We start from the raw sequence: 170,917 nt of genomic DNA on the forward strand, positions 1-170,917 counted from the left end.
ACCGCGACGCCCATCGCGGGCGGGGTGAGACCGTGCTCGGTGAGCACCTGGATGGCGCCGACGCCGATGAGGTTGTTTCCCGCGACCACGGCGTCCGGCGGTTCGGGGAGCGCCAGCAGCTGCTCCATGGTCTCGCGGCCGCCGTCCACCCGGAAGGAGGAGAATCGCAGCAGCTCTGGGGCGACGGGAAGGTCGTGAGCGGCGAGAGCCATCCGCCATCCGTCCGCGCGCTCGACGGCCGTCTCGATGTGCTCGGGACCGGCGATGTGGGCGATACGCGTGTATCCGGCCGCGATCAGCTGTTCGGTCGCGCTGCGGCCGGCGTCGCGATTCGCCATCACCACGCCGTCGATGTCGTAGCCCGTGCCGCGGTCGACCGCGACGACCGGACGCCCCGCCGCCATGATCTCGTCGAGGCTGGTGCGGTCGGAGGCCGCGGCGAGGATCACCCCCGACATGTGCTCGGCGATCGCGATCCGCAGATACGTCTGCTCCTTCTCGACCTGCGCGTCGGAGTTGCACAGCACCACGGAGAAGCCGGCCTCGGAGGCGACATCCTCGACCCCGCGCGCCATCTCGGTGAAGTAGGGGTTCTCGATGTCGGGGATCACGAGCGCGATCACCTCGGAACTCTGCCGGCGGAGGGTGCGCGCGGTCCGGTTCGGGAAGAACTTCAGCTGCGCGGCGGCCTGGCGCACGGCCGCGACCTTCTCGTCGGAGACGCCGACGCCGTTGAAGACGCGCGATACCGTCGCCGGGGACACGCCCGCGAGACGCGCCACGTCATAGATGGTCGCCATCCCGCCCTGCCTTCTGTTGTCCGTCAGGACACACTACCGCGATGAAATCGATTGCAACAGTTCCGAGGAATCGGTAGGGTGGCCGCACGCGCTGCCACGCTCTGCGCGCGGATCCACCCACTCCACACGAGGATGTGCCCCGTCATGACCCTTCCCGACCTGTCCTCCCTGTCCGCCCTGCGGACCGTGCAGACCCGGTCCATCTCCCCGGAGAACTTCGACGGCGCCGTCGGCGGCGGCGCCCGCGCGACCGAGGGCACCGGTGCGGACTGCGCGCGCGACCTCGGCCCCGGCTGGAAGATCTCGCCGAGCGTCGACATCAAGGCCGGTGACACGTTCGATCTCGCCGCGATCGACGGCCCCGGCCGGATCACGCACATCTGGATCACCACGCACACCGACAACTGGCGCACCCTGATCCTGCGCGCGTACTGGGACGGCGCGTCCGAGCCCGCCGTCGAGGTGCCCTACGGCGACTTCTTCTGCAACGGCTGGGGCGTCTTCGCGCAGGTGAACTCGCAGGTGATCGCCGCGAACCCGCACGGCGGCTTCAACTCCTATTGGCCGATGCCGTTCCGCGACGGCGCCCGCCTCACGATCGAGAACACCTCCGAGGTCGACGTGCGCGTCTACTACCAGGTGACCTACGAGATCGGAGGCGACTACTCCGCCGACGGGTACTTCCACGCGCAGTGGCGCCGGTCGAACCCGCTCGAGGAGCTCGTGCCGCACACCATCCTGGAAGGGATCGAGGGCCGGGGCCAGTACGTCGGGACGTACATCGCATGGGGAGTGAACTCCAACGGCTGGTGGGGCGAGGGCGAGATCAAGTTCTATCTCGATGACGACACCGACCACCCGACGATCTGCGGCACCGGGACCGAGGACTACTTCGGCGGTGCGTGGAACTTCGACATCCCCGGCCAGGGGTACACGGCGTTCTCGACGCCCTACCTGGGCATGCCCCAGGTGATCCGCCCCGACGGGCTCTACGTCTCGCAGCAGCGCTTCGGCATGTACCGCTGGCACCTCGCGGATCCGATCCACTTCTCCACCGGGCTGCCGAAGGTCGACATCCAGGCACTGGGATGGCGCAGCGGCTGGCGCTACCTGCCGCTGCGCGACGACATCGCCTCCACGGCGATGTTCTACCTCGACCGGCCGACGGCCCGCCGTCCGAAGGCGCCCGCTGCCTCCGATATGGAGGTGCACCTAGGAACGGCCCCCGTGCCGGACCTGGGATCCACTCCCCCGCGCGCACCGCGCAGCTGACGCCGTCGCCGGCGGGCGGCGACGCGAAGAAAGGAGAGGGCGATGAAGCCCCTGACCAGGATCGCGGCGGGCGCCGCGATCACCTCCCTCGCCGTCGCCGCCTTCGCGGCGGCGGCCGCACCCCCGCCGGCCGTGGCCACCACCGCGACGACCCCGGCCACCGTCGTCGAGAAGCTCACCGGTCCGGATGCTCCCAACAACACCTGGGGCCGCTGGGACGTGAAGGCCACCGACCTCGGCATCCCGTGGGATGACGGATCCGGCCACGTGCTCACCGCTTTCGGCGACACCTTCGGCAACTCCTGGACCGGCCCCGGCGGCGGCGCTCCGCCGAACGGCAACTGGCGCAGCAACGTGCTGCTGCGCTCGAGCGACACCGACCTCGCCGACGGCATGCTCTTCGACCACGCCGCGCAGGATCCGCAGGGGATCGCGAAACAGATCATCCCGTCGAAGAAGGTCAACGGCGACGAGATCACCGTCATCCCGACGAGCGGCATCTCGGTCGGCGGGCGCCAGTACCTCGGCTTCATGTCGGTGCGCCAGTGGGGTCCGCCCGGGATGTGGGACACGAACCATGCGGGCATCGCGTACTCCGACGACGACGGAGAGACCTGGACCGTGTCCGACACCCGCTGGGACAACCCCGACGGCCACGATCCGTTCCAGATGCAGGCCTACGTGCAGAAGGGCGGCACGATCTACGTCTTCGGCACCCAGAACGGGCGCAACGGTCCGGCATCGGTGGCGAAGGTGCCCGCCCAGAAGCTGCTCGACAAGGCGTCCTACCGGTACTGGGACGGCGCGTCATGGAGCAAGGACGAATCGGCCGCGAAGCCGGTCATGGACGCGCCGATGAGCGAGATGTCGGTGCAGTGGGACGAGTACAGCAAGCGGTTCCTGATGATGACGCTCTCGGGCGAGGACATCATCCTGCGCACCGCGACCAGTCCCGAGGGCCCGTGGTCCCCGGCGCAGACGGTCGCGAGCTCGACCGACTACCCCGCGCTGTACGGCGGCTACTTCCACCCGTGGAACAAGAACGGCGAGATCTACTTCACGATGTCGCAGTGGAATCCGTACAACGTGTATCTGATGCACCTGCGCATCGACCGCAACGGCACGATCATCGATCCGAACCTCGTCGCGGATCCGAGCTTCGAGCGCGCGACGACGCTGGGCGACGGCACCGGTGGCACCTGGGGCGCGAAGCCCAACTCGGGCGTCGACAACGCTCCGGCCGCGGGCTTCACCGGCGACCACCGCGTCTTCGTGCGCTACAACGACGGGTGGCGGGACGTCTGGCAGGACGTGGCGGTGCAACCGCACACGTCCTACCGCCTGACCGCGTTCCTCCGCACCTCGGTGAACAGCGACGCCGGGTACTTCGGCGCCCGGTCGCCCGACGGCACGGTGATCTCCGAGGCGCACTTCGCGTCGGTGGGCGCGTGGACGCGCTTCACCGTGACGTTCGACTCCGGCGACCGCAACGCCGTGCAGCTCTACGGCGGCGTCTGGACGAACAGCGGCGACATCTGGATGCAGATGGACGACGTCGCGCTCGTGCGGGTGCCCTAGCCGCGGTCGCGGTTCACACGCAGGACGTCGCGACGGATGCAGGATCGGATCGCGGGATCCGTCCGGCATCCGTCGCGCGATCCTGCACCCGTCGCGGGAGACGTCCGCGCACTCAGGCCAGCGCGCGCACCGGGCCGCGCAGCACGGCACGGTCCAGGCCGTAGCGTCCGGCGCCCGTGAAGGCGAGGGCCAGCGCCCCCGCGCCGAGCACGGCGGCGAACTCCCACCCTCCGTCGCCGACCCAGATGCCGTTGCCGAGGTGCACGAGCACGATGGCCCCGACCATGTCGGCGGCCAGCAGCACGCCGACGGGGCGCGTGAACAGACCGGCGATGAGCAGGATCCCGCCGATGAGCTCGAGGAACGCGATCACGGGGCCGGCGATCTCGGGCAGCGGCGCGCCCATGCCGGCGAACGCCTGCACGGTGCCGGGCAGGGTGTACTCGAAGACCTTCTGGGCGCCGTGCGCGGCGAAGACGCCGCCGATCACGAGGCGCAGGACCAGGAGTCCGAGAGAGGCGGCGGGCTTCGTGGTGTTCGTCATTCCGGACATCTCCTTCGTGGCAGGACACGAGCTGCGAGCTCGCCTCGGGGCCTTTGCCCCGGTCTTCCACGCTACGGAGCCGACCCTGTTATGTTTCTGAACGCAGGCTCAATATCCGGTGACGGTGCCCTCCGGAGCACGGTCACCGGCAGCGCTCGCGAGCCGGTTCCGTCTTCAGCGGTCTCGATCATCGCTCGTCGTCGCCCGGCGCGACGCCCACGGCGCCGTCGTCGCGCCACAGCGCCCAGAGCCGCGCGTAGGCGCCGCCTGCGGCGACGAGCTCGTCGTGGGATCCGAGCTCCACGATCCGTCCGCCGTCCACGACCGCAATCCGGTCGGCGTCGTAGGCGGTGTACAGCCGGTGCGCGATCGCGATCACCGTGCGCCCCTGCATGGTCGCGGCGAGCGCGGCCTCGAGGTCGCGCGCGGCGGTCGGATCCATCGCGCTCGTCGCCTCGTCCAGGATGATCGTGTGCGGGTCCGCGAGGAGCACGCGGGCGAGCGCGAGCTGCTGTTCCTGCGCTCCCGTGAGCGGGTGTCCGCCGGATCCGACCACGGTGTCCCAACCGTCGTCGAGAGCGTCGACCCAGTCCAGCGCTCCGATCCGCTCCAAGGCATCGACGACCTCGGAATCCCGAGCGTCGAGGCGCCCGAGCAGCACGTTCTCGCGCACGGTCGCGGCGAACACATGGCTCTCCTGCGCCACCAGGAGCAGATGCCCGCGGCGGCGCGCGATCGGGACGTCAGCGGTGTCGGCTCCACCCACCGTGGCGCGGCCCCTGGTCGGGCGGTCGATCCCGGCGAGGAGCCGGGCCAGCGTCGACTTGCCCGCTCCGGAGGGCCCGACGATCGCAAGACGCTCCCCGGGCACGATCCGCAGCGAGACGTCGTGCAGCACCTCACGGCCCTCGCGATACGCGAAGCTCACATCGTGCAGCTCGACCTGCGTGGTGGCGGGGACGGCGGCCTTCGAGGTGGCGGGCCCGATCGCCTCCCCCACCCCGAGGATCCGCGCGAACGACACATAGCTTCGCTGCAGCTCATCGGTCCAGTCGATGAGCGACTCCAGCGGAGAGACCAGGGCGGCGGCGTACAGCGTCACGGTGACGACGGTGCCGACGCTGACCTGGCCGTGCACGGCCAACCAGCCGCCCCACGCGAGCGATGAGAACACCGGGATGGCGAACGCGAGGTTCGCCCAAGGCAGCATCGTCTGGCGCAGTCGGATCCGATCGGCCGCGGCACGCCAGTGCAGCACGAGCGCGGCGGCCATGGAGCGCTGACGCGCTTCCTGCAGACTCAGCGCCTCGATCGCCCGCGCTCCGGTCGCCGTCTCGTCGAGCGAGGCGTATGTGGGCCCGTAGCTGTCGCCGAGCCTGCGGTAGACCTCGGGGGCCCGCCGCGTGTACCAGCGCATCAGAATGATCAGCACGGGCACCGCGATGAGGTGGACGGGCGCGATGACCGGCGATGTCACGACCGCCGCGATCACGGTCATCACCACGGTGAGCGCAGAGACCAGGCAACCGGGCAGCGCCCATCGCACGGTCTCGCCGACCGCGTTGATGTCCTGCGTGGTGCGCGTGACCAGCTCGCCAGTGCCCGCGGTCTCGATCACGCCCATGGGCACCGCGAGCGCGTCGGAGAGAAACTCGAGCCTGAGCGTGGCGAACACGTCCTCGCCGAGACGCCAGGCGCTCCGCGCCGCGGCGAACACGAACAGGCTCTGCGCGACGACGGCGGCGAGCATCCCGCCGCCGTACGCCGCGACCTCGGCGACATCGGCTCCAGCGCGCAGCTGGTCGATGAGCAGGCCGATCAGGCGCGGAGAGATGAGCGAGGATGCGGCCGCCGCGCCGTTGAGGAGCACGACGAGCAGGAAGCGTCCACGGTGCGCACGCCAGATCCCTCCCAGCGCCCGGCGCACCCGAGCGCCGCTCGCACGAGGCAGCGTCGCCCCCGCGGCCGAGGTGGTTCCGTTGGTCGCGATCATGCGACGCCCTCCGCTCTCAGCACAGCCCTCCGATACGCCGGATCGCTGCGGACCAGCTCTTCGTGCGTGCCCTCGGCGCGGATCGCCGCGTCTTCCACGACGACCACGCGATCCGCGCTGCCGAGCACGAGCGGGCTCGTCGTCAGCACGATCGTGGTGCCACCGGCACGGTGCGCACGGATCCCGCGCGCCATCCGTTCCTCGGTCGCCGCGTCGACGGCCGAGGTCGGATCGTGAAGCACCAGGATCGGAGCCCGGCTGAGCAGGGCCCGCGCCGCGCCGAGGCGCTGCCTTTGACCGCCTGAGAACTCGATCCCGCGCTCGCCCACCTGCACATCGAGGCCCTCTTCGAGGGGCGCGAGCAGATCCTCGGCGTCGACGGCGGCCACCGCCGCGAGAATTGCCGCGTCGTCGTTCCGCCGCCACGGATCGAGCAGTTCGCGCAGCGTACCGCTGAACAGGAACGGGACGGGATCCGATACCGCGATCCACCTGCGCACTTCGGACACCGGCAGGCCGGAGACCACGCGGTCGTGCAGGAGGACGGAATCGTCGTCATCCGCCGACAGACGTGCCAGCCGATCGACGATCGCCCGCGCTTCCTGCGGGTCGCGCGCCACGACGGCCAGCAGCTCGTCCTCGTACGCGGCGAGGCCGGTGCGCGGGTCGCGCAACACCGGCTCCACGGCGGCGCCGGTCCCCGGACCGGAGTTCGCCGTGCCGGCCGATCCGGCGACTCCCGCCCCGTCGTCTGCGGGCATCGAAGCATCCGGCCAGAGCGGCTCGACCTCGAGCAGCTCCACGATCGCACGCGACGCGATCATCCCACGCACCACGACGCGGATCACCTGGTTGAACAGCGTGACAGGCAGCACCATGAAGCCGGCATAGCCGTAGAACGCCACGAGCTCGCCGACGCGCAATTCACCGCGTGAGACCATGGCCGCGCCGATCCAGGTCAGCCCCACGACGAGCACGCCCGCGATGAGCACACCGAGGGCGTCAGCGAGCGACACCGGCCACGCGACCACCTTCTGCGCATCCCGCGCACGGTCTGATCGCTGCCGGAACCGGTCGAGGAACCACTCCTCGCCCCCGATCCCGCGGATCACACGAAGTCCCCGCACGCTGTCGGCAGCGACCGCGTTCATGTCGCGCGTCGCCGCACGGGCCTCGCTCTGCCGAGCTCGCAGAACGCCGACGAGGAACACCTGCAGCATCGAGAACGCCGGCACCGCGACGATCACGAGCACCCCGAGCAGCACCGAGTCGCGCAGAAGCAGCACCGAGACGGTGATGAACGAGGCGAGCGCGGAGACCAGGGTGCCCACGTTGATCGGCACGAAGCCGAACCACCACGCGTCGTTCGACGCCATCGTGACGACCGATCCGGATCCGAAGCGACGATCGGCGGCGACGGTGATCCGGGTCGCCGTGTGCACGATCACCTGGTCGACCCGACTCACGCCACGCTCGTAGTTGATGGATCCGGCCCTGTCCCGGAGCCCTTGGATCAGCGAGTGCTGCAGCTGCAGCCACACCACGACGCCCAGCCAGCGCAGGAACGCCCCGTAGTCGCCGGCGACGAGGCCCTCGTCGACCGCGCGGCCGATCGCCCAGGGTGTGAGGGCGAGACCGAGCAGCCAGATCACGTCGCACACGACGCCCTGCAGTACCGTCGTCCACTGCATGCGGACGAGCCAGGCCAGGAAGCCCACGGGGGTGACGCCGGCGGGCGGTGGGACATAGGTCTCGGGAAGGGCGATCATCGCCCGTCTCCTCTCGCAGCAGGAACAGAGTCGACGACCGCGTGCGCACGGCACGACGGTCTGGGTCGGATCACGAGGATCCGCGGAAACCCTGTTCAACGGCGCATATCGACACCCTAGCGACTTTCGCGCGAAATCGATATCACGGATTCGGACGAGATCCGCGATCGGCGCCCGGGCAGCGCGGTCCGGGGCCTCGCGGCCCGGGACGAGGCGGGCTCAGGACGTCGGGATGACGACGATCGGCTGGCTCGTGGGCTTTCCCGTGGGGGATCCCCCCGCCGGCTCCACCGTCACGGCGATCGCATCGCCGGCGTGCATGCTGCCCCGCAGCTGCGCGGTCGTCGTGCCCTGCTCGGCGGCGAAGACACCGGCCGACACGGGCGCGTCGCCCCGGACGAACCACAGCTCGTACGTCTGGTTCCCGTCCAACGGCTCGAGTCCGTCGGAGACGAGCACGGCCGTGCCGATCGACGCCGACCAGTGCGCTGTCGCGTGCCCCCCGGAGGGCAGCGCCACGGTCTTCTGGGCGGCGTCGGGTTCACTCTCGATCCGGTCCAGTGCGACGACGGCCGCGGGGCGCAGCAGCTGTGGGATGACGACCGCGGCACCGACGCCGAGGCCGACGATCAGCACGAGGCACGCGGCCAGGGCGAACAGCAGTCGTCGCGGTCGACGCGACGCGCCCTCTCCCCCCGCCGCGGATGCGCTGCGTGCACGCTCCTGCTGGCGGGAATCCGATACCGGGGCCTTGTCGGGGGCGACATCGGGCACGGTCTCCGAGCCGGTCGACACGACGCCCTCCCCCGCGGCCGCGGTCTCACCCTCGGTATCGGGGTTCTGAGGCGTCACCGCGAGGCGGGCGAGGAGCGCATCGCGCAGCGCCGGAGGAGGCGCGACCGGTGAGGCACCCTCGGCGAGGAGCGCGGCGGTGTCCGCGTCGTCATCTGCGATCGGCGACCACTCGGGGTGCGCGGCGAGCGCGACCCGGTAACGTCGCTCGTCCTCCGCCGACAGCGACCCGAGGCTGTGGCCGGCGGCCAGCTCGGCGAACTCCGGCTCGTTCATGCGTTCACCCCCCAGTGCGTCCGAAGACGCGTGAGTCCGTCTCTCATCCGGGTCTTCACCGTTCCCAGCGGCGAACCCGTGATCGTGGCGATCTCGCTCTGCGAGTATCCGCCGTAGTACGCGAGCACCAGCGCCTCGCGCTGCGCGTCCGGGAGCGCCGACAGGGCGTCGACCACCCGGTTCGCCTCGATCGACAGCTCGGCCTGCTCGGCGACGCTGTCGTGGGCGACGTCGAGATCGCGCGCTCCGATGCGCACGTCCCGGTCGGAGCTGGCCTGCGAGGACCGCACCCGGTCCACCGCCCGCCGATGCGCGATCGTGAGGATCCAGGTCCTCCCCCGCCCCCGGTCCGAGGCGAAGCGGGCGGCCGTCTGCCAGATCTCCAGGAAGACCTCCTGCAGCACCTCCTCGCTCTGCGAGCGGTTCACCAGCACGCGGAGGATGAGACCGAACACGCGCGACGACAGCATGTCGTAGAGCTCGGCGAACGCCGACTGATCGCCCTCCGCGACGCGCACCAGCAGCGCGGTCGCGAGGTCGTCGCCGCCGTCCTGCTCGGCGTGCTCGCGGTCGTCGATCACCATGGCTTCCAGCATGCCCCACCTCCCCGCCCGGTCCCGGCAATGCGTCGCGGACGAGTGCCGCCGCGCCTCCCGCCGAGCGACGGGACCGCATGCCCAGGCGATGCCTGTGCGCATGCGGTCCGGTCGGTCTCGTGGGTGCGCCGGTGCTTACTGCGCCGGCGGCATCAGGACGGAGTCGATGAGGTAGACGGTCGCGTTCGCGGTGTGGACGCCGCCGCAGATCACGTTCGCGTCATTCACCTTGAGGCTGTCCCCCGAGCCGGTCACCGTCACCTCGCCGCCCTCGACGGTCTTGTGCATGCCGACGATGTCCTTCGGCGAGATCTGACCGGCGACGACGTGATACGTCAGGATCTTGCTCAGGGTGTCCGCACCGGCGTCCGTCTTCAGCGTGTCGATGGTCGCGGGGTCGATCTTCTTGAACGCATCATCGACGGGTGCGAACACGGTGAACTCGCTCCCGTTGAGCGTGTCGACCAGATTCACCTTGGGGTTGAGCTTTCCCGAGACGGCTGCGACCAGAGTGGTCAGCAGCGGGTTGTTGCTGGCAGCCGTCGCCACCGGATCCTGAGCCATCCCGGCGACGGAACCCGCGCCGGAGGGGACCTGCTGCGCGTAGGCCGAACATCCGGGGCCGACCAGATCGGCCGCGGGATCCATCGTCTGAGACGGCGACGCGGCCGGCGCGCTCGACGATGGCTCGGACGACGACCCGGACGAGCCCGACATCGATGAACAACCCGTGAGGGCCAGGGCCGTGGCGGCCAGCAGGCCGGCTGCGGCGAGCGACGCCCGGGTGTGCAGGCGAACAGTGGATCGCATGATCTTTCTCCTTTGACTGGTGCATCGCGACCGTTCCTCGGCCGACACGATGCGTTCGGAGCCGCGCCCTCACCGGATTGGATCCGCCCGGATCGCCATCCGATCCGCCGATCGCGACGAACCACGAGCATGGGTGAGAGCACAGGGAACGCCGTGGCACGGAGCTGGGCCGCCGTCGCGGGGGTGGTCAGCGGTGCGGTGTTCGTCGCCGGCGCCGAACTCACGGCCTTCGTCGCCGCGCGGGACGCGAGCCCACTGCTGGCGGCGGGTTCGTTCGTCATCGACATCGTGCCGCAGTGGGCCAAGGAGCTGGCGATCGACCTCTTCGGAACGAACGACAAGCTGTTCCTCCTGATGACTCTCGGTGTCGGGGTGCTCGTGGTCGCCGCCGGTGCCGGCGTCCTCGAGCGTCGGCGCGGCTGGGCGGGCGTCGCCGTGTTCGCCGTGGCGGGCGCCGCCGGGATGCTGGCCGCTCTGACGCGCGCGGGGGCGACGCCGTCGTCCGCCCTGCCCTCCCTCATCGGCGCGATCGCGGGCTGCGTGTTCCTGCGGATGTCGATCGCAGCGCTGCGACGATGGCGCGACCCTGAGACCGCCGGCGACCGCGGTTCCGGACCGGATCGGCGGCGCTTCCTCCTGCTGACCGCGCTGGGCGGGGTCGCCGCGATCGTCGTCGGGACGGGAGCCCGCATCGGAACGATCGCGACGACCTCGGTCGCGTCCGTGCGCAAGGCGCTGCATCTGCCCGAACCGCTGACCCGGATCACGGTGCCCGCCGGCGCCGAGCTAGACATCCCGGGGCTCTCCCCGCTGTTCACCCCGAACGCGGACTTCTACCGCGTCGACACCGCGCTGACGGTGCCGTCGTTGGCACCCGCGGACTGGCGGCTGACCGTGGACGGCATGGTCGGGAAGCGCGTCGAGCTGACCTTCGACGAGCTGCTGCGGATGGGGTTGCGCGAGTACGCCGTGACCCTGACCTGCGTCTCGAACCAGGTCGGCGGCGACCTCGTCGGCAACGCGCGATGGCTGGGCGTGCCCGTGCGCGAGGTGCTCGCCCTCGCCGCTCCCTCGAAGGGGGCCGACATGGTGCTCTCCCGCAGCATCGACGGCTTCACCGCGAGCACCCCGATCGACGCCCTCACGGACCCGGGTCGGGACGCGATCCTCGCCGTGGCGATGAACGGCGAGCCCCTGCCCCCGGAGCACGGCTTCCCGGTGCGGATGGTCGTGCCCGGACTGTACGGCTACGTCTCGGCGACGAAGTGGCTCAGCCGGATGACGGTGACGACGTTCGAGAAGGACCAGGCCTATTGGACGCCCCGCGGCTACAGCGCCCAAGCGCCGATCAAGCTCTCGAGCCGCATCGACACGCCTCGCATCGACAAGGAGATCGCGCCGGGCGCCGCCAGGATCGCCGGCGTCGCCTGGGCGCAGACCGTGGGGATCGAGCGGGTCGAGGTGCAGATCGATGGAGGATCCTGGCAGACCGCGACGCTGTCCGCTCCGGTCAGCGACGACACCTGGGTGCAGTGGTTCCTCGACTGGAACGCGACGAGCGGCACTCACACCCTGGTCGTCCGCGCCACCGATCGGCACGGTCGGATGCAGGAGCGGGAACGCACTCCGATCGCACCGAACGGCTCGACCGGATGGCAGTCGACCGTCGTCCGCGTGGGCTCGGCCGGCTGAGCAGAGCGGTCCCGTGAACGGCGCCGGAGTCGGCGTCGGCGCCCCGTCAGGCCAGACCCTGGATCCGGAACTGCTCCACGTGGTAGACGCTGTTGTTCCCGGTGTTCCACTGGCTCACGCTGAGATGCAGATCCGACAGCGTCGAGCCCGGCAGGATGTAGCCGCCGTAGAGCTGGGCGACGTGGGTCGCATCCTCGGCGCCCCAGTTCCCGCCCCAGAGCAGAGTGGTCTTCGCGGCCGTGTAGAGGTTGTCCGTCGGCGTGTTCACGATCATCGCGTCGATCCGGTACGCATCGGCGTTGAACCAGGTCAGGATCCACTTGCCGCCGAGCGGCCGCAGGCACATCTCGCCGAACTTGCCCGGCAGCACCTCGGTCGCCGGGTTGCCCCAGCCCCAGGCGCCGTTGGCGAAGCCCCAGGGCTGGTACGCCGACAGGGTGGTCATGCTGTTCTGCGGCACGCGGTAGAGCACGATGCCCTTGTCGCGCTGGAAGCCCGTGCCGTAGATGTAGACGTAACCGTCGTTGCCCTGACCCCAGGTGATGCACTGGAAGTGCCCGCCGGCCATGTCGGATGGGAACGTCAGCCCGGTGTGCTGCCAGGTCGCCCCGGAGTCGTCGGACTGCCACAGCTCGGTCCAGCGCACCGCGCCGAACGTCGGCCCGTTCACGATCGCGTGCAGATACATCCGCGAGCCGATCGTGATCACGTCGGACGGGATCACCGTCTCGTAGTACGCGTCGTGCGGGTAGTACCAGAGCTGCGGCGCCGTGACCTGCGTGTTCGCACCTGCTCCCGCCGCGCCGTTGAACACGACCCCCGTCGTGAGGTCGGTGGTCGAGGAGTACAGCGCCACCGGGGAGCGCCAGTTCGCGCCGCCCACGGCGTCGGCCCAGGTGTCGCCGAACATGAACAGCAGCCGCCCGTCGGGCGTGCGCACGGGGATCCCGAGATCGGTCGCGCCGATCCCGTACTGCACTCCGGCCTGCGTTCCGGCGAGCACCTTCATACGGTTCACGGTGAGCCCGGCGGCCGCCGCCGGGCTCGCACCCAGCGCCGAGACGCCGAGCGTAGCACCTGCGGCGAGCGCTCCCTGCAGCAGGCCGCGGCGGGTCAGGCCGAGGGCAGGACGGATCGATTCTTCGGACATGGCCTTCTCCTCTTCGAGAACGCGGCCGGGCTACTTGAGCCCTGCCATCTTGATGTTGCCGATGATCTGACGCTGGAAGATGAGGAACAGGATCACGACGGGCGCTGCCGCGAGCACGGATCCCGCCATGAGAAGGCCGAGCTCGCTCGAGCCGCGGCCGGTGCGGAACTCGGCCAGGTACTGCTGCAGCACGAACTTCTCCGGCGATGTGATCGTCATGATCGGCCACACGTAGGAGTTCCAGTAGGCGAGGAACGCCGTGATGCCCATGACGACGAACGGCGGCTTCGACAACGGCAGGAAGATCCGCACGAAGATCCCGAACCGGCCGCAGCCGTCGAGCATCGCCGCCTCCTCGAGGCTGGCCGGGATGTTCAGGTAGAACTGCCGGATGAAGAACACCGACGCGGCGCTGGCCGCTCCGGGGATCACCAGCACGGCGAGCGTGTCGAGCATCGCGAGCTTCGTCACGACGATGAAGCTGGTGAGCAGGATCGTCATCCCCGGGATGAACATGGTCGTGATGACGGCGACCCACAGCGTCCGCTGGAACCGGAACTCGAGCCGGGCGAAGGCGTACGCCGCGAACGAGTTCACGGTGAGGCTGAGCACGGTGAACAGGATCGCGCCGAGGAACGTCCAGCCGAGCGTCCGCAGGAAGGTCTCGTCGCCGAGGATCTTCGTGTAGTTCTCCCAGTGCCACACCTCGGGGAAGAACTGGAACGGCGTACTCAGCACCTCGGTCTTCGCCTTGAAGCCGGCGATCACCATCCACGCGAGCGGGAACAGTGCGGCGAGCAGGAAGATCAGCCCGACCACGCCCTTGCCGATGAACGCCGCCCAGCCGCCGACGCCGTGCGGCACCTTCAACCGGCGGTGGTCCTTGCCGTCCAGGACGATGCGGGTCGTCTCGGGCACGGTCGCAGGGTACGTCGCGCTCATCAGTCGACCAGCCTCTCGGAGTTGATGAACTTGAACACCAGGGCCGACACCGATCCCAGCACCACGAACAACAGCAGCGCCGCGGCGATCGAGTAGCCCACGTTCACGTCGTTGCGGAAGTGGTTGAAGATGAACAGGTTGGGCAGCGTGGTCGAGTCCAGCGGACCACCCTGCGTCATGACGAGGGGCAGCTCGAACTGCTGGATCGCCGCGACGAAACCCGTGATCAGCAGGTACAGGAACACGTTCTTCATCTGCGGCATCGTGATGTAGAAGGTCTTCTGCCACCAGCCGGCCCCCTCCATCGCCGCGGCCTCGTAGTACTCGGTCGGGATGTCGACCATCGCGGCGACCATGATCAGCGAGGTCAGGCCCATGCCGAGCCAGACGGCCGGCACGGCGACGGCGAGCAGCGCCCAGGCCGGATCCCCGATCCAGGAGACCGCGTCGATGTGGAACACGGCGAGCACGGCGTTCAGGATTCCGCCGTCGTACGCGTAGATCACCACGAAGATGATGGACGCGATGACTCCGGAGATGATCGTGGGGATGTAGATGCTGACCTTGAGGATCGTCGCCAGCCGGCGCGACAGGCTCACCACGAGACTCGCGAAGAGGAATGCGAGCACGAGCATCGGGGGCACCGTCAGCAGCACGAACAGGAAGCCGCGGCCGATCGTGGCGACGAACAGCGGGTCGGTCAGCACGTCGGCGTAGTTCTTCCAGCCGACGAACTGCGGATCCTTGTAGAAGCTCCAGTCCTGGAAGGACAGGAAGCCGGCGTACACCGCCGGCCACGCGACGAAGACACCCAGCAGGATCACCACGGGGGCGAGCATCAGATACGCGAGCTTCGTGTCGCGACTCCGGTATCGCGCGTGCCGGCGCTTGACCGTGCGCCCGCCCTCGATCGCTTCGGTGACCATCATCTCTCCCCGTCGTTCGTAGCTGGTGGGCGCGGACTGCGCGGTCGGGGACGGCCGCGCAGCGGTCCCCGACCGCGCCGCACTCACTTCTTGGGAGCCTTGCTGGGCAGATCCTGCGACTGGATGACCTTCTGGATCGCGGCGTTCGCCGTGTTGATCGCGTCATCCGGCGAGGCCGCGCCCTTCATCACCGACTCCATGGCGGTGCCGACGGCGAGCGAGACGTCCCACGGGTAGGTCGGCTCGGGGATCGCGTCCGGGGCGATGTCGTTCGTGATCACGGTCGACCAGGGCGCCTTGGCCGCGGCCTCGTCCTTCGCGACGGCGTCCTGCACGGTCTTGCGCACGGGGACCTTCGTGAACTGCGTGTTCACGAAGAAGGGCACGAGGTTCTGCGGGTCGCCTGCCAGGGACCACTCGAGGAACTTCCCGGCCGCGTCGGCGTGCTTGCTCTTCGCGTCGATGACCCACTTGAAGTTGCCGAGCGTGGTCGCGGTGCGGCCGTCGGCGCTCGAGGCGTTCGGGAAGGCGCCGATCCCGGTCTTGGTGAGCAGATCGGGATAGTCGGATCCGATCTCGGACATCATCCACGAGCCGGAGACCTTGAAGGCGACCTTCTTCTGCCCGAAGTCCTTGCCCTCCACGTAGGCGGCGAGGGCCTGCTTGGGCATGTACCCCTTGTCCCACAGCTCCTTGTACTTGGACATCAGGTCACGGTATGCGGCGTTGTCGATGTCCGGCTTGGACCAGTCGTCGGTGAGCGCGGTGTGCCCGGCGAAGTTGTACTGCTGGCCGACGGTCGACCAGGCGAAGGTGATCGCGTCGGACGCCGGCGAGATGCAGTACTGCCCCTGCGCGAGCGTCGGCTGGATCTTGGCGCAGTCGGCGAGCAGGTCGTCCCAGGTCGCCGGTGCCTTGTCGGTGTCGACGCCGGCCTTGGAGAGCATGTCCTTGTTCCAGAACAGCACTGTCTGCGCCTCCTGCAGAAGCGGATACGCGTAATAGGTGCCGCCGATCTCGGACACCGACTTGGCGGAGTCGATGATCTCGCCGAGCTTGGACTTGTCGACGACCTTGCCGAGGTCGTACAGCTGCCCGGCGTTCACGGCGTCCTGGATGCTGCCGGAGTGGGTGTAGATGTCGGGTGCCTTGCCCGCGGCCTGCGCGGCCTTCATCTTCTGGTCCCAGGCGTCGGCGGGGATCTCGGTGTCCTTCACGACGATCTTGTCCTGGGAGGCGTTGAACTTCTTGACGATGTCCTTGTACCAGGCGTTCTCGGGCGGCGTGAAGGTGCGGTGCCAGAACTCGATGGTGGTCTTGCCGGAGGAGTCGCCTCCGTCGCCTGCGGCCTGGCCCGGAGTGCTCGAGCCGCAGCCCGCGAGCAGTCCTACCGCCGTGATGCCGCCGAGAGCGGCCATCACCACCCGGCGCGTGCGCTGTGTGTCCGTCTTCATGGGTTCCTCCTCGGGAACACGACTTCCTCGTCGAATCGGTGCTGGGTCCGGCACAGGGGTCCGGGTCCGCGGTCGCGCTGAGTCGGCATCGACCGGGCTGCACTCAGAGTAGGCGAAATCGATTTCAGACACAAGACGCTCTTCGTCGATTCCCGCGATTCCGCGCGGTCGGGTGACGATTTCGCATCCTGCGGAACTCCGGGTGGAGCTTCCCGCTGCGCAACGCGCCCTCCAGGGTCGGCGCAGGGGAAATCGATTTCACCGCCTCGTTCCCCTCTCGCAGACGTGACGAACCCCTCAGATGAACACCCGAGAAGGAGTCTGCATGAACCCGCCGCCTGCCGCAGCGCCCTCCCCCGCCGCACCTTCCGGGCGATGGATCCGCCCGGCCGGAGCAGCATCGACGGGTGCGCGATCTCCGCGCTCAGCCGTCGGCGTCGGCGTCGCCGGACTCGGCGAAGCGCAGCATGTTGCCGAACGGGTCGGGCACGACCATCGTCGCGCCGCCCGGGGCATCGTCTTCGATTCCGGGGAAGGGCGCCTCGCCGGCGCTGCGCTCGAAGAACTCGGCACGGAAGCCGACGACGTCTCGCATCGGGATCCACACGGCGGTCCCGGGTGTTCCGTCGCCGTAATGCTCGCTGAGATGGATCCGGCAGTCGCCGCGGCGGATCCCCAGATACAGCGGAAGGCCCTCTGCGAACCGGTGCTCGAACTCGACCTCGAACCCGAGCCGGTCCAGGTAGAAGCGCCTCGCGAGCGCGACGTCGAAGATGCGCAGGACGGGGACGGCGGCGCCGAGGGAGCTCATGACCAGACCCTACGCCGTGCTGCCCGGTCAGCGCCGTGATGCGGCGTCAGCGCCGGCTGTCGTCCGGATCGTCGGCGACGTCGTCGCCGTGCTCCGGGGCGCTCCCCCACGGTCGCCACAGCACGACCTCGGTGGGGCGGCGGATCCGGCGTCCGGACGGGACGGCCATGACGGATCCGGTCGTGCCGGCGGCGAACACGCGGACGCCGGGGCGGTTCGCCCGCTCCTCACGCAGGTCGTGCTCGAGCTCGCCCACGCGGCGCCGCAGGGTGCGCACCTCGTCCTCGAGGTCGAGCAGGCGCGCGATCGCGGGCAGGCTCATCCCTTCGCCGGACAGCTGGGCGACCTCGCGCAGCTGCTCGATGTTGCGCATCGAGTAGCGACGGGATCCGCCCCTGGTACGGCCGGGGACGACCAGGCCGATCCGGTCGTACTGCCGCAGCGTCTGCGGGTGCATGCCGGCGAGCTCAGCGGCGACGGCGATCGCGAAGATCGGGGTCTCGGCGTTCATGCGCTCATCGGGCATAGCCCACCTCCCGCACGAACGGGGTCGTCGAGCGAGCGCGCCTTCCCCGGGGTCGTTGAGCGAGCCCCGAGCGCAGCGAGGAGCGAGACGAAACGCGGTCTCTTGCGAGAGCACCGCGTTTCGTCACGGTCCCGGAGCGAAGCGCCGCCCATCGCGCCCACCATCACGCCCGCGCCTTCGCCAGCAGCTCGGCGCGCGGGTTCTCGGCCGGCTCGGCCGCGCGGAAGCGCTCCAGCGCCTCACGTGCGGCCTCGTCGAGGTGGGACGGCACGGCGACCTGAACCTCGGCGAGCAGGTCGCCGGTGGCCTTCGACGTGGTGACACCCCGGCCCTTGACCCGCAGGACCCGACCGGACGGCGTGCCCGGCGCGACCTTGAGCTTGACCGGATCCCCGCCGAGGGTCGGCACCTCGATGGTGGCGCCCAGCGCCGCCTCGGTGAACGTGACCGGCACGGTGACCCGCAGGTTCAGGCCGTCACGGGTGAACACGGGGTGCGGCTTCACGGCCACCTGGACCACGATGTCGCCGTTCTCCCCGCCGTCGGGCGAAGGCCGCCCACGACCGCGCAGACGGATCTTCTGCCCGTCCTTCACGCCCGCGGGGATCTTCACCTTGAGCGGACGCCCGTCCTCGCCCTGCAGCGTGACGGTCTCGCCCTTCACCGCGGTCGCGAACGACAGCGTGGTGCGGGCCGTGACGTCGGCGCCCTTCTGCGGGCCGCCATAGCCCCGGAACCCGCCGGACGACTGCCCGAACCGACCGGATCCGAACCCTCCACCGCCCTGGTTGAACATGGCGAAGATGTCGTCGAAGTCGGCGGACTGCCCGCCACGGCCCCGGTTGAACGCGCTGAACACGTCGTCGAAGCCGCCGTTGCCGGCGCTGCCCGGAGCCGTGAAGCGCGCGCCGCCGGCGCCCATCGCGCGGATCTGGTCGTACTCCGCGCGCTGCTCGGCGTCGGAGAGCACCGAGTACGCCTCGCTGATCTCCTTGAACTTCGCCTCCGCCGCGGCGTCGCCGGGGTTGGAGTCCGGGTGGTACTTGCGCGCGAGCTTGCGGTAGGTCTTCTTCATGTCCGCCTCGGACACGTCCTTGGAGACGCCGAGGGTCTTGTAGAAGTCCTTGTCGAACCAGTCCTGGCTAGCCATCGACCACCCCCTACTCAGCGGGGACGGCGACGACGACCTTGGCGGGACGCAGCTCGACATCGCCCAGGCGGTAGCCCACCTCGACGACCTCGAGCACGACGGCCTTCGCCACGCCCGGGGTGGGCTGCTGGAAGATCGCCTCGTGCTGCTGCGGGTCGAACTCGTCGCCCTTCTCGCCGTAGGAGACCACGCCGAGGCGTTCCACGACGGAGCGCACCTTGTCGGCGATCGCGGCGAAGGGGGTGCCCTCCTCCAGATCGCCGTGCTGAGCGGCGCGGTCGAGATCGTCGAGCACGGGGAGCAGGCCCTTCGCGGCCTCGCCCTTCGCGCGCTGGATCTCGACGCCGCGCTGCTCCTCGGTGCGGCGGCGGTAGTTCGCGTACTCGGCCTGAAGGCGCTTGAGGTCGACGAGCAGCGTGTGCTCGGCGTCGGCGAGGGCCGCGTCCTCCGCGGCGTCCTCGGCGAGCGCGTCCTCGCTCTGCGCGATGTTCAGGATGTCGTCGACCGTGAGCTCGTCATCGGCGCCGGAATCCGGCTGGGGGCCGGACGCGTTCGCGTCCGACCCCTCGCTCGGAACTCCGGCGTTCTCGTCGAAGTCCTTGGGATCCGTCATTACTTCTTCTCGTCCTCGTCGTCCACGACCTCGGCGTCCACGACGTCCTCATCGGACCCCGTCTCCGCAGCGGCCTCCTCGGCGGCACCGTCGGCGGCCGCGTCGGCCTGCTGCGATGCGTAGATGGCCTCACCGAGCTTGGTCTGCGACTGGGTCAGCTTGTCGAACGCGGTCTTCACGGCCTCGTCGTCCTCGCCGGCCAGCGCGGTCTTCAGCGCGTCGACATCGGCCTTGACCTCGGTCTTGACGTTCTCCGGGAGCTTGTCCTCGTTCTCCGAGATGACCTTCTCGACGCCGTAGGACAGCGTCTCGGCCTGGTTGCGGACCTCGGCCGACTCGCGGCGCTTCTTGTCCTCGGCGGCGTGCTCCTCGGCCTCGCGCACCATGCGGTCGATGTCCTCCTTGGACAGCGAGGAGCCGCCCGTGATCGTCATCGACTGCTCCTTGCCGGTGCCCTTGTCCTTGGCGGACACGTGCACGATGCCGTTCGCATCGATGTCGAAGGTGACCTCGACCTGCGGGATGCCGCGCGGAGCCGGCGCGATGCCGGTCAGCTCGAAGGTGCCCAGCGGCTTGTTGTCGCGGGTGAACTCGCGCTCGCCCTGGAAGACCTGGATCGCGACCGACGGCTGGTTGTCGTCGGCGGTGGTGAAGGTCTCGCTGCGCTTGGTCGGGATGGCCGTGTTGCGCTCGATGAGCTTGGTCATCATGCCGCCCTTGGTCTCGATGCCGAGGCTCAGGGGGGTGACGTCGATGAGCAGGACGTCCTTGCGCTCGCCCTTCAGCACGCCGGCCTGCAGCGCGGCGCCGACGGCGACGACCTCGTCCGGGTTCACGCCCTTGTTGGCCTCCTTGCCGGTCTCGCGCTTGACGAGCTCGGCCACGGCGGGCATGCGGGTGGATCCGCCGACGAGCACGACGTGCGCGATGTCGCCGACCTTGATGCCGGCCTCGCGGATGACGTCCTCGAAGGGCTTCTTGGTGCGGTCGAGGAGGTCCTTAGTGAGGTCCTCGAACTTCGCGCGCGTGATCGTCTCGGAAAGCGACACGGGGCCGTTCTCCGTGAGCGACAGGTACGGCAGGTTGACGCTCGTGGACGTGGAGGAGCTGAGCTCCTTCTTCGCCTGCTCCGCGGCCTCCTTGAGGCGCTGCAGCGCGATCTTGTCGCCCGAGACGTCGACGCCGGTCGAGTCCTTGAACTGCTTGATCAGGTAGTCGACGAGACGCTGGTCCCAGTCGTCGCCGCCGAGGCGGTTGTCGCCGGCGGTGGAGCGCACCTGGATGGTGGAGAAGTCGTCGTCCTTGCCCACCTCGAGCAGGGACACGTCGAACGTGCCGCCACCGAGGTCGAAGACGAGGATGAGCTCGTCCTCCTTGCCCTTGTCCAGGCCGTAGGCCAGGGCGGCCGCGGTGGGCTCGTTGATGATGCGCAGGACGTTCAGGCCCGAGATCTCGCCGGCCTCCTTGGTGGCCTGGCGCTCGGCGTCGTTGAAATACGCCGGGACGGTGATGACCGCGTCGGTCACGGTGTCGCCCAGGTACGCCTCGGCGTCGCGCTTCAGCTTCATGAGGATGCGCGCGGAGATCTCCTGCGGCGTCCACTTCTTGCCGTCCACGTCGAACGACCAGTCGGTGCCCATGTGGCGCTTGACCGACGCGATCGTGCGGTCGACGTTGGTGACGGCCTGGCGCTTCGCGGTCTCGCCGACGAGCACCTCCCCGTCCTTGGTGAAGGCGACCACCGAGGGGGTGGTCCGGAAGCCTTCTGCGTTGGCGATGACCTTGGGCTCGCCGCCCTCGAGGACGCTGACGACGGAGTTCGTCGTACCGAGGTCGATACCGACAGCACGTGCCATTTGTTTTCTCCTTCAGTCGGAAGTTCGTGGAAGTCTGCGCGAACTCCGGACCCCCGGGAACACCCGCGGGAAACCTGAGTCGCGATGACTCAAGGGTACGCCCAGCGTCAAGGGAAGTCAAAACAAAGTTGATAAACCTCCGCTCAACTTTGAGCGGAGGCGGACCCGGGTCATCATGCGCTTCGAATCGGACGTGCGGTGTCAGCCACGGCCCGGAGGGCGCTGTCCAGATCAGTCAGCTCAGCCTCACTGAACACGTCCTCCGGGCCGGAAGCGGCCAGCGCGTCGAACGGCGGATCGTAGAGTGCCGCGATTGACACTGACCCGGTGGCGGAGAGCTGGGAGACGATCACGTCGACGAAACCGATCTGCCGAGCGGTGAGCCTGCGCGCCGAGACGAAGCCCGACAAGGCCTCCTGCGCGGCAGAGGTTTCCAGCCCCACGATCGAACGGATCAGCAGACCGAGCCCCTGCGACTCGGTCGCGGCACGATCGAGCTCGTCGAGATCCTGAGGCCCGAAGCCCCCGTCGTCCGCCAGCAGCCGCTGCAGCTCTTGCAGGTCGAGTTCGGTGAGCTGCTTTCCCGTGCGCAGCTTGCGCAGCACGACATGGTTCTCGTGTTTGCACAGCGAGGCGAACAGCTTGTCACGGAACCGGGGCTGATCCACTCCGGGCGTGTCGTAGCGAATCGACACGGCTTCGCCGACGGTCAGGTCGTCGGCGAAGTCGGTGAACAGGCGACGTCGATCCCGCACCTCGATCAGCGAGACGAGGTCACGCAGGCGCCGCCGCGCGGCGTCCAGGATCGGGGCGGTGACGTCGGCCCACCAGTCCGCTCCCGCGACGGCGTCGATGAGGTCAGCATGCGCAGCGACGGCCGGGATGCTGCGCCGCTCACCTAGTGCGGATGCCACGGCCTGCACCTTCTGCTGCAGCGTGGGCAGTAGCGGGTCCGAGACGAGCACGGCGAGCTCGGTGCGCAGCATGAGCAGGTCGAATCGCTTCGCCCTCTCGTCGGTGTCGAGCACTGCAACCGCCGACGGCAGGTCGGCGAGTGCGTCCGCCCCATCGAGATCGGCCTGCTGCCAGGCATCCCCGCCGGCGAACCGCTCCACTGCGCGCCGGTGAGGGCGCACGAGGAAGTTGTTCTCGTTCATGCCGACGACGATGGCCTGAAGGCCTTCCGCGATGTCACGCCGCAGTTCGGCATCCGCATCATCCCCGCCGGACCGGTCGAGCGCGCGGAGCAGATCGAGCCGGGCGAGGAACAGCCGGGCATGCAGGGGCCGGGTGCCGCCGGCGGATGCTTCGGCGATGTTCTGTCCGAAGTATTCCACGTTCCCGCCGACGTCGAAGACGATGAAGTCCTGCTTGTCCTCGCCGTCGCCGTAGAGGTCGGCGCGCAGCCGCGTGCCGCGGCCGATCATCTGCCAGTACTTCGATTTCGAGAAGACCGGCTTGAAGAAGACGAGATTTACGACCTCGGGAACATCGATGCCGGTGTCGAGCATGTCGACGGAGATCGCGATGTGCGGCGCTCGCTCCGGCTGGGCGAACTCGTCGATGAGGTTCTGAGCGCGCTCGACGCGGTGGGTGATGACGCGCGCGAACTGCCCGGCGTACTCCGGATAGTTGACATCGAAGCGATCGGCGATGAACTGGGCGTGGTCGTTGTTCTTGGCGAAGACGATGGTCTTGCCGAGGCGGTCGCCTCCGGCGACCGTGCGCCCCTCCGCCATCAGGATTTCGAGCACCTTGTCGACCGTGTCGGCATTGAAGAGCCAGGTGTTGATGGCGGCCGGGTCGACGCGGTCCGGGATGGTGCCGTCATCGTCCCAGTCGGCGAGATCCCATTCCTCCTTCTCGTCGTCGCTGAGGTCGTCGTAGCGGATCCCGCGGCGCACGAACTGCGAGTCGATGATGCGTGCGGTCGGCGGCACCAGGTAGCCGTCGGCGATCGCCTTCGCGAGGTCGTACGAGAAGGTGGGTACGCGGTCCTCGAGGCGGAAGAGCCGATAGGTATTGTGATCGACCTCGTCCTTCGGCGTTGCGGTGAGGCCGACGAGCGGCGCATCGAAGTACTCGAAGATGGCGCCGTACTTCTGGTACACCGACCGGTGCGCCTCATCGATCACGATGAGGTCGAAGTATCCCGACCCGAAGCGGCGCTCATCGTCGTCGCCCTGATCGATCAGTCCCATCATGGTCGGATAGGTCGAGGCGTAGACGCGACCGTCCTGGCTGCGATCAGCGACGAGGTTCACCGTGGGCAGGTCAGGGGTGAGCTGTTTGAACGCGCCGACAGCCTGATTCACGAGGGCGACGCGGTCTGCGAGGAACAGCACCCGCTTGACCCAGTTCGCCTTCGTCAGCACGTCGACGAGGGCGATGACCGTGCGGGTCTTGCCGCTGCCGGTGGCCATGGCGAGCAGCGCGTGGCGCTCGTTGTCGCGTTCGAACGCCTCGGTGACTGCGCGGATCGCCTGATGCTGGTATCCGCGGGAAGCGACCTCGTCGTCGATCGGAATCGATGCGAGCGGGCGACGAGAGGTGCGGCGCTGCACCAGAAGTGCCAACTCCTCGCGGGTGTAGAAGCCCTGCACGGGTCGCGGCGGGTAGCGCACGTCGTCCCAGATCCAGTGCTCGTATCCGTTACTGGTAAAGATGACGGGGCGCTGACCGAACCTCGCCTCCAGAGCGTCGGCGTAGAGCTTCGCCTGCTGCTGCCCGGCGCGGGCGTCGCGCTTGGTGCGCTTGGCCTCGATGAGTCCGAGAGGCTTGCCGTCGTCGCCCCAGAGCACGTAGTCGACACGGCCTTCCCCGCTGGATGCGCCGACGAGACCGGTCACCCTGAACTCGGTGGCGTCGGGCGCGGACGGATTCCACCCGGCTTCCCGCAGCAACACGTCGATGAAGCGATCGCGCGTCGCCTCCTCGTCGTAGTCGTGGGTATCGGGGATGGCCTCGTTCTTCGCCTTGACCCCGGCGATCTGCGCCTGAAGTTGTGCGATCTGAGCGCGGAGGTCGTCGGACTCCTGTTCCTTTTCGGCGAGTCGACGGTCCTTCGCCTCGTTCTCCTGCAGCACGAATGCCAACTCGGCGCGGGTCTTCTGGATGAGTCCGGGCTGCGGCTTCGGGAGCTTGGCAGCATCGAAGACTCGAGGAGCCGAGGCTGCTTGCGGGTCGCTGGAGTAGCGGGCGGCGAGCCAGGCGAGCACATGGAACAGCTCGGCGACGACGGGGACGCTGTCGCCTGAGCCTAGAGCTGTGGCGCGGTGCACGGCGTCGTTTCCGCGCTTGCGGATGAAGTTGAGTTTCGCGAGCACGGCCTCACCGACGAGCTGCTTGAACGTCGGCTCGTGCAGCAGCGAGGCCAGGTCGTCCTTGTAGGGTTGCCGGAGGGTGGCGTCAGCGCGGTACAGCCAGGTGACGGTGAGTTCGACCGTGCGGCGCGCGTAGAACATCGACCCGCGGGGGTCACCGTGGGCGTAGTGCTCCGCGCGCATCGCCTCGGCCGTGATCTCAGGCCAATCGGCTCTGATGAAGTCGAAGTTGGTCATCGGTCCCCCGTCAGTGGCGGACGACGCTGCAAGGCGCCGACTCTGCCATTCTGGCCGAGTCGATCAGCATACGCGTAGCCTCCGACATTCGGGCTTGGCGATGAATGTCGGTGACTTCTGTCATCCTGGTCCACTGCCCAGCACGGCGCGGCAGTCGGGCGCCGAAACCGTCACCCGCCAACTGAACGGACCGTGCTCCGGAACGGAGCTCTCATGAGCAACCCCAATTCGATGGTTCTAACCAAGGTGATCTGCGGCGGCCACGAGCACGATGTCTGTGTGACGGTGGATCGCGGTGTTCCGCCCGAGCTGCGCTGCCCGCACCCGAGCCACGGCAGCTTCGGCGGCGGCGCGGGAGGCGGCTGCGTCCTGCCCCCGGATCTGAAGGATCTCGTCGCCCGTGAACTGCGCGAGAATCTCCAGAAGTCGATGCGGCGTGGTTACGCGCTGATCCGCGCCTGAACTCTCTCTGCGGCCATCAAGGTGGTGGCCATCGACAACAGCGCACGTCTTCAGACGAACGTGATGCTGGCCACTACCCTGCCCCACTACGACGGGGTGTCGGTTGCTCGGACTACGCTCGATTGCAACGAGATCGCGGAAGAGGTGAGTCATGTCCGTCGGCGTTGCCGTCAGTCCTGATGTGCTCCTCTGGGCGGTTCAGCGTTCCGGCCGTGAACCCGGTGCGTTCGAGAAGCGGTTCCCGGCTTGGCACCAGTGGATGGACGCCGCCAAAAGTCCAACCATCCACCAGGTTGAGGAGCTCGCCACCTTCACCCATCTTCCGTTCGGCGCGTTCTTCTTGGAGGAACCGCCCACGTCTGAACTGCCCATCCCCGACTATCGAATGGGCGCTGGTGGGCGAAGCTTGGATCCAGCCAGGACCTGCTGGAAGTCATCGAGACAAGCCAGCTCCGTCAGGACTGGTTTCGTGAGTACGTGGTAGCCCATGACCTCGGCGAAGCCCGAGTCACGCGGCTTCCCGACAGAGGATCGGTCGAAGAGGCCGCCGCGGCCATCATCGAGGATCTGCGGTTCACCGTCACGGATCGCGCGCGAATGAGCCGGGAAGATGCGCGTAATCATCTGCGGCACGCGTTCGAGCAGCTAGGCGGCATTGCGGTCTTCACGACCATGGTCGGCAACGACAATCACCGAATGCTCGATCGAGACGAGTTTCGCGGGTTCGCGCTGGCTGATCCGTTCGCTCCGCTGATCTTCGTCACCGCCCATGATGACTCCTTGAGTGGTCAGATCTTCACCTTCCTTCATGAGTACGTGCAGGTTGCGCGCAGTGAGAGCGGAGTCGGAGATGAAGAGGGTTGGGACGTTGCCGCACAGTCCGACATCGAATGCTGGTGCAATGCCGTTGCCTCAGATGCGCTTGTGCCGCGAGCTGACCTTCGCGCGCAGTTCGACAGTTCTCGAGAGCTACCGGAGATGCTCGAGCAATTGGCGCGTCGCTATCTGGCGAGCACCCTCACGATTCTGATCCATCGACCGGTCGCTCAAACATCCTCGTCCGGGCCATCGTCACTATCCGCGATCAGGTAGGGCACATAGCTGAGGAGGGCAACAGTTATCCCTGTGACGTCGCGCGCATCGAGTTCGCGCAACACGGATGCCGGATTTCCTGCGTGACGTATCCCGGGGTAGTCAGAAGCGAACCCATAGAGCTTGCTGAGCGAGTCGCGCACCGTCACGTGCGGCCACGAATCAAGCTGCTTTATCCGCTCGCCGAGGGGATTCGCACGAGCCCCAGGTTGCGCCGCGGCCGCTTCCAAGAAGCTAACCTGCTTGTGAATAAGTGTCCTGATGCGGCTCGGCGACATGTCGTCACGCGTGTCCGCTAACGCGAGCTTCGCGTCGTAAAGCGCACTGGCGGCTGCCGCGTTTCGACCAGCAAGCTTGCTGACCTGATGCAAAAGATCGTGAAACACGCCGGACAGCGACGGCACGAGTTGCATCGCCCCCGCGACCGCGTATCTCGCTCCGTGGCGGACTAAGAATTGCTCCGCGTCGTCCTTGTATGCGCCCGCCAAGGCCTCTCCCGACCCCTCCTCCAAGGTCTCAAACGAGCGTTGCACAAACTCAACGAGCGCAAGCTCCGAAACGAAGTCATCCGCGCGGGTGCCGCGCAGAAGCATCTCGGATGCTTGCGGATCGTCAATGACCTCGGCGATCCGCTCTGGTGTCACCGTGAATCGCACCAGGTTCGACAACTCGCGGAGAAGGTCGCCGAAGATGTCGTCAGTCGCCCTTTCGTCAGTGCAGGATTTCAGAAGGACCTCGTCCAGGAACGCCGACCAGATTGCTCCCAGGTCTCCTGCCCGGAAAGTGGGTTGCGCGAAAATGCGTCCTCCCATGTCCTCAGGCACCGCGAAAGCCACCTGAAGTGGAGACGGCGATCCTTCGGTTTGGTCCGCGTTCGTCACGGTTCACCCCGAAACGCTCGGTGCTGGATTGATGCGAAGAGCGCGTCGAGTCCGTTTGCTGACGCCGACAACGCCGCCCTCGTAACCGCGCGTTCGCGGTCGATCGCATCAATGCGTGCCTGATCCTCGGCGGAGGGGACAGGTACAAGGACGCCCCCGAGCGACTGTTGATTGATCTTGTAGGTGCCATTCGTCGTTCTTGCGCCCGCGCGTATCTGAGTGCGTACCGCGTCGGTACGCCAAGCAGCGAGCAGTGTCGGAATCGAGATTCGTGACGAAACACGCGATGCGATCATGGTGTCGGGGAAGATCACATCGCCCTCGATCGCATCGACCGCGACCATGCGCCCAACCAGTTCCGCGTTGCCGTTACCGCGGCAGACGAGGATCATGCCCCTGCGCGCCCACTTGTCGTCGGCCGGCAGCTTTGCGAACTGGTCGATCTTGCTCTGGCTCGGATCAAATCGTCCACGCGTGATTGCCGACAGGGTGAGGACTCGTTGCTCGATGGTGCCGCTCCGCGAAGGCGACACTCCATTCCGTAGCGGTTCCGCCAGCAAATCCTTCAGCGATCGAAACTCCAACGCGCGGTCGAGGATGCTCTGGACTTGACGGCGAGTTGCCTCATCGAGAAACGCAAGCTGCTCGTATCGCTTCTGACGTAGGGCATCGGCATGGTCGAGGATCGCGGCGATGCGGCGCTGCTCGGGCAGCGGCGGGAGCGGGACCTCCAGTCTTCCGAGTGCCGACAAAGGGATGCTCTTCCGGCGCTCTGCTGTCCCGTTCCCAAACTTCGGATACTGAACGAGGGCTGCCGGCGACTTCAGGTATCGCAAGAGGTATCGCAATTCCACACGACGCTCATCGGCTTGGAACACCGTGTACATCGGGCTCACGAGCGCGCGCTCGGGCGCGATACCGATCGACCCCTCGTCGAGATGAATCGTGGCGTACGCGAATTGGCCCGGCTCGACGACCTTGTACCTCTGCAGATCCTTGCCGAAGACTCGCTTGCTAAAGTACTCAAGGCTTGGAACGAAGCCCCGGTGCTTGGTCACGGAATAGACCGGGAGCGATACGTCGGCTCCGGCGCGATCCCCGGTAGATCGCACCAGTTCACTCAGCCGGACCATCATTCACCCGCCCCGGCGAGCTTTTCCCGCAGCTTCTTCAACCCGTCTTGGATCTCCAGCTCCAAGGCATCCAGTTCGTCCAGGATCTGCTCGGGCGCGCGGTGCTCGACCTCCTCGTGCTCGATCTCCTTGTACCTGTTGATCGAGAGGTCGTAGCCGTTCGCGGCGATCTCTGACTTGGGTACCAGGAACGACTGATCGGTGCGGAGTCGCTCCACCTCAGCGTCCCGCGCGTTCCAGCGGGCGAGTACGTCCGGGAGGTCGTTCTGTTCGATCGGGGTGCGCTTGTCGTCGAGCGTGAAGCCGTCGGCGCGCACGTCGTAGAACCACACGTCGTCAGTTCCACCGGAGGATGTCTTCGTGAAGAACAGGATCGCCGTGGAGACCCCGGTGTACGGCTTGAACGTTCCGCTCGGCAGCTTCACCACAGCATCGAGCTTGTGCTCCTCGACGAGCATCTTCCTCAACGCCTTGTGAGCGTTCGATGAGCCGAACAGAACCCCGTCAGGCACGATCACCGCTGCCCTGCCGCCGTTGCGCAGAAGCTTGATCATCAGCGCGAGGAACAGCAGTTCGGTCTTCTTGGTCTTCACGACCTGCAGCAGATCCTTGGCCGTCGTCTCGTAGTCGAGGCTCCCCGCGAACGGAGGATTCGCCAGCACCAGCGTGTAGTCCGACGCGGCCGGATGCCCTTCGGCCAGCGAGTCCGCGCGCTCGATCACCGGCTCGTCGACGCCGTGTAGCAGCATGTTCATGCTCGCGATGCGCGCCATCGCCGCATCCGAATCGTACCCAGTGAACGCCTTCGTGCGGAAGAACTCGCGCGCCGTGGCATCCGTCTCCACCTCGGGGTGGTGCGCCAGCAGGTACTCCACCGCCGACACGAGGAAGCCGGCCGTACCGACCGCCGGGTCGATGATCCGGTCGTCGTGCCTCGGGGCGGTCATATCAACCATCAGCTTGATGATGTGCCGGCTGGTGCGGAACTGCCCGTTCGTGCCGCTCGTCGCCAACTTGCTGAGCATGTACTCGTAGATGTCGCCCTTGGTGTCCCGATCCTCCATCGGGATGTCTTTCAGTAGATCGACGACCTTCGCCAGCAAAGCCGGCGTGGGGATCGTGAACCGGGCATCCTTCATGTTCCGGGCGTAGCTCGATCCCTCAGCGCCCATCCGCCGCAAGAACGGGAAGACATGCTCGTCGACGATCTCGAACATCTCCTGCGGAGACCGGTTCGTGAACACGCTCCAGCGCATGTCGTTGTAAGGACGCGGATTACGGGCATCCACGTCGTCGCCGTACGGGAACACGCGTCGCCGCATCGACTCGCCCGTGCGATTCGCCCGGCGCTCCTCGACGGTGTGGATCTCGTCGAGCCTGCGGATGAACAGCAGGTACGTGATCTGCTCGATCACCTCGACCGGGTTGGCGATCCCGCCCGACCAAAACGCGTCCCAGACGCGATCAACCTTGCTGCGCAGCTCTCCCGTGATCACCCGGCGTCCTCTCGCTCACGTCATTCGAGCGTATCGCGAGCTCTCAGGGTGCGAGCGCGCCGATCGCCGCCGTATCCAGGGAGCACGACCTCCTTGTAGGTCGCGATCATCGCGAGCACTTCTTCCCGGTACCCCTCTCGCCACAGCGCGCCGCCGTAGAAACGGTCCTCCTCCTCGCGCTGCACGGGTGAGTCGAACGCGTGCATGAGCACGTAGGAGACGACGTCGTGCTCGCTCGGCGACGCGCGGACCACGCGGAACCCGGCATCCTCGACCTGCGGCCGGGCCTTGGTGCGGAAGCGGTCGTGGAACTGCACGCGCGCACCGGGATGCAGAACGTCAGAGCGGATCTCCGGCACCGGTATGACGGGCTCCGGGCTCGGTGGCGCGGACTATCGTCACCCTCGCACGACCGACAACGCGGATCCAGATCCCGCGGCGCCTCTGCCCCTTCGACAGGCTCAGGGAGCCCGCAGCGCCCTCGATAGCGTCGTCAGGCCTCATGGATGCGCCTTCTGAACAAAGACGCCCCGCACGAGGCGGGGCGTCGGGCCAGGCTGCACGGAACAACCTGGGGTGGTGGTTTCAGTATAGGTGGATCCGCCGACACAGGACCAGGGAGTCACGTCGGGCGTGTCCGGTCGCTCGCCTAAGCTGATCAAATGGAGCCGCCGGTGCCGGAGAAGCCTCTTGAGCGTTTGATCGTGTATGTAGACGGATTCAACCTCTATCACGGCATGCACGACGAATTCGGGCGCGCGGCGCACTGGTTGGATCTCGTCGCGCTTGCGCAGAGCTTCCGCCCGAAGCAGCGGCTAATGACGGTCAAGTACTTCAGCGCCCCTGTGCTCGACAACCCCGATGGGCAGAGTCGCCAGGCTCACTACATCGAAGCGCTCCGCGCGAAGTACCCGACGCAGTTCATTCCCATCATGGGGCGTTATCAGAAGAAGCAGATCTCATGCTTCAAATGCGGTCACACCCACCCGCACTATGAGGAGAAGGAGACCGACGTCAACATCGCCGTTTCGCTGGTGGCCGACGCAGCCCTCCACAACATGGACACGGCGATCCTCGTTAGCGCCGATAGCGACCTCGTTCCCGCGGTGAAAGCCGTCGGTACGATCGGTGCGAGACTGTTCGTCGCTGCCGCCTTTCCTCCGAATCGCGTGTCCAAGCATCTGAAGAACTTGATGCCCGCTTCATTCCACGTGGATCGCAAACGCATCAAGCGACTTCAGCTGCCAGACCGCTTCGAAGTCGACGGACAAGTCTTCCAGCGCCCCGCCTACTGGACCTGACCGTCGTCGGCCTTTTGATCGCCACTGAATCCGAGTCCCAGTGCGAGCCGCCGGGCGGGCCGATCAGCAACAACAGCGCCAGCACCCAGGCCGGTGCGAGAACAAGCGTACGGTGCGGCCCGGTACCAGGCGACATCGCGAACAGTCCGGGCGGGAGTGGCGAATACGTCTCTCCTCGAGTCGGGTGCTTCCAGCGTTAGGAGCGAGGGGGCGGCACCCACCTGCCTTAGACCTCCACCTTTCGCACGGCAACGCCCACCCTCGACACGTGGCTGCGTCGCCCCGTAGACTCGGCGGACGCCGGGATCGCCCCGGGATCCGAGGGAAGGAGCTGACGATGAACATCTCTGTTGTCGCGCCCTTCGCCGACCTTCTTCCCTGAGGCCGCCCGCCCGATCCTCGTCGTGAGCGGCCCCGACCCGGAGCCTCTCGTGATCCCTTCCTCCGCATCCTCGGATGCCTCTTCCCTGCTCGGCCCCGCCCCCTCGGGCAAGGCCGACTCCTTCTTCCTCTCCGCAGCCGACGACGACGATCTCGGCCTCGCCTTCGCCGACGTCGAGCTCGTCGACGGTCAGCGCTGGACCACCTGGCCTGCGGCGACGCCGACCGAGCGCGGGCCGGAACCGCGTCCCGCCTGGGTGGTGACGTCCGCCGGCGCGGTCGACACCGAGCTCGGCATCCTGAAGACCGGCAAGGAGGCGGACGTCTTCCTCCTCGAGCGCGCCGTGCCCGGCGATCCGGATCAGCGCAGCCTGCTCGCCGCCAAGCGGTACCGCGGTGCGGAGCATCGCTCGTTCCACCGCTCCGCGGTCTACACCGAGGGTCGCCGCACCCGCAACTCCCGGGACGCACGGGCGCTCGCCAAGAAGAGCGAGCACGGCCGCGAGGTCGCGGCGGCGCAGTGGTCGCTCGCCGAGTTCGACGCGCTGCGCCGGATGCACGAGCTCGGCGCGCCGGTGCCGTACCCCGTGCAGGTGAGCGGCACCGAGGTGCTCATGGAGTTCATCGGATCGCCGGACGGCGTCGGTGCTCCCCGCCTCGCCCAGGTGCGGCACGACCCGGCGCTGCTCGCCGACCTGTTCGCGCAGGTCGCCGAGCTCATGCGGACCTTCGCACGAGCGGGCCTCGCGCATGGCGACCTGTCCCCGTACAACCTGCTCGTGCACGACGGCCGGGTCGTGGTGATCGACCTGCCGCAGATCGTGGACACCGTGGCCAACCCGCAGGGCCTGGACCTGCTGCACCGCGACTGCGTCAACGTGTGCGACTGGTTCAGCCGGCAGCGCCTCGACGTCGACGCCGAGACCCTGTTCGGCGAGCTGGTGGCGGAGTCGTTCGGGTAGCCCGACGCTCGGGTGGCCGACGCTCGGGTGACGACGCGCGCTGCAGGCCGCCCCGCCCCGCGGGACGAGGCGGGACCACGAGGCCACGGGCGAAGCACGCCCGTGGCCTCAGGCGAGCAGCCGTCCCCAGCGCGCGTCGAGCAACGGGGATCCGGCCAGCTCCAGGCAGTGCCACAGCGTCACCGCGACGGAGTCGAGCACGGGAACGCCGGTGCGCGCCTCGACCTCCGCCGCGATCGGCGCGCCGTAGAGGTTGGTGCACAGGTAGACCAGCGCATCCGGGTGGGCCTCGGCCAGCGCGACCGACGGCTCCACCAGCGCCTCGGGACGCACCCGGCCGAACGACTCGTTGTCGCTCAGCCCGAGCGCCGTGTGCCCCGTGACCGCGACGCCGTTGTCGAGGTAGCGCGCCGCGACCTGCTCGTTCACATCGGCCGTGTAGGGCGTGAGCAGCCCGATGTCGGTGATCCCGAACCGCCGGAACGCCGCGAAGTACGCGAGGGTCGACGTCGTCGCCGGCACTCCGGTCGCACGGGTGATCTCAGCGGCGATCGCCTCGTCGTGCCCGACGCCGAGCCAGGATCCCGAGGTCCCGTTCCAGGCGATCACGTCCACATCGGCGGTGGCGAGCAGCTCCGCGGCCGCGCGCATCCCGGCGGCGTCGAACTGCTGGTCGGATCCGGCGTCGAGGGCGATGCGGGTCACCGGGATGCGGGCGGAGTGCACCGTCACGTCGTCGCGCTCGCCCAGGATCCGGTACGTCATCGGCTCCAGACAGGTGTTCGACGACGGGACGATCATCCCGATCCGGGTGGGCCGCGAGGCGGTCAGGACGTCCGGCACGGCGCTCATGCGCTCCTCCCTGCCAGCACGCGCTCGGCGCGCTTGCTCGACGGCACCGCCGGCTGCCGCTCGAGGAAGCGCCCGATCGCGCCGGGATCGTGGAAGCCGTCCTCGTCGAGGACGGTCCGACCCCCTGCGACGACGACCTGCGGCCAGCCCCGCAGCGTCTTCCCGTCGAACGGCGAGAAGTCGGTGCCCATGTGCAGCGCCGTTCCGTCGACACGTCGCTCCTCGGCGGGGTCGAAGATCACCAGGTCGGCATCGTGGCCGACCGCGATGCGTCCCTTGCCTCCCAGCGCATGGATGCGGGCGGGCGCCGCGGAGAACAGGTCCGCGAAGCGCTGCAGCACGGCGTCGGTGATCGGCGCCCCGTCGGTCAGGGCGGTGAACGCGGCGGGCATGCGCGTCTCCACCCCCGGCAGGCCGTGGGGCATCTGCCGGATGTCGTCGCGGCGTTCGCGCTTCTGACTGAGGTCGTAGCAGGAGTGGTCGCTGGCGACCGTGTCGACGGATCCGTCCGCGAACCGCTCGCGCAGGGCCGCGACCGTCGCCGCGTCCCGCATCGGCGGGCAGCAGGCGTACCACTCGGGGAAGCGCGACGCGTAGACGCCGTCGTCCAGCAGGAGGTAGTGCGGGCAGGTCTCGGAGTACGCCTCGACGCCGCGCAGGCGGGCATCCGCGACGAGGTCGACCGCACCGGGCGTGGACTGGTGCACGAAGTACACCGGCGTGCCGACGTACTCGGCCATGGCCAGCACCTCGCGCACCGAGGCCTCCTCGGCGAGTTCCGGACGGGTCTCGTGCAGGTGCTCGATGCCGATCTCGCCGCTGTCGGCGTGGTCCTGCGTGCAGTCGACGACGATCGCATCGTGCTCGGCGTGGATGATCGTCATCCCGCCGAGGCGCTTCATCTCCCTCATCACCTTCAGCACGGTGTCGTTGTCGCTCATGGTCGATCCGCGGTTGGTCATGTACATCTTCACCGAGCGGATTCCCATCGCGGCCAGCGCGTCCAGCTGCGCGGGCACCGTCTCATCCCATGCGACGACGGAGCCGTGCAGGGCGACGTCGCAGCGGGATGCCCTGGCCAGGTCGCGCTTGTTGCGCGCGGCCGCGAGGGGGCTCTCCGAGGGGTCCCGCGGGATGCCGAAGTCCATGATGGTGGTGGTGCCGCCCCAGAGCGCCGCGGCGCTGGTGACGGCGAAGTCGTCGAGGGTGCGGTACCGCCCGGTGATCTGCGCGACGTGGCAGTGCCCGTCGACTCCTCCGGGGATCACCGCCCGTCCGGCGGCGTCGATGACCCGGCCGGCGGCGGGAATCGGATCCGAGACGGCGAGGATCGCGTCGATCCTGCCGCCGGTGACGACGATGTGACCGGACGAGATGCCGTCCGCATTGACGATCCGGGCGTTCGCGATGACGAGGTCCGACATGATCAGTTCGCTCCTTCCGAGTTGTCCGTGGCGTTCTGCGCACGGTCGAACGCGCGATCCAGCGCAGGGCTGAGGCCCCGGCGGGGCTTGCGCGGCGGGGCAGCGAACGCGCCCGCCCTGTGCGTGCCGGAGGCGAGCCCGACCACCGCCTCCGCGAGTCGCACCCCGGCGCCGATGCCGTCGACGACCGGTACGGGGATCTGCCCGGCGACCTCCCGGGCAAGGCCGGCGAGGGGCGCGCCGGCGAGGATGATCACGTCCGCGCCGTCCTCGGCGACCGCGCGCTGCGCGAGCGCCACCAGTGTGGGGCCGAAGTCCTGCTGGATGCTGTCGATCCCGCCGAGCGCCTCGGTGATGGACCGGATCGAGGCGAGACGCCCGGCGAGACCGAAGCCCTCGACGCACTCGCGGTACCAGGCGGTGATCCGGTCCGAGATCGCGATGATCGAGAAGCGGTGGCCCTGCAGCGCCGCAGCGCACAGGGCGGCCTCGGTGATGCCGATCACCGGCACGTCCACGAGCTCCTTGAGCGCCGGCATGCCGGGATCGCCGAACGCGGCGACCACGACGCCGTCGACCTCACCCGCGTGCGCGGCGATCACCTCGGCCACGGCTCCCGCCGCGATCACCGACTCGAGCCGGGTCTCGATGTACCCCACACCGTAGGGCGCGGTGTGCACCTGCAGCTCGGTGTCGGGGCTCGCGGAGCGCTGCGCCTCGGCGCGGATGAGCTCCGTGACCGCCGAGCTCGTGTTGGGGTTGATGATCAGCAGTCTCATGTCGTCCTCCCTGCGGCCGACCCGGACTGCCGACGGCAGCTCACACGGTGTCGGGATACTGTTCGCGGTACTTGTCGATGTGGTGGGCGGATTGCGCCGCCGCCCGGTCGGGGTCGCCGCTGGCGATGGCCGTCAGCAGCAGCTGATGCTCCTCGACGAGCTCCGGCAGGTCGCGGACGTGGCGGAACAGCCAGTGCATCCGGCCCTGCAGCGGCTCCAACGCGGTGCGGAGGAAGTCGTTGTCCGCGATCCGGGTGACCTCGTCGTGGAACTCGCTGTTCAGCGTGTGGGTCTCGGCCAGGCTCCCCCGGGCCAGGGCGTCCTTCGTCCGGTCGACCAGGGCGGTCAGCCGGGCGATGTCGTCCGGGGTGGCACGCTCCGCCGCCAGCCGGCAGGCCAGTACTTCGAGCGCGATCCGCACGCTGAACAGGTCGTCCACCTGATCCGCATCGAGTGTCGCGACCACGGATCCCCGCGTCGCCGGCTCCGTGACCAGGCCCTCCTGCTGCAGCATCCGCAGCGCTTCGCGCACGGGAAGGCGCGACACGTTGAACTCGGCGGCGAGGTCCCGCTCCACCAGCCGGGATCCCGGCGTGTACTGCCCCTCGAAGATCCTGTTGCGGACGGTGTCCCTGATCACCTCGCGCAGCGGTTTGGCCCGCTGACCGGCTTCGACTGTCTGCACCACGGGGCTGCCCTCCGCCTTCTCCGATTCTGGGATCCCAGCCTAGCGACACCCCCCGTCCGTGAACCGGGGCGGAGTCCGATCCACGGACGAGGACGATCATGCGCGCACGAGCCGCTTGCTGTAGTCGAGCGCGAGCACCGAGACGCCCATCACGATCGCCGAGCCGACGAAGTAGAGCAGCGCCCAGGTGTAGCCACCCGTCGCCCCGACGATGAGGCCGACCGCGATCGGGGTGATGAAGCCGGCGACGTTTCCGCTGAGGTTCATCGCGCCGCCGAGCACCCCCGCGTTCTCACGGCCGCCCAGCGTGGCCGGCACGGCCCAGAACAGGCCGACCCAGCGCAGGAAGAAGAGCACCACCGAGAGCAGCACGACCGCGGTGATCGGGTCGCCGACGAGGGTCACTCCGACCAGGCCAGCGGTGACGATCAGCGCGGCGGCGCCGAGCATCGAGCGCATCACGAGGTTCGCGCTGTGCCCGCGGGAGCGGAGCTTGTCGGCGAGCAGGCCGCCCAGGATCTCCCCGACGAACCCGGCGCCGAAGATCACGAAGGTCGACCAGCCGACTGTCTTCAGGTCGAAGTGCTTGGCCTCGGAGAGGTACAGCGGGCCCCAGGTGAGCAGGCCGTAGAAGACGCCGTTGAAGCCCAGCCAGCCGAAGCACATCGCCCAGAACGAGCGGAAGCGCAGGTACTGCACCAGGCCCCGGCAGGTCGATACGGGGCCGGTGGCGGCCTCCTCGCGGTGCGAGTCCTCGATGTACTCGGCCTCGGCCGCGTTGACGGCCCGGTGCGCGCGGGGGTTGTCGCGCACGTACCACCAGATGAACAGACCGAGCACGACCGTCGCGATGCCGGCGATGATGAACGCGTAGCGCCAGGATCCGGTGCTCGCGATGAGCCAGGTGATCAGGATGCCGCCGATGCCCGCTCCCAGCGGGGCGCCGGCGTCGAGGATCGTCGCACCACGACCGCGCTCCTTGGAGTGCATCCAGAGGGCGTTCAGCTTGCCGCCCGCGGGCATCACGCCCGCCTCGGTGACGCCGATCGCGGAGCGCGCGATGAACATGCTGATGAAGTTGCCCGCCAGCCCCGAGGCGGCGGTCGCCGCGCCCCAGCCGACGCAGGAGGCCGTGACGACCTTGCGCGGACCGAAGCGGTCGATGAGGTAGCCGACCGGGACCTGCATGAGCGCGTAGGTCCAGAAGAACGCACTCAGAAGCAGTCCGACGAGCTCCGGCGAGAGGTTGAAGTCCTTCTGGATGACCGGGAGGGCGACGGAGATCGATCCCCGGTCGATGTAGTTCACCGTGACCAGGATCAGCAGGAGGAGGAAGAGCCTCCATCGAACCCGGGTGGGCTTGGCCTGGCTGCGGGGCGATGCACTGTTCTCGGCGGTTCGGTCCGCCGTGGCTTCGTTCTGAAGGGACACCTGGTCCTCCTTCACTTCGTCGGGAAGGCCGGCCGCGCCTGCGCGTCGACCGGAGTTTGGGATCCCACATTGGGATCCCAAACTGAGAATAGGAGGATCTGTTCACGACGTCAAGGCTTGGGATCCCAAAAAGTGCACCGCGTCCCCCGGGAGGAACGCGGTGCACTTCGGATCCCGCGGACGCGGCCGGTCGGCCGCGCCGGGTCACTTCCCGCCGGGCGGGCCGATCAGCAGCAGCACCGCGAACAGCACGGCAACCGCGGCGACGATGAGCAGCGCGAGCACCCACGGGCGGCGCAGGAACCAGCGCATCGTGCGGTCGTACCAGGCGGCATCGCGAGGGTCGTCGCTCTGCTCGAGGCGCCAGTCGCCGGCGAGGCGGCCGGTGCGGTGCAGCCAGATCTCTGCGGGGATCGTGGCGTAGGGCACGATCGCGCTGGCGATCGCGAGGATCGCGACGCCGACACCCCAGCGCTGGTGGAATGCCAGCAGCACGGCGGTGGCGCCGTAGGAGAGGAACACGAAGCCGTGGATGGAGCCGGCGATCGTGACCAGCACGGGAGGCAGGCCGGTGGCGCGGGCGATCAGGGCGCCGATCAGCAGGGTCCAGGTGATGGCCTCCGCGATCGCGAGCACGCGGAACAGGCGGGCAGGAGTGGTGAACACGTCTCTCCTCGGGTCGAGTACTCTCCAGCGTAAGGAGCCGGATCCGGTCACCGCCTCCCGCCGGCCTCCACCTTTCGGACGGTTTCGGGTTCGGCTCACCCGCCGCGAGCGGCCGCACCGGCGCGAGGCGGCCTGTCCGGTGCGGCGCCTTCCGCGCGATGTCACCGTGTGACGAGCGACCGGGGCGGCGGACACCGAGTCGGCCTACACTCCCCCCATGCCCCGCCCCGCGCTGCTCGCCGTCTCGCACGGCACCTCCGACGCCGCCGGCGCCGCCGCGATCGCACTGCTGGTGCGCCGGGTCGCCGAGCGGCTGCCGGACGTCGCCGTGCGCTCCGGCTTCGTCGACGTGCAGCAGCCCGACGCCCCCACGGCCCTCGCCGCGCTCGAGGGAGCCGTGGTCGTGGTGCCGCTGCTGCTGTCGCAGGGCTTCCACGTTCGGGTGGACCTGGGGCGGGCCGTTTCGGAGCACTCGGACGCAGTCGTCACGGATCCGCTCGGACCCGATCCGCGCCTCGCGAAGGTGCTCGCGCTCCGGATCGAGGACGCCGATGCGGCGGCGCACCCCGGGGGCGGCACCGATCGTCCGGTCGTGCTGGCGGTCGCGGGATCCCGGGATCCGCGTTCGCTTCCCGATGCCGAGGCGATGGCCGCACTGCTGAGCGAGGAGCTCGGACGCGCCGTCGTGCCCGCCTACCTCGCTGCGCGAGAGCCGAGCCTGACCGCGGCGCGGGCACTCCACCCCGATGCCGCCGTCGCGACCTACCTGCTCGCGCACGGCTACTTCTTCGATGTGGCCGAACGCGTCGCCGGATCCGCGCTGCTCACCGAGCCGCTGCTCGACGGCGGGGAGCCGCCCGCGCCGCTCGTGGATCTCGTCGTGGACCGCTATCTCGCGGGCGAGGCCGAGCTCAGGCAGCTCCGAGGGCACTGAGCGGCGGCGTGCCGCTTCGCTCACCGCGACCGCCCGGTCCCCCGGCGAGCTGTTCCCGCTCCGTTCACGCCGTGTCCACTCACGCCGCCACCTCGAGCGCGAAGGTGGATACGGCGTCGGCGCCGACGCCCCGAACCAAGGAGACCGCATGCCCCTCCCCCGCACTCTGATGGCGGCGACGGCCGCCGCTCTCGCCCTCGTCGCGGCGAGCAGCGCCCCCGCCTTCGCCGCTGAGACGCCCGGTCACGACGTGCCCGGCCAGGACAAGGCCGGCCACTACTCGTTCGCCGTGATCGGCGACGTCCCGTACGGCGCCGCCCAGCAGGCGCTGTTCCCGCAGTGGATCCAGGAGATCAACGCCGCGGATCCGGCGATGACGTTCCACGTCGGCGACATCAAGAACGGGTCGACCCGCTGCGACGACGCGCTGTACCAGCAGATCAAGGGCGATTTCGACACCTTCGCCAATCCGCTGATCTACACCCCGGGCGACAACGAGTGGACCGACTGCCACCGTGCGAACAACGGCGCGTACAACCCGCTCGAGCGCCTCGCCTACGATCGCTCGGTGTTCTTCGCGAACCCCGGTGTCTCCCTCGGGCAGAAGCCCGTGAAGGTCGATGCGCAGACGGCGGCCGGCTTCCCGGAGAACGTGTCCCTGCGCCGCGACGGCGTCGACTTCGCCGTGGTGCACGTGGTCGGCAGCGACGACGGCGTCCAGCCGTGGGCGGGCCTCGGCGACACGACCGCCCGGCCCGAGCAGCTCGCCGCGGAGCAGGCGCGCATGGCGAACGCGATCTCGCTCGTGAAGAGCACCTTCGCCACGGCGAAGCAGAAGCACGACCGCGCGGTGATGGTGCTGCTGCAGGCCGACATGTTCGACCCGACCTACACCCCCGCCTGGACGGACATCTCGGCGTTCCAGCCGCTCGTGCAGACCCTGGTGGACGAGTCGAGCGCCTTCGACGGCGAGGTCTACCTGATCAACGGCGACAGCCACGTCTTCAACGACGACCGGCCGCTCGCGGCGGGCTCGCCGTGGCTGGCGACCTACGGCGTCACCGGCGCAGCCGACAACCTCACGCGCCTGACGGTCGACGGATCCTCGAACAACAAGGACTGGCTGCGCGTCACGATCAACAGGCCCGGCGCCGACCAGGTGCTGAGCTGGGAGCGCGTGCCGTACCTCGCGCACTGATCCGTATCGCGCTCGAGGACTCCGCCCGCGCTCGCGCTCGGGCGGAGTCCTCGCGTTCCGGAGGAGGCATTCGCGGATCCGCTCCGCCCGTGGCTGCGTTCTCCTCCCGAGCGTGCGGGCGACCGGATCCCCCGCCCGAAAGCCGCACCGCGGGCGCTCCATTGAACAGCATCCTCCCCGGAGGAAACTGGACCATGTCGAACAATGACGCTCCGTGTCGGCGCCGCCGACACACACGAGCGTCCGAGCGGATCCGCACGTAGCTTGTCCGCATGCCTCCCGAAGCGATCGCCCCTGTGCGCGGTGCCCGCACCCGCACCGCCCGCGTGCCCACCAAGCCGCACGGCCAGTGGGCCGTCGACGGCACGGAGCCGCTGAACGGCAACGAGGAGTTCAAGCTCGCCGACAACGGCCTGAACGTGCGCGAGCGGATCGAGAACGAGTACGCGAAGGGCGGGTTCGCGTCGATCGACCCGACCGACCTGCACGGCCGCTTCCGCTGGTGGGGGCTGTACACGCAGCGCAAGCCCGGGATCGACGGCGGTCGCACGGCCCAGCTCGAGCCGCACGAGCTCGAGGACGAGTACTTCATGCTGCGCGTCCGCATCGACGGCGGACAGCTCACGACCGCGCAGCTGCGCGTGATCGGCGGGATCTCGACCGAGTTCGCCCGCGACACCGCCGACCTCACCGACCGGCAGAACATCCAGCTGCACTGGATCCGCGTCGAGGACGTGCCCGAGATCTGGCGCCGCCTCGAGGACGTCGAGCTCAGCACCACCGAGGCCTGCGGCGACGTGCCGCGCGTGATCCTGGGATCCCCGGTCGCCGGCATCGCCGCGGACGAGATCATCGACCCCACCCCGCAGATCTTCGAGATCGCCGAGCGGTTCATCGGCGACGAGACGCTCGCGAACCTTCCGCGCAAGTACAAGACCGCGATCACCGGGCACCCCAGCCAGGACGTCGTGCACGAGATCAACGACTGCGCGTTCGTCGCCTTCGAGCACCCCGAGCTGGGCATCGGCTACGACCTCTGGGTCGGCGGCGCCCTGTCCACCGTCCCCCGTCTCGGCGAGCGCCTCGGCGCGTTCGTCACGCCCGACCGCGTCGCCGAGGTCTGGCACGGGGTCACCCGGCTGTTCCGCGACTACGGCTACCGGCGACTGCGCAACAAGGCGCGGCTGAAGTTCCTGCTCGCCGACTGGGGCACCGAGAAGTTCCGCGAGGTGCTTGAGACCGAGTACCTCGATACGCCGCTGCCCGATGGCCCCGCCGCTCCGAAGCCGGTCGGCCGGGGCGACCACGTGGGCGTGCACCGCCAGAAGGACGGCCTGTTCTACGTGGGCGCGGCACCGGCCGTCGGGCGAGTCTCCGGCTCGGCGCTGACCGCTCTCGCCGATCTCGCCGAGGAGCACGGATCCACCCGGATCCGCACCACGCCGTACCAGAAGCTGCTCGTGCTCGACGTCGCCGAGGAACGGGTCGAGTCGCTCGTCACGGGCCTGTCGAAGCTCGGTCTCGAGGCCCGTCCGAGTCTGTTCCGCCGCGGCACGATCGCCTGCACCGGCATCGAGTTCTGCAAGCTCGCGATCGTGGAGACCAAGGTCAACGCGGCCCAAGCGATCACGCAGCTCGAGGAGCGCCTCGGCGCCCTGGAGCCCGAGATCGGCCGCCCGATCACCCTGCACGTCAACGGCTGCCCGAACTCCTGCGCGCGGATCCAGACCGCCGACATCGGGCTCAAGGGTCAGCTCGTCATGATCGACGGCGAGCAGGTGCCCGGCTACCAGGTGCACCTCGGCGGCGGCCTCGCCAACGCGGACCGCGAGGAGGCGGGCCTTGGCCGCACCGTCCGCGGCCTGAAGGTGCCGGCGGACGGCATCGCCGACTACGCCGAGCGCGTGATCCGCCGCTACCTCCAGGACCGCACCGGAGCGGACGAGACCTTCGCGGTCTGGGCGCATCGCGCCGACGAGGAGGCCCTGCAGTGAGCACCGTGGCGTCGCGACCGGAGGATGCGCGTCCCGAATCGCCGACGTTGTCCCCTTCCGCCGAGGAGATCCACGGATCCGTCCGCGATGCGGGACAGGCTCGACAGAACGGGACGCCTGTCGGACTCGACCTGCGCCCGGCCCGCCGCTCGCTCGACGAACTGCGAGCACTCGCCGAGCGCGGCGCCGCGGAGCTGCGCAGCGGATCCGCCGACGAGGCCTCGCCCGCCGAGGTCGTCGCCTGGGTCGCGGCGAACGTCTCGCCGCGCCTCGCCGCCGTCGCCTGCTCGATGGCCGACGCTGCACTGCCGCACCTCGTGGCCGAGGCGATCCCTGGCGTCGACGTGCTGTTCCTCGACACGGGCTACCACTTCCTCGAGACGACCTTCACCCGCGACGAGGTCGCGCGCACGCTCGACGTGCGCATCGTCGACGTCAAGCCCGCGCAGACCGTGCGCGAGCAGGACGCCGCCCACGGCACTGATCTCTACAAGACGGATCCGGCGCGATGCTGCGAACTGCGCAAGGTCGCCCCGCTGCACCAGGCGCTCGGCGGCTACGAGGTCTGGTTCACCGGCGTGCGCCGCGAAGAGGCGCCCACCCGGGCGAACACGCCCCTGATCACGTTCGACGAGCGCAACGGACTCATCAAGGTGAACCCCGTCGCGGCGTGGTCGTTCGACGACCTCATCGACTACGCCACCGCGAACGAGGTGGTGGTGAACCCCCTCGTCGCCAACGGCTACCCCTCGATCGGCTGCGCGCCGTGCACCAAGCCCGTCGCCGCGGGCGAAGACCCCCGCTCCGGCCGCTGGGCCGGACTCGCCAAGACCGAATGCGGACTCCACGTATGAGCATCATCGACACTCTGCCCGCGCGCGCCGACGCCGACGCCGGCTCCCTGACCGGGCTCGACCTGCTCGAGGCCGAAGCTATCCACATCATCCGCGAGGTGGTGGCCGAGTTCGAGCGCCCCGTGCTGCTGTTCTCGGGCGGCAAGGACTCCGTGCTCGTGCTGCACCTCGCCGCGCGCGCCTTCGCACCGGGCCGGATCCCCTTCCCGGTGCTGCACGTCGACACCGGGCACAACTTCGACGAGGTCATCCGGTTCCGCGACGAGACGGTCGAACGCCTCGGGCTCACGCTCGAGGTCGCCCGCGTGCAGGACTACATCGACGACGGCCGGCTCGCCGAGCGCCCCGACGGCACCCGCAACGTGCTGCAGACCCAGCCGCTGCTCGACGCGATCGCCGCGGGGAAGCACGACGCCGTCTTCGGCGGCGCACGCCGTGACGAGGACAAGGCGCGCGCCAAGGAGCGGATCATCTCGCTGCGCGACGAGTTCGGGCAGTGGGATCCGCGCAACCAGCGCCCGGAGCTGTGGAGCCTCTACAACGGCCGGCACACCCCGGGCAAGCATGTGCGGGCGTTCCCGATCTCGAACTGGACCGAGCTCGACGTCTGGCGCTACATCGCCCGCGAGCGCATCGCCCTGCCGCCCCTGTACCTGGCGCACGAGCGCGACGTGTTCCGCCGCGACGGCATGTGGTGGGCCGTGAACGAGCACGCCCAGCCTCGCGAGAGCGAGCAGGTCGAGCGCCGTGTGGTCCGCTACCGCACGGTCGGCGACGCCAGCTGCACCGGCGCGGTCACCTCCGACGCGACGACCGTCGACCAGGTGGTCGCCGAGGTCGCCCGTTCCACGCTCACCGAGCGCGGCGCCACGCGCGCCGACGACCGGATCAGCGAGGCCGCCATGGAGGACCGCAAGAAGAACGGATACTTCTGATGAGCACGATCGACGTTTCGTCCCGGTCGGCTGCGCCGTCCTCGCTCCGCGGCCCCGAGGGGGCGGGCGCGCTGCTCCGCGACACCACGCTGTTCCGCTTCGCGACGGCCGGATCCGTCGACGACGGCAAGTCGACCCTGGTCGGCCGGCTGCTGCACGACGCGAAGGCGATCCTCGCCGACCAGCTCGAGCAGGTCGCGCGCACCTCGGCCGACCGCGGCTTCGCGCACGGCGAGTTCGACTTCGCCCTGCTCACCGACGGCCTGCGCGCCGAGCGCGAGCAGGGCATCACGATCGACGTCGCCTACCGCTACTTCGCGACCGACGCGCGCAGCTTCATCCTCGCCGACTGCCCCGGTCACGTGCAGTACACCCGCAACATGGTCACTGGATCCGCGACGGCCGACGCCGTGGTCGTGCTCATCGACGCGCGCAAGGGCGTGGTCGAACAGACCCGGCGGCACCTCGCCGTGGTGTCGCTGCTGCGTGTGCCGCACGTCGTGATCGCCGTGAACAAGATCGACCTCACCGGTTTCGACGAGGAGCGGTTCCGCGCCGTCGAGGAGCAGGCCCTCGCCGTCGCGGCCGAGCTCGGCCTCATCGACACGCATGTGATCCCGGTCTCCGCGCTCGAGGGCGACAACATCGTCGATCGGTCGGCGCGCACCTCCTGGTACGACGGTCCGACCCTGCGCGAACTGCTCGAGACCCTCCCCGCCCGCCAGGCCGAGGAGGATGCCGCGTTCCGCCTTCCCGTGCAGACCGTGATCCGCCCGCAGGGAGGCATCTCCGCGCTGATCGACGGCGCCGAGGCCGACGCGCTGCGCGACTACCGCGGGTTCGCCGGGCGAGTGTCGAGCGGATCCGTCCGGGTCGGCGACCGCGTGCAGGTCTTCCCCGGCGGGTACGAGACGACCGTGACGGGGATCCGCGTCGCCGGCCGGGTGGCGGAGACCGCGCACACCGCGCAGTCGATCGCCGTGACCCTCGCCGACGAGGTGGACGCCGCCCGCGGCGCCCTCATCGCGACGGTCGGCACCGTGCCGAGCGGGCACACCGAGGCCGAGGTCGAGATCTTCCAGCTCGACGTGCGCGCGATCACCCCGGGTACCCGCGTGCTCGCCAAGCACGGCACCGCCACGGTGCAGGCGATCGTGACCGAGGTGCTCTCGCGCCGCGACCTGGACACGCTCGCGCTCGAGGACGCGGCCGAGCTGGCCGTGAACGAGATCGGCCGCGTGCGGATCCGCTTCGCGTCCGCTCTGCCCCTGGAGCCCTACGCCGATGACCGGGAGGGCGGCGCGCTGCTGCTCATCCACCCGGTCGACGGGGCGACGCTGGCCGCCGCCACCGTCGTCGCCGCCGGCTGACCACACCCCCGGTCCCTGAGCCTGTCGAAGGGACCAGCCCCGGACCTCGGTCATTTCGACAGGCTCAATGACCGACCTTGACCCCCACCCAAGAAACGCCCTAAGGAGGCGACAGTGAATCGCAAGACCCGCATCAGCACGGCCCTCACCTCTCTCGGACTCGCGATGGCGATGCTCGCCGGCTGCGCCTCCGGCCAGGCTGCGGCCTCAGGCCCGTCCGCCTCCCCGACGCACGACGACCTCGCGGAGCTGCACCTGGGCTACTTCGCCACGGTCACGCACACCCCGGCCCTCATCGGCCTGCAGGAGGGCCTGATCCAGAAGGAGCTCGGCGCGACCCAGCTCAAGACCGAGGTGTTCAACGCGGGACCCGCGGCCATCGAGGCGCTCACCGCGGGCGCGATCGACGCGGCCTACATCGGCCCGAACCCGGCGATCAACTCGTTCATCAAATCGGGCGGCGCCTCCGTGCGCGTGATCGCCGGCGCGACCAGCGGCGGCGCGGCTCTCGTGGTGCGCGACGGCATCACCAGCGCCGCAGACCTCAAGGGCAAGACCCTGGCCACACCGCAGCTCGGCAACACGCAGGACGTGGCACTGCGCACCTGGCTCTCCTCGAAGGGGCTGAAGACCAGCGTCACGGGCGGCGGCGATGTGACCATCACGCCGACCGAGAACGCGCAGACCCTGACGCTCTTCAAGAACGGACAGGTCGACGGCGCCTGGGTTCCCGAGCCGTGGGCCTCGCGTCTGGTCGTCGAGGCCGGCGGGCACGTCCTGCAGGACGAGCGCGACCTGTGGCCCGGCGGAACCTTCCCGACCACGGTCCTGCTGGTCAGCAAGGACTTCGCCGACAAGCACCCCGGCGCCGTGAAGGAGCTGGTGGCGGGTCACCTCGACTCCCTGGACTGGATCGCGAAGCACAAGACCGAACTGCCCGGTGCGGTCAACGACGCGCTCAAGGCCGCGACCGGCAAGCCGCTCTCGGACGCGGTGCTGACCAAGGCGCTCAGCACGGTGTCGTTCTCGGCCGATCCGAACGCGAAGGCCTTCGCGACGCTCGTGAAGAACGGTGTCACGGCGGGCACGCAGACGAAGGGCTCGATCGACGGCCTGTTCGACCTCACCGCGCTGAACGCGGCTCTCAAGGAGCGCGACGAGGCCGCGGTCGACGACGGCGGGCTGGGAACGAAGAAATGACCGCCCCGCTCGCGCCGAGCTTCGACGGGGTCACCCCGGTCCTGCCCGCACCGGATCCGGTGGATCCGGCCGTGCGCCTCGCGCACGTGACCAAGCGGTACGGATCCGGCCCCGTCGTGCTCGACGACGTCTCGCTCGACATCGCGCCGGGAGAGTTCGTCTGCCTGCTCGGCGCGAGCGGCTGCGGCAAGTCCACCCTGCTGAACCTCATCGCCGGCCTCGAGCCGCTGACCTCGGGCTCGCTGACGGCTCCGGACGAGGGCGCGGCCGTGATGTTCCAGGACGCGGCCCTCATGCCGTGGCTGAGCGCCCGACGCAACGTCGAGCTCGCCCTGCGTCTGCGCGGGGTGCCGCGCGCGGAGCGCCGGGCCGAGGCGCTGCGCCTGCTCGGGATCGTGAACCTCGCCGACGCCGCGGACAAGCGCCCGCACGAGCTCTCCGGCGGCATGCGGCAGCGCGTCGCGCTCGCCCGCGCCCTTGCCCAGGACCGGCCGGTGCTGCTCATGGACGAGCCGTTCGCCGCGCTCGACGCGATCACCCGCGACCTGCTGCACGAGGTGCTGGAGAACGTGTGGCGCGAGACCGGCCGCACCATCGTCTTCGTGACGCACAACGTGCGCGAGGCGGCCCGCCTCGGTGAGCGCGTGGTGCTGCTCGGCAGCCGCCCGGGCCGGATCTCGCGCGAGTGGCGCGTCGCCCGCACCCGCGGCCGCCGCATCGAATCGCCCGAGGTGTCGGCGCTGGCCGCCGAAATCACCGTCGAGCTGCGGAAGGAGATCCGCCGCAATGCCGACTGAGAAGACTCTCCCTGTCGCTGAGCTTGTCGAAGCGACCTCCCCGAGTACCGGACACGCCCCTTCGACAAGCTCAGGGACCGGGCGGAAGGCCGCCGACGAGCTGTCCCGCCTCGAAGCCGGCCTCGACCGCCTGCAGACGACCGAGATCGGATCCGGATCCGGTCTGCGCAAGCGCTTCGGCACGATCCTGCCGCCCGTCATCCTGCTCGTGCTGCTCGTCGCCGCCTGGCAGCTGTACGTGATGATCGCGCGTCCGCGACCCGACAAGGCGCCCGGTCCGCTCGACGTGCTCGGCGCGTTCGGCGACGCGTGGGCGTCCGGCCGTCTGCAGGAGTCGGTGGCCACGAGCCTCGAGCGCGGCCTCATCGGCTTCGTCATCGCGATCGTCATCGGCACCCCGATCGGCCTGTTGCTGGCCGAGTGGAAGCTGCTGCGCCGGGCCGCCGGGCCGCTCATCTCCGGGCTCATGGTGCTGCCGAGCGTGGCCTGGGTGCCCGCCGCGATCATCTGGTTCGGGCTGACGGACGCGACCGCGTACTTCGTGATCCTGATGGGCGCCGTGCCCTCGATCGTGAACGGGCTGCTCTCCGGCATCGACCAGGTGCCTCCGCAGCTGCGCCGTGTGGGCACCGTGCTCGGCGCGAGCCGCTGGCAGGCTGCCACCGCGATCGTGCTGCCCGCCGCACTCCCCGGCTATCTCGGCGGCATCAAGCAGGGCTGGGCGTTCTCCTGGCGCTCGCTCATGGCCGCGGAGATCATCACCACGGGCGGCACTCTCGGCTTCGGCCTCGGCACGATGCTGGACCAGGCTCGGCAGCTCGCCGATCTGCCCGGGGTCCTCTCCACCATCCTGCTGATCCTCGCGATCGGCATCCTCATCGAGCTGGCGCTGTTCGCGCCGCTCGAGCGCGCCGTGCTGCGCCGGCGCGGACTTCTGCTCGGAGGCGCATGATGACCAACGGAACCGTCACCCTCGTCGGGGCCGGCCCCGGCGACGCCGGCCTGCTCACGATCCGCGGCCTGCGCGCCCTCGAGCGCGCCGACGTGATCGTCGCCGACCGTCTGGGCGCACGCGCCGTACTCGACCAGCTCGCCGCGGAGGGCGTCGTGCTCACCGCCGAGGTGATCGACGTCGGCAAGACCCCGGGGCACCACCCCGTGCCGCAGCACGAGATCAACGCCCTGCTGGTGCGGCATGCGCGCGCCGGCCGGGAGGTCGTGCGCCTCAAGGGCGGCGACCCGTTCGTGCTCGGCCGCGGCCGCGAGGAGGCGCTGTACTGCGAGGCCGAAGGCATCGCAGTACAGGTCGTGCCGGGCATCACCAGCGCCATCTCGGTGCCCGCCGTCGCCGGCATCCCGCTCACCCACCGCGGTGTCGCCACGGCCTTCACCGTCGCGAGCGGGCACGACCCGATCGAGCAGCTGTCCGGCGGATCCGACCACACGGTGGTGCTGCTCATGGGCATCGGCACGCTCGCGCACACCGCGGCGATCCTCGCCCGCGGTGACCGCGGGGCGGACTGCCCCGTCGCGATCGTCGAGGACGGCTACGGATCCGGCGAGCGCGTCACGATCGCGACCCTCGGCACGGTCGCCGCCGTCGCCGCGGTGCGCCAGGTGCGCAACCCCGCCGTCGTCGTCGTCGGCGACGTGGTGCGGCTGAGCCCGCACGCCGCCCCCTCCCAGACCGAACCCTTCCGCCTGGGGTCGTTGAGCGAGGACGCGCGCAGCGCGACCGAGACGAAACGCGGCGCCCTGCGCCCCCCTCGCCCCACCAGCGAGACAGCAACGGCGTCTCGAAACAGCACGATTGTCGTGCAGTCTCGCGACGAAGATGCAGTCTCGCGCGCAGAGGCGCCGGTGCTGGCCCTCTCCTCCACCCGATCCGACCGAAAGACCCTGCAGCCGTGACCGACCTTCACCCCTCCGCCCCGCTCCGCGTCGCGATCGTCGGCGCAGGCCCCGCCGGGATCTACGCCGGCAACATCCTCGCGAACGCCGTGGCAGCCCGTGCCGACGGCAGCACGTTCCGCACCGTCGAGATCGACCTGTTCGAGTCGCTCCCCGCGCCCTACGGACTGATCCGCTACGGCGTCGCCCCCGACCATCCGCGCATCAAGGGCATCGTGAACTCCCTGCACGAGATGCTCGACGCTCAGGGCGTCGACGCCGATCGTCGCACCATCCGCTTCCTCGGCAACATCGAGGTCGGCCGCGATGTGTCGGTCGACGAGCTGCAGGCCCGCTACCACGCCGTGGTACTCGCGACGGGCGCGATCCGCGACGCCGCCCTGCGCATCCCCGGCGTCGACCTGCCCGGCTCCTATGGCGCCGCCGACTTCGTCTCGTGGTTCGACGGCCACCCCGACGTGCCCCGCACCTGGCCGCTCGTGGACGAGCAGGTCGCGGTGATCGGCAACGGCAACGTCGCGCTCGACGTCGCCCGCATCCTCGCCAAGCTGCCGGAGAACCTGCGCAGCACCGAGGTGCCGGACAACGTGCTCGCGGGGCTCGAGGCCTCCGCCGTCACCGACGTGCACGTGTTCGGCCGCCGCGGGCCCGCCGACATCAAGTTCACCCCGATCGAGCTCCGCGAGCTCGGCGAGGTCGCCGGGGTCGACATCATCGTCGACGACGCCGACTTCGCGGGCGTGGATCCGGCCTCGGCGCCGAACAACCAGCTGAAGATCATGCTGCGCACGCTGAACGCGTGGCGCGACCGCCCGGAGAACCGCGGCGAGAGCACGGGCGCGACCCGCCGCCTGCACCTGCACTTCTGGCACGCGCCGGTGGAGATCGTCGGATCCGACCGCGTCGAGAAGGTGCGCTTCGAGCGCACGGCTCCGGCCGAGGACGGATCCGTCTCGGGCACCGGCGAGTTCGTCGAGTACCCGATCACGGCCGTGTACCGCGCGGTGGGCTACTTCGGTTCGCCGATCGTCGACGCCCCCTTCGACGCGCAGCGCGGCGTGGTGCCGAACGAGGCCGGCCGCGTCGACGACACGACGGGCCTGTACGCGACCGGCTGGATCAAGCGCGGTCCGGTGGGCCTCATCGGGCACACCAAGTCGGACGCGACCGAGACCATCGCGAACCTGCTCGAGGACGCCGAGGCCGGCCTTCTCGCGGACCCGACCGAGACGGCGGACGTCCTCGACCTGCTCGCCGAGCGCGAGGTCGAGGTGACCACGTGGGACGGGTGGCTCGAGCTCGACGCGCACGAGCGCGCCCTGGGCGCCGCGCACGAGCACACCCGCGAGCGGGTCAAGGTCGTGCCGCGCGAGGAGCAGGTCGAGATCTCGCGCAGCACGACGCTCTCGAGCACCGGGGCGCTCGCCCGATGACCTACGTGATCGCGCTGCCCTGCGTGGATGTGAAGGACCGCGCGTGCATCGACGAATGCCCGGTGGACTGCATCTACGAGGGTGAGCGCTCCCTCTACATCCACCCCGACGAGTGCGTCGACTGCGGCGCCTGCGAGCCGGTCTGCCCGGTCGAGGCAATCTACTACGAGGACGACCTGCCCGACGAGTGGACCGACTACTACACGGCGAACGTCGCGTTCTTCGACGAGATCGGGTCCCCGGGCGGAGCCGCCAAGGTCGGGCCCTATGCCTTCGACCACCCCGTCATCGCCGCGCTCCCGCCCCAGGCCGACGGACATGACTGAGGCGCCACTCGGATCCGGTCCCGAATCGCAGAACCTGTCCCGCATCGCCGACGGATCCGCCCGATACCTCGGTGGTACGGGACATCGTCGGCGGAACGGGACGCGCGAGGAGGCGAGCTCATGACCGGCACGATCGACGATCCCTACGACGTGCTCATCGTGGGCGGGGGCCCGGCCGGGCTCTCGGCCGCGCTGAACCTCGCCCGCTCACTCGCGCGCGTGCTCGTGGTCGACGCAGATCGGCCGCGCAACGCCGCGACCCTCATCTCGCACGGCTTCCTCACCCGCGACGGCATCCCCCCGCACGAGCTGCGGCGGATCGCGCGGGAAGAGCTCGCCGCCTACCCGAACGTCACGATCCGCACTCGCGAGCGGGTGTTCCAGATCGAGGCCGACGGATCCGGCTTCGTCGCCGGGATCGGCCGTCGCACACCCGAGACGCAGGTCGCCGCTCATCGCGTGCTCCTCGCCACGGGGCTGCGCGAGACGCTGCCCGAGGTGCCGAACCTGCGCGGCTTCTACGGCGTGAGCCTGTTCAGCTGCGCGGCCTGCGACGCCTGGGAACTGCAGGACCGCCCGCTCGCCCTCATCGGCGAGACGACTGATCTCGCCGCCCGCGCCCGGCTCATCGCACGGTGGACGAAGCGGCTCACGGTCTTCACGAACGGCGCCGACACCGTGGACACGGCAGAGGAGGCCGAGCTCGCGGCCGCGGGGATCGCGGTCGAGCGCAGCCCGATCGCCGAGCTGCACGGGGAGCGCGGGGCGCTCACCGGCATCCGTCTGGTCGACGGATCCGTGCACGCGGTCGAGGGCGGCTTCGTGCGCCCGGAGTGGGAGACCGACCTCTCGTTCCTGCCCGCGCTCTCACCCGACCTCGACGCGCACGGCCACCTCGCGGCCGACCGTGCGGGCCGCACCAGCGTGCCAGGGCTGTACGCCGCGGGCGACGTCGCCTCCCCTGGGCCACAGCAACTCATCGTCGCCGCCGGCGCCGGGGCGCGGGTGGCCGCCGTGATGATCCACGACTCGATCGGCGTCGCGACGGCGCACTGACGCGCCCGGGGTCGGAACGTGCGCTCGTCGCGCCGTGCGCGTCGTCGCGCCGTGCGCGTTCGGGAGGAGTTCCCTCGACCGGGAGGACGGATCTGGGGATCCACTCCTCCCGAGCGCGAGATCTCCTCCCGAGCGCGCTGGTCGGCAGTGCGACCCCGGCCCCGCTCAGCCGGCAGCACGGCGTCGGGGATCCGGTCAGGGAGCGTCGTTAACCTGTGCGCATGAGAGCCCGTCGCGGTATCGCCGTCGCCGCCGTCGCCCTGCTCGCGGTGCTGACCGCGGGGTGCACGGCCCCACCCGATCCGAAGGCATGGCTTCTCGAACCGGTGCCGTTCGCGCCGGGAGGAGAGGCCCCGGTCGATGTCGCGTATGCGCAGGACCAGCTCGTCCCGGACGGTGCCGGCGGATTCTGGGGCGCGTCCGGCACGACCTGGCGGCATGTCGACGCCGCAGGCACGACGCTCGCGCACTTCAACATCGACATCTCGGAGCTCGGCGCGCGGATGCCACTGCTCGCACCGCTGTCGACGACGGAGCTTCTCGTCGCGGATCGGTTCGGGGCACGATTGGGGATCCGCGACAACGCCGCGGGAACGACGCGCGCGCTCGGGTCCCTCTTCCCCGATGGCAGGTATGCGCCGATCGCCGCGATCGACTCTCGAGGCCGCGTCGCGTACGTGGCCCTGCTGCGGCCGGCCACGCCCGATGCGCCGAGGACCCTCACGCTCGAGATCGTCCGCCTCGATGTGGACGACGGCACCCGGGCGGTGCTGCACACCGAGCCGATCACGATCCTGCCGCCGAACAGCTCCGACTCGGGGCCGCAGGTGCGGCTCGACGTTCAGGAGGACGGCTCGATCCTGCTCCTGACGCCGACGGGGCTCGCTCTGCTCGCACCCGACGGATCCGTGCGCTCGCGCATCGCCTCCGACCAGCCGATGTCGGCGCTCGCTCTCGGCGCCGGGAGCGAGGTGCTGTGGTGGGGCGGATCCGTCACGGGGCCTCCGTCCGCGACGCGTGCGTCCGCCGCGCCGGTCCGCGTGGAGGTGCGCGGTGGCTCGGCCGAGGCGCGCGCCTCGATCGAGCGCCATTCGACCTGCGACGACGGCCGCACGCTGCGCCTGGTCTCGACCGGCGGCGGCACGCTGCAGACCACAGCACGGCTGCCGTTCCTCTGCGATGGGCGTGCGGGCGTGTGGACGGGATCCGCGTGGATCGTCTCGATCGGCGGGGAGGGCGACGGCGTGCTGGTGCGGGTCACTCCGCCACGTACGGGAGGCTGACGTCGCCTGTCAGGCGGAGGCCTTCGTCAGCGTCACCCGCGCCCTACGGCATCGAGCAGCGCGACGAGCGGATCCGGGATCCGGTCCGCCGGCAGGGCTGCGACGACGTCGGCCGCGAAGCGGGTCTTTCGACCGCTCGCGGTGCCGGCGAAGCGATGCAGCTGCGCCTCAATCGAGCGGACCCTCTGCGCGGGCTGCCCCTGGAAGACGCGGAACAGGGCGAGCTCTCCCCGTGCGGCGAGCGTCTCCAGCACCCGCTCAGGGCCGCCCGCGCGGATCACCTCGTCCTCGAGATCCCGCTCGCAGCCGAAGAACCCCACCCGAGCGATGACGGCCGGATCCGTCTCGCCGTCGGCCAGCAGCCCGCCGGCCACGAGCGCTCCGAGCACGTAGCGCAGCTCGGCGGCGTCGTAGAGCCCGAGCACCGGCACGGCCGGGTCCCGTCGCTCCAGCCAGGACCGCAGGTTCGTGATGCCGCCGAGAGAGACGACGTCCGCGCGGAGGTCGTCCCCGCGGACGCGCGCGGCGGCGAGCAGCGCGAGGCGGTCGCTCTCGCCCTCCACGACCACGACGGACGGCTCCATCCCCCGACGCTACCGGGCGAGGGACGGCCACGGCGGCGCGGATCGCGCATCGGCGCGCCGCTACCTCTCGTTCACCCCCACCCACGAGACTTCCTGCATGAGCAACGGCGATCATCCCGAACCCCAGGCGACCGCGAACAGCGGAGCCGTGGCGGTGGTGGGCCTGGACCTGCGCGGGGACGAGCCGGCGCCGAAGAAGCAGATCTACTCCTGGGCCCTCTGGGACTGGGCGACGCAGCCGTTCCACTCGGTGATCCTGACCTTCATCTTCACGGCGCTGTACCTGACGTCCGACGCGTTCCTGCCGGCCGACCTCGCCTCGCTCGCGGACAAGGATCCGGCCAAGGTCGCGGGGATCGCCGAGCTCACGAGCGGCCTCGGGCTCGGCGGCACCGTCGCCGGCTTCGCCATCCTGCTGCTTGCGCCGGTGCTCGGCCAGCGCGCCGACGCGGCAGGCCGGCAGAAGCTGTGGCTCGGGATCGGCACCGGCGCCCTGATCCTGTGCATGCTCGGGCTCTGGTTCGTCACGCCGACGCCCGCGCTGTTCTGGCTGGGAGTCGCCCTGATCTCCGCCGGCGTCGTGTTCAGCGAGATCGCCTCGGTGAATTCGAACGCGATGCTCATCTCGATCGCGAGTCCCAAGACGGTCGGACGGATCTCGGGTCTCGGCTGGGGCTTCGGCTATCTGGGCGGCATCGTGGCGCTCGTGCTGGTGATCGTGTTCTACATGGCGGACTGGTTCGGTCTCTCCGCGGACGGCGGACTGCCGTTCCGCATCATCGCCGTCGGCTGCGCGGTGTGGGCGATCGGGTTCTCGATCCCCATCTTCCTGAACGTGCCGGAGCCGTCGCTGGGCCGGGCCGATCGGAAGGTGGGCTTCTTCGCCTCCTACGTCCTGCTCGTGAAGGACGTCATCGGCCTGTATCGGAACCCCAGCACCCGCACCACGTTCTGGTTCCTCGTCGCGAGCGCGGTGTTCCGCGATGGCCTGGGCGCCGTCTTCACGTTCGGCGCCGTCATCGCCAGCACGGTCTTCGGCTTCAAGTTCATCGAGCTCGTGATCTTCGGCGTCGCGGCGAACCTCATCGCCGGGGTGTCCACGATCCTCGCCGGGCGTCTCGACGACCGCTGGGGCCCGAAACGACTGATCATCATCTCGCTCGCCTGCATGTGCGTCGCGGGCACCGCGGTGTTCGCCCTGGTCGACACCGGGCGGATCGCCTACTGGATCGGCGGCCTGATCCTGTGCGCCTTCGTCGGACCGGCGCAGTCCGCGGGTCGGTCGTTCCTGGCCCGGGTCACGCCCGCCGGCCGCGAAGGAGAGGTCTTCGGGCTCTACGCGACGACCGGCCGCGCGGCGAGCTGGATCGCCCAGGGCGCCTGGACGCTGCTCATCATCCTGACGGGCAACACGAAGTTCGGGATCCTCGGGATCGTCGCGGTCCTGCTCGCCGGGCTCCTGCTGCTCCTGCCGGTCAAGGAGGCGCGGCGGAGCGTCCACCTGTCGCACTAGCCCGGTTCCGCGGCGTCGCGCCCGCGCCCGGTCGCCCGGCGGCTACGCCTCGAACGCGGTCAGGAGTTCGGCCGCCGCGCCCGCCGCGCGCAGCCGGTCGCGCATCGCCCGGGCGGCGAGCTCGTACGGACGCTCGTCCTGCAGGAGCAGCGAGCGCGAGTTCGCCTCCTCGTTCAGCGCCACGAGCTCGAACGCCAGCAGCTCCGGGTCGGTCACGGCGGCGAGCTCCTCCCCCGCCATCGCGTACCGCAGTTGCGCCTCGATGTAGCCGTACCAGTCCACGAGAGCCATGCGCACGGCATCGCGCACCGGCCCGGGCTTGGAATCGACGTCGGCCGCGGTCGCCGCGAAGAAGCAACCGCCGGTGAAGACACGGTCGCGGGAGTAGTCCAGTGCGTAGCGGAGCAGGGCGGACAGCCGCCGCACGCCGCGAGGCTCGGTGCGCGCCCGCTCGACGATGTGCGCCGCGAAGACGTCTCGCGCGGCGGCGATGGTCGCGAGCTGCAGACCCTCCTTGCTCTGGAACAGTGTCGCGATGCTGCTCTTGCCCCGACCGGACGCCGTCGCCAGCCTCCCGATCGTGAGCCCGTCCAGGCCGTCCACCGACGCGATGTCGGTCGCGCTCTCGAGCACGGTGCGTCGCGAGGCGTCTCCGCGCAGGCGACGACCGTCGGGAGCCGCACCCCGCGATGGCTCGGCTGCGGTGTGGACGGCGATCTCGGACATGGCTCTAGTGTACGAACGATCGTTCGCTTATTCTACGTATGACCGTTCGTATTCTTTGTTCGAAAGGGGAACCGATGCCCGCCTCCGACCGCCTGATCCTGGGCAGCATCCGCACCGCCGGAGCCGTCTCGCCGAACCTCGCCGGCCGGCTCGCGCTGCGCCTGTTCTTCACGACGACACCGCGCATGGCGGTGAGTGACGCAGACCTCGCCACGCACCATGCCGCACAGCGCGAACGGATCCCGATCCGCGGATCCGAGATCGTCACCTACCACTGGGGCCGTGGCGAGCGCGCCGTCCTGCTGCTGCACGGGTGGCAGGGACGCGCGTCGCAGTTCGCGCCGCTCGTTCGAGAGCTCGTCGCCGAGGGATTCAGGGTCGTCTCGTTCGACGCGCCCGGCCACGGGGATTCACCGGGCCGCCGCACAGACCTGCGCGACTGGGTCGCCGCCGCGGAGCAGCTGCAACGCAGCGACGGTCCGTTCCATGCACTCGTCGGCCACTCGTTCGGCGGCCTCGCCGCGCTGACCGCGGCACGCACCTCTGTGCCGTCGCGCCGCGTCGCGGTCATCGCCGCCGCCTCCGCTCCGGCCGTATACCTCGCGGAGTTCTCCCGCACTCTCAGCCTCGACCCCACCGCCGCAGCGAGCTTCGAACAGAGGTTCAACGCCCGCTTCGGTCTGGATCGGGAAGGCATCGCCGCAGCCTACGACGCCGTCCGGGATCCGCTGCCCTCCGACACCGAACTGCTCGTGGTGCACGATCGCAGAGATCGCCGGATGCCCGACGCAGACGCCGTGCGCCTGCACGCCGCGCACGCCGGACGCGCGCACCTGCTGCGCACCGAGGGCCTGGGTCACAACCGCGTGCTGCGGGCCGACCCGGTGCTGGACACCATCGTCGCCTTCGCCGGTGCGGGGGCCTCGAGCCTCGATTCGATGCGCTCTCGCGAGACCGACTTCGGATCCGTCGGGCACGACGTCGACGCCGCCGTCACCCGGATCGACAGTCCGGCCGAGGGCCGCGCGGCCGTCGCGCCCTGAACGAGGCCGGGGGTCAGCGCCAGTTGGCGGCGATCTTGGCCAGCAGGCGGGCGAACTCGGCCTGCTCCTCGGCCGTCAGCGCCGACATCGCGCCGCGCAGGGCCTCGCGCCGGTCTCCGCGCACCCCGCGACCCATACGCCGCCCCTCGTCGGTGAGCACGATGCGGGTGCGGCGCGCATCGTCGGGATCCGCCTCTCGGCGCAGCCAGCCCCGCTCGACGCCCTGCTGCACGAGGCGCGAGGCACGCGGCTGATCCACGCCGATCGCCTCGCCGAGCGCGCTCACGCTGAGCGGCCCCGAGGCCAGCGCCTCGAGCATGCGCAGCCGAGCAGGCGCCTCGCCGCGCCCGCCGCCCCACGGCCCCGCACCACGACCGTGCGGTTCGCCGTGCGGGCCGCCGTGACCGGCGCGCTCCCCCCGCGGGCCGCCGTGACCGTGGAACCCGTCGCCACCGTGTCCGAAATCCGGGTCGAGCATCCCGTGCCGATGCTCGCGCGGCGGGCGCGGGCCACGGCCGCGCAGCAGACCGAGCGCCGCGACGATCGCGTCGAGGGGATCCGGGTTCTCGGTGTCATGAGGCATCCTCCGATTTTACATGTGACTTGACATGGATCCCTATTGCATGTCACACTGCATATACATGGCAGATGACATGGATCCGGAGAGTCCGGAGAGGCAGCCCCGCCGCGAACGGCGCCGAGCGGCCCGTCATCGCCCCCAGACCCGAAGGATTTCGCATGAACAGCACAGAGAACACTCCAGAGAACACGTCCCCCGACCAGAGCCGCCCGTTCGGCTTCTGGATCACCGCCGTCGACCGCCTGCTGGCGGCCGAGTTCGCCACCGCCTTCGAGGACGAGGGGATCACCCGCCGCGACTGGCGGATCCTCAACGTCATCGACGGCACCGTTGCCGCGAGCCACGAGCTCGCGGACGCGAAGGTCCGCCGCCTCGCCGCCCTCGGCTGGATCGAGCGCACGGCCGACGGCTGGGCGCTCACCGCGGACGGCGCGGCCGGGAAGGCGCGTCTGGCCACCGCCGTCGAGGAGATCCGAGCGCAGGTCGCCGGCGCCCTCGACCCCGAGGAGTTCGCCGCCTTGGCGGCCTCCCTCGAGAAGCTCGCCCGCGGCCTCGGCTACGAGGAGGGCAGGCGCCTCCCCCGTCGTCGTGCCGGTGATCGCCACCGGGGCGGGCACGGGCGGGGCCACCGCGGACACCACCGCGGACACGGCGAGCACCACCACGAGACCGGATCCGGTCGCGGCGAGCGATTCGCTCGCGGCGAGCAGTTCGATCGCGGCGAGCGCCCGGGCTTCGGCCGCTTCGATCATCACCCCGGCTTCGGCCGCGAGTGGCTGGAACGAGAGCACCTCCGTCAGGAGCACCTCCGTCACGAGCACCGCTGCGGTGGCCGCCCCGATGGAGAGCACTCGCGCGGCGGGCACCGTCATGGCGAGCACTCGCGCGGCAGGGGTCCGCGTGGCGGATTCCGCCCGCACGCACCGGAGCAGATCCACATCCACCTGCACGACGGCCGTCACGACGGCCGTCACGACGGCTGACCTGCACCCCTTCCGGCCCCTGCCCGCATCCGCGGACAGGGGCCGGATCCGTCTCTCCGCCCTGCCTCGGAATAGAGCCCGAGCGGACGGGGTTTCCCTTTCACATGACCCTTCTCGCCCCGGACAGGACGCCGACCGGCGTCTCCGTGCGTGGTGCGGTCCCGCCTGCGGGCGGCGCGGTCGAAGCCCTTCTCTCCGCCGTGGACGTGCGGCCGAGGCGGCAGGTGCGGATCGCACCCGATCCGGCGGAGACCATCGCGCTCGACCGCGATGCGCTGTCGATCGTTTACGTCATCGACGGCGCCGTGCACACCCGCTGCGGCGACAAGCCGATGTCCCTCGCCCGGGGCGACGCGATGCTGACTCCTGGACGGGTGCCGATGTCGGTGAAGACGGATCCGGGCACCCGGCTCCTCGTCTCCACTCTCACCCTGGTGCCGCACGCGGCGCACATCGCGAACGCGCTGCCCGACGTGGCGCTGGTGCGCGACTTCGCCCACCATGAGCCGGCCGCGGCCGCACTGGCCGCGCAGGTCGGACTCGACCTCACGGCCCTGCCCGTCGACGCCGCGGCCCTCGAAGCCGCCGGCCGCGACGGCGACGCCGTGATCTGCCGCATGATGGCGAACACCGTGCTCGCGTCCGTGATCCGCGCCTGGGCCGCGCACGGCTGCGCCCCCGCGGGATGGCCGGCGCGCACGAGCGACCCCTTCCTCGAGAAGGTGATCGAGGCGATCCACGCCGCACCCGGCAACGATTGGAGCGTCGAGGGCCTCGCCAGCGTCGGCGCCATGTCCCGGACCGTGTTCGCGGAGCGCTTCCGCGCCGCTTTCGGCACCTCGCCCGCGAGCTACGTGACCGAGGTGCGCATCCGCGCCGCGCAGGATCGGCTCGTGCTCGGCTGCCTCGTCAGCGAGATCTCCCGCGACCTCGGCTACAGCTCGGACGAGGGCTTCAGCCGCGCCTTCCGCCGCCGCACCGGGCAGACCCCGACGGCGTGGCGCGAGGCCCGCACCGCCTGACGCCAGCAGGAGACCGTAGCCGCTATTCCTCCCGGAGGGCCCGGATCATGCCCCGGAGGCTCCGGAAGGCATCGAGGCGCTCTCTCTCACTCATGCCGCCCGTCATGCGGAGCTCGACGGAGCGGACTGCCGCGCTGGCCTCCTCAAGATGCGCCTGACCCCGCGCGGTGAGCCTGGTCGGCAGCGCCTTGCCTACGGGCGGCTGAGCCGTGCGCGTCACGATCCCGTCGCGCTCGAGCGACTGAAGCAGCACATTCATCGTCTGGCGGGTCACGAACGCCCCGCGTGCGAGCTCCGAGTTCGACAGGCCGGGGCGCTGAGCAAGCAGTTCCAGACAGGAGTAGTGGGTGATGGTCATGCCGAGCGGGCGCAGCACCTCTTCCATGGCGGCACGCAGCGCGCTCGCCGCTTCTTTCAGCAGGTAACCGAGCGACGTCTCCAGATCGATGCCGTCTTGACTCATGTCAGAAGTCTGACATACGATCTCATGTCAGATAACTGACACAGAGTTTCAAGGAGACACCATGCCTGCCATCGGCCCCGACTTCCTCTCACTCCAGGTCCGCGACCTCGATGCATCCCAGGCGTTCTACGAGCACTACCTCGGCCTGGTGCGGTCGACCGCCGGCCCGGCCCATGCGGTCGTCTTCGAGACGACGCCCGTCCCGTTCGCGCTGCGCGACCTGGTCGAGGGAACCGACCTGGACGCCGCGGCCTCACCCGGGCTCGGCGTCGCGATGTGGTTCCGCGCCACCGGGGTCCAGGCGATCCACGATGCTCTCGCCGCCGACGGTCATCGCATCGTCATCGCGCCGTTCGACGGACCGTTCGGGCGGACATTCGCCTTCGCCGATCCGGACGGCTACACGATCACGCTGCACGATCGCGCCTGACGACGGCGACTGTTGCCCGGGAAACCGGACTCAGCACGAAACACCATCACGGGCGTGGTTTCTCGTGCTGGATCCGGTTCCCGCGGCGCTGTCACGGCGCGAGAACGTCCGCTCAGCGATCCGCGCGAGCGCTGATCCTGCTCGAGAACCCGAACAGCAGCGCCCCGACGACCAGCACGGCCGCGCCGATCACGTAGACCTGGGCGATCCCGATGCCGTCCACCAGCAGGCCGCCGACGCCCGCGGCGGTCATGATCGCCGCCTGGAACCCCATGACCACCAGGCTTCCGCCCGCCTCGAGCCGGTCAGGCATGCGGTGCCCGATCCAGGTGTTCACGATCAGGAGCCACGAGGCGAAGAAGAAGCCCCACACGAACGCGACCACGCCGATCGCCCAGAGGGATCCGACCATCGCGTTCATCAGCAGCACGACACCGGCGATCACCAGCGGCGTGATCACCGCGAGCGTGCGGTAGCTGCGGTCGACGATGACGCCGATCGCGATGTTGCCGATGAATCCGCCGATGCCGAACAGCGCGAGCAGCAGGATGATCGTGCCCTCGGTGATCGCGGCGCCGCCCTCGTGCACGCGCTCGAGCGCGACCCGGATGTAGGTGTAGGCGAGGAAGTGCCCGAGCACGACCAGCACATGGCCGACCACGCCCAGGCCGATGCCCCGCCGACGGAACGTCTCGACCAGGGTGGACAGTCGCGCGGCCCCCTCGGCGGGCACGCTCGGCAGCAGGATCCGCAGCAGCACGGCGAGGACGGCGCTGGCCACGGCCGCGATCCCGAACACGCCGCGCCAGTCGAGCACCTGGCTGAGCAGCACGCCCGCCGGCACACCCGCCACGGTCGCGAGGGAGACCCCGGCCGAGTTGAACATCATCGCCCGGCCCAGACGCTCCGGCCCGGCGATCCGGGCCGCGACCGTCACCGACATCGACCAGAAGCCGCTCAGCGCGGCGCCCAGCAGCACGCGCGCGACGAGCAGCAGGGGCAGGTTCGGGGCGATCGCGACGATCAGGTTGGAGACGGCAGCGCCGATCGCCATCCACACCAGCAACGAGCGGCGGTCCAGGCGCGGCAGCATGAGGCCGATGGTCGGCGCCACGATGAGTCCCGCGAGCGCCGTCACGGTGACCATCTGTCCGGCCTGGCCCGGGGTGACGCCGATCTCCGCCGCAATGTCGGTGAGCAGACCACCGGGGAGGAACTCCGCGGTGACGAGCAGGAACGCGGTCGCCATCATGGCGAGCAGGGCGCCGTAGTTCAGCCGGCGCGGGGCTGCGGCCTCGACCGTGGGGACAGGGGCGGTGGTGGTCATGTTTCCAGACTGTCGCAGGAGGGGGATCCGCGCCCGACCGTGCGTCCGCCCGATCCGACCGATCGTCCGGATCGGATCGGATCCGTGGCCCAGCCCACAACGCAGGGACCCGGGATGCGTGCGACGGATGCACGACCGTGCGACGGATGCAGGATGGATCCGGGTGATCGGTCGTGCATCCGTCCCCGAATCGTGCGAGCGTCGCCACTCTTCGCGCGGCGCCCGTCAGAGCGGCGGGAGCACCGCCGTCAGCGCGGCGGCGACCGGGAACGGCCACGCCGCGTTCGCGATGAGCACGGCGATCAGCACGACCGCACCGACCAACAGCACCACGAGGATCAGGAACACCAGCGCCACCAGGCCGGGGTAGCCGCCTCTGCCCGCCTCGGGGGCCGACAGCGGAGGTCCTGGCCGCTCCGGCGGGAGCGCGGGAAGCGGGAGTCCGGTCGGCGGCACCGGATCGGCGTCGTCGGCGGGGACCACACCCGCGGGCGTCGGGTCGGCACGCGGGGGCTTGGCGTCGCGGCGGGAATCCCAGGTCTGCCTCACGGCGGCCCCCGGCGCCGACGGGTGCCCCGTCGCCTGCGCGGTGTCGGGTGCGGCTTCCGTGCCCGACCGGGCCTCGGAGGCCGGCTCGCCGAACAGCGCGGGGTCGGGATCCGCCAGGATCGCGGCGAGGCCCGGAGTCTCCTCCGCGGGCGCTGCCGCCTCAGGGCTGGCGAGCAGTCGCGCGAGCTCGGCGTCGTCCCGGGCGGGCGCGATCTCGGGGTCGGCGAGGATCCGCGCCAGCCCATCGCTCTCCACGGGCACAGGTGCCGGATCGGCATCACCAGGAAGCGGTGCCCGCTGCGGGAGCGACGTCGGATCGTCGGCACGCCCGGGCTCGGGCGCATCGGGGACGGGCTGCTCCGGGACGACGGACGAGGGCGGCGCGACCGACGGAGCGGGCGGTGCGGGCGCGGCGGACGGCTCGTCCCGGGTCGGATCCGTCTCGTCCGCGGTCATGTCAGCCTCCGGTGGATCCCGCGTCGGTGACTCCGACGTCGGTGCGATGGAAGTTCTGGAAGGAGCGGGACGCGGTCGGACCGCGCTGCCCCTGGTAGCGGTTGCCGTAGGGACCGGATCCGTACGGGTTCTCGGCCGGGGAGGACAGTTGGAAGAAGCACAACTGGCCGATCTTCATGCCCGGCCAGAGCTTGATCGGCAGGGTCGCGACGTTCGCGAGCTCGAGCGTGACATGCCCCGTGAAGCCGGGGTCGATGAAGCCGGCTGTCGAGTGCGTGATGAGCCCGAGGCGGCCCAGCGACGACTTGCCCTCGAGGCGCGCGGCCACGTCGTCCGAGAGCGAGACCTGCTCGAACGTGGCGCCGAGGGCGAACTCGCCGGGGTGCAGCACGAACGGCTCGTCAGGCTCGACCTCGATCAGCCTGGTCAGCTCGGGCTGGTCCTCGCCCGGGTCGATGAAGGGGTACTTGTGGTTGTCGAACAGCCGGAAGTACCGGTCCAGCCGCACATCGATGCTCGACGGCTGGATCATCGACGGTTCGAGCGGATCCAGTCCGATCCGCCCCGCGTCGAGCCCCGCTCTGATGTCCCTGTCGCTCAGCAGCACGGTTTCAGCGTAGTCGGTGCGGTCACTGCGGATCAGTCAGGCCGTTGCGGAAGGCGAACACGACCGCGAGGACGCGATCCCGCATGCCGAGCTTCTGCAGCACCCGGCCGACGTGGGTCTTGACCGTCGACTCGCTGAGCCACAGCCTCTCCGCGATCTCGGCGTTGGACAGCCCCTGCACGAGCGCGTCGAAGACCTCGCGCTCCCGGTCGGTGAGCACCTGCAGCCGGGCGGCGGCGGCGCGACGGTCGTCCTCCTTCGCCCGACGCCCCGGCTCCTCCGCGGCGCGGGTGAGCGCGCCGAAGCGCCGCAGCAGCTCCGATGTGACCCGCGGGGCGAGCACGGCGTCGCCGGCGGCGACAGCGCGGATCGCGGCGACGATGTCGTCGGCGTCCGAGTCCTTGAGCAGGAAGCCGCTGGCCCCGGCGTCGATCGCGCCGAACGCATAGGCATCGAGGTCGAAGGTCGTGAGCACGAGCACGCGGATCCCGCTGCCCGACGACACGAGTTCCCTGGTCGCCTCCAGGCCGTCCATGCGCGGCATCTGCACGTCCATGAGCACGACGTCGGGCCGGTGCACGGTCGCGAGCGCGACCGCCTCGATCCCGTCCTGCGCCTCCCCGACGACTTCGATGTCCGGCTGAGCGCCCAGCACCATCGCGAGACCGGCGCGGATCAGGGCCTGATCGTCGGCGATGAGCACCCGCACCGCGGTCATGACCCGCTCCTCGGCAGCGCCAGGCGCACGGCCCAGCCCCGCGACCCCGCCGGTCCGGCATCGAGCGCGCCGCCGTAGAGGGCGGCGCGCTCGCGCATGCCGAGCAGGCCGCGACCGACGCGACCGGAGACCGTCGTGGCCACAGAACCGCCCGCGCGCCCGCGGTCCGCCGGTGCCCCCTGTCCGGCACGCGCGCCGTCCGGCGGAAGGGGCGTCGTCGCGCCGTCGTCCCGGATCTCGGCGTGGATGACTTCCTCGGTCACGCGCACCTCGACCCGCACCTCGGTGGGCGCCTCGGCGTGGCGCAGCGCGTTGGTGAGGGCCTCCTGCACGATCCGGAACACCGTCATCTGGAGCCCTGCCGGAATCTCGTGCGCATCGGCGGCCGCGGATCCGGGGACCTCGCCAGGCACCGGCCGTCCCAGGTCGAGGTCCAGCCGCACCGGCAGCCCGATCCCGCGGTAGACCTCGGCGAGACGCGGCAGGTCCTCCAGCCCCGTGCCGCTGCGCGTCGACTCCTGACCGGTCGGTCGTTCGAGCACGCCGAGCACCCGGCGCATCTCGTCGAGGGAGGAGCGCGCGACACCGCCGATCTGCCCCACCGCCTCCCTCGCGCGGACCGGATCCGCATCGAAGACGGCCCTCGTGCCGTCGGCCAACCGCACGATCACGCTCAATGAGTGCGACACGATGTCATGCACATCGCGGGCGATGCGCGAGCGCTCGGCGAGCGCCGCGAGCTGCGCCTCCTGGTCTCGTTCGTGCTCCAGGATCCGCGCTCGCTCCACGAGCGCCGCCACGTAGCGGCGGCGGTTGCCCGCGTTCTGCCCCCACAGCAGGGCGACCAGGAGGATTAGCAGATCGAAGGCGGCCCAGGTCAGGGAGGTCTCGAGCCGCGACCCCGAACGGTTCACGGGAGCGAAGCCGAATCCCGTGAGCAGATGCACGACGCTCAGCACCAGGGTCACCGCGTAGGCCACCGCCCCGGCGATCCACGCCCGGGACACCCGGTCGTACACGGCGATCGCGAACACCGCGTACGCGACGGCGAAGGCGCCCACGTCGAGCGAGAACGGCAGCACCACGAGCGGCAGCGTGACCGAGACGAGGAACAGCAGCACCGGGTTACGGCGGCGGAACAGCATCATCGTCGTCGCGACGATCGCAACCACGACGAGGCCCAGGCCGATGCCCCAGGGGCCGACGGGGCGCGTGGCGATCGCGGGGTCCGCGGACTCCGCCGCGAACATCGGCACGGTCGTCAGCACGACCCAGCTGAGCGTCGTGAGCGCGTCGGCCCAGCGCGGATGGCGTTGCCAGCGCGACGCGGCGCGATCCAGGGCGCGCGCGGAGCCGTCGGTCACGTCGCCAGTCTCCCATGGTCGTCCGGGTCGACGGATGCCGCCGGGTCCGCGGTCGGGAGCGACGTGCGCGACCCCTGCGCCTCCGCGTTCGACGGCACCGCACCGACGGACACCTCCTCGGGCGACGCCGGATCCTGCTCCTGCTCGAACACCTCGACGCCGGCGCTGCGGCTGCGTCGACGCACCTCGCGGCGCTCCCTCCGCGCCTGCCGGCGATCGCCGCGGCGCTCGTAGAGCACGACCAGTGCCGGCACCAGCAGCAGGGTGAGCACGGTCGACGACACCAGCCCGCCGATCACCACGATCGCCAGCGACTGCGAGATGAACGCCCCGCCCCCGGTGATGCCGAGCGCCATCGGAATGAGCGCGAAGATCGTCGCGCACGCGGTCATGATGATCGGCCGCAGGCGCAGGCGCGCACCGTGCACCACCGCGTCGTCGAGGCCCGAGCCGTTCCGCCGGTACTCGTTGATGAGGTCGATCAGCACGATCGCGTTCGTGACCACGATGCCGATCAGCATGAGCATGCCGATCAGGGCCGGAATGCCGAGCGGGGTCCCCGTGATCAGCAGGCCCGCGATCGCCCCGGTCGCCGCAAACGGCACCGAGACCAGCAGCAGCAGCGGCTGCACGAGGGAGCGGAACGTCGCGACCAGCACGATGTAGACCAGGGCGATCGCGGCCAGCATGGCGAGCCCGAGCTCGCCGAACGACTGCGCCTGCTCGGCGGCGGCGCCGCCCTCGTCCAGGCTCACGCCGGCGGGCAGGTCGACCCCGGCTACGGCCGTCTGCACGCCGTACGACGCGGTGGAGAGGTCCGCCCCCTCCGCCGGCGTGGCCGAGATCGTGACCGCGCGGGCGCCGTCGATGCGGGTGATCGTGGCGGGCGCCGAGACGACCTCCACCGCGGCGATGTCGCCGACTCGGATCGGCGTCGCGCGCAGGTGCTCGAGGTCGCGCTGCGCCTGCGTGAGCCGGTCGGTCTCGGCCTGCTGGCGCGACCCGTCGGCGATCGCGGTGCGGGCCGCGGAGATCTGCTCGTCGAGGCCCGTCAGACCGCTCTCCGCCCCGGCCACGGCCTGGGTGAGCTGCTGGACGAGCTTCTGGTACTCGAGCGCGCTGAGCTGACCCTGCGTCGCGGGGCTCGCATCGGCGGGCGGCGGCGAGGCGAGCAGCTGTGCGAGCTGGTCGCGCAGCGCGACCAGATCCTGAGCCCCCGAGGAGCGCGCGTCGTACAGCGCCGAGAGCTGTTCGTCGGCCTTGTTCTCCGCCTCGGTGCGCGCCTGGGAGGACATCGCCTCCTGCTCGCGCTGCAGCGCGTCGGCCGCGTCCTTCTGCGTCTTCTGCGCCTGCAGCGCCGAGATCGGGAGAGTGAGCGCCTTGACCGCTTCCGGATCCGTCGCCGTCGACTGCGCGCGCACGACCAGGTCCGTCGCGGTGCCGTCGATGCCGACGGATCCGAGCCGCTCCCCCTGCACGGCGGCGGCGATCGCCGCGCCCACCTCCGCGGTCGTGAAGCCCTGCGTCGCGGCGCGCGCGGCGTCGACCGACACCTTCAGCACCGGCAGATCGGCCGCGAGATCGCTCTTCACCGTGCCGATGCCGTCGACCTTCCCGAGCGCGGCGGTCAGCTTCTCCGAGGCGCTCGCCAGCGCCTTGTCATCGGGGCTCTTCACGATCACGTCGATCGAGGAGGACGTGGTCTGCGTCGCCTGGGTCGACACGGTGATCCGGTCGGCGTCGGGGAGCTCGGTGACCGCCTTCCTGATCCGCGGCAGCACAGCCTTGGGGTCCGCATCCGCGGCGATCACGATGTCGAGCGTGACGGGAGCTCCCAGCTCGCCGGCGGTGGTGCGGTACGAGGCGACCCCGTCGAGATCACGGACCTTCTTCTCCAGGGCGGTGGCCGCCTTGTCCGAGACGGTGAGCGTGGTGTCCAGCGGCATCGTCTGCGTGACCGTCACCGCGCGCTCATCCGCGAAGCTGCCGAGCATGTCGGTCTTGAGGAACCCGGCCGCGACGATCGTGCCGGCGAACACCACGACCGAGATCAGCACGACCGTGACCGGCCGCCGCAGCGCGAACAGCAGCGAGGGCAGATAGGCGCGCTGCATGCGCGTGACGCGCTCCGCGGGATCCGCCGCCTCCGGGACCGGAACTGTCGCGGCGGGCTCGTCGGCCGGAGCCGTCGTCCGCGACGCATCCGCGCCGTCAGCCGCGGCCATCGCCGACTGCTCGGCATTCGCCGCCTCGGCCTCGGCGACCGCGGTCTTCGCCGGGCGACGCAGGAACCAGTACGCGAGGACGGGCACGATCGTCAGCGACACCAGCAGGGAGGCCAGCAGCGCGATCGTCACGGTCAGCGCGAACGGCCGGAACAGCTCCCCGGCCATGCCGCCGACGAGGGCGACCGGCAAGAACACCGCAACCGTCGTCAGCGTCGACGCCGTCACGGCGCCGGCCACCTGCCGCACGGCGGCGAGCACGTCGGCAGGGGTGAGCGGCGCGGATCCGCGTCGCCGCGCGATGTTCTCGATCACGACGATCGAGTCGTCGACCACGCGCCCCACCGCGACGGTCAGTGCGGCCAGCGTGAACACGTTGAAGGAGAAGCCGCCGACGCGGAGCCCGATCACCGCGATGAGCAGCGACAGCGGGATCGACACGGCCGTGATCACCGTCGCCCTGGGCGAGAGCAGGAAGACCAGGATGATGAGCACCGCGAACACGAGGCCGAGGCCGCCCTCGACGGCCAGGTCGTGGGTCGACTTCTCGATCATCGTGGACTGGTCGAACAGCACCGAGCTCGCGGCGCTCCCGCCCAGCGAGGGCAGGGTCTTCGCGACCGCGGCGGTCACGGCGTGCGACACCTGCACGGCGTTCGCCTCGGGGGTCTTGGTGATCGTCAGGCTCAGTGCGGGACGCCCGTCCGAGCGCGAGATCGTGCTCTGCGGGACGGGGGCGAGCTCGACGGTCGCGACCTCGGACAGCGGCACCGGCCCCTGCATCGTCGGGATCGGCATCGCCGAGAGGCGCTCGATCGACGTGCCCTCCTGGCCCACCTCGATGGCCATCGCGCGCGTGCCGTCGCTGCTGGTGCCGGCCGGCACCACCACGCCGGCTGTGCGCAGGATCGCCGACACCGCGGCCGCATCGACCGACCGCGCCGAGAGCTTGGCCGGATCCAGGGTCACCAGCACACGCTCGGAAACGCGCCCCGAGACCTGCACGGCGCGCACGCCCGGCACGTGCTCGATCGCGGGCACGAGGGTCTTGTCGACCCGGTCGGCGAGGGCCTCGATGTCGCCGTCGCCGGTGATCGCAAGGCTCTGCACGGGGATGTCCGCGGAGCTGCCCGCGTAGACCTCGGTGTGCACGCCGTCGGCGGCGGATCCGGCGGCCGTCGCGGCGGACTTGAGGTCGGCGAGGATCTTGCTGTCGTCGCGGCCGAACGCCCAGGACACGGTCAGCTGGCCGCTGCCGCTCGACGTGCTCGTGCGCACCTCGTCCACCCCGGTCACGGCGCCGAGGGCATCGGACAGGGGCTTGACCACATCGTGGTCGAGGGTCTCCGCCGAGGCGCCCGGCTTGGTCACGAGCACGACCGCCGCGGGCTGCGACATCGACGGCAGCAGCTCCTGCTTCATGCTGCCGGTGGCCCACAGCCCCGCCCCCACGATGAGGACGGTGAACAGGGCGACGACGGCGCGGTTGGCGAGGCTGAGTCGGGTCAGCAGGGTCACGAATCCTCCAGGCGATACGGGCGGGCGCAGGGCACCCGCGACTGCCGCGGGCTGCGACGAGCCGTACCTTCAGCCAACCGGTCGGGGGCGGGCCGCACATCCGCTTCGGGGAGGATCCGGTCCGTTCCAGGGTCGTCCTCAAGTACCACATCCGCCGACCCCGTCGACGACAAGGCCCCCTCCGCACAGTGCGGAGGGGGCGACGTCGGAGGAGCCCGGGTCAGGCGTCGCGGGAGCGCAGCACCACCCAGGATCCGAGCAGCCCCGCGGCCACCCAGGCGCCGAGCGTGAGCAACGCCACGCCCGCGGAGAGCGGCGCGGTGTCGCTGGGCAGGATCGCGTTCTGCGCGGCCGACAGCGGCAGGTAGGCGGCCACGTCGAGCACCCACTTCCAGGACTCGCCGGCGAAGGCGAAGAAGTTCGCCATGATCGGCAGCACGAACAGCAGTCCGACCGTGGCGGCAATCGCGCCGGCTCCCGAACGCAGCATGAATCCGAACGAGACACCGATCAGTGCGCACACCGCCATCGTCGCGGCGGCCGCGAGCAGCGGCAGGATCACCTTGTCGGGCGCGCCCCACTCCAGCCCCTGGCCATGCCCGCTGAGGATGGCCGACACGATGGCGGCGGCGATCACGAACATCACCAGGGAGGCGAGGAACAGGAACACCGCGAGCACGACGGCCTTGGCGACCAGTACGCGCCCGCGGCGCGGGTCGGCGGTGAGCGTGGAGCGGATCATGCCCGTGGAGTACTCGCCGGTGACGGCGATCGCGCCGAGGATCCCGGCCAGCAGCGCGGTGAACTGGATCGGCGTGACCACGGCCATGATGCCGTTGAGCCCACGCGGAGCCTCGCCCGACGAGGTGAGGGCGAACGCGATCAGTACGGCGATGCCGATCGTGAGAGCGGCGGTGATCGCGATCGACCACCAGGTCGAGCGCAGCGTGGTCAGTTTGATCCACTCGCTGCGCAGGCTCCGCGGGAAGCTGAGACGGAACCGGCCCGGCAGCGCGGGCACGGCGGGGGCGACGGCGCTCATGCGACCACCTCCGGGATCGGGGCGCCGGCCTCGGGCACGGCGCGGGTGCGGTATTCGACGGCCTCGCCGGTGAGGGCGAGGTAGGCGTCCTCCAGCGAACCGCTGGTGGGGGTGAGCTCGTGCAGCGGGATGCCGCGCTCGGCGGCGAGGTCGCCGATCCACCACGCCTCGGGGCCGGTGACGTCGATCGTGTCGTGGCCCGAGCCGTTGACCACGGCGCCGGCGGCGATCAGCAGATCGCCCAGCTCGGCGGCGCGGGGGCTCCGCACCCGCACCTGGGCGGTGGTCCACTGCTGCACGAGCTGCGACAGCGGTGCGTCCGCGAGCACCCGGCCGCGGCCGAGCACGATGATGTGGTCGGCGGTCTGCGCCATCTCGCTCATGAGGTGGCTGGAGAGCAGCACCGTGCGCCCCTCCGACGCGGCGTGCCGCACGAAGTTGCGCACCCAGAGCACGCCCTCGGGGTCGAGCCCGTTGACCGGCTCGTCGAGGATCAGCGTGTGCGGGTCGCCCAGCAGGGCTGCGGCGATGCCGAGGCGCTGCCCCATGCCGAGCGAGAACCCGCCCGCGCGCTTGCGGGCGACGGATCCGATGCCGGCGATCTCGATCACCTCGTCGACGCGCTTCGACGGAAGTCCATGCGTCGCGGCGAGCGCGCGCAGGTGGTTGCGGGCGGAACGGCCCGTGTGCACGGCCTTCGCATCGAGCAGCACGCCGACCTCGGTGAGGGGCGCGCGCAGACGACGGTACTCCTGGCCGTTCACGGTGACGCGGCCCGCGCTCGGACGGTCCAGGCCCACGATCATGCGCATCGTGGTCGACTTTCCGGCACCGTTCGGTCCGAGGAAGCCGGTGACCGAACCCGGCTGGACGGTGAACGACACGTTGTCGACCGCGGTCTTGGGTCCATATCTCTTGCTGAGGCCCTCTGCTGTGATCATGTCTTCGACGCTATGCGGCGGCTGTGCCCTCGCGCATCCCTCTGGAGGATGACTCCGGGGATCCACGGGGATGATTCCGGAAACCCCGAACGCGAGTCCCGGATCCCGGGCTCCCTCCCCTGGCCCGCCCGGCGCACCGCGGAGACGACACCTCCAGCGGAACCCAGGACCCGAGCCCGCGGTTCCGGACCCGCGGATCCAGGACCCCGCGAGCGTTTGTTATGCTGGCCAGGCGTCACCGACGTGCGGGGCTGTAGTTCAATGGCAGAACTTCTGCTTCCCAAGCAGACAGCGCGGGTTCGATTCCCGTCAGCCCCTCCATCCATTTCCTCCTCACGGACAGCGCGACGCGTGTGCTCGCCTGACAGCGTTCCCGCGAGGCGCAGGACACGACGCGGCCGTGGTCTGCAGGCCGGGTCGCGAACAGGGCGCCTACGGCCGTCCGACCATCTCCTCGGCGTGATCGGCGACCCAGGCGACGAGCGGGAGCATCCTCTTCATCAGATCCTGCCCGAGCGGGGTCAGGCGGTACTCCACGTGCGGGGGCACACTCGGGAACGACTCCCGGTGCACGAGACCGTCGGCGGCGAGCGTGCGCAAGGTCGAGGCGAGCATCTTCTCGCTGATGCCGTCGACCTGACGCCGCAGCTCTCCCCACCGCAGCGTGCCGTCGGACAGCGCGGAGAGGATGAGCACACCCCATTTGCTCATGACATGGTCGAGCACGACACGGGTGCCGCATCCGTCATCGAAGAGTCGATCCTGCGAGCCCCGGATCTGCGCAAAACTCACTACCATGTGCGTACCTTACCTGAAAGTGGGTACCCGCCGCGGGGAAGGTGCGGGACGGTGAGCACGTTGTCGAGTGCGTAACCCCTGCGAAAGGACTCCTCATGACCATCCTCGTCACCGGTGCGACCGGCAACCTCGGCCGCCTCGTCGTCGACAGCCTGCTCGCCCGCGGCACCGACCCCGCCACGGTCCGCGCCGGCGCGCGCGACACCGCCAAGGCCGCAGATCTCGCCGCGCGAGGCGTGCAGGTCGTCGCCCTCGACTACGACGCGCCGGAGACCGTCGCGGCGGCCCTCGACGGCGTGGACGCCGCACTGCTCATCTCGAGCAGCGAGGTCGGAAAGCGCGCGGCGCAGCATCAGGTCGTCATCGACGCGGCCCGTGCCGCGGGCGTCGCCAAGCTCGTCTACACGAGCGCTCCGATGGCGACGACGAGCGACCTCGTGCTCGCTCCCGAGCACAAGGCGACGGAGGAGGCGATCGCGGCCGCGGGCCTCCCGGCGGTCATCCTGCGGAACAACTGGTACACGGAGAACTATCTCGGCGACGTCGCCCGATCCCGGGACACCGGCGTCATCGCGGCGAGCGTGGGCGAGGGCCGCGTGGCCTCCGCGAGCCGGGCGGACTACGCCGAGGCCGCCGCGATCGTCCTGGTCGAGGACGGCCATGTCGGCGAGGTCTACGAGCTCGCCGGCGACGTCGCGTGGAACTACGACGAACTCGCCAGCGCCGCGTCGGCGGTCGTCGAACGCGAGGTCCGCTATGCGCCGCTCAGCAGCGAGGACCACGCCGCGGCGCTCGAGGCCGCCGGACTCGACGCGGGCACGGTCGGTTTCGTGACGGCGCTCGACGCGAACATCAGGGAAGGCGCCCTCGCCGACACCGACCGGACCCTGGCCCGCCTGCTCGGCCGCCCCACGACACCCCTCGTGGAGGGACTGCGCGCCGCATCCTGACGCACGCCGGACGGGCCGCACCCCGGCAGGCCGGACCGGTCCCGGGGGCGCTCGAGAGACATCTCCCGCCGCCCGGGACCGAAGGCACGCCCGAGCATCGGCCTGTCAGTTTCCTATGGACGTCTTTTGCTGTTCGGATGCCCCGTCTAGGATCTCTGGCGAGCGCGGCAATCGAGCCGAGCCGGAGCGAAGGAGTTCCCTATGGCCGACTGGGCCGCTGACGTCAAGATCTACCGTCCCGACGCCGATGATGCTGCGATCGCGGGTCTCCTCAAGACCTACCAGCTCGTGATGAGCAGCCAGGACTCGGCGTACGTCGCGTTCTCCGACAAGGACGAGGTCGAGACCGTCAAGACCAATTTCCTCAAGAAGAAGCTCGGCCTCACGGAGTCGGACGCGGTGCTCGACGCCGCGCTCGACGAGGTCAAGGAGACCATGAAGGCGGACCGCACCAAGAGCCGCATCACGGTCTACTACCTCCTCGCGGAGAAGTTCGGCAAGCTGGGCCAGTTCCACTGAGCACCCGCTCCGCCGCATGACAGGAAGGGTCGCGTCCGCTCAGGCGGGTGCGACCCTTCCTCGTCCGACCGCCGCGAGCGCTCACCCCCGGGACGGCGACCGCGGGATCTCTGCGACGCACGATCCCCTGGGAGACCTCGATCGTCGACACGTGACGCCCGCCCGCGGCGTTCCTCGCCATACTGGCGGGATGACCTCACCCGAGTACCGCGCGCGCTTCGGCTTCGACATCGCCTTCGCCAACGGCGGCGGGATGCACGGCGACGGCTTCCGCCTCGACCTGCCCTCCGCCGGCCTGAACGCCGACGCGATCGGCACGCTCCTCATCCGCCACCTCGGCCTCGCGCTCGTCGAGTCCGTCGCGCTGCGCGATCTCGAGATCGTCGAAGAACAGCATCGGGGCAGCCGGGGAGTCGAAGCCGCGACCCCCACCTCCGCGCGCCGCATCGTGGACCTCTCGCACCCGATCCACGCCGGCCTCGTCACCTATCCCGGGCTGCCCGCGCCCGAGATCACCCCGTTCCTCACCCGGGCAGACTCGCGGGCGAAGTACGCGCCGGGCACCGAGTTCGCGATGGACGTCATCACGATGATCGGCAACACCGGCACCTACATCGACTCGCCGTTCCACCGATACGCCGACGGCGGCGACCTCTCGTCGCTCCCGCTGGAGAAGCTCGTCGATCTGCCGGCGGAGGTCTTCCACCTCGCCGACGCGTGGTCGCCCGACCGTCGCGGGATCGGATCCGCAACGCTGGCCGACCGCGACCTGCACGGCGCGGCCGTGCTGCTGCACACGGGCTGGGACCGGCATTTCGGCACCCCGGCGTACGGCCGCGGCGCGCCGTTCCTCGCCGAAGGCGGGGCGCAGGCCCTCGTCGACGCCGGGGTCGCACTCGTCGGCATCGACTCGCTCAACATCGACGACACCGAATCGGGAGGCGAGCGTCCCGCGCACTCGATCCTGCTCGCGGCAGGGATCCCCGTCGTCGAGCACCTGGCGAACCTGGGCTCGCTGCCGGCCCGGGGCGCCCGGTTCACCGCGGCACCGCCAGCCGTCGCCGGCTTCGGGACCTTCCCCGTGCGGGCGCACGCGATCATCTAGCCCGGGCGGCGCACGCCATCGGACGGATGCCGTCAGAGCCCCTCGATGGACCCCTCGAACCCGAGCATCGTGTCCACGTCGGGCGGCGGGATCAGCCCGCCGTCATCCTCGTCCCGGGGCGGACCGTTCTCGGCCGTCTCCTGCTCTTCGACCTGCTCCTCGACCGGCTCGTCGTCCTCGTCGTGGCCCATCTCGTCCTCCTTCACGAGGGAGCCGGCCCCGACGCCCTCATCTGCATACCCGCCCGCAGCGGCCCTGATCCCGACCTCTTCTCCGCAGGGTATGCCGCCGCGCAGGGCGTCACAAGGGGACGGTCCTCTCCGGTCCTCGGCGTCGGCGGCGACCGCGTTGTCCGGACCTGCGGGTAGCGTGACACCCATGTCCACAACGCCCGCCGTCACCCTCCGCGCCCGCACCGACGCCGACCTCGATGCGCTCTACAGCATCGCGACGGATCTGGACACGTGGGAGGAACGCAACCCGGGCCGCCCCGCCGTTCCGCCCCGCACCACGTGGGAGGAACGTCTCACGGCCCGAGAAGTGGATCCGGGCAGCAACCGGAGCTTCGTCATCGACGTCGCCGGCGAAGCCGTCGGCACCGTCGGCCTGTTCGAGATCGACGAGGTCGCGCGGCACTCCGAGGTCGGCATCGCGCTCATCCCGTCGGCCCGGGGCAAGGGCATCGGCACCGAGGCCATGCGGCAGATAGTGGAGTTCGGGTTCGTGCGCGGCAACCTGCGCCGGGTGCATCTCGAGGTGATCGCGTCGAACGCCGCGGCGATCCGCTCCTACGAGAAGGCCGGCTTCGTCGTCGAGGGTCGCCAGCGCGAGCACGCCTGGGTGCGCGGGCGCTACGAGGACATCGTGCGGATGGGGCTGCTCCGCGACGAGTGGCGCGAGAACCGCGCGGCCGACTGAGCTCGCCTCGCCGGCGTTCCGGCACTCGTCGAGCGCGACGGCCACTCGCACGCCGACCCTGAGTCCGCGCGGGCGGATGGCGTAGCGTCGGATCAGACCGCGATCGAAGGGGATCCGCATGGCGACGCACACCGTCACGAACCAGGCGCCGCCGCGGGAGGGCGTGGACGAGTTCGCACTCGACCTCCCCCTCGTCGAGGGTGTGCGACGGCACGGCGCCTCCTGGGCCGAGCCGGAGCTCACGGCGACCGGGCAGCTGGTCGGCTCCGCCGCTTTCCAGCACGACGCCGAGCTCGCGAACGTGCACGAGCCGGAGCTCGTCGCGTTCGATCGCTGGGGACGCCGCATCGACGAGGTCGAGTACCACCCCGCGTACCACCGGGTGATCGCCGCCGCGGTCGCCGCCGGAGCCCACACCGCCGCCTGGGCGGATCCCCGCCCCGGCGCGCAGGTCGCCCGCGCCGCGCAGTTCCTGCTGTTCGCGCAGATCGAACCGGGGCACGCCTGCCCCGTGTCGATGACGCACGCGGTCGTCCCCGCGCTGCAGCAGTTCGCCCCGTCCGGGCTGCAGGAGCAGTGGATCCCGCGGCTGTTCTCCCGCGACTACTCTCCCGCGCTCTCACCCGACAAGACCTCCGCCCTGTTCGGCATGGCGATGACGGAGAAGCAGGGCGGATCCGACGTGCGCGCGAATCGCACCTCCGCGGCGCCGGCCGGCGACGGGTCCTGGATCCTCACCGGGCACAAGTGGTTCTGCTCGGCGCCGATGTCCGACGGCTTCCTCGTGCTCGCGCAGGCACCGGCCGGACTCAGCTGCTTCCTCGTGCCGCGCGTGCTGCCGGACGGTTCACGCAATCCGTTCCTCATCCAGCGCCTCAAGGACAAGCTCGGCAACCGCGCGAACGCCTCGAGCGAGGTGGAGTTCGACGGCACCGTCGGCTGGCTCGTGGGCGAGGAGGGCCGTGGCGTCCGCACGATCATCGAGATGGTCAACCAGACGCGCCTGGACTGCATGCTCGGCACCGCCGCGGGCATGCGCCAGGCGACCGCCGAGGCGATCTGGCATGCGCAGCACCGGTCGGCCTTCGGCGCGCCGCTGGCCGACCAGCCCGCGATGACGCAGGTGCTCGCCGACCTCGCCGTGGAGGCCGAGGCCGCGATCGCTTCGTCGCTGCGGGTCGCCGCGGCCTATGAGTCCGATGCGCCCGCCCAGGACGAGCCGTTCCGCCGGCTGGCGACGGCCGTGCTCAAGTACTGGATCTGCAAGCGCGGGCCCGGCCACGCCTACGAGGCGCTCGAGTGCCTGGGCGGCAACGGCTACACCGAGGCGTTCCCGCTCGCCCGGCGCTACCGCGAGCAGCCCGTGATGGCGGTGTGGGAGGGATCCGGCAACGTCATCGCGTTGGACGTGCTGCGCGCGATCGCCCGCGAGCCCGAGACCGCCGACGCGCTGCTCGCCGAGGTGCGCCTCACCGCCGGGGCGGACGCACGCCTCGACGCGCACGTGGCCGGCACCGAGAAGCTGCTGCGCGCGGCGCAGCGCGATCCCGCATCCGCCGAGGCGCAGGCCGGGGCGCGCCGGCTCACCGAGGCGCTCGCCGTCGCCCTGCAGGGCTCGCTGCTGCTCCGGCACGCGCCGCACGAGGTCGCCGACGCGTTCGCGGCTTCCCGGCTCGGCGACGTACGGGGCTTCCTCTATGGAGCCGCCCCCGCCCGGGCCGCCGCCACGATCGTCGCCCGTCACGCCGGCGCGCACGGGGAGTGAGCGACGTCCGGAGCGTCCCTCACGAGCAGAGACTATGAGGGCGCGTCTGCCCCTGGGATTCCAGGGATCAGCGCCATCTTGCCTGCGTAGTGCCCGGCAAGTGCATGGTGGGCGTTCACCGCCTCGGAGAAGGGGAATCGGTCTGCGAGAGCGGTCTCGTAGTCGCCGTTGGCGATGAGCTTCGCGAGTCGGTCGAAGCCGGCGCGGCTGCGGTCGCCGCTGTAGAACCGTACTGGCACAGTGGCCCCGCCTCCGGGAACCGGGTCCACGCCGTGGGGACTCGCTGCGCGACCGTCGGGGGTCAGCAGCGATAGGACTTCGTCGCCTGCGGGCCCGCCCGCAGTGAGCAGGACGGCATCCACGCCCTCGGGTGCGAACTCTGTCACCGCATCGGTGATGTTCTCCCGCCGCCCATCAATGGTCAGCGTCGCGCCCAATCGGCGGCAGAGTGCGACTCCGTCACCGCCAGAAGCAACCGCGATGACCCGCACGCCCCAGCGACGGGCGAGCTGCACCGCGAAGTGACCGATACCGCCACTCGCACCGAAAACAAGCAAGGTCTCGTCGGGGTGCAGCGCGAGCGTTTCAAGGCCGGACATCGCCGTGAGCGAGTCCCAGGCCATCGCCCCGGCCTGCTCGACAGGGATGCCGTCGGGAACGAGCGCCACATGCTCCTGGTCGACCACCGCGAGCTCCGCGTAGAAACCGCCGCGCGGAGCCGCCGTCGATGCGGCGTACACGACATCTCCCGGCGAGAAGCGCTCGACTTCGCTGCCAACCTCGACGACATCTCCGGCGCCGTCCCACCCGAGAACATAAGGGAACGATGGCGGGGCCGCATACTCCTCCGCGAAACCCCCGGCTCGCTCGTCCTTGTCCCAGGATCCCAGCCCTGCCGATCGGACAGCGATCATCACATCCGTCGGTCCGACGACCGGAGCGGAAACCTCTGCGAGGTGGAGCTCGTCCGGTCCGCCGAATCTGTCGATCACCACTGCACGCACTCGACGATCCTATTCGGCAACAGGCGGCCCGCTTAGATGCTGCAGCCGCCCACAGGAGCGGATGCGAGGTCAGTGACGGCGTAGTCGTAGGTCGCAGGAGAGGTCTTGGTGCCGGCGGTGGCGGAGATTCCCGTGTTGGGGTCGATCGCGTACAGCTGGCCTGTTCCGCCGTGCACGGCGTAGAAGAGTCCGGATTCGGCGTTGATGGCGGACCCCAGCCATGCGAAGCCGTAGATCGAGGTGCTCGCGCTGGCGGCGGGGCCCGTGATCTGCCTGATAGGCGAGATGGTCATCCTGCCGCCGGCGGTGAGCGTGTCCGTGAGGTACTCGCACAGCCAGACCTGGCCGGAGCTCCCGGCTGCGGTGCTGTAGATCAGTCCGTACATGCGGCCGTCGCCCGTGAACGTGATGTCCGGAATGATCGTGCCCGACGCCGCGACGGCGGCGTTCGCGCCTCCTGCCACGAGCCCGACACCGCTCAAGGCGAAGGTGCTGGTCAGTGTGGAGGCGTTCTGCGGGTTGACGCGAGCGATCTGAGTCGTCGACAGTGCAGTCAGGTTCGAGATCATCCAGAGGTTGCCGAGAGGATCGCAGGCCATACCGCCCCACGCAGCCCAGGTGGGTCCGGAGGGGATCGGTCCAACGATCTCGACGATCGGGTCCAGTCCGGTGCCCGCGGCGCGGGCGCGGTAGATGTTCAGGAACGAGTTGCTGTACCGCGACCCGTAGAAGACGTAGGTGGGGGTGGGGCAGGCCGCGGAGACATATGGCCCGATCGCGAGATTGGACGACCAGTACGACCCGGCGAACTGGCCGCTGTTCTCCTGCACGGTGAACCCCGGCCCCGTGGTGGCCGGATCGCCGGCGTAGCGGAAGATCACGCTGCCCGACGAGCCATAGAGCCCGCAGGCATCAAAGGTCGGGCACGGCTGCGGATTGGGTGACGCGGCTGCGGCCGGGAAGGCCGTGGCGGCGACCACCACGGGGATCGACCACACACTCCCCGTGACAAGGGTCCGGCGGCTCACGCCCTTCGACACTGGACCGTCAAGTGGCGTCGCCTCGTCCGTCATGTGTTCCCCCAGTTGCATCCGGCTACGACCCAATACTACGAATCGCGGCTGGGGACGAGCTCCTGCGCGCGGCCACGCCGCGTCGGATCCAGCGGTCTCCGACGCTTCGCGCGGGTCGTGCCCCGTCCCGGAGGAGGACGGGGCACGACCCGCACGACGACGTGAGGTCAGCCCGAGGAGGTCAGCTGCAGCCGCCGCCCTGCCCGAGGTGCTTGCCGTTGTTGCCGTCGCAGTACGCCGGCTGGGCGATCGTGCCGGTCGCCGGATCCAGCGTCAGGTTCGCGTCCTTGCGCGGGTGGGAGAAGTCGAACATCGCGTCGAGCGATCCCGCGACCGCGTCCACCGAACCGCCTCCGAGCCGGCCGAGACCCCAGTTGTCCTCGATGAACCGCGAGATGGACGACTGCTGCGTGGCGGTGTGGTCGACGAAGTCCTTCTTCGCGAACGGCGACACCACCAGCAGCGGCTGACGGGGCCCGGGCCCGCAGCGATCGGCGAAGCCGCCGAGGATCGGCGTGCCGGAGGCCGCTGCGTTCAGGCACCAGGCCGCATCGTTCTGCGGGTCGTTCGACGCGTTGGTCACCGTCGCCGCGACATGGTCGTACCAGCCGTCGGAATCGTCGTAGGCGAGCACGATGGCCGTGGATCCCCAGTTCTTCGACTTCTGGATCGCGTTGATCTCGTTCACGACGAACGCCTGCTCATCGATCGGATCCGAGTAGGAGGCGTGCCCGTCCTGATAGTTCGGCGCCTTCAGGTACGAGACCGCCGGCATGTTGTCGGTGTCGACCACCCGGTTGAAGGCGGTGATGTCGTACTGGTGGTTGGCCTGGCCGGCGTGCCCGATCTCGGCATCGGAGGCCGGCGCGAGGTGGTGCGGGTTGGCCGTCGAGGCGAAGTACTGGAACGGCTCGTGGTGCGGGTTGTAGTCGGTCGACGAGACGCCGGCGATGTTCGTGTGCGTCGTCGTGCACTGCGCGTAGTCCACGCCCTTGATGGTCTTCGTGCCCTGCGGCGTGAATCCGCCCTGGAACCAGCCCCACGACACGTTCTTCTCGTTGAGCAGGTCGCCGATGTTGCGGCCCTGCATCGCGGCGAGCGCGAAGCTCTTGGCATGGCTGCCGTCGGAGCAGTCGTCGAACGCCGGATCCGGATCCTCTGTCATGGTGCCGACGCCCTGGGCGTCCGGGCTCTTCACCGTGTACGGGTCGGGCGTGGCGGTCTGCGCACCCGTGAACGGGTCGACGCTGATGACCCCGTGGGTCTGGCCCGAGACGAGGTTGAGCGCACCGGGGCTCGACGGGCCGAAGGTGTCGGAGAAGCTGTTGTCGCTGAGCGCGTAGTGCTGGGCGTAGTTCCACAGCCCGGTGACGGTGTTGCCGTCGTAGTAGTCCATCGTCATGCCCGGGGTCGCGTACCGGGGGTCGCCGGGGTTGCCGCACGTGTCGGTGCTGGTGTTCTCGACGAAGCGGTCCATGGCGCCGCCGTTGTACGCCTTCTGCTCCGCGAGGTATTCGTGATCCTGATCGCACGTGACCGCCTGACCCGGCGTGAGCCGCTTCGGCTGCACCGAGTTGGGGTTGTTCGGCGCGAGCAGGCCTGCGTTCGCGAGCGTGGCGATGTCGGTCGGGGTGTCCTTCGCGGCGGTGAACGCGGACGCCGCCGCGCCGGTGCCCTGGACGGTCTCGCCCGCGACGTTCGCCGCGTTCGGGTAGGTCGCGAAGTAGTGGTCGAAGGACACGTTCTCGCCGAAGATCACGACGACGTGCTGGATCGGGGTGGACGTGGCGGCAGCGGGGCGCGGAGCAGCGGCGGCCGGCAGCGCGCCGGCAGCACCGCCGGCCGCGGCCACCAGGACGAGGGCGCCGAGCGCCCCGGCCGTACCGAGTCGGGAACGGGACATCGAGGGACCTTTCGTGAGAGGAGGGGGCCTCGGTGCCGTGAGGACGCCAGGCGCTCCCGGCATCGGGTCCCGCACCGACGGTAGGCCTGCACGAGCCACGACGACAGGGGTCGTGGGCATCATTCCCGATCCGTTCACCGGATCCATCGGGTTCTCCCAGGAATGGGCCCCGCGACGACGCGGACGCGCTCAGGAACGCCGGCCCGCCCGCCTCATGCCGAGGGCCGGCCTCCGTGCAGGAGACCGGCCCTCGGTGCGCGGGGCGGAGCGGATCACAGCGCCGCGATGATGTCCTCCACGCGCTGCTTGGCATCGCCGAACAGCATCTGCGCATTCTCCCGGAAGAACAGCGGGTTCTGCACGCCCGCGTAGCCGGCCGCCATCGAGCGCTTGAACACGATCACGTTCTCGGCCTCCCACACCCGCAGCACCGGCATCCCGGCGATCGGGCTGCCCGGATCCTCCGCCGCCGCGGGGTTGACCGTGTCGTTCGCGCCGATCACGAGCACCACGGAGGTCGACGCGAGGTCGTCGTTGATCTCCTCCATGCTCAGCACGATGTCGTACGGCACCTTCGCCTCGGCGAGCAGCACGTTCATGTGGCCGGGCAGGCGCCCCGCGACCGGGTGGATGCCGAAGCGCACGTCCACACCGCGCTCGCGCAGCTTGGACACGAGGTCGGCGACGGGATACTGCGCCTTCGCGACCGCCATCCCGTAGCCCGGCGTGATCACGACGCTCTTCGCGCCGGTGAGCATCTCGGCCGCGCTCTCCGCGGTGATCTCGCGGTGCTCGCCGTGCTCCTCGTCGCCCGACGCGGATGCCACGATCCCGAAGCCGCCGGCGATCACGGACAGGAACGAGCGGTTCATCGCCTTGCACATGATGTACGAGAGGTAGGCACCGCTGGATCCGACCAGCGCGCCGGTGACGATGAGCAGGTCGTTGTTGAGCAGGAAGCCCGCCGCGGCCGCCGCCCAGCCGGAGTAGCTGTTCAGCATCGAGACGACGACGGGCATGTCGCCGCCACCGATCGAGGCGACGAGGTGCCAGCCGAGCGCGAACGCCAGCACGGTGATCGCGACCAGCAGCCACAGCTGCTGGTCGATCACGAACCACACTGTGAGCACCAGGAACGCCACGAGCGCCAGGACGTTCAGCACGTTCTTGCCGGGCAGCATGAGGGGCTTGGAGGAGATCCGCGCCGACAGCTTGAGGTAGGCGACGATGGATCCGGTGAAGGTCACGCCTCCGATGAAGATGCCGATGAAGACCTCGGCGTTGTGGATGCCGACGAGGGACGGCGCGATCTCCGTGTGCGCGAGGTGGCCGTTCCAGCCGACCAGCACCGCGGCGAGGCCGACGAAGCTGTGCAGCAGCGCGATGAGCTCCGGCATGCCCGTCATCTCGACGACCTTCGCGCGCCACAGACCGATCCCGGCGCCCACGAGTACGGCGACGAGCAGGAGGACCAGCCCGATCACGGCGCCGCCGGACCAGGCGTGCGCGACCGTGAGCGACACGGTCGCGACGAGCGCGATGGCCATGCCGGAGACGCCGAAGATCACGCCGGAGCGCGCGGTCTCGTGCTTGCTGAGACCGGCGAGGCTGAGGATGAACAGCAGGGCCGCGACGATGTATGCGGCAGTGGAGAGAGCCCCGACGGTCACTTCTGGCCGCCCTTCGTGAACATGGCGAGCATGCGGCGGGTGACCGCGAACCCTCCGAAGATGTTGATGGATGCGAGCAGCACCGCGATCGCGGCGATGACCTGGACGACGGGGTTCGGATCCGTGATCTGCAGCATCGCGCCGACCACGATGACGCCCGAGATGGCGTTGGTCACCGACATGAGGGGCGTGTGCAGCGCGTGATGCACCTTGCCGATCACGTAGAAGCCGATCACCACCGAGAGCGTCAGCACCGTGAAGTGCTGCGGCAGCGGCGCCGGGGCGAACGCGTTCACCGCGAACAGCGCCGCGATGCCGAGCACGATGAGCAGCGCCTTGCGGCCGGCCGACATGCTCTTCTTGGCGGGGATCTCGACGGGCTCCGCGACAGCCTTGACCGGGGCCGCGGCGACCTGCACGGGCGGGGGCGGCCAGGTGACGGCGCCGTCGCGCACCACCGTGACCGAGCGCTGCACGACGTCGTCGAAGTCGATCGTGAGCACTCCGTCCTTGCCCGGGGTGAGCAGGGCGACGAGGTTCGCCACGTTCGTGCCGTACAGCTGCGAGGCCTGGGCGGCCAGCCGCGAGGCGAGGTCGGTGTAGCCGAGGATGATCACGCCGTTCTCGGTGACGATGCGCTCGCCCGCGACGGATCCCTCGACGTTCCCGCCCTGTCCCGCCGCCATGTCGACGATGACGGTGCCGGGCTTCATCGCGGCGACGTCCGACGCCGTGATGAGGCGGGGGGCGGCCCGCCCCGGGATGAGCGCCGTCGTGATGATGATGTCGACGTCGGCGGCCTGCTCCGTGTAGATCTCGGCGGCGCGGCGGTCGTACGCCTCGCTCGTGGCCTTCGCGTAGCCGTCAGAAGACTTCTCGACCGCGACGTCGACCGGCAGGTACTCGCCGCCGATCGAGGTCACCTGATCGGCCACCTCGGGACGCGGATCCGTGGCGCGCACGATGGCGCCCAGACTGGATGCGGCGCCGATCGCCGCGAGGCCGGCGACGCCGGCGCCCGCCACGAGGACCTTTGCCGGCGGCACCTTGCCCGCGGCGGTCACCTGGCCGGTGAAGAACCGGCCGAACTCGTGCGCGGCCTCCACCACCGCCCGGTAGCCGGCGATGTTCGCCATCGAGCTCAGCACGTCCATCGACTGGGCCCGCGAGATGCGCGGCACCGCGTCGAGCGCGAGCGCGGTGATCCCGCGCTGCGCGAGGGACTCCACGAGGTCGGGACGCAGCGCCGGCGAAAGCAGCGCGATGAACGTCGCCCCGTCGGAGAGCAGCGCGATCCGCTCCGGATCCGGCGGCGTGATCGCCAGCACGATCTCGCTCCCCCACGCCTGTTCGCGATCGACCAGCGTCGCCTCCGCGGCCGCGTAGGCCTCGTCGGGGTACGACGCGGCGGATCCCGCTCCGTGCTCCACGACCACCTCGTGACCGAGCTTCCGAAGCTGTGCGACCGTCGCCGGGGTCGCGGCCACGCGCGCCTCGCCCGCAGGCTCGCGCACGATGCCGATGACTGCCATAGCTACCTCCTCTGTGCCCGTCGGCCATGACGGGGCTCCAGGCGACCTCGCCCGGACAACCTGCTCAGAGTACTGAGCCGGACGGCGGGGATCCCTCGGCTTTTCGCGATCTTACGCGCAAAGAATCGCGGATCTTTACAGTCCGACAACGCCCGGCACTCCGCGCGTAGGCTCGAGGTCATGGCACCGGATCCTCGGCTGAAGGCACTGCTCGGCGACTGGACGGGGACGGAGGAGCTCTTCCCCACGGCGTGGACGGAAGCGGGATCGGCCCGCGGCGCGCTGAGCGTCGAACCCGGTCCCGACGGGATCCTCCTGGACTACGTGGAGTCGCGCGACGGAGCCGACGGCGCACCCCTCGTCGCGCACGCCGTGGTCGCCGGCGCGGGGTTCTGGTGGTTCGACACGTACGGCTTCACTCCGGCGACACCGGGCACCGCGGTCTGGGCGGACGATGTCCTGGTGCTCGACCGGCGCTCCGACCGCGGCCGCACCGTGACCCGGCTGCGTGCGGACGGCGACCGGCTGATGCTCGAGCTGGACACGGCGGTGCCGGCGGACGCGGATCCGTCGCCTCTCGTGCGCGGGATCTACACGCGCGGCTGACCTCTGGTCCGGCACGGATCCGCGCCTGCCTTCCAGCCGGCGCAACCCGGGTACGGAAGAGGCGCGGGACTATAGTCGCTCGTGTTCCCCGGCACGCCGGTACACGGATAAGGAGCCTCGATGACCTGGATCCTCCGGCTGAACGTCATCGACGGTCCGCTCCCGCTCACGGTCTGGGCGCTGACTCTCGTCGCCATCGTCGTGCTGCTGATCCGGCGCCCGACACCGGCGTGGCTGTGGCGGATCGTGATCGCCGTCGCCGTCGGGGTCGCGCTGGGCGTCGGGCTCGTGGCGTTCGCGAACATCACGCACCTGTTCGGGCCCGCTCTCCCGTACGCGTGCTGGTTCTGGGTGCCCGGCGGATTCGCGGCGATCCTGTTCGGCATCGTCTCGTTGTGGGAGCGCGGAGTCTGGCGGAAGATCGTCGCGGTCCTCGCGGTCATCCTCTCCCTGCTCTCCACCGCGCTCGGCGTCAACGCCGCGTTCGGCATCAACACGACCGTCGGGTCGATGCTCGGCGTGTCGGCTCAGGACCACATCCATACCCTGCCCACCCCCGGCCCCACCGAGACCAGCAGCGGGCCCCTGTACAAGACCTGGAAGCCCCCGGCTGACATGCCGGCGCACGGCACCGTCGGCCAGCTCGCCGGAGACAAGGCGATCCCGTCCACCGCAGGCTTCGCACCACGCAACGCGTCGGTGTACCTCCCGCCCGCCGCTCAGGTCAAGAACCCGCCGCGACTGCCGCTGGTCGTGATGATGATGGGCTACCCGGGAAGCCCCGACCCCTCGTTCATCGCGTCTGCGCTCGACGCCCTCGCGGCCAAGAACAACGGCCTCGCACCCATCGTGATCGTCGCCGATCAGCTCGGAAACGAGAACCAGGATCCCATCTGCATCGACTCGAAGAAGTACGGCGGGGTCTCGACCTACTTCAACACCGACATCCCCGCTTACGCCGCGAAGAACCTGAACATCGACCTGGACCACAAGACCTGGACGATCATGGGCTACTCGAACGGCGGCGCATGCGCATTCACCTGGGCCACGCATCACCCCGACATCTGGGGCAACATCGTCGCGATCTCTCCCGACGAGTACCCCGGCGTGGAATGGCGCGATGAAGCCATCAAGACCATGTTCGACGGCGACACCGCCGCGTTCGACGCGAACAAGGCCGCCGCGGGCATCGCCGCACACCCCGGCGCCTTCACCGGCCGCCTCGCGGTCTTCACGGTCGGGGGGAACGACCCCGGTTACATTCCCGGCACCCAGCGCAACGCGAAACTGGCCGAGGATGCGGGGTTCGCCACGACGTTCCACGAAGTGCCCGGCGCCGGGCACGTCGCCGACGCGCTCAACGGCGGCATCCCGTTCGCGATGGACCTGCTGTACAAGCACCTGGGCCTGTCCGCGCCCTGAGCACGGCTGTGCGCGAGGGCCGGTCGGGCTCCGCTCAGCCCTGGGCCACGCTCCGCTTCTCCAGCGCCCGCAGCGCGAACGGCGCCGCGACACCGTGCAGCAGGATGCTGCCGACGACGGTGACGACCATGACCAGCAGCACGGCATTGCTCTCGACGCTGTCCGTCTCGAAGGCGTTGTAGGCGAGCAGGCCGAACACGATGGTCGCGGTGCCTCGCGGACCGAGCAGACCGATCCGCACGCGATCGCCGCGGCTGACGGAACTGCCCATGAGCGACAGGTACACCGGACCGAGCCGCAGCAGGGTGAGCGCGAGCAGTGCGAGCACCAGGACACGCCAGTCGAACGACGACGTGAAGGCGACGAGTGCGGCGCCGCCCAGCATGAACCAGACGAAGTTCGCCGTGAGAGTGCCCACTTCCTCGACCAGCAGCAGTTCGGCGTGCGGGATCACCCGCTCCTGCATGCCTCGTGTGCGGGTGACGCGGTAGATGAGCCCCGCCACGAAGGCAGCCACGAAGCCGTTCGCCTCGATCGCCGGGATCGTCGCGATGCCGTAGGCGATGAGCGGCAGCAGCAGCATCGCGTAGCGCGCACCGCCCTCGTTCGCGATGCCCCGGTCGCGGGCGGCCCGCAGCGCCAGCCCGATGACGCCGCCCAGCACGACGCCGATGAGGATGGCCGAGACCGTCGCGGGAACCGCGTTGACGAACGCCTCCACGAACTTCTCACCGCTGTGGCCGAGCTCCTTGTCGTCCATGGTGACCGTGTCGGATCCGGTCGCGATCATCTTCTCCACCAGCGGGGCGAGGACGACGGCGATCGGCAGCGCCATGCCGAAGATCGGCGACACCAGCCCGTCGTTGTACCCGCTCTCCACGTTCAGGATCGCGCGCATCCGCTCCGGCAGGAGCCTGGTGCGCAGCAGTCGCGTCGCCGGTGCGAAATCGGTCGGCATGATCACGCAGGCGATGACCACGGCCGCCACGAGGGCCTCCGGGAGGAGGAAGGCTCCGGCGATGGCGGTGAGGATCAGCGACAGCGGCAGCGCGATCAGCACGAGCCGAGCCGTGACCTTGCCCTCTCCGCCGAAGATGCCGCCGCGCACCTCGGTCGCGTCGGCGAAGAGCAGGATCGACAGGATGACCTCGACGATCTTCTCGGTCAGCGGCGCGTCGAGCGCCGCCGCGTAGGTCGGCAGGTCCCACACCGTGGTCGCGGCGCCCAGCACGAGCAGCATCGCGGGGCCCGCCACGCCCCACCGCTCGAAGCGATGCGACACGAGCGACCACAGCAGCACGGCGGCGAGGCCGAAGAGCACGAGCGGGGGCATCCGGATCCTTCCTTGAAGACGATCAGAGAGTACCGCGGCCCGGGCGCACCCGTTCCCGCGCCGTCGCCACGGCCACCTCGATCAGCTCGCGGCCGGCTGGGGAGAGGTCGCGCGCTCCTCCGCGCCAGAGCGCCGTGATCGGGCGGATGACCGGTTCCCCGGCGGTGCGCACCGCCCGCAGCCGCCCCAGCCGGATGTCGTCGGCGGCTTCGCGCCGGGACATCACGGCGGCGCCCAGTCCGCCGGCGACGGCGGACCGCACCGCCGCCGAGGTCGGCAGCACCACCGCCGGCTCCGCGGCGTCCCTGCCGAGCCGGCGGCGCACCTCGTCCTCCCAGGCGCGCCGGGTGCCGCTGCCCTGCTCGCGGGCCACGAGCGGCTCGTCGGCCACCAGGTCGAACTCGACGGGGCCGCGACCGTTCCAGGGATGCTCAGGCGCCACGACCAGCACGAGCTCGTCCTGGTCCACCATGGTCGCGCCGAGGTCGACCGGCACCTCGGTCGATTCGATGAACGCGAGATCCGCATGCCCGTCCCGCACCAGCGCAGCGGCATCCGTACTGTTGCCCGAGAGCAGCTGCACGGCGGTCGGCGTGCGCCCGATCTCGACCTGGCCTCGGCGGAGTGCGACGAGCCACAGCGGCAGCAGCCTGGCCGACACGGTCTGGCTCGCCGCGACGGTGAGCCGCGCGCTGCTCTCGCCGCGCAGGGTGCGCGTCGCGGTGCGGAACCGTCCGACCGCCGCCAGCACGTCGTCCGCCCAGGACGCGACGACCTCGCCCTCGAGCGTGGGCCGGGTGCCCGATGGGGAGCGCTGGAACAGCGACAGTCCGAGCTGACGCTCCACCGCGCGCAGTCGCGCCGATGCCGACTGCTGCGTCACGCCCGTCTCTCGTGCCGCGCCGGAGATCGAGCCGGTGCGCACGACGGCGACCAGCAGTTCGAGCGATCCGAGGTCGGGCATCGTTCCGTCTGTCACCGTGCTTGCCACAGTCCACGACTGTACCCCTATCGAACACCGCCGGATACCGCGGACGACGCCGGCGGACGAGCCTGGATCCATGATGTTCCGCCCTGCCCGCACGTTCCCCTCTCGCCTCGTCGCACGCGGGGTGGACGTGCTGCCGGGCCTGGCGCTCACCGTGCCGATCGCCGTCGCGGCGACCCTGATCGGCACGGCGGTCCCCGTGCTCGGATCCGCACTGCCCGCGATCGTGATCGGCGTGGTCGTCGCCGTGATCCGCCGACCCGGCGCGCGGTTCCAGCCCGGCGTGGAATACTCGGGCCGGTTCCTGCTGCAGCTGGCGGTGGTGCTGCTGGGCGCGCAGCTGTCGCTCGACGCGATCCTGCGCGTGGGCGCGGAGTCGCTGCCGGTGATGCTGTCCACGCTCACCGTGTGCCTGCTGGGCACCTGGATCATCGGGCGGGCGCTGCGGGTGCCGCAGCGGCTGCGGACGCTGATCGGCGTCGGCACGGGGATCTGCGGGGCTTCCGCGATTGCCGCCGTGTCCCCGGTGATCGGCGCGCTCAGCGCGGAGGTGTCATACGCGGTGTCGACGATCTTCGTCTTCAACATCCTCGCCGTGGTGCTGTTCCCCCTGCTCGGCCACGCCCTGGGCATGGATCCGCACACCTTCGGACTGCTCGCCGGCACCGCCGTGAACGACACCAGCTCCGTGGTCGCCGCGGCGAGCGTCTTCGGCGCGGCCGCGCTCGGCTACGCCGTCGTGGTGAAGCTCGTGCGCACCCTGATGATCATCCCGATCTCGATCGGGCTCTCCGTGATCGAGTCGCGCCGGGCCGTCGAGGGGCGCCGGATGACGGTGCGCGGCGTGGTCGGGCTGGTGCCGTGGTTCCTCATCGGATTCCTGGTCGTCGCAGTGATCGGATCCCTCGGGGTGATCCCCGCAGGTCCCCGCGAGGCGATGGTGCACGCGAGCGGGTTCCTCATCGCCACCGCGATGGCCGGTATCGGGCTGTCCACCGACGTCGCAGCGCTGCGCAGAGCCGGCTGGCGGCCGCTCCTGCTCGGCGCCATCCTGTGGATCCTGGTCACCGCCACCGCCCTCGCCGTGATCGCGCTGACCGGATCCTGACGGGGTGCGCCCTCCCTGCGGCGTCCTCGCTCAACCACCCCGAGGGGGCGGATCCTGTTACAGCCAGCCGCGCTTCTTGAACACCAGGTACAGCACGAAAGCGCCGCCGACCATCAGGCCGATCGCCATCGGATAGCCGAACGGCCAGGCCAGCTCAGGGATCACGTGGAAGTTCATCCCGTAGATGCCTGCCACGATGGTCGGCGCGAAGAAGATGGCGGCCCAGCTGGAGATCTTCTTGACCTCCTCGCCCTGCCGGATGCTCTCCTCGGTCATCCGGCGCATCTCCTCGTTCTGTCGCCGGGCGACGATCGTCGCCTCCACGGTCAGCGCGTTGTCGAGGTTCGCCCGGAAGGTCGAGACCCGCTCCGACAGGGTCAGGATGTGGTCGAGCACGTCGCGCAGGTAGCGCTGCAGCTCCAGATCGACTGCGTACTTCGCGGATCCGCGCAGCAGGTTCTCGAGCATCGGCTGCAGCGGCTGCGTGGCCTTCTGGAAGTCGATCACCTCGCTCGACAGCTCGTAGATGCGCTGGGTGACATCGGACTCCTCGAGGAACAGCTGCGCCTCGATCTCGTCGATGTCGTTCTCCAGGCCGTTCAGCACCGGGGTGTACTCATCGACCAGTTCGTCGAGGATCGCGTAGAGCACGGCCTCGGGGCCGCGGGCGAGCAGCTCGGGATCGTGCTCCATGCGCCCGCGCACCCGGCTCAGGCTGGGCGTCTCGGCGTGCCGGATGGTGACCACGAAGTTGGGCCCCACGAACACGTGCAGCTCGCCGAATTCGACCTCCTCCGCGACGTCCAGGTAGCGGGCAGGGCGGAGCACGATGAACAGGGTCTCGCCGTAGCGCTCGAGCTTGGAGCGCTGATGTCCGGTCAGCGCATCCTCCACGGCCAGTTCATGCAACCCGAACTCCGCGGCGACCTGACGCACCTCCTCCTCGCTGGGGCGATACAGGCCGATCCAGCCCATGCCCTCGCGGGCATGCATGAGCTCGAACGTCTCGTCCAGCGTGTGCGGGGTGTCGGTGCGGACGCCGTCCACATAGATGCCGTTGTCGACGATCGCCATGGTTGCTCCTCGGGTCGTGCGTGCGCTTCGGCCTTCAGGCCGGCCGAATCGCGGGAGGCGTCGAACGGACCCGTCAGCTGCCTTCCGACAGCCGATCGGGCCCGGGGAAGCGGGATTCCCGCGCGCGGCGGGACTCTCGCATCAGCCCTGCGGCAGCGGGCAGATGGCCGCGCCGTCGACCGCCTTAGCGTAGTCGTCCGAGGTGAACGGCAGGGCGAACTCCGGCGCGGTCCTGCCCTTGCCCGCAGGCGCCTTGGAGGCGATCGCGGCGAGCTCGAACGCGAGGTCGCCCGCGAACGCGTCGCCGACGGTGGAATCGTTCAGCACCACGGCGACCGTGAAGCCGGTCGCGGGGTCGGAATAGGCCGCCGTCAGGTAGCCGGGCGTCCCGCCGTGCTGGCCGATCATCGACCCGACCAGCCTCGCACCGCCCGCGGCCTGGTACCAGGTCGGAGCATCGTCCGCGATACGCAGCGGCGTGCCGAAGCGCTTCGGGGTCTTCTTCAGGCGCAGCGCCTGCTCGGCCTCGGCCTGCATGTACCGCCCGAGGTCGGTGATCGTGGAGACCACTCCCGAGTCGGTGTAGCCGTTGCTCGACGAGCTCACGGTGATGTCCGTGGGCTTCGCGCACTGATAGGCGCCGTCGACCTGAGCCAGGTAAGAGCCCTTCAGCGCGGGTGACGGGGTGGGCGCGGCGGCCTGGGGACCGGGCAGTGACGTGGAGCCCAGCCCGAGCGGGGCGGTCACGTACTGGCGGATGAGCTGTGCCGCGGTCTGACCCGTGACACGCTCGAGCGCCTGCCCGAGCAGCAGATAGCCGGCGTCGGAGTCGCGGTAGCCGGTGTGCGGGGGCGTGCGGTTCTGTGCGAGCCCGTAGGACGCCAGTTCCTTCGGATCCCACTGCCGGTCGGGGTTGTTCAGCCACATCGGCATCGCCGTCGCCTGGGAGGAACCGATCCCGCCGGTGCCGTTGCACAGATCCAGCAGCGTGACGTCCTGCAGATCCGGGACGCCGGAGACGTACTCGGTGATCGACGCGTCGAGCTTGACCGTGTCGCGGTCGGCCAGCGCGTAGAGCACGTCGCAGGTCATCAGCCGCGTGACGTCGCCGATGCGGAACGACATGTCGGTGCTCACCGGCGTCTTGTCCTCGACCGAGACGGTGCCGAGACCCGCGACGTAGCTTCCGCCCCACGGCGCCCACACGCCGACGATCGCGCCGCTCGATCCGCTCGCCGCCATCGCGCGCTGGACGGCCGCTTTGATCTGGTCCTGCATCTCGGACGGCAGTTCGCCCTGCACCTGCGGCTTCGGGGAGTACGAGGGAGCTGCCGCGTTGCCCGAGCATCCGCTCAACGCGAGTGCCGCCACCACGGCACCGGCGACCAGCGCCCCTATCCGACGGCCTGTGATCCGACGCATTCGCCCCCCTGACATTCCTCACGATTGTAAGCGGCCCTTCTCAGGGCCGACGTCATCCCTGAGGATGATCCCGGACATCGGGTGAAGATCGTGATGTGCGGGATCCCCCGCCCACGCGATCTCAGCCCCGCCCCAGTCCTTTCGCGATCGCCTGTGCCCGATCGCGCACGCCGAGCTTGGCGAACAGCGCGTTGACGTGCGTCTTCACCGTGGCCACCCCGACGTAGAGCGCCTGAGCGATCTCGCCGTTCGACCGGCCCAGCAGGATGAGGGCGTAGACCTCGCGTTCCCGGGCCGTGAGCGCAGGGAAACGCGTGGCGAGCGCCGCTGCCGAGGCGGGATCCGGATCCGTGCCGGCGAGGGAGGGTCCGTGAGCATCCGGCGCGGTGGCGTCCGGAGCGTCGATCCGCCCGAGCAGCACGTCCCGCACCGGCGCCGAGAACGTGGACTGCCCCGCGGCGACCGCGCGGATCGCGGCGGCGAGCTCGGCCCGCCCCGCGTCCTTGGTGAGGTAGCCGCGGGCGCCGGCGCGCAGCGCGGCGACGATGTCGGCGTCGTCGGCGAAGGTGGTCAGCACCGGCACGGCGGTGCCCGGCGTCTCCGCCGTGACCCGCCGGGTCGCGGCGGCGCCGTCCAGCACGGGCATCCGCAGATCCATCAGGGCGACGTCGGGACGCGTCGCGGCGATGAGCGCCACGGCCTCCGCGCCGTCGGCCGCGGTGCCGACGACCTCGAAGTCCTCGACGAGGTCCAGCACCGTCTCCAGGCCGTCGCGGATGATCGCCTGGTCGTCGGCGAGCACAATGCGGATCCGCGTGGTCATGCCGGTGCCTCCACCCGCAGGACGAACCGGTCGCCCCGTTCGGCCCCTGGGACGTGCGAGGGGCCCGGCACCAGACCGGCGCGGGCGGTTCCGCCGAGCGCGGCGAAGCGCTCGCGCACCCCGCGCAGCCCGTAGCCGCCGCCGGTCGCGACGAGCGCCGCATCCGGCGCGGCCGCCGGGACCGGGTTGTCGATCGTGCACTCCACCCGGTCAGGATGCCAGACCAGCCCGACGCGCACCTCTGCACCCGGCGCGTGCTTGCGCGCGTTGCTCAGCCCCTCCTGCACCGCGCGGACCAGCGCCTCGGCGAGCGCGGCCGGCACGGAGCGCGGCGCGCCGACGACGTCGAGGCGGGCGTTCTTCTCACCGGTGACGAGTGCGCGGATCCGGGACTCGAGTTCGATCGGCGGCACGGGCTCCGCGGCGTCGGATCCGGGTTGCTCCGTCGGCTCGCGCAGTGCCCGCACGGCGTCACGCGCCTCTTCCAGCCCCTCCACGGCGAGTCGTCGCGCGGCCGTCACCCGTTCTGCCGCGCGACCGGCGTCGCCCGCGTCGAGGAGCGCCTCCGCCGCGTCCAGCTGGACCACGAGTCCGCCCAGGCTGTGGGCCAGCACGTCGTGCAGGTCGCGGGCCAGCGCCACGCGTGCGGCGGTCGCCTGCGCCCGCAGCGCCTCGGCGCTCGCGTGTTCCCGCTCGACCAGGAGCACCCGCTGCGCCCGGCGGCCGAGACCCGCGATCACGCACAGCACGAGGGCGGCGACGATCCCGGCGAATCCGAGCACGTCGACCTCGGATCCGGCCTTTCCCGTCGCACCGGCCTGCGCGAGCGCGGCGCCCAGCGCGATCCCGAGCGCTCCCGCGACCGCGACCCCTCCGAAGACCGGCAGCGGCGTCTCGGGGTCGCTCGTGACGATCATCACCGCGACCACGAGCAGCGCCACACCCACCCCGCGCGTCGGGACGGCCGTGAGGCTGCCCGCGATCGTCATCGCGGCGAGCAGTCCGATCGCGAGCAGCGACGCCGGCACCGAGGCACGGGACTCCCCCGCCTGTGCGACCGGCGCCGGCGTCCCCGCCGTCGGGACCGGATCCGTTCCGCCGCGCGTCGCCGCGACCAGGGTGCGGACCACCCAGGCCGCGAGTCCGATCAGAGCGAGGGCGGTGACCCAGGGAGAGACCAGGGGGGCGGCTCGCCACAGCCCGTAGCCGACGGCGAGAGCGCCGGCGAGATTGATGCCGGCGCTCCACCAGGTGAGCGGGTTGATGCGGGTCACGAGACCATGATGCGCGCCGATGGGTCCTGCGCGGTGCTGCGGCGCAGTCCCTCGACCCGGTGGTGCAGCACCAGGATGCGCGCGGCGCGGTTCGCGGCGAGCACGAGCAGGATCAGTCCGCCCGAGATTCCGAGGTGGCTGCCGAACGACTCGAACGCGAATGTCAGGCCCACCCGCACGCCGATCAGCACGACCCACAGCGCCAGGCCCCACGGCGAGGTGCGGGTCTCGAACTCGGCGGCGGCCACGGCCGCGGTCCTGGCCGAGAGCCCGGCCGTGACCGGGGCGGCTCCGGCTGGTCGGGCGATCCGGCGGATGTGCGCGATCGCGCCCATCGCGGCGCCCACGACCAGGGCGATCACCATCTCGACGACGAACGCGACGACATCGATCACGCCGAGTCCGTGCCCGTTCAGCGACTGCAGCAGCAGGGCCACGCCGAGGATCGCCGCGACCGCGGGGAAGCTCCAGTCGCGAGCGCCGAGCACCGGACGCCAGGTCATCTGCCGGACGGCGATCACGCCGACCGCGACGAGGATCAGCAGGACGTTGGAGACGATCGAGAGGTTCATGTCCTCGATGCTCCTCGGATGCCGGATCCGGCGGCACCGCCCAGGGGTGGAGATCCGCGCCCGGCGGGTGGAGATCCACGTTCCACCCCGCGATGTGGTGCAGGCACCACACGGTTGTGGTGGCACGACCATCGGCGGGGGGAACGGCGATTTCTAGCCTTTTCAGTACGAGAACTTCCCGGACCGGGATGCCGCAGAAGCCCCTCGCGGGCAGTGAGAGAAGGACACCATGAACACCACCAAGACCACCAGCAAGACCACCAGACGCCTCGTCGGAGCCGGGCTCGTCGGCGCGACCGTGCTCGGCTCGATCGCCGTCGGCGTCGCCACCGCCGCGCCCGCGTCGGCCGCGACCCCGGTACGCGCCGCGGCCACGGCAGATGTCACCCGCGGGTTCGACATCGTCAACACGACCAAGCACACCCTGGAGCTGACCGGGATCGGCAGCCCGGGCGAGCGCGATCAGTACCGACCGACCGGCACGAAGATCCTCCCCGGTCAGTCATACCGCTACGAGAAGGTCTACTACTTCGCCAAGCGCGGCGAGACGACCCTCACGTTCAACTACAGCGAGCCCCTGGCCGACGGCTCGATCCGGATCGGGGCCTTCGAGGCCACGCTCGTGGTGGACGCGTTCAGCGGCACCAACATCCGCACGGATGCCGGTGCCACCTTCACCGTCGAGAACCAGGGCATCACCGCGGGCCGGCTGATCCTGTCCGAGAAGGAATTCTCCACGATCACCGTGCCCGCATCGGATGCGCAGCGTCAGGCCGAGCTGCTCAACCAGACCTGCGTCTCGGGTCTCGCGTCGTGCACGTTCACGCCGGTGACGAAGGTGGACGGTCCGGATCAGCGCAGGCTGGTCGCCGGCGGCGCGAACAACACCGACACGGCGCGTCCGGAGAGCTTCACCACCAAGGTCGTGGCCACCACCACCTCCTCGGTCGAGACGACCGGATCCGCCAAGCTGACGATCAAGGGGATCCTCGAGGCGGGACTCAGCCACAAGTACGGCGGCTCCTGGTCCGACACCAAGGAGACCACCAAGGTGCACAACTACACGATGAGCCCTTACTCGAACTACAACATGTGGTCGCGGTCGCTGACCGACCGGGTGACCGGCGACTTCACCGTCACGATGGGCAAGACCACCTGGAAGCTCACCGGGGTGTACTTCGACGTCCCGAAGAAGGACGCCGACCCGCTCTACGACAGTGTCGCACGCCCGCTGACCGACCAGGAGAAGGCCAACCTGCCGCAGGTCGCCGAGATCAAGCCGATCACGCCGACCGACTGACCCACTGGGGAGCTGGGGGATCCGAGGAACTGGGGAGCCACGGATCCGAGCCGCCGCCCGCGCCCGAGAGGGTGTGTGGGCGGCGGTTCTGCTCCGGTACTGTCGGGTCACCACCGGGAGTCCGCATCGTCAGGCAGGAGCAGGTATGCGCGTCGTCATCGCCGAGGACGAGGTCCTGCTGCGCGAGGGCATCTCCCGGATCCTGACCGACGAGGGTCACGAGATCGTCGCGACGGCGGGTGATGCGGATGACCTGCTCGGCAAGACCCGCGCCCATCGCCCCGACCTCGTGCTCACCGACATCAGGATGCCGCCGGACTTCGCCGACGACGGCCTCCGGGCGGCGAAACGGATCCGCCAGGAACTTCCCGGTACGGCCGTCATCGTGCTGTCCCAGTACGTGGACGCCACCGGCGCCATGGAGCTGCTGGCCGACGGCGCCGCCGGTATCGGCTATCTGCTCAAGCGCCGCATCCTCAACCTGGAGGACTTCCTCGACTCCGTCCAGCGGGTCGCCGACGGCGGATCCAGCATCGACTCGGACGTCATCACCTCGATGGTGCGCCGCGAGGTCCGAGACCATCGGGACGGCGGCATCGCGCAGCTCACGCCCAGGCGACTGGAGGTGCTGCAGCTGATGGCGCAGGGCTACAGCAACGCCCGCATCGCGCGCGAGCTCTTCGTGACGGAGAAGGCGGTCGCGCGCAGCATCGCCCTCATCTTCACGACCCTCGACCTGCCGCCGGATCCCGACGACCATCGCCGGGTCCTCGCCGTGATGCGCTTCCTGGACCGCTGAAGGCCTATCCGAGCGGCAGCTGCGCCCGCAGCGTCGTCCCGCCGCGCCCGGCCGGCTCGAGCGTCATCGTGCCGCCCAGGGTCTCGACCCGATCCCTGAGGCTGCGCAGACCGAACCCCGGAGCTGCCCCGGCCGCCCCCGTCCCGTCGTCGGTCACTGCGATCCGCAGGCGGCCGTCCCGCACGGTCAGGCTCACCACGATCTCCTGTGCACCGGCGTGCTTCACGGCGTTGGTCAGGGCCTCCGCGATCACGAAGTAGCCGGTCGACTCGACCTCGGCGTCCATCCGGTCGAGGGCTCCTGAGACCTCGACCCGCACCGGGATCCGGATCTGGTCGGCCAGCGCGGTGACCGCGGCTTCCAGCCCGTGGTCCTTCAGCCGGCTCGGCATGAGGCCCTCGACCAGGCTGCGCAGCTCGTCCAGGAGGGATCCGCAGCGTTCGGCGATCTGCGCCGCCTCGGAGCGCACGTAGTCCGCATCGTCGGCCTGCCGCGCCATCCGCTGCACGTCGATGCCGACCAGGACGATGCGCTGCTGGGCGCCGTCGTGCAGGTCCTGGGCGATCCGGCGGCGTTCGGCGTCCGCCGCCACGACGATCCGGCGGCGGGAGGTCTGCAGCTCCTCCGCGGCCACATGGAGCTGCTGGACGGCGGAGCGCAGCTCGACGATCAGGCGCTGCTTGTCCATCGCGAGTCCGAGCTGCGCGGACACCGTCGCGACCAGGCTCCGGTCAGCGATCAGCTCGCGGTCGTACAGGAGCGTGCCGGTGGGGGCCTCCGGCGGGCCGATCGGCCACCGGCCGCGTTCCGGGGGCACGGTGACAGGGCGCCCGTCGCTGTCGACGAAGCGGGAGGGATCCGCCCCGTCCGGGTTCGAGGTCCAGAGGACGCGGGCACCCGGGTCGCCCAGTGCCCGCGCCGCGAGGGTGTCGAGCAGGGCTGGGTCCATCGACGCCGCCGCGATGCCCGCTGCGGCCTCGGCGATCTCGCCCGCCCGACCGAAGGCGCCGAACGTCAACCCGACGAGGAAGGCGATCGGCAGGCCGCCGAGCATCACCGATTGCACGACGGCGGCCGCCTGCTGGGCACCGGGACGGGAATCGAGGTGCAGGATCACGACGGTCGCGGCGATCACGGCGAGCGCCGCGAACCCGTAGCCGATGAACGGGAGCAACTGGCGCCGCAGCAGCGCAGGCATCCGTCCGAGCCCACGCCCGCGGAGCACGATCGTGACGATGAGCGTGCCGATCCCGACCACCGCCTGGAGGGTCCAAGCGACCTCGGTCACGGCGGGCTGCAGGACCACGAGGATCTGGGGCACCACGGACACGAGGTAGGCGACGGTCACGATCCTCCGGGCGGCACGGCTCGCCAGTCGCCCGGAGGGGAACGCGAGCAGCAGGTGCAGCAGCAGCGCCAGCGGCAGACTGGACGTCAGCGTGCCGAGGATGTGCAGGGCCGGGAGGTCGTCGTCCTGCGTGCGCGACGCCCACAGCGCCAGCGCGGTCAGCAGCATCAGCCGGCCGATGCGGTTGTGCGGACGCCGTGACCAGGCGAGCAGGCCGGTGACGGTGTAGACGGCGACCAGCACTCCGTCGAGGAGCGATCCGCCGAGGCCTCGCGACGACGAGGGGACGGCGAGCTCGACGAGGCAGAGCGCGGCCATCAGGATCCCGATGCCGACCAGCGCGTCGCGCAGGCCCGGTCCTCCCGCCGCCGGGACGCGTCCGCCCGGAGGACCGTTGAGCCGTGTCATGGGTACAGGATCCCAGGACCGGTCGGTGTGCGGAATGGTTCTCGGGCGTCCTTCATCTCGCCACGCTCGCTCATCGAACGCCCACTGGGGGGCGGCTCGGCGGATCAGCCCCCGCGGACCAGGTCGCCGGCGATGAGTGCTGCCGCGACGACGACGACGGAACCGCCGACGATGATGCCGATCACGGTCAGCCGTTCGCGCCGCGACCGCTCCGTGAAGATCGTCAGCTGGGCGGAGGTGATGATCACGCACGTCATGGGGATCAGGATCAGGGCGAGCCCCGCGACACCTCGGACGACACCGGCCACGCTGCTGAATCCCCAGGCGAGCAACCCCCCGATGACCCACGCCGCCGCGAGGGTCGGAACACCGAGGAGCGCGCTCACGAAGAGCAGGCCTGCACTGCGCACGAAGTCATCCGGAAGAGCAGCCTGGATGACGAGAGCGGCGGCGATCATGGTGAACGCCGCAAGATAGGGCAGGGTCCACAGCGAAGCGTCGGACGGCTCCGACAGGATCCCGAGCACGCCGCCCAGGCAGATGACGACCGTGATGGCGACGCTTCCGAGCATGGCCGCGAGCGACGCCGTCAGGGCGACGGTGTCGTAGATTGCCTCGTTCCGTGCCGGCGCCTCCTGGCTCGTCCTCGTCATCCCCTCCCCCTCACGGGCCCGAGCCTAACCGGGACCAGCTGACCATCGACACCGAGGTCCTCGCGCACGCACAGGCGCCGACGCGTCGCTGACGGCCGGCGCACAGCGATGACCGAGCATGATCCAGCCTTGGACAGAACCGCGCCCCGTCATCGACGCGCTTGCCGAGCCAGCACCGCGACCAGAGCCCGATGGTCGGTGCCTCCGGTCGCGTCGACCACCCGCACCTCGCGCACGTGCCAGGCGGATCCGACGAGCACATGATCGATCGGCGCGGCGAGCCACGCCGGCATCGTGGCCGGCCAGGTGCCGGTCGCCGCGGCGTGCGCTTCGGTCGCGGCGTCACGGCAGTCGCCGAGGTCGAGGTGATCCACCGTGGCGTTGAGGTCGCCGGCGAGGATCAGCTCGGGCCCGATCGCCTGGCACTGCGCACGGACCCAGTCCAGACCGGCGCGCCAGTCGCCCATGCCGTCGGACAGCGGCGCGGCGGGGTGAGCGGCGACGATGACAGGGCCCGATCCGTCCACCGGCCGCCACACTCCGCTCGGCAGCCCGCGGGTCGTGCCCGCCGAGGCGTCGAGCCGGTACGCGCCTCGGCGGTCGGCGACGAGCAACGAGGTCGGGATCCACGAAGGCTCCGACGAGTCGGCGACGGCCCTGGTGGTGGCCGCCGTCATGGGCATCCCTCCGGCGGTCACCCGCCGCGCGACCTCGGCGGCGGCATCGTCATCCATCTCGGGCAGGCTGACCACCTCGGCCCCGGAGGAGAGCACGAGCTCGGCGACCTCGGCGGGCGATGTGGCGCCGCCCTGGGTGTTCCACACCAGCACGGTCAGATCGCCGTTGCTCAGGACCCCCGTCCCGCCGGCCGCCGTGCCGCGGGCGAGGAGCACCGCCGCGTTCCCGCCCGCGGCGAGCGCGACGACCGCCGTGAGCGCGACCAGCATCCGCCGCAGCCGCACCTCCCGACGGCGCATCAGCAGCACCACGGCGCCGGTGACCGCCGCGACGACGGCCAGCCCGAGTGCCAGCGGCGCCCGGAACGCGATCAGCTGTGCCGCACCGATGACGCGTTGCGCGCCGAGCGCCTGCGGCCACACGAGCATCACCGCGACCGCGACCGCGACGAGCAGCAGGACCACCGCTGCGACTGTCCGCGATCGCACGCGATCAGGCGGATCTGGATCTCGTCGGCCTGATCCGGCGCGACCGCCTGACCCGTCGTGTCGCATGCGCGGCCTAGGACCCGACCTGCGGCGTGGAGTCGCCCTGGCGGGCCTCCCACGCGGCGCGCATGAAGCGGCGCACGTCCTCGTCGACGCGGATGTCGCGGGGGCGCAACGGACGGGACAGATACAGACCCTCCAGCGAGGTCAGCCGCGACAGCGCGACGTAGGTCTGCCCGGGGGCGAACGCGCCGGATCCGAGGTCCACGATCGCCCGGTCGTAGGTCTTGCCCTGCGACTTGTGGATCGTGACCGCCCACGCGAGCCGCAGCGGGAACTGGGTGAACTCCGCGACCACCTCTCGCGAGAGCGTCTTGGTGCCGGGGTTGTAGATGTAGCGGTAGCGCTCCCAGACGGCGGGCTCGACATCGACCTCCTCGCCGTCGATCTCCACCCGCACGGCGTCGCCGAGGATGCGCACCACGGTGCCGATCGTTCCGTTCACCCAGCGCGGCGGATCCGGCATCGCGGAGATGTCGTTGCGCAGGAACATCACCTGCGCGCCCTCCTTGAGCTGCAGCTCCTGGTCGGCCGGATAGTTGGCCTCGCCGCGGCCGAAGTCGCCGGAGATGTCGGCCTTGGCCTTCTGCACCTTGCCGGGCAGCGCCGCGAGATGGCGGGCGTTGATGCCGTTCACGATGTCGTTGCGCGTGGCGAGTGTGATCATCGGGATCTCGCCCGGTGCCGGCTCGGGCGGCGTTCTCGCGCCCGCGTCATTGAGCGCGCCCGCGATCTCGGCGGTCACCCGGCCGTAGCGCACCGCGTTCAGCATCGCCTTGAACCCCGCGTCGGACTGCCGGTGGATGTGCACGAGCTCGCGCACGTGCAGCGTCGCGCCGTGCGTGCCGATGTCGAGCAGCCCGTCGGTGGCCTCGCCGCCGGTCCAGACCTTGGCGTCGAAGAACCAGAACGAGCGGTAGTGATCCTGGATGTAACGCAGCTCATCACCGCGCGGCGGCACCGGCGCCAGCTGATACGGATCCCCGAACATCACCACCTGCACGCCGCCGAACGCCTCGGCCCGCCGCCCGCGCGCCTGGCGCAGCGACCGGTCGATCGCGTCCATCAGATCCGCGTTGACCATCGAGACTTCGTCGATCACGAGCGTGTCGATCGCGTTCAGGATCTTGCGCGTCGCATCCGACTGGTCGATCTCGCTGTCGGCGATGAGGCCGATGGGTAGCCGGAACAGCGAATGGATCGTCTGCCCCTCGACGTTCAGTGCCGCGACGCCCGTGGGCGCGCAGACGGCGATCTGCTTCTGCGTGTTGTACGCGAAGTGCTGCAGCAGCGTCGACTTGCCCGTGCCGGCGCGTCCCGTGATGAACACGTGCTCGCGGGAGTCCTCGATCAGTCGGAACAGTTCTTCCTGTTCGGCGGAGAGGGTCGGCGTGCTCACGGTCCTCGAATTCTACCGGCGCGCGTCTTCTCCGGCGGTCGCGCATTCGGGGTTCCCGCAGGCGGGCTTTCGTAGACTGGCGAACATGGTGCAGTCGGCGGGGGTGCTGACGCCAGGCGTGCGGTCGCGCCGGGCGCGGAGTGCGCGTCGCCGTGCCTCGCTCTGGTCGGACCTCACGCTGCTCGCGGTCGTCGGCGTCGTCCTCGCCGCCGCGCTCGCGGCCGGCGGGCTCACCGTCTACCGCCAGTTCTACAGCCCCTCCGCCTTCGTCACGCGCTATCTCACGCTGCTCAGCGAAGGTCGCGCGGCCGACGCGCTGCGCCTGCCCGGCGTCGCCCTCTCTCACGGCGACCTCGACAGCGACACGTTCCGGGCCGCCTCCGATGCCCTGTTGCGCCATGACGCGCTCGGCACTCTCACCGACATCACCGTGACCGACGAGCACGCCGACGGCGACGCCACGTCGGTCACCGTGACGTACAAGGCCGGGGGCCACCCCGGGTCCTCCACCTTCCGCGTCGCGCAGGACGGCTGGATCGGCGTCGCACCCGCGTGGGAGTTCGCGCAGAGCCCGCTCGCCGTGATCTCGCTCACCGTGCGCGGATCCGACCGGTTCTTCGTGAACGACTTCGAGCTGGACCGCCGCCAGGTCGCCGCGCAGGGGGCGGACTCGTCGGCACTCGACCCGGTCCCGATGCTGGTGTTCTCCCCGGGGCTCTACTCGGTGTCGGTGAAGACCGCCACCGCGACGGCCACCGGCATCGGCGTGCTCGCCGACAAACCGCTCGCCGACGTGCCGCTGGATGTGCAGGCCGCGCCCACCGACGCCTTCGTCAAGGTCGTGCAGCAGCGGGTCGACGACTTCCTGGCGCAGTGCACGACGCAGCACGTGCTGCAGCCCACCGGCTGCCCGTTCGGTCAGACCGTGCCCAACCGGGTCATCGACGGCCCCACCTGGAGCATGGTCAAGGGGCCCGAGATCACGCTGCAGCCCGATGGCGAGGGGTGGAAGATCGCGGCGACGCCCGCCACCGCGCACATCCAGCTCGACGTGAAGTCGCTCTACGACGGATCCGTGTCGCACGTCGACCAGGACGTGCCGTTCGAGGTGGACGGGACGATCCGGTTCCTGCCCGACGGGTCCGCCTCGATCAGCATCACCTCGCCCGAGCAGTCCGCCCCGCCGCCTGGATCCGAGGGCTGAGCCCGCCCCGCAGGTGGTCGTTGAGCGAGGACGCCGAAGGCGACCGAGACGAAACGCGGTGCCCTGCCGGGGTGCCGCGTTTCGTCTCGCTTCGCTCGCTCAACGACCCCGTGGGTGCCTCAGCGCCCGCGCGCGGCGGCCCTGGCGTCCTTCTCGGCGAGCTCGGCGAGCCGCGCGTTGTACTCCTCGAGTTCGGCATCGCCGGTGCGGTCGGCGGCACGATCCTGGCGCTTCTGCACCTTCGCGTCGCTGCGGCTCCACTGGATCGCGACCGTGATGGCGAGGATCAGGGTGGGGATCTCCCCCACCGACCACGCCACGCCGCCGCCCACGTACTGGTCCTGCAGCGGCGTCGCTCCCCAGGTGCGGCCCATGGATCCGAACCACTCGGCGACCATCAGGCCCGACTGCATCATGATCGCCATGCCGAAGAACGCGTGCGTGGCCATCACGGCGATGAGCGTGATGAGGCGCCCCGCATAGGGCAGCCGCCGCGGAACCGGATCCACTCCGATCAGGCTGAGCACGAACAGGTACCCCGAGATGAGGAAGTGCATCGTCATCCACTCGTGCCCGATGTGATCGGTCATGGCCCAGCGCACGAGGTCGGTGAAGTAGAACGCCCACAGCGACAGCACGAAGATCGCCGCCGCCACGAACGGATTGGTGACCACACGCGAGAACGGCGAGTGCACGGCCCACAGGATCCACTCCCGTCCGCCCCTGGTGCCGTCATCGCGCTTGTCGATCGCACGCAGGGCCAGGGTGACCGGGGCACCGGCGACGAGCAGCAGCGGAATCGCCATGGACAGCATCATGTGCCCGAGCATGTGCACGCTGAACAGCGTCTCCTGGTACGCGTTGATCGCGCCCCCGGTGACCCACACCAGACCCAGCATCCCCAGGATCCAGAAGACCGTGCGGTGGATCGGCCAGGCGTCGCCGCGCCTGCGCAGCCGCAGCACCCCGAGCACGTAGAGCACGATGCCGAACGCGGCCGCGACCGCCCAGATGAGGTCGATGTTCCACGCGGTGATCCAGCGGATCGGCGTCAGCTCGGGCGGCAGCGGGGAGCCGGTGAGGATCTCGGCCGGTGTGCGCACGGTCGCCACCTCGAGTCCGGTGGGCGGAGCGGTGCGGGACAGCGCCGTGGCGAGTCCGGAGGCGATCCCCATGAGCGCCAGCTCCAGGAGGACCAGCGTCCAGAACGGGCCGGATCCCCCCGCCTCGAGCTTCGGGATGAGCCGGGTGCGGTAGCGGGCGCCGAGCGCGCCGAGCAGGATCAGCACGATCGCCTTGGCGACGATGAGACCGCCGTAGGGCGTGAGCAGGCCGGCCCAGTCGCCCACCGCGACGATCGATCGCGCGACGCCTGAGACCGCCACCACGACGTAGGCGGCGAGAGCGAGGGAGGAGTAGCGGCGCACGACGGCTGCGAACGTGAGGGCGCCCTTGGCCTTCTTCGCGCCCGCCGACTTGTGGGCACCCTTCGCTCCGGGCGTCACCGCGGTCTTCGCGCCGCTCTTGGCCGCGTTCTTCGCCACGGCGGTGCTCGCGCCTGGGCGTGCGGTCTCGGCGAGTTCGCTGCGGGATCCGCGCAGCACGATCAGCAGCACGAGGCCGCCGATCCACACCGCGGCGCCGATCGTGTGCAGCAGCAGCGAGTTCACGGCGGCGTCGTGGCCGCTGAGCTCGCCCGCGTGCCCCTGCGTCGCGAGCGGGATGAACGAGGCGGCGGCGAGGATCGCCGTGAGCAGTGTGGCGGTCCAGCCGCGGAAGGCGAAGGCGGCGATCGTGATGACGGCGCCCGCGAGAACCGTCATCAGCCACGCCTGGCCGAGAGGCAGTTCCAGCAGGAACCGGCCCAGCTGCGCGCCGAACTCCGGTCCCGCGCTGAGCTTCACTCCGAGCGTCTGCAGGAACGTGAACAGGCCCGCCACGGCGCTCGCCACGGTGTAGACCGCGGCGCCGATGGAGGCGGTGTCCAGCGCGATCTCGAACGACCGCGCCCCGCTGCGCAACGAGAAGAGCGCCAGCACCAGGGATCCGAGCATCGCCGCCGCGCCCAGGTTGCTGATCGTCTTCACGACGGGCAGGCCCCAGCGCACCACGGGTCCGGGATCGAGCAGCAGGTTCGGCGCCGCGCCCCCGCCGAAAGCGAGCCCGGCGACGACGGCGAGGATCGCGGCCCCGATGAGGATCACGGGACCGGCGATGCGCAGGGTCGGGGATCCGGCGGGCAGGGCGGAGCGGGCGGCATCCGACCCGGTCTCGGGGCGGACCCCGGTGGCGGGGCGATTCACCCCTCCAGCCTATTCCGCTGTCGCTCGGGGTCTGCCGGGAGCGGGCTCGCCCGACGCTCGCACCCAGTTCTCGGGGCACATCCCCTCGTTTTGGGGCGCCGTACGCCGCGTTCCCCGCTCCTCACGCGCCCCGAACAGGAGAAGTGCGCCCCAAAGCGGCATCGTGCGCCGGCAACCTTCGCGCCCACAGAACCCAACGGCGCAGCAGAGCCGGTGCACGCGAAAGGCCGCCCCTCCGGAGAGGGACGGCCTTGCGAGGCGGAGCCGAATTACTTGACGGCAGCCTTGAGCTTGGAACCGGCGGTCACCTTGACGCGCTTGCCGGCCGGGATCTTGATCTCGGCGCCGGTCTGCGGGTTGCGGCCCGTGCGGGCGGCGGTCGCGACCTGCTCGAAGGAGATCCAGCCCGGGATCGAGACCTTGCTGCCCTTGGCAACAGCGTCCGAGACCGTGGCGAACAGGGCGTCGAGAACGCCGGAGACGGCAGCCTGGCTCTGGCCGGTGGCGCTGGCGATGCTCGCGACGAGCTCGGTCTTGGTGATGGACTTGTCAGCCATTTCATCCTCCAGCGACGGGATCCCGTCGCTTCGTATCAGAGTTCCGGATGGGCGGATGCCCCCCGTTGGTCGAACGACCGCCTTGAATGTATCAACCAAACCCCGGTTTTCCGCGTCATTTCGCGGGTTTTGACGTTTTGCGGCGGCGTGTCGCGCCTCATCCGTCACTCCAGTCACAGGTCGGATCCGGAATCCCGACATGCAGAAGGGGCGGGGATCCGAAGATCCCCGCCCCTGATTCCCTGAACTCAGGGAAGAAGACTGCTTACCAGCTCGACTTGGTCACGCCGGGCAGCTCGCCACGGTGCGCCATGTCACGGAAGCGGACACGCGAGATGCCGAACTTCGTGAGGACACCGCGGGGGCGGCCGTCGATGGCGTCGCGCGAACGGACGCGGGCCGGCGACGCGTTGCGCGGAAGCTTCTGCAGACCGACGCGGGCGGCCTCGCGGGCCTCCTCGGTCGCGTTCGGGTCGACCAGGGTCTTCTTCAGCTCGGCACGACGCTCGGCGTAACGCTCGACGACGACCTTGCGCTGCTCGTTGCGCGCGATCTTGCTCTTCTTAGCCATGGATCAACGCTCCTCTCGGAATTCGACGTGCTTGCGAACCACCGGGTCGTACTTCTTCAGCACGAGGCGGTCGGGGGTGTTGCGGCGGTTCTTCTTGGTCACGTAGGTGTACCCCGTGCCCGCGGTCGAACGCAGCTTGATGATCGGACGGATGTCCTGTGCCTTCTTGGCCATTAGAGCTTCACACCCTTCGCCTGGAGGTCCGCGACAACCTTCTCGATGCCCCGGGCGTCGATCACCTTGATGCCCTTGGCGGACACGTTCAGCGTGATCTTGCGACCCAGCGACGGAACGAAATAGGTCTTCTTCTGCACGTTCGGGTCGAAGCGGCGCTTCGTCCGACGGTGCGAGTGCGAGATGTTGTGACCGAAACCGGGAACTGCTCCGGTCACCTGGCACACTGCTGCCATGATGACTCCTTCTCTACCGTGAGGCCGGACGGCCCCACCCAAGATCCCTTGTCTGCACGCCCCTCCCCCGCCCGATCGCTCGGCATGGAGGGGAGGCACACGAACTGCGCACAGGAGTGTGCGCAGACAAAGAGCTACTCTAGCACGGATCCGAACCCGGGCATGTCGGCGCGATCGCCGTCAGCGTGCCACCGCCGTCGACTCGCGAACGACGAGCGTCGGCTCGATCTCGATGCGGCTCTCGTCGAGCTCATCGCCGCGAATGCTCCGCAGCAGCAGCTCCACGGCGAGCCGCCCCATCTGCTCGTACGGCTGGCGCACCGTGGTCAACGGCGGGTCCGTCAGCAACGCAGCACGCTCGTCGTCGAATCCCGCGATGGACACGTCCTCGGGGACACGCAGCCCTTCGGCCCGCACCGAGCGGATCGCCGCGACAGCCATCAGATCGGCGACGCAGAACACCGCGTCGACCCCCAGGCCGTCGGCCAGGGCGCGGCGCAGCTCGGGCCACTCCTTGGCGGTCTCGTCGAAGGGCGACGCGCAAGGGATCACGAGCGCCTCATCGAAGGCGACTCCGGCTTCCTCGAGCGCGTCCCGGTACCCGGCGAGGCGCTCGTCCACGAACAGCCCGTCACCCCAGTTCGCGACATCCGCTGAGTTGAAGTCGGTGACGAGCATCGCGATGCGGCGCCGCCCCTGGGCGATCAAATGGCGCACCACCTCGCGCGCGCCGTGCCGGTTGGCCACGGAGACCGTGGGGAACCGCACCGTCCGGCTGGTGTCGTCGATGGCGACGGCGGAGAGCGCGGCATCGTCGCAGGCTCGGCGCACTCCGTCCTGATCGGGCACGCTGATCACCACGACACCTTCGGTGGGCACGTTCGCCAGGCTCCGCACGACGGACGCCGCTCCGCCCGCAGCGCCCGCCACAGGGTGCACGAGCAGTTGGTAGCCCTCCTCGGCGGCCGCCGCGAATGCAGCCCGCACCACGGGCTCCCACCAGCCCCAGGCGGCGTCCGGGACGACGACGCTGATCGCCTGGTATCCCCCGGAGCGCAACGCCCGCGCAGCGACGGACGGGCGATAGCCCAGTTCCCTCGCGATCGTGCGCACCCGGTCACGAGTGACTTGGCTCACGTCGGGATGATCGCCGAGCGCACGGGACACCGTCGCGACGCCGACTCCAGCCGCAGCCGAGACATCGGCCAGCGTCACTTTCCGCACCTTCGACCCCTTCCGGATCCTTCCCGGTGATCATGGACTTGACGACACGCCCGGGTTCGCCCTACCTTATCGGTACCGCTACCGCAAACGTTACCGGTAGCGTTTCCAATCGCTCGATGTTGAGGATCCCATGACCGCTTCCCCACTGCCGGAGACCGGCGTCGCAGTCCGGCCCGTCCGCCCGGCGTTCGTTCTGATCTACGCCCTGGCCATGTTCGGCATCTGGATGTCGATCATGCTCCCGGCTTCCGTGACTCTCGCGCTGCGCATCTCGCAGATCGATCCGGACGGCAAGACGACCAGCTATTCGATCGCCGCCGGCGTGGGAACGCTCGTCGCTCTGATCGCCAACCCGCTGTTCGGTCGCCTCAGCGATCGCACCCGCAGCAGGTTCGGCCGCCGGCGCCCGTGGATCGTCGTGGGCCTCGCGGGCACGATCGTCGGCGCCGTGATCATCGGGCTCAGCAGCTCGTTCCCACTGCTGCTGCTCGGCTGGATCATCATGCAGGCCTTCGTGAACGCGGCGATCGCCGCCGTGCTCGCCATCGTGCCCGACCGGGTGCCCGAGAAGCAGCAGGGCATCGTCGGTGCACTCAGCGGCACCGCATCCTCCGCTGCAGTGCTCGTCGGCGTGTTCTTCGTGCAGTGGTTCCCCGACAGCGTGATCGCCCAGTTCGGCCTGCCGGTGATCGTGGCGGTGTTGTTCTCCGCACTGCTGATCGTGATGTTCCGCGATGACGCCCCCGCGCCCGCTGACATGCCGGCGTTCAGCATCAAGGAGTTCTTCGGCAGCTTTTACATCGACCCGCGACGTTCCCCCGACTTCGCGAAGTTCCTCGCCGCACTGTTCCTGATCGCCTGCGGCATGGGCGTCATCTCGACCTACACCGTCTACCTGCTGCAGGATCGTGTCGCCCCGCCCCAGGCGGAGCTGCCCGGCCTGATCACGCTCGCGTACGTCATCCCCGGCATCATCGCCGTCGCCAGCGCCCCGCTCGCAGGATGGCTGAACGACCGCACCGGACGCCGAAAGGTGATCCTCGGAATCGGCGCCCTGTTCGTCGTTGCGGGGCTCGTGCTGCTGGCCTTCGCCGATACCGTGCCGCTGTTCATGGTCGGCCTCTCCCTGTCCGCAGGCCTCGGCACCGGCATCGCGTACGGCGGCTACATCGGCTTCGCCGTGGCCACCATGAACGACCCGGCCACGGCAGCCCGCGATCTCGGCGTCGTGAACATCGCGCTCTCGCTGCCCTACTCCGTGATGCCGTTCATCGCCCCCCTGCTGCTCGGCATCGGCGGCGGAGTGGCGAACTACCCCGCGCTGCTGCTCGTCAGCGCCGCCCTCACGTTGCTGGCTTTCGTGCCGATGCTGCTCGTGCGCTCCACCCGCTGACGAATCCGGAGAAGAACCGATGAACGACTACCAGGATCCCTCCCTGCCGATCGATCGCCGTGTCGAGGATCTGCTGAGCCGGATGACGGTCGCCGAGAAGGCCGCCATGATGTTCCACCCGTCCACCGCTCCCGCGGGCGACGGACTCAGCGAGACGGAGGCCCTCGCCGCCGCCGAGCGCTACGCCGGCGCCGTCGGCATCAGCCATTTCAACGTGCTCGGCGGGGAGGACAGCGCCGCCGTCGCCGAGTGGCACAACACCCTGCAGGAGATCGCCGAGTCGACCCGGCTCGGGATCCCGATCACTCTGTCCTCGGATCCTCGGCACGGCTTCCGCAGCAACCTCTTCACCGGGCAGGCGCTGGACAGTCTGTCCCGCTGGCCCGACTACCCGGGGATCGCGGCGATCGGCGGGCTCGACGCCGCCCGCACGTTCGGCGACACCATGCGGCAGGAGTTCCTCGCGATGGGCATCCGGGTGCTGCTCGGCCCCATGGCCGACATCTTCAGCGAGCCGCGCTGGTCGCGCGGGTCCGGCACCTTCGGCGAGGATCCGGAGCGCGTCGCCGACCTGACCGTCGCCTTCATCGAGGCGCTGCGCGGCGGACCAGAGCTCGGCCCGGAGTCGGTCGCCGCCGTCGTCAAGCACTTCCCCGGCGGTGGCCCGCAGCTGCGGGGCGACGATGCGCACGACCCGCGCTACCCCGAGCAGGTCTATCCGGGCGGGCAGCAGGAGCTGCACCTGCGCCCGTTCGAGCGCGCCTTCGCCGCCGGAGCCACTCAGGTCATGACCTACTACGGCAAGCCGGTCGGCACGGCATGGCCCGAGGTCGGGTTCGCGTTCAACGCGCCCGTGGTGCAGGACATCCTGCGCCGCCGACTGGGCTTCGACGGCGTCGTCGTCACCGACTGGAACCTGCTCGAGGCCGAACCCATGGGTGATCTGCAGTTCGGCCCGAATGGATGGGGGCTGGAGCACCTCACCCCGGGCGAGCGCGCGGCGATCGCGATCGACGTGGGCGTCGATCAGTTCGGTGGAGACCGCAATGCGGCTCTGATCGAGGAGCTCGTCGATTCCGGCCGGATCCGGGAGTCGCGGCTCGACGAATCGATCCGGCGGCTGCTGCGGGAGAAGTTCCGTCTCGGAGTGTTCGAGCACCGTCGCGTCGACGTGGCCCGCACTCGGGAGATCTGCGGATCGCCGGAGTTCACGGCCCGCGGGGTGCGTGCGCAGGCGCAGTCCCTGGTACTGGCGACGGCGGACGCGCCAGTGCTCGCGACCGGTGCGCGGGTGCTGCTCGACGGTGTCGCGGCGCAGGCCGCCCGCGACGCCGGTCTCATTCCGGTGACGGATGCCGCCGAGGCGGACGCGATCGTGGTGCGTCTGGACGCGCCGTTCACCCCGGGCCGCGGATCGCTCGGTGACTTCTTCCACGGCGGCACGCTCGCGTTCGACGACGAGATCCTCGAGCGACTGACGGCATACGCATCGGTCGCGCCGGTCTTCGTATCGGTGTACCTGGAGCGCCCCGCAATCCTCGGCCCCCTGGTCGAGGTCGCCGCGGCGGTCGTCGGCGATTTCGGCGCGAGCGATGCCGTGCTGCTGGCGGCGTTGCAGGGCCGGGCGGCGATCACCGGTGCGTTCCCGTTCGACATCCCGGCATCGATGGAGGCGGTCGAAGCATCCCGCGAAGACGTGCCCTTCGATACCGCGGAGCCGCGCTTCCACACCGGTTTCGGCGTGCGGCGCGCGCAGAGCGCAGGCTGAGCCCGCACCGGCTCGGCGGAGACGGCCGGTCGCGCGGTCTCCGGGATCAGCGTGCGGCGGCCTCGGCGGCTCCGCGCCCCCAGCGGAACGGGGACACGGTCGGATCCCCGGGGATCCAGAACCGCCAGGGGAACGCGTCCGTGCCGGCGTGACCGGCGACGCCCACCCGCGGGCCGGAGGCGATGTCGGCGAGCGGCTCCGCGAGCCACAGCTCGGCAACCGCACCGGCCCGCGGCCGCCCGGTGATCGCGTCGATGCCGTCATGCTGCGGGTGCCGCAGGCCCGAGGCCTGCCCGAACCGCCCGGGGCCGCGAGCCAGGTCGCGCCGCTGGGTCGCGCGGAGCGGCAGCACACCGCTCTCAGGATCGATTTCCTCCGGGGGCGCGATCCGCTCCGTTCTCGGTGATTTCGCCGAATCCACGCTGAGAACGGGAAGTAGCCCGCGCCGCACCGCCGCCACCTCGACACCCGTCTCGACCTCGCCGGCACGCAGCAGCACACCGCCGGCCACGCCGTCCGGTCCGCACACCACGTTCACGCACGAGTGGATGCCGTGGCTGAGGTAGACGTACAGATGCCCGGGCTCGCCCCACATCGTGGCGTTGCGCGCGGTACGCCCCATCCGGGCGTGCGATCCGGGGTCGTGCCGGTCGCCGACGCCCTTGCCGTGGTAGGCCTCGACCTCGGTGATCCGCAGCTGCACCTCCGCGCCGTCCACGAGCGTGCGCAGCCGGGCGCCGAGCAGACGCGGCGCCACCTCGAGCGGCAGCGCCAGCAGGTCCTCCCGCGTCGCGCGGCGCAGCCCCGCACCGTCGGATCCGCTCCTGCTCGTGCCGCCGCGGCGGGCGTCGGATCCGGTCATCGGCTGGCGGACCCGGTCATCACCGGTGCGGCGCCTGCGCGCACCACGAGGGGTCGAAGCCCGCCAGCACCACGAGCTCCTTGCCGGTCTTCGTGTCGACGATGTGCGTCTGCATCGTGGTCGGCAGCGGCAGCAGCGACTGGTCGTACGGGTTGTTGACGAGCTTGGGAGCCACCACGATCGCGCTGTACTGCCCGCTCGGCGACGGGCAGGCCTGCATGATCGCATCGGATCCGGTCACGCTGAACAGCTTCGTGGCCTTGCCGTCGTCGCCCACGCGCGTGACGATCTGTCCGGTCGGCAGCCCGGTGGCGTCGCGGGTGGCGACCTGTCGCAGCGTTCCGCCCGGGAAGGGGGCGATCGTGCCGGGCACGCCGAAGTCGGGCGTGGAGGCGGCCAGGGGCTTCTCGGATCCGTCCGCGAGGTTCAGCTCGACGAGGTCGTTGCCGCGGCTCACGATCGCCGTGTAGGTGCCGCGGGAGATGCCCTCGACGGTCTGCGCGGCGCCGAGGGCGGTCGGCTTCGCCTTCGCGTCGGCGCGGTCCTCGACGTACAGCGCGCCGCTGAAGTCGATGAACAGGGCCGAGGACGAGTCGGGCACGAACGCCCATTGGGCGATGCTCGGCATCTTGTCGCCGACCGTGACGATCTGCGGCTCGCCGTCGCCCGTGAGCGACTGGGTCACCAGGATGCTCGCCCGACCGCTGGTCGCGCTGATGCCCTTGTCGGTGAAGGTGTATCCGACCAGGTTCCCGCGTTCCGACACCTGCAGGTTCGAGAGGAACCCGGCGCCGGGCAGCTTCAGCTGCCGCTGGTTCTTGCCCTTCCGGTCCATCACCAGCAGCACCGACGCGCCGTCCTTCTCGGTCGCCACCACGAGGTGATCGGCGGTGGCCCGGAAATCGTCGATCTTCTCGTGCTGCACCACCGGGACCGCGTTCTTGCCACCGAGATCGGTGAGGAAGATCGTGTCGTCGCCGTCGGCGTTGCGCTGGAGCAGGAAGATCGTCGACTTCGGCGTCTGGAAGGTCGCCTGCAGCGTGCTCTGGCGCTGCTTGTCGGTGCCGGTCGCGTCCTTCACGGTGACGGTGTAGTTCGTGTCGTCGTCGAGCGGCACGGTGAAGCGGATCCCGAGGTTGCGCCCCGACGTGTCGACTGTGAACGGAGCCTGCGGACTCACGGTCACCTGTTTCGGATCCACCTTCGCCAGCGGCTGGCTGGCGGTGATGATCATGCGGGTGCCGGAGGCGTCGATCGCGGACTGCGCGTCGATCTTCACGCTGCTGATCCGCGGTCCCTGCAGCAGCGTGATCACCCCGAACGCCGCGACCACGACGACGAGCACTGCGATCACCGCGCCGAGGACCAGCGGGAACCGTCTGCGGCGCTTGACGGGTACGGGCGTGGGATGCGGCTGCCACTCCGGCGCCTGGAGCCGTGGATCCGTGGGAGGTTCCTCGACACGCGCATCGTCCGGCACGAGGGGCGGGTCCTGTTGATGCACACGCGTGGCCGCTGGCGCACCGGGCGCCGGGGCCGCATCCGGGCCGTCGGTCGCGTCCGGGCCGCCGGTCGATTCCTGGCCCGGTTCGTCCCTCGAGACGCTCACGCCCGATGGCCCGTTCGGGGTGCGTCGCGGGCCCGGCCTCGCGTCGAAGACCTGCTCGGGCGCGGCGGAGCGGGTGACCGGCGCTTCCGCGGCCGGCACGGCGGGGATCCGCGGAGCCTCCGGGACATCCGCTGCAGCCGGAACCCCGGGCGTCGCAGGTGCCGGCGCGGAATCATCGGGAGCAGCCGGCTCGGCGCCCTCCGGCGCCGACGCGGAGCCCTCCGGCGCCGCGGGCTCCACGGCAGCCGTCTCCTCCGCGGCGCGGCGCGCGCGCAGCTCGGCGCGGGTGAGGGGGTGATCCGCGTCGTCAGTGCTCATAGGGGTCCTTCGGCTCCGGGATCTTCGACACACTGGCCGGCACGATCGAGAGCTTCCCGTCCGCACTCGCGCGGACGGTCCCCTTCACCTGGATCCAGTCGCCCACAGCGTACTGTCCCTGCCAGCCGCTGATCTGCACGGGCACCGACGCGGGCTGCGCGTCAAGCACGCAGTGCGTGATGACCATGCGGGTGAGGTGCGCCTGATCCTTCGCGGATCCGCTGGGCGTCAGGAAGCCCGTGAGGGTCACCGTGGATCCGTCGTACTTCTCGGGCCGGGAGCCGGTGGCGAACACGCTGGCCCAGCCGCCCACGCCGAACGTACTGGTGTCGGTGTTCGCCCCGAGGGCGACGTCGTCGGCGCCGGCGAACAGCACGTTGCCCATGGGGGCGCGCTGCATCGCCATGTCCACCGAGAGGGATGCGGGAGGCAGCAGCAGCGCGCCGGCGACGACGCCGGTCGCGATCACTCCGCCGGTCGCACCCACCACGGCCCCGAGGACACGGCGCGAGGACGATGCGTGCGCGTGATCGTGGTCGTGGCCGGCGTTGCCGTGATCGTGCCCGTGATCCTGCTCCGCGCCGAGCGGCAGCACGCACGACCACACGGCCCCGACGAGCGTCACGATCGCGGCGGCGACGGCGAACCACACGGTCTCGGGGCTGATGTAGAGGGTGAGTCGTCCCGTGAAGGCGAGGGCGAGGGTGGCGATCGCGAGCGCGGCCGCCAGGCCGGCGCCGAGCCAGCGGGTTCCGAGGGCCTGCGCGCGGGAGGGCCGGTGCGCGGTCGTCGTCTCAGGCAAGGATGTTCACCCCGATCCCCAGAGCGAAGCCGAACAGGACCACGATGCCGACGATCCCGGCAAGGGTGCGGGCGGTGAAGGTGGTGCGCAGCAGCGCCATCATCTTGATGTCGACCAGCGGACCCACCAGCAGGAAGGCGACGATCGCGCCCGGGGAGAACGTCGAGGCGAACGAGAGCGCGAAGAACGAGTCGACGTTCGAGCAGATCGCCACCGAGATCGCCAGCGCGATCATCGCGACGACCGACAGCAGCGGGTTCGAGCCGATCGCCAGCAGCACGTCGCGCGGGACGAGCACCTGCACGGCGCCGGCGAGCGCGGATCCGATGATCAGCGCGGGCATCACGGCGCGCAGCTCGATGAGGAACTGGGCGAGACTCCGGCGGATCCCGGATCCCTGCTCGTGCACGACCACCTCGCAGGTGTCGCGGAAGCGCGCGGTGAGCAGCGCGTCGGGATCCGGATGACGACTGTAGACCCAGCCGATCAGGTTCGCGACGAGGTAGCCGCCGACGAGGCGGGCCACGAGGATTCCGCCGTCGAAGCCGAAGGCGGCATGGGTCGTGAGGATCACGATCGGGTTGACGATGGGCGCCGCGATCAGGAAGGTCAGCGCCTCCGCCGGCCCCAGGCCCCGCATCATGAGGCCGCGCGCGAACGGCACGTTGCCGCACTCGCACACCGGGATGAGCATGCCCAGCAGCGACAGCACGGCCCGGCGCGCCCAGCCGCGCTTCGGCAGCACGCGCTCGATCACGCCGGCGGGCAGCCACACCTGCACCACGATCGAGAGCAGCACGCCGAGGATCACGAACGGCAGCGCCTCGAACAGCACACTCAGCGACAGGGTGAGCCCGTCCTGCAGCCGGTTCGGCAGGCGGGCGGAGAACAGATGCGGCGCCAGCACGTCGATCGCGACGAGGGCCGCCACCACGGCGACGCCGATCGCAGCGCCGATGAGCGCCGCGCGACCGGACAGCCGCGGGGGTGGGGTGCGCAGCGCGTGCGGAGTCGCCGCGCCGTCTCGTGCGGCAGTCGCACGGCGGCCGGGGGTCGTCAGGGTCACGCGGGGATCACTCCTGGGCGGCGTTCGCGCAGCTCGCGCACAGTCCGAAGATGTCGACGACGTGCTCCGCGTCGCGGAAGCCGTGCAGGGCCGCGGTGCGCTGCGCCCACTGCTCGACGTCGGTGGCCTCGATCTCCACGGTCATCCCGCAGGAGCGGCAGATCAGGTGGTGGTGGTGGCCCTCGCTGCTGCACGCGCGGTAGAGCGCCTCGCCCTCGGGGCTCTGCAGCGAGTCAGCCTCACCCGAGGCCGCGAGCCCGGCCAGGGCGCGATAGACGGTCGCCAGGCCGATGCCGGTGTTGGCCTCTCGAAGCGCCTGGTGCAGCGTCTGCGCGCTGACGAATCCGCGCACGTCGGAAAGCTCTTCGCGCACGCGTTCGCGCTGCCACGTGTTCCGCTGAGCCATGCCTCGAGTCTAGAGCGGGGTTCTGGTCCGCGGCTGGGAGCGGCGTATCCGTGACCTCCGAGCGAGGATGGGGTCGTTGAGCGAGGCCGCCGCACGGTCGTTGAGCGAGGTCGCGCACCGACCGAGTCGAAACGCAGACCGAGACGAAACGCGGCGACCTTGCGAGATCACCGCGTTTCGTCTCACTCGCGCTGCGCGCGTGTTCGCTCAACGACCCCGGAAAGGGTCAGGCCTCGGCGCCCTCCGCGGATGCCTCGGCCTCTGCAGACCCCTCCGCTTCCGCGGCGGCGGGAGCGGATCCGGAGGCCTCGCTGCCGAGAGCGCCGTCGGGGCGGATCAGCTCGCGCACCTCGGCCATGAAGCTGGTGAGCTGCTGCTGCTGCCAGCGCAGCTGACGGGCGCGGTCGTCGGCGTCGCGCACGACGTTGGCCGTGTGGGCGGTGACCATGTCGACGATCTTCTGCGACTTGGTGCGGGCGCGGTCGAGGGTCTCGCGGGCGCGCACCTGCGCCTCGGCCTCGATCGCGCTGGCCTGCGAGCGCATCAGGCGCTCGTAGTCCTCGGCCTTGGCAGAGATGCGCTCGGCGTGCGCGAGCGAGGAGGCGACCTGCTCGTTGGCATCGGCGGTGATGCGCTCGGCGTGCGCGACGGCCTGGTTGTGCAGCACGAGGAACTCCTGCTGGGCGTCGTCCTGGCGGCGCGTGAGGGACTCCTCCATCTCCAGCACGCGCGCGTTCATCTCGCGCACCTCGCGCTCGGCCGAGACCCGCAGATCGGTCGTCTCGCGGGTGACCATCGCGCGCAGCGCGGCCGCGCCCTTCTCGGCCTCCGTGCGGATCGAGTGCGCCTCCTGCTCGGCGTGGTTCACCTTCTCGGCGGCGTGCGCGGCCTCGCGCTCGACCTGCGCCGTGTGCGCGGTGAACTCGGTCTCCATCTTCAGACGCACCTGGTCCGCGTCGCGCTCGGCCTGCGCCGTGATCCGTGCGACATCGGCGTCGAGTTCGGCGCGCTTGGCGGCGGCCTCGTCGCGGGCGGCCTCGAGCAGGCGCTCCGCCTGCACCGCGGCGTTCTGGATCAGGACGCTGGCCTGCTCCTCCGCCACGCGCAGCACGGTCTCGAACTGCGAGCGCGAGGTGGCCTCGTCGATGTCCTCCTGGGATCCGGCCAGGGCCGTGCTCAGCGACTGGATCTGCTGCGCCGACTCGGCGATCTTCGCGTTCGCCGTCGCGAGGTCGGACTCCAGCTGCGCCGCGCGCTTCTCATGCGCGGCGGTGGCCTTCTCCAGGTCCTGGCGGTGCTTCTCCGTGACCTTGCCGAGCTCGCCGCGCAGGTGGGCGTCGGCCTTCGCGCCCGACTCGGTCGCCCGCCGCAGCTCCTCGGTGAGCGCGGTCAGATGCGCGTCGACCTCGGTCTTGTCGTAACCGCGGAAGCCGATCGTGAAGGACTGCTGCGTCGTCGGGTTGTCCAGCAGCTGATCGAAGAAGTCACCCTGGGGGGCCTTGTCCTCGGTTGCTCGGTCCTCAGTTGCCTCGGCCACGTGCCGCGCCTTTCTGTTCGCCCCTCCTGCTCCGGGGCAGGGGGGATGCGCCAGGAGGATGGATGCGGAGGGGGAATCGCGTCGTCCGGCGCCCCTGGGTGCGGGGTCCGCGATCCGCGCGAGTCCTGAAGATCCTAACCCGCCGTTCCGTTGTGCCGACAGGGTCGGAGCAAGGCCGGACGCGGAACGATCGCCTGGCGGATCGCCGCATCGACGACCGCGGTCCGGGCGCGGAATCGTTCCTGACCGTTCTCAGGATCATCTGTCGGAAGCGGGCGCCCCGCACGTGACTTTCCGCTCGAAGGCGGACCCCGTCCTGAGAACGGTCATCGCGGAGAGCGCGACCGCACGAGATCCTCACCCGGCGTCGAGCTGGATCCCGGCGATCACCGCGTGGATCGCGACCTCGGCGCGTCGACGCTGCTCCGCCCGGCCCACGCCCGCGAGCGGTCCGCGCAGGCAGAGCTCTGCGAAGCCGTGCACGGTGGCCCAGCACGCCCACGCGGCGTCGTCCCGGCGCTCCGCTGCGAGGCCGCCAGCCGCGACGAGATCGTCGAGCGCGGCCGTCAGCGCGACGAACGCGGGCGCCTGCCGCACCGTGGCGGGATCCGGCGGCCGGATCCCGAAGAAGACCACCGCGAACCAGCCCGGCTCATCCAGGGCGAAGTCGACGTAGGCGGCGCCGATCCGCTGCAGCCGCGCGGCCGGAGAGCGGTTCGGGGCATCGGTCATCGCGGCGGCCAGGCCCTGCTGGATCGCCGCCGCCGTCGCGTCGAGCAGCGCCGCACGGTTCGGGAAGTGCCGGTACGCGGCGTTCGGCGAGACGCCGGCCCGACGGGTCGCCTCGCGGATCGTCACCGCCGCGGGCCCGCCCTCGCGGCCGAGGTCGACGGCCGCCTGGACGAGGGCGGTCGCGAGATCGCCGTGATGGTAGGCCACCGGATCCCCTCTCGCTTCGTCCCCCGCGGCCCTTGTCCTGGCGGGCGCACATGTGTACGGTGTGAACATAGCAGATGTGGACGCCGTGAACATCGGCGCCGCCGCCGCGAACGGAACGACCATCGGAGGAAGTCATGACCGCTCTGCCCCCTGTCGTCGACGAGCAGACCTGGCGCGAGGAGCTCGCGAAGCTGCGCGTGCGCGAGAAGGCCGCGACCCGCGAACAGGACGCGATCGCAGCCGCGCGGCGGCGCCTGCCCGCGGTGAAGCTGCCCGAGTACACGCTGATCGCCGAGGACGGATCCACCGTCACCCTGGCCGAGATCTTCGACGGGCACAGCCAGCTCGTGACCTACCACCATATGTGGACCGACGGCGCCACCTGGCAGTGCCCGGGCTGCACCGGCGGCACGGCGCAGTTCGCGCGTCCCGACATCGTGGAGCCGCTGGATGTGCGGTTCGTCGTCGTCACCAACGGGCCGATGGACGAGATCCTCGCGTACAAGAAGCGCGTCGGGAACCGCATGACCTGGTACTCCTCGGCGGCGTCGACCTTCGGCGCGGACATGAATGCCGGTCCGGGTGAGGGATTCGCGTACAACGTGTTCCTGCGCGACGGCGATGACGTCTACCGCACCTGGCACACCACCGGCCGCGGCGCCGAGCAGTTCATGCTCACCTTCGCGATCGCGGACGTGCTGCCGTACGGGCGTCAGGAGGTCTGGCAGGACGTCCCGGACGGCTGGCCCCAGCATCCGACCTATGAGGGATGGCCGGGGTCGAAGGAGATCGCCGAGCGCTACGGCGATCCGGCCGCATAGCGGGATTCACGCGGTGCGCGGACTCGGCCGCGTCAGCGGTTCGTCCTCAACGGTGCGCAAGGTGCGCAGCCAGGCGACCTTCTCGGCATCGTCGTCGCCGAGCGAGGACGGCATCGACTCCCCCGTCACGGCGGAGCGGGGCGGGAGCAACGCGACGGCGATGGCCGTGGTGAGCGGAACGGCGAGCACGAGCCCGATCCCGCTGCACAGCGTGCGGACGACCTCCGTCGCGATGTCCTCCAGGCTCAGCAGGCTCACCATCGGCTGGTCGTACACGTAGAGCAGGAGCACGACGCTGAGGGATGCCCCCACATAGGCGAACACGATCGTGTAGATGGTGGACGCGATGTGGTCCCGTCCGATGCGCATCGCGCGGCCGAAGAGCTGCCGCCGAGAGAGCTCCGGGGCGACCGCGCGCAGCTCCCAGACGGAGGAGCTCTGCGTGATCGTCACGTCGTTGAGCACGCCCAGGCCGGCGATGATGATCGCGCAGGTCAGCAGCCCTTGGAAGTCGACCTGCGGCACCATCGGCGCAAGGAAGCCGGCGCTCTCGTCGAGGCCGCTGAGCCGGGTGGTACCGACCGCCAGTTGGGCCAGGATCGCGGTGATGGCGACACCCGCCAGGGTTCCCGCAAGCGCGGCGCTCGTGCGCATGGAGACGCCATGCGCGAGATACAGCACGACGTAGAGGATCGCAGAGGATCCGACGAGGGCGATCGCCATCGCGGGCCCGGCGTGCAGCAAGGCGGGCAGCATGAACATCACGATCATGGCGCCGCTGAAGACCAGCCCGACGAGCGCGAGCAGGCCGCGGAGAAGTCCGACCACGAGCACGATCAACACGAACAGTCCGGCCCACACCGCGAGCGGTACGGTCCTGACCACGCCGAACGCCGCGATCCCCGGATCCACCCCGCCCGGCTGCGGGACGTTCGCGCGCCCCGGAACCTCGGTCACCCGCAGCTCGAGCCGGTCGCCGGGACGCAGACCCGCACGGGCGAACGGCCCGTTCAGCATGGTCGTGACCTTGTCTCCGGCACGGGCGCCGCTCTCGATCCTGACCTGGGCGATCACGCAGGGCGCGGGGGCCGCGCCTCCCGCAGCAGGGGCCGCGACGCCACCAGCGCCCGATTGACCAGTGGGACCGGCGCCCGCTCCCCCGGAGCCGGTTGCCCCGCCGGATCCGCCGCCCGCCGATGGTGGCAGATCCGCGCAGTCGGTCAGCTTCACGATCTCGCCCGTCGGATAGGTCGTGCTCTGTGCGGAAGAAGCAGTCGCTGCGCCTCCCGGACGCGCCGCGGTGGGCCACAGGAGCAGCAGTCCGACGATCGTCACCGCTCCGACGACGATCAGCGTTGTCAGCAGAATGCGCCGGGGAGTCCGTGCGACGCGAACCTGCCGGATCGCCGCCGAGTCATGTCCGTGCCCGTGCCCCATCGCCGAACTCCTCCACTCGCCCCGGGAGGATTGTCCCCCCGGGAAGACCGGTCGCGCGGCACGCGGTGAGGCGCGGCGGCGCGACGGTCGATCACGGCTGGCGCACCGCCGCCTCGGGTCGGGTCGCCGCGCGCACGACGCGATCCCGACGGGATCCGATCGCGCGACAGACGAGGTAGATCACGAACGAGACCGTCGTGATGTACGGGCTCACCGGGAGCGTCCCCATCACGGCCAGGAGGATGCCGCCGACCGCGGACGCCACCCCGAACACGGCTGCCAGCACCGGAACCGAGAGCGGGCCGGAGCGCACCCGCATGGCGGCGGCGGCCGGTGTCACGACGAGCGCCATCACCAGCAGCGCGCCGATGATGTGCACCGCGACCGCCACGACCAGACCGAGCAGCAGCATGAACGCGAAGGAGACGCCGACCGTCGGAACGCCGCGCGCGGCGGCCGACTGCGGGTCGAGCGAGTCGAAGCGCAGCGGCCGCCAGATGAGCAGCAGGCCCACCAGCACGAGGGCGCAGATCCCGGTCAGCCAGCCGAGCTGGTCCGACTGCACCGAGACGATCTGCCCCGTCAGAAGACTGAACCGGCCCGCCGCGCGCCCGCTGTAGAGCGAGAGGGCGAGGATCCCGATGCCGAGACCGAACGGCATGAGCACGCCGATGATCGAGTTGCGGTCGCGCGCGCGAGCGCCCAGCCAACCGATGATCGCGGCGGCGATCAGGGAGCCGACGATCGAGCCGGTGACGACGTCGACGCCCACCAGCAGAGCGACAGCAGCGCCCGCGAAGGACAGCTCGCTGATGCCGTGCACCGCGAAGGCCATGTCGCGCTGCATCACGAAGACGCCGATGAGACCGCCGACGAGGCCGAGCACGGCTCCCGCCCAGACCGAGTTCGAGACGAGTGCGAGGATCTCGCCGTACTGGGAGAGGCCGCCGAACATGGCCTGGCCGATGTCCGCGAGGTTCATGCGGCCGCCTCCCCGTCCGGTCCGACATGGTTGTGATGATGCGCGGCGCTCTCCGCATCGGGCGCGCCGACGACGACCAGCCGACCGCCGACCTCCGAGACGAAAACAGGAACCCCGTAGAGGTCCGAGAGCACTCGCGTGGTGAGCACCTCGTGTGGCGTGCCCAGCGTGAACCGCCCGTTCGCGAGGTACAGGATCCGGTCGACGATGTCGAGCACCGGGTTGATGTCGTGGGTGACGAGAAGCACACCGGCACCGGTGCGGCGGTGCCGATCGATGAGCTCCACCACTGCTCGCTGATTGGCCAGGTCGAGGCTGGTCAGCGGCTCGTCGCAGAGAAGCAGCCCTGGGTCGTCGGCGAGCGCCTGGCCCACACGCAGCCGCTGCTGCTCGCCGCCGGAGAGAGTGCCCGCGGGGCGATCCGCGAAGGAGTCGGCTCCCACCGCCGCGACCAACGCGTCGATCCTGGCGCGGTCACCGCGGCGCGGGATCGGCAGGCCGAACCGGTGCCCGTCGACGCCGAGCGCGACGAGGTCGCGGCCCCGCAGCGATGTCTCGGGCGGCAGCGGGCGCGCCTGCGGGAGGTAGCCGATACGGCGGTTGCCGCGCCGACGCACCGGCTGCCCCGCCGCCTCGATGGTGCCCTCGGAGAGCTGCTGCAGACCGAGGATCGCGCGCAGCAGCGTGGTCTTGCCGGTGCCGCTGGGGCCGAGCACCGCCACGAGCTCGCCCGCGGCCACATCGAGGTCGAGTCCGCTCCACAGCTCTCGGTCGTCCCGGCGGATGCCGGCACCGCGGATCCGCAGCAGCGGAGCGGCCGGAGACTCGGCGGGAGAGGTCACTTGTCGAGGTTACGCGAGAGCGTGTCGATGTTGTCCTTCATCCAGGACAGGTAGGTCTTGCCGTCCGGCACCAGCTCGGTGACCTCCTGCACGGGCACACCCTTCTCTTTCGCGACGCCGATGACCTTCGTGGTCTCGGCACCACCGGCCTGGGCGTTGGCGAACAGCGCCTTGACCTCACCCGACTCGACGAGGTTCGTCGCTTCGAGAAGCGTGGCTGGCGGGACGTCCTGCCCCTCCTCCACCGCGTGGCTGAAGGCCTCTGGCGTCACGTTCACCAGGCCGGCGGCCTCCGTCAGGTACAGCGGAACCGGCTCAGTGACGAAGATCTTCTCGCCCTGATGGGCACCCTTGATCGTCGTGAGCGAGGAGTTCAGCCCGGCGAGACCCTGCTGGAAGGTCGCGAGGTTCTTCTCGAAGTCGGCCTTGTGCTCGGGGGCGATGCCGCTGAGCTCGTCGGCGACCTTCTTCGCGACGTCCTCGACGACCCCCGTGTCGTACCAGACGTGCTCGTTGAATCCCTCGGCGGTCTTCATGCCATCCTCACCCTTCGGCCAGCTCGGCGCGAACGTGACCGCGGTGACGACAGGAGCCTTGCTCCCCGACTTCGAGACGAGGTCGCCGAAGAACGAGTCATAGCCGCCGCCGTTCTCCAGGATGAGCTTCGCGCCGCGGACCTTCAGCTGATCCGCGGCGGTCACCTCGTACTCGTGCGGATCCTGCGACAGAGAAGCGATGACGGAGGTGACCTCGACGTGATCGCCGCCGATCTCCTTCGCGACGTCGCCCCAGACATTGGTCGACGCCGTCACCGCGATGCTCCCCGCGCTGGATGAGGACGCGGGGCCGGCCGTCGAGGAACAGCCCGCGAGAGCGAGGATCGAGGCGGCGGCGAGAGCGAGGGCGACGAGGGGCTTCTGCATGTCCTCGACACTACGTTAAATGAGAATCATTATCAAAACGGCGGAACCGGACGTCGTGCCCATTCCGCTCCCTGGTCCCGTATCGCCCCTTCCGCGCCCTGCGAAAGGGCACTACGGGACCAGCGAATCGTACGAAAGGGCGTTACGGGACCAGCGAGCGAGGCGGAGAATTTCGGATCAGCCCCGCAGCCAGACCGTGCTCTCACCCGGGATCGCGCCGTCGACGAGCGCCCCGAGCACCACATCGCCGGAGTCCGCACCGAGCGCGAACGGCTCGGTGCCGAAGTTGGTCACGACCTGCCAGCCGTTGGGCCGCACGAAGCGCAGCACGTCGTCGCGGCCGGTCTCGATCCACTCCAGCGTCTCGCCGGTCTGCAGCTCGTGGCGCAGCGCGAGGGCGCGGCGATACGTGTTGAGCGAGGAGGCCGGATCCGCATCCTCCGTCTCGACCGCGTAGCCCGCGAACCAGGCCGGCTGCGGGATGTGCGCGCCGGCGGCGCCGAAGCCGAACGACGACCCGGTGCCGGCCCAGGGCAGCGGCACGCGGCAGCCGTCGCGGCCCAGTCCGTCCCGGTCGGGGTCGGCGCCGCGGAAGAACGCCGGATCCTGCCGGTCCTCGGCCTTGATGTCGGCGACCTCGTGCAGGCCGAGCTCCTCGCCCTGGTACAGGTAGGTGCTGCCGGGCAGGCCGAGCAGGAACAGCGTCGCGGCGAGCGCGCGACGTCCACCCCGCTCCAGGTCGACCTGATCGGCGGGGCCGCCGGCGAGGATCCAGGCGGACCCCTGCTTGACCGCGCGGCCGTTCAGCGGCTCGAGCCCGTAGCGGGTGGCGTGCCGCACCACGTCGTGGTTGGAGAGCACCCAGGTGGAACTGGATCCGGTCGCGGCGCTCTGCGCGAGATTGTCGGTCACGATGTGCCGGAACTGCGCGGCATCGAAGTCGGCCTCGAGCAGGTCGAAGTTGAACGCCTGGCCGAGGCCCTCCGGGGACGCGTACTTCGCCCGCCGCTCGGCGGTGGCGACCCAGGCCTCGGCGACCGCGATGCGCGGCGGGTCGTACTCGTCGAACACCTGCCGCCACTCGCGATAGATGTCGTGCACGGCGTCACGGTCCCACATCGGGTGCTGTCCGCCCGTGGTGTCCATCGCGTCCAACTCGGCCTGGCTCGGCAGCACTTCCGGGAGGTCCTTGCTGAGGCCGTGCGCGACATCGATGCGGAAGCCGTCGACGCCCCGGTCCGACCAGAACCGCAGGGTCTCCAGGAACTCGGCGTGCACGTCGGGGTTGTCCCAGTTGAAGTCCGGCTGCTCGCGCGCGAAGAAGTGGAAGTACCACTGGCCGTCGCCGACCGCCTCCCACCCCGCGCCGCCGAAGACGCTCGTCCAGTCCGCGGGCGGAAGCTCGCCGTTCTCCCCCAGCCCGTCGCGGAAGATGTAGCGATCGCGCTCGGGCGAACCCTTGGGCGCGGCGAGCGCGGCCTGGAACAGCGCATGCCGGTCGGAGGAGTGGTTCGGCACGATGTCGACGATCACCTTGATGCCGCGGCCGTGCAGGGCGGCGATCATCTCGTCGAAGTCGGCCAATGTGCCCAGCCGCGGATCGACGTCCCGGTAGTCGGCGACGTCATAGCCGCCGTCGGCGAGCTCGGAGGGATAGAACGGGCTCAGCCACACCGCGTCGACGCCCAGGCCGGCGAGGTAGTCGGCCTTGTCCACGACGCCGCGGATGTCGCCCAGGCCGTCGCCGTCCGAATCGGAGAAGCTGCGCGGATAGACCTGGTAGACGACCGCCTGGCGCCACCAGGCGGCATCGGCGGATCCGGTCACGGGGGTGTCGGTCGCGAGGACTGCATCGGTCATGGGGTTCCCTTCTGGGGTTGCGGTTCAGGTGGTTCGAGGGGGCGTCAGCCCTTGACGGCGCCCTGGGTCACGCCCTCCATCACCCAGCGCTGGGTGAACAGGTAGGCGACGATCGCGGGAGCCATCGCCATCAGGTACGAGGCGAAGGCGACGTTGTAGTTGCTGCTGAACTGGTTCTGGAACAGGTTCTGCCGCACCGGGAGGGTCTGCAAGGCCGGATCCGAGATGATCAGCGACGGCATCATGAAGTCGTTCCAGGCGTACAGGAACGCGAAGATGCCGACCGTGGCGCTCATCGGGCCGAGCAGCGGGAAGATGATCTGCCAGAAGGTCTGCCAGGTGCTCGCGCCGTCGATCCGGGCGCTCTCCTCGAGCTCGAGCGGGATCGACCGCAGGAACGCGGTGAACAGCAGCACGCTGAAGCTGAGCTGGAACATCGTGGCGAGCAGGATCACCCCGAACGGGTTGTCCAGGTGGGTGAGCCCGGTGAGCTGGATCTGCGGCAGCGCGACGACCGGGAACGGGATGAACATCGCCGCGAGCAGGTAGAAGAACGAGTACCGGAACAGCCGGTGGTCCCAGTTGCGCACGATCGCGTACGACGCGAACGCGGCCAGCACCACGGTCAGGAACACCGTGCCAGCGGTGACGAGCAGCGAGACCCCGGCGCCGACCGGGAACTTCGTGAGGTCCCAGGCCTGCGTGAAGCCGTCGAGGCTGAAGGGGGCCGGCAGCGAGAACGCGTTGCCGTCGACCGCCTGCTTCGAGGTCTTGAACGCCATCGAGATCGTGACGTAGAGCGGGATCAGCACCGTGACCGTGCACAGGATCAGGATGATCGTCCCCGACCAATTGACCCGCTCCATCCGGATGCGGGGCTTGCGCCCGCCCAGGGCGATGGCCTGGGTCGTGAGGAGGTTCTGGGTGGACATCAGAGTGCGTTCCTTCCGCGCGTCACGGACAGCTGCAGCAGCGAGATCAGGATCGCCACGATGAAGAAGATCGTCGCGTTGGCCATCTGGTAGGCGTAGTCGCCGCCGTTGAAGCCGGCGATGATCGTCATGGCGACGCTGCGGGTCGCGGTGCCGGGGCCGCCGTCGGTGAGGCCCTTGATGATGTCGTACGCGTTCAGGAAGCCCTTGAACCCGAGCACGATGTTGATCACGAAGTACCCGGCCACGAGCGGCACCGTGATCCGAGTGAGCTGCTGGGACCTGTTCGCCCCGTCGATGCTCGCCGCCTCGTACACCTCCCCCGGAATCGAGAGCAGGCCCGCGATGTAGATGAGCAGCGTGCCGGGGATCGCCTGCCAGGCGGTCACGATCACGATGCCGACCCACGCCAGATCCGGATTCGCGAAGATGCTCGTGGACAGCCACGGGATCCCCGTCGCCGACCCGAGCGCGGGGATCGAGTTCGAGAACAGGAAGTTGAACACGTAGGCGATGATGATGCCCGAGATCACCATCGGGATCACGAAGATCGCACGCAGACCGGTCTTGAACCGGATGCGCGAGACGAGCCCGACGGCCAGGAGGAAGGCGAGCACGTTCACCACGATCACGGTCGCGATCGAGAAACCGAACGTGAACAGGTAGCTCTGCAGGATGGCCGGGTCGCTGAACGCGGCGATGTAATTGGTGAACCCGTTGAACTTCCAGGTGCCGATCCCGATGGAGTCGGTGAAGCTGAAGAAGATGCCCATGACGGCCGGCACGGTGATCGCCAGCGTGAACAGCACCAGGGTCGGCAGCAGGAACAGGTAGTAGATCGGCTCGATCCGGCGGCTGCTGCGCCGGATCCTCCGGTCACCGCCCGTCACGATGGTCGTCGTGGCGCTCATTTCTCGCTGCCCTTCGTGTCGCTCGGGAGCTTCGGGGCGAGGAAGGCGGCGCGCGCCCAGTCCGCGTCCATCGTGCTCAGGGTGCCCTTGACGCTGCCCCCGAGGGCGATCGCCTGGACGTAGTTGAAGACCGGGATCGTCTTCGGCACGAGCACCGAGGCGCCCTGATAGACGGCGCCCTTGTCGTAGTACGGGATCATCCCCGCGATCCGCGGATCGGTCGGCATCGTGGCGTCGGTGGTCGGCGCGAAGCCGAGCTGCGAGGCGTTGTAGGCGTCGATCACCGAGGGCTGATAGAGGTAGGCGAGGAAGTCGCGTGCGGCCTTCTGGTGCCGCGATCCGGTCGGGATCATCGCCGCGAGATCCATGTTCACGCGCACCTTGAGGTCGCTCGGATCGTTGGTCATCGGCAGCGGGAAGGTCCCCAGCTGCAGGTCCGGCGAGGTCTTGGCGATCTCGCCGAAGGCCCAGGGCCCCTGCAGGTACATGGCGCCCTGCCCCTTCGCGAACGCGAGATTGCCGTCCACGTACGCCTGACTGCCGGCATTGGGCTGGGTGTAGTCCTTGATGAGCTGCGTCATCTTCTCGACCGGCTTCGCGAAGTCCTTCGAGAAGGACGTCTGCGAGGCTGGGCCGACGTTCGTGCCCTCGGCGTTCAACTTCGCGAAGAAGTCCACCACCGGCACCTCGCCGCCGACCGCGTAGTCGTACCAGCCCTGACCGATGGTCCAGTTGTCCTTGAACGTGCCGTAGAACGGGGTGACCCCGGCCGCCTTGAGGGTGTCGCTCGCGGCGATCAGCTCGTCCCAGGTCTTCGGGATCTGGATGCCGTACTTCGCGAAGATCTCCTTGTTGTAGATCACCGAGGCGGCCATCACCGAGTACGGCAGCACGGTGGTCTTGCCGGGGCAGGTGCCGTACTGGTCCAGCAGCGGCTGCAGATCGGTGCGGATCCGCCCCGCCTCGGCCGTGTCGGAGAGGTCGGTCAACGCGCAGCGCTGCACGAACCGTGCGACCTCGAAGTTGTAGTTCGCCAGCATCAGGTCCGGCGGGTTGCCGCGCACGAAGCTCGCGGAGACCACGTCGACGCCGGACGTGTCGATGACGACGTTCACCTTGTTCTGCGAGGCGTTGTAATCCTTCACGACCTTCGTCATGAAGTCGATCGCCTCGCGCTTGCTGAAGGTGAAGCGCACCGTCTCACGGCCGTCGGCGGGGGCGCAGCCCGCGAGGGCTCCCCCGGCCACGGCGAGCGCGGCGACGGCAGCGAGCGCCCTCGCGATCCGCGTTCTCTTCCCAGACACCATCGTCCTCGTCCCTTCCGGCGGATCCGACGCTCCCGCGGCGTGACGCCGGCGGTAACGCGGATCTTTGTTCCGGAGATTAGATTTTGTGTCCGAATTAAGTCGGACGAGGGATACTCTGACAGAGGTCCACCCGAGAGGTCAAGCACGAATGCCGAGATCCACCGCGCCTGACACGGCGCCCGCCGCCCCTGGCGCGGCCGCCGCGGGCGCCGCCGTCGTGGGGTCCACCGTCGCGCCCGCTGAGGTTCCGGCCTCGACGCCCGGCAGCCGGCCGAGCCTCGGCCAGGTGCTGGACTTCGCCTGGGGCCGCGGCCCGTTCACCGCCACGGAGGCGATGGCCGGGGCCTCGCTCACGCGCTCGACCACGATCGACGCGATCGACACCCTCGTCGAGGCAGGCGTCGTCCAGGAGCTGCCCAATGCCCGCGACGCCGGCGAGTACTCGGCCGGCCGCCCCGCGCGGCGGTTCGAGCTGCCCGCCGACCTCGGCGCGGTGATCGCGCTGGACGCGGGCGACACGCACCTCGGTGTGACCGTGACCGACCTGGCACGCACCCCGCTCGCGCGCGTGCGCGCCGATCTGGATCCGCAGCACACCGTGGGGCAGCGGCGGGCCGCGATCCTGAAGCACCTCGACGCGGCCCTGACCACGAGCGGCGTGCCCCGCGATCGCGTCCTCGCGCTGTGCGCAGGGGTCGCGGCTCCTGTGGCGCGGAACGGGTCGTCGCCTCCACACCCCGACGGGTTCTGGGAGCGCACCAACCCCGGCCTCGCCGAGCTGCTGGCGGGGTGGGCGCCCGTGGTCGAGATCAAGAACGACGCCGTGCTCGCGGCCGCGGCCGAAGGCGACCTGGGCGAGGCCGTGGGCTGCCGCGACTACATCGCGCTCATCGCGGGCGAGCGGTTCGGCGCCGGCGCCGTGGTGGACGGGCACATCCTGCACGGGGCGCACGGCGGCGTGGGCGAGATGGTGCTGTTCGACCACGTGCGCGGGGTGGACTCGGCGGACGGCCTCGGACCCACGATCACGCGCCTCGCCGGAGAGCTGCTGGCCTCCGGCGAGGCGAGCGCCGACGGAGCGCTGGCGCAGCTCGCCCCAGAAGGGCTCAAGGCCGACCGCGTGCTCGCCCTCGCCGCTGCCGGAGATGCGGACGCGGCGCTCGTCGTGCGCGACGCCGGAGCCTTCCTCGCCCGGGTCGTCGCCGTGCTCGGCAGCACCTACGACCCCGAGCGCGTGATCGTCTGCGGCGCGATCGCGGAAGCCATCGAACCCGTGCTCGATGCCGCGCGCGACGTGCTGCGCCCGCTGCTGGACCTGCCGGCGCCTGCGATCCTGCGCTCGCGCCTCGGCGCCGACATCGTGCTCGCCGGCGCCGTCTCGACGGCGCTCGCGTCGGCGAGGACCGTGGGCCTGCCGCGGCTCGTGGCCCAGCGCCTGAAGGGCTGAGCCCGGCCCCGTCCACCCTCCCGGAGACGTTGAGCGAGCTCCGAGCGCAGCGAGGGGCAAGACGAAACGCAGCGCCCTCGCAAGAGCACCGCGTTTCGTCTCCGTCGCCTCCGGCGTCGTCGCTCAAGGGCCCCGTTCGGGGACAACCCGAAGAGGCCGGATCCGGTCTCAGTCCACGAGCAGCGCGGGCTCCTCGAGCACGGCGGCGACGTCGGCGATGAAGCGGCTCATGCCGTCGCCGTCCACGACGCGGTGGTCGAAGGACCCGGCCACGGTGGTCACCCAGCGCGGGCGAACCTCGCCGTCCACGACCCACGGCTTCTGGCTGATCGTGCCCATGGCCACGATGCCGGCCTCGCCGGGGTTGATGATCGGGGTGCCCGCGTCCATCCCGAACACGCCGATGTTGGTGATCGTGATGGTGCCGCCCTGCTGGTCGGCGGGCGTGGACTTGCCCTCGCGCGCGGTCGTGGTGAGCCGGTTCAGGGCACGGGCGAGATCCTTCATGCCCATCTCCTGCGCGTCCTTGATGTTCGGCACGAGGAGGCCCCGCGGAGTGGCCGCGGCGATGCCGAGGTTCACGTAGTGACGGACGGCGATCTCGGCGCCGTCGGCGGTGTCGATCCACGCGGCGTTGACCATGGGGGTGCGGCGCACGGCCCAGATCACGGCGCGGGCGACGATGAGCAGCGGCGACACCTTGATGTCGGCGAAGTCGGGCGAGGCCTTGAGGCGCTTGACGAGCTCCATCGTGCGGGTCGCGTCGACCTCCTTCCACACGGTCACGTGCGGGGCGGAGTAGGCGCTCTGCACCATCGCCGAGGAGGTCGCCTTGCGCACGCCCTTGACCGGGATCGACTCGGTGCGGCTCTCGTCGGCGCCGGCGCGCGCGGGCGAGATGCCGCGGGCGAGGCCCACCGGAGCCGACTGCGGCGCGGGCACGGTCTCCTCGCGCACGTCGCCCCACTCCGGGGTCTGGATGTTGCGGAACACGCTGGCCTGCTCGGCGTGCTTCATGACGTCGTCGCGGGTGACCTCGCCGTCGCCGCCCGATGGCGCGACCTGGGTGAGGTCGACACCGAGATCGCGCGCGAGCTTGCGGATCGGAGGCTTCGCGATCACGCCGACGCTCGAACGCACCGGTCGCTCAGCGGGGCGACGGCGGCGCGAGGTCGCCTCCGCACCGGAACCGTAGCCGACGAGCACGGATCCGGATCCCTCCTCGACCGCGGGAGCCGCAGGTGCCGCAGCCGGGGCCGCCGGCTCGGCTGCCGACGTCACGAAGGTGATGATCGGAGTGCCGACGTCGACCGTCTTGCCCTCGGGCACGAGCAGTTCGCCGACCGTGCCGGCATGCGGCGAGGGCAGCTCGACGAGCGACTTGGCGGTCTCGATCTCGCAGATCACGTCGTTGACCGCGACGGCGTCGCCCGGGGCGACCCGCCACGTGACGATCTCGGCCTCGGTCAGGCCCTCGCCGACGTCCGGGAGGGTGAAGGTCTGGGTGCTCATGGTCGGGATCCTTTCACCAGATGGGGTCGTTGAGCGAGGACGCCGGAGGCGACCGAGACGAAACGCGGCGATCTCACGGGAGACCGCGTTTCGTCTCGCGCCGGCTGCGCCGGTGCTCGCTCAACGACCCCGGGGTAAGTCATCAGTACGCGAGAGACCGGTCGACGGCCTCGAGGATCCGGTCCGGATCCGGCAGGTAGGTGCTCTCGAGCTTCGCGGGCGGGAACGGGGTGTCGTAGCCCGACACCCGCAGCACCGGCGCCTCGAGGGCGTAGAACGCGCGCTCCATGACGGTCGCGGCGATCTCGCTGCCGAGGCTCACGAAGCCGGGCGCCTCCTGCGCGTAGACCATGCGGCCGGTGGAGCGCACCGAGTCGAGGATCGGACCGTAGTCCACCGGCGACAGCGAACGCAGGTCGACGACCTCGCAGCTCGTGCCCTCGGCCTCGGCGAGCGCCGCAGCCTGCAGCAGGGTGGAGACCATGGCGCCGTGCCCGACCAGGGTCACATCGGATCCACGACGCACGACCCGCGACGCGTGCAGCGGCAAGGCCGGGGCGGACAGGTCGACCTCACCCTTGGGCCAGTACCGGCTCTTCGGCTCGAGGAAGATCACGGGATCGTTCGACGCGATCGCCTCCTGGATCATCCAGTACGCGTCGTTCGGGGTGGACGGCGAGACCACGCGCAGGCCCGGGGTGTGCGCGAAGTAGGTCTCCGGGCTCTCCTGGTGATGCTCGACCGCGCCGATGTGCCCGCCGTAGGGGATCCGGATCACGATCGGCATCGAGACCCTGCCCTCGTGCCGGGCCGTGATCTTCGCGAGCTGCGTGGTGATCTGGTCGAAGGCGGGGAAGACGAAGCCGTCGAACTGGATCTCGATGACGGGTCGGAACCCGCCCATGGCGAGGCCGATCGCGGTGCCGACGATGCCCGACTCGGCGAGCGGGGTGTCCAGCACCCGCTGCGGGCCGAAGTCGCGCTGCAGGTGCTCGGTCACGCGGAACACGCCGCCGAGCGCACCGATGTCCTCGCCCATGAGGAGCACGCGCGGGTCGTCCTCCATGGCCTTGCGCAGACCCGCGTTCAAGGCCTTGCTGAAGGGCATCGTCTCGATGCCTGCGGTCGTCGTGACGGTGCTCATCGGTTGTCCTCCTGGAACGAGGCCTCGTACTGCGCCTGCCACGCCTTCTGCTCCGCCATGAGCGGGTGCGGGTCGCTGTACACGTTGTCGAAGATCGCCTCGGCCGTCGGCGCGCCGAGCTCGAGGGTGCGCACGCGCAGGTCCTCGGCGGCGTCCGCCGCCTCGGACTCGACGTCGGCGAAGAAGGATCCGGCGGCTCCCCGATGCTCCAGGTAGGCGCGCAGGCGGGCGATCGGGTCGCGCAGCGCCCACTCCTGCTCCTCGTCACTGCCGCGGTACTTCGTGGGGTCGTCGCTCGTGGTGTGCGCGCCCATGCGGTACGTGACGGCCTCGATCGCTCGAGGGCCCTGGCCCGTGCGGGCCTCGTCGAGTGCGCGGCGGGTGACGGCCCAGCTCGCGAGCACGTCGTTGCCGTCGACACGGACCGACTCGATGCCGTAGCCGGTGCCGCGCTGCACGAGCGGCACCCGGGACTGGGTCGTGACGGGGACCGAGATCGCCCAGTGGTTGTTCTGCAGGAAGAACACCTCGGGGGTCTGGTAACTCGCCGCGAAGACCATCGCCTCGTGCACGTCGCCCTGGCTGGACGCGCCGTCGCCGTAGTAGACCATGACGGCCTGGTCGCGATCGACGTCACCGGATCCGCACTTGCCGTCGAAGACGAGCCCCATCGCGAGGCCCGTCGCGTGCAGGGTCTGCGAGCCGAGCACGAGCGTGTAGATGCGGGTGTTGCCGTTGCGCGGATCCGTCGGGTCCCAGCCGCCGTTCGAGGTGCCGCGCATGAGCTTGATGATGTCGACCGGATCCACGCCGCGGATGCGGGTGACGGCGTGCTCGCGGTAGGAGGGGAAGATCGTGTCCTGCGGGCGGGCGGCGCGGGCGGATCCGACCTGGGCGGCCTCCTGCCCCCGGCTCGGCGGCCACAGGGCGAGCTGGCCCTGGCGCTGCAGGTTCGTGGCCTGGGTGTCGATCGCGCGGATCGCGACCATGTCCCGGTAGAACTGCTCGAGCTCGCCGTCGGGCAGGGCCTCGATGAGGGGCAGATACTCCTCCGCGGCGGGGTTCGGAGCGAAGCGGCCGTCGGCATCGAGGACGCGGACGGTGGGGATATCGGCGTCAGTCACCTTGTCTACGGTAACCGAGCTTTCCGGCTTCGCAGTGGAGGGTGCGCACAAACGATCCCGAGGCCTGTGTGACGATCCCCACGGACGCATGCGGGCCCGCGGATATCCAGGTGTCCCACGTATTAATGCCAGGTCCCCCTAGCTTTTTACGTGGAAGGCCTTGCATCGATCGCCGCGCTGTCAGGCACCCGGTTCGGGCCTGCCGCCTGTCCGCGCGCCGGGCCCGGCCGGGCAGCCGGATCAGGCGCGCTGGGCGGCGGCCACGGCGAGCACACGCGGCAGCGACTCGGCCTCGCCGACCGAGATGCGGATCCCGTCGCCCGGGAACGCGCGCACGATCAGGCCCGCCTCCTCGAACGCCGCGGCGACGTCTGCCGTCGCCTCGCCGGTGGGCAGCCAGACGAAGTTGCCCTGAGCGTCCGGCACGTCCCAGCCCTGCGCACGCAGGCCTTCGACGAGCTCGGCGCGACGCTCGACGATCACCGCGACCCGGGCGCGCAGCTCGTCCTCGGCGTCGAGGCTCGCGATCGCGGCGCGCTCGGCGGCGGCGGTGACCGACAGCGGGATCGCGGTCGTGCGGGCCGCGTCCAGCACGCGCGGGTGCCCGATGGCGTAGCCGACGCGGAGGCCTGCGAGCCCGTACGCCTTGGAGAACGTGCGCAGCACGACGACGTTCGGGTGGGCCTCGAAGATGCGCTCGGCCAGGCCGTCGACGGCGTCGGGCGCGGTGACGAATTCGGCGTAGGCCTCGTCGAGCACGATCAGCACATCCTGCGGCACCTTCGCCACGAACGCCGCGAACTCCGCGACGGTCACGATCGGACCGGTGGGGTTGTTCGGCGTGCACACGATCACCACGCGGGTGCGCTCGGTGATCGCAGCGGCCATGGCATCGAGGTCGTGGCGGGCATCGGCCGTGAGCGGCACCTGCACCCCGGTCGCCCCGGCCACCAGCGGCAGCCCGGGATACGCCTCGAAGGACCGCCACGCGTAGACGACCTCGTCGCCCACGGTCGCCGCGGCCAGCACGAGCTGGTACAGGATCGCGACGCTGCCCGAGGCCACGTGCACCGCATCGGGCGCGACGCCGTAGCGCTCCCCCAGCCGCGCGCGCAGCGCGCCCGCGGTCGCGTCGGGATAGCGGTTCATCGGCGTCGCATCGGAGAGGGCGGCGAGCACCGAGGGCAGTGGCTCGAAGGGGTTCTCGTTGCTGGAGAGCTTGAACGCGTCGGCGCCCGCCTGCTTGCCCTGGCGGTACGGCGGAAGGGCCGCGATCTCTTCACGGATGCGGGGCAGGATCTCATCGCTCACGCGTCGAGTCTAGATCCGGCGTCTTCCCGGCGTGGAGGCGCGAAGACGTCCGGCGGGACTGCGCGCGCTCATGGCCTCCCGACGGGCTCGGCGACCGGCAGGATTCGGATCCGATCATGCCCCGGGCGGATCCCGGGTTCGGATGCGAGAATCGGCGACATGAGGTTTCTCATCCGCGTCGTCGTGAACGCCTTCGCCATCTGGATTGTGAGCCTGATCGCCATCCTGGAGGTCACGGTCACCCCCTACCCGCCGGGCGGGATGGTCCCCCTGCTGGTCACACTGCTCGCGATCGGCGCCGTGTTCGCGATCGTGAACACGATCGTCGGCACCGTGGTCAAGATCGTGGCGATCCCGCTGTACATCCTGACCCTCGGGCTGATCTCGCTCGTGATCAACGGGTTCCTGCTCTGGCTCACGGCCTGGATCACGGGCTTCTGGGGCTGGGGTCTGACGCTCGGCGGCTTCGGCTGGACGATCGTCGCGGCCCTGCTCATCGCCATCATCAACGCGGTCTTCAACGCGATCCTGCGCCCGCAGCGCCAGCGCGACCGCGACCGCTGACCCGTCGTCCGACGATCCGACGCTCGCTGCGACACCCACGCGGATTCACTCCGCTCCGGGGACGCGCGTCGCCGTGAAGTCGGTGGACTCCGTCAGCGCCGCGCCCTCGTAGACGGAGAAGTGCGCGCGGACCCCGCCCATCCGCGGATCCCCCGACTGCTCGGCCAGGCGCACCGTCGCCTGGTATTCGGAGAGCTGATGCGCCGGCATGGTCGCGTCGATCCCGTGGCCCGGCGCGGCGGTGCGTGTGATGACCAGCCCCTGCGACGACCCCAGTCCGTCGGGCCGACCGCCCCCCGCGAGCCCGGCGACCGGATCGTCGGTGTGACGGACCGCGACGTGGTCCACCTCCGCGGGCAGTGGGGGCTCCGTCGGCGATCCGACCGTGTAGACGCCCTGCACATCGAAGTTCCCGGACTGCGCCACGAGATCGACGTTCATGCCGCCCTGCGAGTATCCGACGAGATCGACCGGCGTCGTCTCATCGGCACCCGCAGCGCGCAGCGCCGCGACCGTCGCCTTGTACGAGTCCGATTCCTTCCGCTCGACGTACGCCTGGGCGTTCGAGTCCATGTCCCACGGCTCCGAGGCGGGCTGTCCGGGGCGGGTGCCGTCGACATACGCGACGAACCGTGTGGAGCCGTCGGCGAGCGTGTACCTCTCGACGCGCACCTGGGGAGCCTGGCCGTACGGAATGCGGGCGACGGCATCGCTCAGGGTGGCTGGCGCCGACGGACCCGGGAGCGCACCCGAGGTCGCCCCGGCCGTCCCGGAACCGCTCGAGACGGATCCGGGGGTGCGCGTGCGGCTGAGCAGCAGGTCGCCCGGGCGAGGATCCACGGCGCCTCTCCCCGGCGCGCCCGGGCCGGACGCCCCGTCGACCACCACGACCCCGGGCGTCGGGGTCAGCGGCGGGCGCCATGTCTGTCCGAACCTCGGCGCCACCAGCATCAGCAGAAGCAGCGCCCCCTGGGCGATCTCGCCCTCGGCCACTCCTGCGTTCAGCAGGGCGAGGCGCAGGGCCGGGGTCAGCGTGGAGGCGATGTCCCACGCCGCCCCGCTGGCCTCGGAGAGCGGGGCACCCGGCACTGGCGTGAAGCCCTCATACGCACCCGCGGCCCAGGTCTTCAGCAGTTCGCGCTGCATCTCCCCCAGGCGCGGATTCCGCCCGAGGATCTCCTCGATCCGATGCAGCGATCGCTTCACGAGCTCGGGATCCGTCACGCCGGACATCTCGCGCTGAGCACGGAGCTCCGCGATCTCGAAGATGTCGGCCATCGTGGCGGTGCCGCTCGCGACCTCGTCCAGCACCTCCCCGACCGCATCCAGCCGGTTCGCCACCGTCCACACCGGCGTGGTCGCGACGTACCGCGATCCGGGCGGCAGGGACGAGGACTGCAGGATCGCCGGGATCTCGAGCAGCTCCTCCCTGGCGACCTGCACGGCGGCGGCATCGGCGCGGATGCGGCCCGCCATGGCGCGCAGGTCGTCCGGGTCCACGGCGACGATGCCGCCGTGCGTGATCTCCACCTCGCTTCCCACGAAGCGTCACCCCACCCTCAGCGCGGACTCGACCGTCTCCAGCTGGTCGAGCGCGCCGACCAGCTCGCGCTGCTGTGCGGCGCATCGCTCGAGCATCAGCTCGACCGCACGCGCCCGCCACGCGCAGTCGACCGGGAGAGCGCGCAGGTCGGCGAGAGCGCGGTCGAGCCGCTCACGCGCGCGATCGCAGCGCAGCAGCGCCTCGGCGAGCATCCAGGATCCTTCGGCGGTCGTGGGAGCGATGGCGAACATGACGCCGACTCTGCCGGGCGCGCACCGCCTGCGGGGCGGGTTTCGCGCGACCCGTGCAGATTCCGCGCATATCCGGCACTGTGGAGGACGACCCTTGCTCGGCCGCGCTACTCCGCCGGCTGTGCTGCAGCGCCCCTGCGCCACCCGGCCTCTCCGCCGCGCGACGCGGTGCGGCACAATGGAGCCATGACCGAGTCGGACCCGTTCCGCGTGATCTTCGTGTGCACGGGCAATATCTGCCGGTCCCCCATGGCGGAGGTCGTCTTCCGCGACATCGCGGCGAAGCAGGGACTCGGCGACCGGATCGTGTCGACGAGCGCCGGAACCGGCGACTGGCACGTGGGCGAGCAGGCCGACAGCCGCACGATCGACTCCCTGGCCCGCCGCGGCTACGACGGATCCAAGCATCGCGCTCGCCAGTTCACCTACGACTCGTTCGCCGAGAACGATCTCGTCGTCGCCCTGGATCGCACGCATGAGCGGATCCTGAAGCAATGGGCGCGCGACGAGTCGGAGGAGGGCAAGGTGACCCTGCTGCTCTCGTTCGAGCACAATCCGACCGTGCTGGACGTACCGGATCCCTACTACGCCGACGCCCGGGTGTTCGACGAGGTGCTCGGTATGATCGAGAGAGCGAGCCACGGCCTCTTCGGCCAGCTCGAACCCGCCATCCGACCGCCGCGTCCGTGACACCGGCGGCCCGGATCCACGACTCTTCCCGGAGGACCCCCGTGACCGCCTCGCTTCCCGTCCAGCCCCTCAGCCCGCTCGACGGCCGCTACCGCGCCGCGGTCGCCCCGCTCGCCGACTACCTCTCCGAGGCGGGGCTCAACCGCGCCCGCGTCGAGGTCGAGGTGGAGTGGCTGATCGCCCTGACCGACCGCGCGCTGTTCGGCACCGCCCCGCTGGCCGACGCCGACAAGGAGCGCCTGCGCGGCCTCTACCGCGACTTCGGCCAGGCCGAGATCGACTGGCTCGCCGAGAAGGAGGCGGTCACCCGCCACGATGTGAAGGCCGTGGAGTACCTCGTCCGCGACCGCCTGTCGGCACTCGGGCTGGACGCGATCGCCGAGCTCACGCACTTCGCCTGCACGAGCGAGGACATCAACTCCGCCTCCTACGCGCTCACCGTGAAGCGCGCGGTCGAGCGGGTGTGGCTGCCCGCTCTGCAGGACGTGATCGCCAAGCTCCGCGAGCTCGCGATCGAGCACGCCGACGCCGCGATGCTGTCCCGCACGCACGGCCAGCCGGCCACCCCCTCGACCATGGGCAAGGAGCTGGCGGTGTTCGCCTGGCGTCTTGAGCGCGTGGTGAAGCGGATCGAGGGCTCCGAGTACCTGGCCAAGTTCTCCGGCGCGACCGGCACCTGGTCGGCGCACCTGAGCGCCGAGCCCGACGTCGACTGGCCCATGATCGCCCGCGAGTACATCGAGGGCCTCGGCATCGACTTCAACATCCTCACCACCCAGATCGAGTCGCACGACTGGCAGGTCGAGCTGTACGACCACGTCCGTCACGCGGGCGGGATCCTGCACAACCTCGCCACCGACATCTGGACCTACATCTCGCTCGGCTACTTTGCGCAGATCCCCGTCGCCGGCGCGACCGGATCCTCGACCATGCCGCACAAGATCAACCCGATCCGCTTCGAGAACGCCGAGGCGAATCTGGAGCTGGCAGGCAGCCTGCTGAACTCCCTGTCGCAGACCCTGGTCACCAGCCGCATGCAGCGCGACCTCACCGACTCGACCACGCAGCGCAACATCGGCGTCGCCTTCGGGCACTCGCTGCTCGCGCTGGACAACCTGCGCCGCGGCCTCAACGAGATCTCGCTCTCCCGCGATGTGCTGCTCGAGGACCTCGACCACAACTGGGAGGTGCTCGCCGAGGCCATCCAGACCGTGATCCGCGCGGAGGTCGTCGCCGGCCGCTCCACGATCCAGGATCCCTACGCGCTGCTCAAGGAGCTCACCCGCGGTCACCGCGTGGGTGCCGCGGACCTCGCCGAGTTCGTGCAGGGCCTGGAGATCGGCGACGCCGCCAAGCAGCGCCTGCTCGCGCTGACCCCGGCCACGTACATCGGGCTCGCGGAGACGCTCGCCCGCTGACCCGGGAGCGAACAGCCGCGAAGGAGCTTCCCCCTCGCCCCCGGGGTCGTTGAGCGAGCAGCGACGAAGGAGCAGCGAGACGAAACGGCGTGCTCGCGCAAGAGCACCGCGTTTCGTCTCGGTCGCGCTTCGCGCGTCCTCGCTCAACGACCCCGGCGGGGGCACCCCTGCGGGAACGGACGCTCAGGCCTCCGCGGGCTCGGGAGCGGGCATCGTGGCGGGGGCGCCGGAGTGCTCGCCGGCGCGGTCCTTCGGCATCGCGAGGATCGCCACCAGCATGAGCGCCGCGGTCACGGCGGCCGCGATGAACACCCAGGTCGAGGCGTGCACGACGGTCGCGGGATCCTCGGATCCGCCGCCGGAGGCGATGATCGCATTCGAGATCGCGCCGAACACCGCCACACCGACGGCACTGCCGGCCGAGCGGGCGAACGTGTTCATGCCGGTCACCGCGCCGCGCTCTCCCCAGCCGACCGAGGCCTGCGCGACGATGAGGGTGGGCGCGGCGGTCCAGCCCAGGCCGAAGCCGATCACGAAGGCGACCGCGGCGAGCGTGTAGGCGTTCGGATACGGCCCGATCAGCGCCAGTCCGATCGCGCCGAGCGTGGCGATCGATGCCCCGATCAACGCCGTGAAGCGGAACCCGTGCCGCAGGTACAGCCGCCCCGCGTTCGCGGCGGAGAGCGGCCAGCCCAGGGTCATCGCGGCCACGGCGAGCCCCGACAGCAGCGGCACGACCCCGATCGAGCCCTCCAGGTACGCGGGTGCGAAGCTGGTGACGCCGGTCAGCAGCGCACCGATCGCGAGCGACGCGATCGTCGTGGTGAGGATGAGCCGGCGCGAGATCAGCCGCAGATCGATGATCGGCTCGGCCGCACGTCGCTCCACGAACGCGAACACCGCAAGCGCCAGCGCTCCGCCGGCGAAGCAGACCAGGCTCGGCACCGACAGCCAGGCCCAGGCGTTGCCGCCCTCGAGCACGCCCAGGATGATGCCGGTCAGGCCGATCGTGAGCAGGACAGCGCCCAGGTAGTCGATGCGGTGCCGGCGGCGTTCGGCCTGCTCATGGAAGTGTCGCATCAGCATCCACGCCGCGATGAGGCACAGCGGCACGTTGATGAAGAAGATCAGCCGCCAGACGTCGAGCTGCGCGAACAGCCCACCCAGAGCCGGCCCCACGACCGAGGAGATCGCCCAGACGCTGGCGATGTAGCCCTGCACGACCGCCCGCTCGGAGACCGTGTAGATGTCGCCGACGATGGTCATGGCCATGGGTCCGACGGCGCCGGCGCCGAGGCCCTGCACCAGCCGGAACAGGATGAGCGAGGTCATGCTCCATGCCAGACCGCACAGGACGGATCCGAGCAGGAACAGCGCGATCCCGACCATGAGGATCGGTTTGCGCCCCACGGTGTCGGCGAGCTTGGAGTAGATCGGCACGCTCACCGCCTGCGCCAGCAGATAGATCGAGAACAGCCACGGGAACTGCTGGTAACTGCCGAGGTCCTGCACCACGCTCGGCACCGCCGTGGCGAGGATCGTCGCATCCATCGCGATCAGGCCCGTGGCCAGCATGAGGGAGAGCAGCACCGGACCGCGCTCAGAGCGGAAGCCCACGGCCGCGCGATCGATCGTCATGCTCACCTTGAGGTCAAGGCGTTCCGGATCCGGGCTATTCCCGGTGGCCTACGCCTTCGGCGCGTCGCCCTCGGCGGATCCGGCCGCGTCGTCGGAGTCGGAAGCGTCGGCTGCGTCGGGGGCCGCCGTCCCGGGCGCCGCTGACGCGTCATCGACCGTGTCGTAGAGCACAGGGCGGTCGTGCGGCTTGGTGAAGTCCGCCGGGTCGACCGCGAGGATCAGGATCGAGAGGATCAGCAGGCTCGCGATGAAGATCCCGCCGGTCACGATGAAGGCGAGGTTCCACGGCGGGATCGCGCCGTAGGTGCCGTTCTCCACCGCGCGCATCACCTTGTCCGTGAACGCGCCTGTCGCGATCACGGTCACGATGCCGGCGAAGAGTCCGCACAGCAACGACAGGCCGACCAGCTGCAACGGTCGGAACAGATCCCTGCGCCTGGTCTTCTCGGTCATGCGGATCCTTCGTTCTCGGCCGGCGCCGTGCCGGCGGTGTCGATGCCCGAACCGTTGGTGCGGGAGCGGGGGCTGAGCCCCGCGATGCCGAGGAACACGGCGACGATGGCGGCGTACGCGCCGAAGATCCCGACGGCCAGGGTGATCCCGGTCAGCGTGAACGAGCCGGCCTCGGCGATGGAGTAGTTGAGCGCATAGGTCGTCGGCACGCAGAGGAGCCCGACCGCGAGGGCGAGGCCTAGGGCTCCGACCAGAATTGCATCGCGGGCCCCGTCGGCGACGACGGCGGGCGCGGTCCCGGCGCGGGCCTGGCGACGGGCGCGGAGCCCGGCGATGAGCTCGACGAGTCCGCCGAGCGCGCCCCAGGCGATCACGACGACGAAGAACAGCGGCGTGGTGCGCCAGGCGGGGATGCTCCCGGCCATGCCGGTGAGGATCGAGATCGCCGCGAGCAGCACGTACGGCCAGCGCCACCCGGCAGGCGCAACCAGCCAGGCGGCGAGCATGTGGATCAACGCGGTGACGAGCGCGAAACCGCTGAACACCGAGAGCCCGACGATCGCGGAGTGGTTCGCCGAGAAGGTGATCATGAGGGCCGCGACCGCGGCGAAGGCGGCGCGTGCGAGCTGCACGTGGCGCAGCTGGAACGTGCGGGTGGCGGGCATGACGGATCCTCGGGTCCCTGTGCTTCGAGCCCTTCGCGCGGCCTCAGGGACCAGGCCTCAGCAACCGCTTCGACGGGTTCTACGGCCGCCCCTGTGGACGGGCGGACCCTGCCAGTCTACGCGCGGGATCCTAGGCGCCCGCTCGGGAGGTGAGCTCCGGCGCATCCGGATCCGGATCATCCGCGTGCGCACCAGGATCCTCGGCGGCGCGTGCGTCGTCGGCCCCTGGGGCTCTCGAAGCGCGGCGCGGCTGCAGTTCGCTGAGCAGCGTGCCGGCGATGATGAGGGCCGCGCCGAGGATCGCGAGCGGCGGGATCCTCTCCCCCGCGATGCGTCCGACCACGCCCGCCCACACCGGCTCCCCCGTGTAGATGATGGTGGCGCGGGTTGCGGAGACCGAGCGCTGCGCCCAGTTCATGGTGAGCTGGATGAGCCCGCTCGCGACGCCCATGCCGAGACCCGCGAACAGCCAGACCGGGTCGAAGGCGGGGATCGCCTCACCCACGGCGGGCATGGTCGCGAAGCCCAGCAGCGAGGCGGTGAGCAGCTGCACGACGGTGAGCCGGCCCACGTCGAACCGTCCGCCCAAGAGGCTGATCAGGATGATCTCCCCCGCGATCGGCAGGGTGCTGATCAGCGTGAGGATCTCGCCCTCGCCGAGGTGGATGCCGCGGGATCCGATGCCCGCCACCAGCAGCAGACCGACGAACGCGAGGCCTGCGCCGACCAGGGTCAGCGCCCGCGGGGGCTTGCGCAGCACCAGCCACTGCAGCAGCGGGACGAGAGGCACGTAGAACGCCGTCATGAACGCGCTGGTGCTGGAGTCGATCGTCTGCAGGCCGGCGGTCTGCAGACCGTAACCGCCGTAGATCGCGGCGCCGATCGCCGCGCCGGCCCCGAGCTCGCGCCAGGTCATGCCGCGCAGCGAACGCCAGAAGATCAGCGCAGCGAACACCCCCGCCGCGAGGAACCGGAACCCGACGAAGAACCACGGCCCGGAATGCTCCATCGCGGTGTGCACGACGAGGAACGTGCCGCCCCAGATGACGGTGATGCCGACGAGGGCCCACTCCTGCCGGCTGAGCCCGAGCACACGACGAGGAGCGGGCTGGTTCACGGCACTACGCTACGGGATCCGGCGCCACCGGGGGGCCGGGCGGCGGCGCCCCGCGACCCCCGGGACACCGTTCCCCCTGACGGCGAGACCGAAACGACGTCCCGAGACCGACGATCGCATCGTCGGTCTCGGGACAGAGGTTAGGTCTCGCGGTCAGCGCGGCGACCAGGGCACCAGCGCGGCGACCGGGGCGCCAGTGCGGCGCCGCGACCCCGCCGGGGGGCGACTCAGCCGGCAGTGGATTCCGCGGTGGCGATCCAGAGCCGGCCGGATCCGGTCACCTGCACTTCCGCCGCGCGGCTCACGAACACGGAGGCGGCGCGCGGCGCCTCCGCCGTCGCGTCGCCGGCCGACAGTGCGAAGGATCCGTCCGTGGTGATCGCGATGGACGGACCGGCGAGCGCGATCGTGGCAGCGCCGGTGACCGCGAGCAGCTCGAACGGCACATCGGCGCCGGAGGCGTGGATGCGCGGCCGGTAACTGCGCACGTTCTCGGCGATCTCGACCGGGACGAGGTGGTCGTCGTCCGACGCGGCGAAGGTCAGCACGCGCTGGAGCTCGGCGGTGTCGATGTGCTTGGGGGTGAGGCCGCCGCGCAGCACGTTGTCGCTCGCCCCCATGAGCTCCACGCCCGCGCCGCCGAGGTAGGCGTGGATGTTGCCCGCGGGCAGCCACAGCGCCTCCCCCGCGGCGAGGGTCACGTGGTTCAGCATCAGGGCGACCGCGATACCGGCATCACCGGGGTAGGCCTCGGCGAGGCGGGTGATCAGCTCGAAGCGCTCGTCACCGGAGGCGGCCGCGACGAGCGCGGCGACGGCGAGCTCCACGCCCGCGCCGCCGGCCAGCAGCCAGGAGAATCCGGCGCGCAGCCCGTCCGGCCCGGCCAGCTCCTCGCGCCAGGGAGCGAGCGCATCGGATCCGGCCCGGGCGGCGAGCGCATCCACGTCGGCGAGGATCGCGGCAGGGTGTCGGAAGCCGCAGAGCGCATCGAAGCCGTCCTCCAGCGCGACGATGAACTCAGGCTTCGCGTAGGGGTCCTTGTAGTTGCGGTGCGCGGCGGTGAGGGGGATACCCCGGCTGTTCTCATCGGCGAACCCGGCCTCGGCCTGGGTCGGGGTGGGGTGCGCCTGCAGCGACAGGGGCGCGCCCGAGACGAGGATCTTGAGCAGGAACGGCAGGCGGGAGCCGCTCGCCTGCTCCCAGTCCAGCAGCGTCGCCCAGGGCTCTCCGCCGACTGTGCGGGCCGGGGATCCGGGATGCGCGCCGAGCCACAGCTCCGCCTCCGGGCCGCCGGTGCCCGCGGTCCCGAGCACGCCCGCGACCCCGTCCACCCGCCCCCAGGCGTAGTCGCGCGGCACGTTGTCGATCGGGACGAACAGGGGCTCGGGGGAAGCGCTCATCCCGCCAGCGTAGCGAGGATCCGCCCTCTCCTTTCGGAGCGCGATGTTTGCTCCGAAAGGACCCGCGAAGCAGCAGACATCGCTCCTCGAAACTGTCGTCGGAGGTCCGGAAGGACGAAGATGGCTCCATGAGCCAGCCCCGTTCCGCCACCGCGGCGACCGCCGCTATCCGCTCCGCCCGTGACCTGCTGCTCGCGCACGCCACCGACTACCCGGGCGCTCGCTCCGTGTTCCACTGGCCTGCGCTCTCGGAGTTCAACTTCGCGCTGGAGTGGTTCGATGTCGTCGCCGGCGAGACGCCGTACCGACCGGCGGTGCAGATCGTCTCGGCCGATCTGCCGAGCAGGAGCTGGACCTACGGCGAGCTCGCGCGACGATCGAACCAGGTGGCGAACTGGCTGCACGGCCTCGGGATCCGCCGCGGCGACCACGTGATCGTGATGCTCGGCAACACGATCGACCTGTGGGAGACCATGCTCGGCCTCACCAAGCTCGGCGCGGTCGCGATCCCCACCTCGACGCTGCTCTCGCCGGCGGATCTGGCCTATCGCGCGGAGAAGGGCGAGGCGCGCGCGGTTGTGACGCTCGGGTCGCTGAGCGATCGCGTGGCCGAGCTGCCCGCGGAGGTCGTACGGATCGCCGTGCCCGACGCTCCGGGCACGGCGATGCCCGCGGGCTGGCACGACTTCGCGGATTCGAACGGCGTCGACGACGACTTCGAGCCCGACGCCCCGACACCGGCCGACGACACCAGCCTGCTGTACTTCACGTCGGGCACCACCAGCCGGCCCAAGCTCGTGCAGCACACGCACGTGTCCTATCCCGTCGGACACCTCTCGACCATGTGGTGGCTGGGCGTGCGCGAGGGCGACGTTCACCTCAACATCTCCTCACCGGGCTGGGCGAAGCACGCCTGGTCGAGCTTCTACTCGCCGTTCCTCGCCGAGGCCACCGTGTTCGTCTACAACTACGACCGCTTCGACGCGAACACGCTCATGGAGGTCATGGAGCAGCACCGCGTCACGACGTTCTGCGCCCCGCCGACGGTGTGGCGGATGCTGATCCAGGCCGACCTGGGACGCCTGCCGCATCCGCCGCGCGAGCTCGTCGGCGCCGGCGAACCGCTGAACCCCGAGGTCATCGGCCGTGTGCGCCAGGCCTGGGGAGGCACGATCCGCGACGGCTTCGGGCAGACCGAGATGACGGCCTGCGTGGGCAACTCGCCGGGCCAGGTCGTGAAGGACGGATCCATGGGTCGTCCCCTGCCGGGCTACCCGGTCGTGCTGGTGGATCCGGTCACCGGGACGCGTGTCGACGGTGACGCGGACGGTGTGGCCGAGGGCGAGATCTGCCTCGACCTCGCCGAGCGCCCGCTCGGGCTGATGGCGGGGTACTACGCGGATCCGGAGGCCACGGCGCGCTCACGCGAAGGCGGCTTCCACCACACCGGCGACATCGCGACCCGCGACGCCGAGGGGTATCTGACGTATGTCGGCCGCGCGGACGACGTGTTCAAGGCGTCGGACTACAAGATCTCGCCGTTCGAACTCGAATCGGTGCTGCTCGAGCACCCGGACGTCATGGAGGCGGCCGTCGTGCCGAGCCCGGATCCGACCCGCCTGGCGGTACCGAAGGCGTACGTGCTGCTCACCGCGTCGGCGCACGACGACCTCACGGCGACCGCCGGCTCGATCTTCGCCTACGCGCGCGGTCAGCTCTCCCCGCACCTGTGGGTGCGGATCATCGAGTTCGTGCCCGAGCTGCCGAAGACGATCTCCGGCAAGATCCGCCGGGTGGATCTGCGCGCCCGCGAGGCCGAGCGCATCGCGAGCGGCGACGAGTCGGGTCAGCACCACGACCGCGACCACCGCTGACGCGGTGGTTCGCCCCCTCATTTCAAAGCGCGCACTTTGCGGTGGAACCGATCCGGATCCAGCCATGTGCGCGCTTCGAAACCCGGCTAGTGCCCGGAGAGGGGCTCAGCGGGCGTCGTAGTCGGCCCGGGACTGCTCGATCGTGGCGTGATTGGTGATCGCCCACTGCGCGATCGTGTGCGCGATCTCGACGAAGGTGCTGCCGAGCGCGGTGAGCCGATACTCCACGCGCGGCGGGACCTCCGCATAGGCCGTGCGGATCACGAGTCCGTCGCGCTCGAGCTGCCGCAGCGTCAGGGTCAGCATGCGCTGGGAGATCCCGGGGATGTGCCGCAGCAGGTCGCTGAACCGCAGGACGTCGCCGCCGAGCGTGGCGACCACGAGCAGCGACCACTTGTCACCCACGCGGTCGAGGACGTCGCGGATCATGCGCCCCACCTCGGGACCGCCGGGCTGCCCCTCGCACGAGCGTTCGTACTCGGAGAGATCCGCGGGGGTGGCCGTCACCGGCTCGCTCACGGTTCTGCCCCTGTGCGCCGGTGACACCGATGTGCCTTTTGTACGCGTCTCCACGATGCTCCATCCTTTACTTACTGATCGTAACAAGGTGACGATCGATAGCAAGAAGGAACCCCCATGCTGATCGCCCTCTGGATCGTCAACGCGCTGCTCACCCTGGCCATGCTGGGCGGCGGAGGGATGAAGCTGATCACCCCGAAGCCGGTGCTCGCGGAGCGCGGAATGGCGTGGACCGAGGACTTCTCCGCCGGCTCGATCAAGGCGATCGCCGCACTCGAGGTCGTCGGCGCGATCGGCCTCATCCTTCCTCTGGCCACGGGGATCGCCCCGATCCTGACCCCCCTCGCCGGCACCGGTCTCGCCGTCATCATGCTCGGCGCCGTCGTCGTCCACCTGCGCCGCAAGGAGCCGGCGGCCCCGGCGATCGTCCTCGCCGTGCTGGCGGTGGCGAGCGCGGTGCTGGGCTTCCTCGCCGTTCGCTGACACCGGCCGGGCCCGGGTGCCCACTGGTTTCGGGGAGCGATGTCTGCTCTGTTCCGCCGGATCCGAGAGCACACATCGCTCCTTGAAACGAGATGGTCGATCCGCGGACCGGAACACGCCGGCTCAGAGGTCGTCGATGACGATCCGCCCCATCCGCATCAGGTGCTCGTAGGCGTTCGGCCGCTGCATCAGCTCGCCCATGTTCGCGGGCACGACCTGCCAGCTCACGCCGAGTCGATCGACGAGCCAGCCGCACTGCTCGGCCTCGGGTACGACGCTGAGCGCATCCCAGATCCGGTCGATCTCGTCCTGCCCGTCGCAGTCGATCTGCAATGAGAGTCCGGGGGTGAACGTGAAGTCCCGGTCGACAGGGGAATCGAAGGCGGCGAAGCGCTGGCCGGCGAGCAGGAACTCGGAGTACCAGATCGGCTCGTCGACGTGCGGGGGCTCGGTCACCGGGTACTCGACCCGGCGGGTGATCCCCGACGGCGGCAGCAGCTCGCCGTAGAGCGCGATCGCCTCCTGCGACCTGTTCCGCACCGGCCCGCCGAACACGAGCATCGGGGTGACCAGCGGTGCCGGCTCGGCGTCGCGGTCCATCAGCTTCAGCTGCCAGCTCACCCCGTAGCGATCCTCGACCCATCCGTACAGGCCGCTGAACAGGTATTCCCCGATGTCCATCAGCACGAGGCCGTCCTCGCCGAGCCTGGTCCAGGTGCGGTTGATCCATGCGCGCGCGGCATCGTCGTCGCTGAAGTCGCGCGGATCCACGCTCACCAGGAAGGAGATCGCCGGATTCGGGGCGAACTCGGACCCGGCGTTGATGAGGCTGATCCGATAGCCGTCGATCGACACATCCACGGTGAGCGGCAGCCCGGCGAACGAGCGCTGGAACTCCGGCAGGCCGTCGGCGGGATAGCGTGCGACGACCCGCGACGTGGCCCGCTCGAACACCGAGGCGTAGAAGGCCCCCGCCTCCTCAGCCGCGTGGTCGCACCAGATGTTGGGGGTGATCCGCTGAGTCATGTGGGGAAGCTCCTCGCGCGCCGATGGTCCCCCCAGGACTCCAGAGTGCGCGACGGCGCGGCCGCACCGCAAGCGCCCGGCCGAGATCTGTCGCACGACGCGTACCGACGCGGCTGACCACGACAGCCCTCAGGGCTCGCGCCGCGACGTCACCGTGGGCGGCGCGGCCTCAGCGACGCCCGACCTTGAGGCGGGACTTCGCCCGCACCACCGGCACCGGAGCCGTGATGACGGCGTCGACCACCATGGAGCCGTCGGTGGGGCCGACGACCGGGATCGCCGTGGTCGGGGTGACCTCGATCGGATCCACGGGCATCCGCGCCAGCTCGCGGTGCGCCTTCATGTACGCGGGGATGAGCAGCGCCGCCGCGCCCAGCCATGCCAGCGGATTGCTCAACGCGACGCCGGGGTAGCCGATGAGGGCGCCCAGCACGACGGCCGCAGCCACGCGCATCACGAGCTCGATCACGCCGGTGATCGTCGGGATGAGCGTGTGCCCCAGACCCTGCAGCACGCCGCGCAGCACGAACAGCACCCCGAGCGCGGTGTAGCTGAGGCCGTTGATCAGCAGCATGAGCGCGGCGAGACGGACGACCTCATCGGATCCGTCGCCGATGAACACGCGCACCATCGAGGATCCGAACAGCACCAGCAGCGCGCCGAGCACGATCGCCGTGATGACGGCCATCCAGATCGCCTGGGTCACGCCTCGGCGGATGCGGTCAGGTCGGCGTCCGCCGAGGTTCTGCGCCGCGTACATCGAGGCGGCGAGACCGATCGAGGAGAGGAACGCCACCGCGATGCTGTCCACGCGGGAGGCGGTCGTGTAGGCGGCGACGGCGTCGGGACCGAGCATGTTCAGCGCGACCTGCACGGTGATCGTGCCGATCGCGATGATCGAGGCCTGGAAGCCCATCGGAAGGCCGAGGCGCAGGTGCTCGGCGATGTCGGCGCGCGTGACGCGCCAGTCGGCCCGGTGCACGTGCAGCACCGGGAGCTTGCGCCACACGTACACCAGACACAGTGCGACCGAGACGCCCTGTGCGACGACGGTGGCCCAGGCGGCTCCCGCGACGCCCCACTCGAAGGCGCCGACCATGAGGATCACCAGCACGATGTTCAGGGCGCAGGACACGGTGAGGAACACCAACGGGGTGCGCGAGTCGCCGATGGCGCGGATCACTGCGGAGAGGTAGTTGAAGAACATCACCGTGCTGCCGCCGATGAACGTGACCTGCGTGAACACGGTCGCCTCGGGCATGAGCACCTCGGGCGTCTGCAGCAGCGCGAGCAGCGGCGCGGTCACGAGCGGGGCGCCGACCGAGATGATGATGCTCGTCGCGGCGGTCAGCAGCGTGCCCGTGGCGACGGAGCGGCGGACGGCCGCGTGATCGGCTGCGCCGAACGCCTGCGCCGTCGGGATCGCGAAGCCGCTGCTGAGGCCCCAGGCGAACCCGATCAGCAGGAAGATCAGGCTGCCCGTGGCGCCCACGGCCGCGAGCGAGTCGACGCCGAGGTGACGACCGACGACGATCGCGTCGGCGAATTGATAGAGCTGCTGCACGACGTTGCCGATCAGCAGCGGGACGGCGAAGGCCAGGATGACGCGCCAGGGGCGGCCTGTGGTGAGGGACGTGGACATGCGGAGCTCTTCGGGCGGGGGATCGGGCGGGGGACGAAGCGAGGCCCGCCGTGATCGGTCACGGCAGGCCGTCTCCCATGCTATCGAATCGATTCGGTGAAGAGGTAGGGGGTTCGGCCATTTTCTGCCGGATCCGGCCGCTCCCGCCGCCTCCTCGAGAACCCCGTCGCCGAACGGAGCTCAGTGCCCGACGTACGAGAACTGGGTCTCGTTGTAGCGGTCACCGGCCACGCCGAGCCGCGTGGCCAGGGAGTCGAGATCCGCGCGCTCGTCGGCCGACAGCGCGACCGCGGTGGATCCGGCGTTCTCGGCGATGCGCGCGGTGCGCCGGGTGCCGGGGATGGGCACGATCCACGGCTGCTGCGCGAGCAGCCACGCCAGCGCGATCTGCCCCGGCGTCGCACCCTTGATCGTCGCGAGAGATGCCACGTGGTCGACGAGACGCTGATTCGCCGCACGGTTGTCGGCGGTGTAACGCGGGATGGTGGCACGGATGTCCCCGTCGGCGAAGGACGTCTCCGCCGAGACCGTACCGGTGAGGAAGCCCTTGCCGAGCGGACTGAACGGCACGAACCCGATGCCCAGCTCGGCGAGCGTCGGCAGCACCTCCGCCTCCGGATCCCGCGTCCACAGCGAGTACTCGCTCTGCACGGCGGTCACCGGGAACACCGCGTGCGCACGGCGGATGGTGGCCGCCGATGCCTCGGACATCCCGAAGTGGCGCACCTTCCCCTCGCGCACGAGTTCGCCGACCGCCCCCGCGACGTCCTCGATCGGCACCGCCGGATCCACCCGATGCTGGTAGAAGAGGTCGATGACATCGGTGCGCAGCCGCCGCAGCGACGCCTCCGCAACCCGTCGGATCTGCTCCGGACGGCTGTCCAGCCCGGTGTAGCGCCCGTCGTCCTCGATGTGCCAGCCGAACTTGGTCGCGATCACGACCTCGCCCCGGATCGGCTCCATGGCCTCTCCGACGAGTTCCTCGTTGACGTAGGGGCCGTAGACCTCAGCGGTGTCGATGAAGGTGACGCCCTGCTCGAGCGCCGAGCGCAGCACACCGATCATCTCGTCCCTGCTTCCGGGATTCGGTCCGTAGCTCTGCGACATCCCCATCGCGCCGAGGCCTATCGCCGAGACCTCGAGGCCCCTGCCGTCGCTACCGTGCCCGAGTGTGCGCGTGTGCATCCCCGTCTCCCTTCTGTCGCGGATCCGGTCGATCACGACCGGTGCGTCCTGCGCCCCGGCGCCTCCGGGACGCTTCCAGTCGACTCCCGATCCGCCGCGGGCACCAGACCCCGATGTTCCGGGTACTGCCAGTGCCTGGCACCGCGGGGTCGCGGCGCGTACGTTCGAGGGCATGGACGAGCACGCAAAGGACCTCAGGGCCGAGGTGCAGGACTTCCTCACCTCGAGGCGCGCCCGCCTCTCTCCGGAACAGGCCGGGCTCCCCGCGTACGGGCGGTTCCGGCGAGTCCCTGGCCTCCGGCGCGAGGAGGTCGCGCTGCTGGCGGGCGTGAGCCTCGACTACTACATCCGCATCGAGCGCGGTGACCTCGCCCGCGCCTCGGACGGAGTGCTGAGCGCGATCGCGATGGCCCTGCGACTGGACGAGGCCGAGACGGCGCATCTGTTCGACCTCGCTCGAGGCGCGGACCGCGCGAGCCGCACAGGGCTCTCCCCTCGACCGCGCCCCGCCGCGCTCCGGCCCAGCGTGCTCCGGATGCTCGACGCGATCGTCGACGCGCCCGCGATCGTGCGCGGCGGCGGTTTCGACTACCTCGGCGCCAACCGCCTCGGTCGTGCGCTGTACGCGCCACTGTTCGCACACTCAGCGCCGAACAGCCTGCGCTTCGCGTTCCTCGACCCCGCGGCGCGCACCTTCTACCGGGAATGGGATCAGGTGGTGCAGGACCTCGTCGCGACCCTGCACGCCGAGGTCGGCAGGCACCCCGCGGACCCTTCGCTCGCATCGATCGTCGCCGAGCTCTCCGATCGCTCGGAAGAGTTCCGCGCGCTCTGGGCAGCGCACAACGTGCGCTTCCATCGCACCGGGATCAAACGCCTGCATCACCCCGTCGTCGGCGACCTGGACCTCACGTTCGAGGGCCTCGATCTGTCCGCCGATCCCGGCGTGATGATGGCGGTCTACACCGCTGAACCCGGATCCGGATCGGCGGACGCGCTGCGGATGCTCGCCAGCTGGGCCGCGACGGCCGAGGAGGAGAGGCTCCGCACAGGGCACTGACCGCTCGGCAGCGGCACGCTCCGCTGCCGACGCCGATGCCCCTCGAGGGAGCTCAGCGGGCGTTCGGGGAGCCACCGTATCCGCGATGCACCTCGGGATCGAGTCCGTGCGCGGCGGCGAGGCGGGTCACGAGCGCGGTGAACGTCTCACGCTCGGCGGGATCGAGCGGGCCGAGGATGTCGGCGTTCTGCTGCTCCGCCGCCGCGCGGAGGCCGCGCAGAGAGGCGCGGCCGGCCTCGGTGAGATCGAGTCGGTGATGGCGGCGATCGTCGGGGTCGCGGGTCCGCGACACCAGACCGGCCGCCTCGAGGGTGTCGACGAGCACCACCACCCGGCTCGGCACGGCGCCGAGTCGGTCCGCCAGTGCACGCTGACTCAGCCCCGGGTTCTGCATCAGGATGCGCAGCACCCCCGCCGTCGCCGGAGTGAGGCCGGCAGGCTTCACGAGTTCGGCGAACCGCGCGGATGCGAAGGCGCCGAGCTGGGACAGCAGGAACCCCGTGCGTGCGGGGCGACGAGCGGCATCCATGGGTCCAGCATAGTCCTCTTGACAGAATGATTCATAGCATGCATCATTTCTGTCATGACCGATTATTCGCCTGCCTCTCGTCGCCCCGGCGGGCCGCCGCTGGGCCCGCTCGCAATCGTCACCTTCGCCCTGACGATCGCGGGCGTCGTCGTGCTGCTCGTCGGCACCGGCTCGGCTCCTGCGCCGTTCGCCCCGGCCGCCGACGTCGCGAGCTGGTACACCGCCCACGCACTTCCGATCCGCGTCGCGGCGACGCTGCAGCTGGGAGCCGCCGTCCCGCTGGGGATCCTCGCCGCCTCGGTCTACGCCCGTCAGCTGCGCCTGGGGGTTCGTGTTCCCGGTCCCGTCATCGGTCTCTACGGAGGGATCGGCGCCTCCTTGCTGCTGCTCGTGTCGGCCCTCACGACCTGGGCCCTCGTCTCCGGTCCGGAGGCCGCCGACCCGGGCAGCGCCGCAGTTCTCGGGCGACTCGCCTTCGGACTCGGCGGCGTCGGCTACGCCGTGGGCCTGGGTCTGCTGATCGCCGGCATCGCGGTGCCGGCGTTCATCCTGCGGCTGATCCCGCGCTGGCTCGCCCTGGCCGGACTCGTGCTCGCCGTCATCGGCGAGCTGGCGTTCCTCTCGCTGGTGCTCGACCCGCTGCAGGCGCTGCTGCCGGTGGTGCGCTTCGGGGGCGGGGCGTGGCTGATCGCGGTCGCGTTCCTGCTGCCCAGGGAGCGGCCGCGGCGGAGCCCGCGCACCGTCGCCATGGAGGACGCGTCATGAGCACCGCCCTCGTGGTCGGCGCGAACGGCGCCATCGGCGAGGCCGTCGCGCGGCGGCTCGCTGCGGAGGGGCATCGGATGCTCCTGGTGTCGCGCCGACCGGATCCGCTGGCCGCACTCGCCGACGCCCTGCGCGGCGATGGTCACGACGTGGAGACCGCAGCGTTCGACGCCGCCGACGCGGGCGCACTGGCGGAGTTCCTCGCTGCGCATGCGCCGACGGGGATCGACATCGCAGTCAACAACCTCGGCATCGCGCACCTTCCGCGCCCCCTGATCGAGATCGACGACGTGGAGTTCGCCCGGGTGCTCGCGATCGACCTGCTGGGCCTGTCGCGCTGCCTGCGCGCGGAGCTCGCCGTGATCCCCGACGGCGGGGCCGTGGTGAACGTGGCCTCCACCGCCGGCATCGGCGGGGCCCCGGGCATGTCGGCCTACGCCGCCGCCAAGCACGGCGTCGTCGGACTCACCCGCACCACCGCGCTCGACGAGGCCGCCCGGGGCGTGCGCGTGAACGCCGTCGCGCCGGGGCCGATCGAGTCGGGCTCGGTGCTCGATTATCCCGCGGAGGTGCGCGAACGGATCGGCCGGTTCGTCCCGATGCAGCGGATGGGGCGCCCCGAGGAGGTCGCCGAGGCGATCGCATGGCTGGCCTCGCCCGCGGCGTCCTTCGTGACGGGCGTGGTGCTGCCCGTCGACGGCGGCAAGACCGCCGCGCTCTGACCGATCCGAAACGGAGACCCCATGGACCTCTTGACCCTGCTGCGCGAGCTCCTCGTGCTCGTGCACCTCGTCGGCTTCGCCCTGCTTCTCGGCGGCTGGGCCGCACAGGCGGTGCGACGACGCTACGTCACCACGACGCTGTTCCGCATGGGGCTGGGGGTGATGATCGCGTCGGGCCTGCTGCTCGCGATCCCCTTCCCCGCCGGCGTGCATCTCGACTACCTCAAGCTGGGGGTGAAGCTGGTGGTCGCCCTCGCCATCGGCGGCGCCTTCGGCGTCGTCATCACGCGGGAGCGCGCGGGCCGGCCGACCGCGGGGGCCTTCTGGACGATCGGCGCCCTCGCCGTGCTGAACGCCGGCATCGCGATCTTCTGGCACGGCGCCTGACCGGGCCTGCTCGTTCTGCTCCCGTCGCAAAAGGTGCCGCCATGAGGCGCTCAGAACGACACATTCTGCGACGGGAGCAGGGGTGGACCGCGGCCGAGACCCCGGGGCCGAGCCGTAGGCCGAGGCTCAACGGCACCGGCGCAGCCTCAGGCTGTTGCCCACCACGAACACGCTGGAGAACGCCATGGCGGCCCCGGCCAGCATCGGGTTCAGCAGCCCCAGCGCGGCGATCGGGATCGCCGCCACGTTGTACGCGAAGGCCCAGAACAGATTCGCCTTGATCGTGCCGAGCGTGCGGCGGGACAGCCGGATCGCATCGGCCGCGGTGCGCAGGTCGCCGCGCACGAGCGTGATGTCGCTCGCCTCGATCGCGACGTCGGTGCCGGTGCCCATCGCCATGCCGAGATCCGCTGTGGCGAGCGCGGGCGCGTCGTTCACCCCGTCCCCCACCATGGCGACCACGCGACCCTCCGCCTGAAGCCGGGCGACGACATCGACCTTGCCCTCGGGCAGCACCTCGGCGGATACCTCGTCGATCCCGACCTCCGCGGCGACCCGCCGGGCGACCGCCTCGTTGTCGCCCGTGAGCAGAATCGGCGTGAGGCCGAGGCGCTTGAGCTCCGCCACCGCATCGGCGCTCGTGGGCTTCACGGTGTCGGCGATCACGATGATGCCGCGAGCGGATCCGTCCCATCCGACCGCCACGACGGTCTTGCCGCCGGCTTCGGCCTCCGCCTTCGCCGCAGCGACCCGCGGGCTGAGGTGCTGCGCCCAGTCGGCGAGCAGCGCCTCCCGGCCGACGAGCACGGCGTGACCGTCGACGACGCCCTGCACACCCCGGCCCTCGAGGTTCTGGAACGACTCCACGGATGGGAGCTCGACGGACCGCGTCTCGTCTCGCGCGGTTTCGCCGCGCTCGCTCGACGACCCCGAGCGGAAGACCACGGACTCGCTCGACGACCCCGAGCGCGCCGCCCGGGCGATCGCCTGGGCGATGGGGTGCTCGGACGCGTTCTCCAGCGCACCGGCGAGGCGCAGCAGCGCGGCCGGATCCGTCCCGTCCTCGGCGATGACGTCGGCGACCTCCATGCGGCCGCTCGTGACGGTGCCGGTCTTGTCGAGCACGATCGTGTCGACGCGACGGGTGGACTCCAGCACCTCCGGCCCCTTGATGAGGATGCCGAGCTGGGCCCCGCGCCCCGTGCCCACCAGCAGCGCCGTCGGCGTGGCGAGGCCGAGAGCGCACGGACACGCGATCACGAGCACGGCGACCGCTGCGGTGAACGCCGCCGTGGCGGGGAAGCCGGCGCCGAGCCAGGCGCCGAGGGTCGCCACCGCGATCACGATCACGATCGGCACGAAGACTCCGCTGATCCGGTCGGCGAGACGCTGCACCTCGGCCTTGCCGGTCTGGGCGTCTTCGACGAGCCGCGCCATCTGGGCGAGCTGGGTGTCGGATCCGATCCTCGTCGCGCGGACGACCAGGCGTCCGCCGGCGTTGACGGTGGCTCCGGCGACGGCATCGCCCGCGCCGACCTCGACGGGCACGGATTCGCCGGTGAGCATCGCGGCGTCGACCGCGGAGGATCCGGAGACGACGACGCCGTCCGTGGCGATCTTCTCGCCCGGGCGCACGACGAACTCGTCGCCGACGGCGAGCTGCCCGATGGGGATGCGGACCTCTTCCGTCGCGGCGCCCGGCGTTTGGTCTCCCGAGCCCGCGGACCGCCGCAGCACCGCCACGTCCTTCGCGCCGAGTTCGAGCAGCGCGCGCAGCGCAGCGCCCGCACGCCTCTTGGAGCGCTTCTCGAAGTACCGTCCGGCGAGGATGAAGACGGTCACCCCCGCCCCCACCTCGAGGTAGATGTTGCCGCTGCCGTCGCCTGCCTGCAGCGCGAACGAGAACTCGTGCCGCATGCCCGGCGTGCCCGCCGCGCCGAGGAACAAGGCGTACAGCGACCAGCCGAACGCGGCCAGCGTGCCCATCGAGATGAGGGTGTCCATCGTGGCCGCGCCGTGGCGCAGGTTCAGCCACGCGGCGCGATGGAACGGCCACGCGCCCCACACGATCACGGGGGCGGCGAGCGCGAGCGAGGCCCATTGCCAGTACGTGAACTGCAGCGCGGGGATCATCGCCATCGCGATGACGGGCACGGTGAGGATCGTGCTGACCAGCAGCCGGGTGCGCAGCGAGCGCAGCTCAGGGTCGTCCGGCGTGGCCTCCGAAGCGTCCGGACCCGGACCGTCCGGCGCCGCGACGACCGGCGGTGCCGGGAGCACGGCCGTGTAGCCGATGTCCTCGACCTGGGCGATGAGCGCGGAAGGGTCGAAACCGTCCGGCAACGACACCCTCGCCTTCTCCGTCGCGTAGTTCACGGTGGCGGTGACCCCGTCGATCTTGTTCAGGGTTTTCTCGATCCGGTTCGCGCAGGAGGCGCAGGTCATCCCGCCGATCTCGAGCTCCACGCTGTTCGCGTTCGCGGTCATGGGTGCGTCTCCTTTCGACGTCGGCCGGTCGTGCCGGGGTCAGTGATTGTGCGTCGTCGCGTCCAGCACGAAGGCGGCCGTGTGCACGGACCCCTCCACCTGGAAATCGAAGTAGAGCAGGTAGCGCCCCGCGGTGCCCACATGGGCGGAGAAGCGGACGTCCGGCCCCGAGGTCGCGCCCGGCGTCGGCTCCGCGCCTTCGGGGTGCACGTGCAGGTAGGCCAGGTCACCCTCGCGCAGCGCCACGAGGTGCCCGTAGGCGCCGAGGTAGGGCTGCAACGTGGTGACGGGAGCGTCGCCGCGACGGACGGTCACCGTCAGCTCGGAGGCGGATCCGGGGATCAGATCCCCGTCGACGCTGACGTCGAAGCCGTCCACCGTCGTCTCGGCACTCGATGCGAGCGCGACCGGTGCGAACGCTCCGGAGACGTCGATCGTGCGGGTGAGCGTGACCGGATCCGCCCCCGCGGCCGCGAAGTCCGCGAACACGCGGTACGAGCCGGCGGCGTCCCACATCCACGGGATGCTCCAGGTGCCGCCGGCGGCGTCGAGCACGGGGTGCACGTGCCGGAACCCGGTGCCGTCGCTGCGCACCACGATCAGGTGCAGCTCCTTCTCGTGCTGCGGCGTGTAGGCCGTGACCGGGGCGCCGTCGGCGTCGAGGATCCGGAAGCTCAGCGTGCCCTGCTCGCCCACGCTGGCCGGCGCGGAGACCGGCGCGAGCGTGAACCCGCCGGCCGACAGGGAGACCCCCGCGAGGCTCTCCCCTGCGGCGCCGTGCGCGCTGTGGTCCTCGGTTCCGTGTGCGCTGGATCCGTGGGCGTCGTGCTGGTCCATCTCGGTCTCCTCCTCGTGCTGCATGCTCTGCGGTACTGCTCCGCGCGGGGCCGCCAGGGCCGCGGCGCCGAACGCCACGGCGAAGGCCGCCGCGAGCGCCGCACCGTACAGGCCCAGGCGTCCCGCGGTGTTCATCAGGCGCGAACCGCCCGGTAGCCGGCCTCGTCGACGGCGGCGAGGACGCTGGCGTCGTCGAGCTCGGTCGTCGAGGTCACCACGAGGCGGCCCGTCGAAGCACTCACCTCGACGCCATCGACGCCGGCGATGCCGCCGACTTCCCGGCGCACGGACATCTCGCAGTGCCCGCAGGTCATCCCGGTCACCTGGTACTCGGTGGTGGTCATGTCATCTCCTCCGTCCGATACCCCGTCCGGGTATCCGATATCGACAACCATATACCCCCAGGGGGTATTCCGCATCCGAGAAGGCTCCCGGTTCCGACCGGCAGACCTCGCCACTCGGACGCCGCGCCGAACACGTGGCGTGCGGGCGAGACACGTGGCGCGCGGGCGAGGGCTCAGTGCAGGGCGCCGTCGGCCTCGACCACACGCCAGGCGTGCAGTCGCACGGCGAGCCCGGCACGCGTCGGCGCGCACACGAACGGCCCCGCATCCGCGGGGAGCGACGACGGGAACGGCAGCACGCGCACCAGCTGGAGCGGCTCTCCGAGGACACCCGCGCGCACCGTGAGCGCGTCCGAGCCACGGCTCACCCGCACCAGGATGCGGCGGTCCGCCCATTCCGGCACGGGAGCGAGCGACCAGTCCGACAGCCCGTCCGTGACGACCGCGCCCACCTGGGGCCGCCCGTCGGCGAACTCGACGCCCGCCTTGACCCAGCGCTCGACCGAGGCGCGCACGAAGACCCCGGCCTGGTCGAACTGCGCGGAGAACGCCGCGGTGAACTCCACCTCCACGGCCGTATCGACCTCGAACGGCGCGAGGAGCGCGTGCTCGCTGTCGTGCACGAAACCGTATGACGTGGTCCGCCACGCGTCGCTGCCCTCGGCCGCGGTCACGACGAGATCACCCCGATCCTCGACGACCTCTTCGGGATCGTGGGTCCAGCGTCCGTCCGACCAGGCGATGTCCGTCATGACGTCAGGCTACGGTCTCCGCAGCCGAGATCCGACACCCTGCAGCAGCCCGCCGCCTCCTGCCGCACCCGCGGATCGTAGACTCCGGGCATGCGCATCGTCGTCTCCGGCACGCACGCGACCGGCAAGAGCACCCTGATCTCGGACTTCTCCCTCGCGCATCCGGAGTTCGCCGTCCTGCCGGATCCGTTCGAGTTCGTGGACGAGGCGCACGGATCCGGATCCCTCGTCGCGCAGCTGCGGATCAGCGCGGACCGGCTCCTCGACCCGGACCTGGGGGGATCCGTGATCGCGGAGCGCGGGCCGCTCGACTTCCTCGCCTATCTCGCCGCGCTCGACGACCTGGACCGGTCCCCGCGGGCCGCTGAGCTGTTCCGGCGCGAGGCCCCACTCGCCGCGGAGGCCATGGCAGGCGTCGACCTGCTGGTCCTCCTCGGGCTCGATGACGGCATCACCGTGCCCGAGGAAGAGGATCCCGAGCTGCGCGAGGCCATGGACGAGGCGCTGCGGGCGCTGACCGACGACGAAGAGCTCACCGGCACGGCGCGGATCCTCGAGCTCTCCGGCGATCCGGCCGCCCGGCTCGCGGCACTGGAGGCCGCCCTCCGCGGGTGAACCCGGCTTTCGAGGAGCAATGTCTGCTCCGAGATCACCGCGCGGACGACGAACATCGCTCCTCGAAACCGGGCATGGGGGCACCGGGGCGTCGAGGCCTCAGACGGCCAGCGCCTGCTCGAGGTCTGCGAGCAGGTCGGAGACGTCCTCCAGCCCGACCGAGAGGCGCACGACCTCGACGGGCACGGCCGCCTCGGTGCCCCGCACAGAGGCGTGCGTCATCGCGTCGGGGTAGTTGACGAGCGACTCCACACCACCGAGGGACTCGGCGAGCTGGAACACGCGCGTCGACTCGGCGAAGCGACGAGCGGCCTCGCCCGACTCCAGCGCGACCGAGACGATGCCACCGAAGCCCGACATCTGCCGCGCGGCCAGGTCATGCCCGGGGTGGGACGGCAAGCCCGGGTAGTAGACCCGGGCCACGCGGGGGTGCGCGTCGAGGAACTCGGCCACGGCCTGCGCGTTCTCGTCGTGCTGGCGCATCCGCACCGGCAGCGTCTTGATGCCGCGCGTGGTGAGCCAGGCGTCGAACGGCCCCGACACCGCGCCCACGGCGAACTGCAGGAAGCCGATCCTCTCGGCGAGCTCGGCGTCCTTCAGCACCACCGCCCCGCCGACCACGTCCGAGTGCCCGCCGAGGTACTTCGTCGTGGAGTGCACGACCACGTCGGCGCCGAGCTCCAGCGGACGCTGCAGCACCGGAGTGGCGAACGTGTTGTCGACCACGACGACGGATCCGGCATCGTGCCCGATCTCTGCGAGCGCGGCGATGTCGGAGATGCGCAGCAGAGGGTTCGAGGGCGTCTCGACCCACAGCACACGGGGCGCCTTCGCTGCGACGGCCGCGCGCACCGCTTCGGTGTCGCTCATGTCGACCACCTGCACCGTCACGCCCCAGGCGCCGAGCACCCGTGAGATGAGCCGGAACGTGCCGCCGTAGACGTCGTTGCCGAGCAGCACGTGGTCGCCCGGCTGCAGGATCGCGCGCAGGAGGGTGTCCTCCGCGGCGAGGCCCGAGGCGAACGAGTAGGCGTGCGTGCCGCCCTCGAGCGCCGCGAGCTGCTGCTGAAGGGCGTCCCGCGTCGGGTTTCCGCTGCGGCCGTACTCGTAGCCCTGGCGGAGCCCGCCGATGCCGTCCTGCACGAACGTCGTCGACAGGTGCAGCGGCGGGATCACCGCGCCGGTGTACGGGTCAGCCGCCTGGCCCGCGTGGATGGCGGCGGTGGCGGTCTTGTCGGTCTCGATGGTCATGTCGGATCCCTTTCACTGGGTTTCGTCGTTCGCGTCGGCAGCCGAAGCGGCTTCTGCGGGGTCGTTGAGCGAGGACGGCGACGCCGTGTTCGTCGAGCGAGCCGAAGGCGAGTCGGAACGCAGAGACGAAACATGGCTCGGCACGTCGTCCACGTCGAACCCGTGCCCGGTCATCCAGTCGTCGTCGTAGAGCTTGTCCAGGTAGCCGCGGCCGTGGTCGGGCAGCAGCACGACGACCATGTCTTCCTCCGCCAGGCGCTCGGCGACGCGGAGCGCGGCCACCACGGCCATGCCGCTGGACCCGCCGACGAGCAGGCCCTCCTCGCGGGCGAGCCGACGGGTCATCGCGAACGACTCCGCGTCGGAGATCCGCTCGTAGCCGTCGACCACGGCAGGGTCGAACGTGGCCGGCAGGAAGTCCTCGCCGACGCCCTCGACGAGATAGGAGTGGATCTCATCGCCGGAGTAGATGGAGCCCTCGGGATCCGCGCCGATCACCTGCACGCGTCCGCCGCTCGCCTCCTTGAGGTAGCGGCCGGTGCCGCTGATCGTGCCGCCGGTGCCGATGCCGGCGACGAAGTGCGTGACCCTGCCGTCCGTGTCGGTCCAGATCTCCGGACCGGTCGATTCGTAGTGTCCGCGGGGACCGTTCTGGTTCGCGAACTGATTGGGATTGAAGGCTCCGGGGATCTCACGGGCCAGCCGTGCCGCGACGGAGTAATACGACTCCGGGTGCTCCGGCGGCACCGACGTGGGCGTGACGACGACCTCGGCGCCGTAGGCCCGGAGCGTCGCGACCTTGGGCCCGTCGAACTTGTCGGGCACGACGAACACCATGCGATAGCCGCGCTGCAGAGCGACCAGCGCCAGGCCGACGCCGGTGTTTCCGCTCGTGGCCTCGACGATCGTGCCGCCGCGCCGGAGCAGCCCGTCGCGCTCCGCGGCGTCGACGATCGATCGTGCGATGCGGTCCTTCGCGGATCCACCGGGGTTGAAGTACTCGATCTTGGCGAGCACGGTCGCGCGGATCGCCCCGCGGGTCGCGGTCGCGCCGGTGACGGAGGAGAGACGGACGAGGGGCGTCGAGCCGACGAGATCGGCGACGTGGCTGGCGTAGCGCACGGAAGATGTCCTGAACGGTGGTCGCGCTCGAAGGGCGCGGGCTGTCTGTGGTCGTCGAAGGAGCGCGGATCGCGCTCAGAGACAACAACGACAGGTCAGGGCCACGGTGTCAAGGTACCCGACGGTTCCGGATCCGAGGACTCCGGCGTAACAAACCCCGTAACACTCCGCGACCCACCCCGAGGTCGTTGAGCGAGGACGACCGCGAAGCGGACGACCGAGACGAAACGCGCGTGGCCTCGCGAGGTGACGGCGTTTCGACTCGGTCGCTGCGCGTCCTCGCTCAACGACCCCAAAGGGGGCCGGGATCGTCAGGCCTTGCGCAGCGCGTCCTCCAGGGCGACCCAGCCGAGCATCGCGCACTTGACGCGCGCGACGTAGCGGGAGACGCCGGTCAGGGCCGCCGCGTCGCCGTACACGTCCTCGTCGAGCTCCATGGCGCCGCGCGATCGCAGCGCCTCGCGGAATCCGTCGATGAGCTCCCCCGCCTCGGCCCGCGAGTGGCCGACCACGAGCTCGGTGAGCATCGAGGCGGAGGCCTGGGAGATCGAACAGCCGGATCCCTCCCAGCTCACCTCGGTGATGCGCTCGCCGTCATCGGAGACGCGAGCCCGCAGGGTGATCTCGTCGCCGCAGATCGGGTTGCGCTGGTGCGACTCGGCGGTGTGGGGGTCGCCCTCCGCACCGAGGAGGCCCTTGCCATGCGGGCGCTTGGAGTGGTCCAGGATGAGCTCCTGGTAGAGGTCTTCGAGGCCGCTCACGCGGGCACCTCCTGCTGGTCGGGGGATCCGGAGACCCCGAAGAACGCCCGCACGCCCGAGACGGCGTCGAGCATCCGATCCACCTCGTCCGCCGTGTTGTAGAGCGCGGCGGAGGCGCGTACCGAGGCGGTCACGCCGAGGCGGGCGTGCACGGGCTCGGCGCAGTGGTGCCCGACGCGCACGGCGACACCGCGGGAGTCGAGGAACTGGCCGACGTCATGCGCGTGCACACCATCGACGACGAAGGCCTGCAGCGCTACCCGTTCGGCACCGTCCGCGGCGCCGAGCAGGCGCACGCCGTCGATCACGCCGAGCCCGGTGCGCAGGCGCTGCTCGAGCTCGGCCTCGTACGCGTGCACCGCGTCCATGCCGAGACCCTCGAGATATCGGACGGCGGCGGCGAGGGCGATCGCCTGCGACACCGGCTGCGTTCCGGCCTCGAAGCGCTGCGGCGGCGGGAGGAACTCGGTGCGCTCGAACGTGACACGGGTGATCATCGAGCCGCCGGTGAGGAAGGGCGGCAGCGCCTCGAGGATCTCGCGACGTCCGTACAGGCCGCCGATCCCGTACGGGCCCTGCATCTTGTGACCGGAGAACACGGCGAGGTCGACGCCGAGCGCGGGAAGGTCGAGCGGCAGATGCGGTGCCGACTGGCAGGCGTCGAGCACGGTGAGCGCGCCGACCTCGCGCGCCAGCGCGACCACAGCCGCCACCGGGTTCACGATGCCGAGCACGTTCGAGACGTGCGTGAAGGCGACGACGCGGGTGCGGGACCCGATGACCTCCGCGGCGTGATCGAGGTCGAGGGATCCGTCGTCGCGGATCCGGATCACGCGCAGGACGGCGCCCGTGCGGGCGGCCAGCTCCTGCCAGGGGACGATGTTCGCGTGGTGCTCCGCCTCGGTCACGACGAGCTCGTCACCCGGCTGCAGCGCGAAGCGGGCGCTCTCCGGCAGCCCACGCCCGGCGGTCGCGTTTCCGATCGCGTACGCCACCAGGTTCAGGCCCTCGGTGGCGCCGTGCGTCCAGACCAGGTCGTCCTTATGCGCGCCCACGAAACCGGCCACGGCCGCACGGGCATCCTCGTAGAGCTCCGTCGCCTCAGCGGCGAGCGTGTGCGCCCCGCGGTGCACGGCCGCGTTGGAGCGCTCCAGGAAGTCGCGCTCGGCATCGAGCACGACGCGGGGCTTCTGGCTCGTCGCGGCGGAGTCGAGGTACGCCAGCGGAGCCCCGTTCACGGATTCGGCGAGCAGGGGGAAGTCGGCGCGGACGGCGGCCACATCGAGGGCGGGAGAACTCACACATCAACGCTACGTCAGTGCGGGACACCTGGGCGCGTCGCGGCAGCACCGCGGTCTCCCGGGTGAAGCGGTGTGAAACAACGAAACCTGCCTCTGGACAGAACCCTCTCCGGGGCATACCTTGTGCGGTAAGTGATATATCGGGGGGTAATCATGCAGGGTCGCGCGTGGTCGCTACGGGGATTCGTCCCCGGTGCGATCGCGGGCGGATTCCTCGCCCTCGGCTGGATGGCGCTGTCGATCGCCTTCGGATCCGGATCCGCGCAGGCGGCGGAAACCGCACCCCCACCACCCCCGAGCATCATCGGCGCGCTGCAGAGCACCGTCGGTGCGGTCCAGAACTCGATCGCCGAAGCGCCGGTCACCGTGCAGAGCACGCTCTCGGCCGTGCAGACCTCCGTCTCCGAGGTGCTCCCCGCTCCCGTCGCTGACGCGATCACGGACACGGCGTCCGTCTCCGAAGCAGGCCCGGCGCCCGCGGAGGCCTCCGCGCCCGCGGCACCCCTGATCGCACCGATCGTCGAGACAGTCCTTCCGGTCGTGCAAGGAGTCGATCAGACCGCCGGCGCGGCGATCGACGCCGTCACGACGACCGCTGACACCGTCGCCCCGGCGCTGAGCCCCGTGCTCGCGCCGGTCAACGCCGTGCTGCATCGAGTTCCGACGACCCTCGACGCCGTGACCGCTGCACTCCCGCGGATCGCCGTCTCCGTCGACGGCACCGTCGGCACCGTGACCGAGACGGTACGGGGCGCAGCCGCTCTCGTGCCCTCACCGTCGGTCTCGGATCCGGTCGGAGCCCCCACCGTTCCCGCTCCCCATGGCACGCGGGAGCCGGTCTCCTCCGCATCGATTCCGCCTGTCGTGCTCCCATCCGCCCTGGATGGGGCGCAGCCAGCGCTTCCCGCGGTCGATGACGTCCTCACGGCAGCGCTCTCCGCGCCCCCGGCGGCGACCGCACCCGCGGCGCCCGCGCGGCATCCGTCGGGTTCCCCGACGTCTGAGTTCGGGGTGCCCGGCACCGGATCCGCATCCGGTGGCAGCACGAGCGACGTGCGCCTCTTCGGCACCATCTCTTCCCTGTCGGCGGGCGACCGTCTGCTGACCGTCCGCACCGGATCCGCAGGCGATGACCGCCTGCCGGTCTCGCCGGTCGCGGACCACGACTCCTCTCCCGACTGATCGGGGCACGACCGCCCTCGAGGCGGCACGTGTCATCGCGCATTCGCGCATCCCCAGATCAGAAGGAAAGAGAACATGAATCGCATCGTCAAGCGTGCTCTCTGGGGCACGCTCATCGCGGGCGGGATCACTCTCGCCGGCGCGACGGCGGCGAATGCCGCAGAGGCGCCACCCAATGGCGCCGACTGCGGCTGCAACGTCGTCGGCAGCACACTCACCGCGGTCACGAACCTCGTGGCCGGAGCCTGCGGTCCGTCGCAGGGCGGAAGCGGAGGAACCGGCGGTCTTCCTGCGGTCACGCAGGACGTCTCGCAGCTCGTCGGCGACACGCTCGGCACGGTCACGGGAACGGTCCCCTCGGGTGGGGGCACGGATCCGGGTCTGCCTACGGTCCCCTCCGTCCCCGACGTCACGAGCTCCGTCGTCCAGGCCGCCACGGCCGCGACCGATGGCGCCGTGGACACCGTCAGCGGCGTCACCGACGCGGCGACGACCGGTGTGGCGAACACCGTCGACGACGTCACGCACGCCGCCACCGGCGGCGCTGCGGACTCCGTCGGCCCGGTCGTCGCGGCGGCGGGCGATGGCGTCGCCGACACCGTCAACGGGGTCGCCGACGCCGCCACGTCCGGCGTCACCGGCGCCCTCGGCGGAATCACCGGCGGTCTTCCCACCGTTCCTGGCCTGCCTACCGTCCCGGGCCTCCCGGGCAACGGCGGCACACCCGGGCTCCCGGGCATCCCGTCGCTGCCGGGGTTGCCGAACATCGGCGACACCCTCGGCGGTGTCACCGGCACGATCGGCGGAATCACCGGACACCTGCCGAGTCTGCCCACCGTTCCCGGCCTGCCCGGCAACGGCGGCACCCCGGGTCTTCCGGGTCTTCCTGGGCTTCCTGGGCTTCCTGGTGGTTCGCTGCCAGGCATTCCGGGCCTGCCGGGGAGTGGCGGAGCTCCGGGCGTGATCACGGTTCCCCTCCCGGGGGTCGGTTCGGTTCACGCCGGCGCCACCCCGAACGGGCTCAACGTCGGTAAGAACCTGAACGTCCTCGGAATCAAGGACGTCTGGGACCTCACCGCAGGCCCCAACGGAGTGAGCACCACCGACCGCATCGGCACTGACGCCACCAATGTCTATGTCGACGCAGCGGTTCCGACGAACGGGACCACGGCCCCGCACGCGTCGGTGACGCTGCCGAACCTCGGCGGAATCACCGGCGGTCTCCCGGGCCTGCCGTCCGTCCCGGGCCTGCCGAACCTCGGTGGGATCCTGGGCGGTCTGACCGGATCCCTTCCGGGTCTCCCTGGGACGGGTGGAACTCCGGGAACGGGTGTCGTCACGGTTCCCATCCCCGGTGTCGGAAGCGTTCACGCCGGCACCACCCCTGACGGCCTGAACGTCGGAAAGAACCTGAACGTCCTCGGAATCAAGGACGTCTGGGACCTCACCGCCGGCCCCAAGGGCGTGTCTACAACTGACCGCATCGGCACGGACGCCACGAACGTCTACGTCGACGCAGCCGTCCCGACGAACGGGACCACGGCCCCGCACGCCGGCGTGACGCTGCCGAACCTCGGCGGAATCACCCGCGGTCTCCCGGGCCTGCCCACCGTTCCGGGTCTGCCCGGTAACGGCGGAACCCCGGGCACCGGAGGATCCCTTCCCGGTCTGCCGAATCTCGGTGGAGTCCTGGGCGGTCTGACCGGCAGCCTGCCGGCACTCCCGTCCCTTCCGGGGCTGCCCTCGGTTCCGGGTCTCCCAGGCACCGGCAACACGGGTGTCGTCACGGTTCCCGTCCCCGGTGTCGGCAGCGTTCACGCCGGCACCACCCCTGACGGCCTGAACGTCGGAAAGAATCTCAACGTCCTCGGAGTCAAGGACGTCTGGGACCTCACCGCCGGCCCCAAGGGCGTCTCCACCACGGACCGCATCGGCACCGACGCCACCAACGTCTACGTCGACGCAGCGGTTCCGACGAACGGGACCACGGCCCCGCACGCGTCGGTGACGCTTCCGAACCTCGGCGGAATCACCGGCGGTCTCCCCACCGTCCCGGGGCTTCCCGGCGGCGGATCCCTTCCCGGCATTCCGGGCACCGGCGGCACCCCCGGAGGTAATGGAGGAGGAACCATTCCGGGGCTGCCCTCGATCCCGGGCCTGCCGAACCTCGGCGGAATCCTCGGCGGAATCACCGGCAGCCTTCCAGGCCTGCCCTCCGTTCCGGGGCTGCCCTCGGTACCGGGTCTCCCGGGCACCGGTGGAACTCCGGGAACGGGTCTCGTCACGGTTCCCATTCCCGGTGTCGGCAGCGTTCACGCCGGCACCACCCCTGACGGCCTGAACGTCGGCAAGAATCTCAACGTCCTCGGAATCAAGGACGTCTGGGACCTCACCGCAGGCCCCAACGGAGTGAGCACCACCGACCGCATCGGCACTGACGCCACCAATGTCTATGTCGACGCAGCGGTTCCGACGAACGGGACCACGGCCCCGCACGCGTCGGTGACGCTGCCGAACCTCGGCGGAATCACCGGCGGTCTCCCGGGCCTGCCGTCCGTCCCGGGCTTCCCGGGCAACGGCGGCGGAACCCTCCCGGGCCTGCCCACCCTGCCCATCGGTGACCTCACCGGTGTGCTCGGCGGGTTGACCGGATCCCTCCCGGGTCTGCCGTCCGTCCCGGGCGTGCCCTCGGTTCCAGGTCTCCCCGGCACCGGTGGCAACACGGGTGTGATCACGATTCCGGTTCCCGGAGTCGGCACGGTTCACGCCGGCACCACCCCGAACGGCCTGAACGTCGGTAAGAACCTGAACGTCCTTGGAGTCAAGGACGTCTGGGACCTCACCGCAGGCCCGAACGGCGTCTCCACCACGGACCGCATCGGCACTGACAGCACCAACGTCTACGTCGACGCGGCCCTGCCCACCACCGGCACCACGCCGGGACACGCTGGCATCACCCTGCCGAACCTCGGCGGGATCACCGGCGGTCTCCCGGGTCTGCCCTCCGTTCCGGGTCTGCCCGGCACCGGAGGCACCCCCGGTGGCAGCCTTCCGGGCCTTCCGTCCCTGCCCATCGGTGCGATCACCGGTGCGCTGGGTGGTCTGACCGGATCCCTCCCGGGCCTGCCCTCTGTTCCGGGCCTGCCCGGCACCGGCGGCAACACGGGTGTGATCACCGTTCCCATTCCCGGTGTTGGTTCGGTTCACGCCGGCGCCACCCCGAACGGGCTCAACGTCGGTAAGAACCTCAACGTCCTCGGAATCAAGGACGTCTGGGACCTCACCGCAGGCCCCAACGGCGTGTCCACCACCGACCGCATCGGCACCGACGCCACCAACGTCTACGTCGACGCGGCCGTCCCCACCACCGGTACCACCGCACCGCACGCCTCGGTCACCCTGCCGGTCCTCGGCAACCTGACCGGCGGCCTGCCCACCGTCCCGAGCCTCCCGGGAACCGGAACCCCCGGCAACGGGGGAACCCTCCCGGGCCTGCCGAACCTCGGCGGGATCCTCGGCGGAATCACGGGTAGCCTCCCCGGCCTGCCCACCGTCCCCGGTCTGCCCACGATCCCGGGCCTCCCGGGAACCGGCAACCCGGGAACCCCCGGCAACGGCGGAACCCTCCCGGGCCTGCCCAACCTCGGCGGGATCCTCGGCGGAATCACCGGCAGCCTTCCGGGGCTGCCCACCGTCCCCGGTCTGCCCACGATCCCGGGCCTCCCGGGAACCGGCAACCCGGGAACCCCCGGCAACGGCGGAACCCTCCCGGGCCTGCCC

The 170,917-nt window shown here is 70.4% G+C and carries 155 protein-coding genes and 1 tRNA gene (1 of these 156 only partly in view); 54 read left to right on the forward strand and 102 right to left on the reverse strand.

What is annotated here, in order from left to right; all coding sequences use genetic code 11:
- Window positions 1-800 carry the 5' portion of a LacI family DNA-binding transcriptional regulator gene (locus ACFWCK_RS13810; RefSeq protein WP_233311842.1) on the reverse strand. 181 nt of this gene lie to the left of the window's left edge, so only the first 800 of its 981 coding nucleotides appear in the window; it begins with the start codon at window positions 798-800; its stop codon lies beyond the left edge, outside the window.
- 144 nt (window positions 801-944) lie between these two features.
- Here ACFWCK_RS13810 and ACFWCK_RS13815 point away from each other — a divergent pair, with 144 nt between their 5' ends.
- The gene (locus ACFWCK_RS13815) at window positions 945-2,072 is read left to right on the forward strand and encodes a glycoside hydrolase family 172 protein (RefSeq protein WP_378806384.1); all 1,128 of its coding nucleotides are present in this window, start codon (window positions 945-947) and stop codon (window positions 2,070-2,072) included.
- A gap of 42 nt (window positions 2,073-2,114) precedes the next feature.
- A complete protein-coding gene (locus tag ACFWCK_RS13820) occupies window positions 2,115-3,650 on the forward strand; it encodes a DUF4185 domain-containing protein (RefSeq protein WP_378806385.1) in 1,536 nt (511 codons plus the stop codon).
- Window positions 3,651-3,762: 112 nt separating this feature from the next.
- On the opposite strand, the gene ACFWCK_RS13825 is transcribed toward ACFWCK_RS13820, so the two are convergent.
- The 6 genes from ACFWCK_RS13825 to ACFWCK_RS13850 form a co-directional block, all read right to left on the reverse strand.
- On the reverse strand, window positions 3,763-4,194 hold the full coding sequence (locus tag ACFWCK_RS13825; RefSeq protein WP_378806386.1) for a DoxX family protein: 432 nt from the start codon (window positions 4,192-4,194) through the stop codon (window positions 3,763-3,765).
- A gap of 187 nt (window positions 4,195-4,381) precedes the next feature.
- Window positions 4,382-6,187 carry an ABC transporter ATP-binding protein gene (locus tag ACFWCK_RS13830; protein ID WP_378806387.1) on the reverse strand — a complete coding sequence of 602 codons (1,806 nt, stop codon included), beginning with the start codon at window positions 6,185-6,187 and terminating at the stop codon, window positions 4,382-4,384.
- Window positions 6,184-7,956, reverse strand: a complete 1,773-nt coding sequence (locus tag ACFWCK_RS13835) for an ABC transporter transmembrane domain-containing protein (protein WP_378806388.1) — start codon at window positions 7,954-7,956, stop codon at window positions 6,184-6,186. Before ACFWCK_RS13835 ends, ACFWCK_RS13830 begins: the two co-directional genes overlap by 4 nt.
- Window positions 7,957-8,175: 219 nt before the next feature.
- The gene (locus ACFWCK_RS13840; RefSeq protein WP_378806389.1) at window positions 8,176-9,024 is read right to left on the reverse strand and encodes an anti-sigma factor domain-containing protein; all 849 of its coding nucleotides are present in this window, start codon (window positions 9,022-9,024) and stop codon (window positions 8,176-8,178) included.
- Window positions 9,021-9,620, reverse strand: a complete 600-nt coding sequence (gene sigK / locus ACFWCK_RS13845) for an ECF RNA polymerase sigma factor SigK (RefSeq protein ID WP_374107833.1) — start codon at window positions 9,618-9,620, stop codon at window positions 9,021-9,023. Before sigK ends, ACFWCK_RS13840 begins: the two co-directional genes overlap by 4 nt.
- A gap of 135 nt (window positions 9,621-9,755) precedes the next feature.
- Window positions 9,756-10,430, reverse strand: a complete 675-nt coding sequence (locus ACFWCK_RS13850) for a fasciclin domain-containing protein (RefSeq protein ID WP_378806390.1) — start codon at window positions 10,428-10,430, stop codon at window positions 9,756-9,758.
- A gap of 129 nt (window positions 10,431-10,559) precedes the next feature.
- Here ACFWCK_RS13850 and ACFWCK_RS13855 point away from each other — a divergent pair, with 129 nt between their 5' ends.
- Window positions 10,560-12,122, forward strand: a complete 1,563-nt coding sequence (locus ACFWCK_RS13855) for a molybdopterin-dependent oxidoreductase (protein WP_378806391.1) — start codon at window positions 10,560-10,562, stop codon at window positions 12,120-12,122.
- 46 nt (window positions 12,123-12,168) lie between these two features.
- On the opposite strand, the gene ACFWCK_RS13860 is transcribed toward ACFWCK_RS13855, so the two are convergent.
- The 10 genes from ACFWCK_RS13860 to ACFWCK_RS13905 form a co-directional block, all read right to left on the reverse strand.
- Window positions 12,169-13,272, reverse strand: a complete 1,104-nt coding sequence (locus tag ACFWCK_RS13860; RefSeq protein ID WP_378806392.1) for a DUF4185 domain-containing protein — start codon at window positions 13,270-13,272, stop codon at window positions 12,169-12,171.
- 30 nt (window positions 13,273-13,302) lie between these two features.
- Window positions 13,303-14,190, reverse strand: coding sequence for a carbohydrate ABC transporter permease (locus tag ACFWCK_RS13865; RefSeq protein ID WP_233311855.1), 888 nt, complete (start codon window positions 14,188-14,190; stop codon window positions 13,303-13,305).
- Window positions 14,191-14,213: 23 nt separating this feature from the next.
- The gene (locus ACFWCK_RS13870) at window positions 14,214-15,140 is read right to left on the reverse strand and encodes a carbohydrate ABC transporter permease (protein ID WP_378806393.1); all 927 of its coding nucleotides are present in this window, start codon (window positions 15,138-15,140) and stop codon (window positions 14,214-14,216) included.
- Between the two features lie 83 nt (window positions 15,141-15,223).
- Window positions 15,224-16,594: an ABC transporter substrate-binding protein gene (locus ACFWCK_RS13875; RefSeq protein WP_233311857.1), complete on the reverse strand. Its 1,371-nt coding sequence runs from the start codon at window positions 16,592-16,594 to the stop codon at window positions 15,224-15,226.
- A 424-nt stretch (window positions 16,595-17,018) separates the two neighbouring features.
- Window positions 17,019-17,405, reverse strand: a complete 387-nt coding sequence (locus ACFWCK_RS13880; RefSeq protein WP_378806394.1) for a glyoxalase superfamily protein — start codon at window positions 17,403-17,405, stop codon at window positions 17,019-17,021.
- A 46-nt stretch (window positions 17,406-17,451) separates the two neighbouring features.
- Window positions 17,452-17,931 (reverse strand): heat shock protein transcriptional repressor HspR, encoded by a 480-nt coding sequence (locus ACFWCK_RS13885; RefSeq protein ID WP_233311860.1) that lies wholly within the window; start codon window positions 17,929-17,931, stop codon window positions 17,452-17,454.
- A 163-nt stretch (window positions 17,932-18,094) separates the two neighbouring features.
- Window positions 18,095-19,081: a DnaJ C-terminal domain-containing protein gene (locus ACFWCK_RS13890; RefSeq protein WP_233311861.1), complete on the reverse strand. Its 987-nt coding sequence runs from the start codon at window positions 19,079-19,081 to the stop codon at window positions 18,095-18,097.
- Between the two features lie 10 nt (window positions 19,082-19,091).
- On the reverse strand, window positions 19,092-19,694 hold the full coding sequence (locus tag ACFWCK_RS13895) for a nucleotide exchange factor GrpE (RefSeq protein WP_233311862.1): 603 nt from the start codon (window positions 19,692-19,694) through the stop codon (window positions 19,092-19,094).
- Window positions 19,694-21,550 carry a molecular chaperone DnaK gene (dnaK, locus tag ACFWCK_RS13900; RefSeq protein ID WP_233311863.1) on the reverse strand — a complete coding sequence of 619 codons (1,857 nt, stop codon included), beginning with the start codon at window positions 21,548-21,550 and terminating at the stop codon, window positions 19,694-19,696. Before dnaK ends, ACFWCK_RS13895 begins: the two co-directional genes overlap by 1 nt.
- Window positions 21,551-21,723: 173 nt before the next feature.
- Entirely contained in the window at window positions 21,724-25,110 is a 3,387-nt protein-coding gene (locus tag ACFWCK_RS13905) for a DEAD/DEAH box helicase family protein (RefSeq protein ID WP_378806395.1), read from the reverse strand.
- A gap of 213 nt (window positions 25,111-25,323) precedes the next feature.
- Here ACFWCK_RS13905 and ACFWCK_RS13910 point away from each other — a divergent pair, with 213 nt between their 5' ends.
- Window positions 25,324-25,572 carry a hypothetical protein gene (locus ACFWCK_RS13910; protein ID WP_378806396.1) on the forward strand — a complete coding sequence of 83 codons (249 nt, stop codon included), beginning with the start codon at window positions 25,324-25,326 and terminating at the stop codon, window positions 25,570-25,572.
- A 477-nt stretch (window positions 25,573-26,049) separates the two neighbouring features.
- Complete coding sequence (locus ACFWCK_RS13915; protein ID WP_378806397.1) at window positions 26,050-26,664, forward strand: ImmA/IrrE family metallo-endopeptidase; 615 nt, start codon at window positions 26,050-26,052, stop codon at window positions 26,662-26,664.
- On the opposite strand, the gene ACFWCK_RS13920 is transcribed toward ACFWCK_RS13915, so the two are convergent.
- The 4 genes from ACFWCK_RS13920 to ACFWCK_RS13935 are packed head-to-tail and all read right to left on the reverse strand — an operon-like array spanning window position 26,619 to window position 30,491.
- Complete coding sequence (locus ACFWCK_RS13920; RefSeq protein ID WP_378806398.1) at window positions 26,619-27,545, reverse strand: hypothetical protein; 927 nt, start codon at window positions 27,543-27,545, stop codon at window positions 26,619-26,621. The genes ACFWCK_RS13915 and ACFWCK_RS13920 overlap by 46 nt on opposite strands.
- On the reverse strand, window positions 27,542-28,681 hold the full coding sequence (locus tag ACFWCK_RS13925; RefSeq protein ID WP_378806399.1) for a restriction endonuclease subunit S: 1,140 nt from the start codon (window positions 28,679-28,681) through the stop codon (window positions 27,542-27,544). The genes ACFWCK_RS13920 and ACFWCK_RS13925 overlap by 4 nt, the downstream gene beginning before the upstream one ends.
- Complete coding sequence (locus ACFWCK_RS13930; protein WP_378806400.1) at window positions 28,678-30,174, reverse strand: N-6 DNA methylase; 1,497 nt, start codon at window positions 30,172-30,174, stop codon at window positions 28,678-28,680. The genes ACFWCK_RS13925 and ACFWCK_RS13930 overlap by 4 nt, the downstream gene beginning before the upstream one ends.
- Window positions 30,175-30,194: 20 nt before the next feature.
- Window positions 30,195-30,491: a hypothetical protein gene (locus tag ACFWCK_RS13935; protein ID WP_378806401.1), complete on the reverse strand. Its 297-nt coding sequence runs from the start codon at window positions 30,489-30,491 to the stop codon at window positions 30,195-30,197.
- A gap of 345 nt (window positions 30,492-30,836) precedes the next feature.
- Between ACFWCK_RS13935 and ACFWCK_RS13940 the strand changes: the two genes are divergently transcribed.
- The gene (locus tag ACFWCK_RS13940; protein ID WP_378806402.1) at window positions 30,837-31,475 is read left to right on the forward strand and encodes an NYN domain-containing protein; all 639 of its coding nucleotides are present in this window, start codon (window positions 30,837-30,839) and stop codon (window positions 31,473-31,475) included.
- A gap of 350 nt (window positions 31,476-31,825) precedes the next feature.
- Window positions 31,826-32,818, forward strand: coding sequence for a serine protein kinase RIO (locus ACFWCK_RS13945; protein WP_378806403.1), 993 nt, complete (start codon window positions 31,826-31,828; stop codon window positions 32,816-32,818).
- Window positions 32,819-32,926: 108 nt separating this feature from the next.
- On the opposite strand, the gene ACFWCK_RS13950 is transcribed toward ACFWCK_RS13945, so the two are convergent.
- The 6 genes from ACFWCK_RS13950 to ACFWCK_RS13975 all read right to left on the reverse strand — a co-directional run bounded on the left by ACFWCK_RS13950 (window position 32,927) and on the right by ACFWCK_RS13975 (window position 38,658).
- Entirely contained in the window at window positions 32,927-33,670 is a 744-nt protein-coding gene (locus tag ACFWCK_RS13950) for an aspartate/glutamate racemase family protein (protein ID WP_378806404.1), read from the reverse strand.
- Window positions 33,667-35,094, reverse strand: coding sequence for a dihydroorotase family protein (locus tag ACFWCK_RS13955; RefSeq protein WP_378806405.1), 1,428 nt, complete (start codon window positions 35,092-35,094; stop codon window positions 33,667-33,669). Before ACFWCK_RS13955 ends, ACFWCK_RS13950 begins: the two co-directional genes overlap by 4 nt.
- Window positions 35,095-35,096: 2 nt before the next feature.
- Entirely contained in the window at window positions 35,097-35,873 is a 777-nt protein-coding gene (locus ACFWCK_RS13960; protein WP_378806406.1) for an aspartate/glutamate racemase family protein, read from the reverse strand.
- A 40-nt stretch (window positions 35,874-35,913) separates the two neighbouring features.
- Window positions 35,914-36,561, reverse strand: a complete 648-nt coding sequence (locus ACFWCK_RS13965) for a GntR family transcriptional regulator (RefSeq protein WP_378806407.1) — start codon at window positions 36,559-36,561, stop codon at window positions 35,914-35,916.
- Between the two features lie 96 nt (window positions 36,562-36,657).
- A complete protein-coding gene (locus ACFWCK_RS13970; RefSeq protein ID WP_378806408.1) occupies window positions 36,658-37,992 on the reverse strand; it encodes an MFS transporter in 1,335 nt (444 codons plus the stop codon).
- Between the two features lie 204 nt (window positions 37,993-38,196).
- Window positions 38,197-38,658 carry a DUF3817 domain-containing protein gene (locus ACFWCK_RS13975; protein WP_233311871.1) on the reverse strand — a complete coding sequence of 154 codons (462 nt, stop codon included), beginning with the start codon at window positions 38,656-38,658 and terminating at the stop codon, window positions 38,197-38,199.
- Between the two features lie 217 nt (window positions 38,659-38,875).
- Here ACFWCK_RS13975 and ACFWCK_RS13980 point away from each other — a divergent pair, with 217 nt between their 5' ends.
- From ACFWCK_RS13980 to ACFWCK_RS14045, 14 genes are all read left to right on the forward strand, one after another.
- Window positions 38,876-39,592: a sirohydrochlorin chelatase gene (locus ACFWCK_RS13980; protein WP_378806409.1), complete on the forward strand. Its 717-nt coding sequence runs from the start codon at window positions 38,876-38,878 to the stop codon at window positions 39,590-39,592.
- 148 nt (window positions 39,593-39,740) lie between these two features.
- Window positions 39,741-40,790, forward strand: a complete 1,050-nt coding sequence (locus ACFWCK_RS13985) for a hypothetical protein (RefSeq protein ID WP_378806410.1) — start codon at window positions 39,741-39,743, stop codon at window positions 40,788-40,790.
- A gap of 272 nt (window positions 40,791-41,062) precedes the next feature.
- On the forward strand, window positions 41,063-42,784 hold the full coding sequence (locus tag ACFWCK_RS13990; RefSeq protein WP_378806411.1) for a nitrite/sulfite reductase: 1,722 nt from the start codon (window positions 41,063-41,065) through the stop codon (window positions 42,782-42,784).
- Between the two features lie 131 nt (window positions 42,785-42,915).
- Entirely contained in the window at window positions 42,916-43,638 is a 723-nt protein-coding gene (locus ACFWCK_RS13995; RefSeq protein WP_233311913.1) for a phosphoadenylyl-sulfate reductase, read from the forward strand.
- Window positions 43,635-44,573, forward strand: a complete 939-nt coding sequence (cysD, locus tag ACFWCK_RS14000; protein WP_233311876.1) for a sulfate adenylyltransferase subunit CysD — start codon at window positions 43,635-43,637, stop codon at window positions 44,571-44,573. The genes ACFWCK_RS13995 and cysD overlap by 4 nt, the downstream gene beginning before the upstream one ends.
- A complete protein-coding gene (locus ACFWCK_RS14005) occupies window positions 44,573-45,943 on the forward strand; it encodes a sulfate adenylyltransferase subunit 1 (protein ID WP_378806412.1) in 1,371 nt (456 codons plus the stop codon). Before cysD ends, ACFWCK_RS14005 begins: the two co-directional genes overlap by 1 nt.
- Window positions 45,944-46,057: 114 nt before the next feature.
- Entirely contained in the window at window positions 46,058-47,143 is a 1,086-nt protein-coding gene (locus ACFWCK_RS14010) for an ABC transporter substrate-binding protein (RefSeq protein ID WP_378806413.1), read from the forward strand.
- Complete coding sequence (locus ACFWCK_RS14015; protein WP_378806414.1) at window positions 47,140-47,940, forward strand: ABC transporter ATP-binding protein; 801 nt, start codon at window positions 47,140-47,142, stop codon at window positions 47,938-47,940. The genes ACFWCK_RS14010 and ACFWCK_RS14015 overlap by 4 nt, the downstream gene beginning before the upstream one ends.
- Complete coding sequence (locus tag ACFWCK_RS14020) at window positions 47,930-48,892, forward strand: ABC transporter permease (RefSeq protein WP_378806415.1); 963 nt, start codon at window positions 47,930-47,932, stop codon at window positions 48,890-48,892. The genes ACFWCK_RS14015 and ACFWCK_RS14020 overlap by 11 nt, the downstream gene beginning before the upstream one ends.
- Window positions 48,892-49,851 (forward strand): uroporphyrinogen-III C-methyltransferase, encoded by a 960-nt coding sequence (cobA, locus tag ACFWCK_RS14025; RefSeq protein WP_378806416.1) that lies wholly within the window; start codon window positions 48,892-48,894, stop codon window positions 49,849-49,851. The genes ACFWCK_RS14020 and cobA overlap by 1 nt, the downstream gene beginning before the upstream one ends.
- Window positions 49,848-51,284: an FAD-dependent oxidoreductase gene (locus ACFWCK_RS14030; RefSeq protein ID WP_378806417.1), complete on the forward strand. Its 1,437-nt coding sequence runs from the start codon at window positions 49,848-49,850 to the stop codon at window positions 51,282-51,284. The genes cobA and ACFWCK_RS14030 overlap by 4 nt, the downstream gene beginning before the upstream one ends.
- A complete protein-coding gene (gene fdxA, locus ACFWCK_RS14035) occupies window positions 51,281-51,610 on the forward strand; it encodes a ferredoxin (RefSeq protein ID WP_233311884.1) in 330 nt (109 codons plus the stop codon). The genes ACFWCK_RS14030 and fdxA overlap by 4 nt, the downstream gene beginning before the upstream one ends.
- Window positions 51,611-51,730: 120 nt before the next feature.
- A complete protein-coding gene (locus ACFWCK_RS14040) occupies window positions 51,731-52,666 on the forward strand; it encodes an NAD(P)/FAD-dependent oxidoreductase (RefSeq protein WP_378806419.1) in 936 nt (311 codons plus the stop codon).
- 221 nt (window positions 52,667-52,887) lie between these two features.
- Complete coding sequence (locus ACFWCK_RS14045; protein ID WP_378806420.1) at window positions 52,888-53,949, forward strand: hypothetical protein; 1,062 nt, start codon at window positions 52,888-52,890, stop codon at window positions 53,947-53,949.
- Between the two features lie 32 nt (window positions 53,950-53,981).
- Here ACFWCK_RS14045 and ACFWCK_RS14050 read toward each other — a convergent pair whose 3' ends face one another.
- The gene (locus ACFWCK_RS14050; RefSeq protein WP_378806421.1) at window positions 53,982-54,533 is read right to left on the reverse strand and encodes an ATP-dependent endonuclease; all 552 of its coding nucleotides are present in this window, start codon (window positions 54,531-54,533) and stop codon (window positions 53,982-53,984) included.
- Window positions 54,534-54,630: 97 nt separating this feature from the next.
- On the opposite strand from ACFWCK_RS14050, the gene ACFWCK_RS14055 reads away from it, so the two are divergent.
- Window positions 54,631-56,046: an MFS transporter gene (locus ACFWCK_RS14055; RefSeq protein WP_378806422.1), complete on the forward strand. Its 1,416-nt coding sequence runs from the start codon at window positions 54,631-54,633 to the stop codon at window positions 56,044-56,046.
- Between the two features lie 42 nt (window positions 56,047-56,088).
- On the opposite strand, the gene ACFWCK_RS14060 is transcribed toward ACFWCK_RS14055, so the two are convergent.
- Window positions 56,089-56,772 (reverse strand): TetR/AcrR family transcriptional regulator, encoded by a 684-nt coding sequence (locus tag ACFWCK_RS14060; protein ID WP_378806423.1) that lies wholly within the window; start codon window positions 56,770-56,772, stop codon window positions 56,089-56,091.
- 74 nt (window positions 56,773-56,846) lie between these two features.
- Between ACFWCK_RS14060 and ACFWCK_RS14065 the strand changes: the two genes are divergently transcribed.
- A complete protein-coding gene (locus tag ACFWCK_RS14065) occupies window positions 56,847-57,815 on the forward strand; it encodes an alpha/beta hydrolase (protein WP_378806425.1) in 969 nt (322 codons plus the stop codon).
- A gap of 13 nt (window positions 57,816-57,828) precedes the next feature.
- Here the strand turns inward: ACFWCK_RS14065 and ACFWCK_RS14070 are convergent, their stop codons facing one another.
- Window positions 57,829-58,398 carry a MarR family winged helix-turn-helix transcriptional regulator gene (locus ACFWCK_RS14070; protein ID WP_378806426.1) on the reverse strand — a complete coding sequence of 190 codons (570 nt, stop codon included), beginning with the start codon at window positions 58,396-58,398 and terminating at the stop codon, window positions 57,829-57,831.
- A 155-nt stretch (window positions 58,399-58,553) separates the two neighbouring features.
- Between ACFWCK_RS14070 and ACFWCK_RS14075 the strand changes: the two genes are divergently transcribed.
- On the forward strand, window positions 58,554-59,378 hold the full coding sequence (locus ACFWCK_RS14075; RefSeq protein ID WP_378806427.1) for a MarR family winged helix-turn-helix transcriptional regulator: 825 nt from the start codon (window positions 58,554-58,556) through the stop codon (window positions 59,376-59,378).
- Between the two features lie 104 nt (window positions 59,379-59,482).
- A complete protein-coding gene (locus tag ACFWCK_RS14080; RefSeq protein WP_378806428.1) occupies window positions 59,483-60,400 on the forward strand; it encodes a helix-turn-helix transcriptional regulator in 918 nt (305 codons plus the stop codon).
- Between the two features lie 22 nt (window positions 60,401-60,422).
- Here ACFWCK_RS14080 and ACFWCK_RS14085 read toward each other — a convergent pair whose 3' ends face one another.
- Window positions 60,423-60,863, reverse strand: a complete 441-nt coding sequence (locus ACFWCK_RS14085; RefSeq protein ID WP_378806430.1) for a MarR family winged helix-turn-helix transcriptional regulator — start codon at window positions 60,861-60,863, stop codon at window positions 60,423-60,425.
- A 61-nt stretch (window positions 60,864-60,924) separates the two neighbouring features.
- Here ACFWCK_RS14085 and ACFWCK_RS14090 point away from each other — a divergent pair, with 61 nt between their 5' ends.
- Complete coding sequence (locus tag ACFWCK_RS14090) at window positions 60,925-61,293, forward strand: VOC family protein (protein WP_233311898.1); 369 nt, start codon at window positions 60,925-60,927, stop codon at window positions 61,291-61,293.
- A gap of 112 nt (window positions 61,294-61,405) precedes the next feature.
- On the opposite strand, the gene ACFWCK_RS14095 is transcribed toward ACFWCK_RS14090, so the two are convergent.
- From ACFWCK_RS14095 to ACFWCK_RS14130, 8 genes are all read right to left on the reverse strand, one after another.
- Window positions 61,406-62,620, reverse strand: a complete 1,215-nt coding sequence (locus ACFWCK_RS14095; protein WP_233311900.1) for an MFS transporter — start codon at window positions 62,618-62,620, stop codon at window positions 61,406-61,408.
- 225 nt (window positions 62,621-62,845) lie between these two features.
- Window positions 62,846-63,625 carry a hypothetical protein gene (locus ACFWCK_RS14100; RefSeq protein ID WP_378806432.1) on the reverse strand — a complete coding sequence of 260 codons (780 nt, stop codon included), beginning with the start codon at window positions 63,623-63,625 and terminating at the stop codon, window positions 62,846-62,848.
- A gap of 1 nt (window position 63,626) precedes the next feature.
- Window positions 63,627-64,232, reverse strand: coding sequence for a dCTP deaminase (dcd, locus tag ACFWCK_RS14105; protein ID WP_233311902.1), 606 nt, complete (start codon window positions 64,230-64,232; stop codon window positions 63,627-63,629).
- A gap of 22 nt (window positions 64,233-64,254) precedes the next feature.
- Window positions 64,255-64,950: a response regulator gene (locus tag ACFWCK_RS14110; protein WP_378806433.1), complete on the reverse strand. Its 696-nt coding sequence runs from the start codon at window positions 64,948-64,950 to the stop codon at window positions 64,255-64,257.
- Complete coding sequence (locus ACFWCK_RS14115; RefSeq protein ID WP_378806434.1) at window positions 64,947-66,314, reverse strand: sensor histidine kinase; 1,368 nt, start codon at window positions 66,312-66,314, stop codon at window positions 64,947-64,949. The genes ACFWCK_RS14110 and ACFWCK_RS14115 overlap by 4 nt, the downstream gene beginning before the upstream one ends.
- Complete coding sequence (locus ACFWCK_RS14120) at window positions 66,311-70,057, reverse strand: efflux RND transporter permease subunit (protein WP_378806435.1); 3,747 nt, start codon at window positions 70,055-70,057, stop codon at window positions 66,311-66,313. Before ACFWCK_RS14120 ends, ACFWCK_RS14115 begins: the two co-directional genes overlap by 4 nt.
- Window positions 70,058-70,277: 220 nt before the next feature.
- Window positions 70,278-71,099: an ABC transporter permease gene (locus tag ACFWCK_RS14125; RefSeq protein ID WP_378806437.1), complete on the reverse strand. Its 822-nt coding sequence runs from the start codon at window positions 71,097-71,099 to the stop codon at window positions 70,278-70,280.
- A complete protein-coding gene (locus ACFWCK_RS14130; RefSeq protein ID WP_378806438.1) occupies window positions 71,096-72,040 on the reverse strand; it encodes an ABC transporter ATP-binding protein in 945 nt (314 codons plus the stop codon). Before ACFWCK_RS14130 ends, ACFWCK_RS14125 begins: the two co-directional genes overlap by 4 nt.
- Window positions 72,041-72,287: 247 nt before the next feature.
- Here ACFWCK_RS14130 and ACFWCK_RS14135 point away from each other — a divergent pair.
- Window positions 72,288-72,361: transfer RNA gene (locus tag ACFWCK_RS14135), tRNA-Gly, on the forward strand.
- A gap of 111 nt (window positions 72,362-72,472) precedes the next feature.
- On the opposite strand, the gene ACFWCK_RS14140 is transcribed toward ACFWCK_RS14135, so the two are convergent.
- Window positions 72,473-72,838 carry a winged helix-turn-helix transcriptional regulator gene (locus ACFWCK_RS14140; RefSeq protein ID WP_378806440.1) on the reverse strand — a complete coding sequence of 122 codons (366 nt, stop codon included), beginning with the start codon at window positions 72,836-72,838 and terminating at the stop codon, window positions 72,473-72,475.
- 95 nt (window positions 72,839-72,933) lie between these two features.
- Between ACFWCK_RS14140 and ACFWCK_RS14145 the strand changes: the two genes are divergently transcribed.
- The 3 genes from ACFWCK_RS14145 (at window position 72,934) to ACFWCK_RS14155 (ending at window position 75,412) form a co-directional block, all read left to right on the forward strand.
- Entirely contained in the window at window positions 72,934-73,788 is an 855-nt protein-coding gene (locus ACFWCK_RS14145; RefSeq protein WP_378806441.1) for an SDR family oxidoreductase, read from the forward strand.
- Between the two features lie 201 nt (window positions 73,789-73,989).
- Complete coding sequence (locus tag ACFWCK_RS14150) at window positions 73,990-74,307, forward strand: DUF2853 family protein (RefSeq protein WP_233311035.1); 318 nt, start codon at window positions 73,990-73,992, stop codon at window positions 74,305-74,307.
- 190 nt (window positions 74,308-74,497) lie between these two features.
- Window positions 74,498-75,412: a cyclase family protein gene (locus ACFWCK_RS14155; RefSeq protein WP_378806442.1), complete on the forward strand. Its 915-nt coding sequence runs from the start codon at window positions 74,498-74,500 to the stop codon at window positions 75,410-75,412.
- Between the two features lie 32 nt (window positions 75,413-75,444).
- On the opposite strand, the gene ACFWCK_RS14160 is transcribed toward ACFWCK_RS14155, so the two are convergent.
- Window positions 75,445-75,603, reverse strand: a complete 159-nt coding sequence (locus ACFWCK_RS14160; protein WP_378806443.1) for a hypothetical protein — start codon at window positions 75,601-75,603, stop codon at window positions 75,445-75,447.
- Between the two features lie 187 nt (window positions 75,604-75,790).
- Between ACFWCK_RS14160 and ACFWCK_RS14165 the strand changes: the two genes are divergently transcribed.
- Both ACFWCK_RS14165 and ACFWCK_RS14170 read left to right on the forward strand, forming a co-directional pair.
- Entirely contained in the window at window positions 75,791-76,330 is a 540-nt protein-coding gene (locus ACFWCK_RS14165; RefSeq protein ID WP_378806445.1) for a GNAT family N-acetyltransferase, read from the forward strand.
- A gap of 118 nt (window positions 76,331-76,448) precedes the next feature.
- Window positions 76,449-78,095: an acyl-CoA dehydrogenase family protein gene (locus tag ACFWCK_RS14170; protein WP_378806447.1), complete on the forward strand. Its 1,647-nt coding sequence runs from the start codon at window positions 76,449-76,451 to the stop codon at window positions 78,093-78,095.
- A 32-nt stretch (window positions 78,096-78,127) separates the two neighbouring features.
- Here ACFWCK_RS14170 and ACFWCK_RS14175 read toward each other — a convergent pair whose 3' ends face one another.
- The 5 genes from ACFWCK_RS14175 to ACFWCK_RS14195 all read right to left on the reverse strand — a co-directional run bounded on the left by ACFWCK_RS14175 (window position 78,128) and on the right by ACFWCK_RS14195 (window position 85,277).
- Window positions 78,128-79,099, reverse strand: coding sequence for a zinc-binding alcohol dehydrogenase family protein (locus tag ACFWCK_RS14175; protein ID WP_378806448.1), 972 nt, complete (start codon window positions 79,097-79,099; stop codon window positions 78,128-78,130).
- A 32-nt stretch (window positions 79,100-79,131) separates the two neighbouring features.
- Window positions 79,132-80,127: a hypothetical protein gene (locus ACFWCK_RS14180; protein WP_378806449.1), complete on the reverse strand. Its 996-nt coding sequence runs from the start codon at window positions 80,125-80,127 to the stop codon at window positions 79,132-79,134.
- Between the two features lie 226 nt (window positions 80,128-80,353).
- Window positions 80,354-82,075 (reverse strand): phospholipase C, encoded by a 1,722-nt coding sequence (locus ACFWCK_RS14185; protein WP_378806450.1) that lies wholly within the window; start codon window positions 82,073-82,075, stop codon window positions 80,354-80,356.
- Between the two features lie 272 nt (window positions 82,076-82,347).
- Window positions 82,348-83,745, reverse strand: a complete 1,398-nt coding sequence (gene pntB, locus ACFWCK_RS14190; protein ID WP_378806451.1) for a Re/Si-specific NAD(P)(+) transhydrogenase subunit beta — start codon at window positions 83,743-83,745, stop codon at window positions 82,348-82,350.
- Window positions 83,742-85,277: a Re/Si-specific NAD(P)(+) transhydrogenase subunit alpha gene (locus ACFWCK_RS14195; protein WP_378806452.1), complete on the reverse strand. Its 1,536-nt coding sequence runs from the start codon at window positions 85,275-85,277 to the stop codon at window positions 83,742-83,744. Before ACFWCK_RS14195 ends, pntB begins: the two co-directional genes overlap by 4 nt.
- A gap of 180 nt (window positions 85,278-85,457) precedes the next feature.
- On the opposite strand from ACFWCK_RS14195, the gene ACFWCK_RS14200 reads away from it, so the two are divergent.
- Window positions 85,458-85,883, forward strand: a complete 426-nt coding sequence (locus tag ACFWCK_RS14200; protein ID WP_378806453.1) for a hypothetical protein — start codon at window positions 85,458-85,460, stop codon at window positions 85,881-85,883.
- A gap of 120 nt (window positions 85,884-86,003) precedes the next feature.
- Complete coding sequence (locus ACFWCK_RS14205) at window positions 86,004-87,305, forward strand: alpha/beta hydrolase (protein WP_378806454.1); 1,302 nt, start codon at window positions 86,004-86,006, stop codon at window positions 87,303-87,305.
- 34 nt (window positions 87,306-87,339) lie between these two features.
- Here the strand turns inward: ACFWCK_RS14205 and ACFWCK_RS14210 are convergent, their stop codons facing one another.
- Window positions 87,340-88,638: a cation:proton antiporter gene (locus ACFWCK_RS14210; protein ID WP_233311022.1), complete on the reverse strand. Its 1,299-nt coding sequence runs from the start codon at window positions 88,636-88,638 to the stop codon at window positions 87,340-87,342.
- A 22-nt stretch (window positions 88,639-88,660) separates the two neighbouring features.
- On the reverse strand, window positions 88,661-89,602 hold the full coding sequence (locus tag ACFWCK_RS14215) for a LysR family transcriptional regulator (RefSeq protein ID WP_378806456.1): 942 nt from the start codon (window positions 89,600-89,602) through the stop codon (window positions 88,661-88,663).
- A 97-nt stretch (window positions 89,603-89,699) separates the two neighbouring features.
- Between ACFWCK_RS14215 and ACFWCK_RS14220 the strand changes: the two genes are divergently transcribed.
- On the forward strand, window positions 89,700-90,734 hold the full coding sequence (locus tag ACFWCK_RS14220) for a YeiH family protein (protein ID WP_378806458.1): 1,035 nt from the start codon (window positions 89,700-89,702) through the stop codon (window positions 90,732-90,734).
- Between the two features lie 57 nt (window positions 90,735-90,791).
- Here the strand turns inward: ACFWCK_RS14220 and ACFWCK_RS14225 are convergent, their stop codons facing one another.
- The 5 genes from ACFWCK_RS14225 to ACFWCK_RS14245 form a co-directional block, all read right to left on the reverse strand.
- Complete coding sequence (locus ACFWCK_RS14225) at window positions 90,792-91,808, reverse strand: magnesium and cobalt transport protein CorA (RefSeq protein ID WP_233311019.1); 1,017 nt, start codon at window positions 91,806-91,808, stop codon at window positions 90,792-90,794.
- 141 nt (window positions 91,809-91,949) lie between these two features.
- On the reverse strand, window positions 91,950-93,230 hold the full coding sequence (locus ACFWCK_RS14230) for a serine hydrolase domain-containing protein (RefSeq protein WP_378806459.1): 1,281 nt from the start codon (window positions 93,228-93,230) through the stop codon (window positions 91,950-91,952).
- Between the two features lie 121 nt (window positions 93,231-93,351).
- Window positions 93,352-94,053, reverse strand: coding sequence for a response regulator (locus tag ACFWCK_RS14235; protein WP_378806460.1), 702 nt, complete (start codon window positions 94,051-94,053; stop codon window positions 93,352-93,354).
- Window positions 94,050-95,327 carry a sensor histidine kinase gene (locus ACFWCK_RS14240; RefSeq protein ID WP_378806461.1) on the reverse strand — a complete coding sequence of 426 codons (1,278 nt, stop codon included), beginning with the start codon at window positions 95,325-95,327 and terminating at the stop codon, window positions 94,050-94,052. Before ACFWCK_RS14240 ends, ACFWCK_RS14235 begins: the two co-directional genes overlap by 4 nt.
- Window positions 95,324-95,899 (reverse strand): hypothetical protein, encoded by a 576-nt coding sequence (locus ACFWCK_RS14245; protein ID WP_378806462.1) that lies wholly within the window; start codon window positions 95,897-95,899, stop codon window positions 95,324-95,326. Before ACFWCK_RS14245 ends, ACFWCK_RS14240 begins: the two co-directional genes overlap by 4 nt.
- Before the next feature lie 229 nt (window positions 95,900-96,128).
- Here ACFWCK_RS14245 and ACFWCK_RS14250 point away from each other — a divergent pair, with 229 nt between their 5' ends.
- Entirely contained in the window at window positions 96,129-97,199 is a 1,071-nt protein-coding gene (locus tag ACFWCK_RS14250) for a hypothetical protein (protein WP_233311014.1), read from the forward strand.
- A 145-nt stretch (window positions 97,200-97,344) separates the two neighbouring features.
- On the forward strand, window positions 97,345-97,998 hold the full coding sequence (locus ACFWCK_RS14255) for a response regulator (protein ID WP_378806464.1): 654 nt from the start codon (window positions 97,345-97,347) through the stop codon (window positions 97,996-97,998).
- Window positions 97,999-98,002: 4 nt separating this feature from the next.
- Here the strand turns inward: ACFWCK_RS14255 and ACFWCK_RS14260 are convergent, their stop codons facing one another.
- The 4 genes from ACFWCK_RS14260 to ACFWCK_RS14275 form a co-directional block, all read right to left on the reverse strand.
- Window positions 98,003-99,754, reverse strand: coding sequence for a sensor histidine kinase (locus ACFWCK_RS14260; RefSeq protein ID WP_378806465.1), 1,752 nt, complete (start codon window positions 99,752-99,754; stop codon window positions 98,003-98,005).
- A gap of 104 nt (window positions 99,755-99,858) precedes the next feature.
- A complete protein-coding gene (locus tag ACFWCK_RS14265; RefSeq protein ID WP_378806466.1) occupies window positions 99,859-100,407 on the reverse strand; it encodes a hypothetical protein in 549 nt (182 codons plus the stop codon).
- A 149-nt stretch (window positions 100,408-100,556) separates the two neighbouring features.
- A complete protein-coding gene (locus ACFWCK_RS14270; RefSeq protein ID WP_378806468.1) occupies window positions 100,557-101,573 on the reverse strand; it encodes an endonuclease/exonuclease/phosphatase family protein in 1,017 nt (338 codons plus the stop codon).
- Window positions 101,574-101,646: 73 nt separating this feature from the next.
- Window positions 101,647-103,032: an ATP-dependent RecD-like DNA helicase gene (locus tag ACFWCK_RS14275; protein ID WP_378806469.1), complete on the reverse strand. Its 1,386-nt coding sequence runs from the start codon at window positions 103,030-103,032 to the stop codon at window positions 101,647-101,649.
- Between the two features lie 85 nt (window positions 103,033-103,117).
- Between ACFWCK_RS14275 and ACFWCK_RS14280 the strand changes: the two genes are divergently transcribed.
- Entirely contained in the window at window positions 103,118-104,236 is a 1,119-nt protein-coding gene (locus ACFWCK_RS14280) for a hypothetical protein (protein WP_378806470.1), read from the forward strand.
- 119 nt (window positions 104,237-104,355) lie between these two features.
- Here the strand turns inward: ACFWCK_RS14280 and ACFWCK_RS14285 are convergent, their stop codons facing one another.
- The 6 genes from ACFWCK_RS14285 to ACFWCK_RS14310 all read right to left on the reverse strand — a co-directional run bounded on the left by ACFWCK_RS14285 (window position 104,356) and on the right by ACFWCK_RS14310 (window position 109,301).
- Window positions 104,356-106,539, reverse strand: a complete 2,184-nt coding sequence (locus ACFWCK_RS14285; protein WP_378806471.1) for a cytochrome c oxidase assembly protein — start codon at window positions 106,537-106,539, stop codon at window positions 104,356-104,358.
- Between the two features lie 269 nt (window positions 106,540-106,808).
- Window positions 106,809-107,096 (reverse strand): HU family DNA-binding protein, encoded by a 288-nt coding sequence (locus tag ACFWCK_RS14290; protein ID WP_045250850.1) that lies wholly within the window; start codon window positions 107,094-107,096, stop codon window positions 106,809-106,811.
- Between the two features lie 265 nt (window positions 107,097-107,361).
- Window positions 107,362-107,667, reverse strand: a complete 306-nt coding sequence (rpsN, locus tag ACFWCK_RS14295) for a 30S ribosomal protein S14 (protein ID WP_233311002.1) — start codon at window positions 107,665-107,667, stop codon at window positions 107,362-107,364.
- A 3-nt stretch (window positions 107,668-107,670) separates the two neighbouring features.
- Entirely contained in the window at window positions 107,671-107,841 is a 171-nt protein-coding gene (rpmG, locus tag ACFWCK_RS14300) for a 50S ribosomal protein L33 (RefSeq protein WP_045250846.1), read from the reverse strand.
- Complete coding sequence (gene rpmB, locus ACFWCK_RS14305; protein WP_045271470.1) at window positions 107,841-108,077, reverse strand: 50S ribosomal protein L28; 237 nt, start codon at window positions 108,075-108,077, stop codon at window positions 107,841-107,843. The genes rpmG and rpmB overlap by 1 nt, the downstream gene beginning before the upstream one ends.
- Window positions 108,078-108,257: 180 nt before the next feature.
- The gene (locus ACFWCK_RS14310; RefSeq protein ID WP_378806472.1) at window positions 108,258-109,301 is read right to left on the reverse strand and encodes a LacI family DNA-binding transcriptional regulator; all 1,044 of its coding nucleotides are present in this window, start codon (window positions 109,299-109,301) and stop codon (window positions 108,258-108,260) included.
- A 130-nt stretch (window positions 109,302-109,431) separates the two neighbouring features.
- On the opposite strand from ACFWCK_RS14310, the gene ACFWCK_RS14315 reads away from it, so the two are divergent.
- Both ACFWCK_RS14315 and ACFWCK_RS14320 read left to right on the forward strand, forming a co-directional pair.
- Window positions 109,432-110,694, forward strand: coding sequence for an MFS transporter (locus ACFWCK_RS14315; RefSeq protein WP_378806474.1), 1,263 nt, complete (start codon window positions 109,432-109,434; stop codon window positions 110,692-110,694).
- Between the two features lie 19 nt (window positions 110,695-110,713).
- Window positions 110,714-112,462: a glycoside hydrolase family 3 protein gene (locus ACFWCK_RS14320; protein ID WP_378806475.1), complete on the forward strand. Its 1,749-nt coding sequence runs from the start codon at window positions 110,714-110,716 to the stop codon at window positions 112,460-112,462.
- Between the two features lie 46 nt (window positions 112,463-112,508).
- Here the strand turns inward: ACFWCK_RS14320 and ACFWCK_RS14325 are convergent, their stop codons facing one another.
- From ACFWCK_RS14325 to ACFWCK_RS14355, 7 genes are all read right to left on the reverse strand, one after another.
- Window positions 112,509-113,324, reverse strand: coding sequence for a DNA-3-methyladenine glycosylase (locus ACFWCK_RS14325; protein WP_378806476.1), 816 nt, complete (start codon window positions 113,322-113,324; stop codon window positions 112,509-112,511).
- A 19-nt stretch (window positions 113,325-113,343) separates the two neighbouring features.
- Window positions 113,344-115,251, reverse strand: a complete 1,908-nt coding sequence (locus tag ACFWCK_RS14330; RefSeq protein WP_378806478.1) for a hypothetical protein — start codon at window positions 115,249-115,251, stop codon at window positions 113,344-113,346.
- Window positions 115,241-116,053: a TIGR03943 family putative permease subunit gene (locus ACFWCK_RS14335; RefSeq protein ID WP_378806480.1), complete on the reverse strand. Its 813-nt coding sequence runs from the start codon at window positions 116,051-116,053 to the stop codon at window positions 115,241-115,243. Before ACFWCK_RS14335 ends, ACFWCK_RS14330 begins: the two co-directional genes overlap by 11 nt.
- Window positions 116,046-117,053: a permease gene (locus tag ACFWCK_RS14340; RefSeq protein ID WP_378806760.1), complete on the reverse strand. Its 1,008-nt coding sequence runs from the start codon at window positions 117,051-117,053 to the stop codon at window positions 116,046-116,048. Before ACFWCK_RS14340 ends, ACFWCK_RS14335 begins: the two co-directional genes overlap by 8 nt.
- A gap of 73 nt (window positions 117,054-117,126) precedes the next feature.
- Entirely contained in the window at window positions 117,127-117,525 is a 399-nt protein-coding gene (locus ACFWCK_RS14345) for a Fur family transcriptional regulator (protein WP_233310996.1), read from the reverse strand.
- Window positions 117,526-117,751: 226 nt separating this feature from the next.
- Window positions 117,752-119,062 carry a cell division initiation protein gene (locus ACFWCK_RS14350; protein ID WP_233310995.1) on the reverse strand — a complete coding sequence of 437 codons (1,311 nt, stop codon included), beginning with the start codon at window positions 119,060-119,062 and terminating at the stop codon, window positions 117,752-117,754.
- Window positions 119,063-119,419: 357 nt separating this feature from the next.
- The gene (locus ACFWCK_RS14355) at window positions 119,420-120,001 is read right to left on the reverse strand and encodes a TetR/AcrR family transcriptional regulator (protein ID WP_378806482.1); all 582 of its coding nucleotides are present in this window, start codon (window positions 119,999-120,001) and stop codon (window positions 119,420-119,422) included.
- A gap of 134 nt (window positions 120,002-120,135) precedes the next feature.
- Between ACFWCK_RS14355 and ACFWCK_RS14360 the strand changes: the two genes are divergently transcribed.
- Window positions 120,136-120,822: a DUF899 family protein gene (locus ACFWCK_RS14360; protein WP_378806483.1), complete on the forward strand. Its 687-nt coding sequence runs from the start codon at window positions 120,136-120,138 to the stop codon at window positions 120,820-120,822.
- A 6-nt stretch (window positions 120,823-120,828) separates the two neighbouring features.
- Here the strand turns inward: ACFWCK_RS14360 and ACFWCK_RS14365 are convergent, their stop codons facing one another.
- The 8 genes from ACFWCK_RS14365 to ACFWCK_RS14400 form a co-directional block, all read right to left on the reverse strand.
- Window positions 120,829-122,259, reverse strand: a complete 1,431-nt coding sequence (locus tag ACFWCK_RS14365; protein WP_378806485.1) for a YibE/F family protein — start codon at window positions 122,257-122,259, stop codon at window positions 120,829-120,831.
- 91 nt (window positions 122,260-122,350) lie between these two features.
- A complete protein-coding gene (locus tag ACFWCK_RS14370; protein WP_233310991.1) occupies window positions 122,351-123,241 on the reverse strand; it encodes a metal ABC transporter permease in 891 nt (296 codons plus the stop codon).
- Window positions 123,238-124,083, reverse strand: a complete 846-nt coding sequence (locus tag ACFWCK_RS14375) for a metal ABC transporter ATP-binding protein (RefSeq protein ID WP_233310990.1) — start codon at window positions 124,081-124,083, stop codon at window positions 123,238-123,240. Before ACFWCK_RS14375 ends, ACFWCK_RS14370 begins: the two co-directional genes overlap by 4 nt.
- Window positions 124,080-125,006: a metal ABC transporter solute-binding protein, Zn/Mn family gene (locus ACFWCK_RS14380; RefSeq protein WP_378806487.1), complete on the reverse strand. Its 927-nt coding sequence runs from the start codon at window positions 125,004-125,006 to the stop codon at window positions 124,080-124,082. Before ACFWCK_RS14380 ends, ACFWCK_RS14375 begins: the two co-directional genes overlap by 4 nt.
- A gap of 177 nt (window positions 125,007-125,183) precedes the next feature.
- Window positions 125,184-126,866, reverse strand: coding sequence for a glycoside hydrolase family 13 protein (locus tag ACFWCK_RS14385; RefSeq protein ID WP_378806488.1), 1,683 nt, complete (start codon window positions 126,864-126,866; stop codon window positions 125,184-125,186).
- Window positions 126,867-126,910: 44 nt separating this feature from the next.
- Window positions 126,911-127,798 (reverse strand): carbohydrate ABC transporter permease, encoded by an 888-nt coding sequence (locus tag ACFWCK_RS14390; protein ID WP_378806489.1) that lies wholly within the window; start codon window positions 127,796-127,798, stop codon window positions 126,911-126,913.
- On the reverse strand, window positions 127,798-128,709 hold the full coding sequence (locus ACFWCK_RS14395; RefSeq protein ID WP_378806490.1) for a carbohydrate ABC transporter permease: 912 nt from the start codon (window positions 128,707-128,709) through the stop codon (window positions 127,798-127,800). The genes ACFWCK_RS14390 and ACFWCK_RS14395 overlap by 1 nt, the downstream gene beginning before the upstream one ends.
- On the reverse strand, window positions 128,706-130,013 hold the full coding sequence (locus ACFWCK_RS14400) for an extracellular solute-binding protein (RefSeq protein WP_378806492.1): 1,308 nt from the start codon (window positions 130,011-130,013) through the stop codon (window positions 128,706-128,708). Before ACFWCK_RS14400 ends, ACFWCK_RS14395 begins: the two co-directional genes overlap by 4 nt.
- 151 nt (window positions 130,014-130,164) lie before the next feature.
- Here ACFWCK_RS14400 and ACFWCK_RS14405 point away from each other — a divergent pair, with 151 nt between their 5' ends.
- Entirely contained in the window at window positions 130,165-131,463 is a 1,299-nt protein-coding gene (locus ACFWCK_RS14405; protein ID WP_378806494.1) for an ROK family protein, read from the forward strand.
- Between the two features lie 168 nt (window positions 131,464-131,631).
- Here ACFWCK_RS14405 and ACFWCK_RS14410 read toward each other — a convergent pair whose 3' ends face one another.
- The 4 genes from ACFWCK_RS14410 to ACFWCK_RS14425 form a co-directional block, all read right to left on the reverse strand.
- A complete protein-coding gene (locus ACFWCK_RS14410; protein ID WP_378806495.1) occupies window positions 131,632-132,975 on the reverse strand; it encodes a dihydrolipoamide acetyltransferase family protein in 1,344 nt (447 codons plus the stop codon).
- Window positions 132,976-133,117: 142 nt separating this feature from the next.
- A complete protein-coding gene (locus tag ACFWCK_RS14415; protein ID WP_233310973.1) occupies window positions 133,118-134,119 on the reverse strand; it encodes an alpha-ketoacid dehydrogenase subunit beta in 1,002 nt (333 codons plus the stop codon).
- The gene (locus ACFWCK_RS14420) at window positions 134,116-135,243 is read right to left on the reverse strand and encodes a thiamine pyrophosphate-dependent dehydrogenase E1 component subunit alpha (RefSeq protein WP_233310972.1); all 1,128 of its coding nucleotides are present in this window, start codon (window positions 135,241-135,243) and stop codon (window positions 134,116-134,118) included. Before ACFWCK_RS14420 ends, ACFWCK_RS14415 begins: the two co-directional genes overlap by 4 nt.
- Before the next feature lie 240 nt (window positions 135,244-135,483).
- Window positions 135,484-136,554, reverse strand: a complete 1,071-nt coding sequence (locus tag ACFWCK_RS14425; RefSeq protein ID WP_378806498.1) for a histidinol-phosphate transaminase — start codon at window positions 136,552-136,554, stop codon at window positions 135,484-135,486.
- Between the two features lie 159 nt (window positions 136,555-136,713).
- Here ACFWCK_RS14425 and ACFWCK_RS14430 point away from each other — a divergent pair, with 159 nt between their 5' ends.
- Entirely contained in the window at window positions 136,714-137,118 is a 405-nt protein-coding gene (locus tag ACFWCK_RS14430; RefSeq protein WP_378806500.1) for a phage holin family protein, read from the forward strand.
- A gap of 45 nt (window positions 137,119-137,163) precedes the next feature.
- Here the strand turns inward: ACFWCK_RS14430 and ACFWCK_RS14435 are convergent, their stop codons facing one another.
- Both ACFWCK_RS14435 and ACFWCK_RS14440 read right to left on the reverse strand, forming a co-directional pair.
- Window positions 137,164-138,648 carry a hypothetical protein gene (locus ACFWCK_RS14435; RefSeq protein ID WP_378806501.1) on the reverse strand — a complete coding sequence of 495 codons (1,485 nt, stop codon included), beginning with the start codon at window positions 138,646-138,648 and terminating at the stop codon, window positions 137,164-137,166.
- A gap of 18 nt (window positions 138,649-138,666) precedes the next feature.
- Complete coding sequence (locus ACFWCK_RS14440) at window positions 138,667-138,912, reverse strand: hypothetical protein (protein ID WP_378806503.1); 246 nt, start codon at window positions 138,910-138,912, stop codon at window positions 138,667-138,669.
- A 186-nt stretch (window positions 138,913-139,098) separates the two neighbouring features.
- Between ACFWCK_RS14440 and ACFWCK_RS14445 the strand changes: the two genes are divergently transcribed.
- Together ACFWCK_RS14445 and purB are read left to right on the forward strand one after the other, a co-directional pair.
- On the forward strand, window positions 139,099-139,602 hold the full coding sequence (locus ACFWCK_RS14445) for a low molecular weight protein-tyrosine-phosphatase (RefSeq protein ID WP_378806504.1): 504 nt from the start codon (window positions 139,099-139,101) through the stop codon (window positions 139,600-139,602).
- Between the two features lie 41 nt (window positions 139,603-139,643).
- Entirely contained in the window at window positions 139,644-141,020 is a 1,377-nt protein-coding gene (gene purB, locus ACFWCK_RS14450; RefSeq protein WP_233310966.1) for an adenylosuccinate lyase, read from the forward strand.
- Between the two features lie 183 nt (window positions 141,021-141,203).
- Here the strand turns inward: purB and ACFWCK_RS14455 are convergent, their stop codons facing one another.
- The 5 genes from ACFWCK_RS14455 to manA all read right to left on the reverse strand — a co-directional run bounded on the left by ACFWCK_RS14455 (window position 141,204) and on the right by manA (window position 146,293).
- Window positions 141,204-142,658, reverse strand: a complete 1,455-nt coding sequence (locus ACFWCK_RS14455) for an MFS transporter (protein ID WP_378806505.1) — start codon at window positions 142,656-142,658, stop codon at window positions 141,204-141,206.
- 48 nt (window positions 142,659-142,706) lie between these two features.
- Complete coding sequence (locus tag ACFWCK_RS14460) at window positions 142,707-143,111, reverse strand: hypothetical protein (RefSeq protein ID WP_378806507.1); 405 nt, start codon at window positions 143,109-143,111, stop codon at window positions 142,707-142,709.
- Window positions 143,108-143,776, reverse strand: a complete 669-nt coding sequence (locus ACFWCK_RS14465; protein WP_233310963.1) for an acyl-CoA synthetase — start codon at window positions 143,774-143,776, stop codon at window positions 143,108-143,110. The genes ACFWCK_RS14460 and ACFWCK_RS14465 overlap by 4 nt, the downstream gene beginning before the upstream one ends.
- A 130-nt stretch (window positions 143,777-143,906) precedes the next feature.
- The gene (locus ACFWCK_RS14470) at window positions 143,907-144,893 is read right to left on the reverse strand and encodes a DMT family transporter (RefSeq protein WP_378806508.1); all 987 of its coding nucleotides are present in this window, start codon (window positions 144,891-144,893) and stop codon (window positions 143,907-143,909) included.
- 227 nt (window positions 144,894-145,120) lie between these two features.
- Window positions 145,121-146,293, reverse strand: coding sequence for a mannose-6-phosphate isomerase, class I (gene manA, locus ACFWCK_RS14475; protein ID WP_378806510.1), 1,173 nt, complete (start codon window positions 146,291-146,293; stop codon window positions 145,121-145,123).
- A gap of 128 nt (window positions 146,294-146,421) precedes the next feature.
- Here manA and ACFWCK_RS14480 point away from each other — a divergent pair, with 128 nt between their 5' ends.
- Window positions 146,422-148,167: an AMP-binding protein gene (locus tag ACFWCK_RS14480; RefSeq protein WP_378806511.1), complete on the forward strand. Its 1,746-nt coding sequence runs from the start codon at window positions 146,422-146,424 to the stop codon at window positions 148,165-148,167.
- Window positions 148,168-148,272: 105 nt separating this feature from the next.
- Here the strand turns inward: ACFWCK_RS14480 and ACFWCK_RS14485 are convergent, their stop codons facing one another.
- A complete protein-coding gene (locus ACFWCK_RS14485; RefSeq protein ID WP_378806513.1) occupies window positions 148,273-148,686 on the reverse strand; it encodes a winged helix-turn-helix transcriptional regulator in 414 nt (137 codons plus the stop codon).
- A gap of 117 nt (window positions 148,687-148,803) precedes the next feature.
- On the opposite strand from ACFWCK_RS14485, the gene ACFWCK_RS14490 reads away from it, so the two are divergent.
- Complete coding sequence (locus ACFWCK_RS14490) at window positions 148,804-149,169, forward strand: DoxX family protein (RefSeq protein WP_233310958.1); 366 nt, start codon at window positions 148,804-148,806, stop codon at window positions 149,167-149,169.
- Between the two features lie 123 nt (window positions 149,170-149,292).
- Here ACFWCK_RS14490 and ACFWCK_RS14495 read toward each other — a convergent pair whose 3' ends face one another.
- From ACFWCK_RS14495 to ACFWCK_RS14505, 3 genes are all read right to left on the reverse strand, one after another.
- Complete coding sequence (locus ACFWCK_RS14495; RefSeq protein WP_378806514.1) at window positions 149,293-150,195, reverse strand: VOC family protein; 903 nt, start codon at window positions 150,193-150,195, stop codon at window positions 149,293-149,295.
- 169 nt (window positions 150,196-150,364) lie between these two features.
- Window positions 150,365-151,837, reverse strand: coding sequence for an MATE family efflux transporter (locus ACFWCK_RS14500; RefSeq protein WP_233310956.1), 1,473 nt, complete (start codon window positions 151,835-151,837; stop codon window positions 150,365-150,367).
- A gap of 180 nt (window positions 151,838-152,017) precedes the next feature.
- Window positions 152,018-153,022 carry an aldo/keto reductase gene (locus ACFWCK_RS14505; protein WP_378806516.1) on the reverse strand — a complete coding sequence of 335 codons (1,005 nt, stop codon included), beginning with the start codon at window positions 153,020-153,022 and terminating at the stop codon, window positions 152,018-152,020.
- A 172-nt stretch (window positions 153,023-153,194) separates the two neighbouring features.
- Here ACFWCK_RS14505 and ACFWCK_RS14510 point away from each other — a divergent pair, with 172 nt between their 5' ends.
- Window positions 153,195-154,082: a helix-turn-helix domain-containing protein gene (locus tag ACFWCK_RS14510; RefSeq protein WP_378806517.1), complete on the forward strand. Its 888-nt coding sequence runs from the start codon at window positions 153,195-153,197 to the stop codon at window positions 154,080-154,082.
- Between the two features lie 52 nt (window positions 154,083-154,134).
- Here ACFWCK_RS14510 and ACFWCK_RS14515 read toward each other — a convergent pair whose 3' ends face one another.
- Window positions 154,135-154,611, reverse strand: coding sequence for a MarR family winged helix-turn-helix transcriptional regulator (locus ACFWCK_RS14515; RefSeq protein ID WP_378806518.1), 477 nt, complete (start codon window positions 154,609-154,611; stop codon window positions 154,135-154,137).
- 54 nt (window positions 154,612-154,665) lie between these two features.
- On the opposite strand from ACFWCK_RS14515, the gene ACFWCK_RS14520 reads away from it, so the two are divergent.
- From ACFWCK_RS14520 to ACFWCK_RS14530, 3 genes are read left to right on the forward strand one after another with little or no spacing between them, the layout of a single operon-like run.
- Entirely contained in the window at window positions 154,666-155,376 is a 711-nt protein-coding gene (locus ACFWCK_RS14520) for a hypothetical protein (RefSeq protein ID WP_378806519.1), read from the forward strand.
- Window positions 155,373-156,098 (forward strand): SDR family NAD(P)-dependent oxidoreductase, encoded by a 726-nt coding sequence (locus ACFWCK_RS14525; protein ID WP_378806520.1) that lies wholly within the window; start codon window positions 155,373-155,375, stop codon window positions 156,096-156,098. Before ACFWCK_RS14520 ends, ACFWCK_RS14525 begins: the two co-directional genes overlap by 4 nt.
- 21 nt (window positions 156,099-156,119) lie before the next feature.
- Complete coding sequence (locus tag ACFWCK_RS14530) at window positions 156,120-156,485, forward strand: Fe-S protein (RefSeq protein ID WP_378806521.1); 366 nt, start codon at window positions 156,120-156,122, stop codon at window positions 156,483-156,485.
- A gap of 126 nt (window positions 156,486-156,611) precedes the next feature.
- Here ACFWCK_RS14530 and ACFWCK_RS14535 read toward each other — a convergent pair whose 3' ends face one another.
- From ACFWCK_RS14535 to ACFWCK_RS14550, 4 genes are all read right to left on the reverse strand, one after another.
- On the reverse strand, window positions 156,612-158,972 hold the full coding sequence (locus ACFWCK_RS14535) for a heavy metal translocating P-type ATPase (protein WP_378806523.1): 2,361 nt from the start codon (window positions 158,970-158,972) through the stop codon (window positions 156,612-156,614).
- A 39-nt stretch (window positions 158,973-159,011) separates the two neighbouring features.
- Window positions 159,012-159,944: a heavy-metal-associated domain-containing protein gene (locus ACFWCK_RS14540; protein WP_378806524.1), complete on the reverse strand. Its 933-nt coding sequence runs from the start codon at window positions 159,942-159,944 to the stop codon at window positions 159,012-159,014.
- On the reverse strand, window positions 159,944-160,153 hold the full coding sequence (locus ACFWCK_RS14545; RefSeq protein ID WP_378806526.1) for a heavy-metal-associated domain-containing protein: 210 nt from the start codon (window positions 160,151-160,153) through the stop codon (window positions 159,944-159,946). Before ACFWCK_RS14545 ends, ACFWCK_RS14540 begins: the two co-directional genes overlap by 1 nt.
- 173 nt (window positions 160,154-160,326) lie before the next feature.
- Window positions 160,327-160,905 (reverse strand): DUF1349 domain-containing protein, encoded by a 579-nt coding sequence (locus tag ACFWCK_RS14550; RefSeq protein WP_378806527.1) that lies wholly within the window; start codon window positions 160,903-160,905, stop codon window positions 160,327-160,329.
- Between the two features lie 90 nt (window positions 160,906-160,995).
- On the opposite strand from ACFWCK_RS14550, the gene ACFWCK_RS14555 reads away from it, so the two are divergent.
- Window positions 160,996-161,520 carry a hypothetical protein gene (locus ACFWCK_RS14555; protein ID WP_378806528.1) on the forward strand — a complete coding sequence of 175 codons (525 nt, stop codon included), beginning with the start codon at window positions 160,996-160,998 and terminating at the stop codon, window positions 161,518-161,520.
- Window positions 161,521-161,619: 99 nt separating this feature from the next.
- Here ACFWCK_RS14555 and ACFWCK_RS14560 read toward each other — a convergent pair whose 3' ends face one another.
- The 4 genes from ACFWCK_RS14560 to ACFWCK_RS14575 all read right to left on the reverse strand — a co-directional run bounded on the left by ACFWCK_RS14560 (window position 161,620) and on the right by ACFWCK_RS14575 (window position 165,955).
- Window positions 161,620-162,771, reverse strand: coding sequence for a cystathionine gamma-synthase (locus ACFWCK_RS14560; protein WP_378806529.1), 1,152 nt, complete (start codon window positions 162,769-162,771; stop codon window positions 161,620-161,622).
- Between the two features lie 12 nt (window positions 162,772-162,783).
- Window positions 162,784-163,893 carry a PLP-dependent cysteine synthase family protein gene (locus ACFWCK_RS14565; RefSeq protein WP_378806530.1) on the reverse strand — a complete coding sequence of 370 codons (1,110 nt, stop codon included), beginning with the start codon at window positions 163,891-163,893 and terminating at the stop codon, window positions 162,784-162,786.
- Window positions 163,894-164,204: 311 nt separating this feature from the next.
- Window positions 164,205-164,654 carry a Fe-S cluster assembly sulfur transfer protein SufU gene (gene sufU / locus ACFWCK_RS14570; protein WP_378806531.1) on the reverse strand — a complete coding sequence of 150 codons (450 nt, stop codon included), beginning with the start codon at window positions 164,652-164,654 and terminating at the stop codon, window positions 164,205-164,207.
- On the reverse strand, window positions 164,651-165,955 hold the full coding sequence (locus ACFWCK_RS14575; RefSeq protein WP_378806532.1) for a SufS family cysteine desulfurase: 1,305 nt from the start codon (window positions 165,953-165,955) through the stop codon (window positions 164,651-164,653). The genes sufU and ACFWCK_RS14575 overlap by 4 nt, the downstream gene beginning before the upstream one ends.
- 153 nt (window positions 165,956-166,108) lie before the next feature.
- On the opposite strand from ACFWCK_RS14575, the gene ACFWCK_RS14580 reads away from it, so the two are divergent.
- Window positions 166,109-167,137 (forward strand): hypothetical protein, encoded by a 1,029-nt coding sequence (locus tag ACFWCK_RS14580; protein ID WP_378806533.1) that lies wholly within the window; start codon window positions 166,109-166,111, stop codon window positions 167,135-167,137.
- Between the two features lie 75 nt (window positions 167,138-167,212).
- On the forward strand, window positions 167,213-170,917 hold a 3,705-nt coding region (locus tag ACFWCK_RS14585), incomplete at its 3' end, for a beta strand repeat-containing protein (RefSeq protein ID WP_378806534.1).

The organism is Microbacterium sp. NPDC060117 (genome assembly GCF_042729315.1).
Classification (GTDB): Bacteria; Actinomycetota; Actinomycetes; order Actinomycetales; family Microbacteriaceae; genus Microbacterium.

Bases quoted from the DNA above. Each gene is read 5' to 3' on its own strand.
- ACFWCK_RS13885 (WP_233311860.1), bottom strand. From the start codon at position 17,931: ATGCCCGATGAGCGCATGAACGCCGAGACCCCGATCTTCGCGATCGCC.
- ACFWCK_RS14290 (WP_045250850.1), bottom strand. From the start codon at position 107,096: ATGGCTGACAAGTCCATCACCAAGACCGAGCTCGTCGCGAGCATCGCC.
- ACFWCK_RS13960 (WP_378806406.1), bottom strand. From the start codon at position 35,873: ATGAGACTGCTGATCATCAACCCCAACACGAGCTCGGCGGTCACGGAG.
- ACFWCK_RS14480 (WP_378806511.1), top strand. From the start codon at position 146,422: ATGAGCCAGCCCCGTTCCGCCACCGCGGCGACCGCCGCTATCCGCTCC.
- ACFWCK_RS14320 (WP_378806475.1), top strand. From the start codon at position 110,714: ATGAACGACTACCAGGATCCCTCCCTGCCGATCGATCGCCGTGTCGAG.
- ACFWCK_RS14580 (WP_378806533.1), top strand. From the start codon at position 166,109: ATGCAGGGTCGCGCGTGGTCGCTACGGGGATTCGTCCCCGGTGCGATC.
- ACFWCK_RS14445 (WP_378806504.1), top strand. From the start codon at position 139,099: ATGACCGAGTCGGACCCGTTCCGCGTGATCTTCGTGTGCACGGGCAAT.
- ACFWCK_RS13835 (WP_378806388.1), bottom strand. From the start codon at position 7,956: ATGATCGCCCTTCCCGAGACCTATGTCCCACCGCCCGCCGGCGTCACC.
- ACFWCK_RS14465 (WP_233310963.1), bottom strand. From the start codon at position 143,776: ATGCCCGCCACCCGCACGTTCCAGCTGCGCCACGTGCAGCTCGCACGC.
- ACFWCK_RS13870 (WP_378806393.1), bottom strand. From the start codon at position 15,140: ATGGTCACCGAAGCGATCGAGGGCGGGCGCACGGTCAAGCGCCGGCAC.
- ACFWCK_RS14455 (WP_378806505.1), bottom strand. From the start codon at position 142,658: ATGACGATCGATCGCGCGGCCGTGGGCTTCCGCTCTGAGCGCGGTCCG.
- ACFWCK_RS13925 (WP_378806399.1), bottom strand. From the start codon at position 28,681: ATGATGGTCCGGCTGAGTGAACTGGTGCGATCTACCGGGGATCGCGCC.
- ACFWCK_RS14040 (WP_378806419.1), top strand. From the start codon at position 51,731: ATGACCGGCACGATCGACGATCCCTACGACGTGCTCATCGTGGGCGGG.
- ACFWCK_RS13815 (WP_378806384.1), top strand. From the start codon at position 945: ATGACCCTTCCCGACCTGTCCTCCCTGTCCGCCCTGCGGACCGTGCAG.
- cobA (WP_378806416.1), top strand. From the start codon at position 48,892: ATGACCAACGGAACCGTCACCCTCGTCGGGGCCGGCCCCGGCGACGCC.
- ACFWCK_RS14255 (WP_378806464.1), top strand. From the start codon at position 97,345: ATGCGCGTCGTCATCGCCGAGGACGAGGTCCTGCTGCGCGAGGGCATC.
- ACFWCK_RS14385 (WP_378806488.1), bottom strand. From the start codon at position 126,866: ATGACCGATGCAGTCCTCGCGACCGACACCCCCGTGACCGGATCCGCC.
- ACFWCK_RS14525 (WP_378806520.1), top strand. From the start codon at position 155,373: ATGAGCACCGCCCTCGTGGTCGGCGCGAACGGCGCCATCGGCGAGGCC.
- ACFWCK_RS14020 (WP_378806415.1), top strand. From the start codon at position 47,930: ATGCCGACTGAGAAGACTCTCCCTGTCGCTGAGCTTGTCGAAGCGACC.
- ACFWCK_RS14185 (WP_378806450.1), bottom strand. From the start codon at position 82,075: ATGTCCCGTTCCCGACTCGGTACGGCCGGGGCGCTCGGCGCCCTCGTC.
- ACFWCK_RS13910 (WP_378806396.1), top strand. From the start codon at position 25,324: ATGAGCAACCCCAATTCGATGGTTCTAACCAAGGTGATCTGCGGCGGC.
- ACFWCK_RS14495 (WP_378806514.1), bottom strand. From the start codon at position 150,195: ATGACTCAGCGGATCACCCCCAACATCTGGTGCGACCACGCGGCTGAG.
- ACFWCK_RS14530 (WP_378806521.1), top strand. From the start codon at position 156,120: ATGGACCTCTTGACCCTGCTGCGCGAGCTCCTCGTGCTCGTGCACCTC.
- ACFWCK_RS14215 (WP_378806456.1), bottom strand. From the start codon at position 89,602: ATGCCCGACCTCGGATCGCTCGAACTGCTGGTCGCCGTCGTGCGCACC.
- ACFWCK_RS14380 (WP_378806487.1), bottom strand. From the start codon at position 125,006: ATGCAGAAGCCCCTCGTCGCCCTCGCTCTCGCCGCCGCCTCGATCCTC.
- ACFWCK_RS13850 (WP_378806390.1), bottom strand. From the start codon at position 10,430: ATGCGATCCACTGTTCGCCTGCACACCCGGGCGTCGCTCGCCGCAGCC.
- ACFWCK_RS14365 (WP_378806485.1), bottom strand. From the start codon at position 122,259: ATGGGGCACGGGCACGGACATGACTCGGCGGCGATCCGGCAGGTTCGC.
- ACFWCK_RS14410 (WP_378806495.1), bottom strand. From the start codon at position 132,975: ATGAGCACCCAGACCTTCACCCTCCCGGACGTCGGCGAGGGCCTGACC.
- ACFWCK_RS13950 (WP_378806404.1), bottom strand. From the start codon at position 33,670: ATGAGCGCCGTGCCGGACGTCCTGACCGCCTCGCGGCCCACCCGGATC.
- ACFWCK_RS14160 (WP_378806443.1), bottom strand. From the start codon at position 75,603: ATGGGCCACGACGAGGACGACGAGCCGGTCGAGGAGCAGGTCGAAGAG.
- ACFWCK_RS13980 (WP_378806409.1), top strand. From the start codon at position 38,876: ATGCCCCGCCCCGCGCTGCTCGCCGTCTCGCACGGCACCTCCGACGCC.
- ACFWCK_RS14130 (WP_378806438.1), bottom strand. From the start codon at position 72,040: ATGATCACAGCAGAGGGCCTCAGCAAGAGATATGGACCCAAGACCGCG.
- dnaK (WP_233311863.1), bottom strand. From the start codon at position 21,550: ATGGCACGTGCTGTCGGTATCGACCTCGGTACGACGAACTCCGTCGTC.
- ACFWCK_RS14395 (WP_378806490.1), bottom strand. From the start codon at position 128,709: ATGAGCGCCACGACGACCATCGTGACGGGCGGTGACCGGAGGATCCGG.
- ACFWCK_RS14065 (WP_378806425.1), top strand. From the start codon at position 56,847: ATGCCCGCCTCCGACCGCCTGATCCTGGGCAGCATCCGCACCGCCGGA.
- ACFWCK_RS14155 (WP_378806442.1), top strand. From the start codon at position 74,498: ATGACCTCACCCGAGTACCGCGCGCGCTTCGGCTTCGACATCGCCTTC.
- ACFWCK_RS13955 (WP_378806405.1), bottom strand. From the start codon at position 35,094: ATGTCGGACCTCGTCATCGCGAACGCCCGGATCGTCAATGCGGACGGC.
- ACFWCK_RS14500 (WP_233310956.1), bottom strand. From the start codon at position 151,837: ATGTCCACGTCCCTCACCACAGGCCGCCCCTGGCGCGTCATCCTGGCC.
- ACFWCK_RS14555 (WP_378806528.1), top strand. From the start codon at position 160,996: ATGCGCATCGTCGTCTCCGGCACGCACGCGACCGGCAAGAGCACCCTG.
- ACFWCK_RS14360 (WP_378806483.1), top strand. From the start codon at position 120,136: ATGACCGCTCTGCCCCCTGTCGTCGACGAGCAGACCTGGCGCGAGGAG.
- ACFWCK_RS14280 (WP_378806470.1), top strand. From the start codon at position 103,118: ATGGTGCAGTCGGCGGGGGTGCTGACGCCAGGCGTGCGGTCGCGCCGG.
- ACFWCK_RS13830 (WP_378806387.1), bottom strand. From the start codon at position 6,187: ATGATCGCGACCAACGGAACCACCTCGGCCGCGGGGGCGACGCTGCCT.
- manA (WP_378806510.1), bottom strand. From the start codon at position 146,293: ATGAGCGCTTCCCCCGAGCCCCTGTTCGTCCCGATCGACAACGTGCCG.
- ACFWCK_RS14250 (WP_233311014.1), top strand. From the start codon at position 96,129: ATGAACACCACCAAGACCACCAGCAAGACCACCAGACGCCTCGTCGGA.
- ACFWCK_RS13875 (WP_233311857.1), bottom strand. From the start codon at position 16,594: ATGAAGACGGACACACAGCGCACGCGCCGGGTGGTGATGGCCGCTCTC.
- ACFWCK_RS14260 (WP_378806465.1), bottom strand. From the start codon at position 99,754: ATGACACGGCTCAACGGTCCTCCGGGCGGACGCGTCCCGGCGGCGGGA.
- ACFWCK_RS14145 (WP_378806441.1), top strand. From the start codon at position 72,934: ATGACCATCCTCGTCACCGGTGCGACCGGCAACCTCGGCCGCCTCGTC.
- ACFWCK_RS14125 (WP_378806437.1), bottom strand. From the start codon at position 71,099: ATGAGCGCCGTCGCCCCCGCCGTGCCCGCGCTGCCGGGCCGGTTCCGT.
- ACFWCK_RS14245 (WP_378806462.1), bottom strand. From the start codon at position 95,899: ATGAACCTCTCGATCGTCTCCAACGTCCTGCTGATCCTCGTCGCGGTC.
- ACFWCK_RS14100 (WP_378806432.1), bottom strand. From the start codon at position 63,625: ATGACCGCGGACGAGACGGATCCGACCCGGGACGAGCCGTCCGCCGCG.
- ACFWCK_RS13880 (WP_378806394.1), bottom strand. From the start codon at position 17,405: ATGAGCTCCCTCGGCGCCGCCGTCCCCGTCCTGCGCATCTTCGACGTC.
- ACFWCK_RS14540 (WP_378806524.1), bottom strand. From the start codon at position 159,944: ATGAACACCGCGGGACGCCTGGGCCTGTACGGTGCGGCGCTCGCGGCG.
- ACFWCK_RS14405 (WP_378806494.1), top strand. From the start codon at position 130,165: ATGCCGAGATCCACCGCGCCTGACACGGCGCCCGCCGCCCCTGGCGCG.
- ACFWCK_RS14085 (WP_378806430.1), bottom strand. From the start codon at position 60,863: ATGAGTCAAGACGGCATCGATCTGGAGACGTCGCTCGGTTACCTGCTG.
- ACFWCK_RS14170 (WP_378806447.1), top strand. From the start codon at position 76,449: ATGGCGACGCACACCGTCACGAACCAGGCGCCGCCGCGGGAGGGCGTG.
- ACFWCK_RS14110 (WP_378806433.1), bottom strand. From the start codon at position 64,950: ATGACCGCGGTGCGGGTGCTCATCGCCGACGATCAGGCCCTGATCCGC.
- ACFWCK_RS14370 (WP_233310991.1), bottom strand. From the start codon at position 123,241: ATGAACCTCGCGGACATCGGCCAGGCCATGTTCGGCGGCCTCTCCCAG.
- ACFWCK_RS13985 (WP_378806410.1), top strand. From the start codon at position 39,741: ATGCCCCTCCCCCGCACTCTGATGGCGGCGACGGCCGCCGCTCTCGCC.
- sigK (WP_374107833.1), bottom strand. From the start codon at position 9,620: ATGCTGGAAGCCATGGTGATCGACGACCGCGAGCACGCCGAGCAGGAC.
- ACFWCK_RS14460 (WP_378806507.1), bottom strand. From the start codon at position 143,111: ATGACCGAGAAGACCAGGCGCAGGGATCTGTTCCGACCGTTGCAGCTG.
- ACFWCK_RS14520 (WP_378806519.1), top strand. From the start codon at position 154,666: ATGACCGATTATTCGCCTGCCTCTCGTCGCCCCGGCGGGCCGCCGCTG.
- ACFWCK_RS14560 (WP_378806529.1), bottom strand. From the start codon at position 162,771: ATGACCATCGAGACCGACAAGACCGCCACCGCCGCCATCCACGCGGGC.
- ACFWCK_RS14090 (WP_233311898.1), top strand. From the start codon at position 60,925: ATGCCTGCCATCGGCCCCGACTTCCTCTCACTCCAGGTCCGCGACCTC.
- ACFWCK_RS14165 (WP_378806445.1), top strand. From the start codon at position 75,791: ATGTCCACAACGCCCGCCGTCACCCTCCGCGCCCGCACCGACGCCGAC.
- ACFWCK_RS14075 (WP_378806427.1), top strand. From the start codon at position 58,554: ATGAACAGCACAGAGAACACTCCAGAGAACACGTCCCCCGACCAGAGC.
- ACFWCK_RS14490 (WP_233310958.1), top strand. From the start codon at position 148,804: ATGCTGATCGCCCTCTGGATCGTCAACGCGCTGCTCACCCTGGCCATG.
- ACFWCK_RS14095 (WP_233311900.1), bottom strand. From the start codon at position 62,620: ATGACCACCACCGCCCCTGTCCCCACGGTCGAGGCCGCAGCCCCGCGC.
- ACFWCK_RS14015 (WP_378806414.1), top strand. From the start codon at position 47,140: ATGACCGCCCCGCTCGCGCCGAGCTTCGACGGGGTCACCCCGGTCCTG.
- ACFWCK_RS13895 (WP_233311862.1), bottom strand. From the start codon at position 19,694: ATGACGGATCCCAAGGACTTCGACGAGAACGCCGGAGTTCCGAGCGAG.
- ACFWCK_RS13820 (WP_378806385.1), top strand. From the start codon at position 2,115: ATGAAGCCCCTGACCAGGATCGCGGCGGGCGCCGCGATCACCTCCCTC.
- ACFWCK_RS14045 (WP_378806420.1), top strand. From the start codon at position 52,888: ATGAGAGCCCGTCGCGGTATCGCCGTCGCCGCCGTCGCCCTGCTCGCG.
- ACFWCK_RS14415 (WP_233310973.1), bottom strand. From the start codon at position 134,119: ATGAGCACCGTCACGACGACCGCAGGCATCGAGACGATGCCCTTCAGC.
- ACFWCK_RS13890 (WP_233311861.1), bottom strand. From the start codon at position 19,081: ATGGCTAGCCAGGACTGGTTCGACAAGGACTTCTACAAGACCCTCGGC.
- ACFWCK_RS13990 (WP_378806411.1), top strand. From the start codon at position 41,063: ATGCCTCCCGAAGCGATCGCCCCTGTGCGCGGTGCCCGCACCCGCACC.
- ACFWCK_RS13840 (WP_378806389.1), bottom strand. From the start codon at position 9,024: ATGAACGAGCCGGAGTTCGCCGAGCTGGCCGCCGGCCACAGCCTCGGG.
- ACFWCK_RS14330 (WP_378806478.1), bottom strand. From the start codon at position 115,251: ATGAGCACTGACGACGCGGATCACCCCCTCACCCGCGCCGAGCTGCGC.
- ACFWCK_RS14390 (WP_378806489.1), bottom strand. From the start codon at position 127,798: ATGTCCACCCAGAACCTCCTCACGACCCAGGCCATCGCCCTGGGCGGG.
- ACFWCK_RS14235 (WP_378806460.1), bottom strand. From the start codon at position 94,053: ATGACCACGCGGATCCGCATTGTGCTCGCCGACGACCAGGCGATCATC.
- ACFWCK_RS13825 (WP_378806386.1), bottom strand. From the start codon at position 4,194: ATGACGAACACCACGAAGCCCGCCGCCTCTCTCGGACTCCTGGTCCTG.
- ACFWCK_RS14195 (WP_378806452.1), bottom strand. From the start codon at position 85,277: ATGGCAGTCATCGGCATCGTGCGCGAGCCTGCGGGCGAGGCGCGCGTG.
- ACFWCK_RS14440 (WP_378806503.1), bottom strand. From the start codon at position 138,912: ATGTTCGCCATCGCTCCCACGACCGCCGAAGGATCCTGGATGCTCGCC.
- ACFWCK_RS14055 (WP_378806422.1), top strand. From the start codon at position 54,631: ATGAGCAACGGCGATCATCCCGAACCCCAGGCGACCGCGAACAGCGGA.
- ACFWCK_RS13855 (WP_378806391.1), top strand. From the start codon at position 10,560: ATGGGTGAGAGCACAGGGAACGCCGTGGCACGGAGCTGGGCCGCCGTC.
- ACFWCK_RS14535 (WP_378806523.1), bottom strand. From the start codon at position 158,972: ATGACCGCGAACGCGAACAGCGTGGAGCTCGAGATCGGCGGGATGACC.
- ACFWCK_RS14050 (WP_378806421.1), bottom strand. From the start codon at position 54,533: ATGGAGCCGTCCGTCGTGGTCGTGGAGGGCGAGAGCGACCGCCTCGCG.
- ACFWCK_RS13860 (WP_378806392.1), bottom strand. From the start codon at position 13,272: ATGTCCGAAGAATCGATCCGTCCTGCCCTCGGCCTGACCCGCCGCGGC.
- ACFWCK_RS13905 (WP_378806395.1), bottom strand. From the start codon at position 25,110: ATGACCAACTTCGACTTCATCAGAGCCGATTGGCCTGAGATCACGGCC.
- ACFWCK_RS14220 (WP_378806458.1), top strand. From the start codon at position 89,700: ATGATGTTCCGCCCTGCCCGCACGTTCCCCTCTCGCCTCGTCGCACGC.
- ACFWCK_RS14515 (WP_378806518.1), bottom strand. From the start codon at position 154,611: ATGGATGCCGCTCGTCGCCCCGCACGCACGGGGTTCCTGCTGTCCCAG.
- ACFWCK_RS14005 (WP_378806412.1), top strand. From the start codon at position 44,573: ATGAGCACGATCGACGTTTCGTCCCGGTCGGCTGCGCCGTCCTCGCTC.
- ACFWCK_RS14550 (WP_378806527.1), bottom strand. From the start codon at position 160,905: ATGACGGACATCGCCTGGTCGGACGGACGCTGGACCCACGATCCCGAA.
- rpmG (WP_045250846.1), bottom strand. From the start codon at position 107,841: ATGGCCAAGAAGGCACAGGACATCCGTCCGATCATCAAGCTGCGTTCG.
- cysD (WP_233311876.1), top strand. From the start codon at position 43,635: ATGAGCATCATCGACACTCTGCCCGCGCGCGCCGACGCCGACGCCGGC.
- ACFWCK_RS14325 (WP_378806476.1), bottom strand. From the start codon at position 113,324: ATGACCGGATCCGACGCCCGCCGCGGCGGCACGAGCAGGAGCGGATCC.
- ACFWCK_RS14225 (WP_233311019.1), bottom strand. From the start codon at position 91,808: ATGGCGATCGTCGACAACGGCATCTATGTGGACGGCGTCCGCACCGAC.
- rpsN (WP_233311002.1), bottom strand. From the start codon at position 107,667: ATGGCTAAGAAGAGCAAGATCGCGCGCAACGAGCAGCGCAAGGTCGTC.
- ACFWCK_RS14315 (WP_378806474.1), top strand. From the start codon at position 109,432: ATGACCGCTTCCCCACTGCCGGAGACCGGCGTCGCAGTCCGGCCCGTC.
- ACFWCK_RS14510 (WP_378806517.1), top strand. From the start codon at position 153,195: ATGGACGAGCACGCAAAGGACCTCAGGGCCGAGGTGCAGGACTTCCTC.
- ACFWCK_RS13940 (WP_378806402.1), top strand. From the start codon at position 30,837: ATGGAGCCGCCGGTGCCGGAGAAGCCTCTTGAGCGTTTGATCGTGTAT.
- ACFWCK_RS14430 (WP_378806500.1), top strand. From the start codon at position 136,714: ATGAGGTTTCTCATCCGCGTCGTCGTGAACGCCTTCGCCATCTGGATT.
- ACFWCK_RS14345 (WP_233310996.1), bottom strand. From the start codon at position 117,525: ATGGCTCAGCGGAACACGTGGCAGCGCGAACGCGTGCGCGAAGAGCTT.
- ACFWCK_RS14505 (WP_378806516.1), bottom strand. From the start codon at position 153,022: ATGCACACGCGCACACTCGGGCACGGTAGCGACGGCAGGGGCCTCGAG.
- fdxA (WP_233311884.1), top strand. From the start codon at position 51,281: ATGACCTACGTGATCGCGCTGCCCTGCGTGGATGTGAAGGACCGCGCG.
- ACFWCK_RS14230 (WP_378806459.1), bottom strand. From the start codon at position 93,230: ATGCGTCGGATCACAGGCCGTCGGATAGGGGCGCTGGTCGCCGGTGCC.
- ACFWCK_RS14205 (WP_378806454.1), top strand. From the start codon at position 86,004: ATGACCTGGATCCTCCGGCTGAACGTCATCGACGGTCCGCTCCCGCTC.
- ACFWCK_RS14140 (WP_378806440.1), bottom strand. From the start codon at position 72,838: ATGGTAGTGAGTTTTGCGCAGATCCGGGGCTCGCAGGATCGACTCTTC.
- ACFWCK_RS14060 (WP_378806423.1), bottom strand. From the start codon at position 56,772: ATGTCCGAGATCGCCGTCCACACCGCAGCCGAGCCATCGCGGGGTGCG.
- ACFWCK_RS14070 (WP_378806426.1), bottom strand. From the start codon at position 58,398: ATGCCTCATGACACCGAGAACCCGGATCCCCTCGACGCGATCGTCGCG.
- ACFWCK_RS14080 (WP_378806428.1), top strand. From the start codon at position 59,483: ATGACCCTTCTCGCCCCGGACAGGACGCCGACCGGCGTCTCCGTGCGT.
- ACFWCK_RS14210 (WP_233311022.1), bottom strand. From the start codon at position 88,638: ATGCCCCCGCTCGTGCTCTTCGGCCTCGCCGCCGTGCTGCTGTGGTCG.
- ACFWCK_RS14150 (WP_233311035.1), top strand. From the start codon at position 73,990: ATGGCCGACTGGGCCGCTGACGTCAAGATCTACCGTCCCGACGCCGAT.
- ACFWCK_RS14200 (WP_378806453.1), top strand. From the start codon at position 85,458: ATGGCACCGGATCCTCGGCTGAAGGCACTGCTCGGCGACTGGACGGGG.
- rpmB (WP_045271470.1), bottom strand. From the start codon at position 108,077: ATGGCAGCAGTGTGCCAGGTGACCGGAGCAGTTCCCGGTTTCGGTCAC.
- ACFWCK_RS14265 (WP_378806466.1), bottom strand. From the start codon at position 100,407: ATGACGAGGACGAGCCAGGAGGCGCCGGCACGGAACGAGGCAATCTAC.
- ACFWCK_RS14545 (WP_378806526.1), bottom strand. From the start codon at position 160,153: ATGACCACCACCGAGTACCAGGTGACCGGGATGACCTGCGGGCACTGC.